General features: G+C 40.2%; 210 protein-coding genes, 1 tRNA gene, 3 pseudogenes and 3 riboswitches (2 of these 217 cut by a window edge). Of the genes and pseudogenes, 57 read left to right on the top strand and 157 right to left on the bottom strand.

The features are described from left to right. A protein-coding gene (locus MHB45_RS02990; protein ID WP_237766594.1) for a SulP family inorganic anion transporter crosses the window boundary here: on the top strand, nt 1–242 show its final stretch. The gene continues 1,216 nt to the left of window position 1, outside the view; the window shows 242 of its 1,458 coding nt (coding positions 1,217–1,458); its start codon lies beyond the left edge, outside the window; it ends in the stop codon at nt 240–242. Between the two features lie 85 nt (nt 243–327). Then, nucleotides 328–474, top strand: a complete 147-nt coding sequence (locus MHB45_RS02985) for a hypothetical protein (protein WP_153246080.1) — start codon at nt 328–330, stop codon at nt 472–474. A gap of 99 nt (nt 475–573) precedes the next feature. Here the strand turns inward: MHB45_RS02985 and MHB45_RS02980 are convergent, their stop codons facing one another. After that, nucleotides 574–1,503 (bottom strand): manganese-dependent inorganic pyrophosphatase, encoded by a 930-nt coding sequence (locus MHB45_RS02980; RefSeq protein WP_048678042.1) that lies wholly within the window; start codon nt 1,501–1,503, stop codon nt 574–576. A gap of 292 nt (nt 1,504–1,795) precedes the next feature. Beyond that, nucleotides 1,796–1,976: riboswitch (cobalamin riboswitch) on the top strand. Nucleotides 1,977–2,114: 138 nt separating this feature from the next. Here MHB45_RS02980 and MHB45_RS02975 point away from each other — a divergent pair. The 3 genes from MHB45_RS02975 to MHB45_RS02965 are packed head-to-tail and all read left to right on the top strand — an operon-like array spanning nt 2,115 to nt 5,919. Beyond that, nucleotides 2,115–4,412, top strand: a complete 2,298-nt coding sequence (locus tag MHB45_RS02975) for a ribonucleoside-diphosphate reductase subunit alpha (RefSeq protein ID WP_340907334.1) — start codon at nt 2,115–2,117, stop codon at nt 4,410–4,412. 45 nt (nt 4,413–4,457) lie between these two features. Beyond that, a complete protein-coding gene (locus MHB45_RS02970) occupies nt 4,458–5,510 on the top strand; it encodes a ribonucleotide-diphosphate reductase subunit beta (RefSeq protein WP_072272518.1) in 1,053 nt (350 codons plus the stop codon). After that, on the top strand, nt 5,482–5,919 hold the full coding sequence (locus tag MHB45_RS02965) for a flavodoxin domain-containing protein (protein WP_057275730.1): 438 nt from the start codon (nt 5,482–5,484) through the stop codon (nt 5,917–5,919). Before MHB45_RS02970 ends, MHB45_RS02965 begins: the two co-directional genes overlap by 29 nt. A 327-nt stretch (nt 5,920–6,246) precedes the next feature. On the opposite strand, the gene MHB45_RS02960 is transcribed toward MHB45_RS02965, so the two are convergent. Then, a complete protein-coding gene (locus MHB45_RS02960) occupies nt 6,247–6,444 on the bottom strand; it encodes a cold-shock protein (RefSeq protein WP_028393295.1) in 198 nt (65 codons plus the stop codon). A gap of 198 nt (nt 6,445–6,642) precedes the next feature. Next, nucleotides 6,643–7,134, bottom strand: coding sequence for a hypothetical protein (locus MHB45_RS02955; RefSeq protein WP_048678038.1), 492 nt, complete (start codon nt 7,132–7,134; stop codon nt 6,643–6,645). 111 nt (nt 7,135–7,245) lie between these two features. Between MHB45_RS02955 and MHB45_RS02950 the strand changes: the two genes are divergently transcribed. Continuing rightward, on the top strand, nt 7,246–7,731 hold the full coding sequence (locus MHB45_RS02950) for a GNAT family N-acetyltransferase (RefSeq protein WP_048678037.1): 486 nt from the start codon (nt 7,246–7,248) through the stop codon (nt 7,729–7,731). On the opposite strand, the gene modB is transcribed toward MHB45_RS02950, so the two are convergent. Beyond that, nucleotides 7,693–8,346: a molybdate ABC transporter permease subunit gene (gene modB / locus MHB45_RS02945; protein ID WP_048678036.1), complete on the bottom strand. Its 654-nt coding sequence runs from the start codon at nt 8,344–8,346 to the stop codon at nt 7,693–7,695. The genes MHB45_RS02950 and modB overlap by 39 nt on opposite strands. 247 nt (nt 8,347–8,593) lie before the next feature. Here modB and spx point away from each other — a divergent pair, with 247 nt between their 5' ends. Next, nucleotides 8,594–8,989 (top strand): transcriptional regulator Spx, encoded by a 396-nt coding sequence (gene spx, locus MHB45_RS02940; RefSeq protein ID WP_034314875.1) that lies wholly within the window; start codon nt 8,594–8,596, stop codon nt 8,987–8,989. A 161-nt stretch (nt 8,990–9,150) separates the two neighbouring features. Here spx and MHB45_RS02935 read toward each other — a convergent pair whose 3' ends face one another. The 6 genes from MHB45_RS02935 to MHB45_RS02910 all read right to left on the bottom strand — a co-directional run bounded on the left by MHB45_RS02935 (nt 9,151) and on the right by MHB45_RS02910 (nt 15,300). Continuing rightward, nucleotides 9,151–10,509 (bottom strand): IS1182 family transposase, encoded by a 1,359-nt coding sequence (locus MHB45_RS02935; RefSeq protein WP_072272405.1) that lies wholly within the window; start codon nt 10,507–10,509, stop codon nt 9,151–9,153. Nucleotides 10,510–10,812: 303 nt separating this feature from the next. Continuing rightward, complete coding sequence (locus MHB45_RS02930) at nt 10,813–12,243, bottom strand: HAMP domain-containing sensor histidine kinase (RefSeq protein ID WP_207118124.1); 1,431 nt, start codon at nt 12,241–12,243, stop codon at nt 10,813–10,815. Next, nucleotides 12,233–12,925 (bottom strand): response regulator transcription factor, encoded by a 693-nt coding sequence (locus tag MHB45_RS02925; RefSeq protein ID WP_072272516.1) that lies wholly within the window; start codon nt 12,923–12,925, stop codon nt 12,233–12,235. The genes MHB45_RS02930 and MHB45_RS02925 overlap by 11 nt, the downstream gene beginning before the upstream one ends. A 274-nt stretch (nt 12,926–13,199) precedes the next feature. Then, nucleotides 13,200–14,123, bottom strand: a complete 924-nt coding sequence (locus MHB45_RS02920; protein ID WP_048678785.1) for a cation diffusion facilitator family transporter — start codon at nt 14,121–14,123, stop codon at nt 13,200–13,202. A gap of 206 nt (nt 14,124–14,329) precedes the next feature. Further along, nucleotides 14,330–14,458 (bottom strand): hypothetical protein, encoded by a 129-nt coding sequence (locus tag MHB45_RS02915; RefSeq protein WP_318260538.1) that lies wholly within the window; start codon nt 14,456–14,458, stop codon nt 14,330–14,332. 98 nt (nt 14,459–14,556) lie between these two features. After that, a complete protein-coding gene (locus tag MHB45_RS02910; RefSeq protein ID WP_072272515.1) occupies nt 14,557–15,300 on the bottom strand; it encodes a metallophosphoesterase family protein in 744 nt (247 codons plus the stop codon). A gap of 215 nt (nt 15,301–15,515) precedes the next feature. Between MHB45_RS02910 and MHB45_RS02905 the strand changes: the two genes are divergently transcribed. Continuing rightward, nucleotides 15,516–15,650, top strand: coding sequence for a YjcZ family sporulation protein (locus MHB45_RS02905; RefSeq protein WP_063577172.1), 135 nt, complete (start codon nt 15,516–15,518; stop codon nt 15,648–15,650). Nucleotides 15,651–15,860: 210 nt separating this feature from the next. Here the strand turns inward: MHB45_RS02905 and MHB45_RS02900 are convergent, their stop codons facing one another. Next, nucleotides 15,861–16,826, bottom strand: coding sequence for an NAD(P)H-dependent flavin oxidoreductase (locus MHB45_RS02900; RefSeq protein ID WP_105718791.1), 966 nt, complete (start codon nt 16,824–16,826; stop codon nt 15,861–15,863). 82 nt (nt 16,827–16,908) lie between these two features. On the opposite strand from MHB45_RS02900, the gene MHB45_RS02895 reads away from it, so the two are divergent. Next, nucleotides 16,909–17,421 carry a gamma carbonic anhydrase family protein gene (locus MHB45_RS02895; RefSeq protein WP_048678776.1) on the top strand — a complete coding sequence of 171 codons (513 nt, stop codon included), beginning with the start codon at nt 16,909–16,911 and terminating at the stop codon, nt 17,419–17,421. Between the two features lie 64 nt (nt 17,422–17,485). Here MHB45_RS02895 and paaX read toward each other — a convergent pair whose 3' ends face one another. From paaX to MHB45_RS02820, 15 genes are all read right to left on the bottom strand, one after another. Beyond that, nucleotides 17,486–18,367, bottom strand: coding sequence for a phenylacetic acid degradation operon negative regulatory protein PaaX (gene paaX, locus MHB45_RS02890; RefSeq protein WP_095391064.1), 882 nt, complete (start codon nt 18,365–18,367; stop codon nt 17,486–17,488). A gap of 85 nt (nt 18,368–18,452) precedes the next feature. Continuing rightward, entirely contained in the window at nt 18,453–19,229 is a 777-nt protein-coding gene (locus tag MHB45_RS02885) for an enoyl-CoA hydratase-related protein (RefSeq protein ID WP_048678772.1), read from the bottom strand. Nucleotides 19,230–19,295: 66 nt separating this feature from the next. After that, nucleotides 19,296–20,504, bottom strand: a complete 1,209-nt coding sequence (locus tag MHB45_RS02880; RefSeq protein ID WP_072272514.1) for an acetyl-CoA C-acyltransferase — start codon at nt 20,502–20,504, stop codon at nt 19,296–19,298. Next, nucleotides 20,501–21,373, bottom strand: coding sequence for a 3-hydroxyacyl-CoA dehydrogenase (locus tag MHB45_RS02875; RefSeq protein ID WP_340907329.1), 873 nt, complete (start codon nt 21,371–21,373; stop codon nt 20,501–20,503). Before MHB45_RS02875 ends, MHB45_RS02880 begins: the two co-directional genes overlap by 4 nt. Before the next feature lie 118 nt (nt 21,374–21,491). Next, nucleotides 21,492–23,012 (bottom strand): aldehyde dehydrogenase family protein, encoded by a 1,521-nt coding sequence (locus MHB45_RS02870; protein WP_048678761.1) that lies wholly within the window; start codon nt 23,010–23,012, stop codon nt 21,492–21,494. Between the two features lie 23 nt (nt 23,013–23,035). After that, a complete protein-coding gene (locus MHB45_RS02865; RefSeq protein ID WP_048678757.1) occupies nt 23,036–23,809 on the bottom strand; it encodes an enoyl-CoA hydratase-related protein in 774 nt (257 codons plus the stop codon). A 10-nt stretch (nt 23,810–23,819) separates the two neighbouring features. Next, nucleotides 23,820–24,596: an enoyl-CoA hydratase/isomerase family protein gene (locus MHB45_RS02860; protein WP_048678754.1), complete on the bottom strand. Its 777-nt coding sequence runs from the start codon at nt 24,594–24,596 to the stop codon at nt 23,820–23,822. Continuing rightward, entirely contained in the window at nt 24,593–24,898 is a 306-nt protein-coding gene (locus MHB45_RS02855) for an EthD family reductase (RefSeq protein WP_034314904.1), read from the bottom strand. Before MHB45_RS02855 ends, MHB45_RS02860 begins: the two co-directional genes overlap by 4 nt. An 18-nt stretch (nt 24,899–24,916) precedes the next feature. Next, nucleotides 24,917–25,414, bottom strand: a complete 498-nt coding sequence (paaD, locus tag MHB45_RS02850) for a 1,2-phenylacetyl-CoA epoxidase subunit PaaD (protein ID WP_048678751.1) — start codon at nt 25,412–25,414, stop codon at nt 24,917–24,919. Nucleotides 25,415–25,438: 24 nt separating this feature from the next. Beyond that, nucleotides 25,439–26,239 carry a 1,2-phenylacetyl-CoA epoxidase subunit PaaC gene (gene paaC / locus MHB45_RS02845; RefSeq protein WP_048678749.1) on the bottom strand — a complete coding sequence of 267 codons (801 nt, stop codon included), beginning with the start codon at nt 26,237–26,239 and terminating at the stop codon, nt 25,439–25,441. Beyond that, on the bottom strand, nt 26,229–26,588 hold the full coding sequence (gene paaB / locus MHB45_RS02840; protein WP_048678746.1) for a 1,2-phenylacetyl-CoA epoxidase subunit PaaB: 360 nt from the start codon (nt 26,586–26,588) through the stop codon (nt 26,229–26,231). The genes paaC and paaB overlap by 11 nt, the downstream gene beginning before the upstream one ends. 18 nt (nt 26,589–26,606) lie before the next feature. Beyond that, nucleotides 26,607–27,563: a 1,2-phenylacetyl-CoA epoxidase subunit PaaA gene (paaA, locus tag MHB45_RS02835; RefSeq protein WP_048678742.1), complete on the bottom strand. Its 957-nt coding sequence runs from the start codon at nt 27,561–27,563 to the stop codon at nt 26,607–26,609. Nucleotides 27,564–27,691: 128 nt separating this feature from the next. Then, nucleotides 27,692–27,931 carry a ferredoxin gene (locus MHB45_RS02830; protein WP_048678740.1) on the bottom strand — a complete coding sequence of 80 codons (240 nt, stop codon included), beginning with the start codon at nt 27,929–27,931 and terminating at the stop codon, nt 27,692–27,694. 49 nt (nt 27,932–27,980) lie between these two features. Further along, nucleotides 27,981–28,118, bottom strand: a complete 138-nt coding sequence (locus MHB45_RS02825; protein ID WP_153246090.1) for a hypothetical protein — start codon at nt 28,116–28,118, stop codon at nt 27,981–27,983. 23 nt (nt 28,119–28,141) lie between these two features. Then, on the bottom strand, nt 28,142–29,470 hold the full coding sequence (locus MHB45_RS02820; protein WP_048678737.1) for a phenylacetate--CoA ligase family protein: 1,329 nt from the start codon (nt 29,468–29,470) through the stop codon (nt 28,142–28,144). Nucleotides 29,471–29,734: 264 nt separating this feature from the next. Here MHB45_RS02820 and MHB45_RS02815 point away from each other — a divergent pair, with 264 nt between their 5' ends. The 3 genes from MHB45_RS02815 to MHB45_RS02805 are packed head-to-tail and all read left to right on the top strand — an operon-like array spanning nt 29,735 to nt 32,096. Then, a complete protein-coding gene (locus MHB45_RS02815) occupies nt 29,735–30,088 on the top strand; it encodes a DUF485 domain-containing protein (RefSeq protein WP_048678734.1) in 354 nt (117 codons plus the stop codon). Further along, nucleotides 30,085–31,635 (top strand): solute symporter family protein, encoded by a 1,551-nt coding sequence (locus tag MHB45_RS02810; protein ID WP_048678731.1) that lies wholly within the window; start codon nt 30,085–30,087, stop codon nt 31,633–31,635. The genes MHB45_RS02815 and MHB45_RS02810 overlap by 4 nt, the downstream gene beginning before the upstream one ends. Nucleotides 31,636–31,649: 14 nt before the next feature. Next, nucleotides 31,650–32,096 carry a PaaI family thioesterase gene (locus tag MHB45_RS02805; protein ID WP_048678729.1) on the top strand — a complete coding sequence of 149 codons (447 nt, stop codon included), beginning with the start codon at nt 31,650–31,652 and terminating at the stop codon, nt 32,094–32,096. 284 nt (nt 32,097–32,380) lie between these two features. Here MHB45_RS02805 and MHB45_RS02800 read toward each other — a convergent pair whose 3' ends face one another. The 8 genes and pseudogenes from MHB45_RS02800 to MHB45_RS02765 all read right to left on the bottom strand — a co-directional run bounded on the left by MHB45_RS02800 (nt 32,381) and on the right by MHB45_RS02765 (nt 40,165). Beyond that, entirely contained in the window at nt 32,381–33,643 is a 1,263-nt protein-coding gene (locus MHB45_RS02800) for a pyridoxal-phosphate-dependent aminotransferase family protein (RefSeq protein ID WP_048678724.1), read from the bottom strand. A 14-nt stretch (nt 33,644–33,657) separates the two neighbouring features. Continuing rightward, nucleotides 33,658–33,819, bottom strand: coding sequence for a hypothetical protein (locus MHB45_RS02795; protein ID WP_153246089.1), 162 nt, complete (start codon nt 33,817–33,819; stop codon nt 33,658–33,660). Between the two features lie 99 nt (nt 33,820–33,918). Beyond that, nucleotides 33,919–34,197 carry a hypothetical protein gene (locus MHB45_RS02790; protein WP_048678721.1) on the bottom strand — a complete coding sequence of 93 codons (279 nt, stop codon included), beginning with the start codon at nt 34,195–34,197 and terminating at the stop codon, nt 33,919–33,921. Between the two features lie 603 nt (nt 34,198–34,800). Next, nucleotides 34,801–35,259, bottom strand: a pseudogene (locus MHB45_RS02785) (malate synthase G); the annotation flags it as partial. 201 nt (nt 35,260–35,460) lie between these two features. After that, nucleotides 35,461–36,765, bottom strand: coding sequence for a uracil/xanthine transporter (locus tag MHB45_RS02780; RefSeq protein WP_048678715.1), 1,305 nt, complete (start codon nt 36,763–36,765; stop codon nt 35,461–35,463). A gap of 223 nt (nt 36,766–36,988) precedes the next feature. After that, complete coding sequence (locus tag MHB45_RS02775) at nt 36,989–37,372, bottom strand: cupin domain-containing protein (protein ID WP_207117649.1); 384 nt, start codon at nt 37,370–37,372, stop codon at nt 36,989–36,991. A gap of 128 nt (nt 37,373–37,500) precedes the next feature. Then, nucleotides 37,501–38,265 (bottom strand): (S)-ureidoglycine aminohydrolase, encoded by a 765-nt coding sequence (gene allE / locus MHB45_RS02770; protein ID WP_048678712.1) that lies wholly within the window; start codon nt 38,263–38,265, stop codon nt 37,501–37,503. 547 nt (nt 38,266–38,812) lie between these two features. Further along, a complete protein-coding gene (locus tag MHB45_RS02765) occupies nt 38,813–40,165 on the bottom strand; it encodes an allantoinase (protein ID WP_048689595.1) in 1,353 nt (450 codons plus the stop codon). Between the two features lie 726 nt (nt 40,166–40,891). On the opposite strand from MHB45_RS02765, the gene MHB45_RS02760 reads away from it, so the two are divergent. After that, nucleotides 40,892–42,544, top strand: a complete 1,653-nt coding sequence (locus MHB45_RS02760; protein WP_048689596.1) for a PucR family transcriptional regulator — start codon at nt 40,892–40,894, stop codon at nt 42,542–42,544. Between the two features lie 343 nt (nt 42,545–42,887). Here the strand turns inward: MHB45_RS02760 and MHB45_RS02755 are convergent, their stop codons facing one another. From MHB45_RS02755 to MHB45_RS02690, 14 genes are all read right to left on the bottom strand, one after another. Then, complete coding sequence (locus MHB45_RS02755; RefSeq protein WP_072272512.1) at nt 42,888–44,132, bottom strand: allantoate amidohydrolase; 1,245 nt, start codon at nt 44,130–44,132, stop codon at nt 42,888–42,890. A gap of 201 nt (nt 44,133–44,333) precedes the next feature. Further along, the gene (locus tag MHB45_RS02750) at nt 44,334–45,314 is read right to left on the bottom strand and encodes a sugar phosphate isomerase/epimerase family protein (RefSeq protein ID WP_235443540.1); all 981 of its coding nucleotides are present in this window, start codon (nt 45,312–45,314) and stop codon (nt 44,334–44,336) included. Between the two features lie 83 nt (nt 45,315–45,397). After that, on the bottom strand, nt 45,398–47,155 hold the full coding sequence (locus tag MHB45_RS02745; RefSeq protein WP_048689601.1) for a thiamine pyrophosphate-binding protein: 1,758 nt from the start codon (nt 47,153–47,155) through the stop codon (nt 45,398–45,400). Next, the gene (locus MHB45_RS02740) at nt 47,156–48,610 is read right to left on the bottom strand and encodes a four-carbon acid sugar kinase family protein (RefSeq protein ID WP_048689604.1); all 1,455 of its coding nucleotides are present in this window, start codon (nt 48,608–48,610) and stop codon (nt 47,156–47,158) included. 33 nt (nt 48,611–48,643) lie between these two features. After that, entirely contained in the window at nt 48,644–49,591 is a 948-nt protein-coding gene (locus tag MHB45_RS02735; RefSeq protein ID WP_048689607.1) for a transketolase family protein, read from the bottom strand. 1 nt (nt 49,592) lies between these two features. After that, on the bottom strand, nt 49,593–50,417 hold the full coding sequence (locus MHB45_RS02730; protein WP_034314956.1) for a transketolase: 825 nt from the start codon (nt 50,415–50,417) through the stop codon (nt 49,593–49,595). Nucleotides 50,418–50,688: 271 nt separating this feature from the next. Then, complete coding sequence (locus MHB45_RS02725; RefSeq protein ID WP_072272511.1) at nt 50,689–51,444, bottom strand: IclR family transcriptional regulator; 756 nt, start codon at nt 51,442–51,444, stop codon at nt 50,689–50,691. Nucleotides 51,445–51,611: 167 nt separating this feature from the next. Beyond that, nucleotides 51,612–52,994: an allantoinase AllB gene (gene allB, locus MHB45_RS02720; RefSeq protein ID WP_048689614.1), complete on the bottom strand. Its 1,383-nt coding sequence runs from the start codon at nt 52,992–52,994 to the stop codon at nt 51,612–51,614. A 132-nt stretch (nt 52,995–53,126) separates the two neighbouring features. After that, on the bottom strand, nt 53,127–54,524 hold the full coding sequence (locus MHB45_RS02715; RefSeq protein ID WP_340907321.1) for an NCS1 family transporter: 1,398 nt from the start codon (nt 54,522–54,524) through the stop codon (nt 53,127–53,129). Between the two features lie 344 nt (nt 54,525–54,868). Then, nucleotides 54,869–55,534: a GntR family transcriptional regulator gene (locus MHB45_RS02710; RefSeq protein ID WP_340907320.1), complete on the bottom strand. Its 666-nt coding sequence runs from the start codon at nt 55,532–55,534 to the stop codon at nt 54,869–54,871. A 583-nt stretch (nt 55,535–56,117) separates the two neighbouring features. Further along, nucleotides 56,118–56,648, bottom strand: a complete 531-nt coding sequence (gene tpx, locus MHB45_RS02705) for a thiol peroxidase (RefSeq protein WP_048689622.1) — start codon at nt 56,646–56,648, stop codon at nt 56,118–56,120. A 148-nt stretch (nt 56,649–56,796) separates the two neighbouring features. Beyond that, nucleotides 56,797–57,714 (bottom strand): class II fructose-bisphosphate aldolase, encoded by a 918-nt coding sequence (locus tag MHB45_RS02700; RefSeq protein WP_340907319.1) that lies wholly within the window; start codon nt 57,712–57,714, stop codon nt 56,797–56,799. A gap of 300 nt (nt 57,715–58,014) precedes the next feature. Beyond that, on the bottom strand, nt 58,015–59,319 hold the full coding sequence (locus MHB45_RS02695) for an MFS transporter (protein ID WP_072272508.1): 1,305 nt from the start codon (nt 59,317–59,319) through the stop codon (nt 58,015–58,017). A gap of 1,061 nt (nt 59,320–60,380) precedes the next feature. Further along, nucleotides 60,381–60,521, bottom strand: a complete 141-nt coding sequence (locus tag MHB45_RS02690) for a hypothetical protein (protein WP_153246179.1) — start codon at nt 60,519–60,521, stop codon at nt 60,381–60,383. Between the two features lie 593 nt (nt 60,522–61,114). Here MHB45_RS02690 and MHB45_RS02685 point away from each other — a divergent pair. Beyond that, nucleotides 61,115–62,338 (top strand): chromate transporter, encoded by a 1,224-nt coding sequence (locus MHB45_RS02685; RefSeq protein ID WP_340907318.1) that lies wholly within the window; start codon nt 61,115–61,117, stop codon nt 62,336–62,338. 482 nt (nt 62,339–62,820) lie between these two features. On the opposite strand, the gene MHB45_RS02680 is transcribed toward MHB45_RS02685, so the two are convergent. The 13 genes from MHB45_RS02680 to MHB45_RS02620 all read right to left on the bottom strand — a co-directional run bounded on the left by MHB45_RS02680 (nt 62,821) and on the right by MHB45_RS02620 (nt 77,160). Beyond that, nucleotides 62,821–63,720, bottom strand: coding sequence for a carbon-nitrogen hydrolase (locus MHB45_RS02680; protein WP_253349103.1), 900 nt, complete (start codon nt 63,718–63,720; stop codon nt 62,821–62,823). 34 nt (nt 63,721–63,754) lie between these two features. Continuing rightward, entirely contained in the window at nt 63,755–65,380 is a 1,626-nt protein-coding gene (locus MHB45_RS02675; protein ID WP_055348330.1) for an amidohydrolase, read from the bottom strand. A 27-nt stretch (nt 65,381–65,407) separates the two neighbouring features. Further along, complete coding sequence (locus MHB45_RS02670) at nt 65,408–66,763, bottom strand: APC family permease (RefSeq protein ID WP_048689647.1); 1,356 nt, start codon at nt 66,761–66,763, stop codon at nt 65,408–65,410. Between the two features lie 502 nt (nt 66,764–67,265). Next, nucleotides 67,266–68,609, bottom strand: a complete 1,344-nt coding sequence (locus tag MHB45_RS02665) for an MFS transporter (protein WP_226990554.1) — start codon at nt 68,607–68,609, stop codon at nt 67,266–67,268. A 375-nt stretch (nt 68,610–68,984) separates the two neighbouring features. Then, a complete protein-coding gene (locus MHB45_RS02660; RefSeq protein WP_048689651.1) occupies nt 68,985–69,764 on the bottom strand; it encodes an IclR family transcriptional regulator in 780 nt (259 codons plus the stop codon). Nucleotides 69,765–69,910: 146 nt separating this feature from the next. Further along, on the bottom strand, nt 69,911–70,372 hold the full coding sequence (locus tag MHB45_RS02655; protein WP_048689908.1) for a flavin reductase family protein: 462 nt from the start codon (nt 70,370–70,372) through the stop codon (nt 69,911–69,913). Continuing rightward, on the bottom strand, nt 70,372–71,193 hold the full coding sequence (locus MHB45_RS02650) for an FAD synthetase family protein (protein ID WP_340907314.1): 822 nt from the start codon (nt 71,191–71,193) through the stop codon (nt 70,372–70,374). Before MHB45_RS02650 ends, MHB45_RS02655 begins: the two co-directional genes overlap by 1 nt. 485 nt (nt 71,194–71,678) lie before the next feature. Beyond that, nucleotides 71,679–72,395: a hypothetical protein gene (locus tag MHB45_RS02645; protein ID WP_105718789.1), complete on the bottom strand. Its 717-nt coding sequence runs from the start codon at nt 72,393–72,395 to the stop codon at nt 71,679–71,681. A gap of 1 nt (nt 72,396) precedes the next feature. Then, nucleotides 72,397–73,074, bottom strand: coding sequence for a DUF2848 family protein (locus MHB45_RS02640; RefSeq protein WP_194719360.1), 678 nt, complete (start codon nt 73,072–73,074; stop codon nt 72,397–72,399). Continuing rightward, nucleotides 73,071–73,862 carry a carbon-nitrogen family hydrolase gene (locus MHB45_RS02635; protein ID WP_048689657.1) on the bottom strand — a complete coding sequence of 264 codons (792 nt, stop codon included), beginning with the start codon at nt 73,860–73,862 and terminating at the stop codon, nt 73,071–73,073. Before MHB45_RS02635 ends, MHB45_RS02640 begins: the two co-directional genes overlap by 4 nt. 28 nt (nt 73,863–73,890) lie before the next feature. Next, nucleotides 73,891–75,357 carry a 4-hydroxyphenylacetate 3-hydroxylase family protein gene (locus MHB45_RS02630; protein WP_340907311.1) on the bottom strand — a complete coding sequence of 489 codons (1,467 nt, stop codon included), beginning with the start codon at nt 75,355–75,357 and terminating at the stop codon, nt 73,891–73,893. A 486-nt stretch (nt 75,358–75,843) separates the two neighbouring features. Then, entirely contained in the window at nt 75,844–76,515 is a 672-nt protein-coding gene (locus MHB45_RS02625; RefSeq protein WP_048689664.1) for a GntR family transcriptional regulator, read from the bottom strand. A 282-nt stretch (nt 76,516–76,797) separates the two neighbouring features. Then, entirely contained in the window at nt 76,798–77,160 is a 363-nt protein-coding gene (locus MHB45_RS02620) for a group I truncated hemoglobin (RefSeq protein WP_063591950.1), read from the bottom strand. Between the two features lie 384 nt (nt 77,161–77,544). Between MHB45_RS02620 and MHB45_RS02615 the strand changes: the two genes are divergently transcribed. Continuing rightward, the gene (locus MHB45_RS02615; RefSeq protein WP_340907308.1) at nt 77,545–78,291 is read left to right on the top strand and encodes an ABC transporter ATP-binding protein; all 747 of its coding nucleotides are present in this window, start codon (nt 77,545–77,547) and stop codon (nt 78,289–78,291) included. Beyond that, nucleotides 78,288–80,252, top strand: coding sequence for an FtsX-like permease family protein (locus tag MHB45_RS02610; RefSeq protein WP_161922769.1), 1,965 nt, complete (start codon nt 78,288–78,290; stop codon nt 80,250–80,252). The genes MHB45_RS02615 and MHB45_RS02610 overlap by 4 nt, the downstream gene beginning before the upstream one ends. A gap of 21 nt (nt 80,253–80,273) precedes the next feature. Here MHB45_RS02610 and MHB45_RS02605 read toward each other — a convergent pair whose 3' ends face one another. Together MHB45_RS02605 and MHB45_RS02600 are read right to left on the bottom strand one after the other, a co-directional pair. Then, nucleotides 80,274–81,272, bottom strand: a complete 999-nt coding sequence (locus MHB45_RS02605) for a sensor histidine kinase (protein WP_048689674.1) — start codon at nt 81,270–81,272, stop codon at nt 80,274–80,276. Then, nucleotides 81,269–81,943, bottom strand: a complete 675-nt coding sequence (locus tag MHB45_RS02600) for a response regulator transcription factor (RefSeq protein ID WP_072272501.1) — start codon at nt 81,941–81,943, stop codon at nt 81,269–81,271. Before MHB45_RS02600 ends, MHB45_RS02605 begins: the two co-directional genes overlap by 4 nt. Nucleotides 81,944–82,409: 466 nt before the next feature. On the opposite strand from MHB45_RS02600, the gene MHB45_RS02595 reads away from it, so the two are divergent. The 4 genes from MHB45_RS02595 to MHB45_RS02580 all read left to right on the top strand — a co-directional run bounded on the left by MHB45_RS02595 (nt 82,410) and on the right by MHB45_RS02580 (nt 85,595). Further along, entirely contained in the window at nt 82,410–82,619 is a 210-nt protein-coding gene (locus tag MHB45_RS02595) for a hypothetical protein (protein WP_048689679.1), read from the top strand. 547 nt (nt 82,620–83,166) lie between these two features. Further along, nucleotides 83,167–84,039 (top strand): DMT family transporter, encoded by an 873-nt coding sequence (locus MHB45_RS02590; protein ID WP_048689680.1) that lies wholly within the window; start codon nt 83,167–83,169, stop codon nt 84,037–84,039. Between the two features lie 417 nt (nt 84,040–84,456). Next, nucleotides 84,457–85,044, top strand: a complete 588-nt coding sequence (locus MHB45_RS02585; protein WP_202186219.1) for a chromate transporter — start codon at nt 84,457–84,459, stop codon at nt 85,042–85,044. Next, the gene (locus MHB45_RS02580) at nt 85,044–85,595 is read left to right on the top strand and encodes a chromate transporter (RefSeq protein WP_072272499.1); all 552 of its coding nucleotides are present in this window, start codon (nt 85,044–85,046) and stop codon (nt 85,593–85,595) included. The genes MHB45_RS02585 and MHB45_RS02580 overlap by 1 nt, the downstream gene beginning before the upstream one ends. 34 nt (nt 85,596–85,629) lie before the next feature. Here MHB45_RS02580 and MHB45_RS02575 read toward each other — a convergent pair whose 3' ends face one another. Then, nucleotides 85,630–86,106, bottom strand: coding sequence for an Lrp/AsnC family transcriptional regulator (locus tag MHB45_RS02575; protein ID WP_034315019.1), 477 nt, complete (start codon nt 86,104–86,106; stop codon nt 85,630–85,632). Nucleotides 86,107–87,124: 1,018 nt separating this feature from the next. Here MHB45_RS02575 and MHB45_RS02570 point away from each other — a divergent pair. The 3 genes from MHB45_RS02570 to MHB45_RS02560 are packed head-to-tail and all read left to right on the top strand — an operon-like array spanning nt 87,125 to nt 89,661. After that, entirely contained in the window at nt 87,125–88,450 is a 1,326-nt protein-coding gene (locus MHB45_RS02570; protein WP_318260533.1) for a HAMP domain-containing sensor histidine kinase, read from the top strand. Then, the gene (locus MHB45_RS02565) at nt 88,428–89,105 is read left to right on the top strand and encodes a response regulator transcription factor (protein ID WP_048689691.1); all 678 of its coding nucleotides are present in this window, start codon (nt 88,428–88,430) and stop codon (nt 89,103–89,105) included. The genes MHB45_RS02570 and MHB45_RS02565 overlap by 23 nt, the downstream gene beginning before the upstream one ends. 1 nt (nt 89,106) lies before the next feature. Beyond that, on the top strand, nt 89,107–89,661 hold the full coding sequence (locus MHB45_RS02560) for a TVP38/TMEM64 family protein (protein WP_340907302.1): 555 nt from the start codon (nt 89,107–89,109) through the stop codon (nt 89,659–89,661). A 317-nt stretch (nt 89,662–89,978) separates the two neighbouring features. Here the strand turns inward: MHB45_RS02560 and MHB45_RS02555 are convergent, their stop codons facing one another. Then, on the bottom strand, nt 89,979–90,167 hold the full coding sequence (locus tag MHB45_RS02555) for an HD-GYP domain-containing protein (protein WP_301294350.1): 189 nt from the start codon (nt 90,165–90,167) through the stop codon (nt 89,979–89,981). A gap of 377 nt (nt 90,168–90,544) precedes the next feature. On the opposite strand from MHB45_RS02555, the gene MHB45_RS02550 reads away from it, so the two are divergent. Beyond that, a complete protein-coding gene (locus tag MHB45_RS02550) occupies nt 90,545–91,321 on the top strand; it encodes a SurA N-terminal domain-containing protein (protein ID WP_048689699.1) in 777 nt (258 codons plus the stop codon). An 84-nt stretch (nt 91,322–91,405) separates the two neighbouring features. Here the strand turns inward: MHB45_RS02550 and arsC are convergent, their stop codons facing one another. The 16 genes from arsC to MHB45_RS02470 all read right to left on the bottom strand — a co-directional run bounded on the left by arsC (nt 91,406) and on the right by MHB45_RS02470 (nt 106,547). Next, complete coding sequence (gene arsC, locus MHB45_RS02545) at nt 91,406–91,825, bottom strand: arsenate reductase (thioredoxin) (RefSeq protein WP_072272496.1); 420 nt, start codon at nt 91,823–91,825, stop codon at nt 91,406–91,408. A 32-nt stretch (nt 91,826–91,857) separates the two neighbouring features. Beyond that, complete coding sequence (locus MHB45_RS02540; RefSeq protein ID WP_048689702.1) at nt 91,858–93,156, bottom strand: arsenical efflux pump membrane protein ArsB; 1,299 nt, start codon at nt 93,154–93,156, stop codon at nt 91,858–91,860. A 17-nt stretch (nt 93,157–93,173) separates the two neighbouring features. Beyond that, a complete protein-coding gene (locus tag MHB45_RS02535; protein WP_048689705.1) occupies nt 93,174–93,515 on the bottom strand; it encodes an ArsR/SmtB family transcription factor in 342 nt (113 codons plus the stop codon). A gap of 187 nt (nt 93,516–93,702) precedes the next feature. Next, nucleotides 93,703–95,076 (bottom strand): FAD-dependent oxidoreductase, encoded by a 1,374-nt coding sequence (locus tag MHB45_RS02530; RefSeq protein ID WP_048689707.1) that lies wholly within the window; start codon nt 95,074–95,076, stop codon nt 93,703–93,705. A 61-nt stretch (nt 95,077–95,137) separates the two neighbouring features. After that, nucleotides 95,138–95,593 carry a MarR family winged helix-turn-helix transcriptional regulator gene (locus tag MHB45_RS02525; protein ID WP_048689710.1) on the bottom strand — a complete coding sequence of 152 codons (456 nt, stop codon included), beginning with the start codon at nt 95,591–95,593 and terminating at the stop codon, nt 95,138–95,140. A gap of 72 nt (nt 95,594–95,665) precedes the next feature. Next, nucleotides 95,666–95,863 carry a hypothetical protein gene (locus MHB45_RS02520; RefSeq protein WP_048689713.1) on the bottom strand — a complete coding sequence of 66 codons (198 nt, stop codon included), beginning with the start codon at nt 95,861–95,863 and terminating at the stop codon, nt 95,666–95,668. Between the two features lie 22 nt (nt 95,864–95,885). Beyond that, on the bottom strand, nt 95,886–96,371 hold the full coding sequence (locus MHB45_RS02515; protein ID WP_048689716.1) for an arsinothricin resistance N-acetyltransferase ArsN1 family A: 486 nt from the start codon (nt 96,369–96,371) through the stop codon (nt 95,886–95,888). A gap of 164 nt (nt 96,372–96,535) precedes the next feature. Continuing rightward, nucleotides 96,536–97,951 (bottom strand): SpoVR family protein, encoded by a 1,416-nt coding sequence (locus MHB45_RS02510; RefSeq protein ID WP_048689718.1) that lies wholly within the window; start codon nt 97,949–97,951, stop codon nt 96,536–96,538. Nucleotides 97,952–98,113: 162 nt separating this feature from the next. Then, nucleotides 98,114–99,193, bottom strand: coding sequence for a YkvI family membrane protein (locus tag MHB45_RS02505; protein WP_048689721.1), 1,080 nt, complete (start codon nt 99,191–99,193; stop codon nt 98,114–98,116). 135 nt (nt 99,194–99,328) lie between these two features. Then, nucleotides 99,329–100,441, bottom strand: coding sequence for an o-succinylbenzoate synthase (gene menC, locus MHB45_RS02500; protein WP_048689724.1), 1,113 nt, complete (start codon nt 100,439–100,441; stop codon nt 99,329–99,331). A 13-nt stretch (nt 100,442–100,454) separates the two neighbouring features. Next, a complete protein-coding gene (locus tag MHB45_RS02495; protein WP_048689727.1) occupies nt 100,455–101,249 on the bottom strand; it encodes a GNAT family N-acetyltransferase in 795 nt (264 codons plus the stop codon). Then, nucleotides 101,242–102,390: a M20 peptidase aminoacylase family protein gene (locus MHB45_RS02490; RefSeq protein ID WP_048689922.1), complete on the bottom strand. Its 1,149-nt coding sequence runs from the start codon at nt 102,388–102,390 to the stop codon at nt 101,242–101,244. Before MHB45_RS02490 ends, MHB45_RS02495 begins: the two co-directional genes overlap by 8 nt. A gap of 68 nt (nt 102,391–102,458) precedes the next feature. Continuing rightward, nucleotides 102,459–103,301, bottom strand: coding sequence for a MurR/RpiR family transcriptional regulator (locus tag MHB45_RS02485; RefSeq protein ID WP_048689729.1), 843 nt, complete (start codon nt 103,299–103,301; stop codon nt 102,459–102,461). Nucleotides 103,302–104,093: 792 nt separating this feature from the next. Next, the gene (locus MHB45_RS02480; protein WP_048689732.1) at nt 104,094–104,975 is read right to left on the bottom strand and encodes a radical SAM/SPASM domain-containing protein; all 882 of its coding nucleotides are present in this window, start codon (nt 104,973–104,975) and stop codon (nt 104,094–104,096) included. 233 nt (nt 104,976–105,208) lie between these two features. Further along, a complete protein-coding gene (locus tag MHB45_RS02475) occupies nt 105,209–105,529 on the bottom strand; it encodes a DUF3889 domain-containing protein (RefSeq protein WP_053087474.1) in 321 nt (106 codons plus the stop codon). Nucleotides 105,530–105,578: 49 nt separating this feature from the next. After that, the gene (locus MHB45_RS02470; RefSeq protein ID WP_048689734.1) at nt 105,579–106,547 is read right to left on the bottom strand and encodes a M14 family zinc carboxypeptidase; all 969 of its coding nucleotides are present in this window, start codon (nt 106,545–106,547) and stop codon (nt 105,579–105,581) included. Nucleotides 106,548–106,679: 132 nt separating this feature from the next. Between MHB45_RS02470 and MHB45_RS02465 the strand changes: the two genes are divergently transcribed. Then, nucleotides 106,680–106,922, top strand: a complete 243-nt coding sequence (locus MHB45_RS02465) for a YhdB family protein (RefSeq protein ID WP_048689737.1) — start codon at nt 106,680–106,682, stop codon at nt 106,920–106,922. Between the two features lie 130 nt (nt 106,923–107,052). Here MHB45_RS02465 and MHB45_RS02460 read toward each other — a convergent pair whose 3' ends face one another. Then, nucleotides 107,053–107,580, bottom strand: coding sequence for an NADPH-dependent FMN reductase (locus MHB45_RS02460; protein WP_048689743.1), 528 nt, complete (start codon nt 107,578–107,580; stop codon nt 107,053–107,055). Nucleotides 107,581–107,939: 359 nt separating this feature from the next. Between MHB45_RS02460 and MHB45_RS02455 the strand changes: the two are divergent. Then, a pseudogene (locus MHB45_RS02455) lies at nt 107,940–108,229 on the top strand (transposase); the annotation flags it as partial. 100 nt (nt 108,230–108,329) lie between these two features. Here the strand turns inward: MHB45_RS02455 and MHB45_RS02450 are convergent. Both MHB45_RS02450 and MHB45_RS02445 read right to left on the bottom strand, forming a co-directional pair. Further along, on the bottom strand, nt 108,330–110,060 hold the full coding sequence (locus tag MHB45_RS02450) for a phospho-sugar mutase (RefSeq protein ID WP_048689746.1): 1,731 nt from the start codon (nt 110,058–110,060) through the stop codon (nt 108,330–108,332). Between the two features lie 152 nt (nt 110,061–110,212). Continuing rightward, nucleotides 110,213–111,760, bottom strand: coding sequence for a carbon-nitrogen hydrolase family protein (locus tag MHB45_RS02445; protein ID WP_034315073.1), 1,548 nt, complete (start codon nt 111,758–111,760; stop codon nt 110,213–110,215). A 190-nt stretch (nt 111,761–111,950) separates the two neighbouring features. Here MHB45_RS02445 and MHB45_RS02440 point away from each other — a divergent pair, with 190 nt between their 5' ends. Continuing rightward, the gene (locus MHB45_RS02440; protein ID WP_048689750.1) at nt 111,951–112,388 is read left to right on the top strand and encodes a disulfide oxidoreductase; all 438 of its coding nucleotides are present in this window, start codon (nt 111,951–111,953) and stop codon (nt 112,386–112,388) included. Next, entirely contained in the window at nt 112,388–112,858 is a 471-nt protein-coding gene (locus MHB45_RS02435; RefSeq protein ID WP_048689755.1) for a thioredoxin family protein, read from the top strand. The genes MHB45_RS02440 and MHB45_RS02435 overlap by 1 nt, the downstream gene beginning before the upstream one ends. Nucleotides 112,859–112,926: 68 nt before the next feature. On the opposite strand, the gene MHB45_RS02430 is transcribed toward MHB45_RS02435, so the two are convergent. After that, entirely contained in the window at nt 112,927–113,340 is a 414-nt protein-coding gene (locus MHB45_RS02430; protein ID WP_048689759.1) for a DUF5365 family protein, read from the bottom strand. Nucleotides 113,341–113,572: 232 nt separating this feature from the next. Between MHB45_RS02430 and MHB45_RS02425 the strand changes: the two genes are divergently transcribed. Continuing rightward, nucleotides 113,573–114,484, top strand: a complete 912-nt coding sequence (locus MHB45_RS02425) for an RluA family pseudouridine synthase (RefSeq protein WP_237766587.1) — start codon at nt 113,573–113,575, stop codon at nt 114,482–114,484. An 825-nt stretch (nt 114,485–115,309) separates the two neighbouring features. Here the strand turns inward: MHB45_RS02425 and MHB45_RS02420 are convergent. Further along, nucleotides 115,310–115,564 (bottom strand): GlsB/YeaQ/YmgE family stress response membrane protein, encoded by a 255-nt coding sequence (locus tag MHB45_RS02420; RefSeq protein WP_170946860.1) that lies wholly within the window; start codon nt 115,562–115,564, stop codon nt 115,310–115,312. Between the two features lie 475 nt (nt 115,565–116,039). Next, nucleotides 116,040–116,870: an aldo/keto reductase gene (locus MHB45_RS02415; RefSeq protein ID WP_048689763.1), complete on the bottom strand. Its 831-nt coding sequence runs from the start codon at nt 116,868–116,870 to the stop codon at nt 116,040–116,042. A 394-nt stretch (nt 116,871–117,264) separates the two neighbouring features. Between MHB45_RS02415 and MHB45_RS02410 the strand changes: the two genes are divergently transcribed. The 6 genes from MHB45_RS02410 to ald all read left to right on the top strand — a co-directional run bounded on the left by MHB45_RS02410 (nt 117,265) and on the right by ald (nt 123,699). Then, nucleotides 117,265–118,263 (top strand): inorganic phosphate transporter, encoded by a 999-nt coding sequence (locus MHB45_RS02410; RefSeq protein WP_072272470.1) that lies wholly within the window; start codon nt 117,265–117,267, stop codon nt 118,261–118,263. Nucleotides 118,264–118,501: 238 nt separating this feature from the next. Then, nucleotides 118,502–119,122, top strand: a complete 621-nt coding sequence (locus tag MHB45_RS02405) for a DUF47 domain-containing protein (RefSeq protein WP_048689774.1) — start codon at nt 118,502–118,504, stop codon at nt 119,120–119,122. 15 nt (nt 119,123–119,137) lie between these two features. After that, nucleotides 119,138–120,136 (top strand): inorganic phosphate transporter, encoded by a 999-nt coding sequence (locus MHB45_RS02400; protein ID WP_048689777.1) that lies wholly within the window; start codon nt 119,138–119,140, stop codon nt 120,134–120,136. A gap of 128 nt (nt 120,137–120,264) precedes the next feature. Continuing rightward, nucleotides 120,265–121,521 (top strand): PucR family transcriptional regulator, encoded by a 1,257-nt coding sequence (locus MHB45_RS02395; RefSeq protein WP_065421244.1) that lies wholly within the window; start codon nt 120,265–120,267, stop codon nt 121,519–121,521. A gap of 52 nt (nt 121,522–121,573) precedes the next feature. Continuing rightward, nucleotides 121,574–122,395, top strand: a complete 822-nt coding sequence (locus MHB45_RS02390) for an EcsC family protein (RefSeq protein ID WP_048689785.1) — start codon at nt 121,574–121,576, stop codon at nt 122,393–122,395. A gap of 170 nt (nt 122,396–122,565) precedes the next feature. After that, complete coding sequence (ald, locus tag MHB45_RS02385) at nt 122,566–123,699, top strand: alanine dehydrogenase (protein WP_340907292.1); 1,134 nt, start codon at nt 122,566–122,568, stop codon at nt 123,697–123,699. 255 nt (nt 123,700–123,954) lie between these two features. Here the strand turns inward: ald and MHB45_RS02380 are convergent, their stop codons facing one another. After that, complete coding sequence (locus tag MHB45_RS02380) at nt 123,955–125,322, bottom strand: FAD-binding oxidoreductase (protein ID WP_072272468.1); 1,368 nt, start codon at nt 125,320–125,322, stop codon at nt 123,955–123,957. A gap of 82 nt (nt 125,323–125,404) precedes the next feature. Next, the gene (gene proC, locus MHB45_RS02375) at nt 125,405–126,211 is read right to left on the bottom strand and encodes a pyrroline-5-carboxylate reductase (protein WP_048689793.1); all 807 of its coding nucleotides are present in this window, start codon (nt 126,209–126,211) and stop codon (nt 125,405–125,407) included. 285 nt (nt 126,212–126,496) lie between these two features. Here proC and MHB45_RS02370 point away from each other — a divergent pair, with 285 nt between their 5' ends. The 3 genes from MHB45_RS02370 to MHB45_RS02360 all read left to right on the top strand — a co-directional run bounded on the left by MHB45_RS02370 (nt 126,497) and on the right by MHB45_RS02360 (nt 130,569). Then, the gene (locus MHB45_RS02370; RefSeq protein ID WP_048689796.1) at nt 126,497–128,062 is read left to right on the top strand and encodes an MDR family MFS transporter; all 1,566 of its coding nucleotides are present in this window, start codon (nt 126,497–126,499) and stop codon (nt 128,060–128,062) included. A gap of 115 nt (nt 128,063–128,177) precedes the next feature. Next, nucleotides 128,178–128,801 (top strand): DNA-3-methyladenine glycosylase, encoded by a 624-nt coding sequence (locus tag MHB45_RS02365; protein ID WP_048689799.1) that lies wholly within the window; start codon nt 128,178–128,180, stop codon nt 128,799–128,801. Between the two features lie 583 nt (nt 128,802–129,384). After that, nucleotides 129,385–130,569 (top strand): C40 family peptidase, encoded by a 1,185-nt coding sequence (locus MHB45_RS02360; protein ID WP_081088518.1) that lies wholly within the window; start codon nt 129,385–129,387, stop codon nt 130,567–130,569. Between the two features lie 823 nt (nt 130,570–131,392). Here MHB45_RS02360 and MHB45_RS02355 read toward each other — a convergent pair. Together MHB45_RS02355 and MHB45_RS02350 are read right to left on the bottom strand one after the other, a co-directional pair. Continuing rightward, nucleotides 131,393–131,593, bottom strand: a complete 201-nt coding sequence (locus tag MHB45_RS02355) for a hypothetical protein (RefSeq protein WP_048689802.1) — start codon at nt 131,591–131,593, stop codon at nt 131,393–131,395. 526 nt (nt 131,594–132,119) lie between these two features. Next, on the bottom strand, nt 132,120–133,793 hold the full coding sequence (locus tag MHB45_RS02350; RefSeq protein ID WP_207117639.1) for an alpha-keto acid decarboxylase family protein: 1,674 nt from the start codon (nt 133,791–133,793) through the stop codon (nt 132,120–132,122). A gap of 266 nt (nt 133,794–134,059) precedes the next feature. Between MHB45_RS02350 and MHB45_RS02345 the strand changes: the two genes are divergently transcribed. After that, nucleotides 134,060–135,463 (top strand): sigma-54 interaction domain-containing protein, encoded by a 1,404-nt coding sequence (locus MHB45_RS02345; protein WP_048689811.1) that lies wholly within the window; start codon nt 134,060–134,062, stop codon nt 135,461–135,463. A gap of 86 nt (nt 135,464–135,549) precedes the next feature. Here MHB45_RS02345 and cobT read toward each other — a convergent pair whose 3' ends face one another. From cobT to MHB45_RS02325, 4 genes are all read right to left on the bottom strand, one after another. Next, entirely contained in the window at nt 135,550–136,596 is a 1,047-nt protein-coding gene (gene cobT, locus MHB45_RS02340; protein WP_081088517.1) for a nicotinate-nucleotide--dimethylbenzimidazole phosphoribosyltransferase, read from the bottom strand. Between the two features lie 129 nt (nt 136,597–136,725). After that, nucleotides 136,726–137,271, bottom strand: coding sequence for a signal peptidase I (gene lepB / locus MHB45_RS02335; protein WP_048689815.1), 546 nt, complete (start codon nt 137,269–137,271; stop codon nt 136,726–136,728). Between the two features lie 253 nt (nt 137,272–137,524). Next, the gene (locus MHB45_RS02330) at nt 137,525–138,232 is read right to left on the bottom strand and encodes a nitroreductase family protein (protein ID WP_057275637.1); all 708 of its coding nucleotides are present in this window, start codon (nt 138,230–138,232) and stop codon (nt 137,525–137,527) included. Nucleotides 138,233–138,346: 114 nt separating this feature from the next. Then, nucleotides 138,347–138,763 carry an RrF2 family transcriptional regulator gene (locus MHB45_RS02325; protein ID WP_048689820.1) on the bottom strand — a complete coding sequence of 139 codons (417 nt, stop codon included), beginning with the start codon at nt 138,761–138,763 and terminating at the stop codon, nt 138,347–138,349. Between the two features lie 323 nt (nt 138,764–139,086). Between MHB45_RS02325 and MHB45_RS02320 the strand changes: the two genes are divergently transcribed. Together MHB45_RS02320 and MHB45_RS02315 are read left to right on the top strand one after the other, a co-directional pair. Then, nucleotides 139,087–140,052 (top strand): bile acid:sodium symporter family protein, encoded by a 966-nt coding sequence (locus tag MHB45_RS02320; RefSeq protein WP_202186230.1) that lies wholly within the window; start codon nt 139,087–139,089, stop codon nt 140,050–140,052. A 105-nt stretch (nt 140,053–140,157) separates the two neighbouring features. Then, nucleotides 140,158–140,703 (top strand): NADPH-dependent FMN reductase, encoded by a 546-nt coding sequence (locus MHB45_RS02315; RefSeq protein ID WP_072272465.1) that lies wholly within the window; start codon nt 140,158–140,160, stop codon nt 140,701–140,703. 77 nt (nt 140,704–140,780) lie between these two features. Here MHB45_RS02315 and MHB45_RS02310 read toward each other — a convergent pair whose 3' ends face one another. From MHB45_RS02310 to MHB45_RS02260, 11 genes and pseudogenes are all read right to left on the bottom strand, one after another. After that, a complete protein-coding gene (locus tag MHB45_RS02310) occupies nt 140,781–141,566 on the bottom strand; it encodes an SDR family oxidoreductase (protein WP_048689825.1) in 786 nt (261 codons plus the stop codon). A 15-nt stretch (nt 141,567–141,581) separates the two neighbouring features. Beyond that, complete coding sequence (locus MHB45_RS02305; protein ID WP_034315121.1) at nt 141,582–142,436, bottom strand: RhaT/GlcU family sugar-proton symporter; 855 nt, start codon at nt 142,434–142,436, stop codon at nt 141,582–141,584. A 180-nt stretch (nt 142,437–142,616) separates the two neighbouring features. Further along, complete coding sequence (locus tag MHB45_RS02300) at nt 142,617–142,895, bottom strand: hypothetical protein (RefSeq protein WP_340907283.1); 279 nt, start codon at nt 142,893–142,895, stop codon at nt 142,617–142,619. A gap of 11 nt (nt 142,896–142,906) precedes the next feature. Next, entirely contained in the window at nt 142,907–143,191 is a 285-nt protein-coding gene (locus tag MHB45_RS02295) for a hypothetical protein (protein WP_340907282.1), read from the bottom strand. Nucleotides 143,192–143,239: 48 nt separating this feature from the next. Next, nucleotides 143,240–145,192 (bottom strand): primary-amine oxidase, encoded by a 1,953-nt coding sequence (locus MHB45_RS02290; protein WP_142953055.1) that lies wholly within the window; start codon nt 145,190–145,192, stop codon nt 143,240–143,242. A 260-nt stretch (nt 145,193–145,452) separates the two neighbouring features. After that, nucleotides 145,453–146,925, bottom strand: a complete 1,473-nt coding sequence (locus MHB45_RS02285) for an aldehyde dehydrogenase family protein (RefSeq protein WP_161921950.1) — start codon at nt 146,923–146,925, stop codon at nt 145,453–145,455. A 187-nt stretch (nt 146,926–147,112) separates the two neighbouring features. Further along, nucleotides 147,113–147,826, bottom strand: a complete 714-nt coding sequence (locus MHB45_RS02280; protein WP_373689716.1) for a helix-turn-helix domain-containing protein — start codon at nt 147,824–147,826, stop codon at nt 147,113–147,115. Nucleotides 147,827–149,109: 1,283 nt separating this feature from the next. Then, nucleotides 149,110–150,937: pseudogene (locus tag MHB45_RS02275) on the bottom strand (APC family permease). A gap of 137 nt (nt 150,938–151,074) precedes the next feature. Further along, nucleotides 151,075–151,220, bottom strand: a riboswitch (cyclic di-AMP (ydaO/yuaA leader). A 358-nt stretch (nt 151,221–151,578) separates the two neighbouring features. After that, nucleotides 151,579–152,034, bottom strand: a complete 456-nt coding sequence (locus MHB45_RS02270; protein ID WP_048689838.1) for a GtrA family protein — start codon at nt 152,032–152,034, stop codon at nt 151,579–151,581. Then, nucleotides 151,994–153,016, bottom strand: coding sequence for a glycosyltransferase family 2 protein (locus MHB45_RS02265; RefSeq protein WP_048689841.1), 1,023 nt, complete (start codon nt 153,014–153,016; stop codon nt 151,994–151,996). Before MHB45_RS02265 ends, MHB45_RS02270 begins: the two co-directional genes overlap by 41 nt. Nucleotides 153,017–153,031: 15 nt before the next feature. After that, complete coding sequence (locus MHB45_RS02260) at nt 153,032–154,696, bottom strand: DUF6044 family protein (protein ID WP_176702887.1); 1,665 nt, start codon at nt 154,694–154,696, stop codon at nt 153,032–153,034. Between the two features lie 168 nt (nt 154,697–154,864). Here MHB45_RS02260 and galU point away from each other — a divergent pair, with 168 nt between their 5' ends. The 4 genes from galU to MHB45_RS02240 all read left to right on the top strand — a co-directional run bounded on the left by galU (nt 154,865) and on the right by MHB45_RS02240 (nt 157,958). After that, nucleotides 154,865–155,725 carry a UTP--glucose-1-phosphate uridylyltransferase GalU gene (gene galU, locus MHB45_RS02255; RefSeq protein ID WP_048689844.1) on the top strand — a complete coding sequence of 287 codons (861 nt, stop codon included), beginning with the start codon at nt 154,865–154,867 and terminating at the stop codon, nt 155,723–155,725. A 262-nt stretch (nt 155,726–155,987) separates the two neighbouring features. Then, the gene (locus MHB45_RS02250; protein ID WP_095391400.1) at nt 155,988–156,128 is read left to right on the top strand and encodes a hypothetical protein; all 141 of its coding nucleotides are present in this window, start codon (nt 155,988–155,990) and stop codon (nt 156,126–156,128) included. A gap of 192 nt (nt 156,129–156,320) precedes the next feature. After that, nucleotides 156,321–157,715, top strand: coding sequence for a cytochrome P450 (locus tag MHB45_RS02245; RefSeq protein ID WP_340907280.1), 1,395 nt, complete (start codon nt 156,321–156,323; stop codon nt 157,713–157,715). A 72-nt stretch (nt 157,716–157,787) separates the two neighbouring features. Next, nucleotides 157,788–157,958 carry a hypothetical protein gene (locus MHB45_RS02240; protein WP_153246180.1) on the top strand — a complete coding sequence of 57 codons (171 nt, stop codon included), beginning with the start codon at nt 157,788–157,790 and terminating at the stop codon, nt 157,956–157,958. Nucleotides 157,959–158,120: 162 nt separating this feature from the next. On the opposite strand, the gene MHB45_RS02235 is transcribed toward MHB45_RS02240, so the two are convergent. Next, entirely contained in the window at nt 158,121–159,479 is a 1,359-nt protein-coding gene (locus MHB45_RS02235) for an IS1182 family transposase (protein WP_072272405.1), read from the bottom strand. 764 nt (nt 159,480–160,243) lie between these two features. On the opposite strand from MHB45_RS02235, the gene MHB45_RS02230 reads away from it, so the two are divergent. From MHB45_RS02230 to MHB45_RS02215, 4 genes are all read left to right on the top strand, one after another. After that, nucleotides 160,244–161,575, top strand: a complete 1,332-nt coding sequence (locus MHB45_RS02230) for an amino acid permease (RefSeq protein ID WP_048689846.1) — start codon at nt 160,244–160,246, stop codon at nt 161,573–161,575. 247 nt (nt 161,576–161,822) lie between these two features. Continuing rightward, complete coding sequence (locus tag MHB45_RS02225; protein WP_142398466.1) at nt 161,823–162,047, top strand: hypothetical protein; 225 nt, start codon at nt 161,823–161,825, stop codon at nt 162,045–162,047. A gap of 112 nt (nt 162,048–162,159) precedes the next feature. After that, nucleotides 162,160–162,837, top strand: a complete 678-nt coding sequence (locus MHB45_RS02220; RefSeq protein WP_048689849.1) for a FadR/GntR family transcriptional regulator — start codon at nt 162,160–162,162, stop codon at nt 162,835–162,837. 13 nt (nt 162,838–162,850) lie between these two features. Then, the gene (locus MHB45_RS02215; RefSeq protein ID WP_202186210.1) at nt 162,851–164,077 is read left to right on the top strand and encodes a CynX/NimT family MFS transporter; all 1,227 of its coding nucleotides are present in this window, start codon (nt 162,851–162,853) and stop codon (nt 164,075–164,077) included. A 1,458-nt stretch (nt 164,078–165,535) separates the two neighbouring features. On the opposite strand, the gene yhbH is transcribed toward MHB45_RS02215, so the two are convergent. Continuing rightward, nucleotides 165,536–166,705 carry a sporulation protein YhbH gene (yhbH, locus tag MHB45_RS02210; RefSeq protein ID WP_048689858.1) on the bottom strand — a complete coding sequence of 390 codons (1,170 nt, stop codon included), beginning with the start codon at nt 166,703–166,705 and terminating at the stop codon, nt 165,536–165,538. A 474-nt stretch (nt 166,706–167,179) separates the two neighbouring features. Then, entirely contained in the window at nt 167,180–167,359 is a 180-nt protein-coding gene (locus tag MHB45_RS02205; protein ID WP_034315155.1) for a hypothetical protein, read from the bottom strand. A gap of 118 nt (nt 167,360–167,477) precedes the next feature. Here MHB45_RS02205 and MHB45_RS02200 point away from each other — a divergent pair, with 118 nt between their 5' ends. Next, nucleotides 167,478–167,687 (top strand): metal ABC transporter ATPase, encoded by a 210-nt coding sequence (locus tag MHB45_RS02200; protein ID WP_034315156.1) that lies wholly within the window; start codon nt 167,478–167,480, stop codon nt 167,685–167,687. Nucleotides 167,688–167,903: 216 nt separating this feature from the next. Here the strand turns inward: MHB45_RS02200 and MHB45_RS02195 are convergent, their stop codons facing one another. The 3 genes from MHB45_RS02195 to MHB45_RS02185 all read right to left on the bottom strand — a co-directional run bounded on the left by MHB45_RS02195 (nt 167,904) and on the right by MHB45_RS02185 (nt 173,131). Next, nucleotides 167,904–169,799 (bottom strand): PrkA family serine protein kinase, encoded by a 1,896-nt coding sequence (locus MHB45_RS02195; protein ID WP_048689861.1) that lies wholly within the window; start codon nt 169,797–169,799, stop codon nt 167,904–167,906. A 501-nt stretch (nt 169,800–170,300) separates the two neighbouring features. Next, the gene (locus MHB45_RS02190) at nt 170,301–171,935 is read right to left on the bottom strand and encodes an APC family permease (protein WP_340907275.1); all 1,635 of its coding nucleotides are present in this window, start codon (nt 171,933–171,935) and stop codon (nt 170,301–170,303) included. Between the two features lie 206 nt (nt 171,936–172,141). Continuing rightward, nucleotides 172,142–173,131: a glutaminase gene (locus MHB45_RS02185; protein WP_226990560.1), complete on the bottom strand. Its 990-nt coding sequence runs from the start codon at nt 173,129–173,131 to the stop codon at nt 172,142–172,144. A 367-nt stretch (nt 173,132–173,498) separates the two neighbouring features. Between MHB45_RS02185 and MHB45_RS02180 the strand changes: the two genes are divergently transcribed. Together MHB45_RS02180 and MHB45_RS02175 are read left to right on the top strand one after the other, a co-directional pair. Then, nucleotides 173,499–174,818, top strand: coding sequence for a sensor histidine kinase (locus MHB45_RS02180; RefSeq protein ID WP_309247759.1), 1,320 nt, complete (start codon nt 173,499–173,501; stop codon nt 174,816–174,818). Between the two features lie 4 nt (nt 174,819–174,822). Further along, the gene (locus MHB45_RS02175; protein WP_048689866.1) at nt 174,823–175,770 is read left to right on the top strand and encodes a response regulator; all 948 of its coding nucleotides are present in this window, start codon (nt 174,823–174,825) and stop codon (nt 175,768–175,770) included. 80 nt (nt 175,771–175,850) lie between these two features. Here MHB45_RS02175 and MHB45_RS02170 read toward each other — a convergent pair whose 3' ends face one another. The 8 genes from MHB45_RS02170 to queG form a co-directional block, all read right to left on the bottom strand. Beyond that, nucleotides 175,851–176,858 carry a FecCD family ABC transporter permease gene (locus MHB45_RS02170; RefSeq protein WP_048689868.1) on the bottom strand — a complete coding sequence of 336 codons (1,008 nt, stop codon included), beginning with the start codon at nt 176,856–176,858 and terminating at the stop codon, nt 175,851–175,853. Continuing rightward, the gene (locus MHB45_RS02165) at nt 176,855–177,865 is read right to left on the bottom strand and encodes a FecCD family ABC transporter permease (protein ID WP_048689871.1); all 1,011 of its coding nucleotides are present in this window, start codon (nt 177,863–177,865) and stop codon (nt 176,855–176,857) included. The genes MHB45_RS02170 and MHB45_RS02165 overlap by 4 nt, the downstream gene beginning before the upstream one ends. 67 nt (nt 177,866–177,932) lie before the next feature. After that, entirely contained in the window at nt 177,933–178,853 is a 921-nt protein-coding gene (locus MHB45_RS02160; RefSeq protein ID WP_253349089.1) for an iron-hydroxamate ABC transporter substrate-binding protein, read from the bottom strand. After that, nucleotides 178,804–179,652, bottom strand: coding sequence for an ABC transporter ATP-binding protein (locus MHB45_RS02155; RefSeq protein ID WP_340907271.1), 849 nt, complete (start codon nt 179,650–179,652; stop codon nt 178,804–178,806). The genes MHB45_RS02160 and MHB45_RS02155 overlap by 50 nt, the downstream gene beginning before the upstream one ends. 280 nt (nt 179,653–179,932) lie before the next feature. Next, a complete protein-coding gene (gene nfsA, locus MHB45_RS02150) occupies nt 179,933–180,682 on the bottom strand; it encodes an oxygen-insensitive NADPH nitroreductase (protein ID WP_048689878.1) in 750 nt (249 codons plus the stop codon). A 76-nt stretch (nt 180,683–180,758) separates the two neighbouring features. Next, nucleotides 180,759–181,247, bottom strand: a complete 489-nt coding sequence (gene trmL, locus MHB45_RS02145) for a tRNA (uridine(34)/cytosine(34)/5-carboxymethylaminomethyluridine(34)-2'-O)-methyltransferase TrmL (protein WP_048689880.1) — start codon at nt 181,245–181,247, stop codon at nt 180,759–180,761. Between the two features lie 67 nt (nt 181,248–181,314). Then, a complete protein-coding gene (locus MHB45_RS02140; protein ID WP_048689883.1) occupies nt 181,315–182,172 on the bottom strand; it encodes an amidase domain-containing protein in 858 nt (285 codons plus the stop codon). Between the two features lie 196 nt (nt 182,173–182,368). Next, nucleotides 182,369–183,508 carry a tRNA epoxyqueuosine(34) reductase QueG gene (queG, locus tag MHB45_RS02135; RefSeq protein ID WP_340907268.1) on the bottom strand — a complete coding sequence of 380 codons (1,140 nt, stop codon included), beginning with the start codon at nt 183,506–183,508 and terminating at the stop codon, nt 182,369–182,371. 105 nt (nt 183,509–183,613) lie between these two features. Here queG and MHB45_RS02130 point away from each other — a divergent pair, with 105 nt between their 5' ends. Continuing rightward, the gene (locus tag MHB45_RS02130) at nt 183,614–184,282 is read left to right on the top strand and encodes a B3/B4 domain-containing protein (RefSeq protein ID WP_072272455.1); all 669 of its coding nucleotides are present in this window, start codon (nt 183,614–183,616) and stop codon (nt 184,280–184,282) included. Between the two features lie 1,230 nt (nt 184,283–185,512). Here the strand turns inward: MHB45_RS02130 and MHB45_RS02125 are convergent. The 4 genes from MHB45_RS02125 to mgtE form a co-directional block, all read right to left on the bottom strand. Continuing rightward, nucleotides 185,513–185,586: transfer RNA gene (locus MHB45_RS02125), tRNA-Gly, on the bottom strand. Nucleotides 185,587–185,777: 191 nt separating this feature from the next. Then, complete coding sequence (locus tag MHB45_RS02120; protein WP_048684396.1) at nt 185,778–186,191, bottom strand: YbjN domain-containing protein; 414 nt, start codon at nt 186,189–186,191, stop codon at nt 185,778–185,780. A 439-nt stretch (nt 186,192–186,630) separates the two neighbouring features. After that, nucleotides 186,631–187,659: an NADP-dependent oxidoreductase gene (locus MHB45_RS02115; RefSeq protein WP_048684398.1), complete on the bottom strand. Its 1,029-nt coding sequence runs from the start codon at nt 187,657–187,659 to the stop codon at nt 186,631–186,633. A 327-nt stretch (nt 187,660–187,986) separates the two neighbouring features. Beyond that, nucleotides 187,987–189,345, bottom strand: coding sequence for a magnesium transporter (mgtE, locus tag MHB45_RS02110; RefSeq protein WP_176702821.1), 1,359 nt, complete (start codon nt 189,343–189,345; stop codon nt 187,987–187,989). Between the two features lie 268 nt (nt 189,346–189,613). Continuing rightward, a riboswitch (M-box (ykoK) riboswitch) is annotated at nt 189,614–189,779 on the bottom strand. Nucleotides 189,780–190,062: 283 nt separating this feature from the next. Here mgtE and MHB45_RS02105 point away from each other — a divergent pair. Both MHB45_RS02105 and MHB45_RS02100 read left to right on the top strand, forming a co-directional pair. Next, nucleotides 190,063–191,400, top strand: a complete 1,338-nt coding sequence (locus MHB45_RS02105) for an alpha/beta hydrolase family protein (RefSeq protein WP_340907264.1) — start codon at nt 190,063–190,065, stop codon at nt 191,398–191,400. A 1,141-nt stretch (nt 191,401–192,541) separates the two neighbouring features. After that, entirely contained in the window at nt 192,542–192,670 is a 129-nt protein-coding gene (locus MHB45_RS02100) for a hypothetical protein (protein WP_258832991.1), read from the top strand. Nucleotides 192,671–192,987: 317 nt separating this feature from the next. On the opposite strand, the gene MHB45_RS02095 is transcribed toward MHB45_RS02100, so the two are convergent. From MHB45_RS02095 to speB, 15 genes are all read right to left on the bottom strand, one after another. After that, a complete protein-coding gene (locus MHB45_RS02095) occupies nt 192,988–194,487 on the bottom strand; it encodes a sodium:solute symporter family protein (protein ID WP_048683428.1) in 1,500 nt (499 codons plus the stop codon). Continuing rightward, complete coding sequence (locus MHB45_RS02090; RefSeq protein ID WP_053344651.1) at nt 194,484–194,684, bottom strand: DUF3311 domain-containing protein; 201 nt, start codon at nt 194,682–194,684, stop codon at nt 194,484–194,486. Before MHB45_RS02090 ends, MHB45_RS02095 begins: the two co-directional genes overlap by 4 nt. 12 nt (nt 194,685–194,696) lie before the next feature. Next, nucleotides 194,697–195,884 carry a M20 family metallopeptidase gene (locus tag MHB45_RS02085; protein ID WP_063596679.1) on the bottom strand — a complete coding sequence of 396 codons (1,188 nt, stop codon included), beginning with the start codon at nt 195,882–195,884 and terminating at the stop codon, nt 194,697–194,699. A gap of 175 nt (nt 195,885–196,059) precedes the next feature. After that, nucleotides 196,060–197,358 (bottom strand): hypothetical protein, encoded by a 1,299-nt coding sequence (locus MHB45_RS02080; protein ID WP_338566916.1) that lies wholly within the window; start codon nt 197,356–197,358, stop codon nt 196,060–196,062. A gap of 711 nt (nt 197,359–198,069) precedes the next feature. Continuing rightward, on the bottom strand, nt 198,070–198,750 hold the full coding sequence (locus tag MHB45_RS02075; protein WP_260088739.1) for a carbonate dehydratase: 681 nt from the start codon (nt 198,748–198,750) through the stop codon (nt 198,070–198,072). Between the two features lie 361 nt (nt 198,751–199,111). Continuing rightward, nucleotides 199,112–199,270, bottom strand: coding sequence for a YjcZ family sporulation protein (locus tag MHB45_RS02070; protein ID WP_072272451.1), 159 nt, complete (start codon nt 199,268–199,270; stop codon nt 199,112–199,114). A gap of 151 nt (nt 199,271–199,421) precedes the next feature. Then, nucleotides 199,422–199,745 carry a hypothetical protein gene (locus MHB45_RS02065; RefSeq protein WP_142398465.1) on the bottom strand — a complete coding sequence of 108 codons (324 nt, stop codon included), beginning with the start codon at nt 199,743–199,745 and terminating at the stop codon, nt 199,422–199,424. 108 nt (nt 199,746–199,853) lie between these two features. Further along, on the bottom strand, nt 199,854–200,912 hold the full coding sequence (locus MHB45_RS02060) for an alkene reductase (protein WP_373689715.1): 1,059 nt from the start codon (nt 200,910–200,912) through the stop codon (nt 199,854–199,856). A 190-nt stretch (nt 200,913–201,102) separates the two neighbouring features. Beyond that, a complete protein-coding gene (locus MHB45_RS02055) occupies nt 201,103–202,530 on the bottom strand; it encodes an MDR family MFS transporter (protein ID WP_048689101.1) in 1,428 nt (475 codons plus the stop codon). A 61-nt stretch (nt 202,531–202,591) separates the two neighbouring features. Beyond that, nucleotides 202,592–203,164 carry a TetR/AcrR family transcriptional regulator gene (locus tag MHB45_RS02050; protein ID WP_048689098.1) on the bottom strand — a complete coding sequence of 191 codons (573 nt, stop codon included), beginning with the start codon at nt 203,162–203,164 and terminating at the stop codon, nt 202,592–202,594. 259 nt (nt 203,165–203,423) lie between these two features. Next, on the bottom strand, nt 203,424–203,516 hold the full coding sequence (locus MHB45_RS28180) for a putative holin-like toxin (protein ID WP_220126990.1): 93 nt from the start codon (nt 203,514–203,516) through the stop codon (nt 203,424–203,426). A gap of 156 nt (nt 203,517–203,672) precedes the next feature. Continuing rightward, the gene (locus MHB45_RS02045; RefSeq protein ID WP_048689095.1) at nt 203,673–204,662 is read right to left on the bottom strand and encodes a D-2-hydroxyacid dehydrogenase; all 990 of its coding nucleotides are present in this window, start codon (nt 204,660–204,662) and stop codon (nt 203,673–203,675) included. An 89-nt stretch (nt 204,663–204,751) separates the two neighbouring features. Continuing rightward, nucleotides 204,752–205,558, bottom strand: coding sequence for a class II aldolase/adducin family protein (locus MHB45_RS02040; RefSeq protein WP_260088742.1), 807 nt, complete (start codon nt 205,556–205,558; stop codon nt 204,752–204,754). Further along, nucleotides 205,558–206,997 carry a sodium:solute symporter gene (locus MHB45_RS02035; protein ID WP_048689089.1) on the bottom strand — a complete coding sequence of 480 codons (1,440 nt, stop codon included), beginning with the start codon at nt 206,995–206,997 and terminating at the stop codon, nt 205,558–205,560. The genes MHB45_RS02040 and MHB45_RS02035 overlap by 1 nt, the downstream gene beginning before the upstream one ends. 97 nt (nt 206,998–207,094) lie before the next feature. Further along, the gene (speB, locus tag MHB45_RS02030; protein ID WP_048689085.1) at nt 207,095–208,093 is read right to left on the bottom strand and encodes an agmatinase; all 999 of its coding nucleotides are present in this window, start codon (nt 208,091–208,093) and stop codon (nt 207,095–207,097) included. 314 nt (nt 208,094–208,407) lie between these two features. On the opposite strand from speB, the gene MHB45_RS02025 reads away from it, so the two are divergent. Beyond that, nucleotides 208,408–209,811 carry a sigma-54 interaction domain-containing protein gene (locus MHB45_RS02025; protein WP_318285036.1) on the top strand — a complete coding sequence of 468 codons (1,404 nt, stop codon included), beginning with the start codon at nt 208,408–208,410 and terminating at the stop codon, nt 209,809–209,811. 554 nt (nt 209,812–210,365) lie between these two features. Here the strand turns inward: MHB45_RS02025 and MHB45_RS02020 are convergent. From MHB45_RS02020 to MHB45_RS01940, 17 genes are all read right to left on the bottom strand, one after another. After that, on the bottom strand, nt 210,366–211,724 hold the full coding sequence (locus MHB45_RS02020; protein ID WP_072272405.1) for an IS1182 family transposase: 1,359 nt from the start codon (nt 211,722–211,724) through the stop codon (nt 210,366–210,368). 330 nt (nt 211,725–212,054) lie between these two features. Then, nucleotides 212,055–213,068, bottom strand: a complete 1,014-nt coding sequence (locus MHB45_RS02015) for a LacI family DNA-binding transcriptional regulator (RefSeq protein ID WP_072272447.1) — start codon at nt 213,066–213,068, stop codon at nt 212,055–212,057. Nucleotides 213,069–213,135: 67 nt separating this feature from the next. After that, nucleotides 213,136–214,089, bottom strand: a complete 954-nt coding sequence (locus tag MHB45_RS02010) for a sugar phosphate isomerase/epimerase family protein (protein WP_072272446.1) — start codon at nt 214,087–214,089, stop codon at nt 213,136–213,138. A gap of 42 nt (nt 214,090–214,131) precedes the next feature. Beyond that, nucleotides 214,132–215,325: an MFS transporter gene (locus tag MHB45_RS02005; RefSeq protein ID WP_338565076.1), complete on the bottom strand. Its 1,194-nt coding sequence runs from the start codon at nt 215,323–215,325 to the stop codon at nt 214,132–214,134. Between the two features lie 108 nt (nt 215,326–215,433). Further along, a complete protein-coding gene (gene fba, locus MHB45_RS02000; RefSeq protein WP_048684338.1) occupies nt 215,434–216,288 on the bottom strand; it encodes a class II fructose-1,6-bisphosphate aldolase in 855 nt (284 codons plus the stop codon). A 41-nt stretch (nt 216,289–216,329) separates the two neighbouring features. Further along, entirely contained in the window at nt 216,330–217,175 is an 846-nt protein-coding gene (iolI, locus tag MHB45_RS01995; protein ID WP_048684336.1) for a 2-keto-myo-inositol isomerase, read from the bottom strand. A gap of 4 nt (nt 217,176–217,179) precedes the next feature. Beyond that, nucleotides 217,180–218,058 carry a sugar phosphate isomerase/epimerase family protein gene (locus MHB45_RS01990; RefSeq protein ID WP_053533868.1) on the bottom strand — a complete coding sequence of 293 codons (879 nt, stop codon included), beginning with the start codon at nt 218,056–218,058 and terminating at the stop codon, nt 217,180–217,182. A 46-nt stretch (nt 218,059–218,104) separates the two neighbouring features. Continuing rightward, complete coding sequence (locus MHB45_RS01985; RefSeq protein ID WP_048684332.1) at nt 218,105–219,136, bottom strand: Gfo/Idh/MocA family protein; 1,032 nt, start codon at nt 219,134–219,136, stop codon at nt 218,105–218,107. Nucleotides 219,137–219,183: 47 nt separating this feature from the next. Continuing rightward, nucleotides 219,184–220,596, bottom strand: a complete 1,413-nt coding sequence (locus MHB45_RS01980) for a sugar porter family MFS transporter (protein WP_048684330.1) — start codon at nt 220,594–220,596, stop codon at nt 219,184–219,186. A gap of 22 nt (nt 220,597–220,618) precedes the next feature. Next, nucleotides 220,619–221,506, bottom strand: a complete 888-nt coding sequence (gene iolE, locus MHB45_RS01975) for a myo-inosose-2 dehydratase (protein WP_048684328.1) — start codon at nt 221,504–221,506, stop codon at nt 220,619–220,621. A gap of 17 nt (nt 221,507–221,523) precedes the next feature. After that, complete coding sequence (gene iolD, locus MHB45_RS01970; RefSeq protein WP_048684325.1) at nt 221,524–223,434, bottom strand: 3D-(3,5/4)-trihydroxycyclohexane-1,2-dione acylhydrolase (decyclizing); 1,911 nt, start codon at nt 223,432–223,434, stop codon at nt 221,524–221,526. Nucleotides 223,435–223,466: 32 nt separating this feature from the next. Beyond that, the gene (gene iolC, locus MHB45_RS01965; RefSeq protein ID WP_202187021.1) at nt 223,467–224,444 is read right to left on the bottom strand and encodes a 5-dehydro-2-deoxygluconokinase; all 978 of its coding nucleotides are present in this window, start codon (nt 224,442–224,444) and stop codon (nt 223,467–223,469) included. Between the two features lie 22 nt (nt 224,445–224,466). Then, entirely contained in the window at nt 224,467–225,282 is an 816-nt protein-coding gene (gene iolB, locus MHB45_RS01960; protein WP_072272443.1) for a 5-deoxy-glucuronate isomerase, read from the bottom strand. 73 nt (nt 225,283–225,355) lie between these two features. Then, nucleotides 225,356–226,825 carry a CoA-acylating methylmalonate-semialdehyde dehydrogenase gene (locus MHB45_RS01955; RefSeq protein WP_161921960.1) on the bottom strand — a complete coding sequence of 490 codons (1,470 nt, stop codon included), beginning with the start codon at nt 226,823–226,825 and terminating at the stop codon, nt 225,356–225,358. 858 nt (nt 226,826–227,683) lie between these two features. Continuing rightward, complete coding sequence (locus MHB45_RS01950) at nt 227,684–228,004, bottom strand: antibiotic biosynthesis monooxygenase family protein (RefSeq protein WP_053533860.1); 321 nt, start codon at nt 228,002–228,004, stop codon at nt 227,684–227,686. A 176-nt stretch (nt 228,005–228,180) separates the two neighbouring features. Beyond that, nucleotides 228,181–228,309, bottom strand: coding sequence for a hypothetical protein (locus MHB45_RS01945; RefSeq protein ID WP_260359184.1), 129 nt, complete (start codon nt 228,307–228,309; stop codon nt 228,181–228,183). Nucleotides 228,310–228,599: 290 nt separating this feature from the next. Beyond that, complete coding sequence (locus MHB45_RS01940; RefSeq protein WP_072272442.1) at nt 228,600–228,779, bottom strand: IDEAL domain-containing protein; 180 nt, start codon at nt 228,777–228,779, stop codon at nt 228,600–228,602. Between the two features lie 466 nt (nt 228,780–229,245). Between MHB45_RS01940 and MHB45_RS01935 the strand changes: the two genes are divergently transcribed. Further along, nucleotides 229,246–230,544, top strand: a complete 1,299-nt coding sequence (locus tag MHB45_RS01935) for an MFS transporter (RefSeq protein WP_048684312.1) — start codon at nt 229,246–229,248, stop codon at nt 230,542–230,544. Between the two features lie 92 nt (nt 230,545–230,636). On the opposite strand, the gene MHB45_RS01930 is transcribed toward MHB45_RS01935, so the two are convergent. Then, a protein-coding gene (locus MHB45_RS01930; RefSeq protein ID WP_048684310.1) for a YjjG family noncanonical pyrimidine nucleotidase crosses the window boundary here: on the bottom strand, nt 230,637–230,686 show its 3' portion. It continues 646 nt past the right edge of the window; 50 of the gene's 696 nt are visible here — the last part of the coding sequence; the start codon falls outside the window, past its right edge; its stop codon occupies nt 230,637–230,639.

Genomic DNA, 230,686 nt, shown 5'->3' with positions numbered 1-230,686 from the left:
GACAAATATTTTTCGCTTCTGTCCAGGACTTTGTTTCAAAGTTCGACTTCAAGGAAAAAGCCGATGCAATCGTCATCGACTTCTCTCATTCCAAGATCTGGGATGCTTCAGCAGTCGGTGCTGTCGATACGGTTATTCTTAAATATCAGCTCTTGGGAATACCTGTCCAAGTCCAAGGACTCGATGAAGAAAGTTCGACATTGCTTGAAAAACTCGCCACCTCAGAAAGTAAAATATCTTAAAGAAGTAAAATTCTGCTGAATAGAAACTTTTCAAACCGACAAAATAGATAACATGAATCATTTCCTTTTGAAAGGAGCGAAAAGCATGACACCAGAACAGGATTATACGGCAGCAAATCTGTCACCGGATTTATTGAATGAACTTAAAAGCTTTGAAAGCAAACTTGGCGAGGAAGCCAATAAAGAATTGATTGTCATCGCCTATGAAAAAGAAAAGGAATCTTTAAATTAAGAAAAAAGACTCAAACACCCTTAATGGGATGGTTGAGTCTTTTTTTGAATGTACAGAAAAAGGGTGCCCATGTTTTTAATGAGCAACCCTTTTCCTGTATTATTTGCTGAATACGTCGGTTAAGACCGGCACGATTTGTTTTTTACGCGATACAACGCCTTCCAAGACGGCGATGTTATTGTTTAATGAAACGTCATATGCCTTTTCAACTGCATATGCCGCTTTACCAAGGGCCAAGGCAACGGAATCATTAGTCAGGATATCCGTTACGACGAATAGGAACAAGTCCAATTCCTTCACTGCGATGACCGCTTCAATCGCTGCTTCCAATTCAGCTTGCTTAGCAAGCACTTCGTTCGGATCAACAGCATTGACCTGTGCTATTTCCACTTTAGCCATTCCCATGGAGAATTCCTTTGCATCAAGAGTGATGAGCTGGGCAATCGTTTTGTCGCTTAAGTCAGCTCCCGCTTTCAACATTTCCAAGCCATATTTTTCAGCGTCGACTCCTGCAATGGCAGCCAGTTCCATTGCTGCCGCAACGTCTTGCTCCGTGCAAGTCGGGGATTTGAACAATAAAGAATCGGAAATGATGGCAGATAGCATAAGACCTGCGATTGCTTTAGGGACTTCAATGCCATTTTCTTTATAAATTTTATTTAAGATGGTTGCCGTACAGCCAACTGGTTCCGCACGGTAATATAATGGATCGCTTGTTTCAAAGTTAGCGATACGGTGATGGTCGATAACTTCCAACACACGGACTTGGTCAATATCTTCAGCACTTTGCTGGCGTTCGTTATGATCGACCAGGATTACGCCATCAGCTTCCCCTGAAACTTTTTCCACAAGACGGGGAGCATCGAATTTGAATTGGTCCAATGCATATTGAGTTTCACCATTCACTTCACCCAGACGAACTGGTTCAGCGTTGATACCTAACTGCTTTTTCAGATCTGCATAAGCGATTGCTGAACAGATTGTGTCTGTATCCGGGTTTTTATGTCCAAAAACTAATACTTTTTCCAAGATTTTATCCCCTTTTTCATAAATATTTTTCCGCGAATCCCCTCACCGCAATAAGGGAGAGCCACCTTTACTAGACACTTTATTTTAACACAAAATCCCGTAAAATCAGCGCTTGATTTATCCATTCCCCCATAAAATCTTTCATTCCCCTACCCTCTACCATCACTTTGTCAATAGATAAGGGTTGGTTTTTTTCAAATATATTAGTTGAATTATCATCGTATATGGCTTACGATAATATAAGCAGAAATACTAGATGTTGATTACATAAACAATTCCAATAACTATATATAGAATTTTTATAATCCAAGGTGCCAGTGATGGCTGAAAAGGGAATCCGGTGTAAACCCGGAACTGTCCCCGCAACTGTAAATGTGACGAAATGAGAAAACCACTGTATAGCTCTCTATACGGGAAGGACTCAAAGTAGGATGATCATGAGTCAGGAGACCTGCCTTGAATTTTTCACGTTTCTTATTCTTCGGGGATTGAGATGATGAAACGATAGTATAACGGCTATTTTTTCATGGCTCTTTTATTCTATCGTTTGATCCGCTCAATTCTTTGGGCGGTTTTTTTATTTTAGCGGAAGTTAACAAGGAGGATTATTAATGACTCAAACATATAACTCTACCATAAGTGAAAATGACACAGAAGCGAAATCCATCCAGCTTGAGACGTTATCGAAGGAATTCGAAGGCCGTCTCGATATGGAAAAGTTCAAAAGGCGTTTTACAAAATGGATTGATCGCAAAAGTGACTCAACCGAAGAACAGGCATCAAAAAAACTGATTCAGCTCGCTCTTGAAGGCGTGGATATCGATGCTCCGGATTGGACTTTCGTTGCTGCAGCAGAACTGTTGAATACAATGTATAGGGATGCACAAGCCAATCGAGGTTATGAAGGCAAGAGTTATGGCCCATTCTATGAGCTGATCACAGAACTCTCCCAGATATCGGAAGGTCAGCGTTATCCCATATATAAACCAGAACTGCTATCTTCATATACAAAAGCGGAAATTGAGGAATTGGGATCGGTGATCGACCCGGAAAAAGATAAATTATTCTCTTACATAGGCATCTACTTATTGAATGACCGCTATCTGGCCCGCCCAAAAAAGGACAAGGTCTTCGAACTGCCGCAAGAACGTTTCATGATCATCGCGATGGAAATCATGCGAATGGAAAAAACGGAGCACCGCCTGCAACTGATAAAAGAAGCATACTGGGCAATGTCCAACCTTTATATGACCGTTGCGACTCCTACACTCTCCAATGCAGGTAAAACACATGGACAGTTAAGCTCCTGCTTTATCGACGCAATTGAAGATTCCATTGACGGAATTTACCTATCAAACTACGATGCGGCAAAAGTATCTAAATTCGGCGGCGGTGTCGGTCTTTACGTCGGTAAGGTTCGCTCGCTTGGTTCCGATATCCGCGGTTTCTCTGGAAACAGTTCCGGCACTACGCCCTGGATTCGACTATTCAACCAGACAGCTGTAAGTGTCGATCAATTGGGTCAGCGTAAAGGTGCCATCGCGATTTACTTGGATGCCTGGCATAAAGATATCATGAGCTTCCTCGATTTGAAGACTCAAAACGGGGATGACAGATTAAAAGCACATGATATTTTTACAGGTGTATGCATACCGGATTTATTCATGGAGGCTGTACGCGACAGAAAAGAATGGTATCTTTTCGATCCGCATACCGTTAAGCAAACCCTAGGATTTTCACTTGAAGATCTTTATGACGAAAAGAAAGGCGAAGGAAGCTTCAGGAATCATTATGCACTTGCTGTCGAGGCCGCAGAAAATGGCACGCTTCCAAACTATAGCTTTGAAAAAATCAATGCGATGGACATCATGAAAAGCATCATGATTTCTCAATTAGAAGAAGGCGTACCGTATATGTTCTACCGCGATGAAGTGAATCGGAAGAATCCGAATAAACATAAAGGTATGATTTATTGTTCTAACCTTTGCACGGAGATTGCCCAAAACCTAAGCCCTTCGACGATCACGGATGAATATGAAACAGAAGATGGAGATGTTGTTGTGGTCCGTAAAAGCGGCGATTTCGTTGTCTGCAACCTTTCATCCATTAACTTGCCACGAGCGGTGGGCAGCGATGTTCTGGAAAGATTGATTCCCATTCAGATCCGTATGCTGGACAATGTCATTGATGTGAATAATCTTCCTGTCAAACAAGCATCCATCTCGAACAAACGGTACCGGGCAATTGGTTTAGGAACGTTTGGATGGCATCATTTACTTGCCACACAGAATATTTATTGGGAATCCGATGAGGCTGTTCACTATGCAGATGCTTTATACGAAAAGATCGCTTACTTAACTATCAAGGCATCCAACGAATTGGCCAAGGAAAAAGGATCTTACCCATATTTTGAAGGTTCTGATTGGCATACAGGGGACTATTTCGAACTGCGTGACTATACAGATCAAAAATGGCTGGATTTAAAAGCAGACGTGCAGGAGCACGGGACCCGTAATGGCTACTTAATGGCGATTGCCCCCAATTCATCGACAGCCAAAATCGGTAATTCCACGGATGGAATCGATCCTTTGTATGAAATTGAATTTTACGAAGAAAAGAAAAACTTCAAATTCAAGGTGACCGCACCAGGCTTGACGCCAAATACGTATGAATATTATAAAAAGACGCGCTTCAATTTGGATCAACTGGAAAGCATCAGGCAAAATGCAGCCCGCCAACGCCATATTGACCAAGCAATCAGCTTTAATCTGTATGTACACAATACAATCAAAGCGAAGGTCCTGTTGGATATCCATTTAACAGCATGGGAAAGCGGGTTGAAATCAACGTATTATGTTCGTTCGACGTCTTCCGAATATGACAATGCCTGCGAAGGCTGTTCAAGTTAACGTCAATCATGGCCCAGTAATCTATTCTTAAAGGAGTTTTCACGAATGAACAATCATATAAAAAAAATTCGGATGCTTGAACCGACGCATCCAACCAAGGCAACCGGTGTTTTCAAAGGAGAAGCTTCAGGCTTCCTCCTTTGGAACGATATTCAGTATGAAAAATTCTATGATACCTATACACAGCTCATCAATAACTTTTGGAAGCCTTCGAGCGTGAACATGATTCAGGATAAAAAGCAATGGGGCGAATTGGATGAAGATATCCAGGACGCTTTTCTCGATATCCTTACGATGATTGCTGGAATGGACAGTCTTCAAACGCCCACTTTAGTAGAGATCCTTCGGTACATCAAAGATCCGGCGGCAAAAGCTATCCTGGCCAACATGGCCCAGCAGGAATCGATCCATAATGAGTCTTATTCCTATATCCTTGCTTCCTTGATTCCGGTAGGCAAGCAAAAACAGCTTTTCGACCGCATTAAAGAACATCCTGAAGTGATTAAGCGTAACCAACCGATCGTTGATGCTTATCAAACGTTCGTGGACGATCCCAGCCCTCAGCATTTATTCGAGGCACTGATCCATTCAACGAACCTTGAAGGGATCTATTTCTATCTGGCTTTCGCCTTTTATTATAATTTAGGACGCCAAAATCTAATGACCGGTTCCGCTACGATGATATCCTATATTCATCGCGATGAAATGGTCCATTTCGATTTCATTGGCATGCTCGTTCAAATCTTGATGTATGAATATCCTGAGTTAAATAATGAAGAAAACACGAAGTTCATCTATACAACGATTGAAAAGGCAGTCGAACTCGAAAAGGAATGGTCTGAATATATGCTCGAAGATATCCAAACGAAAGCCGATCTCGATTTGGAAGAATTCAATGAGTACATTGAATATATCGCCAACAAACGATTACGGATGCTAGGCCTTGAAAATTTGTATAAAGAGTATGGCGAGAACCCGATGCCATGGATCAAAACGTTCGATGATGAATCCATCGGCCTTACCAAAACCGATTTCTTCGAACAGAAGTCAAGGACTTACAGTCAAGTAAATGCCAGCAATGGGTTCGATGAGCTGTAAAATCGCCATTGTCTATCATTCTGCCGGCGGCAATACAAAAGCGCTTGCCGAAGCCCTCGCTGCCCTTTTACCTGAGGCTTTCCTATATCGAATGAATGAATTCGATTTACGTACATTGCCGGATTACGATGCATTGATCGTCGGCACCTATACATGGGGCAATGGGGAGCTTCCCGCTAAATCAGCTGCCTTTTATAAAGAACTGGAACAGCTGCCTATTGCTCGCCTGAAAACGGGAGTCTTCGGCACTGGCGAAACCAACTATAATCATTTTTGTGGGGCGGTCGATCATTTCCGGGACATGCTATTTGCCAAGAGCCAGTTATTGGTGACATTGAAGATAGAACAGATGTATCAAGAATCAGACCTGCACAGACTTCAAAAGTTCGCCTCGCTATTCCAGAACTGACTGAAAGGGGATATGCGTTTTCGCATATCCCCTTTCAGTGTTTTTTTAAAACTCGGCTCCCTCAATCATAGCAACGGTAAGCATGAAGTATAATGGAGAAAAAAGGAGATGTTATCCAATAACTGAGAATGTAACCCAGTTCCTGCCTATCCTTTTTATGCTAGTGCTTGTCGCTTTCGTTATATTCATCGTCTTTTTCCTGTCAGGGCATTTTAATCGTACTAAACGGATCGAAGAAAAATTGGACAAAGCATTAAAGGAAATCGCCGAAAAAAAGGAAAAATAAAAAGACTCCAAAATCGGAGTCTTTTTTTTATATGCGTTCAATTATTTTTGAACGTTAGCAGCTTGTGGTCCACGAGCGCCTTGCTCGATTTCGAAAGAAACTTCTTGGCCTTCTTCAAGCGTTTTGAAGCCTTCACCTTGGATAGCTGAGAAATGTACAAATACATCGTCTTGGCCTTCAACTTCGATGAAACCGAAACCTTTTTCTGCGTTAAACCATTTTACTTTACCTTGTACCATGATAGTTCCTCCTGTGTTTGGAAAAATCCATTTTTATTACTATTTTTGGTTCTGGATAATGTTTCAAGAGGAATCCTATTACAGTAAATCCTTCTATCAAACTTTTCCGAACAAAAATAATTACTCATATTATATCATGGAAAATCCTAAAAAAACAAGATTATCGCCGTAAATCAACCGACAAATTATCCTAAAATTCTACATTTTCCTCTTCTTGCTTTGTCGGAAGCCTTCGTCCAATAAGTAGCGTTCCGCCTCAACCGGACTTTCGAAACATTCCTCAAGATTCGACCCTGAATAAACATTCCAAAGCAGGTCTTCCTTTTGAAGTGTAAGCTCTTGCTTTTCAGGGCCAATCCATGCCCCTTCCAACCTAGCGAACTCGTTTTCCTCTTCTTCGATTTCAGCCGGAGGTTCAGATAGGTAATCCACACTTCTTTGGATCAATTCTTTTAATTCCGCTTCATTATAGTCACGTATATTTATAAACCCTTTACGGTCAGTGTCTTTTTTTCTCATATGCCCTGCGTAAACGAACCCATTTCCATTGGGATGCAAGTGCTGAACGACGATCTTTTTCTCCTGGACGCTATCTGGATAATGGAAGTTCACACGTCCCAATGAAACGTCTTTTCGCTGTAATTCCGGAAAAGTTTCAATGATGCTCAATTTTTCTTCAAATGTTAACAAATTTCTTCCTCATTTCATTAGATCATATTGTTTGTCGATTATAACACAGACTGATTAGAAACAATAATCCCCCTCTTCCATTATAATGTAATGAAAAAGGAGTGATGGGATTTGATCATAAGAATTCGGGACCTGGAAACAGACTATGGCCAGCAGCTATTTAAAGTGCAGAAAGAAGCCTATAAGGTGGAAGCGGAAATGATCGGTTTTGCCGATATACCTCCTCTAATGGAAACATATGAACAATTCATACATTGCCATGAAACGTTTTTATGCTATTTAAAGGGTGATGCCTTAGCTGGTGCCATATCTTATACAAAAGAGAATGGCCAAATTCTGATTTGCCGAATGATCGTCCATCCTGATTATTTTCGGCAGGGTATTGCGGACGCATTGTTGCATGCTCTTCAATTACACGTCGACTGGGAAAAGATATCCGTTTCGACCGGTAAAATGAACCTGCCCGCACGAAACCTTTACGAAAAAAACGGATTCACCCATAAAGAGGACGTAGAAGCCGCACCTCGCTTATCCATAAGCATTTACGAAAAACAGCATTCATTTTATGTATGTCACGATAAAAAGCATAATGAATGAAATGACAATGATTACGGCAACCCATAGCCAGGCCAATGTCATATTCCCGGAGTCCATGGCGATATAAATCGCGGTCGGTATGGTTTGTGTCTGTCCGGGAATGTTTCCGGCAAACATGAGTGTGGCCCCGAATTCCCCCAATGCACGCGCAGAACTTAAGATGGCACCTGTGACGATTGATTTGACCGCCAATGGGAGGGTTACAAACAGGAATAACCTCCACTCGCCGGCCCCGTCAACCCTTGCTGCATTTTCAATTTCTTCATCTATACCTTCAAAGCCCGTTTTAGCGGATTGGTACATTAGCGGAAAAGCTACCACTGTAGATGCAATGACCGCAGCCCACCAGGTGAACATCAAGGGCTGGTCAAAAACCCTTTCAATGAATTGTCCCGGCAGTCCATTCTTGCCAAAAATCACGATCAATAAAAAACCAACGACGGACGGCGGCAAAACAAGCGGCAATAAAAACGCTGTTTCCAACAGGACTCTTCCCCTGAATTGCTTTTTAGCCATCATTCGCGCCAGGAAAATTCCTAAAATGAAAACAAGGATACCCGCTAGTCCCGCTACTTGTATCGATAGCCTGACTGGTGACCAAAAATCCCCTGTCATGATACTTCTCTCACACCACTATTAAATATCGGCATATGCAGGTCCTTATTTGGTTTCATTACCCAAACCGTTTCTTTTTCATTAAAGGCAGATTTCATTTCATTTTCTCCCTTTCCTTTTAAAATAACATTTAAGTTTATTTTTCTTGACATCTTGCTGACACAAAGAAACGTTAAAGTAAGAGTATCACAAATATAAAAATAATTTCATTCCAATAAACTTGAAAACTTTGAAGGAGTCGATTTTAATGGTAACAATTTATACTACTCCAAGCAGTTTAGCCTGTCGTAAAGCAAAAGCTTGGCTTAAGAAGAACGAAATTTCCTTTAATGAACGTAACCTATATTCCCAACCTCTTTCTATAGAAGAAATAAAAGAGATTTTACGTAAAACGGAAGGCGGGACAGATGAAATCATCTCAACCCGTTCCAAAAAATTCAAAAGCCTGAATATCGATATAAATAATACACCGCTTAATGATCTTTGCAAGCTTATTCAAGATAACCCGGATTTACTTCGCCGGCCAATCATTTTCGATCATAAGAACTTGCATGCAGGATATAATGAAGAGGAAATGGGACGCTTCCTTCCAAGGAAGGTCCGTCATGTACAATTATGGCGGGCAATCAGCCAATTAGCTTAATTAGTTAGCATTCTGCATAATAAGAGGGTTGTCCATTACAAGGACAACCCTCAGTTTGTAGACAAAAGGGGTTCGGAATTAAAAAATTCTGAACCCCTTTTGAAATTCCCTTTGAATTTTCGCCTAAAGTTTAGAGATTGGGGCTCTACGAGCCCACTATGTTAGGCCATTTTTGGACCTTGCCATGTCCAATTGGCCATCTTCTTTAAATTAATGGCAGCGAAAGTAAGCATCGCCTGCATCGACAATTTTTTAAGTCCCCTTAAAGTAGTCCAACGCATACCATGCTTTTCTTTTGCATCTGCGAATACACGCTCAATCGTTTCTTTACGTTTTGCATATATAGGTTTTACATCTTGATGATGACGCAGATGATCTGCTTCTTCCACATGTGTTTGCCAGATATGCCGTGTCACCACTTTTTGACAGTCTTTGCTTTCTGTACACCGAGATAAAAATGAGCATGTTGTACAAATTTGTTTTGGCGATTTGTACTCGCGATAGCCCTCTTTATTTGTTGTTGAGTACTTTAAAGTTTCGCCCGAAGGGCAAAGGTAACAATCAAAATGTTCATCGTATACATAGTCCTGTTTGCGGAAAAATCCTTCTTTGGTGCGAGGACGTGTATAAGGTAAAGCCGGTATGATTTCTTTGTTAAATAGGTAGCTTGTAATCGCTGGTGTTTTATAAGCTGCATCTGCGGCAACGGCTTCCGGTTTTCCAACTTTCTCAATCACTTGTTCAACTAGTGGCTCTAAGATCTGACTGTCATGTGTATTTCCAGGTGTTACAATCGTTCCCAATACAAAACCGTTGCGGTCTGCGGCCGCGTGGAATGAATAGGCAAACTGTTTTGTTCGTTCATCTTTCACATAGTAGCCACTCTCAGAATCCGTTGTACTTTCTTTAATCTCTTTGGTCTCTTCTTTATCAAATTTATCTGGTGGAAAAGGCTTTTTTCCATGGTTTTCACGATCTTGATTGATTTCTTCTTGAAGACGTCCTTGATACGCTCGTGTTTCTTTACGAACGATTTTCTTTTCAAATTTCCGTTTATTCGCACTGGCTTTCACATGTGTGGAATCCACGAAAACGTGTTCAGCACTTATTAACTTTTTATTAGCAGCTGTCATTAAAATGCGATAGAAAATCTGTTCAAACAGATCTGTATCTTTGAAGCGTCGCTCATAATTTTTCCCGAACGTAGAGAAATGAGGTACTTTATCATGGAAACCATAGCCTAAGAACCAACGGTAAGCCATATTGGTTTCAACTTCTTCAATCGTTTTACGCATGGAACGAATACCGAAGGTATATTGAATGAAAGTCAGTTTAACTAAAATAACTGGATCAATACTTGGGCGTCCTACCTCTGAATACATATCTTTCACCAAGTCATAAATGAAAGTGAAGTCAATGGCAGCCTCCATTTTACGAACCAAATGGTTCGGTGGCACCAATTGATCTAAAGTAATCATTTCAAGTTGATCTCGCTGAATAGAATCATGTTTAGAAAGCATCCTCATCACCTCAAGTTTTAATACTTCTATTTTAAAACAAACATGACTCCAGGCAAAAGTGTTCTATCTAAAAGGTAAGACAAAGTTGATTGGAACGGAAGGTACGAGACTCCTGCGGGAAAAGCGCGTCTAGGGGAGACCCCGCAGGCGAAAGCCGAGGAGGCTCCCCGACCGCCCGCGGAAAGCGAGTGCCTGGAGTGGAAATCAACGTCCAAATTGTACAAGCCATAAAAATAGACAAACTCGATTTTCATCGAGTTTGTCTACAGTCTGAGGGTTGTCCATTACAAGGACAACCCTTTTTTATATTTGATCCGCTTTTTCTATGACAATCGTGAAGATGGTGCCTTGTTCATTGCTATCCTTAAGCACAAGATCTCCCTTTTGCGCTTTTGCGAGCATCTTACTGAATGGCAGTCCCAAACCTAAACCGCGTACCTTCAACTTTTTGTTTTCGCCTCGATAAAATGGTTCGAACACATATTGCTGTTCATGCTTGGGAATCCCCCGCCCGCTGTCCAGAACATCAATGCAGATTCGTTCTTCATCCTTTTCATAAAGATGAATCGCTATTTTGCCTTTGCCGTCAAGTGCATGTCTGGCATTATTCAAAAGGTTAATGACGATTTGCTGCATCCGCAAAGAATCAATTTGACCAAAGACCGGTTCATCAGGAACTTTTATCTCAAAAGCGAACGCTTGATCATCATCTTGGGTCACCTGCCAGCGATAGGCGATTTCCTTAATGAATATATTGATATTCTCTTTTTGCACCCGGATTTTAAAAGCGCCTGCCGAAATGGCATTATAATTGAGTAAATCCTCTATCATACCTTGTAAACGCTGAGTTTCCTTTAAGGAAATATCGAGGAATTCCTTACTTTGCTCTCCCTTGACGACATCATCTTTCACCGCTTGTATCAGTCCGCTAATGGAAGTGACTGGCGTTTTCAAATCATGGGTTACGCCCGCGAGCAATTCCGCACGCAACTTCTCCATGACCTTCAATCGATTGGTCATTTCCTTAAATGATTCTATCAGTTCATAGATTTCTTCTTCCTTGATTTCCTCTTCCTCTTTGAAATGGATATCATAGTTGCCTTCACGAACCTGGACCGCGGCGTTAGCTACGTCTTGGATGGGGCGCGAAATCTGCCTGGAAAGAAAATAAATGACGCCCGTTCCGAGAATCAGAAGTCCTCCAATCATGATCGCCAACAAGCCATGATCTTGGTTGATTTCCTTCAATGCCCCTTCTTCCTGGGCAATGACCACCCAGCCTCTCGTCTCATCATTGAACGTAATGGGGGATTTGACGACATATACTTTGTTGTCGGAAATCTTGACCTTCTGGACCAACTCCGTATTTTTCATGATGACGTCCGGGAGTTTATTTTCATCCGGATCGATATACAACTGTGGCATCGTATATATGATGGTGGCATCGGGATCGACGATATAGATGATTGGCTGTTGATTCAGATGGAGGATTTTTTCCCGTTCCTCAACAATTTCCGAAAGGATCGGGCCAACGACAATCTGGCCATTTTCCTTAATCGCCCGATCGGATGTTTCATCCGCTAAGTACTTTAGAAGGCTGAGCCTATATTCCAAAGCCGTTTTTTCCATCCACCATAAGGAAAAAACAGATAATAATATCAAACCGGAAATCAAGGTCAATACGTATCTCTTTGTCCAATAGCGTTGTAAAGTGGTTCTTTTTTTAGTTTTCATAGACACTCAATTGATACCCCAATCCACGCAATGTTTTTATTTCCCCCTCAGTTACCGGCCATCCATCTATCGCCTTCCTGATTCGTTTGATCGCCAGGTCCACTGCACGGTCACTGCCGTCATAATCCATGCCCCACACCTGGTCGAGCAGCTGCTCCCTCGTGAAAATTTGATTAGGGTGCTTAGCGAAAAAAACGAGCAGAGACAAATCACGCGGCGTCAAGTTTATCTCTTCCCCATTCAAATGCACCATATATGACAGATCATCGATGGTTAAACTCCCAAATTCGTGCACATGACCATCTTCCGTAGCAACCGATGATGATGACCTTCTTAAAACGGCATGCACCCGGGCCACGACTTCTTCAGCAACGAAGGGTTTGGAGATGTAATCATCCGCACCTGACTTAAATCCCGATAATCTGTAATCGACATCTGTCAGTGCAGTCAACATGATAACCGGACAGGTATCGTCCTCACGAATTTCCTTCAATATATCCCAGCCTTCCTTACCCGGCAGCATGACATCTAGCAGGACAAGGTCTGGCTTCGTTTCTTCAAACATTGGAATGGCCTTTAGCCCATCGTAAACTTGGACTACATCAAATCCTTCCCGCTCCAAATATGCTTTCAATACCATTGATATGGCAATTTCATCTTCTACTACAAGAATTTTCTTCATATATGGATTCCTCCTTCCTGAATTATAGTGGAATTATTTTGTATATGCTAACTATTAAAAAACACCAAGCCTTTTCCCTCAATTTTACCCTTTTTATGTGTCAGGATTATGTTCGCAGTAAAATTAACCGGTGTTTTCACTTCGTAACTTTGTGTAAGTGATCTCGATTCATTTTAACAGGAATGCCGCTACATGATCGTAAAAATCATACAGAAAAACTATAAGCTCCTCACTACACTCTAAAGAGGCTGGCTCTAAACTGAGCCAGCCCTTTTCAATTACATGTCTCGTGTGGATTGGGACAGCCCGCTTCCTGCCTTTCCACTTGGATCGTGCTATGTTCAATTCCAAACTGATCATGAAGTAGTTTTTGCGCTTCTGCTAAAACTGAATCGTGATTACCGTTCTCATCTATGACAACATGGCAGCTCATTGTAAAAAAACCAGAGGTGATCGTCCAGATATGGAGATCATGGACATCGGATACACCTTCCAATTCCACCAAGGATGCTTTCACTTCATCCATATCGACTTGGCCTGGTGTGCCCTCCATCAAGATATGGAATGAATCCCTCACTACCCTAAAACCGCTGATAATAATTAAAATCGCGACGATGACGCTCGCAATCGGATCTGCAATTCCCCAATCGAAAAAATAAATCAAGAGTGCGGCCGCAATGGCACCCACAGATCCAAGCATATCACCAATGACATGTAAAAAAGCACTTCGCACATTCAGATTGTCTTCTTTATCTCCGCTCATTAAAATCCAGGCGGCAATGACATTAACAAGTAAGCCGATGATTGAAATCATTAGCATTCCCATGCTTTGAACCTCAGGAGGATCCAGGAACCTCTTAATTGCCTCTACGAAAATGAATACGGATATGACGATCAATGTCAATCCATTCAAACAAGCAGCTATGATCTCAAACCGTTTATACCCAAACGATTTGGACGATGTCGCTTTCCTTTCCCCCAACCTTATCGCTGTATAACTAAGCCCTAATGCTGCCGCATCGCTAAGCATGTGACCTGCATCCGACAGTAAAGCCAGACTATTTGTCAAGAATCCCCCAATGACCTCGACTATCATAAATGTGGAGATTAATAAGAAAGATGCCAACAATGCTTTTTTATTGTTAGAATGGTGGTGTCCGTGCCCATGATCATGGGAGTGACCATGATGATGTCCCATGCCATCCCTCCTCTCGATTTGAAACTTATATATAGTATGGGATAAATCCAGAATGGTTTCAAATGATTCACTTCCGGTATTCACTGGCTGTAAAAAGAGCGATCAAACGGGCAGGAAGTGAGTTTTTATGAAAAATAAAAATCGGCCTTCAACCAATTCAAAGTAAAAATAAACGCTACAGACATTCCCTGCAGCGTTTTCCCCGTTTATTTATCCTCTTGCATCGTATCATCGACAATGGCAAACAGATCCTTATTAAACAATTCATCATTACAGACAAGACTATGCCGTTCCATCTCTTCCTGCTCTTGAATTACCTGTTCATTTTCCTTCATGACCTACCTCCAGCTTAATGATGTTTGCCTATTAGCGTATCCGCAGGCATGTACCTTTATGCTCAACATTTCCCCATACTTCACCTTTTATAAACGTCTTAGGCCTGCTGCCCGCCATGGAAGGCACGTATAATGAATTCATGCTCTGGAACTTGTAAGCTTTGGTACGATGACAGGAACGATGTATTATCATAGGCCACTTTTTCAAGCTTTACCTGAATACCCGCATTTTCAATTGAAACAATGGCATAAGGAGCAACTGGTTCACCATTACAGCCAAGAGAACCAGGGTTCAGGAATATCGTTCGGTCATTTTTATAAAGGTGGATAGGATGATGGTGTCCGAATGCTATTAAATCGTGATGCTGATCTTTGAAAAGCATTTCCAAGTTATTTAAACTCGGTTCAACGATTTTACTATATGGATTTTGGCTTATGTGCTCATCCAATTTCTTCGATTCCATGTGATAATGGGTGAAGTAAACGGAGTGATCATTAATGATATGATGTATGGTTCGAGGCAATTTTTCCAATTCATTTATGAATTTCCGCTGCATCCTTTCAGCTATCCATTCATGATGCTCCTTAACATGAATATGTCCGTCCGGATGCGGCTCCCCGTTAATGATGGCCAGGACAGCTTCATCATGATTTCCAGTTATCATCGACAAATCATTTCTTGAAAATAAAAGTTCAAGGACTTCATTTGTATCAGGACCAATCCCAACCATATCTCCCAAACAATAGAGACGATCTATTTCTTCCCTTTTGTCAATATCCCTAAGGACGGCTTTTAACGCTGAAGCATTACCATGCACATCCGTTATAATGGCAACTTTCATGACTTAGTTCAGCTCCCTTCCTCCACAATCCACATGGTATATTATAACATTTAAAACGAAATCAAAAAAATATTCGGGCTTAATCCCTTGATTTGCTCACGCCCATTTTTTATGAATAAGCAAACACTTCGGCCTAGAATACATAGTATGAAGTATTCCCGGTAAAGATGTTTTGCTAGGTATGTAATTCATAATATATATGAGGAGGAAATCAAATGGGTGGAAATGGTAACGAATGTTGTGGCGGCGGTTTCGATAACGGATTCGCATTGCTGATCGTATTATTCATCTTGCTGATCATCATTGGATGCAGTTGGGGATTCGGCGGCGGCTTCGGCGGATGCTGCTAATAATGACATAAATCAAAAAGGCGCCTGATCATGGCGCCTTTTTTGTTATGGATTGACTTTTTAGTTTTTGTTTTTACTATTCCAAAGAGGCTTTCCCTCTTCAAACTTTTATTACATAATATGAGGAATGGTATATAAATTTTTAGATGTTAACCTAGGGAAAACCTTCTTCTAGACATGGACGGATGGCAAATTAGGTACCTTCCGCACTCAAATCATAAAAGGGGCAGAGAGCCTGCTCAATCCATCCTCCATATGTTTTTTCGCATCTTTCATCATGCCATCAAGTACTTCCTTTACCGTGGGTATATCGTCAATCAATCCGGCAACCTGGCCGCTGTTCATAAAACCATTGGTAACATCCCCGTTCATCGCTCCATTAATATGATGGACTTCAGAGGTCATTTCACGATAATTCACGGGAGACAGTCCCTGCTTCTCCATATCCAGCACTTTCTCGGTATAAGGGTCCTTCAATACCCTCCTGACCTGTCCAAATGATCTGCCCAAAATTACCGTATCATTGCCCATCGCTTCGATTAGTTTCTGCTTATATGATGGGTGGAACGGTGCTTCTTGTGTAGCAATCAGCCTGGTTCCCAATTGGACGCCTGAAGCCCCCAGCATCAATGCAGCTGCCAACCCCTGCCCATTGCCTATTCCGCCAGCGGCCAAAACGGGAAGCGTCACATGCTTGCTGATTTGCGGAATGAGTGTAAACGTCGTCATTTCCAGGTTCGAGTTGATGCCGGCAGCTTCAAACCCTTCTGCCACCAGCACATCTGCCCCTGCATCTTGCGCTTTTTGTGCGTGCTTGACCGACGCAACGATGGCAATCACTTTTATATTCTTTTTTTGCAATAGTGGAATGAAAGGGGCAGGATTCCCTGCAGATAAGGAAACTACAGGTATATCATGCTTCAGGACAAGATTCACTAACTCATCTGTATATGGACTAACGTTTATTGGAATGTTCAACGCAAAATTGTTATTGGTTTTATCTTTGGTTTCGAGAATGATGGCTTCTACCTGTTCAGGAGTCATGGTACCGCACCCTATGGTTCCCAGGCCCCCTGCATTGGATACTGCAGCCGCTAGACTTGCATTGCTTATATTCCCCATGCCGCCTTGAATAATTGGATATTTTATCGCAAAAAGTTCACAAATATATTTCACTTTCATCCCTCCCAGTCAATTTAATGTTATACTATATTCATTAGAAAAACAATTCTGACTTTTTAAAAAAAGGAGCGAGACTATGATTATTCCGTACAATAATAAAAAACCATCCATTGATGATACCGTTTTCGTGGCACCGGGTGCTCATTTAATCGGTGATATTTCGATTGGGAAAGAATCGACCATTTGGTTCAATGCGGTACTGCGCGGTGATGAAGATTCAATTACAATAGGAGAAAAATGCAGTATTCAAGATAACTCCACCATTCATTTATTTGAAGGATGCCCGGTTGTCATTGAAGATGAAGTGACGGTCGGTCACAATGTCATCCTGCATGGTTGTAAAATAGGCAAACGATCCATTATTGGTATGGGTTCCACGATATTGGATAATGTAGAGATCGGCGAAGAATGCATCGTCGGAGCGAACACATTGATTTCCTCTGGCAAAATCATACCTCCACGTTCATTGGTCATTGGTTCCCCGGGGAAAGTGGTTCGCCGATTGAATGATAAAGATCTTGAATTGATCCAACTTTCCATCGATACATATGTTCAAAAAGGGAAAGACTTCAAGGTGATACTTGATTAATTATTGCAAGGAATTTGAAAAGAGCTTCGGCAAGTCGTCGTTAACGGCTGGCCGAAGCTCTTTTTCACTTAATGATAAGTGGATGGTCCTTGGCATCATAGGTTTCATCTTTCCGGCATAAATCATTGTTTTCCTGAAATACGCTTTCAAAGAAACGGCTTGCTGGTTCAGCCAAGACTTGATAATATTGGCTAAATAAAAGAGCAGCATGATTCCCATTCCACTTAGAAGGCAGAAGTTCCTTTGGCAGGCCCGGATCGATGAATAAAAATTTACGGTATTCATGCACCAAGTTCGTTCGTTCCACAAAACAATCTGCATCGGACATTTCGCCCCTGCTAATGATGCTTTGATGAACGATGAATTGTTTACTGTATTTCTCGATGAATTCTTCATATTTATTTTCAATCTCTTCTAATTGCCAGCTCTTCTCTACAAGCGATTGGTTTTCTTTTGGACCTTTGTACTCCGAGATGAAAAAATCAACATATTCATCTATGTCATATTTCTCGATCAAGCGATTGATTTGCTTCTCCAAATCATTGGGGGAAATCCAGCAACCGCTTGAAAAACTGCCAAACCCGCTCCATAATAATTCTTTGCGGAGATCATCCCGTAATTGCCGCTTATCTTCAGGGATCGTGTACATTAAGATGCGCCATTTACCGTCCCATTCATTCGGTTTCATCTTATATATGCGATTGGCCGCTTCATCCATTCTCTGCACACCGCGATCAGTCAAAAAATAATAGCTTTTATTTCCCTGCTTCTCTGACTGAATCCACCCTTGCTTGACCATTCGTGAAACGGCTACACGAACGCCCTGCTCATTATGGCCGAATTCCTTTAACAAACGAATTAAACTGCCTATCCAGATTTTACTTCCATAGTTACGGATATAATCGCCGTATATCGTAAAAATCATGGATTGTGTATTAGTACCTATCTTTCTCACCTCGTCCTAACATTGTTACTATTTTCACACGGAAGACATAATAATTATTATATCTTTTTAAAATGAAAGCGCAATATTATTCACCAGTAAATCGCGCTTTTCTCCGTTCACTAAATGCCAGGAGCGCTTCCGATCTATCTTGAGTCGGAATGGTCAATTCATAGGCTTTTCCTTCTATGGCCATTCCCGTTTGCAAGTCCGTATTCATTCCTTGGTCAATCGCATATTTGGCTTGTTTGACTGCAATCGGTCCATTCTTCATGATATTGTCTGCCAATTCCTCACAGGCTGACATAAGACGATCCCTAGGCACGACCTTCAAAAGGATCCCTAATTGACATGCTTCTTCCGCAGTCAATTTTTTAGCGGTCAAGATCAATTCCTTCGCCTTCATTTCCCCAATCAATCTCGGCAGCCGCTGTGTCCCGCCTGCTCCCGGAATAATGGCCCAGCTAGTTTCAGTGAGCCCCAAAGAAACACCTTCCGCAGCAATTGCAAAGTCACATGAAAGCAGCCATTCAAATCCTCCCCCCAATGCATATCCATTGACGGCAGCCATTGTCGGCTGCGGAAGCCCTGCGATACTATTAAAAACATCGCGTATCGCTTTAACGTTCCTTCTTACTTCTGCATCATTCAAAGACTTCCTTTCTTTCAAATCCGCTCCCGCGCTGAATGCCTTTTCCCCTGCACCGGTGAAAATGACGACACGGATATCGCCGTCATAATAAACGGCATCGATGACTTCCTGCAGTTCACAAAGTGTCTCATAGTCGAAGCAGTTCAATACGTCGGGCCGATTCACTGTTATATAGCCGATTTGATTTATCACTTTATAAATAACCTTGGACATGAGTCTCCTCCCCTTTTGAAAAAATGACCCTTATGCAGATAAAATTAATAAGGGCCCTACGCTTAATCATTCTTTATCAATATTTTCTATAATGGCGGATATGCCTTGGCCTACGCCCACACACATCGTTGCAAGGCCATAGCGTACTTTCCGCTTTTTCATTTCGTGGACGAGTGTTGTTAAAATACGCGCCCCGCTTGCACCGAGCGGATGGCCAAACGCTATTGCACCTCCGTTGACATTCACTTTCTCCTGATCCAATTTCAATTGGCGGATGCACTCCAAGGATTGGGAAGCAAATGCTTCATTCAATTCGACCAGCCCGATGTCTTCAATCTTCAAACTTGCCCTCTCCAATGCTTTTTTAGTGGAATGAATCGGGCCAAGGCCCATAATGGACGGTTCCAAGCCCGCTACCGCCCCTACAACATATTTGGCCAGAGGCTTCAATCCAAGCTCCCGTGCTTTTTCTGCACTCATCAAAAGCAGTGCCGAGGCTCCATCATTTACACCTGAAGCATTACCGGCGGTTACAGTGCCGCCTTTAAAGATCGGTTTGAGTTTTTCCAGCTTTTCGATGGTCGTGTCAGGACGAGGGTGTTCATCTTTATCGAAAATGACCTCATTCCCTTTTCGATCCGTATATCGAACAGGTACGATTTCATTAATGAAACGCTCATTTTCCACTGCGTTTTTCGCCCTTTGCTGGCTTTGATAAGCGAATTGATCTTGGTCCTCCCTTGAAACAGAAAAACGCAGGGCAACGTTTTCAGCCGTTTGAGGCATGGAATCCGCACCATACATTTCTTTAAGTTTCTCATTCGTGAAACGCCATCCGATCGTTGTATCCTGAAGCTCCATTGAACCCCGCGGAAATTCACTCTCAGGTTTGGCCATGACGTACGGCGCCCTTGTCATGCTTTCAGTACCCCCTGCGATATAAATATCGCCTTCACCGACTGCAATGGAGCGTGCTGCATACATGACGGCATCCAATCCGGATCCACATAAACGATTTATTGTCGTTCCAGCTACATTTACCGGAAGACCAGCTAAAAGGGCGGACATCCGGGCCACGTCGCGATTATCCTCTCCCGCTTGATTTGCATTCCCGAAGATGACATCTTCAATTTGATCAGGCGGCAGCTCTGGATTGCGATCCATCAGCGCCTTGATTACAATTGCGCCGAGATCATCCGGGCGAACGCTTTTCAATGCGCCTTTATATCTTCCGATTGGTGTTCTCACAGCATCAATGATCACTACATCCTTCATTTCCTCACCAGCTCGCCATCTTTTGTATAATCGTACACACCTTTACCAGACTTACGGCCGAGCCTGCCAGCTTTAACATACTGTTCAAGGAGGGGAGCCGGGCGGTATTTCTCACCCAGTTTACTATGTAAATATTTTAAATTATTCAAACGGGCATCCAATCCCACCAAATCACCTAGCTCAAATGGTCCCATTGGGTAATTCAGCCCTAACTTTATTGCCTTATCGATTTCTTCTGGTGTTCCTAAGCCTTCTTGAAGCATAAAGAACGCTTCATTACCTACCAAACAGCTGATCCTGCTTGTAACAAACCCAGGGAATTCATTTATGACCACGGTCTCTTTCCCCATTTTTTCGGCTACCTCTTTTATTATGGCTGCCGTTTCATCGCTTGTTTCAAGACCACGTACAATCTCAACGAGCGGCATCCTTTGTACAGGATTGAAAAAATGCATGGCAATCGTTTTTTCGGGACGATTTCCATAAGAACCGATTTCTGTCGGACTCATCGTGGAAGTATTGGTTGCAAAGTAACAATCTTCTTTTGCATGGACTTCAATCGTTTCGAAGACTGCCCTCTTGATTTCCGCCTTTTCCGGAACTGCCTCTATGATCAAGTCGGCATATGCTGCTGATTCTTTCAGATTGGCAGAATAGGTAAATCTGCTTTTTGCAGCTGCCGCTTCTTCCTCCGTAATTTTTTGGTAGCGCAAACCCTTTTCAAAAATGGAATCGATTTCGTTTCTTGCACTTTCCAAAGCATCCTGATTCACATCCACCAATACTACATTAAAGCCCCCTATTGCTCCTACATAAGCTATTCCCCTGCCCATGACACCAGATCCGACAACCACTAGATTACTAATCATTCGTTCATTCCTCCTTCAAAAATAAATAGGGCTGGCTGCGGATGAATCAGATAAGCATTCAACCATATCTGAATTACTTTTCCGACATACCGTTCAGCCAGCCGTCTATTTTTTTGTTTTATTGAATTCCAAATGGATTTAAGGGACGGCTTCCATGGTAGGAAATGATGCTTTTCGTTTCTGTATAAAGATCAAGTGTCTCAATGCAAAGTTCCCGGCCGAATCCTGACTGTTTATACCCTCCGAAAGGTGTTCCAGGAAATGCGGAGAATGGGCAATTCACCATGACGATTCCCGCTTCTATTTGATTGGCCACTCTAGTTGCACGCCCGCCATCTTTTGTCCAAAGGGCTGAACCCAAACCGAATTCCGTATCATTCGCGAGCCTCACAGCTTCTTTTTCATCTTTGAATTTCATTATGACAACGACCGGCCCGAATATTTCCTCTTTCACTACATCCATTTCATGATTGACATTCGCTATGACCGTCGGCTCATACCAATAACCGTTTTCGAAACCTTCAATGACTGCTGGCTTTCCTCCCGTCAGGATCTTCGCTCCATCAGTAATGGCAGATTGGACATAATTGTCGATGACATCCAATTGCCCTTGATCTATGACTGCACCGATGTGTGTTTCTTTGTCGAGCGGATTGCCCAATTTCAATTTTTTCGTCTTTTCTACGAATCTGGCAACGAACTCATCGTATATGTCTTCGTGAACGTATAAACGGGATCTAGCTTCGCAAGACTGCCCAGTATTATAGAAAATTCCATATAATGATCCATCGATGGCTGCTTCAAGGTCTGCATCTTCAAAAACAATATTAGGGGACTTGCCGCCAAGCTCCAATGTGACCCTTTTTAATGTCTGTGAAGCCTTGCCCATAAGATCCCTGCCGATTGGCGTAGAACCCGTGAAGGCCACCTTATTCACTTTCGGATGCTGAACAAGGTAATTCCCTACGTCCGATCCAGGACCTGGAATGATATTGACCACGCCAGAAGGAACACCTGCTTCTAAACAGATTTCCCCTAAAACAATGGCCGTCAGCGGCGTTAACGAGGCTGGCTTAACGATTACTGAACAGCCAACCGCGATTGCAGGTGCAATTTTCCACGCTGCCATCATCATAGGGTAATTCCATGGGATGATTTGGGCACAAACGCCTACTGGCTCTTTTTCCGTATAGTTATGGAATTGACCAGGCACATTATTCACAGATCCGCGGTGTGCAACTAACGCTCCTGCATAAAACTCGAAATCTTCAATTGCCTGCATGACTTGGCCTTGCGCTGCAGAAATGGATTTGCCGCTGTTCAGGACTTCCAATTCAACCAATTCATTAAAGCGTGAACGCATGATCGCTGCAATTTTGTTCAAAACACGAGACCGTTTGTTAATCGGAGTCCTCTTCCATTTCCCGTTATCAAATGCTTCACGTGCAGCTTGAACAGCCTTTTCTGCATCTTCCTTGGTCGCCTTTGCAACCTTGGCAATGATTTCACCAGTCGCAGGATTGTACGCATCAATCGTGGAACCATCCGAGCTTTCCACTCTTTCCCCATTAATGATCAGATGATAATAATCACGCTTCATTTCCGCTTTTTCAAATGCCGCCTCTTGTACTCTAACCATGTAATCCCACTCCCTTTTCTATATTACTTGCCTATGAAATGAGCTTTCCTTTTTTCAGTGAATGCTGCCACACCTTCTGCATAATCCTTCGTTAAGCCAGCAATGCGCTGACCCTCCGCTTCTTCTTTTAAGTATTCTTCCAATGAAAGATGATAGGACGCCTCTAAGTATCTTTTGATTAATCCGATTGCCTTCGTTGGCTTGTTTGCGATATTCTCTGCAAAGGCTTTCAAATGCTCGTTCCACTCATCCACACCGATCACTTTTGTAGCGAGCCCGATATTTTTCGCCTCGCCAGCCGTAACCTTTTCGCCCAATAAAGATAATTCCAGGGCTTTCGCATGACCAACGATTCGCGAAAGGTAATACAGATTCCCCGAATCAGGAATCAATCCAATATTGACAAAGGCATTTAAAAAACTGGCTTTTTCAGAAACAAGCCGAAAATCGCATGCCAGCGCCAGGCTGAAGCCAGCACCTGCAGCCACTCCATTGACTCCTGCAATGATCGGTTTTTCACAGTTTGCTATTTGCTCCATCATCGGACCGTAATCCTCACGCAGCTTCTGGCCTAAATTCATGCCCTCATCAACATCCGATAAATCCTGCCCCGAACAAAATGCCCTGCCTTCCCCAGTAACGATAATGGCCCGGACTTCATCTGCCCCCGCGGATATTTTGATCGCTTTCTGTATTTCCTTATTCATTTGGGACGTAAAGGCATTTAGTTTATCAGGACGGTTCAAAGTAAGCCAAGCAACTCCATTTTCAACACTATATTTGATCGTTTCGTACATAGAGCACCCCTTATCCGCCTGTGAATTTTGGCTCCCTTTTTTCAACAAATGCTTTCATTCCTTCTTTTTGGTCCTCTGATGCGAAAAGGATATAGAAATTCTTACGTTCAAACTGCATGCCCTCATTTAAGGGATAATCAACGGCCTTATTGATGGATTCTTTGATCAGCCTTACAGCTAACGGGGGTTGCTTTGCTATCTTTCTAGCAAAATCAACCGATTCTTCCATTAACAATTCAGGTGCCACGATCTTATTAATGAAACCATATTGCAGGGCTGTCTTTGCCTTTATCCTTTCAGCCGTCAATATCCATTCAAGTGCCTTCGTCTTGCCTACCAATTTCGTCAACCTTTGGGTTCCTCCTGCACCAGGCATGACCCCTAGTGTCACTTCAGGAAAGGAAAACTGGGTATCGCTGGCTGCAATCAGGAAATCACAGGATAAAGCAAGTTCAAAACCACCGCCGAATACAAAACTTTTCACCGCACCAATCACAGGCTTCTTGACTAGGCTTATTCGGTCCCAATCGGCAAATTGGTTCGTTAACTCCATACTGATTGGATCATCGTTCACCATCTCGTCAATATCAGCTCCAGCGGAAAATGCTTTTCCATTGCCCGATAGCAAAATCACCTTCACTTGTGGGTCCCGGTCGAATTCTTCCATGGTCGAAACTATTTCCCTAACCATTATCCTGTTAAGGGCATTAAGTTGCTTAGGCCGATTTAAAGAGATATAACCAATTCCATCCGCGATTGACGTTTCGATGAATTGAAGCGCATTCATTTTATTTCTTCACCGATCATCATCGTTACAAGTTTCCCGGCAAAGCCCATTAGGTCTTTCCCTGATGCTTTTCCTTCCGGGGAACGCATTCCTTGTTGCAATGCATCATGGTCTTCATAATACATTTCACAAAGAATGTAATACTCAGAGTCTTTGCCCATTGGGGTCCCTACAATTTTAGTGACCTCCATTTTTTGAAGACCAGGAATTTTTTCCGTTATCGGGCCATGTACATTGAAATAGTGCTCATCGAACTCTTCCTTGTTTTCAGGTTGTTTGTATAGGGCGATTAACTTTACCATTTTATAACCTCCATTTTATTAGATAAGTTTTATCATCGGTTTCATCGCTTCGAACGGATTTTTGCATGCTCTACAATATAAAATGCTGCGGCAGGCCGTAGGACCGAAGATATTTTCCATCGTTACATATGTCGATTCACAATATGGGCAGTCCACATGCCATGATCCATCACTTTTCATTTGTCGAGGAGGAGGGGAGATTCCGAAAACCTTTAATCCAGCTTTCCCCTTTTCCGTAATTCGATCGGATGTCCAGGAAGGGGAACGTAAAAATTCCACACTTACATTTTTTACGGCAGGCAGCTGTTTAAGGGCTGTTTCCACATTTTTTTGAATGATCGACAATGCCGGGCACCCTAGAAAAGTTGGCAGCATTTTTACCGAGACGTCCTGGCCCGAAACCGTCACGTCTTGAACCATCCCTAAATCCAATATACTTACTGTATCGATTTCGGGATCTTTAACGTCTTCCAGGAGCTTATATATTTCTTCTGTGTTTAACTGTACGGTCGACATGGTACCCCTCCCCTTTCTATTGAATTACCATGAAGCTGCTTTATCTGTTGCGTATACTTCACTTAACGTTTTTAGCGCCTTTTCCAAATCTTCCGTATGCTGGCCATTACGGCCATCACCTCTTGCCATGCCTATTTCAATAGTTGTTGCCAAGCCTACACTTTCAAAAATTGGGGTAATGGCCTCGATCCATTTTTTCTGTAAGTCAGCTTCGCCCTCTATCAAGCCGAGCTCAACCATTTCCTCCCCATATTGTCCCAGTGAAAATACGCCAGCAAAATCGGGCATTGTTTTTCCGATCGCCGCTTTCATTCTCGAAACCGCTTCCAAGTGACCAGATCCCAGCAATTGGACGAACCAGGTTTTCCAGTGCATCAAATGATAGTAAAGTTCCATCTGTACCTTTTGTGCCACTTCAGCAAGCGGTTCATATGAACATGAATGAAGGGATTGAACCTTAATTGCTTTGGCTTGGGTATAAAAATAATTCCGCACTACCGCAAACGCCCAATCATAATCCGGATCTTTCATATAGTGACCAGGACCATTGACCAATTCGAGAATGATCGCATTGCGCCGTTCCTTGGCGGGACGGTCATGAGCCAGCTTATCAGCATCCCCTTCACCGAGTTCATCAAGTAACTTATAATAAATGGCTGCATGCCCCATCGTGTCTTGGGATATCGAGGCGGATGCAACATCTTCTTCGATATGCGGTGCGAGTCCCAACCATTCTGCACCACGGTATGAATGGATGAAGTCATCGTCCGCCAGTTGAAGCAGCAATTCCTTGATTGCGATGTCCTTCAATGATTCATTCCTCATTTTTCACACCTCCAGCCCAAGACATTATCTCTTTTTCATCGAGCATTCCCTGCTCATACTTCCGCCATTTTTTCTTTAAATACCCGTACCCTTTTGTGGTCCTATAGTCTTTATTATCGATACGTTGAAGCGTTTTCTTTTCCTCGGCCGTCATTTTCCGTATATTCCGTCTTTTCACGACCCAGATATCATCAACCGATTCACGTCTCATGAAGTTTTCTTGTGCCATCATGATGGCGATATCCTCATTCGGCGCCAGCAGGCTGAAGTGGTATTGAACGGGTGATGATTGGGTTTTACGGCTGAATACTTCAAATTCTTCAAAGTAATTTCCTTGTCTAGTTTCCATATCGTCCTTCCCCCTCCCTTAAATGACCTTTGGCGCCAATGCCTCGCGTACCCATTTATTTTTTTCATAAGAATTTCTTCGAAGACTTAAGCGATCCTGCGAACGGGGACCTTCATTCCTTGCGAACACCTTCAATTTCCCCCAATCGGGTTGTTGGTAAATCCAGGTTTCAGACTCTTTGTCAAACCTAAGCGTTTCATCTGGAATGCTGAAGCCAAGTGAAAGGATCCGCTTCACATATTTGGAAAAAAAAGCTTGTCGAAGTTCTTCATTCGTACTGGTTCTGATTTTGTACTTAATCGTTATATCCTGTTTGGATGTGCCCACTTCATTCTTACTGGGAGGTCCAAAGAAAAGTAATAAAGATTCCCACCAATAATTGATGGAGTCTTGAACCAATTTCCTTTGTTCTTCCGTCCCTTCAGCCAAAGCCATGATTATCGCTTCACCATGCTGCGCGTGAAAAACTTCTTCCGCGCAAATCCTCTGTAATGCCCGGGCATAAGGTCCATATGAGGCGCCAAGCATGTTCGTCTGGGAAATGATGGCTGCACCATCAACCAGCCAGCCAATCAATCCAGCATCGCCCCAGGATTTGGCTTCCATATGGAAAACATTATGAAACTTTAAATCTCCTTTAAACAAATCTTGCATGAGGTCATCCCGTTTTTTACTGTAAGGCTTTAGCAAATCCTCGGCGACGCGAAGCAATAATTGCCCATGCCCCATTTCATCCTGCACCTTTGCCATGATTCCAAGTTTCCTATTTAAGGTCGGGGCTTTAGGTACCCATTCCTTTTCTGGAAGCGCCCCCATGATTTCACTGATTCCATGCATCGATATTAATTTGATTAAAGTGCCCCGGTATTCTTCCGGCATCCAATCATCCGCCTCTATCTTTTCTCCCGCTTCGATTCTGGCAATGAATTGATTTAGCTTTTCTTCTCCTGCCATATCATTTAAAAGAACGTTCATCCAAATCACCTCTTTTTTCTAATATAACGTTTATATAACGTTATTATATTTTACTGTTATATTTAATGCAAGACTATTCTGTCTTTTTTTTAAAATAAAAGGAAGTTTTCTGGGTTTATTTGATTCTTTTAATCCACTAAAACTTTAAAGGGCGAAGTTTCCACTTTGATTGAATCTGTCGGACAACCCTCCACTGCATCATCCAGATCATCAAATAAACCTTCCGCGACCTCTGCAGTTCCTTCATTTTCATCCAGGATGACAAATGCCACTCCCTCATCATTGTAATCAAAGATTTCAGGTGCAGCGGCACCGCATGCACCACATGCAATGCAAGTTTCTTGATCCACAACTGTATATTTTGACAAGAGGCCCTCCTCCTTCTGCATTTCATGATTGGCTCCATCTTCTCTTCCATTAAGAGATAAACCGATATTTAAACACGATTGCATCCGCTTTATGTATGGCGTTTACTTGTTCAATTTCTTCAGCTCCACTTATTCCAATCGATACTTCAGCTGGAAAGAACTGAACGACAGAATCGTCCGGTTTCAACATGCATGTTCATGGTATGGCATTTATAAACGAATGACTTCATCCTTCCGCTTATCAACGACACGAATCGCTTTTCCTTCTGATCGGGGAATGCTTTTTGGGATGTTGACAACAATATCCATCGTGACAAGACATGCTGATTTCAAATGATGCTGAATCGTTTTCCTTAATATCTCTACATTCCCATGCGTTAAGTCTTCTTCAATCTCCCTGTAGAAACCGCTTTCAATTTCAATGTGCAGTTCAACACCGTCCATATTTCCCTTCTTAACCAGATGAATCTGATAGTGCGGCACAATTCCCTCCATTTGGAATAACACACGCTCTATTTCAGATGGAAATACATTCACTCCCCTGACAATGATCATATCATCCGTTCTGCCCTTAACACGGGACATTCTAGTTGTCGTACGCCCGCATTTACACGGTTCATGTGTAATTGAGGCGATGTCACCTGTACGGTAACGAATGATTGGAAGCGCTTCCTTTGTAAGACTGGTAAAGACAAGTTCCCCATCTACGCCGTCCTCAACCCGTTCAAGCGTGTCCGGATTAATGACCTCGACAAGAAAATGGTCTTCTGCGATATGGAGTCCATCCTGTGCTTCATGACATTCAATCGCCACTCCCGGCCCCATGATTTCACTTAATCCGTAAATATCGATGGCTTTCAATTTCAGTTTCCTTTCAAGTGTTGCCCTCATCGCCTCCGACCATGGCTCAGCTCCGAAAATCCCATACTCAAGCCCATTATCAGCAGGATCGATTCCCATCTCTTCCATCTTTTCAGCGATATTCAAAATATAAGTAGGCGTTCCGCAAATGCCTCGCGGTTTAAAGTCATTGATGATCGTAATCTGCCTATCGGTATTCCCCCCTGAAATGGGTACTGTCGCAACTCCTAGCTTTTCTGCCCCGCAATGCAAGCCCAGGCCCCCTGTAAACAGACCATATCCATATGCGTTATGGAAAATATCTGACTTGCGGCCTCCTGCAGCTACAATTCCACGTGCGACGATTGTTGCCCAGTTTTCCAAATCATTTTTTGTATACCCGACAATTGTAGGCTTTCCGCTCGTTCCGGATGAACCATGAATGCGTGTTACATCCTCCATCGGAACGGCAAATAAACCGAATGGATACTGATCACGAAGCGTCTGTTTTTTTGTAAAGGGAAGCTTTATCACATCGTTTAGAGTTTGAATATCTTCTGGTTCCAGGCCCATCTCTCTAAACCTTTCTCTGTAATAAGGTACATTTTCATAAACATGGCTAATCGTTTTTTTTAGGCGTGCCATTTGTAGACTTTCCATTTCAGCACGCGAAGCCGTTTCAACTTCCGGATTGTACATTTTTTCAGTCCCCCTCAATTTTACTATTGATCCAACCGACATTCATAACAGTAATAAAACGAAGATTAAATTATTGTTATGATTTAGTTCAAGATTAATACGTCATTTCTACGTTGTCAATCATGTTTTTATAATTCAGATAAAATGGATGAATAGACAAAATACTAATTTACTAAATTTTCAGACTATGTTAATTTTAACAATGATATATCATTTTATCAAACACTCGTTTTAAAATCGTACTACACTAAAAGGGGGCTTACCATGGAATCACAGGCTAAAACTGGGCATTCGCCATCAGGACATGACAGAGGAAATAAGTATCGTCAATTAATTGAAACAGAAGAATTCAAGGAACTAATCCAAAGAAAAAAAGCTTTCATCGTACCTGTCACTCTCTTTTTTCTTGCTTTTTATTTTGTTCTGCCAATTTTAGCTGCTTATAGCGAAGTGTTGAAAGGCGAAGCCTTCTTCCATATTACTTGGGCTTGGGTATACGCACTCCTCCAATTTGCCGTCGTATGGATAGGGGGAATCGTCTATATAAAAAAAGCAGCGAAGTACGACAAGATGGCTAAAAATATCTTGAATAAATATGAGAAGGAGCTTGGCGAATGAGCATTTTATCCCTCACGCTTTTTTTGGGCATCATCTTGTTAACGCTTACTATAACCTATTACTCTTCTAAGAAGACAAAAAATGCCAGTGATTTTTATACGGCCGGCGGCGGATTGACAGCATGGCAGAATGGATTGGCCGTGGCAGGTGACTTTATGTCAGCCGCATCTTTCCTCGGAATTACGGGTGCAATCGCACTGATTGGTTTTGATGGCTTTTACATGAGCATCGGGAACCTTGTTGCCTTTCTTGTCTTATTGTATCTTGTGTCGGAACCACTACGCAATCTAGGTAAGTTTACGCTGGCAGATATGATTTCAGCACGCTTCAAATCAAAAAAAGTGCGAGGGATAGCTGCGGCTAACACACTTGTCATTTCAATCTTTTACATGATTGCCCAACTTGTCGGTGCAGGAGGATTAATTAAACTCTTGCTGGGCATCGATTATTGGCTATCCGTTCTTCTTGTCGGTGTACTGATGACGATTTATGTGATTTTCGGAGGGATGACAGCGACAAGCTGGGTGCAGATCACCAAAGCGGTTCTCTTGCTAGGCGGTTCTGCTGTGTTGACGTTCATCGTATTTTCACGTTTTAATTTCAACATTTCAGAGATGTTTCATCATGTCCAAACTGCAACACCGCTCGGAAAGGATTTTTTGAATCCAGGAAATAAATACACCGATGGACTCGACATGATTTCATTTAATATGTCGCTTGTCCTTGGAGCAGCCGGCCTTCCGCATTTACTCGTCCGCTTCTTTACAGTAAAGGACGCAGCTACTGCAAGGAAATCCGTCGTATATTCCACATGGTTTATAGGGGTATTTTTCATCATGACGATTTTCCTTGGTTTCGGCGCTGCATCTTTCGTCGGGTTTGAGCGGATCGTCGATGCAAACCCGGCTGGAAACATGGCCGCTCCTCTTCTTGCATTGACCATAGGCGGTGAATTTTTATTCGCATTCGTTTCTGCTGTAGCATTTGCCACGATTTTAGCGGTTGTATCCGGTCTCGTTTTAACATCGGCATCCGCTTTTGCACATGATATATACGGTGAAATCATCAAGGATGGAAATATTACGGGAAAACAGCAAGTACTCGTTGCCCGATTGGCTTCTGTCGGCGTAGCGGTCATTTCGATTCTACTTGCTTTATTCGCACAATCAATGAATGTCGCTTTTCTTTCAGTCCTCGCGCTTGGGATTGCTGCCAGTGCCAATTTACCGATCATCCTTTGCACAATATATTGGAAACGTTTCAACTCAACCGGAGCGATCACAGGAATGTCATGCGGGTTACTCAGCTCCATCATACTGGTCATGCTTAGCCCCAATGTATGGAATCCGGAACCTGGAATGGGGATTTTCACAGGCGATTCCCTCTTCACGATGAGCAACCCGACCATTTTCACCGTGCCGCTCGGCTTTATTGGAGCTTATTTAGGCACAATCTTGTCAAAGGCAAAAGATGAGGAAAACAGTTTTGCTGAAGTACTGTTCAAATCAAACACCGGATATGGGATAAGTTCAGCAAAAGACCATTAATAAGGGGGATTTCCATGACCACACATTTAGATAAGGATATTCACGAATTGCATTACAATCAAATCAAACAAGTACTGGTCGACGAACCATATGCTTCTTTTCTAGGGATGAGATTGACGAAACTCGGTCCCGGCACAGCGGAAGCAGAATTGATTCCAAGTGACCACATGCTAAATAGCCACGGAACGGTTCATGGTGCCATTATCTTTTCACTTGCTGATTACGTGTTCGCAGCAGCCAGCAATTCATATGGCAAAATAGCGGTTGGCGTTTCAAACAACATCAATTTCTTATCAGCTGGCAAACGGGGGGAGACTTTAATTGCCAGAGCGGAAGAGATCAAGAAAAACCATAAACTGGCCTGGTATAAAATAGACGTGTTAAATGAAAGGGAATTGATTGCAACCATGGAAGCGATGGTATTCAGGAAAAATCAATATTTCGTCGACCAAGTTGAATAAGTAACGTTTGAAACCGGACAAGCAATCCATTTGTCCGGTTTCCTTTCCCTTGATTTGCCAAGGATACGTACGCATAGGAAAAAAAGGGGGATTCCCGATTGGAATCCCCCTCCTCTATTTTATAACCCTTCTTTAGTTATTGACCGCAATACTGGAACCTATCACTATTAACGGCTCCCCGCACTCCCGTTCACTTATCCCATCCGTCTGATAAGCGGTTTTCCCTCTATGCCTTCCCGATGATCATGGCCAGATTTGCTGAAATCCACATGGACATCCATTATTCAAAGAGACCGTTGTGATGCTACCATTTTCTCCTTCTTTCCTACATATACATCCAGTGCAGCCTGCAAAGCCTCTCCCCGATTAACTTGGAACCCCTTGCGCAAAAGGACAGCTTCCAAGGAGGCCAATACAAACAGGATGTTTTCTTTCCTGCAACTGAATCCCATGGTCCCGATTCTCCAGATTTTCCCGTGAAGCGGACCAAATGAGGAAGCGATTTCGATGCCAAATTCATTCAACAGCATGTCTCTTACAGCTTCACCATCGATTCCTTTTGGAATTTCAATGCAAGTTACACACGGAAGTTTGTTTTTCCCATCCCCGAATAACATTAGTCCCATTGCCTTGATCCCTTCAACGAGAGCTGCTTCGTGGAGTTCATGACGGGCAAAGCGCGTTTCCAGACCTTCTTCGAGCACAAGGCGCAATCCTTCACGTAACGCATAAATCATGGAAGTTGCTTCTGTATGATGATTCAAACGACGCGGTCCCCAATAATCCTGCAGCATGCTTAAATCGAAATAATTACTGGCGATCGGACGGCTGAGCGAAACCTGTTGGTTTTCTTCATCCGTGGCAATACCACGTTCCACCTTTTTGCGGGACTGGATGATTTCTTCTATTCGCTCATTATAAGTAATCGGTGCCATACCGGAAGGAACGGACAAGCATTTTTGCGTCCCTCCTATCAATCCATCAATACACCATTCATCCATCTTAACATCGGTGCCCCCGATGGAGGCAACCGCATCCACAACAAGCAGGACACCCAATTCACGGCAGGCCCGCCCGATTTCCTTCAAAGGCTGCATACAACCAGTGGAGGTTTCCCCATGTACGATTGCTGTTATTTTTGGGGAGACTTTCTTGATTTCCGCAATGACTGCTTGCGGTTCGAACACTTCTCCCCAAGGACATTCCATCGTATGGACTTCAGCTCCGTATCGCTCACAGATCTCCACCAATAAATGACCGAACCTTCCGAATATAGGAACCAGGACCTTATCCCCCGGCTCAATGATGCTGCAAAGAATCGCTTCATTACCGGATCTTGAGGTGCCATCAATCGGGAACGCCCATTTATTTTTCGTTTGAAAAACCAAACGCAGCATTTCCATCACTTCATTCATGATAGTGGTGAATGCAGGATCGAATTGCCCTAATATCGGTGTGCTCATCGCCCTTAAAACACGCGGGTCAACTTCGACCGGTCCTGGTGTCATGATCGTTCTCATCGGTGCATTCAATTCTGAATATGCCATTTTTACCAACTCCTTCAATAGGCTATTTTATAAAATATTTCATTCAAAAATCCGATTCCCTGATCCATATCCATCGCAACAGGTTTGACATCCATCCATTGTGAACCCCCAGCTTCATTTCCGCTTTCTTTGCCAGGGAATCGGGAGTCGAAAAGTGTCCTTACAAAACCTTTCAAAAACCTTTTCCTCACCGATGCCGTTCGGAACATTGAATTCCGAAGCCAGACGACAGCATCCTTCCTGTATGAATGGGAGTGGTGCCCGCATGATCACTCTTAATGATTTTCACCGTATAAAGGCGCTGCCGACAATATGGCTGACGCCCCCATATGCGCCGCCATATTCCCCCCATCCTTGTCCGTTTCCATATGGGAACTGGTCAGATTGATTCCACCGGAGGCCCCCCTAAAGCATACACTATCAAAATATATAATAAGTTTTTTCCCATCCTCAGCTTTCATTGCCTGCTGAGCGCTCATCCTTTCCTTGGAATATAATATCCGGGTCACCCCATTACTCTCTGTTTCCCCGAAAAATGCTAACCATTCTATCATCGAACGCAACATCATCCTTTTCATCTATTAATTTTTCGTTTTGATTGCCCATCATATCGCTTCCCTTCGCAATAGCCTTTGATGTCATGAACATTCACAAAATTTATGTCATCTATTATTTTACTTGCTTTCGCATTTAACTTCATTGACAATTTTGTTAGTATTTCGGTGTTTTTTTGTGCAAAATAACCAACTGAAAGACAACCAATAATGTGTATATATACAGATTTCTATGATCAAAAGAACTTTTGCTAAAGTCAGCTCCTTATCATATTGACTGGTATTTTTGATAAATTAGGAAACTAGTTCTACTTATGCCAGCCAAATTAACTTTTGATGGACTGCAAACCTAAAAAGATGATGTCTTATCTTTGTTACATCTAATTCACATATGTTTTATTTGCTTTTTCTTTTTATAAAGAATTAGACCAAAATGGGGAACAAGTGATCGTGATCACTAGTTCCCCATTTTATCGAATAATCACTTATTTTAATCCGAAGCCCCGTATGAATTACTGGTAGAAGTTAAGATATGACACTAAGCTAAGCCTCATGAATTTAATAACATTGGATCCTGGTTGGTCTGAATGCCCCAGAAATCACTTAATGTTTACACTTATTTTTCTTCGCTTCAATGCGTCGTCGATGCAGGATAGGCTCAGTATACCCACTTGGTTGGTTATAGCCTTGAAACACTAGGTCGCATGCCGCTTGAAACGCCACTGAGCTGTCGTAATTATCCGCGATACATTGATAGGCTGAATCTCCACTGTTTTGTACATCCACTACTTTAGCCATTCGTTGTAAAGTCTCCAAAACCTGTCCTTTTGTACAAATTCCGTGAAGCCAGTTAGCGATATGCTGACTCGAAATTCTTAGTGTGGCACGGTCTTCTATCAACCCTACATTGTTGATATCTGGTACTTTGGAACAACCAATTCCTTGTTCTACCCAACGTACAACATAACCGAGGATACCTTGAGCATCGTTATCCAGCTCTTGCTGAATTTCTTCCGGACTCCATTCGGGGTTTTGAACCACTGGGATTTCTAAAATATCATCACTCCCTTTGAACGGGTTCAATACTTAATTTGTTTTCGATTTCAAGTTCTCAAATTTATTGTTTTGTTTTCTTATAATCAATTTCAAGTTTATCGTTAGAGATGTCCAATCGTGTGTACACCTTTTTTCTTCAATCGTAAAATGAAATCCCGTTTTTTTGAATAATAACCTTACATTTCCATTATCAGGTAGATATATCGGTTACTGCCCGACTCCCAATTTATTTGTTAATTTATTCCAATTAATAAATTTTTCCAAAAAGATCGATATAATGACACCCATAATGAGACCATTTGTAATGAAAGGCTGCAAGAGGACAGGTATACTGCCGAATAATGCTGGCGGGATATTCATGATGCTAACTCCAACTAGGACTGGCCCCGCTAAACGGAGTATCGTTTCAGAGTTGAATAACGTTCCTTTCAGGCTGTTTAATGCGGTCCCGAATAATTGAAGGTATGCGACAAATAAAACAGCGTTACCTATTGTTAATGGTATTGTTCCTAAGAATCTACCTAATGGCGGAATAACTCCAAGGAGAGTAAACAAAAATCCGCTTATAATGAATGGCTTTCGTTTGAATAACTTGGTACTTTGTAAAAAACCTATCGTAGATGTAAATGGTGTAAAAGGGACCAAGCCAAAAATCGAAGTGATAAACGCAAAAATACCTGTTACAAAAATAGATCTCCTGTATTGACTATGTTCCACCTTTTCCTTGTAAACATCTGCAACAGCTTGAATAGAAGCGAAAGAATTCGTTAAATTCAGAAGGACCGCAAAAAAGGAAACAAAAATAATACCAATATTCAAGTTTGGAGTTCCAAGTGGAAAGAAAGTGAATGCCATACCTGAAGAGCTAGCCGTCGGAAGATCTGAAGGGAAAATAATTCGATATAATGACCATCCTACGATAATTCCGATCAGGATTGAGAAATTGCCTAGTATTTTCCCTCCTTTAATCCTTAAAAAGCCAACGAAGATGACTATCAAGATTGAAAACAAACTGACAGGGAGATCAATTGTTCCACTTTCGGTTATTTTAAACATACCTTTGAAGAAAATAAAGATGAGCTGAAAGGTCAGTAAAAATATATAAACACTTATCACCATCGGCTTAATTACTTTTTGTATGATATAAATCAGGTTAAATGCCGCAAGCAGTACGGTTACAGCTCCAGCCAGCAAAATACCTGTTGCAATTCCTCCTCCTACGGTTGCAAAATCCAATCCGAGTGCAGATGCAGAGATGCCCATATTTATCATCAGACCCCACATTAGCCCCGAATGGCTGTCCAATAATGGATAACGATGCCCAATCCAGGCCTGCAGAATACAGGATATTCCTGTAAAGATAAAGGAGCATCTTATCGTCATTTCAATTGTTTCTGTAGGAAGCTGGAATGCTGCTCCTACAGAAATTGGTACGACAACCGTATTGGCAAAAATAAAAAAAAGCCACTGTAAAGAGGAGAATAATGTTACAGTAACTCCTTGCTGAGTCATCTTAATCATCACCATTTCCGATTTCTGGATTTTCATAAAATCTGTTTGCTAGTTTTTAAGGATGCTAATCGTAGAAATTACAACTCATCACTTTTTATAAATAAAAATAAAAATATAAGCGAAGCGCTGTCTTCATTACAATCGCTTCGCCTTAATCACTTTTTTTGTTTTTTAAAGAAGAAACTTAAATTATTTTGTAATGTTTAATAATCTTAGACTTTTTCTAATATCTTGTTATATCCATAGGCAATGCCCCTGCAGCAAAGCCTACAAACATGAATCGACTGTTTCCTGTATTACGCATTCCATGAATTTGATTTGGCTTGGCCAATACTACCATTCCTTTTCTGATCGTGATCTCATTCTCTAGATCAGGAAAGTATGTTCCTTCCCCCTCAATGCAGACCCAAATATCATCAACATTCGAATGGGAATGTAAAAATACTTCCTGCTCAGGTTCAAGACACCAAACTGCCCCAACAGTTTTATCCGTTTCATAAAAATAATTTTTTTGTGGTGCATTAGAATCGAATTTTGCTATTTTATCGATTTCAAAAACTCTTTCCTCAATTATCGACTTTTTGTTCAAAATTACATTCTGGTCCATACCTCGGCACCTCTTTTATATTTAATGGTTTTGAATTACACTTACCGGATCTCCCTAAAATACAATTCTGCCCGCATTAAATCTCTTGAAGTTGTCATCTACGCATTTCTTCTAAATGATGTGACCTTTTACAAGGATGCATCACGATTACAATCTTTAGAGTAAACATATGTTAAATTTTCTCTGCCTACCGCATAGGCTGCTTGATGTACATATGGACCCATGAAAATGTAATCTCCTTTCTTTACAGGAACCCACTGATTATCCAGGTTATACATCCCTTCTCCCGAGAGTAAGTAGGCTCCATGTTCTTGCACATGTGTTTCGATGAATGGATGAGATGCAGCAGGATCAAAGGAAAGAATATGAAAATTCATATCAAAATCTATATCAGCAGGCAATAGATCCTTAAGATGGACATTATGCATATCATCATAAATCCTGAATTCAATGTTGTTCGCATGGTTTGAATAAACCCATGGCTTCCGTCCTTCAAGTGGACGATACTTTTGCTTATATAGGAATAGTTTAGAATCTCCATCCGATTGGTTTTCTAAATACATCTTTGTTCCTGGCGGACAGTATAAATAACCGCTTTCATCGAGGACAAACTCTTGTTCACCTGCAGCAGCTTTTATTTTCCCTTCAATAACATAAACAAATGTCTCAACATCTTCTTGTCCACCAAACCCTTCGCTGTTCTTTCCTTCCTTTTGCATTGTCACAATGTAATCGACAAAGCTTGCTCCAAGCTTTGGAGAACCCAAAATGGAAATGATACAATTCTCAAATCCCGGAACAACATTATTAACCAATCCTTCAGGTGCAATTAAAGCATATTTACCGTGCTCAATTATTGATCTGCTTGCTAATAAATCTTTAGGATAACCCATCTTTTAAACTCTCCTTTTAATCGTATTTTATTTGAAATATGTGACTCATGGTGTGCCCTGTTCCCGCTATAAATCAACTTATAATTGAAGCTTCTTTTCATATATTATTAGCCTGTGTTAGAAACAATTAAGTCCCTTATATAAATATTAACCGCTTTCATTCAATTAGTCTTTATGCCTTATCGATAAAAACGTTTTATATTTTTGTTCATTATAGATAAACATATTACCTTCAGGTAAGGTCCTGGTTCCTTACATGCTTCTTTTGCTTTGGCTGTTTTAACATACTTTGTTGCTATTTACCAAGTAGTGAGGTGTGGTTGATTTCCCCTTCAGATGCTCGCTTTCCGCGGGGCGGGTGGTGAGCCTCCTCGGCGTAAACGCCTGTGGGGTCTCACCTGTCCCGCTGCTCCCGCAGGAGTCTCGCACTTCCGCTCCAATCAACCTTAAATAGTTTCGTTTTAAAAACAACAACCTTTACGAAAAGAGCCTTTGCTTTTAAGATTGTGCAATAAGATTTTCCCCAGTCCTTTATAGCTTAACAATCCTAGATTTTAATTTTTTCCACAGTGGTAATGCTGCCATTTTCAAAAACAATAGCCCCATTGACGATCGTTGTTGTTACTTGCCCTTTAAATGTCCTGCCAACATAAGGCGACTGTTGATGGCGGTAGAACAAATCTTCCTTTTTCAGCTCGAAGCTTTTGTTCAGATTAACTATCGCCAGATCAGCATCGCTATCAACGGCTATTATCCCTTTATGGGGATAAAGGCCAAATAACTTAGCTGGATTCGTTGATGTTAATTCAACAATTTTCCCCAGAGGAAGATTACGGTTGAAATGCCCCTCTGTCAACATAATATTGAGCGTAGATTGGGCACCGGAAATCCCACCCCAGGCACTGAAAAAGTCATCATTTATTACTTCTTTCATAGAGGCAGGTGCTGGTGAATGGTCGGATGCTATTACGTCAATTTCACCGTTTGCTACAGCTTCCCATAATTGTTCCACTTCTTCATCATCACGCAGTGGAGGGCAGCATTTTGCCAAACCTCCTTTTTCCTCTAAGTCTTTTAATGTCAAAGATAAATAATGAGGGCATGTTTCTACCGTAATATCCAGGCCTCTTTGCTTTGCCTGATTGATGACTTCCACTACTTTGCGGCTGCTCGCATGAACAATATGCAGCTTACACCCTGTAGCTTCTGCATATGAAATTATTCTTCTTACCGCTTCAATTTCGGAAATTATCGGTCTTGATTCGACGAAGTCTTTTGCAGTCGTCTTATTTTGTCTTTGTTTTTCTTGTGCAAGCTGATCACAAATGACTGTACTTTCAGCATGAACGGCTAAAAGTGAACCTACAGAGGCAATTTCTCTCATCCCTTTAAAAATCGTAATATCATCGACATGATTGAAATCGACAATTCCGCTCGGTGACATAAAAGCTTTAAATCCAATTACTCCATTTTCATCAAGTTCCTTAATATTCTCGATATTTTCTGGTATAAGTCCACCCCAAAAGCGGCAATTGACCACCGACTTTTCTTCTGAGCAAGCTCTCTTTAATGCCAAATATTCTTTATTGATTGTTGGCGGTGTACTGTTCAATGGCATATCAAAATAGGTTGTCACCCCACCTGCCGCTAAACTTCTGCTGCCAGTTTGAACACCTTCCCACTCAGTTCTGCCTGGCTCGTTGAAATGAACATGAGAATCAATTAATCCTGGGAGGATGTGCTGCCCCTCAGCATTAATTTCTCTTGTTGCTATAGCATCAATATTTTTTCCGATAGTCACTTCTTTAATTTTCCCTTCCTTAATTGCAATATCTCCTTGAACAATCGAATCAAACATTACAAGATTTCCATTTCTAATGAGTAAATCATATGTAGCCATAGGTTCATTCCTTTCTATGGGAAATCAAATTTTATAAAAACTACAAGGCCAATCCTCTTTTACAGTTGCATAATGAAGAAACGAACATCTTGCTTTGGGCTGTTGGAACGTAAATATTTGGAATGAAATACACCTATTACATTCTGAACATCGTTTTGAGATTTAGTAGATTCCACTTTCTATCAAGCAATTTTGGAAAGAATCGCATCCACCTTTATGAACAGGAAGCGAGATGCGCAGCCTTGACTGTTATCTTGTTTTGTACGGCATTTCCTCGCCAAGGCAAAAGTGATTTTTAAATATTCAGACTCTTTTACTGACCATTTCACTTTTCCATCAATTAAGCCCCTTTAACCACATCCTCTCGTTTCTGTTGCACTTTTTAAACAAAAACAATATAGATGAACGAATGCGAGCATCGTACCTGAGAAAAATGATAGAGCAAATAATAGCTTGAGAGCAGGCAAAAACTGGCGAATTGTATGCGCTCAAAATATAAATATGTTTCTAAATATAATAAAAAACTTGGGATTTATGGAATGTAAAAAAAAATCTTGAAAACAGTTTCATTAACCTTCAATCCTCTATACAATTGATTATAAGCGGATTCATTCACAAAATCATTATGCGATGTAAACTTTAAATTTTTGTCCAAATTTAACAAGATTCGTTTGCTTCCCTTTCTAGTAATAAAAACTGACAAAATGTAGAATTAGAAGGTGTATGATGAAAAAGGTAGAAGATTTATTTATCGTTGATGTGTTTCAAGAAGCCAAAATTATTGCTGGACATGCCGGACTTAAAAGGAAAGTAGAATCAATTGAGATTTCAGAAACACCAGATGCCATCAATTTTTTAGCTAAGAACTCCCTATTATTGACAACAGGATACGCTTTTAAAAACGACCCCCATGCATTATGCAATCTCATTTCCCAAATTAATGAACTTCCATGTGCAGGGATTGCCATTAAACTTAAAAGATTCATTGATAAGATCCCGCAGGATGTAATCGAATTGGCTGACTCATTAGAATTTCCAATCATTCAAATTCCAGAGACATTAACATTAGGTGCGGTTGCTCATCAATTATTAAGCTTTATATGGGATAACCAAATTGAAGAGTTATTCTATGCGATGCATATTCACAAGGAATTTACCAATATGATGATAAAAGGCTACAGTCTGAATTCTTTAATTGAAAATCTTGGCTCCCTATTAAAATGTCCTGTTCTCCTACTTGATCCTATTGGTGATGTGACATCCTTTTCTCATCATTTTCGTACAGGAAATATGAAAATCGTTATGAAAAATGTTCAAGAACACATTAAACGTGATATAGAAACATACCTAGAGAAAAACCAGCTCACAATCGACATCCAAAATACGGATATTTCTATAAAAATGTTTCGGGTGAAAACAATGCGTCCCTATCCCTATTTTCTATTAATTCTTGACCCTGAGAAGCTTTCATACCCATCATCACAATTAGCTATAGAACAAGCATCAACAGTCATTTCATTCACGCTGCTTAAAAACGAGGCTATTAGAGAAAACAGCCGTTTGTTAGAAAATAACTTTTTTGCTTCCCTTGTTGATGGAAAGATTTCTAACAAACAAGAAATTATTCATAGGGGAAAACAGCATGGCTTAATCGACAATATGAAATACGTATGCATTGTATGTAAGATTGATGATGATAAACAAAACGCTTTACAAAAAAGTGCAGACATAATGAATAGATTATACGACTATTTATATAAATTTTTACATAAATCATTTTTAAAAATAGATACTAACAACATCGTTTTTATGAAAGATGGATATTTTGTTATTTTGATGCAAGCTCCTCTGAATATTAATGATTCGATTAAAAGCATAATAGAAGAAAGGCTGAAGGAATTCCAGAATGAGGCTTATTCAAATCTAAAAATTTCGTTGTCGTTTGGAGTTGGTAACTTTTCTAATGACCTTACCTATATCCACCTTACATATGAAGAGGCAGTGGAAGCATGGACAAATGGGGCTGAACTGTTTCAAAATAAATTTATCAACTTTTACGAAACCAAGCAATTAATCGAACTGATTCGGTTAATTCCCGAAAAAGATTTAAAAAAATTTTATGAAAATACTTTACGTTCTCTATCCTACCCGAAAAATAAAGATGAAAAAGACTTAGTTAATACCTTATTGGTATATTTGGATAATAATTGTGAACTTGCTATTACATCCAGGAAACTGTTTGTTCACCGTAATACCGTTAAATACCGAATTGCCAAATGTGAGGACATGTTGAATTATTCCGTTCATGATTCAAAAAACTCACTTCATTTACGTATAGCTTTACTCATGAGTTCAATTTTCAGGGGTAATAGTGATTAATAAGATATTGTAATTACTACTAAAGTAGATATTGACTGAAGGTAAACTGCCCACGCAGACAGAGATCAATATAAAGAGTAAATCTAGACTTTATTTTCTGGAAGTGTCTTGGATTATGGAGGAATCCAGGAATTTCAGTGGCTTTTTTATGAACATACAGAACTCCTTTTATTACATTGGATCATTGTCGTTACGCATGACTATTTCATCGAATGAAGGCTCTCTGTCCTAAAATTGAAATGTATTCATTTTGAAAAAACTCGTGATCCGATACAGTCGGATCACGAGTTTTTTTTGTAAGTTCTCTTTTAGTTGATAGCCAAAACTTATAAGTTCCTCAATATTATTTTGTGGCTATCTTAATCACTGTAGAGTAAAGGACTCTAGCTCCTGCACCCATATCCTCTACAGTCACGAATTCATCAGGGTGATGACTAAGACCATCTTTACAACGAACGAAAATCATTGCAACATTCGTTACATCCGCCATAGCCATTGCATCGTGACCAGCACCGCTTACAAGACTGATGGCACTGCCTTCCAGTTCGCTAATGGACTCCTCGATTACTTTAATCAATTGTTCATCACTGTATACAGGATCGGCTTCCATGACCTGTTCAAAATGAATTTGGAGTCCTCTAGCTTTTGCTACTCTTTCACTTTCAGTTAATATGGCATCAATGGCTTTTTTCTTACGATCCACATTTAAATCACGGATATCCAGCGTTCCTGTTACAAGGCCAGGTATTACATTACTAGCACCCGGGCTTACAGTAAGTTTACCGATGGTCGCCACTAATGGTTCATTTTGGATAGCGATGTTCTCAATGTAGGAAATGAGATCACTAGCTCCTAAAAGCGCATCTTGTCTAAGGGCAACAGGAACTGTTCCTGCATGTCCAGGTTTCCCGATAATTTCAAAATAGAATCTTGTAGCACCAGCAATCCCACGAACTATGCCGACAGGTTCATTCTCCTTCTCAAGCACAGGCCCCTGTTCGATATGAAGTTCCAAATAAGCGAGAAGTTCTTCTGGAGTACGACTAGCGTTTTTATAAGCATATGGGTCAGCAATACCAATTCCTTTTAATGCTTCAGCAATTGTTATTCCTTGTTCATCTGCTCTTTCTAAATCTTCAGCAGTAAAAGTTCCTGCAATTGCTTTACTACCAAGGAACGTTGAGTGAAACCTTACTCCTTCCTCATCACAAAAACCTACCACTTCGATTGGATTGTATAATATAATGCCATTATCCTTAAGAGTTTGAACAACTTCTATTCCAGTTATAACTCCTAAAATACCATCATATTTACCTGCTTCAATCACGCTATCTAAATGTGAACCAATCATTAAAACTGGAGCTGCAGGATTTTTCCCTTCATAACGTCCGATTATATTATTAAGAGCATCTTTTCTTACCGTCATCCCAGCTGCTTTCATCCACTCTTCAACTAGACTTTCTGCTTTTAAACTTTCCACTGTGAAAGGTAGTCTAGTGACACCAACAGATGTGGATGAACAAGCTGCAAGTTCTTCGGTTCTAGTGTTGATTCTTATAGCATCAACATCCTTCTGAAGTTTAACCAATCGATCACTTCCCTGCCAATTTAATCTCTAAGAAAAATTTTTGTTATTTAAATCCAGTTATTTAATGCAATGTCATATTAACACCTTATTTAGTCGTTGCTCAATAGGAATTCTGCATGATAAGCTAATTAAAAGTTAGATTAAACGATGACAAGCAAAAGCACTTGTCACCGTTTAATACATATCGTACATATATATAGGCTAACTAACTAAACGCCCTTTTTTCGAATGTAATAATGACCATGCATCAACGAGAGTACGTTTTGACTGTGCAATTACAATATCAGATGATTCTGTACCGACAGGTTTTACTTCAAAAGCGACTATATTCTTTATACCTTCACCGATGTAACCAATATCTAATAGAGATCGTAAATACTCCGCTAATTCAGGAACATCAACTTCACTTCCTGGATATCCGAAACGCGGATGCTGATCGCCGTAAGCAGGATCAGAAGTATCTTTAATATAGCAATTTCCGATATGGGCATGGTTAATATAATCACGAGCTACCGTTAATGCATCATGAGACGTTTCACGTTGCATTGGTAAATGACTTAAATCAAGCATTAAACCGAAAGTGGGATCTACCTTACGAACTTCTTTTGCAACTTCAACAGCAAGTTTATTCGAACCGATTAGACATTTCTTATCAGTCTCATCATCAAATGTTTCAAGTGAGAGTACTAAATCACCTTTAGATTTTGCATAATCGCATAATTCTTTGATAGAATTCGTTAGTAATTGTAAGGCAACATCTTGTTGAGTATCTGGTTTAGCCCCACTTAAGAAACCAAGTTTAGCAGCATTTACTTCGTAAGCCTGGTCAATTCCGCCTTTTACTAAATCGATAGCCCTCCTACGCTCAGCTTCATCAAAAGAGTTAAGGTTTCCTTTGTTTCTTAATAGAATCGGTTGTGCACCAAATCCTACATTCATTCCACCGGATTGTAAAATTTGAGCAGCCTCTTTACGTTCTTCAGGATTATTAATAGATGTAATTTCAATTCCAGAGAAAAAATCATCTTGTACAATTTTCTTAATTGTTTCAACAGCTGGGCCATCTCCACCCATTGTTTCCGGATAAGCCATAAAGTGAACAATTCCGACTTTCATAGAATTATGAAGATTTGCTGACATAGTTTCGCCGATTTTTCGGCTTCCCTCCTTTAATAAACCCATTATTTAAGTACAGTCAATATGTCTTTTGAAGCAATAGGTTATATCCCATTGCTTCAAAAAAATCACTTCCATAAAGTTGGTTATTATTTTGAATAATCAATTTTTTCAGAGTATTTGAAGCCGTTAAGTGCACCGTTATTAGAGAATTCACATGCGTTCTTAGGATCTGGATCAACTATAACTTCGATTAAATATGGTTTACCTGAGTCTACTGCACGTTGCAGAGCTGGTTTGATATCATCATAATGTGTAACAAGCTCACCACGAACACCCATACCTTCAGCCGTTTTAACAAAGTCGATTCCTCGCTCTTCATTATCACATAATTCATTTTTGTAAATTAAGTCCGTAGAAATTTGACGTTCATTATAGAACCAGTTTTGTTGTTGACGAATTAATCCCATTAATGAGTTATTCATACAGAAAATAATGACCGGAATATCATGCTTTGCAGCTGTAGCAATATCTTGTAATGACATCCCTAAGCTTCCATCACCAAGGATGTTTACACTTTGTCTTTCAGGAAATGCAAGTTTCGCTGCCATTGCTGCACCAAGGCCCCAACCCATTGTCCCCGCACCACCAGTTAATAAGTATGTTCTTGGTACATACGTTTCAAATAATTGAGAGGACCAGATTTGGCTGATACCGCAGTCATGTGATACGAAGGCATCGCGATCTAAGAATTCACGAAGCTCTCGCAATGCACGCTCTTGTCTGATTGGAAGTGTTGTGTAATCCGTTTTACGTGCCCATTTCTTACGCTCTTCAGTTAAGTTAACTCTAGTACCTACTTCGGCAGTTGCAGCTACATGAGCACCAAGTGCTTTATGGGCTTCTGCAAGTTTAACCATGAATGTTTTAACATCAGAAACGATACCTAAAATCGTTGGTACAACTTTACCAATTTCCTTATTATCAAGATTTACATGGATGATTTTCTTACCGTTTTGTGTGAATACCGACACATTACCAGTTGAACGATCAGCGAAACGTCCGGCAAGGTTGATGACTAAGTCAGCTTCAACAATTGTTTTGTTACCGAATGGAGTATCAAGCATCGTTCCCATACGTCCAGCGAATAAAGGGTGATCGTTAGGGAAAGTATCCATCCCCATGCCAGAAGTTACTACAGGGATTTGCAGTTCTTCAGCTAACGCTTTCAATTCATTGGTAGCGTTTGCAATGTTGACCCCTCCACCAGAAAGTAAGACCGGTCTTTTGGCATCTTTTAATAATTCCAATGTTTTCTCTATATCAGCGTCAGAAGCTTGTGGTAAGTTATCGACTGGAGTAGAACCGATAAGCACATCTAAGTCGACTTCTATTTCAACTTTTTGTTGATCAACTGGTAAATCAAGAAGAACTGGACCTTTTCTGCCAGTAGTAGCTGTTACCCATGCTTCATGGATAAATTCAGCAGCTTTCGAACCGTCAGTTAAACGGTACGCAGCTTTCGTTACAGGCTTTGCCATTTCAACGATAGGCGCTTCTTGGAATTGCATGGTTCCAATTAAACTATTTTTTTGTTGACCGGTAATGGCTATCATTGGAATGGAATCCATCCATGCACCGTAAAGGCCGGTTAAGAAGTTAGTTCCGCCAGGACCTGAAGTGGCAGCACATACGCCCACTTCACCAGTTGCTCTTGAATAACCATCAGCCATGAAAGCCCCCGTTTGCTCGTGACGAACTATATATGATTCAATTTTAGTTAATTCTTTAATTGCATCATAGAATGGTAAAATTGCAGCTCCCGGTACACCGTAAACATGTTTCACCCCTCTTTTTTCTAAATACAAGGCAATTAACTCAGCAGCTGTCATTTTTTGTTTAGCCATTTATATCTCTCCCTTTTGATCCTTTTTTATATTTTCAAAGATTTGAGCAATTGAATCTTTATCCCCAACGTTGCCTGGAAATACGATATAAGGTGTATCTTTGAACTTAGCTTCACTTCCGGTTAACCATACTGGAACACCGGCGATCGCTTGCCCTAAAATTTTTGCATATTTAATATCTAAGCCGTCAGTTGCCACATCACTCGAAGTTATACCGCCTTTTGCCATGATGAATTTCGGCTTTACTTTTAGTGAGCGAATAACTTTAACTAAACAACTTGAAACAGTTTGACTAATCTTCAAGTTTTCTTCCTTATCTTTCGCACTAATTAAATCTCTACTCGTATATACAAGCGTATCGCGATTAGAAGAAATATTTTGATCTACTAATTGACATACTCGTGTTAGCTCTTCAATTCTTGTTTCTTTATTTAGAACTTTCACAACATTCATTTCGATTTGTTCAATCGGGTATTTATTCATTAGTTCCTTAATTTGTTCCGTAGTTTTATTCGTGTGAGAACCTACTATAATAAATCCACCATTGTTTTGGCTTTCATCATTTGAAACAATCTCATTAGCTGATAAATATGGACGATCCTGAATTCCCGCAATCGATTTTACAATGGATGCTGCAGTTCTAAACAAGAATTGCTTGCCAGAATCAATTGCTTTAAGGACAGCTAATGATACGATGTCTAAATCATAGTAAGATATAGCATTTACTATAATAGGAGTATTATTGTTAGCAGATTGTAAAATCTCATAAACTCTATCAATGCCGCCATTGTGAATATCTTCCAGTGAAATGATCAATGCTGACTCTGAAGCTACGCTTCCATTTGTCTTTTCTTCAATCCATTTCGGCAAATTAGCGGTTTTGAAACCGAAAACGGAATCATTCGCAAATTCTGTTTCATTTACTGGGACAAGCTGGCCTTCCATACCTAAATAATGAATATTATCTATGGTGTAACGATGTGCTTCAAAAAAAGCCGGAATGATTAAATGACCTGAAATTTGTACATCAGCAGTTTTTAATAATTCATCTTGGAGCACATTAATTTCAAGTGGATAATGCCCTCTTAATGTTGAGTCACTTCTACTGATAATTGAATAATTGATTCCCATTTCCTGAGTAACGTCAACAATGTTTTGGACAATCTCCCTATTGATCTTTTCCGTCTTTTCTGCATTATAACTTCTTGTGTTTGTTAAAATATAAAGTACACTTCTCTCATCAGATAATCCTTTTTTAATCCAGTCTTTTCCCCAGTCCGTGATGACAAAAATATCATGTACCGTTTGGACACCGGTTGGATCATCATCTAAAACGATAAACTTATGTTTTGTTTGATTTAAATGTGCTTTGATTTCAGCACGAAGGCTGTCATCCGATTTAGAGAAGAGGTCTAAAGTATCCTTTAAACTTAGATATTGGGTTGCGTTTGACAAAAACCCTCCCCCTTTCATTATCTAAAAATGTGATTAGCTAGTTACTCTATGCCCTAATAATTCATTTGCAGTAGAAATAATACGGTGTGCTCTTAATTCAAATAAATCAAGTAATTCATCCATTTTTCCAGAAACCCCAAAACGGTCATTTGTACCGATTCTTCTTAATTTAGCTGGTTGGCTTTCCGACAATACTTCAGCAACAGCACTACCTAATCCACCTATAATTGAATGCTCTTCAACTGTGATGACATGTTTTGTTTTCGCAGCAGATGCAATAATGGCTTCTTTATCAATAGGTTTAATTGTATGGATGTGTAAAAGTTCGGCGCTTACGCCTTGCTTTTCCAATTCACCTGCCGCTTTTAGTGATTCATCAAGCATTATCCCAGTACTGATGATTGTAATATCAGATCCTTCACGGTATTTAATTGCTTTACCTATTTTGAATGGTTCTTCTTTTTTGGTAACGATCGGTACTGGTAATTTGCCAACTCGGAGGTAAATTGGTCCTTCATGGTAATAAGCAGCTTCTACTGCTTTTTCCATTTCCACCGCATCAGCTGGAACAATTACAGTCATACGTGGAAGTGATCGCATTAAAGAAATATCTTCAAGCGGTAAATGTGTTGCACCTTCTTGAGCAGCTGATGTACCAGCGTTATGACCGACAATTTTCACATTGTTATTTGAATAACAGACTGAAATTCTCATTTGATCAAATGCGCGCCCAGTAAGGAAGTTTGCATAAGCATTGGCAAATGGTACTTTACCCGCCACTGCCATACCGGCTGCGGTACCTACTAAATCACATTCAGAAATACCGATGTTGAAAAAGCGTTCTGGAAATCTATTTTTATATAGATTTGTCATATTCGATTTTGCGCAGTCCGCGTCAAGTACCACTAAATTGTCATGTTTTTCTCCAAGTCTAATTAGTGCATCAGCAAAACCTTTACGTGGTGCTTCTTGATTTGCCATCTTAAGCCAACTCCTTTAAAGCGATTTCTAATTGCTCATCATTCGGAGCCATTCCATGCCAATCATGGGTATCTTCCATAAATGAAACTCCCTTGCCTTTAACCGTATGAGCTAGAATTGCAGTAGGTCTGCCTTTAGTGCGTTTAGCTTCTTTATACGCTTCATTAACTGCATGAATATCATGACCATCAATTTCAACAACGTGCCAACCGAAAGCTCTAAATTTATCACCAAGATTTTTTACACCTTTTACATTTTCAACAAAATCATCAAGTTGAATTTTGTTCCAGTCAATAATCGCACAAACGTTATCAAGATTGTAATGTGCAGTTGTCATTGCCGCTTCCCAAACTTGACCTTCTTGTAATTCTCCATCACCTATCATGCAATATGATCTTCTATTGCTGCCATCCAGTTTTGCAATTAATCCAACGCCATTAGCTACCGATAATCCTTGACCAAGTGATCCTGAAGATATGTCTACACCTGGAATATGCTCTCCACATGGATGTCCATGTAACCTACCGTCAACATCCCTGAAGGTCATTAACTCTTCAACCGGGAAGAAACCTTTTTCAGCTAATACTGAATAAAATACAGGTGTACAATGCCCCTTAGATAAGAAGAAACAATCTCGGTCTTGCCAATCTGGGTTGTCGGGATCAACATTCATGTGTTCAAAAAATAGGACGGACATTAATTCAGTTGCCGATAAAGAACCACCGGGATGACCACTTCCTGCATGGTTCGTCATTTTAACTATGTGCCGACGAATTGTTTTCGTTAGATTATTATAAAATTCGCCTTTCTCTTTAGAAAAATCCACTATTTACTCCTCCTTTTAGTCGCATAATAAGCAACGCAGTTTCATTAAATGATTAAAAAAAAAAAATAAGTAATTTGTTGCTTATTAACTAACCTTGTTTCTTATTTTGATATTATCACCGTTTTTTGAATATTTCAAGTATTTTACCATTAAATTTTTTATAAAATTTTCGTAGGACAAAACACCAATGTTCCTATTCGAAGATAAACTTGATTCAATAAATTTCCACAAAAAAAGAATTGGTCTTATACCAATTCTTTTTCACATTAATTTAATTATCTGTATAACCAAGCCTCTTGGAAATCTTTTTACCAATATCCATTATAATTGGTTTAATTTCAGTTAATCTTTCTTCAGTCATTCGGATGCTTGGTCCTGATATACTAACAGCAGCGGTAATTTTCTTCCGATTATCAAAAATTGGCGCTGCAATACAGGTGATTCCTTGTTCATTTTCTTCAATTTCCATACCAATACCTTCGTTCCTTATTTTTCCCAATTCTTTAAAAAAGGATTCTTTATCGGTAATCGTTTGTTCAGTATGTTCTGGTAAACCATGCTTGTCAATTATATCTACGATCTCATTTAATGGCAGATGGGCCAAGATTACCTTCCCAACTGCCGTACAATGCATTGGGGCACGTCTCCCTACTTGTGAATGTGTTCTAAGGGTTTCACTTCCCTCAAGTTTTTCAATATAGATTACCTCTCCTTGATCATATACGGTCAAGTGGATCACTTCATTAATATGTGATTCTAACTCTTCCAGAAATGGTTTAGCTTGAGTTCTCAAGTCAATAGATTCAAGCAGCATCGAACTTAATTCTAAATATTTATAGCCTAATCTATATTTTTTAGTTTCAGGATTTTGTTCGATGAATCCATGATCTACAAGAGTACTTAATAATCTGAATATAGAGCTTTTATTTAAATCTAGGTTGGAGGCCAGCTCAGTAACCCCAATCCCTTCTTTACGCTTGCTCACTAATGAAATAATTGTTAATGCCCTATCTACTGACTTAACCATTTATATTAACCTCCGATTAAATCCTATATTACTGATCCTGTTTCTTTATTTTACCACAAGAGCAATACCTAGACATAATACCAGTCAAAAAATAAACCAAAAAAGAAGGTATGACGCCATTAAGGGCAACTAAAGTGCCCTTTTGGGTCAACCTTCTTTACATAACTTTATGCTTGTACGAAACTATTTTTTGCCGAAATGAACTTCCCAATTGGATGACTAACAATCCCTTTCTCAAAATCAAATACTAGTTGTCCTCTTACAAACGTTTTCGTCACTCGACAGTTAATCTGTCTTCCAACATAAGGGCTATGTTGATGACGGTAATACAAATCTTCTGGCTGAATGGTGTATGATTTATTTGGATCAAGAAGAATGATATCAGCGTCATAGGAAACTTTAATGCTTCCTTTATTTCTTAAGTTGAATATTTCTGCAGGTTTTGTCGCAATCATCTTTGAAAAATCACTTACAGAAACCCCACGTTTCTTAACAGCCTCGTCAAACATTAAATCAACATTATTTTGGCAACCACTAATCCCTCCCCACACTTCAAACATATTATTGGTGTTGCTCTGCTTCATTTCTGGAGGACATGGGGAATGGTCTGAGGCCAGGATATCAATTTTCCCTTCCTTAAGAGCTTCCCATAATTTATCTTGTTCTGTTTTAGTACGAAGCGGTGGGGCGCATTTCGCAACAGGTCCTATCCTTTCAAAGGTTTCCATATCCAACGTGAAATAGTGAGGACACGATTCTATCGTAACCTCTTGGCCTAGTTTACGTGCTTTAAGGATTTCTTCAACAGCCTCTTCACTGCTAATATGAACAAAATGTAATTTGCATCCAGTCTCTTTACCCAATAACAAAGCACGTTTTACAGCATCAACCTCAGTAAAAATAGGGCGGGACTCTAAATAATCTCTTGCTGTTGTCTTCCCTTGTTTTTTCTTTTCAATTGCCAGTTTATCAGTAAGCTCTGCATTCTCAGCATGTATAGATAAAATATGCCCCAATTCCGATAGTTTTTTCATACCTTGATATAGAGTAAAATCATCAACATTTTTAAAATCTCCAATTTCCTCACTGCCACATGTTGCCATAAAACATTTGAAGGCCACAACACCTTCGTTAGAAAGGTCCTCTAAATCTTGGAGATTATCAGGAACTAATCCACCATACAAAGCATAATCAACATACGCCTTATTTTCAGCAGATCTTAATTTTAAATGCAGTGAACTCTTTGTAGTCGTTGCCGGCAAAGCGTTTAATGGCATATCTACAAATGATGTTGTCCCTCCTGCAGCCAGTGCTTGAGTTCCTGTTTCAAACCCTTCCCACTCCGTTCTGCCTGGCTCGCAAATATGGACATGGGCATCTATCATCCCAGGCATGACATATTGATGAGCAGCATCTATGATTTCAGCAGATTCTCCGGCTATTTCTTTTGAAATTTCTGCAATTTTACCATGAAGTATACCGATATCTAGTTGTTCCACTGTATTTTCAATTACTACATTTCCGTTCTTTATAACTAAATCAAACTTCATTCTCCCAACCCCTTTTTGCAATTTTCAGTATATTGACATTGTTCAATTGCCTTGTTTATTTCATCCTCAGATTGCATCAATCCATTATAAATAGACAGAGAGAATAACCCCCGGAAACATAGAAATACAGGTTTACTTTTCAAAAATAGTACCCTTTTTGAATTTTGAATCTTTAAATGCAAATTTCATCAAAAGCAAATATGCACTGCCTCCCACAACAACGCCGATAATCCATGCCAGCTCCACTTTCAAACAGGCTGCACCGGCGCCGATTAGCAATACAAGCACCGCTGCTGGATTATACCCGGCAAATGGACCGTCTTCCTTATACAAATCTGCAACATTCACCTTTTGCTTCCTTAATATATAATATTCGACTAATAATATAGAAACAATCGGTCCTAAAAATGCGGAATATATAAGAATGAAGATTCCAAGACCCTTTGCCGAAGAATCCTGCACAAGAACCCAAGGGAATGAACAAAATGCAAGCAGTCCGGTTATGGTAACTGCAGGTTTATATTTCATTTTTGTAAGCAATGTAATAACATAGGTTGGCGGAATAATATTGGCAACCATGTTTACTGCCACCGCACCCAAAACAATGAATGCGGATACAAAGAGGGTAATATACGAGTTATCCACCACGACCGCAAACGCTTTCACAGGATTGTTGATGCCGGTTGCGGAAGCAAGCATTCCACCGATTGTAAGTGTCAAGCCGTATGCTGTTAAAATAGGAAGAAAGTACAAAAAACCGCGTTTTTTGTCGCTAATACCGGTTTTTAGCTCTCTTGAATAGTCCGCTGCACTTAAAAAGATAGCCGCATAATTCCCCATAAACATCATGATCAATGCAAAGAAAGGTAAGCCCCATGATCCTTCTGCATGAACCCATTTTTCTGCAATAACATCGCTATAGGAGGTAAGTAGAACGCCAAATACATAGAGAAGCGCAAGTACAATAACAATAGACGCAAGCGTTTCCACCCATTTAATGGCATGGAATCCATACAGCGAAAGCCCAATTTGCACCAACTGCAGCACGACAAAGCAAATGGCAACATTATCAAAGGCGCCGCCCGTCATAATCTTCGCAATTTCATTTAAGGCAGTACCGCCAATCCAACTTTGAAAACCGTACCAAACGATGGCGGGAATACCGCGCATCAGTGATGATATTACGGAACCTTTCAGGCCAAAGGACATTCTAAGCTGTACAACATATGGGATACCCGTTCTGTATCCGAGCCTATCATTTAAAGCAAAAACAGTTGAAATGATACCAATTGCCATGATAGCTGCGGCAAATGTCTGAAAGATGTTTAACGTAGCGATTCCCGCTACAATCATACTGGCTCCAAGCGTCATATTACCTAGATTAACACCGTCACCAACCCACATGAAAATATAGTCTACCGGACTTACCGTCCTACCTTCCTCGGTTTTCGGATTAAGTGATTCATCCACACCCGTATCATGTTGGATCTGCGTTTCTTGTGGAACGTAACTTTCTAAATTTGTAGACATGATACATCCAACCCCTTTTTTATTGTTTGCCGCATTTTAATGCATTGGTTAACAAGTTAGGTCTTAGATGTTTGCCAAGGCTATGATATGATACAAACTTCCTTCTAAGTGGTCTTTTCTGTTCATCATTCACAGGAATTAAAATGCGAATTTGTTTTGTTAAAAGTACTATTTACCATCGAACACCCGATGGCTCGTCGCACATTAAGCAACAGCGTTTCAGTTAAATTGCAAAAAAAACCACATGACAACACTTTAAATTTGAAAATGCTTTCGAAGGACTGTATCACCTCCTTAAAAACCTTACCGGTAAGCGCTTTCAATAACTGTATATCAAATTACAATTAAAGAAATATATCTGACAAGGAAGAAGAGATCTGTAATTCCTCATTAAAATGCAGATTCGACTCAATTTCACTAAGATGAATGAGAGATAAGCGTTCTGCAAGATCATCATCCCTTTGCTTAATGGCATTAAAAATTTGCAAATGATCGTGAGAACCACATGTTTCCATTTTACCTCTTCCATAGATTGCTATAATCACATAAGTTAGGGAAATTATGTCTTCCAGATATTGATAAAAATACGAATTCCCTGCGATTTCAGCTATTTTCAAATGAAAATCCCCAGATATTTTTAAAGATTCATAAAAATCCAGACTACCATAAATATGTCGTTCTTCTTCTACCAGAGTCTCTAGTTCTTTTAATTGTTGCTCGTTATAGAGGCTGCATGCTCTTCGCACTGCTTCCCCTTCTAAGATTCTCCTCATTTCAAATACTTCTTTTGCTTCTTCAATTGTTGAACAGGAGACAAAGGTACCTTTATGCTCTTTAATTTTCACTAATTTTTCATATTCCAATCTGCGCAGAACATTTCGAACAGGGGTACGGCTTACGCCAAACGATTCAGCAAGATCCTTTTCTATGAGTTGCATATTTGGCCGAAGCTTTTGCTGGATAATAGCTTGCTTGATTTTTTTATAGATATCTATTTCTAAACTATTCAACACTTTATACCTCCCCTCAATGAAGAATTCAAAATTGAATGCAGTATTGTATACAATACTGGGTAAAAAAATTTGAACTGGATGATTGTACTAAATTTTATAATCCTGATCATTTAAATTAAGTTGTTTAAAATGCTTCAATCTGTCTGTTTTCAAAGAACATTGCCAAAAATCAAAAGATCTAGTCACTCTTCCTGCCCCTCAATAAGCAACACCGTTTCAATCAGTGAGTAAAATATAACATTTTATTCTATATTTCACTTTTTTATACTATCACCACTAATTTAGTTTTTCAACAAAAAAATGTAAAATTCAGAATATTCCCATCTCCTTATTAACATAAAATAATTACTATTATAGCAGGATGCAATTTTTTAACTTAAACCTATTCCTTTAAGGTAATAACAACTTTTGCACCTCACCACCCCATTATTACATATAGGAGAAGAGGCTGACCTTGTGTATGTGTAAGGCAGCCTTTCTACTGAGAAAAAAAGATTTTAATGCAGTAACATTTTACTTCTTAGGATTAATGAAAAAACAATATGCGTTCTTTAAATCATGAGTATATTGTTTACTTATATCACTTTTTAACTTTTATAAATGACTTAATTGCTTGTATAGCTGCTTCATAGTTCGGATGTTCCGTAATTTCCGGAACGTATTCAACATACTGTACGACATCATTTTCATCTACAACGAATACTGCACGGCATTCTAAACGATGTTCCTTTATATATGTGCCATAAGCTGTTCCAAATGACATCTTAAAATGATCTGAAAGGGTTTGGGCTTGTTCTATTCCTGCTGCTCCACACCATCTTTTTTGTGCAAATGGAAGATCTACACTAATTGTTAACACTTCTACATCATTTCCTAGATTGCTAGCTAATTGGTTAAATTGCCGTGTTTGTGCGTCACATACTCCTGTATCAAGAGAGGGAACACATGAGATAAGGCGGACTTTCCCTTTTGAATCTTCAAGTGTAACTTTTGAGAGATCGTTTGCTAACACTTCAAAATTTGGCGCTTTATCCCCAACACGAATTTCACTCCCAATCAACGTAACTGGATTTCCAGCAAATGTTACTATTCTTGATCTTTCTATAGACATATTATTTTTCCTCCTATTACCTTAGCAATTCTTCTAAAAAAAGTTATCTTCAACGATAAGCAGTATAGCCATAAATTATGTGGTTAAAGGGTTTATCCATGTGTATAAAATATGGGGTACTGTTCAAAGGTTGGTATCATATTACTTCTTAAACATAGTAAGAAGCACTATCACTACTTATTAAAAAGTTTTCAATTTTTTCTTTTACTACGTTCTGAACTGCGTTTTGGACTAAAGTCACTGTTTCAGTCGGTAGTTCCGACCACTCTTTTTCTGTAACATGATTTTCTCGATCAAGAGTTTTTATCATCATATGTTCTAAATCTGTTGCAATATTCACTTTACTGATTCCACCATTAGGAATTTGAATTGCATTCTTTATCATCTCTGAAGGAGTGCCTGAACCGCCATGTAACACTAAAGGTACAGATGTTAAAGTACGAATCTCCATTAAGCGTTCAATATCAATTTTTGGATCTTTAACGAGATAAACCCCATGTGAAGTTCCGACAGAAACCGCTAATGCATCAATACAGGTCTCTTCAACAAACTGTTTTGCTTCACCAGGCTCTGTAAATAACTCTTCATCAACGTCGGTTTCAATAAAGTCGGTTGTCCCTATCTTGCCTAATTCAGCTTCTACAGTTACGCCTTTTGAATGTGCATACTCAACAACCTTTTTTGTTATCTCAATATTTTTCTTAAATGGTTGCTCCGATGCATCAATCATAACGGATGTAAAACCAACTTCGATGGCTTCAGCAATTACATTGAAATCCTTCGTATGATCTAAATGTAACACAGCAGGGATCGTAATATTCTCCTCTTGGATCACACGATAAAACTCTCGGCTAAATTCCGCTAAATTAATTCCATATCGTTCCTGCTCCCTCTCAGAAGTTTGAACAATAACCGCAGATTTCTTTTCTTGGGCAGCTCTAAGTATAGGAGCTATCATCTTTGTAGCTCTTGGGGTAAACGAACCGACAGCAAATTGATTTTGCGTAGCTACTGCAAGTACCTTTGTTAATGACCTAACATTGTTTGGTTTTAAATTTACTTTCATTCATTCAAACTCCCTTAAAGATGATTTAACTTATTTCGTTCATTCACGCCCTTACGTTACCTAATAAGCAACGGTGTTCCATTTTAATTTTAAATACTTTTCTGAAAATCCCAACATTCTTCCCCTCTTTCTTACCCACTATCTGAAAAAAAGCGTCTGTATTTCAATGTACGAGGATTCGGCATCTGACAGCCTCTTATCAACAAGGGTTTTCTAAATATAATCCTATTACCATGTAAAAAAACATTCTCAACAAAGATAAATGAATCCATTTACTTACTGATAAATTGGCAATTCAAATTAAGCCTCTATCATTTTCTCTGCATTCACCGAATCTTCTTTTTCGGTATCATTGCCAATCGTTAGGGCGATGATTGCTGCTATAATGATGGCTGCAATCATTAATATGAAAGATGAATTGTAAGAACCACCGCTGCTTTCAATCATATATCCCATTAAAAACGGGGCGATAAATCCTGCAATTGATCCGAAACAGTTAACAGTAGATGAGCCTGCAGCCATTATTTTCGCAGGCAGTGTGTCAACTACCAGACCCCAGAATGCTCCTTGAGCCAAGAACATGAAGAAGGCTGCAACACATTGATACGTAATGACCATTGCAGTGGAAGAAGCTTGAAGCATTAATAATAATGCCAACCCACCAATTACAGCATTAGGGATGAACACCCATTTTCTCTTTCCTTTTACTTTATCTGACAAGTACCCACCAAGAACAATGGAGACTGTACCTACTAAATACGGTAAGGCACTGAAAATGCCAGTATCCATTAAAGAAAGCCCTCTAACATTTATCAGATAAGATGGGAGCCAAGAAGTGAAGCCCCAGAAAGTAATATCAAAGAAGAACCAAATAAGCGCCATTTGCCATAAAATTGGTTTTCTTAAAAGTTCCTTAAAGGAAACTCCTGATTTCTTTTCTTCTTTCGATTTTTCAGTATCAATGTCTTCCTCTAATTCTGCAAGCTCTTCTTTCGTCATTTTAGGATGATCTTTCGGATTATCCTTGAATTTAAACCAGATATACAGGCCGAGTATAATGCCCGGAATACCCATTACGATAAACACTGTACGCCATCCAAATGCCCCAATAATTGCTGCAGCAGCAATAACAGCAATAGCCGGTCCCAACGTATTAACTGTTGACTGAATTCCTGTAGCTGTCCCGCGTTGCTTACTGGGAAAATAATTAGCTATCCCTTTGTAAGCAGCACCTGGTAAACATGCCTCACCTAAACCGAATACAAATCGAATGAGTAACATAAGTGGATAAGAAAAAATCAAACCAGTCAATGATGTGAAAATTGACCACCAAACAATCGCAATGCTCATCACACGACGAAAGCCAAATTTATCTGATAACATCCCGCCCGGAATTTGGAACAGCGCATACCCTGCAAAGAAAATACTTAACAGTAAACCTTGAGCTGTAGCCGTTAAATTAAGATCTTCACCAATATAAGGCAATGCAATAGTGATAACCATTCGATCCAGGAAAGAAAACAGCCAACATAACCATAATACGAATAAGACAGTATAACGAACTTTCCATTTAGATTTCTTTTTCAGCTGAAGTTGTTTGTTCATTAAACAAAAACCTCCTCATGTAAAGTTGTGCCTTTTCTAAACTAGGTACGATGTTACAGTCTAAAACACGGGACATCACCAACTGACAAGGTTTATATAAGCGCTTACATTTCTTCCATACCAAAAAATAAATCATTAGCATATTTTTACATCGCATAACTTTTATTGCTGTAAACTAATTTTATTACATATTATTTCCCGTCCAATGAAGCACTTCAAATCAACTTACTCACCCCCTTATAAATAGATTTGAAGAATATTAAAACTGAAGATGTTTAATCGGCACTCATAGTTTCTCAATAAGCAACACTGTTTCTTACTATAACCAAAAAAATTTGTATAAAAAGAATGATTAGTTATGTCGAAACGTATAACAATCATTGCACTGATTCATGATGTTTTAAGGTAATATGTAAGAAGGCGTCGTTTAATGTTTCAAATTCCCGTAGACTGTATTCCCTACATAAATCCTTTAATCCTTCATTATTGGTTTTTCGTTGTTTATTAGGGAACAGAGTTTCACCATAATTCCAATAACATCTTATTTATAATATTCTTACCTGAAATGAATTCTAACATGCGTATGAACTCATTTCAAGAAAATTCTGAATTTTGTATTTTCACCCACTCTTTTACTAATAATGTAAAAGTGATTGATATTTTATTGTTTTGGTTTTATAAGAGCAGATGCAGTTTATAAAACACCAGCAATTACAAGCTGCCTATTTAACAAAGAAACCATAATGGCTTTATCCTATACACGTCCTCGAACAAAAGAAGGTTCTTTCGCAAACATGACCATGAATACGATGAACATATTGATAGTAACCTTTCTCTTCGGGCGAGCTATTAAAGTGCTCAACAACAAATAAAGAGGGCCATCGCGAGTATAAATCGCCAAAACATATCTGTGCAACTGCCGAGTTATCCTATTAATTAAAAATAAGCTCTTAAAACACATGACAAAACCCCACCTGTTCCATAGCAACTGGTGGGGTTTCTAACTGGCTTCTACATCTACATCAACCGGGAGGTCCATCTTTGCAATCACGTCCTTTCGTTTAAACGGCTAATTTACTGTATTCATCCAACTGATCTTTAGTTAAATTTTTGATGAAATGGTCAATGTTTATTGACTCGATTTCATACCTTTCACAAATCTTTAAATAACTTTCATAAGCTTTATCATAAATGTTCATCATCTAGATTCCTCCTTCTGTTATATAACAATAAATTTAACTTATTAATAATATATAACAACCTTAATTTCCCGTCAATGCATTTTTCTGAAAATTCGGTAAGAATTTCATTCTCTTAGTATTTCCCATATTGTTCTTAGCTAACCGTCTCACTTAACAAAAAAAAGAGTACGCTAAGTGTTAAATACCTCATCTTTTTAAATACTGCTTTTTTTCTCCAAAAGAAAAGAAGCTGCTGATCAGCTTCCGGTAATGAACTTCATTATGGATTTACCTAAACACTAAAAGTTGTAGACGTTTCAACTTTTTGATAAACAAGATTAACTTGAGAAAATATTAAGAGTGTGTAAATTAATTGTTGGAATTAGAAACTAAATATGTCTAAATAGTATACTTCATTATAATAATCGATTTTGGTCTTTGGATGTTCGAAGAACTAAAATGCCATGGATAAACCGTCAATTCAGGTACTTTATACACAATGGAATCTGATGGACTTTTAATAAATGAGGAACGAAACGTCGATGGGAAAATAAGAAAATTATTTATTCGACCACTGAAAAAGGAAATATTTATGGAAGCCGGAAAGAAAGCTTATGAACTTAAATAATAGGAGGACTATTTTAGTGGATCAAAACAAAACAAACAGAAGTTTTAAGTCACTGATTGAAATACTATTAGTTTCAACAAGGCTTGGTTTAACATCGTTTGGTGGGCCAATAGCACATTTAAGTTACTTTTATGATGAGTATGTTAGACGAAGAAAATGGATGGATGAAAAAAGCTATGCTGATTTAGTTGCTTTGTGTCAATTCTTGCCTGGTCCAGCTAGCAGTCAGGTTGGAATTGGAGTCGGAGTTATGCGGGGAGGTTTCTTCGGTGGAATTTTAGCTTTCCTTGGTTTTACACTGCCTTCGGTGATAGCGTTAGTAATATTAGCATCATTTTTCAAAGGAATGGATGTTTCAAATGCAGGCTGGATCCACGGATTAAAAATAGTAGCAGTAGCAGTAGTTGCACACGCCATTTTGGGGATGTCAAAAAATTTAACTCCAGATATAAAGAGAAAGACAATTGCATTAATAGCCTTGGTTGGGACCTTGATTTGGCAGACTGCCTATGTGCAAGTTGGTATTATTATACTGGCCGCATTTATTGGTTTTCTAATTTATAAACAACACGACGAAAGTTATGAATCTACCGTTCATTTTCCGATTTCGCGTGGTATCGGTTTTGTTAGTTTAGTTTTATTTTTCGGATTACTGTTTCTACTTCCAATTTTACGAGAGGTTACTTCATCAAATTGGATTGCTCTGTTTGACAGCTTTTATCGGTCTGGTTCTTTAGTGTTTGGTGGTGGACATGTAGTCTTGCCATTGCTTGAACGTGAATTTGTCCCTACTGGATGGCTAGAGAAAGAGGCATTTCTTGCCGGGTATGGTGCAACACAAGCTGTACCGGGTCCGTTATTTACGTTTGCAGCGTACATAGGTGCCGTGATAAATGGATGGCAAGGTGGCTTATTAGCAACAATTGCTATTTTCTTACCTGCATTTCTTCTTATACTAGGGACATTGCCATTTTGGGACACATTACGCCGTAATCCTAAAGTTAAAGGGGCATTAATGGGAGTTAATGCAGCAGTTGTAGGCATCTTGATTGCGGCTTTTTATAATCCCATTTGGACCAGCTCCATCTCAGCTCCTATAGACTTTGCTTTTGCTGCCATCTTATTTAGTATGCTTGTGTACTGGAAATTGCCTGCTTGGTTTATAGTGATAATCGGTGCTACTGGAGGCTCACTTATGACGCTAATTTGAATCGAGGTAGTTTATCCATTTACCGTTTCACCCTTTATTGACACATTTTTATCTCATTCATTCTATTTTATTTTAAATTTTGAAAAAGCTGCTTGTAAAAACAAAAACGCTATACCTTTAAAGGCATAACTCACAGTTGGCAAAAAAGAAATAACAGGTAGTCCCACCTGCTATTTCTTTTAAATATATTCCGCTATAATCGACTGAACTCCATTATTTCCATTGCATAATTTGTTACGCAGTTAGCAGAAACGGTTATTATTTTACTAATGTATTCGCCTGAACATAAACAACGTGTCCACCAACAATCGTTCGTTTAAATTTCAGGCGAAGTATACCAAATTTCGAGAAGAAGGATTGCACAGCCTTAATTACGATGTGGTAAGCGTAAAATAAGACAGCAATCCCTACTTTTTAAAAACAGAATTAGCTTGATGGGTACGGACCTCCCAAGAGAAAACACATGCATTACTTTTTAATGACTATCTAAACAGCGCTTTGTTTGTTCCCTTTTTTGAAGGGGATCGGGTCGGTAGTATTTCTTTTTGTAATATAGGGCCGTATGTATCGACACGACGGTCTCTAAAGAATTGCAGAATTTTTCTAGTCTCTTCTATTTCTTTTAAATCAATTTCTTGGACAATAATTCCTTCTTCCTCATCAAGTGAAGCTAAAATATTCCCGAATGTATCGCTAATGAATGAACCGCCGTAAAAATTCATGTCCTTTTCCTGGCCCACTCGATTTGTCGCAGCAACAAATACACCATTAGAAATGCCATGAGCGGAAATTGCCTTTTCCCAGGATGATCTTGTTGATATCTCGGGATGATCTGGCTCTGAACCAATTGCAGAAGGATAGAATAATATTTCTGCACCTTGTAAGCTCAAAATTCGGGCAACTTCTGGATACCACTCATCCCAGCAAATCCCAACTCCTATTTTTCCATAAGCCGTTTCATAGACAGGATATCCAGTATTGCCTGGAACGAAATAATATTTTTCATGATACTGGGGACCATCCGGAATATGATTTTTTCTTGTAATCCCTAAACATTCCCCATCAGCATCAAATACAGCTGCACTATTAAAATAAATACCAGCACCTGCTCTTTCGTAAAAAGGGACAATCAAGACAATGGCCAATTCCTTAGCTAATTCACCCATTGCGGCCAATGTACCACTATCTACATCTTCTGCTAAATCATAATTTTTCACGCTAACCGTTTGCGGAAAATATTGCGAAGAAAATAATTCCTGTAAGCAAACGATTTGTGCACCTTTATTTACTGTTTCTTTTATTTTCTCTATCGTTTTTTGAATATTTTCAGCAATGAATTCTCCGCAATGAATTTGAATTAGCCCAACTTTCACTTTTGACATTTTCTCACTACCTTCCTTTTTATCATTTTTTATCTTATACAGTTGTGATGACCTGGTTTTCATATACGATCTTTCCATCCATGATCGTCATCTTCACTTCTGTTTCAAGAATTTCCTCTGTTGATATGCTAAATAAATTTTTATTTAATACTGCGATATCCGCTATCTTCCCTGCTTCCAATGTGCCTAATTCCTTTTCCCTGAAAGACCCGAATGCCGGTGTAGCCGTGTAATACTTTAACGCTTGTGCTAATGTTACTCCTTCCGACTCTTGCCACGCCTTCCCGGTTAGATCTTTTCTCGTGATTGCCTGATAAATGCCCATCATGGGATTTAGGGGCACTACAGGAAAATCTGTACCAAAGGCAATTTTTGCACCAGTATCCACGAGTGTTTTGATAGGATAATAGAGTGGTTGTTGTTTTTCACTGATTCTGGCCGTATATGCCTCACTTTCCATTAATTCAATATGTTTAGGTTGAAATGAGGCGATTACATTTAATTCCTTAAAGCGATGAACATCGTCTGGATGCAATACCTCCACATGTTCAATGACATGTCTGGCATCTCTTACCCCATTTACGTTTCTCGCTTCTTCAAATGCATCCAATGCTAAGCGGACAGCACCGTTACCAATAGCATGGAAACGAATTTGAAATTTTTCCTTATCTGCCTTTTTTACTAATTGTTTAATTGTTTCAGCTGGATAGGTGGTCCCGCCTTTTGTTTCAGGACGGTCTTTGTAATGATCCAATAAAAAAGCAGTATGACTAGTCACGACACCATCTATAAATTGTTTTAATCCAGAAAAGGTAAGCTTGTCTGACTGATAATTTTTTTGTAATTCCTTGGCGGCAGCTACATCCATTTTTAACTCCGGCGAAAAGTGAATTCTGGTTGTTAGTAACCCTTCTCTCTCAAATTCCTTAAAAATTTCAAGGTCGTCTAATGGATTCGGAGCAATTTTAGCTCCGTATAAATCATTAACGGATGTGATTCCCAACCTTTTTGTTTCATTAAGAAAATCTTGGAATAGGTTTACACGTTTTTCTTTCGGCAATTTGTATGCATGTTCTGATGCATACCCAATTGCCTGTTCAAATAGAAGGCCTGTCAGTTCCCCATTTTCATCTTTTCCAATTTCTCCATATTCCGGATCTGGGGTATCCTTCGTTAATTGGATCATTTCCATCGCTTTACTATTGATCCATGCGTAATGCACTTCTGCATTGAATAATAAAACGGGACGATCACAAATATATTTATCCAGTGTTGTTCTATGTGGCAGCACTTTATTCTTCCAATTGGTATGATCCCAGCCAACACCGAATATCCACTCATCATTTGGTCTCGTTTCTGCAAATTCGGCTACTATTTTGGCTGCATCTTCTTCTGAAGCTGCATCAAATAATTTGGCACTATCCTTCTGTAAAATGCTTCCCATCATAATGTGCATATGAAAATCATGAAATCCCGGAATGATCAGCCCCTCTTCGAAGTCATACACCTTTGTTTGATCTCCAAGGAATGACATTATATCTTCTTTAGAACCGATTTTAATCATTTTATTATCTTTAATAGCGATAGCTGCCTGTATAGGCTCATCTTGTAATCCAGTAAAAACATGTTGACCAGAAAGAATGATGTCTGCATTTACCATTATTATCCTCCTTGATGCATAAAGCTTTTATGCTTTAATTTCTTTTTCAATCGCACTATCAATGGAAAGCTCTGGCGGCCGCTTACTAAACATTTTCGTATTTGAAAGCAGCATGATGACACCTATTCCGAACCACCCTAGTCCGAGTAAGAGTGCCTTTGAATCAAGACTGGTCCATAACCAAATTGTGAAGCTCGTACCAATCAGCGGCAATATTAGGTATTTCAATGCATTAATTCCGTTTCGCTGTTTTTCTCTAATAAAATAATGGGAAATAACCGAGAGATTGACAAATGTAAATGCAACAAGCGCCCCAAAGTTAATAAAGGATGATGCTGTCACTAAATCAACAAATAAAGCAGATAAAGCAAAAATACCAACTAAGATGATGTTGTGTGTTGGAGTTTGAAATTTTGGATGAATTTGACCAAATATTTTCTTTGGAAGAACTCCATCTCTCCCCATCGCATACAAAAGCCGCGAAACACTTGCATGAGCTGATAAACCGGAAGCCAGCCCACCGGTAATGTATCCTGCTAGAAAAATAGATTGAAATAAATGACCCCCGATGTACATGGCAATTTCCAAGGATGCGGAATCTGGATCTTTAAAGGCTTGGAAATTTGGGTAAACAAGGTGACTGATGTATGAGATGGTGACAAACAGACCTCCTCCTATTAATGCGACGAGGAAAATGGCCTTTGGTATCATTTTTTTAGGATTAATGGTCTCCTCCGAAAATGTGGTAACAGCGTCAAATCCTAAAAAAGATAAACATAAAATGGAGGATCCTGCCAATACTAAAGATAGCGGTATATCGCCATTCACGAATGGAGAACTCATGAATAATGTTCCTGAACCCATTCCGTTAAGTACCCCTTTAATCGAGAGGAATGTAAATATAACGATTATTAAAAATTGAAAGGCAACTAATAATAGATTTATTTTTGTTGCTATTTTCACTCCAATTATATTTACAGCGGTGATTAAAATGACAAAGGCAATTAACCAGACGGAAAAAGGAACGGATGGAAAATACGCGTTTAAGTAAATGGCGATCAATAATCCATTGATCATTGGCAAAAATAAATAGTCCAATAGGATGACCCATCCCACTAAGAATCCAAGGTGAGGATTAAGGGCCTTTTGAGTAAATGTATAAGCAGAACCGGCAACAGGGTAGGCCTTGACCATTTGACCATAACTATAGGCTGTAAACAACATACCAACCAAAGCTATGATATAAGCAGCCGGCACCATCCCTTTCGTTATTTCCGCAACAACTCCATAAGTAGAAAAAACTGTTGTAGGTGCCATATAGGCCAATCCAAATAGCACTAAAGGAAATACTGTTAACGAACGTTTTAACTTTGCATTCTCCATGTATCACTCCACCCTTATTCGTGATTAATTAACTTATATGCAAATACCATACCAAGTGGGGATTAATGGTATTTTTCCAACAATTTCAATATACAGATTATTCGGTTAATTAAAAGGTTTATGCAATTCTACATCAATTATTTAATATTGCATAATCAGTCGTCCAGTGACGGGATATGGCGACCCATTATTCAATACTTTTCTTCTTCAGCTAGCCGTCCTCGGCGCCCACTATCGGATATGTAAGAAATATCTATTCATTAGGTCATATATTAATGGAAAAAAATTAGCTGGGCCGTTTATTATTTTACTAATGCCCTCGCCGAACAGAGTCTACGTGTTCATAGCACATTAATGGTACCTTCTGCCGCAAACACTTCAAGGGACTTCAATTAAAGAGAGCGATATCTGAAGGCTTCCCTACCTCAGCCGCTCTCCATTAACTGTGAAAACGTCACCATTTTTAAAGATCAATCTATTTCCCTCTTAGTAAGACAATCCATTACCCGCTTATTTGATTATCTGTATCCTTATCATCTAGTGTCCTTTTTTCAGAGAAAGGGTTACTTTCACTTTGACTATTGCGGACAAATAATACTGAGATAAGAGATGCGATACAAAGAAATACTAAAAATGAAGCAAGCGGAATCCAAGAATTATTGTAGGCGCCCACTAATATAGTCGCAATCATTGGGGCCGTTCCACCAAATAATGCAGAGCCTGTTTGATAACCAAGCGTTATTCCTGTATAACCAACATTCGTACTAAACATTTCAGTAAACATTGTCCCGATAGTCGCCGCAATTGGAGGCCAAAGTATTCCTAAGCCCACTATTGAAATAACGTATAACCAGGGAGTGGATTGTAAGGAAAATAAATAAAAGTATGGAAAAGCAAAAAGAGTTATTCCGATGGTACCAATAAGAAAAACACGTTTACGACCAATTTTATCAGATAACATTCCCATAAATGGCATGCAAATCGCTGTAACGACTGTTGCCACCGTAACTACATTTAAAGCTGTAGTCCTTGAAAAACCTTGTGTTTCCGTAGCATAGGATATGAAAAATGTAGAAAATAAATAGAACGGGCCCACTTCAACACATTTTGCACCTAAAGAAATCAATACCGCTCTCCAATGATATCGCAGTGTCTCAAAGAGTGGGATTTTTACGACGTTTCCTTTTTCTATCTCTTCTTTGAAGGCCGATGTTTCCTCAATCCCTTTTCTTATCCAAATACCAATAACAACCAAAATCGCACTTAGGACAAATGGCACTCTCCATCCCCATGATAGAAATTGTGATTCTGGAAGTAAACTCATTAATGAAATGGAAAATGTCCCAAGTAACATCCCAAGAGGGATACCCATTGCAGGAAAGCTTCCAAAAAAGCCACGTCTTTCTTTAGGCGCAGATTCAACCGCCAGGAGTATCGCTCCCCCCCATTCTCCGCCAAGCCCGATACCTTGAACGAGACGAAAGAAAACAAGGAGAATTGGTGCCCAAAGCCCTATCATGCTATATGTTGGAAGAAGTCCAATACAGACGGTAGAAACTCCCATTAATAAAAGTGAAAGCACGAGAGTATTTTTCCTGCCAAACTTGTCTCCCAAATGACTAAATACAAGCCCTCCAAGAGGTCGTATAAAAAAAGTAATGCCAAATGATGCATAAGCAAGCAATAAACTTACAAACGGATCATCATTAGGAAAATACAGTTTATTAAATACAAGTGCAGCAACGGTTCCATAAAGAAAGAAATCATAAAATTCAATGGTACTGCCAAGTAAACTCGCTAATAATATCTTTTTTGATTTCTTGTCCAGTTTCTTTTTCCCACTCAATTTAACACACCTCCGGATTAGTTACTTTCCTGGATGTGGATTCTTGGATGTGGATGGCTTGCTGATTATTAATAGAAGGTTAAAGGTGCACCATCATTAATGAAGAACTAGGTTACTTCCTGATATAGAGAGTCTGACCTCCTGCCATTCGCTTACTTTGCTCCTTATATGCGAGGTCAAATTCTACCCCTTTCCCCTTCTTTAGTTTTGCCTGTAAGATACATCGTCATCAGCTGGAATATCCAGTTAATGAGCGCCCAAATCCATAAGTATTATGTATAATGTATTGTGTATACACAATACATTATACAAAGCCGTCAATAAGGGCAATAATCGTTCTTGTGAAAAAGCATAAAGACTATCGGAATTGATCTCTCAACCGTGGACATATTCAGCTTCATTATCGGCATATCCAAATTCCCGTGAAATCTCGAGGGCTGCACTCTTCACTTTTTCAACCAATGGAGGCAACAACTCGTTTCGGTAACCCACCTCAAGACCAGTAACACTGATCCCCGCAATGATATAACCTTTGTCATTAAAAATAGGAGCGGCTACTGCAGATATATAATTTTCAAGTTCCGAGTGACTGACCGTATATCCCGTTTTCCGAGATTCTTCTAGAAGAATCCGAAGTCTCTCTTTATCAGTGATCGTTCCAGAAGCAATCGACTTCAGTTCGATTTGCTCTAAATATTGTTCGCGCTCATACTGCGGCTGAAAAGCGAGAATGACACGAGAACACGCTCCGGCATAAAGCGGAGTTCTCCGGCCAATTGCCGTATTAAGCCTAACACGCTGTTTTGTATCCAGTCTTTCGATATAGATGGCCTCTTTGCCATCTTGTACGACGAGATTAACAGCTTCCCCTACCTTGTCATGCAGTTTTTGCATTATCGGCAAAGCTACCTGCCGAATATCAAGCCGTTCGGCTACCAAATGGCCGAACTGAAGAAATAACAGGCCAAGTGAATATTTTCCATCTCTCCCCTTATCGAGAAGACCCATCTCTTCAAGTGACATGACCATTCGATAAACAGATGTTTTCGGTATCCCTGAAATATTTGCGATTTCATTTAAACTTAACATTGAATGCGTAAAAAAAAGATTAAGGATTTCCATTGATCTGACGGCCGTCTTATTTTTGCTTTGCATGAGTTTCCCCTCCTAAACAAAACAAGACCCTCTCAAGAAAGCTTTACAGTCTATTAAGGAACCAGTAAGCTCCACGTTCGGATTCGTAACTTTTCAACATAACTTTAATGATCAAACTTAAATAATAATTTTCCGCCTTAAACAGCTTAGCTGAGTATTTTGCCGTATTTCCCTTCATAAAAGGCCAGTGGTGCCCCTTCGCTAATGACGAGTTCAGTTACTTCTCCAATAAAGAGTGTGTGGTCCCCAGCTATTTGTTTACTATGGACCTTACATACGATGTTTGCTAAAGCATTTTTTATTACTGGGAGTTCATTTATCCAGCCAAATTGAATCTGACGGTTTTCTTTAATCTGCCCCGCAAAGTGCATGGATAACTCTTTTTGAGCTTCTGACAATATATTTACAGCAAACTTTCCAGATTCATTAATTTTATCTAGCATTCTGGCTTTTTCGCCTATGGATATTAAAACCAATCTTGGATTAAGGGAAACCGACATAAATGCATTCGCCGTCATACCATGTACTTCATCTTCTAAATATGTTGTAAGTACTGTTACGCCTGTTGCAAATTTCCCCATAGCGTTTCTAAAATTTCTATCATCCATCATTTTATAACCTCCTTAAAATTTGAACTATACTCAGGCATTGACCCAAAGGGTATCTTGTTTAAGAATTTAACTGTCAACTCTTCGGCAACACCTCCCTTCAGCATTTCTATAATTTGACCGCTTATTTCATCATTCCTCTTGCTGGACCCATATCTTATAAATAACCCCTGACAAGCTTTGTTCCCGTTTTTGATTTCTACACGATATACACCTGGTGCTGGCAGGATATACTTATTTTCAATATGAATTTCCGATTTTTTCTTTTTCTCATGTTTATGTCTATTTGAAATATAAACAAAGCCTTTAACTTCTAATTGATGTCCCATATAGTAAGGTACAAGGTGGACATCTCCGTCCCTTACTATTTTTCTAATTAAAGTTGAACTTATTTTTTCTCCATTATGTGCCTGTTTTGAAATGACGGTTACATCAAAGGCGTTGTTTTTACTCACTTTTTGCAAATAATCAACATTACCCTGAGCTTTATTTCCAAAGGTAAAGTCGAATCCTACCACTATATGTTTAGCTTGAAGACCTAAAACATATTGTTTAATAAAATCGGATGGCTGTAAGGAAGCCAATGATAAATTAAACTTTATGACAAAAAGCTTGTCCACTCCAAAAGCAGCCATTCTTTCAATCTTTAAAGCTAGGGGAGTTAAATACAGCAAATCTTTCTCCCATTTGATTACTTCATTTGGATGTGGATCGAAGGTCATTGCCGTGAATTTAAGCTTGTTCTTTTCGGCTATTCTCTTGGTTTGCTTTAACAAGGATTGATGACCTAAATGAACACCGTCAAAAAAACCTAATGCCATTACGTGGGGCTCCCTTGGATATAGGGATTCCTTTAGTGGATGTGCTAAATGGAAAACTTCCAACTTGCTTCACCTTCTCTGTCATCAAAATAATGACTTTTAAAATGTTTAGTCGATATTATTTAGTGCAATACTACTTCAAAAACCTTGTTTCCGTTTGGTACTAAGGACCATGTTTCGTCCCCAGTCGATAATCAACCATTAATGGAGTGCATTTTAAGTCAATTTGAACTTTTCATGAATGTGCACTCATTGTTTACCGAATAGAGTTTATGTGTAATGAACTCTGTATACATAATCCATCAAACGGAACATTCACATACCTGCTTCCTGTGATACCCAATTATCAAATTGAGCATTCAGCACGTGGTCCCTGTGGAAGAATATATCAGAGATAAAAGGCTCCTCGTTGTTTGATGTCACGAGAAGCCATTTGATGGATTGCCATATTGCTATAGGAATGCAGAAGTCCGGTACATACCTCTTTATTGTTCCGTGGAGTAATAGCGGACCTCGAAAATCTTACAGCCATCTGGTGATTTCCACGGTCCATGTTCCATACCGGGAGGGCGGCAAGCAACCATTCCTGCTGTAAATTCCTCATTTAGACGCAAATCGATTAAAGATCCTTCAATAATATATAATTCTTCCCAAAAATCATGGACTTGCACGCCATTAGGAGATGTATCTGTCCCTGGACCGTTATGAAGAATTCTTGTAGCGACCCCTGTAGTAGGGTCAGAAGCAATGATTCTTTCAGAAAGGCTCTTAACTTTACTAAAAGGCTGCGCTTCAAAAGTGGTATGATCGACAAATTCATGTTCTTCTTTTTTCTGATCTGCATAATAGCGAACTTCGAAAATCCTGCAGCCATTAGGTGATTTCCATGGACCATGCTCCATCCCTGGAGGACGGCATGCAACCATTCCTGCTGTAAATTCCTCATTTAGACGTAAATCGATTAAGGATCCTTCAATAATATATAATTCTTCCCAAAAGTCATGGACTTGCACGCCATCAGGCGATGTATCAGTACCTGCTTCCAGTTCAAGGATACGAGTTGCTACATTAGTATCTGGAATCTGCGCAATGATTCGTTGAGATGCACCTTCTACAGTTTTTGAAGGAACGGCCTCAAAGGTTTTATACTCAACAAATTCCAACTCTGGTTTTCTATCAATTTTCATTTTTGATTTTTCCATTTCAAACTACCTCCGCATCCACTAAAATATGAACCTGATAATTCAATTGAATTTTGTTATCTGTTAATCGATCATATAATTCTGCTGAAAATGCTTCCCCATAAATGAATTCGCCATTTATAATCGGTAATGTTCCGCAAAACACAATCATATCCTCACTATCATAGCCACGTTCTTCGATAATTTTGAGCAATTCTTCAGGATGCAAGAATTCTCCTAGCTTGCCTGCTTGGTACTCGTTTTTCACCCCATCGACGATCATCCAGCTTCTCATTTCAATGTCATCCCATCGATCTTTTACGTCATCCAAGGCCCAAAATTGTGTTGAAATAGGTTTGCTGCATACTTGTTTGGATTTCTGAATAGACACTTTTTCAAGCCCGCGGTCCGTGTGGTCACTGCCTAGTCCTAAATACCATTTCCCTTCAATTTTCATGATGACCACTTCTGCTTCTCCGCTACTGCTTTCTTGGATAACTGAAATTGAGTTATTTGTCGTAATGAGATTTGTTGAAAGATCGTAAATCATCGGAACTTGTGGAGGAGCCGGAACGCCGATCTCCTTCAATTCATCAATATGTTTTTTTACAGATTCCTGGTCTTTTCCCGTATAGCCGGCAATAAGCAATCGTTTAGGGTCTGCGACAATATTTCTTCCACAAACATTAATATTTATCAACTGAATTCCTCCTGCCTATCTAATACCCGGTGCTTCAAATTAGGAAATACATCACGAATTTTAGCAACCTGAGCTGGATCAATCTCTGTTTTAATAATAGTTTCTTCATCACCTCCAGCAGCCACAACAATCCCCCATGGGTCAACCACTTGACTATGACCAGCTAAAAGGACGTCATTAGTATTTCCAACACAATTACTCGAAATCAAGAAACACTGGTTTTCCAATGCCCGAACTGAATTGAATAATTTCCAATGCTCCAGTCTTCTATGCGGCCAAGCAGATGTAACAAGAAGTAACTCTGCTCCTAAATCCACTTCTGCACGGTACAATTCAGGAAATCGCAAATCATAACAAGTTGATAAGCCAACTTTCCCGAATTCTGTATCGACTACAGTTGTTTCATTTCCTCTCGTCAATATTTGACCTTCTTTTGAACCATAACGAAATAAATGCATTTTTCGATAGGTTCCTATTAGTGTCCCATCCGGAGAAAATAGAACACTTGTGTTGTAGTATTTTCCATTATTTTTTTCTATAAAACTACCTGCAAATATATATGACTTAACTTCTTTGGCCTTTGCAGAGAAACGTTGGACAAAATCGCCATTCAATTCTTCTGATTCGTCCATATAACGATCAAAAGAAAAGTACCCCGTTGCCCACGTTTCTGGTAAAACTATTAAATCTTGTCCTTTTAATCCATCAATCATTGACTCCACACGATCTATGCGAGCAGATTTAGATTCACTATCTTTAATCTCCAATTGTATTGATGCAATTTTCATTTCTGCAACACCCTTTTCTATATATTTTTTATATTAATTCTTTCACTTGAGTGGGAAGTGAATAGCTTCCTAAAAATTTATCCACCATTTGAACCGGCTCATCATAGCCGTAATTTCTAAATGAAAAGCCCTTCGTGACGAATGGTGCACCATTATAGAACATTTCATACTGTTGATGCCTGCCACCGAATTCTGAACCAATGATATCCCATACTAACTTAAATAGTTTAATTTTCTCCTCAGCCCCAACTCCCGTAGAACGTATATATTGATACATATCATCTTTCGTTTCAGGATTGATGAGCTCTTTATATGAAGATGGTAATTGTAAAACGCCTCCACCGCATAACTCCCGTAAAATTTTAATAGTGGAAGCATAGATTGTTTCCTGTTGACCGACTACACCATAGAGAAAACGTGGATTCGGTCGTGCCACACCGTTTTTGTCGATGATACAATTATATTCCGAAGCTAAAAGATTACCTTCTACAGAAGCCGCAATAGAAGCGAGTTCCCCTAACTTCTCTTGGACTGATGGGATTTTATCAATTCCATTCATAGCAGCAACTTTTCGGGCAGCACCAATCAAAAATTTCAATTTATTGCCAAATCTTATTTGCGCTTGATTATTGCCTAATACGTGAGCTGGTGTTTCATGGAACTGAGCCCTCACGATGTCAATATTTTTGTAAACAAAAATATCTTGCCAAGGAATAAATACATCGTCAAAAACGACTAATGAATCACTTTCATCAAAACGGGAGGACAATGGGTAATCAAATGTGCTTGGTGATTTTTCAGCATAACCAGGCCTCGCATAAAATTTTAATCCTTTTGCATGAATCGGCAGGACAAAAGACAAAGCATAATCTTCATCACCAGGTCTGAGTGGTGTAAGGCAACTTACGAATAAGTAATCGGATACGGCTGATGCAGTACCGAGCATTTGAGAACCTCGAACAATAATTCCATCCTCCCTTTCTTCGTACACTCCAACTGGGAGAAACTTATCTTCCTGCTCATGAGCTGCTTTACTTCGATCAATTTGTGGCGGAATAATAACGTATGTTACATATAGATCTTGATCTCGTACATGTTTATAGAAATTCAAAACATTATTTCCATAACCTTCTCCTCCACGATCAAACACTTCGGGTGAACTGGCAAAAGCAGCCAAAAAGCTGGCAACGTGATCAGGGCTTCTTCCGACAAATCCACAAGTTGCTTCAGACCATTTAGAAATCGCCAATCTTCTCTCTTCAAGTTCTTCCCGACTCCTTGGAATCATATAAATTTTATTTGCTAGTGTACCGTCCTCAGTTTTGTATGTCATATTCTGAGATTCATCCCATGCTAGGTCGTATAAGCCTGCAATGGTTTGGGTAATTCCCGTAAAAGCTGGGTGGGTCGTCACATCCTGTACTCGTTCCCCATTTATGTAGATTGCCCTATCATCTTTCAATGTCTGTAAATATTCTTTACCTGTTCTAACCATACCTGATTCCTCCTATATGTTTGAATAAGTACATGTTTTAAAAACAAGAAACGATTTAACAGCTTAACGGCGAACCTTAATTGTAATTTGTATGATGTATTATGTATTGTGTATACATTAAAGGCTTTGCCAATTCCTATCATGTAATTATGGTTGGTAAAGTCAAAGTGAATTTAATGTTTATCCCTTAAATATTCTCTACTCTTTACCTATGAACATCAACGACTGGTAAACGCTTTCATTTGCAATGAACTATAGACGGTTCTTTCAACACCATGACTTACTATCTAAGCAAAAACCCAAGAAAAAGCATTCGGAAGAATTTCTCCAAGGCTTTTGCTCTAAACGTGAGAATTGGTTTGACCTTGCTGTAAATCTTCCATTTCATAGGCAAGTTTATTCAAAACCGTTAATTTTTGTCACTATAAATATAGTAAACTACCTTTTACTAGGAGCAATCCCTCCCTTCAAGCATTTGATGGAAAATCAGGAATTATCAACCATAATCAATGTTTCTTTTGTTTTTTCCAAATGGTTTAAAATCGCCTGTGAAGCAAGTTCGGGATTTTTCTCCTCCAAAGCCTGGATAATCTGAGTATGTTCCATTAAAACATTTTTCATTCTCCCAAGTTTACTGACTGCTTTTAACCCCATTAGCTGAGTAAGGTTATGAAGATTGTTCAAAACTTGCTCTATTATGGTGAAGTTTGCCAGTCTTGTCAAAGAGAGATGAAACTCATGGTCTAGCTTAATAAAACTAATAGCATCATCATTTTGCAATGCTTCTTCTTGCTGCTTCAGAATTAATTTAAGCAGCCTCAGTTGTTCAGGTGATGTAATTTCTTTTGTTAGTTTTTTCACTGATTCAACTTCAATAGCACTTCTTAGTAAAAAGATTTCATCCTGTTCCTCTGGAGTAATCTTTCTTACAGTTAAACCCTTCCTTGGAATGGAAACAAGTAATCCTTCCTTCACCAAATCTTGAATAGCTGCCCTTACCGGAGTTCTTGAAGTATCTAACCTTTCCGCTAATTGAACTTCTGTAAATATTTCATCACTGGTAATACCACCAAATAAAATGGCTTTTTTTATTTGATTATAAACTTTATCTTGTGTTGTTCTTTCCTTTTCGATTGGTTTTAAATGAATTCCTGCCATATTAATCCGTCCTTTTTGATAAGTCTTTACAATATGAACAACTTGAATCTATATGATTGGCTAAATTCTCATATGTGTTATGTATACATAATACATAATACTCCAGACATAAGTCAATAATATATTTTCCATTTTTCTGAATTTTACAAAACGGTCATTGTCTTTGTAATTTTCTTAAAACGCAACTTCATTTAAAAATCATTCTTTTGGAAGTCAAAAACATGTAACAAAAGGATAAAAAATCCAAATAAAAACCCCAGATAATGGGGGATGGATCGATATTCATTTATACAAAATATCATCTTTTAGTGAAGCAACTTTAGTCAAAGCTGTATCTATGTCAGCTTCATTCACTCCAAAGTGAGCAAGTGCATCGTTAAGATGTTTGACAATGGCATTGAAATGGTCTGGTTGCAGATTCAATCCTTGGTGCGCCTTTGCCATGGATTGTCCAGAATATTGTTTTGGGCCGCCTAATGCAAAACTAATAAATTTTGTCTGATGACTCCGTTGCTTTTCCATATCCGTTTTTTCAAAAAAATGATTAACTGTCTCATCTTTAAGAACCAATTCGGAGTAAAAATAGTCCACAACTTTTGCTATCGCTTCTTCTCCGCCAACTTTTTCATATAGTGTTTGTTCCATATCCACACTCCTAATTTGTAATTAATAGAAGTATTCTTTGTAGAAAATTTGATTTTATTCCTTATCTTTCAATAATATCTCCTTCTGCTCTAGCATCCTTGCAACTAACCTGTCCCCTTAAATTCCGAAAGTGAAGTAAAGAACCGGTTAGTTCATTAGAAAATGATCGTAATCCATTTAACCCCCATTATTTCAACTTGTTGCCACTAAGTTGCTGAAAATGCATAATTGATATAGGTAATTTCATTTATTACATTCACTGTTCAAGCTGTTATTTTCATTTTCAAATTGTAATGTGACAAAATTGTAATCTTACTTCCTGTTACATCTATGGTGGGGAAAGGGATGAATTTTATAGTATGTAACATGAGGAGGAGATTTACGTTGAAAAAAGTATTACAAACTAAAAATTTATCAAAATCCTATGGAAAGGCACAGGTTTTAAAAAATATTGACCTGATCATAACTTCGGGTGAATTTACAGCTATTATGGGGCCTTCCGGTTCAGGAAAAACAACACTGATGAATGTGTTATCGACAATTGATAAATTTTCTGGCGGGGAAGTCTGGCTTGAAGAGCAGGCCCTGTTGGATTTGAACAAAAAAGCATTGCGCACATTTCGCCAAGAACGAATGGGGTTCATCTTTCAAGATTACAACTTGCTTGATACTTTAACGATTAAGGAGAACATTCTTCTGCCTCTTTCATTAAGGAAATTCTCATCGGATGAGATGGAAAGAAGGCTGAGACCAGTCATTCAGGCATTGAATATTGAAGAATTTCAGGATAAATACCCTACAGAAGTTTCTGGCGGCCAGAAACAACGGGCCTCATCGGCGCGCGCCATTATTACAAACCCTGCGATAGTTTTTGCAGATGAACCTACAGGCGCTCTTGATTCGAGATCGGCCACACAATTATTGGAACAGTTATCGGGCTTGAATGAAACGTTTCAAACGACGATCCTCATGATTACACACGATTCCTATGCAGCAAGCTTCTGTAAACGAGTCATCTTCCTGCGTGATGGGGGAATCGTAAACGAGCTTTATAAAGGTGACCAAAGTCAAAGTGACTTCTTTGATCGGATCCTTCACATCCAGAGTGCCATGGGAGGGAATCAAAGGTGAATTTACTGAATATGACGTTCCGGAACGTTCAGCGCAATTTCCGAGTTTATACGATTTATCTGTTTGCCATGATTACAGGTGTGATGGTCCATTTCACCTTCTCATCACTGATGTATAACCAGGATATATTGGATGTACTCAATAATAAGGAGAGTTTTCAAACGGGGGTGTCGATTGCCTCGGTGGTCATCTTCCTCTTTATCATTTTCTTTATTCTTTATGCTAACTCTTTCTTTATGAAGCAAAGAAAAAAGGAATTTGGACTCTATTTGCTGCTAGGTATGAAAGAAAGCCAGATTACTCGAATGGTATTCGTTGAAAATCTGCTCATTGGATCATTCTCACTTGTAATTGGAATACTCCTTGGCGGTCTGCTGTCCAAGTTTTTCGGTATGGCATTAATGAATTTAATGCAATACGATAATGTCATTACGCTTAATTTTCCTTATCAAGCGATCGGGTCGACAATCTTCCTGTTTCTCTTGTTAGCCATCATTGCAAGTATCCAAAGTTTCTTCATGATCAGTCGCGTACAACTCGTGGAGTTGTTTCATGCAAAAGAGAAAATGGAAAAACCGATACCCTCTTCGTTCATTATGGCAGCTTTATCGTTAATGTTATTAGCAACGGAATTCTTTCTGATAAGCCGGGGCAAAGAATCAAGCATATGGCAAGATCACTTAACTTTTGCCATGATTGCTGTCACAGTCGGCATGATTGGCGGAACGTATTTGTTCTTCCGTCAGTTCTCCGGCTGGCTGCTGCAAAAGATCCGCCAGAAACATAACTTTCATGAAGGCAATCGGGTATTGTGGATCTCGTCATTACGCTTCCAAATAAGGTCGAATACGTTAAACCTTACCTTCATCTCTTTGTTCAGTGCGACCATCATTTTCTTGATCGGATTCGTTTCGATCAATTACGCTGTCCAGTTTGAAGCTGTCGGCAGGAATCTACCGAATGATATTGCGTTCCAATCATTGGATAAGGAAACTAACGAGAAAATTGATGCTAAGATAAAAAATTCCGACCACTCAATTGAATATCATAAAACTCTGGAAGCCTTAGTAGGAAAGCCGAATACAAACATGGACCTTGCTTTTGAGAACCCTGAGTATTTTTCAAAGGACGTTTTTCTTTTTCCAGAAAAAGCATATAACGAAATCATCTCATTGCGCGGAAACCAGGAGGAAATCCATTTAGAAGATATGGAAGCTGTAACTTTGTCACAAGGAACAGATTACCCAAAGCCCTTCCCCTCCGATCGGCTTCCACGTTTTAAAGTGAATGTAAATGAAGATATCACTCTAAAACTAATAGAGAAAAAAGATTACGCATTATTAGGCTGGGCCAGCGACCCTGTTCAATCCATGATATTAAAGCCTGCAGTCCTGATTATTTCAGATGAGGCTTATCAAAACTTAAAAAGCAAAGCCAAAACGGTACATTTTGAAATTTATGAAATCGAAAATGAGAAGCAGGCTGAATCCTTATCAACTGATATACATGCCATTGTTACGAAGAAGCCCGACACTTACTATTCTTCGTTTGCCGATGTGTATTCAAAGCAAATAGAAGGTTCATCTTTAATGTTATTTGCAGCTGCTTTCCTGGCTGTCATTGCCTTGTTTGCATTGGCCAGCGTCATTTACTTTAAACAATTGCGGGAAGCAACGGAAGAACAAAGGCAGTATTCCATTCTGCGGAAGATCGGAACCGCAGACCGTGAATTGAAAAGCGTGATCCGTAAACAACTTCTCTTTGTTTTCTTCCCTCCGCTAGTTTTAGGCATTTTACACAGCTGGCTCATTTTAAAATACTATATCCTGGATTCAGTACAAGATTTCCCGCAGCTTACCTCCATGCTCTGGTTCATCTTTGCTATATACTTTGTGATCTATGTATTGTTTTATCTATCTTCCGCGAATCTCTACTACAAAATCGTAAATCAGAAATATTAATAAAAAACGCAATGGCCTTCATCAAGGTCTCATTGCGTTTTTTTGCATATTGAAATAGGGATCGACATTTTTGGGAAAGTGCATGGCAAATTCGGTATACAAACCCGTTTCAGAGGTACAGGTGATATAGTGACCAAGCTTATTGGATAACTGCTGTGCTAAATATAACCCCATCCCTGTGGATTTTGTGTAGGTACGCCCGTTGGATCCTGTAAAACCCCTATTAAATATCCTTGGTAAATCAGTTTTTTCTATACCAATTCCATTATCTCTAATGATCAGCTGCTTTTCTTTTAAATCAGAACCTGTCTCAATCTTTATTTCCCCTTCTTCTTGCGTATACTTCAAGCAATTTGAAATTAATTGATTCAGGATGAATTGCAGCCACTTGGGGTCACTTTGGATGGTGGTTGGTTCAATCTGTAACCGAAGGCGGATTTTCTTGGAAATAAATGTTTTGGAATGAGTTTTTATGACCTCTTTCACCAATTGGTCCAAATCACAATTCTTGATGTCATAATCCTGATTGAAGTTATCCAACTTTGCGTAATAAAGTGCCTGATCCACATAATGCTCTATCCTTGATACCTCATCATGAAAAATCTTGGCATCGATTTCTGTTTGCTGCATCAATCGCAGCACTGAGATGGGTGTTTTAATTTCATGAAACCACGAAACAATAAAATCATAATACTCGTTTTGCTTCTCATGAATCTGATTGAGAGACCTAATATGTTCCCTTTCCTTCTCTTCAAACAAATGCTGTAAAGAGGCTGCCTCCAAAGAAAGGTTCTCATGATCTTCGTCACCCCTTGCCCGGATTGCACGTAAACTTTGCTGATACCGATACAAAAAGAAAATAATCAATACGAATAGGGTTAATGCCCCCGCATATAGAAAAGTGTTCCAGCTCCATGTCATATTGGGGTCCGTGTAAAACACGGCAGAAACCATGCAAAAGATAAAAACGAATAAAACGATATAAGGCTTCTCATATTTTAAAAATTGGATGAACCTCATTCGATCAGATACCCCATTCCTTTACGTGTCACAATAAAGTCTTCTAATCCAATTCCAGTAATCTTACGCCTTAACCGATTTACATTAACAGTCAGTGTATTATCGTCGACAAACTGTTCATCATTCCAAAGAGCTTGCATCAAGTCCTCTCTGGGTACAATTTTCCCTATTCTGCGCATCATCAACTGCAAAATGATGAACTCATTACGTGATAGTTCAATGGATTGTTCCTCAAATTGGATAGTTGAGTTTGTTACATGCAAAGACAAGTCCCGGTGCGTCAGTTTTAGGTTATGTCCATTTTGATAGGTATAATTCCTGCGTAGCAATGCACTGATTTTTGCTACAAGAACATCTAAATCAAATGGCTTCTGGATAAAATCATCCCCTCCCATATTAATGGCCATGATGATGTCCATGTTTTGATTTCTAGAGGAAAGGAACAGTATGGGCACACTTGAGATTGCACGGATCTGCTGACACCAATAAAAGCCATCAAAGGTTGGCAAGTTTATATCCAATAGTACCAAATCAGGCTGGAATTTCTCAAAATCATCTAAAATGTGGTCAAATTCCATTATCCCCACAACGTCGTATTTCCATTTTGTTAGCGTATCAGCCACAATTTTTCTAATTTTTTCATCATCTTCAACTATCATAATTTTAAACATAACAATCTCCTATTCGAATCGATAAAGGTTTACATGTTCTTTAATATCATTATGCTAATTATTCCAAACTCCTGTCATTTGTACAATACATCACTCAAGAATATGACTCAATTAAAGTAACTATAGAGAAGGAATGAGATAGTGACACCCTGCCCCCCTTTTAGGGAATGTACAATTTGAACGTTGAATCCAGGCACTCGCTTTCCGCGGGCGGTCCGCCATCCGTACCAATCAGCTTTGTTTTAACTTTGAAGCGAATAGTGTTAGTCGACAATATTTTTTCAGCAATTAAATAACCACCAATGGGTAATGACATATCCTATTTTTCGACTTTGCACTCAAACAGAAGGATACCCAAAAAAACTGAAGACATTAATTTTAAGATAAAAAAGTTACCAGTTTGGCCAAAAAATAAGTATAAGAATGTAATAGATTGGATAAACTAATAAAAAAGGAGTGGGAGATTATGGAGACTAAACTTAAAGAAGGAACGAAAGAAATGTGGAGCGAAATTAATGAATGTATAACTCGGAAAATCAATGAAAAGCATGATTTATCTTTTCAAAAGAAGAGCAATGATAATTATATGAATCTATATATTCAAACAGCCGTCTTACACACGTTATTTGAACTATCGGATGAGTTCAGGAAAATCGAAAGAAAATATAACGGATAGTGATGCTTCCGGAAAGGACATGCACTGAATTCACCATAACGGTGGATTAGGATTAAACTCTTTAAGGGAGCCAATTAATCCTAATCCACCTTTTATTTCCAGCATCATTACTGTACCATCTGTTTCCCTTCCCTATAAATCCCTCTTTCTATTCCAACTAGAATCCATGAACCAAATAGAAACCCCACCAGTTTTTAGGGTTGGGTTTTTTCCTGAATTTTACGTTTTAGTATAATGCGAATGATTTTAATGGTACGCTAAGTTTAATACTATAATTTGTTGTTTTATTAATCTGAAATCTTGTATATTTAAATGAGTATGGTAATAACTTACTGACGTTTGAAACGAATGATCGGTAGCAGCTCCGAATAGCTTTTTAATTAGCTAACATCATTGAAAATAAATATTTTTGGAAAGAGAGCTGAAAGCTGATGTTGTGGTCACCACTATTCGAAAATGATGTACCTGCAGTTTTTCTTCCTTAACGGCAGAAAACTTGCATCTCCGTTAGGGACTGGAATGTTTAGTTAAAACGGAGGGTACAAAAATGAAAAACACTATAATAGGTTCTTTATATTTATCACTCGCTGCCAGCATTTGGGGCGGGATGTATGTTGTGGTAAAAGTTGTGGTAGACGTTGTTCCGCCGCTTGAATTAGTATTATTACGATATGTAATTGCGATTTTAGCATTGCTGACAATTGGTTTAATAACAAAACAATCTTGGCGGATTGACAAACGGGACTGGCTTTTGGTTTTCATTATAGGACTTGTTGGGAACACCATTTCCATCGTAACCCAGGAAGTCGGTACGCTGCTATCCACCGCACAAATGGGGGCCATCATCACTTCAACAACCCCTGCATTCATGGTGATATTTGCACGTATCGTTTTAAAAGAAAAGATCACTTTAAAAAAATCTATTTCTGTTATTTTAGCGACACTCGGTGTCGGTATCATTGTCGGAAATGCCCATATTGGCTCATCTCACCAACTTGGGGGCGTATCACTGCTTATTGCTGCGTTAACTTGGGCCCTTATGTCTGTTCTAATCAAACGTGTACCAGGGCAATATTCACAAATTGTTATTACGACCTATGCCGTGCTTGTGGCAATTGTCTTTTTAGCACCTGTTACGATTAGTCGATTGGATGAGCTTGACTTTCAAGCCATCATGCATCCATCCATATGGGGCGGCATTCTATACTTGGGCGTTATTTCAACAGCATGTGCCTTTTTACTGTGGAATCGCGGACTGCAAATGCTTACTGCTTCAAGTGGCGGACTATTTTTCTTTTTACAGCCTATAGTCGGTACTTTTTTAGGTTGGTTAATGCTAGGTGAACAAATCGGCTTGTCTTTTTGGATCGGTACGATCTTAATTTTTACCGGTGTGCTATTAGTCATTCGGGAAGAATGACCCACATTAAGTTTATTAGAATTATATATTAAAAAATGTACCTTATAGAGCAGTCACTCTGAAACAGGCTGCCCATAGGGTATTTTTAGGTTTATAAAGGGGGCTTGTAGAAAAGTTGTTTTTTTGTTTATAATTTCTCCTTCTTATCCCCCATAAGGCGGAATCCAATAATCCATCGCACTAATGGGAAAAGCATTATACTTGCTTGTTTGTCTAATGTAATCCAAACTTCCTTCCTCAAGGCAAAAAGATACTTTCTTTTGTTTATTTCAACCCATTATATCGAAAACCCCCAAAAATACATTCATTACGTAATTATTATCATAATTTTTTGTACATTTCGAAAGAATTTTTGTTATCATTAATTCATAATCTTGGAAATGAATGCTGAATTTTATAACAAAGGAGGAATCGTTTGTGAAAAATCCATATACGGAATTGACGATTGGAATGATGAGAACGGGGATATTAGGATTCGGCGGCGGGCCATCTGTCATCCCGCTCATCCGCCACGAAGCAGTTTCCCGTTATCACTGGCTTGACGATGATGAATTCGGGGACACATTGGCAATTGCCAATATACTCCCAGGACCGATTGCCACGAAGATGGCAGCATATCTTGGTTATAAATTAAAAGGCTGGCCGGGAGCCATCGTAAGTGTGGCGGCTCACGTATTACCTTCATGCATTGCGATGGTTTTCTTGATTGCGTTCATTAATGTTCTAAGTAATTCGGCAATGATCAGTAATATGATCGCTGCTGTCATGCCGGTTGTCGCTGTCATGCTTGGTCAAATGGCTTATGAGTTTGGCGAAAAGGCGGTAAAAGGGTTAGGAAAAGTGCTCGGAATCACCTTTTTTGCGATTTCCTTTTTGCTTCTGCAGGTCATTTCCCTGCATCCGGGTATCGTCATTATGATGTTTCTTTTATATGGGGCGTTTCATTATAAATTAAAGGATAGATTGAAAAATAAAAAGACTGATAGGAAGGAGGAATCCGCTTAATGGGTATTATCATACCAATAGGAGTTACTGTTTTTCTAGCGTTTTTCATTGCCAATATTCTTGGTTACGGCGGAGGTCCAGCTTCGATTCCGCTTATGTATGATCAAATCGTCACCCGTTATGGCTGGCTTGATAATACCGAGTTCTCACAAATGCTCGCGTTAGGAAATTCACTCCCTGGACCCATCGCCACGAAAATAGCCGCATATGTCGGATATGATGTATATGGCTGGCCAGGTTTTCTAGCTGCATTGGCAGGCACGATCATCCCTTCAGCCGTGGCTTTGATCTATCTATTAAAAATCCTGCGAAAATACAAGCAATCGCCTATCGTAAAAGGCATGTCACTACTCGTACAGCCCGTGATCGCGATCATGATGTTATTGCTCACCTGGAATATGGCCGCGGACGCGGTCGGGTCCATCGGCTACATCCATTCAGTCTTCATCGCTGGATTGGCCTTCTTGGCTTTAGGTAAATTCAAGATCCACCCTGCATTCGTAATCATTCTTGCCTTTACGTATGGCGGCTTTATCATCCCGCTCACATAAATAAAAAATCCGCCTGTATAGGGGGATTTTTTTATTAAAGCTTCATGCCCATCCGGCTTTTATAACGTTTAATGAGAATTTGGCAATCAACGCTGACAACACCGACGACCGCATACAGTTTCTCATTAAGAAAGCGTTCCATCTCTTGATTATCAGTAAAGATTCCGTGCATATGGAGTTTACTCGGACCGGTCATATGATATAAACTCGTAACAGCCGGTTCACTTTCTAATTGCTGCGCGACCGATTCCAGATATTTTGGCTCAACCTCCACGTTAAAGAATGCCGAAACATGGATGCCGACCTTAGCTGGATTTATGACCGCAGTGAACCTCTCGATCACACCGTTTTCAACTAGATGATTAATTCTCATCTGAACCGCAACTCTGGAAAGCTCCACTTTCTTCGCTAAGTCGGTATATGAAATTCGTGCATCTTCATGTAAAACCGATATGATTTTCTTATCAATCTCATCAACTTTCAAGCTGGGAATCTTAAAGTCCTCCGCCATCTTACGTAACTCCTTTTCAATTTCTTTACTCCATTATCGCAGAGAACACCATCGGATCACAACAAACTTCCTTTTCACTACTCATAATGCAAGAAATTTTTTCGTATCCCTTTTCAATGAACTCCCTCCTACTTGCCAAGAAATGTCCATCGTTTATGTAATTTTCAAACTTAAGGTGATCAATTCAACCAGCTGGGTGCAGCCGCCAAAAAGATCGATAGACTTAGAGCCCGACAAATTGACAACATCGCCCACACTTCCTTGATATCCTAATAGTCTGCAGTCCCCCTCCTTTTCTAAGATTGAAAGGCGGGGGTTTTACAGACCGTATACTGCAGGATAAAAGTTTATGAATATCCAAGGGACACTTCCTCAACCCTTTGATTGAAAGGTCTTTGCGATATTTTTGTATTCCTCATCATTGAGAATGCCCATTTTTTTGAATAAAGCGGAATATGCCATTATTTTTTTCTGCGTACGGTTTGTACAATTCATATGGATCAGCTCCTTTTTTACATAGTATTCATTCACGACAAAATGTTTCCTTAATACAAAACATTTTGTATAAACTAAGTTAAGAAACGGTCCATTTTCACGGCAGTTTCCATTCGTTAGAGGTGTAATTAAAATAAGTTCTATATGAATAATTAGTAACAACTTCGAAAAGTGTTATGTTTAATGGTTTCGCGTGGAAAATTATGTTCTTCCACGGTTGCCGCATAGCAATCCTACGTATATGTTTTGGGAGAAGTGGCTAAATACAACCTGATTCCCCCCTGCACAGGACTTAAAAAAGTGACAGTTTTGGCCCATTAAACGGAATGTCTCTCTTGCAACAAGTCATCATTCGGATTATCGTTGTTTAATAGATGCGAAGAAATTGAAATAAACTGCATACTTTCTTCATACTTTTTCGCTAAACTGACTTTATTCAATAAGAAGGTGAATAATCCTGAAAATCTCCTTTAAACTCGGACTATCTATATTTATTTGCATTTTTTTGATGGAAACCGTCTCCATGATTTACTTGCATAATAAAGTGATCCATTCCCGTATCAATCAAGAATTGGAATCACTGAAGGCCCGTGGCAATAGTCATCGTGATGTGTTGGAAATCACGTATTCCGACTCTACCCTTAAGCATATCGGCCTGATGGAATACCATACCGATACAGATGTCGTGATTACGAATACAAGAGGAGATATTCTGATATCTTCCGCAAAGGTAAATGGGGGAATGAACAAAATCTTGGCAAAAAACATCCCCCAAGTACCCCGAAAAGGTATGGTCCTCCAATCAAGTTGGAAGGATGAAAGATATATAGCCACCGTTACGCCATTTATCAGTGATAAAGAAAAAAAAGGCTATGTTTATATGTTCAAAGATACTAGAGATGTTGAGGATTTAATCGCACAATTGAATAGGCATTTCCTTTTTGCGACTGCATTGCTCCTTTTATTCATGCTTATCACCATCTATTTTCTATCAAAAGCTTTGACTAGACCGCTTATTTCGATGAAGGAAGCGACAACCAAACTCAGCAAAGGGAATTTTTCAGTGGCTGTGCCGGTACGATCACATGATGAGCTCGGGGAGCTTGCCCAATCAATTCAAAGCTTGGCTAATGAATTGAACTATTTAAAGAAGGAACGCAATGAATTTTTGGCAAGTATCTCCCATGAACTGCGCACGCCGCTAACTTATATCAAGGGATATGCTGATATAACCCGACGGAAAGATTTGGATGCATCCGAACGAACAAGATACTTAGAGATCATCCATGATGAATCCGAACGATTAAACAGATTATTGGACGAACTATTCAATATGGCTAGAATGGATGTAAATACATTCACCATATCAAAAGAAATCGTCCAGCTCTTTTCATTCCTGCAAAACATTCATGAAAAAGTGCTGCCGGCTTTTGCAAATGAAAGAATTCAATTGAATCTGGAATGCAAGGATGACTTATTTATAGATATAGATCCCTCACGGTTTGAGCAAGTCATTCTTAACCTGTTGGATAATGCACTGAAGTACTCGAACGAATATACAGTCACCACCATCAAAGCCACTGAATGCAATGGCTGGATTTCCATCTCCATAATCGATCAAGGGGTTGGCATTCCACCTGAAGATGTCCCCCATATCTTTGATCGTTTATATCGTGTCGAGAAATCACGTGCCAGAGATACCGGCGGATTCGGATTGGGGCTCTCCATTGTCAAGCAATTAGTGGAGATACAAGGTGGAACCATTTCGGTTAAAAGCAACTTGGAGCAAGGAACGTGCTTCACTATCACATTTAAGGAGAAAACAAATGAAGACAGTAGTTCTGGTTGATGATGAACAGAGAATGCTTGATCTATTAGAGCTATACATTAAACCTCACGGATATACATGCCTGAAGATGAAATCTGGACTTGAAGCCTTACAGTTCTTAGCGCGTGAACATGCGGACATAGTACTTCTTGATGTAATGATGCCTGAGATGGATGGGTGGGAAACGTGCGAAAGGATCCGTGCGTTTTCCAGCATTCCCATAATCATGCTCACCGCCCGGGATGCTGCACAAGAAATGGTGAAAGGGTTGAAAAAGGGTGCAGATGATTATATTACGAAACCCTTTCATGAAGATGTTTTACTCGCCAGAATCGAAGCAGTGACGCGGCGGGTGCATAATCAGGATGATTCTTTGACCTTTAGGGGGCTAAAATTAAATGAATCTGCTTATGAAGCACATTATGATACCAAAACAATTCCATTAACACCGAAAGAGTTCTCACTGCTGTGCTTGTTTTTAAAATCCCCAGATCAAGTGTATTCCAGAGACCACCTGCTTTCGACCATATGGGGTTTTAAAACGGATACCGAAGATCGGACAATCGATTCCCATATTCGAAATATTAGAGAGAAATTGCGTCATGCCGGTTTTCCAGCAGATCAACATTTGAAAACGGTCTGGGGCATCGGGTATAAATGGAGTTCTGTGGATTGATATGAATTTCATTTCTGAGGCATTACTATCCAGCGGCCCTTTCTCCATTGGTGTAAGTTTAGTATTCAATATATTGATCAGCGTGCTTGGTTTTATTCCAAGTGTATTCATCACGGCCGCCAATATCAGCGTATTTGGATTTGAAAAGGGATTGATCCTTTCTTACATGGGAGAAATTGCCGGTGCAGTGGTCAGCTTTTGGTTATATCGAAAGGGCTTTCAAACATTCAAACCCGAGTTCATGAAGAACCGGTGGGTCAAGAAGCTGCAAAAGTCACAAGGGTTCCATGCATTTTGGATGATCCTGATGCTTAGGCTCCTTCCTTTTATACCATCCGGCGTAATCAACCTAACAGCAGCATTAAGCAAGACGGGAATGATGATTTTCTTCCTCGCCACCTCCATCGGAAAACTGCCTGCCCTCCTTGTCGAGGCATATTCGGTAACACAGGTATTGAAGGCATCGGACGATGTAAGAATTGTTTTGATACTGTTGATTCTCGTAATCGCAGTCGTTTATTATTTTAATAGAAATAAGAAAAAAGGAAGGGAGTAAAAAGCTTCACTACTTTTTTGGTAAATTGAAGCGATCCATTTACCATTTTACAAACTCCTTAGTTTTTTCAAGAATCGTTACCCCTTTATCTCCATGGGTTAACGACCAGATCCAGAAGGCGACCAGTTCGCAATTTACTATATCCCTGTGCTGCGAACAGTATCGCGCCTTTTTTTCTGTGCCGCCTTTCATCAAAATAGCAAAAGTAAGACATCACAATGGATGGGTCGAAATGCTTTCCTTTTTGTTCGTTTATGAAAAATAATGCCCGCTCCACTGACCAGGAATCTTTATAAGGCCTTATGCTGGTCAATGCATCAAACACTGGCTACGATTCGAGCTTCCAAAGGGATTTCCTCCCCTTTCAAACGGTGGGGATATCCCGTTCCATCCCATTTTTCATGATGATGGAGGATGATGTTTTCAGCCACTTCCAGGCTGCTGATCACATCATTGTTGATTTCCCTTTCAAAATCTATACCTCCAATAATCTGCTGGATTTCCAACTCTGTCTCTTAGTCACTATTCTCATTGTCACGGCTCACTCCGTTCATGATTTGGAAGATAGGTTAAATGAACTATATCCGGATGATAAGGTATACAATACCATACAAGTTTTATATACAATAGTTACTAAGCATCGTTTTGTGAGTAAGAGATAGATGACAAGTTTCTGTCTGCACCAGGTCCTTTTAAGCATATTGCATGACGAAGGGTAAATGGGTTCATTTCCGCGAATGTTACACTTATATAATGAGATGATGCCTATACTATCTTCCTGTTTTCTGGAAAAAAGAATGAATTTATTGTGTTTTAATGGGAAATTCCTTTATAATGCGCATTAGATGATTTTTTAGCATTGAATACGAGAGGAGACTGAAATATGAAGAAACTATTGTACCCAATCATCATTGGATTATTGGCAGTTGTTCTAACGGCTTGTGGTTCGAACGATGAAGCTGATAAGAAAAATGACGAGAAAGAGACTAAAACAACTGAGAAAGAAACGGCTAAAGCAACTGAGGAACAGCAAAAACAGATGGAAGAAATGCAAAAGAAACTAGACAAGCAAAAGGTAGATGAAAAGAAAACGGTAGCCATCGTCAATGACGAAAAAATTTCAGGTGCGGAATATAATACCGTGTTGTCCACCACACAAATGCAGATGCAGCAATTCGGACAAGACCCAACATCCAAGGAGGGCGCCAAACAAATTAAAGAGCAAACGCTCAACTCTTTAGTGGGGCAAACATTGCTGCTTCAAGCAGCTGATAAAAAGGGCTACACAGCTTCCAAGGCCGAAATTGAAAAGCAACTTGCCGAAATCAAGAAGCAATATGAGAGTGAAGAAAAATTCAAGGCGGCATTGAAGCAAGCAGGTCTGAACTCGGAAATGCTGAATGCCCAGATCGCAGAGAACATCCCATATACGAAGTACGTTGAAAAAGAGATTAAAGTGGAAGAAGCAACTGATGAAGAAATCCAAAAGTATTACGACCAGGTTGCGGAGCAAGCTAAAACAAGCGGACAGAAGGTACAGAAACTCGAAGAAATGAAGCCGCAAATCAAGGAACAACTAGAGCAGCAAAAGAAACAAGAAAAGCTTGTGAAGCATGTCGAAGAACTTCAGAAAAATGCTAAGGTCGATATTAAGATTTAATGATGAAAAGAGCTGCCGAATTTGGCAGCTCTTTCTTTATGGTCTTTGGTCCGCCTGCTAACATCCACGGCTTTTCCATTTCATTTATTCACCGGTTCTAGAGAAACGTGCAATTCTTTCACCTATTTCATCTCGAACACGTTGGAAGGTTGCCCATTTCTCTACATCAGTTCCTTCCGCTTTTGCCGGGTCATCAAAGCCCCAATGTTCACGTTTAACATGCGGTGGTGTCATAGGACATTTGTCAGCCGCATCCCCACATAATGTAACGACAAAATCAGCATTATTCAATATATCTGGGTCAATGATATCCGATGTTTGATTGGAGATATCCAACCCAACCTCATTCATTGCTTTTACTGCTTTGGGATTTAACCCATGGGCCTCGATTCCTGCACTAAGCACCTGCCATTCGTCACCTAAATATTTCTTCCCCCATGCTTCTGCCATTTGGCTTCTGCAAGAATTACCTGTACATAAAAAGTATAGCGTTTTCTTAGCCATGCGGTTTCTCTCCTTTGTTTGTAAAGTAAGGTTTAATGAATAATTTGCAGCCATATATATAAGCCGACCAATGTGATGAATAACGTTGGGATGGTTAAGATGATTCCTGTTTTAAAGTAGGTTCCCCATGAGATTTTCACGCCTTTTAGTGAAAGGACATGCAGCCACAATAACGTAGCCAAAGAACCAATCGGTGTAATTTTCGGTCCCAAGTCCGAACCGATGACATTTGCATAAATAAGGGCTTCCCTAATCGCACCAGTTGTATTGGTACTATCAATGGCAAGAGCGTCTATCATGACCGTCGGCATGTTATTCATAAGTGATGAAAGAATGGCTGCGATGAAGCCCATCCCGACAGTAGCAGCGAATAATCCTTGATCGGCGGTAACTTGGATAAGGTCAGCTAAAATGTTCGTCAATCCAACGTTTCTCAATCCATACACCACGACATACATACCAATGGAGAAAAACACAATCGCCCATGGTGCGCCTTTTACAACGGTCTTGGTATTTACAGCTGGACTTCGTCTTGCCATAAACAAGAAGAATATGGCGATAATACCTGCAATGATGGATACAGGAATGTTCAAAAATTCACTGATAAAGTAGCCTACCAACAGAACACCTAAAACAATCCCAGACACGCGAAACATTTTCACATCCCGAATGGCATCGACTGGCTTCTTCAATTGAGCCATATCATAATTCTTCGGAATGCTCTTTTTAAAGTACAAATATAATACCAGGATGCTTGCTGCTAATGAAAATAGGTTGGGAACGATCATTCTAGAGGCGAATTCAATAAACCCGATATCAAAAAAGTCAGCAGAAACAATGTTGACCAGATTACTTACCACAAGCGGTAAGGATGTAGTGTCCGCAATAAACCCACTCGCGATGATAAATGGGAAGATCATTCTCTCTTCCAACTTCAGGTTCCGAACCATTGCCAATACAATCGGTGTAAGGATAAGAGCGGCTCCGTCGTTTGCGAAGAAAGCAGCGACTAAGGCTCCGAGAATGCTCACATACACAAACATCCTTACTCCATTTCCCTTGGCCGCTCTAGCCATATGCAAGGCTGCCCATTCAAAAAATCCAATCTCATCTAAAATAAGGGAGATAATAATAATAGCAATGAACGCCAACGTCGCGTTCCATACAATACCCGTAACGGTTATAACATCCTTGAAGTCAACGACCCCAACGAGTAAGGCAAGTACCGCCCCCCCGCATGCTGACCAGCCGATTGACAATCCCTTTGGTTGCCAGATGACGAATGTCAATGTCAGCAAAAAGATGATACTAGCTAATATAACTGTACCCAATTATGTTCTCCTCCTCGTTAGTCACAACAAATTCGTTTTCCTTGTGCAGTTAATTCTTCTACTTTAAATGCTTGACTTGGCAAATCCTTGATAACCGTTTGAATAAATGAGTAATACGAGGATGTTTGATTTAACGAGTAAAATATCCATTGTCCCCTTCTCGCTTCATTCACGATCCCGCCATCTTTCAACTTTCGTAAATGCTGGCTTATAGCTGGCTGGCTCATCTCGAATAGATCCACAAATTCACAGACACAACATTCATGCTCAGACATGATCTTAATCATGGTCAAACGGGTTTTATCACCTAGTAATTTAAGAATGTTTGCCGTGGTTTCTATATCCAACGCCTCATTCATTGCATTTCATCCCTCCTAGCCCAAGTTAAATAAGTATATGCTTATGTAATTATTCAACATTATTGTATAAGCATATTCTTATTTAATCAAGCATTAAATATTCAACCATATAATTTCCTTACTTTAATATTCAGCACTTCAAAGAAATTATAAAAGACCAGCCTTGTTTCAGACTGGTCTTTCTATTTCATTCACAACAAGAATTATTTTTGATCTCCAATCTCGCTAGAACGGGGCTGCCACAGCAAGAACCATCCTTCGTTTCATTTGCAGGAAGATCAGAATCGCAAGAATTAGATGCAAGATTCACACTGCAAACTCCTGTTTCAGGGAGTTCCAAGTGTACTTCTTTTGCCGCCTCTACATCCCCTGTGAGATAAGCCACTACCGAACGGACTTGTTCGTAGCCTGTCGCCAATAGGAATGTAGGTGCTCTTCCATAACTCTTCATGCCAACAATATAAAAATTCTTTTCAGGGTGCCTTAATTCTTGTTCACCATGCGGTCGCACGGTTCCACAGCTATGAATATTGGGATCAATTAGCGGAGCTAGCGCTTCTATGCTTTCCACAGCTGAATCAAGGTTTATCCTTATTTCATTTAAAAAGGATGTATCAGGTCTGAAGCCCGTACTCACAACGATTTCATCGATATCACTGAGTGTGAATTCTTCTCCGTCAAGTTCTCCCACCACTGTGATTTTATCGTTTGTTGGGTACACTTCATTAATATGAAAGGGAATAAGAATATTGATTCGTCCAGACTCCACTAATTGCTGAATTCTTATGCCCAACTCTCCACGAGCGGCCAAGCCGTCGTTTTCTTGTCCACCGTACACTTCATGGATTTGTTTTTTACGAAGAACCCAGTAGATCTTGGTATCCGTAAATTTTTGCTGTAAAATGGCCAGATCCAATAAGGCATTTATGGCAGAATGGCCGCTTCCGATTACCACGGTGGTTTTATTTTGATATCTGTTTTCCAGTTGTTCGATGTTCGGGATGCCATAGTGGATTTGATTGTGTAATTTTCTCTCGGCATTCGTCCAGATACCGTTGGAAAGGATCGGGTTCGGATTGGTCCAAGTACCTGATGAATCAATCACTGCTTTCGCTTCAATCACTTTTGTGTCACCATTCACTTCTACATACAATTGAAAGGGAACCGTGTCCCGTTTTCCTGTTTTCAACTTATCGTGAGCCTTTTTGGCAACACCGACTACTTTTGCCTGTAACATAATCCGTTCTTTTATTTCTGGAAGGTTACTTAGCGGCAGAAGATACTCTTCTACCAATTCGCGACCTGTCGGCAAAGCTTCTTTGTTGGGTGAAGCCCAACCAGCGTTCTCCAGTAATTCCTTTGCTGTTTGATCGATGTTATACTGCCACGGAGAAAACATTCGGACGTGTCCCCACTCCAGCATGCTCGAACCAACGGAATCCCCCGCTTCCAATACGATAAACTTCTCGCCTTTTTTTAGTAAGTGGGCGGCAGCGGCCAGCCCCACAGGACCTCCGCCTATAATTGCTACGGGTAATGCATTTTTATCGAATTGAACCATGATTATTCCCTCCTAAATCCCTTTAAAAAGTTGTAATTTACAAGTATTATCGAAAATTATACTACCCCCAAGGAGTAGTACAGCATACGGAAGACTTCAGCATTTTATCATTAAGCAATTTCAGGGAACGCACGACGGATTCCTTTTCAAACTCATTCATCGTCTTGAAGATTTCATTCAAATAATCATTCATTTGCTGATCGATGGTTTGATTGATTTTCACGCCTTCATCGGTCAAAGAAAGGATAGAAATTCTCCGATCTTTTGCATCAGGTGTTTTAGTGACCAAATTCAATTTTATTAGCGATTGGATTTGTCGACTGAACGTCGTAATATCCGTTCCCAATGTTTCTGCAATTTGCTGGATGGAAGCCTTATTTTGTCGGTTTATTTCATACAGGATATGGCTTTGAACGAGGGATACCTCAATTCCATCAGCGCTGCAGCAATTTTTATTCAATAATCCAAAACGTCTAGTTAAGAGTTGGAAGAGACCTCTAAGGTTTTCATTTTCCATTACTTTCACCTCACTTTATTTATACGCTAATTATTTGCATTTTGCAACTATTCGATTCAACTATTTTTTCTTTTATTTTTTTAGCTTGTTAAAAGCCGTCGTGAAATTTCGGTGAGTTTGCTCGCCATAATAACACGCTTCGCCTTTAAAAAAGTTGGTTTTAATGAATTCTTTTGCCTTTTCCACCACAGGTTCACGAGAAGCTAAAACCAGCTTGAAATAGGCATCAAAATAGCCAACAGACAATACGCTTGAATGGTTAACTGTCATAATCCTCTTACCCCCTAATTGTTTACAGTAATTTCTCCATAGCCATCACATCGACAAATTCACCGTCTAAAATTCCCTGGTTCTTAAACACTCCCACTTCTCTATACCCCCGTTTTTTGTACAATCCTTGCCCCATCTGGTTAAAGGGAAAAGTGAATAACACAATTTTATTGAAGGCATTTTCTTTTGCGAGCTTTTCGATGGATTGCAGCAATAAACCGCCAACCCCTTTTCCACGATGATCTCTTGAGATATAAACGGATAAATCGGCAACCCCTTTATAAGCATCACGACTGTTATATGGATTCAAGGAAGCCCAACCGACAATTTCCCCATCTTGCTCGGCGACAATCAGCTTATATCGCCCGATATGCTTGGCAAACCATTCCTCCATGTAGGCTTGATCCTTCGTTTCCGTTTCCAACGTGGCAATTCTATCCTCAATCCCTTGATTGTATATATCTTTGACCGATTCCAAGTCTGTTTCCATCGCTTCACGAATGATCATGCCTTTCCCCTTTCGTTTGCCAAATGATTTTTTAATATTCTTAGTTGATTTATAACATCAATAGTTGCAAATTACAAATATTTTTTTTTATAGAAAGGATCACTATACGAATAAAAAGTGCTTGAAACAAGAAAACTGCCGAGTGACCGGCAGTTTTATCAACTTTATAAATATTTCCGGTGAATGCCTTTTCCATCATAAGAAAACAGGACTTCTTTTCCTTCTATGACTGATTCCATATGCACGGAGCGCCCCCAAAGCTGATGGATATATGGCATGACTTTTTCGAGATATTTCAGATCCAGCTCAATATCTTCATACCAATGTTTTAGATAAAGTTCCCCATTACGCATGAAGTCCCCATCGTTAACTGTGATATAAGGGAAACCTCCGTTAACCCTCATGCTCACAAGTTGATCACGTACATGTTCCCATGCCTTATCGACGATTTTATAATCCTTCCCCTGCTTTTGGAAAAGGTACATATCCTCCCGCATGACAAGATCCTTCGTCAAATAATTGCGGAGAAAGGAAATATCCGATTCGATTTCCCTGACTTCGAACATCTTTTCCCGGCCAGATCCTGGCTTGACGCCGAGCCTGATCATTTCTTCGGTCGGATTATCATAGCGTTCTTCAATATCTTCAAGCACTTTCAAGCCTAGATAATAAGGATTGATGCTGGTCCGTGAAGGCTGCACGACACCTGCGTTCAGTTTCGCGAATTCAATCGCTTCCCCTGAGGATAGATCCAATTCACGGATAATGCGCTGATGCCAGTAGGATGCCCAGCCTTCGTTCATGATTTTCGTTTCCAGCTGCGGCCAGAAATATAGCATCTCTTCCCTGATCATCGTCATGATATCCCGCTGCCATTCGGTTAAATCCCTGCTGTACTGTTCTATGAAAAGCATAATATCCTTTTCTGGCCTTGGCGGGAATTTTTTTCTTTTTTTAATGTTGGATTTCTGCGGTTTATCCTTATTATCAAGATTCCATAAATCATCGTATTGTGTGGCAGTCGGTTTTATTTCCTCTTCTTCTTCCTCATCTTCCATCGTCCAGGCAAGCTTCGGTCTCATCAGCGACGGATCGATATGTTCCTCAATGGCTAAAAGTGCATCGAGGAAGGTTTCCACTTCCTTTTTGCCATGCAGGATTTCATATTCACGGATTCTTTCTGCCGTTGCCGACATACTTTCTACCATATCCCTCTTGGTATTATTGAAACGTATATTATTCTTAAAGAAGTCACAATGCGCCAAAACGTGGGCAACAATCAATTTATTTTGTACAAGTGAATTGGAGTCCAGCAGAAAAGCGTAACAAGGATCAGAGTTAATGACCAGTTCATAGATTTTACTTAATCCAAAGTCGTACTGCAGCTTCATTTTATGAAATTGCTTTCCAAAGCTCCAATGAGAAAAACGGGTCGGCATCCCATAGGCACCAAATGTATAAATGATTTCTGAAGGGCAAATTTCATAGCGCATCGGGTAAAAATCCAACCCGAACCCCGTTGCTATTTCTGTAATTTCACTAATGGCATATTCCAGAGCCTTTTGCTCCGCTTCATTCATCCGATATCCCCCTTGTCTTCCGCCTTTAAACTAATGTATGAAAAAAAGGAGGAAAAATGCCGTGATCATGAGTAAAGGTCCTCGATAACAGAAAAAAACACCTCCATGAAGAAGATGTCAGGCCAAATGTTTCATGCAGTTCTGCACTCAATCCCTTTGATATTAAAATTTCGCTAATTCCGGATTCACAGCCTCTTTTTTCATTTTTGAACGGACCCAGGAAATGATGAGCGCTGCAATGATGACAAAACCTAAGTATCCTGTGATTGGGTATACCGTCCCAACCAATTTAATAAAGCCAACGAAACTTGCAAGGAAGGCGAGAATCCCGACTATAATCACGGATAATTTAAATCGTTTCGTTTCCGCAGGCACCAGCCTGGCGGTGAATGCATACAGCATCCCGACAGCTGTATTATAAATCATTCCTAAAAGGATGATTGATAGGATAAATCCCAACCATGGAGAAATCTGATTCGCTAAATGAAGGGTAGGCATACCAGAGCCTTCTATGCCCTTCAAGTCGGACATCATCCCCATATTAATCAAAAATAACAGGATCCCCAATCCGATCCCCCCCAGGATTCCTCCCATTCCAGCCTGTTTCTTATTCTTGAAGGTCCCGCCCATTACGGCCAGCATGGCAATTCCGGCAGTCATATTATATGAAACATAAAGTAATGAACCCATCAACCAATTTCCGGTAGCAGCCGTTCCTTTACTTGAAGATGAAATGATTTGATTGAAACTTAGATTGGATGTGAAAAATGAATAACCTGAAATAATGATCATGATAACGAATAAAAACGGTGTGACGGCACTAATGATGGACATTATTTTATTAACATTAAGTAAAAGCGTACCGATCGTGAGCACCGTCATGACGATTGCACCGACCATGCTTGGAATCCCGAATTGTTCCTCAAAAATCGTTCCTGAGCCGGCAATCATGATGACTGTAACGCCAAACAAGAAAAATGTGATGATAATATCGACCACCCTGCCTATATAGCGGCCGCAAATATGATCGATGATGCTTTTATGGGAACGTGTCTGGAGAGTGCTCCCCAACTGGGTAACTTGCATGCCCAAAAACGCGAATAAAACTGTCGCCACCACAATTCCCAATACACTGTAGATTCCAAAACTCGTGAAGAACTGTAACACTTCTTGTCCTGAAGCGAAACCTGCTCCAATGATGATTCCAATATATGCTCCTCCAAGATTTATACTGTTTTTCATATCTAATACCACCTTAATTATATGATTATTCTGACAATTTAAGTTATGAGAATATCTTTCCTTTCATCATTATCCTCCCAGCTTCAAGTTAACGGGCGATTGCCCATGAAGCCGGGAGGTCCTTTAATTCAACTCTTATTTATTTGTATATCTTTTACTATAGGAAGTGAATTCATCGACCGCAGTGTAATCTACTTCATAGCCAATGCCTGCCGCTTTTGGAACGGTTATGACCCCATCATTCACTGTAACCTCCGGTTGGATGATGTCTTTATGCCAATAATTCGCGGATGCTGCCGTATCACCAGGCATCGTGAAGTTATCAAGTGTTGTCAATGCGATATTATGGGCACGCCCCACACCAGATTCCAACATGCCTCCGCACCAAACCGGTACATTCCTTTCTTTACATAATTCGTGTATTTTCATAGCTTCCGTTAAACCGCCAACCCTGCCTATCTTAATATTAATGATTTTACAGCTTCCCAATTCAAGGGCTTTTCTCGCATCTTCGACGGAATGTATACTTTCATCTAAGCAAATCGGTGTTTTGATTTCCGCTTGTAATGTGGCATGATCGACAATATCATCCGATGACAAAGGCTGCTCGATCATCATTAAATCAAATTGATCAAGTTGTTTGAGTAATTCAATGTCTTTCAGCCGGTAAGCGGAGTTTGCATCTGCCATTATCGGAATATCGGGATATAGATTGCGCACTTCCCTGATTACGTCAACATCCCAACCTGGTTGAATTTTCATTTTGATTCTTTTATACCCATCCTTCAATCCAGCTTCTATCTTTGCCAGTAATTCAGGTACCGTTTTTTGGATGCCGATACTGATCCCAACATCGATCTTTTCCAGCTCCCCGCCTAAAGCCATACTTAAAGGGATATTCTTTTCTTTTGCGTATAAATCCCAGATGGCTCCCTCGATTGCCGATTTTGCCATATTATTTTTACGAATATGCGAGAACATATCCGATACATCACGAGGATGCTCTATTTCTTTATCCAATACAACCGGAATCAGGAAATCCTCCAGCATGTTCCAATTGGTTTTTATCGTTTCTTCGTTATACCAAGGTGCTGAAAATGCCACAGATTCAGCCCAGCCTGAAAGTCCCTCTCCATTTTTCACTTCCACAAGAATGAACTCCTTATCCACAAACGTTCCAAAGCTTGTTGTAAAGGGAGCTACCAAATCCATATTTAAATGACGTAAACGCACTTCCGTTATTTTCATCCCGATTCCCCTCTTATTCTTGTTTTTTTAATAAATAGTTTTGAATGTTTTCACCTTGTTCCCGTTCGATCCCGGCAGCAACATATCCTTTGGCAAAAAGAGCTTTGAATAATTCACCGGTTTTTAACCGCCAATCAATCGCAAGGTGAAGATCAGATTTTTTGATTTGTTGAATATCCGTCGGAATGGGGATGGCGATCACCTCGGCATTGGTTTCGAAATGATAATCCTTGATATAAGGAAAGCCTTGGTCATTCATTCCTGTCGTTACGATGTGTATGGCTTTATCAGGAAGCGGAGTCTCGTCCTTTGCTTCCTGCCGTATATTCCATTCCACCATGAATCGATCAGTGGAAAGTCCTTCATTGAGGGTATCCTTCATATTTCCATAACAATCTTCCATATATGTAGAGCATACAGCTTTTAGCTTACCGATATTCAAGTTTGCATTCACACTTTCCAATGGATCATATGTCCATGTGATCAAGTCGTAGCCCTTTTTGAGTGCTTCTTCTTTTTGTGCAAGTTTAAGTAATCTGCCGTAGCCCTTCTTTTGATGGGCCGGATGGATGGCTAACATATGTGAACAAAGATATCCCCTTCCGTCCTTGAATCCCGGGAAACTGTATTGAAACCCGACTAACTGGCCATTGATATAGCCGCCTAATACAAGCCCGCCGTTTTTGACTGCTGTAATCGTCTGATGGATGGGAACGCAATCCATGCCCCATACAAGGGCTTCCAGCCGCTGCACTTCTTGTAAATCCTCTAGTGCGGATAGGGATTTGATGATGAATTCATCAGTCATGTAAGGGGCCCTCCCCTCCATACTTCTCGAAAGTGAGTATGATGGCTTTGGCTAAGATTTCAATTCCAGATAACAAAGCTTCTTTGTTGAATGTCATGTTCGGATGATGGAGCCCTGGTGCCAAATCACAGCCCAATCCAAGCATCGTCGCTTTGAGTTCAGGTCTTTTCAACGTATAAAAATGAAAATCCTCTCCTCCTGTTGTAATGACAGGCGCTACCAAATTTTCTTCCCCAAGTGTATCGGCTATCGCTTCAGACATTATTTCCTGTGCTTGATCGTTCACGGTTGCTGCAGCAACACAGGTTCCCGGTTCGAGTTTCACTTCGACTCCATGGACAATGGCCAAAGATTCTGCAACCTTTTCCACCTTTTTGGTGAGCTCTTTCATCACTGCATTATCCTGTGCCCGTAAATCCAATGAAAAAGTGGCTCTCCCCGGGATGATATTGGAACTTTCGCCGCCAGCAAAAAACTGCGTCATTTTTACGGAATAAGGGATGGACGGATTGAGATGGATTCCATTTAACAAGGTGATGAATGCCGCTCCTATCTCGATGGCATTCTGCCCTTGATGCGGTCTGGCTCCATGCGCATCAGTTCCCGCTATTTCACCTTTAATGAACTGAGCGGCTCCATGCATAATGGCTGGCGCCGCTTGCCCATCTTTCACTTCCTCAACCGGTCTTAAGTGCACTCCATAAAGGAAATCGACATTATTCAATACTTCTTCTTCAATCATCTTCAAGGCGCCCGTGCCTTTTTCTTCAGCAGGTTGGAAAATGAATTTCAGCTTGCCTCTTGGACGAAAGCCCATTTCCTTCAATACAAGAAATACTCCAAGTGCCAAGGTCATATGACCATCGTGTCCACAGGAATGATTGGCTTGAAACGTCCCTTGCACCTCCTGCCAAAGCGCATCGATATCCGATCGTAATCCGACCGTGAAATCCCCATCCCCGATTTCGCCAACCACACCTGTACAGTCCTCGAATGTTTTTACTTTACACTGATTCCCCGTTAAAATATTTGAAATGAAAGCTGTCGTATTCACCTCATTCCAACTCGTTTCTGGATTTGCGTGTAAATGGTCAAAAATATCGAGTATACGCGGCCTTAATTTTTCGATGGTTTGTGTGATATCCATTTCTATCTCCCCCTTATATACCGGTTTAATGGGCTTGTTCACCAACTGATGGATGTTTTATCTCAAAAGAAATAATCGTCTTGATTGAACGCATCATATATAGCTTTTCTTTCTTTGAATCCTTGTTCATCCTTAATCGATACACCAGCTACTAAACTATTCAATAATGAGAATAACACTGGTGCCGTATCGATCGTGGAAGTCCTTGGTGTTGAAATGGGCAATAAAATGTCAGTGTATTCCGCAATCGGAGCCAGTTCGGAATCCGTAACCCCAATTACAAATGCACCCGCTTTTTTGGCCATTTCCGTTATTTTCACAGTCTCTTTAACATAGCGGTGAAAAGAAATGGCTACAAAAACGGAATTTTCAGTCATTTTATTCAACATTAAAAATATATCATCAGTATCAGGCCGATATAAATGAACCTCTTCCCTAACAAGCCTAAGTGTAAAGGTTAACCAATGTGCTGCCGAAAATGATAAACGGTGTCCGGATATCAAAACATTGTCAGCTGCCGCCAATTTATCGACTGTTTTGGCGAAATCTTCATTTGATAAATTTTTCATGGTCTTTTCGATGCTGATGATATCCTGCCCCATTACTTGAGCCATGAAGTTTGGCTGACTCGCGGCTTCAAGTTTTGAAGAATGATATTCATTCAAACTGCTGCTCTCGTATATCAACTGATTTCGAATAAGGTTTTGAAGCTCTGCATATCCGCTTAACCCCAATGAATAGCAAAAGCGGATGATGGTCGTTTCACTCACCCCAATGTCTTTTCCGAGCTTTTGAGCTGAAGTGACTGCAAATGTATGTGAATGCACCAACAAGTATTTTGCTACCTTTTTTTGACCAGTAGATAAACCAGGGAATACTTCTTTAACTTTTTGCTGTAAATCCATAAAACATCCCCTCTGAAGCAAGATATGAATCCAATACTTTTTATATGACAATATGAAGTATTAACTTCATTAATAATAGTGAGTATTTTATCACGGTCCTTTTAATAAAACAATAATATTCTGAATTTTTAATAATAAGATGGTGGCAATGTCCTTCAAGCACAAAAAAACCAGAGATGGACTCCATGGTTTCAGCTTGGCGAAATAAGATGGGGTTCGGAGTACGAGGATGGTTTTCAGTAGGCTAAAAGGGAGCGGATTTCTGAAAGAGGGTATGTGTAATGATTTCCACTCCAGGCACTCGCTTTCCGCGGGCGGTCCGCCCTTGGCGCTCCTTGCGACTGCGGGGCCTCCCTCGACACGCTTTTCCCGCTGGAGTCTCGTACCTTCCGTTCCAATCAACTGGAACTTTTTTCAAAAGAAATATTGTAGGGAAACTGGCTCTTCTCCAATTCGTCTACAGTCTGGGGGTTCCATCACTTTTTCGACAAAAGGAGTTTCGGATTGTCTCGCCCTGAACCAAGATAAAAATAAACTTGATTATCTTTCATGTTTTTTTATTGCCTAATCTCGTTGGATTGAAGAAATTTGCGACGCTCCTGCCGAATTTACCTGCTAGCCGAGACCCCTCAGACGCTTGCTTTGATGCGGCTTGGCAGACAATCGGCGGAAAGGGAGCGGATTTCTGCAATCACCTGAAATTTTCCAATAAAAAAACTGCAGGCAAACTGATTTTCATCAAGTTTGTCTACAGTCTGAAACCACGAAATGAACTCCGTTATTTTCCTCTATTTATTTTTTATGACGCTTTGCGTAGCCACACCGTTTACATAATTCTTCAACTGCACATCTTCTTGAGAAACCATCATACATATTTTTAGCCCGTTCACCATTTAAAATGTCTTCAAGTGATGTTTCGAATATATTTCCAAGCGGTATTTTCCCTTCACTATCCAAACAACAAGGTACGACTGTACCATCCACCAAGATACCTAACTGATCTCTAAGAGCATAGCAAAAAATATTTTCATCGATAATGTCACGGTCCAATTCCGGCCACTCGAATTTTTCGGCCATGTTTATATAAACCCGGTCCCTTAACTTAATATTATTCTTTTGCTGAAGAGCATCACTTAAGCGAATGTCCAATGAAAGCTTCTCCTCCAGCATGCTCAGAATATCATCGTTCAGGCCATTACTCGCTTTTAATTCAGCCGTATCCATATTCCATAAACGAATGGCACAAATCACTTCACTTTTTTCATTTGCTTCATTTATGAAATCGGCAATATTACTGACATAAGAGTCAAGACTATTGGTCGTATCGTTTGCCTCAAAGCTATGAAGTGAAATATTCACCTGCCGGAGGGCTTTTTTGGAGAGCAGCTTGTCTTTGACCTTTTGAATCAAAGTACCGTTCGTTGTAATATTAACCTTCAGGTCATTTTCAGCACTGATATCCAGGAATGTACCCAAATTTTTATTTAAAAACGGTTCACCCATCAGATGAAAATAAATATGATCGGTGTGTGGTTTGATTTTCTTGATAACTTCCGTAAACCCTTCAGGATCCATGAATTTCAGGGTCCTTTGCAAGCTGGAACTTGGGCAAAAATTACACTTCAAATTACATATATTCGTAATTTCCACATAAACTTTCTTAAACTTTCTCATTTTCTACTACCCCTACAATCAAGCTTATTGTTTCAATCTGATACTAACTATACTGGTTAGCTGCTCATAAATGCAATGAAAACTTCATGGCAGCTGACCATATTGGAATCACTTTCTTTTAATTACGAATCCGTTATCCCCTTTTCCGGACAACTTTTAAAAGAAATCAGAAAAAAACATCTTCTCGAAGTGAAGATGTTCGGTAAGATGCCTACCTGGAATTTGTCCTGATCTCACTTTCCTTTTTGCTCCGTGACCTTCAAACTAAGTAATTTTTCATTTTTCCAATCATGTTGTACGGTAACGATGACATTGAACTCCTGACCTTTATCCTCGACCAAAAATCTGAAATCGTCTTCGACGAGATTTTTCGCTACAGTTTTTCTGCCCTTATATTCGTAGTCGGTAATCTCAACTTCAGGATAATCTGCCTGCACTATCGTAATCGCAATCTTTCCGTATTTTTCGTAATCGGGTTTTTGGGCCTGTGCTGAAATGGATCCTGCTTGTATGATTAAAAAAATCCCCATTAGCATCACGATGACTTTTTTCAAAATCTTTTCCTCCTCATACTTTCCGCTTAGTATTATTATGTAAAAATGTTCAGTTGTTATGCAGCTGCTTCGCTTCTTTTACAAGCATGATTCCAACTAATCGATTCCTCTTCCATTCTTCAGGAAACACAGTCAACGGCGGATTGGTTTCATCCACTAAATAACTAAGTTCAATCGTCATTCCCGGGCGGCTGAATTCAGTTATGAACCAATCAGTAAATCCGCTTCCTACCGCTTCTTTCTCCGGAAAGGTCAGTTCATACCCAGTCATTTCGGCAGTCTTTTTGGCAATCCCATAATCTCTTGCCATATTTTTCCGTTTATTTTTGTAATGCCAAAAGATTTCCCTTCCTGAGGTATGATAGGAAACAGCAATAAGGGGATCGATCTCCTTCGTGAAATCCGTAAGCGCTTTTACTTCAGCTGCTTCCAGTGGTTGTCCGCCTTTATAAAATTGATACGTCGGTTTTGTTTCATGACTCATGACTTCTTTCCATCCAGCCGGATATTGCCTATTCAAATCAATGCCTTTAGCGTTGGCTTTCCATCGGGACCAATTCCTGCTATATCGGTTCATTTTCCATACTGCAGCCTTTTCAAGAACATTTAAATTGGATAAATCTCCTTGCTGGATGCTCACGCCATCTGGATTCAGCATCGGGATGAACCAGATGCTCACTTCATCAAATGATTCCGACGGAAATTCCCCGACAGGTTTGCCCGCTCGATAGGCGGCTGCATATTCTTCAAGCATGCGCATTAAAAGTATGGAACTGAGCCATTCCCGTCCATGATGTGACCCCACCAGCAAAATCGATTTTTTTCCTTTCCCTAACCTGATTGCCTTTATATTTTTCCCCTTTTCAGTTTGTCCGATTATTTGAACGTCCAATCCATATTGCTTTTGAATTCCTTGCAAATCCATTTCCAGCTGTTCAGGGGAATACACTTCTGCCGCCAGCGATGGTTCAGGGAAAAAAAGAAGCACCAATATTCCAATTACCATTATTTTTCTCATGTACTCACCTTTTATTTTTATTCAGGTAAAAAGCAACAACCGCGGTCCAAATACATCGCCACTTATTGTAAGGAAATGTTCTGTCAGATCTGAACAAAATACAAATAGCTCCTTATTAAGGGGGAGAAGAACATGAGGATTGCGGATTATGATCAGGCATTGTTTCACACACACCGTTCTGATTGGGACAGCTTGTTAGTATTGATGGTTCGAACGAAAGATCACTTTCTTTCGAAAAAAATAGAACATTTTTTGCACGCTTACAGGTTTGAGCATGATTATCAAATCGTTCAATCCCAACTGTATGCACTGCTTCGTTATCTGGATCATGCGGCAGAAAAAACAAGTGATTATTTAAGTGAACTTCCAAGCTAAAATCAACTATAGTTTTTGCAAATCGGGAAAATTTATACAAGAGGATTAATTATCGGGGATATAACTTTGGCTGGTGAAACCCTATAAAAACAAGGAAGGGTCAGGTATTGAATACCTGACCCTCATTTCATCATTTTTTCATTGTAGTATATGCAGTTGCATACATTTTAAGCTCTTCGATCATACCTTCAACAAGTACCGCAGACTCTTCAAATAAACCATCATTTTCGTAATCGAAGCAATGCGGATCCAGAACCAATTGTTTTGCGATCACATTTGCATAAAGGCTTCGACCCACTGTCCTCATTGAATTCAAGGCATTGATCCCGCCTTTTCCTCCGCCGGAGACAGCCAATAGAGCGACAGGTTTATGTGTGAATTGTTCACTACTTAAAAAATCCAAGGCATTTTTCAAGGCTCCGCTCATGGAACCATGATATTCCGGAGTGGTCAGAATTACGCCATCAGCTTCCTCGATGCTTTTCCGGAGACCTTGAATCACTTCCAATTGATATTGCTCACCTTCACCTGAATATAAAGGGATTTCGCTATTGCTTAAATCAATAAGTTCCGCTCCGAATTTCTTGGATATGTAGCGTGAGGCAATCCCCGTACGCCCTTGTTTACGTGGTGAACCATTAATGATTACTAATTTCATGAATTAAACCTCCATTATTCCCGTTGTTTTCCGAGATCAGTCGCCAATACAGTATACCAAAACCGAAACGGATTTTCCTAGAATTTTGATTTTTCATTCAACTAAAAATTGCCATAATAAAAAACCGAAAGACCGAGAAGTCTTTCGTTCAGAGACAAACTCGATGAAAATCGAGTTTGTCTACATTTTTTTTTGCTTGTACAAATTTTGACGTTGATTGGAACGTAGGGCCACGCTTTCCGCGGGCGGTCCGCCCTCGGCACACTTGCGCCTGTGTATTAAAACTTGAGGTGATGAGGATGCTTTCGAAACATCATTCTAATCAGCGAGATCAACTTGAAATAATTACTTTAGATTAACTGGTGCCGGCGAATCATTTGGTTCGTAAAATGGAGGCTTCCATTGACTTAACTTTTATTTATGACTTGGTGATAGAAATGTATTCAGCGGTAGGACGCCCAAGTATTGATCCAGGTATTTTAGTTAAAAACTGACGTTCTTCAATATACCTTCAGTATTCGTTCCATGCGTAAAACGATTGAAGAAGTTGAAATAAATATGGCTTACCGTTGGTTCTTAGGCTATGGGTTTCCATAATAAAGCACCTCATTTCTCAACGTTCGGGAAAAATTATGAACGACGCTTTAAAAAGGGAATTTTAAAAGGGGTCCGGAATTTTTAATTCCGAACCCCTTTTGTACAAACTGAAACGAAAGACCGAAGAAGTCTTTCGTTTAGCTTTCATACATTTAAACCAATGCTTCAATCTTGCTCATGAAATCTTCCATGACTCCCGATAACTTGGACTCAGCTTCTTGCATTGATTTACCTTGGACACCGAAATAGAATTTAATTTTCGGTTCGGTGCCTGAAGGACGCAGGCAAACCCATGTACCATCCTCAAGGAAATACTTCAATACATTGGATTTCGGAAGCTCGATCAATTCTACATCATTTGAAAGTAATGTACGCTTCTTGCTGCTTTGGTAATCTTCTTCAATGACTACCGGAATGCCAGCTATTCGGGAAGGAGGATTTTGACGGAATTGATTCAATATTCCTTGAATCTGTTTTGCTCCCTCAATGCCCTTTAAAGTCAATGAACGCAATCCTTCCAAGTAAAAGCCGTACTTTTCAAACACATTCAGCAATCCTTCATATAGTGTCAATCCCTGCTTTTTATAATGGGCACAAACCTCGACAGCAAGCACTGCAGCTTGAATGGCATCCTTATCACGTGCAAAGTCTTTAATCAGATAACCGTAGCTTTCTTCATATCCGAACAAGAAGCTACTTTCCCCGCTTTCATGATACTGATTTATTTTCTCGGCGATGAACTTAAACCCGGTAAGTACATCAACCGTCTTCAAGCCATATGACTCGGCAATCGTCCGCCCGATTTCCGAAGTGACGATGGTTTTTAAGACGACTCCATTTTGGGGAATCTTTCCTTTCTCTTTTTTCTGGGACAGTAGATAGTCCAGGAAAAGTGCACCTGTTTGATTTCCAGTCAGGACAACATATTGACCCATCTCGTTTTTAACGGCAATTCCAAGCCTATCGGCATCTGGGTCCGTTGCTATCAATAAGTCCGCCTCGACCTTGTTTCCAAGCTCGATGGCCATTTCAAATGCAGCTGGTTCCTCTGGATTCGGAGACTGAACTGTCGAAAAATCCGGATCCGGCAATTCCTGCTCCTTAACGATATGCAAATTTTGATACCCTAAGCTTTGCAGTGCCCGCCTGACTGATTTATTTGCCGTTCCATGAAGCGGCGTAAAGACGATTGACACATCTATTTCCTCGGCAAGCTGCGGGTTCTCGGGAACCGTCAGCAGCTCACGATTATAGGCAGCGTCCAATTCCTCACCAATCATTTCGATGAGGCCCTGCCCTTTAAGGACTTCAGCTTCTTCAACCTGAATTTCAAGCTCACTTTCAATGGCATTCACATAGCTGATCACCTGATCCGCTGCTTCCGGTGGCAATTGTGCCCCATCTGACCCATAAACCTTGTAACCATTATATTCAGGCGGATTGTGGCTCGCCGTGATGACGATTCCAGCAAAAGCATTCAGCTCGCGAACCGCAAATGACAATTCTGGAGTTGGACGCAATTCATCGAATAAATAAGCCTTCACCCCAAATGTAGCCAAGGTCTTAGCTGCTTCGAGTGCAAATTCCGGGGACTTATGTCTCGAATCATAAGCGATCACAGCCCCTCTTCCTTTTGCTTCTACCCCAAACGAAGAGATATATTGAGCCAACCCAACCGTTGCCTTCCTTACAGTATAAAGATTCATCCGGTTCGTTCCCGCGCCGATTTCCCCACGCATTCCGCCTGTTCCAAACTCTAGATTTTTATAAAAGGCATCTTCGAGTTGTGCTTCATCCTGCTGCATTTCCTCAAGGAGGACACGTAATTCCCCATTTAAATTCTGGTACCCTGCCCAAGTAGTGTATAAAGATTTCCAATCCATCTCCAACATCTCCTCCCAAACGCCTTATTTGTAATTATTATGTATCTGCCTTACATATACAAAATTATCATATTTATTCCAATAAATGAAGTAAAGGCTCGTAATGAAAAGAACCTAATCCAGTGTTCTTCACATCACGAGCTGTTTTCTTCCTATTTTCCGCCATCTTTGTAATGCAGATGGTAAATATCATGGCGGCGATCTTTCAATTGCTTTACAGTACCGGACTGACGCTCCCGCCTTAAGATCTCCAAATCCACATCGCCAATCAGGACCATCTCAAGGTTCGGGCTGGTTTCCCCGACTATGCCGTCACGTGCAAATTCGAAATCCGATGGAGAGAAGATTCCCGATTGGGCATATTGGATATCCATATTTTCCGTCTGCGGGAGATTTCCGACCGTTCCGGAAATGACGGTATAAATTTGGTTTTCCACGGCACGGGCCTGGGCACAATAACGGACTCGCAGGTAGCCTTGCCTGTCTTCTGTACAAAATGGGGTGAATATGATTTTGGCTCCCATGTCGGTCGCAATCCGGGCGAGTTCCGGGAACTCAATATCATAACAAATTTGTATGGCGATTTTTCCACAATCCGTATCAAAGACACGAACGCGGTCACCTGCGTTAATACCCCACCATTTTCTTTCATTCGGTGTAATATGAATTTTATATTGCTTCTCAATCGTCCCATCGCGACGGAATAAATAAGCGATATTATAGATATTATCATCATCTTCTTTAACGAAATGGGAACCGCCGATGATATTGACGTTATACCTTACAGCTAAAGTGGTAAACAATTCAATGTACTGCTCCGTGAAATCCGACAGTTTCCTGACAGCCAAGCTTGGTGATCTTTCATTCAAGAAAGACATCAGCTGGGTTGTGAACAATTCCGGGAACACGGCGAAATCCGCATTGGCATCCGAAGCAACGTCGGTGAAATACTCGACTTGGTTAGCGAAGTCATCGAATGAATCGATTTTACGCAGCATGTATTGCACAACGCAAATCCGTACCGGTTCCGATGTTTTATAGTAACGTTTTGTTTTCGGCTGATAATCAACGTTATTCCACTCCATGAGCGTAGCATACTTATTGGATTGCAAATCGTCCGGCAAATAATTCGGATTGATCCTCATAAGCGTAAACCCATTTAAAAGCTGGAACGAAAGAACCGGATCATATATTTTGTGCAATTGAACTTCCTTCACATACTCCCTTGGTAACAGTTCCTCCGCATGTTTATGGTAATTGGGGATTCTGCCCCCGATAATGATGCTTTTTAAATTCAAGTGGGCAACAAGTTCTTTCCGTGAATCATATAGTCTTTGACCAATTTTCATCCTGCGGAACTCAGGATGGACCATGACCTCGATTCCATATAAATTATAACCGTCCGGATTATGATTCGTGATGTACCCATTATCGGTTACATCATCCCATGTATGGCGGTCATCATATTCGTCAAAATTAATAATGAGGCTGGAACATGAGCCAATCACTTTTCCATCATATTCAGCCACAAACTGCCCTTCTGGAAAAATTGCCAGATGGCTCTCAAGCTGATCTCGCTTCCAGGGAACCATTCCCGGAAAGCAACTCGACTGCAAAGCAATTATTTCATCTATGTCTCCTAGCCTCATATTACGTATTTCCATTATTTTTTCATATTTATGCAGGTCCAAATTAGGCATTTTCCTCAGACTCCTTTAATCTCTTCCATAAGAATTATACCCCTTATTCAAAAATTAAAACAACTGAACCTACCCCTTGATTTCAAATAAAAACATTCTGAATGTCCTTTAAAAGAATATATATTTTACAGACGCGGTCCTAACATACTATACTTTTCATGAGAGTATAAAGAGATGGGGAAGAGGAACCATGAACAATACAAAACGCAGTGTGGAAAACTTATTATTTGCAGCCTGGGCTGCTTCCATCATTGCGATGTTTGGAAGCTTATATTTTTCTGAAATCAAGCAATACGAACCTTGTGCGCTCTGTTGGTATCAGCGGATCATCATGTATCCTTTTACGATCATATTAGGAATTGCAATCATTCGAAAAGATTATTGGATCAGCTTTTATACGATGATATTATCCGCTATCGGTGCATTCATTTCCACGTACCATTACTTGATACAAAAGGTTTCATTCTTTTCTGACCACACCCTTGCATGCGGAAGGGTTCCATGTACAGGTCAATATATAAACGTATTTGGTTTCATCACCATCCCGTTCCTAGCCTTGACTGCATTCATCATTATTTTCATATGCAGTTACATCATATGGACAAGATCCAAGGAGGTTGCAGCTTAATGAAGAAAATGGCTATATTTTTAGTGATAATCGTCGCGATATTTGTCCTGCTGGGCGTTTTTACAAACTTGAAAAAAGAAGAAAAATCAAAAGGAAATCCATACGGTAAGGATAAGCTTAAACCCGCTACTGTCGATCAGCTGGATGATCCCAATTATCAAAACTTGATCCTGCCGGAAGAATTGGAGCAGGACCTCCAGGATAATGAAGATGTGACCGTTTACTTCTATAGTCCTGAGTGTCCGCATTGTCAAAAAACCACGCCAATCGTGGCTCCTTTGGCAGAAAAGCTGGGAATCGATCTAGTTCAATACAATCTTTTGGAGTTTGAACAAGGATGGAGCGATTATGGCATCAAAAGCACACCGACCATCGTTCACTATAATAATGGCAAAGAACAAGAACGGATCGTTGGCTATAATGATGAGGAAACGTTCGAGAAATGGTTCAAAGACCACGATATTAATTAAGGATGGAAAAAATGAGCCGGCCCTAACGGAAATGCTTCTCCCGTTATAGCCGGCTCATTTTTTTTGCCTTATACTAAATATTGATTCGCCACCTGGATGTCCATCATCTGCATCTCATTATTCGCTTCATGGTTTATACTTGAAAAATGGTCATAATAAAAGGGGAAGAATATTCCGCATTCATTCAATAGAGTGATGTTATGTTGGAACAATTCTTCAGATTCAGATTCCATAAAATCTTCTCTCTTTTGTTTGTCTAATATCGACATAAGGACTTGAAGACATGTCATTACTTGAAATGCGTCTCTTAATGTTGCCAAGTAAGTAACAGAACTTTGATTGGGCTTTAAAACGCCAATCTCGCGAAAATGAAGGATTTCACTTTCCGTAAAGTATTTGGGAAATACAGATTCGTAGAAACGAGAAACGAGACTCGCTATTTCTTGCTCTTGTTCTTCCGTTGAAGAAAAGACCGTCTTCACTAAAAAAACCACCTTTTTTCAGATCCGTTAGACCTATCTATTATATGTATATTCTAGGACAAGCGATTTCTTTCTCACTAGAATAACATAAATATTGTAAAAAATATGTGGTAATTTCCACCACGGAAATTTCATCAATAGGTCCAAGGTTACTTTTTCATGACTAATTCTTAATTATTATATATTTTTTTCATTTAATCAAAACCAAAGCAGTCGAAAGTAGGGGTTTTTATTGGAAAATTTCAGAATAACTAACCAACATTTAATAATTGATGTTCTCCAAAGTTGGAATGGATTAACAATTGAAAAGCTTTTTAGGGAGCGTTGGCAGGCCCCGAAAAAATTAGTGCATGAATGGAGAATGAGTAAAGAAGTTACAGTGAACGGGAATTCCGTCGCATGGTCAGCTATCCTTAATGAAGGAGATTCGATCAGCATCCCCTTATTAGATCACGCTGAAAATGAAACAGTACAAGCGGCAGACTTAGGAATTTCCATCTTATATGAAGATGATGTGCTGTTGATAGCCAATAAACCGGCTGGAATGGATACCCATCCTTCTCAGCCCGGTGAAGCACACTCCCTCCTCAATGGTGTCGCGCACCATCTTCAAAAAACCGGCCAGACCTGTATGATCAAGCATATTCATAGGCTTGATAAAGATACCACCGGTGCCGTCCTTTTTGCCAAAAACCGCCTTATTGGGTCCATGCTGGACAGAATGTTGGAAGAGAGGGAAATCAAGCGGACTTACCTAGCTTTAGTTGAAGGAAACATTAAAAAGAATGAAGGAGAAATCAAAGAAAAAATTGGCCGCGACCGCCACCATGCGACGAGAAGAAGGGTTTCCCCTACAGGCCAGACAGCAGTCACCCACTATCGGGTGCTCAACCGAGATCCCAAGAAAAACTTGACGCTCGTCAGCTGCACCTTGGAAAGCGGCCGAACCCATCAAATCAGGGTGCATTTCAGTCATTTAAACCACCCATTGGCCGGAGATACATTGTATGGCGGAAAAAAGACATTTCCACGTCAAGCCCTGCATGCAAGGAAAATCGAATTCATCCATCCCATTTCAGAAGAAAAAATGATCGTTGAAGCTCCTTTCATTGATAGACCTGAAATATTCGATCTCGACATTTAAACAAAAAAACACCGTTCCATACCGTACGGTGTTCCAGTTGTAGACAAAAGGAGTAAAAAATGTTGATTGGAGCATAAGGTACGAGACTCCTGCGGGAAAACGTGTCCAGGGGGACCCCGCAGGCGCAAAGCGCCGAGGAGGCTTCCTGGGGAAAGCGAGTGCCTGGAGTGGAAATCAACATTTCAATTCTATAAACACTTTAATACTGTAGGAAAAATCAAACATTATCGAGTTTGTAGTCAATTGGGGCTCTTTCTAAAAAGTAAAACAAAGTTGATTGGAGCCTAAGGTACGAGACTCCTGCGGGAAAAACGTGTCCAGGGGAGACCCCGCAGGCGCAAGGCGACGAGGAGGCTTCCCGGACCGCCCGCGGAAAGCGAGTTGCCAGGAGTGGAAATCAACGTTTCAATTCTATAAACACTTTAATACTGTAGGAAAAATCAAACATTATCGAGTTTGTAGACAAATGGGGCTCTTTCTAAAAGGTAAAACAAAGTTGATTGGAGCGTAAGGTACGAGACTCCTGCGGGAAAACGTGTCCAGGGGAGACCCCGCAGGCGCAAGGCGACGAGGAGGCTTCCCGGACCGCCCGCGGAAAGCGAGTGCCTGGAGTGGAAATCAACACTGTAAACTCAATTAATTTACGAATTTGACAGTCTGAAACACCGTTCCATAAGTAATATTAATCCGAAATTGTCGCCTTTCGGATTTTCTGAATGTTGGTCCGGATTTTTATCCTCTACGGACTGATTATACGATAGTCAAGACGGTTCATTTTGCGCATAAAAAAATAGCTGGCCACTTGGGCCAGCTTTATTTTTGTATTTATGAAGCTTTTCTCATGCCTTTTAAGATAAGGCTTAAGATGAAGACAAATACGATTGCACCAATCAATGCTGGAATTATAGCGAAATCTGCTACTGAAGGTCCCCAGTTCCCAAGAATTAATGAACCTAACCATGCACCAACAAAACCAGCGATAATGTTACCGATAATTCCAAATGGTACGTCACGTCCAACAATCATACCTGCTAACCAACCAATGATACCTCCGATAATTAATGACCATAAAAATCCCATAATATATTTCCTCCTTCAAATTAGTTATTTTTTCATTTTCTGCAGCAGACTCCAAGAAATTAAATCACTTCCATATTGTCATGCTTTTTTTCAGTACTTTTAACCTTTACATTCAAATGGTATGATGCCGATTCGCACAATATCTAATGAATGTGAATGTTTTAGTTATTGGGTAGAGTTAGCTAGCTATAGCCCTTGAGTAACTGATTGGACAATCCTCTTGTTAGTGAATTTTTTCTTTTTGTTTGCTGCTGTACTCATTATTTTCCCCGTTTAATTAATCTAAAACCTAATTTTTTTAAAAAATATTTGGCAACAAAAACAGGATTATCAGACATATTAAACGGGTATACCATAGGCTTAACTTTGTCACATAGTTAGTATAAGCAGCAATCGTCTTGATTATGTTCATAAAGGAAAAAGAAAAAGGGTGCCCCATTATCGGGACACCCTCCTTTCATTTGCTGTATTCTTTTTAGAACAAAAGTTCATCGGGATTGCTGCCGAAACGTTCATTTCTGTTCAAGGCATCTATTTGATTCATTTCATTTAAACTCAATGAAAAATCAAATACCTGCGCATTTTCCTTGATACGGGACGGCGTAATCGATTTAGGTATTACAACTAGATCATGTTGCAGGTGCCATCTAATCAATACTTGTGCTGAACTTTTCCCGTGCTTCTTTGCTATATGCTTAATTGTCGGCTCTTCCAAAAGGTTTCCTCTGCCAAGCGGGCTCCAAGATTCTACCTTTATTTCATGTTTTGCACAGTAATCACGAATTTCGACTTGAGTTAAAAGTGGATGCAATTCAATTTGATTGACGACCGGCTTCACTTCACTGTTTGCAAGTAAATTTTCCAAATGATGAACATGGAAATTACTTACACCGATTGATTTCACCTTTCCATCCTTATAAAGCTTCTCCAATGCCCTCCAGGTTTCCAGATATTTATCTTTTCCCGGCCAGTGGATCAGGTATAAATCCAAGTATTCCAATCCAAGGCGATTTAAACTATCCTCAAATGCCTTGAGCGTCGTTTCATATCCTTGCTCGGTATTCCACACTTTGGAGGTTATGAACAATTCTTCACGTGGCACTCCGCATTCCCGAATCGCTTGGCCTACACCTTCTTCATTTTCATAAATGGCCGCTGTATCAATCGCCCGATAACCGACTTCGATCGCTTTTTTGACGGACTCAACCGTTTCATTGCCGTTTTTCACTTTAAATACACCGAAACCCAACTGTGGCATTTTAACTCCATTATGTAAGGTGATCGTTTCCCCAATATTCGAAATCATTCCATCATTCCCCCTTACTTTTATTTACCAATTATACATCCCTCCACCTTCTATTTCTAACCATAAGCATCGGGATTTATAGAGTCCCTTGAGTGAAAGCCCATCCCTAAAGGCCATTTATATATATCAATGTAACATTTTATCTTTTTAATCATTCACTAAGTTAAATATTTTGTAAAAAAATGACGAAACATCTATCCTTAAAGGTATGTAATTCGTTACAATAGTATAGTTCGATTTTAAACCATGTAAAAAAGAAGGTGCCATCTTTAAAGAATAATCAAAACTAAAATTCCCATTCTAAATATTGAGGAGTGCAAACTGTCCTGCGCCCAATCATTGGCCACAAACTATATTCACTTTATATACTTGAAATCAAGGGAGTCCTCCATGTATGAATACCATACTCATCTTAACCGCGCTAATAATAATTTTTGCTTTGGTCTTTGACTTTATCAATGGCTTCCATGATACGGCTAACGCCATCGCTACAGCCGTATCAACCAAAGCACTTAAACCACGTCATGCAATCATCATGGCTGCGGTCATGAATTTATTGGGAGCATTGACCTTTACCGGTGTAGCGCATACCATTACGAAGGATATCGTCGATCCTTTCACATTGAATAATGGTTCTTATGTTATCCTTGCTGCACTAATTTCGGCAATAATATGGAATTTAATCACTTGGTATTTTGGCATTCCAAGCAGTTCCTCCCATGCGATCATTGGTTCAATAGCTGGAGCGGCCATCGTGGCCAGTGGATTCGATGCGATTAAATGGAGTGGATTCACTAAAATTGTACAAGCATTGATCCTATCTCCCATCCTTGCCTTTACGCTTGGATTCATTGTTTACAGTATCTTCAAGGTAGTATTCAAAAATAATAATTTAGGAAAAACCAATACACGATTCAGGAGAATACAAATTGTCACGGCGGCCATCCAGTCTTATACACATGGGACGAATGATGCTCAAAAGTCCATGGGTATCATCACGATGGCTTTGATCGCTAACGGATATGCCTCTACCTCTGAAGTTCCTTTCTGGGTACAATTATCTTGCGCTATAGCCATGGCGCTTGGTACATCGATCGGAGGTTGGAAGATCATCAAAACCGTTGGCGGTAAAATCATGAAAATCCGCCCGGTTAATGGCGTTGCTGCCGATATGACCGGAGCAGCGATCATTTTCGGTGCAACCTTCCTGCATATGCCGGTCAGCACGACACATGTCATTTCTTCTTCAATACTTGGGGTCGGTTCTGCACACCGCATCAAAGGGGTAAAATGGGGAACCGCAAAAAACATGCTGGTCACTTGGTTCATTACATTACCAATTTCTGCTTCCTTAGCTGGAATCATTTACTATTTGATTGCTTTATTTTTATAAAACCTTTTGCCTTTCCATTATCGGAAAGGCTTTTTTTTTACAAATCCCCCTTATAAATGCAGGGTTTTTCCCTTTTTTTAATTTTCCTTGTTTTTTTATGTAAAGTTTTATTAAGATTTTGTAAATTTTCGTCGAAAAACCTTCCCGGATACTACATGAATTCGTTACAATCAATTTGTTAATACTAAGCGTACGACTAAAGTGCGTAAATTTGCATGACTAATTGGGAGGCTTTAACATGGCTTTTAAATCAAAAAAAGACAAATTCGCGGTAATGCTTTTTAACATCGCTCAAAACCTTAAAGAAGGTGCTGACTATTTCGCGGATTATAAACTCAAGAACATCTCCGATCTCAAAGTATTTTCAGATACCATGAAAGACTATGAGCATAAAGGCGATTCAATGGTTCATAATGTGATCAAAGAGCTGAACAATGCTTTCATCACTCCTATCGAACGGGAGGATATCCTTGAATTAACCATGAGAATGGATGATGTCATAGACGGTTTGGAACACTGTGCGGCATTATTCGAAATGTACTCAATTGTCAATGCAGATGAGTATATGCTTAAGTTTGTGGATGCAATCAAACAGTGTACGTATGAGATTGAAAATGCTGTCGATACACTATCCACTAAAAAATTACCAATGATTCGTGAACATGCAATCAAAATTAAAGATCTTGAATCCGTTTGTGACGGAATCCAACGTCAATCAATCAAAAACTTGTTTACAGTTGAAAAAGACCCAATCAGGATCATTCAATATAAAGAAATTTACGAAAGCCTTGAAGAGATTGCCGATCACTGTCAAGCGGTGGCCAATACACTTGAAACAATCATAATGAAAAACGCCTAAGGAGTACCCCAATAAATGGATACTTTATTAATTATAACAATATTAATCGTTTTCTTTGCTTTAGCATTTGACTTCATCAATGGTTTTCATGATACAGCCAATGCAATAGCGACTGCCGTTTCAACAAAGGCCTTGAAGCCTAGGCATGCCATCATCATGGCAGCCGTCATGAATTTCGTCGGTGCCATGACATTTACTGGAGTGGCGAAGACCATAACGAAGGATATCGTGGATCCGTTCACGCTTCCGAATGGTTCATATGTAATAATGGCTGCTCTACTTGCCGCTATCATATGGAACCTTCTAACGTGGTATTACGGAATACCAAGCAGTTCCTCCCATGCATTGATTGGTTCGATTGCTGGTGCAGCCATTGCTGCAGCAGGATTCGCTGGAATTAACTGGGGCGGATTCATGAAAATTCTTCAAGCTTTGATCTTCTCCCCGCTAATTGCTTTTGCAATCGGGTTTATCGTATACAGCATCTTTAAAGTTGTATTTAAAAACAATAACCTGACAAAAACAAACCAAAGATTCCGGACTATACAGATTGCTACTGCAGCACTTCAATCGTATACCCACGGAACGAACGACGCACAAAAAGCGATGGGTATCATCACGATGGCCCTTATTGCAAATGGTTATGCATCAAGTACCGATATCGCCTTCTGGGTTCAGTTCTCCTGTGCGCTCGCAATGGGACTTGGAACTTCCGTCGGCGGATGGAAAATCATTAAGACCGTTGGCGGCAAAATCATGAAAATCCGCCCGGTCAATGGTGTTGCAGCCGATTTAACCGGAGCCTTCATCATTTTCGGCGCGACTGTAATACACATGCCAGTCAGTACAACCCATGTTATTTCGTCTTCAATCCTTGGTGTTGGATCTGCGCATCGTGTCAAGGGCGTAAAATGGGGAACGGCAAAAAGGATGATCATCACTTGGTTCATTACCATTCCCATTTCGGCAACATTAGCTGGTTTGATTTATCTTTTAATTAACTTCTTATTCTAAAATAAAATCCCTTCCGGTTTCCATCGGTAGGGATTTTCTGTTTTACAAAGGATTTATCTATGCTTATCAATAGGAAATCGTTTAAAATTCAAGGAGAAGGAATTTTTTTAGCGAGGGGCAAAATAAGAATGAAGGAATTCGAAAAAAATAGAGATATTTTTAAAGACCTTTATGGAGATATGATGGAGTTTGCCGATAGAATCAGTTCTGTTTTAGGTTGCCCCATTACAATCGAGGACGGTAACCACCGCTTACTTGCTTATAGCACTCACGATGATACTACGGATCAGGCCCGTATCATGACCATAATCGGAAGACGTGTCCCTGAAAAGGTCATCAACAGTTTATGGAAAGATGGCTTCATCCCTGCGTTATTAAAGGAAGATGCCCCCATTAAAATCGGGGCCATCAATGATGTCGGTCTCGGTAACAGGGTTGCGGTTTCCATCCGGAAAAATAATGAAGTACTTGGATTCATTTGGGCCTTGGAAGTAAATGAACCTTTCACAGAAGAAGATATGAAATTTCTGCAATTCGCTGCCAAGGAGGCAAAGAACCAGTTACAGCAATTGCAATTGAAAAAGAAAAGGAAAGAAGCAGGTCATCAAGAGTTCCTTTGGCGCATGTTGACCGGGCACTACCAAGAAGAACCGGAAATAATTGAAAATTACAAGAAATTCTCAATCCATGTTCCAGTGGTTTTTTCCATATTGGTATTCGAATTTCCTAAAGAGATCAATCGCGAAGTGGAGCGCTACATTTCATATATGTTAACGACCACTCAAAAGATGAACAGTTCCTTATTTGCCATTGACCATAACAAGCTCATTCTTTTCGCGGGAGCCAACCAGGAAAACAGCCCTTCTTTCACTTCATCGATTTATGAGTTCATTCCTTTTTTCATTCTGGAGATGAAACGGCGTTTCGGTGTTGAGCATATCCTTGGAACGGCTGGCAATATGTATAAGAACTTAATGGATGTTAAATCAAGTTACGAAGAAGCTCTATACACCCTAAAAATGAAGAATATATTCCCTGATGACATGGCACTCATTTTACATTATGAAGAACTTGGCATGTTTCAAATGATTGGATCACTCGCAAGCAACAAACAGCGTCGTGTTCATCCTTCCATCCTTAAACTTAAAGCATACGATATGAAGAACCAGACGGAATTGCTGCAAACACTCACCGTCTATCTAGAGAAAGACTGCAACCCAAATGAAGCTTCAAAAAATCTTCATATCCATGTAAATACATTGAATTACCGATTAAAAAGAATCTCTGAAGTGGGAAACATTCGATTAAAAGACCCAATTCAAAAAATGTCCCTCTTTCTTAACATTAAACTTAATCAATATGATGAATTTTTCAAAAAAAATTAATGATATATTTCCAGATATGGAATACTAAAAGAAGTGTGGAAAGGTTGATCATATGAAATTAGAAACAAAAGAAGAACTTGAAAAAGAATTAACAATCATTGAAAAATGGGAGAAAGATCAGAAAGGACTATGGTTTTGGGAACGGATTGGGCGCATCCCCTTCAAGCTATTGGACAAGTTGACACCGGATTTCATTCAGAAAAAATTGGGTGTCATGCTTGATGAAATCGGCAGCTACATTCAGAATGGCGGAAAATATTTAACGAAAGAAGCCCATATTCTAAGTCAGCTGCAAGCTGAGGTTCCCGAGTTGAATATTAATGGCCTGGAAGATGTTTCAAGCATCCCCCTCCATATCATGGATAGCGTGAGTCAGGATATTAAAACTTCAGGCAGCAAATTGGCAACGGTTCAAGGTGCCACTACCGGGATTGGCGGAATCTTCACCTTGGCCATCGACATCCCGCTTCTTCTCGGGATGTCCATCAAAACCCTTCAGGATATTGCCATCACATATGGCTTCAATCCTAGAGACCGCCAAGAACGTATTTTCATCGTCAAATGTCTGCAATTTACAACATCGGATGTTGTCGGCAAAAAGGCTCTATTAAATGAATTGTCGAAAATGAACCAGACTGATTCCCAATCAAAAAGGGAAATAGCATCCGAACTCCAAGGATGGCGAGAAGTCGTTTATACATACCGCGATCAGTTTGGCTGGAAAAAGCTTTTGCAAATGGTTCCCGTTGCCGGAATAATATTTGGCGCCATTACAAATCGTTCGATGATTGCCGATATCGCCGATACGGGAATCATGCTTTACAAGAAAAGAAGGATTTTAGAGCGCATTCAAGAACCTATTGCAAAGAATTGATTTCATTTTAAAAAGGTCTTGATCCTGGCAAGTCCATGTTTTTTGAAACTGCGTTTGTGGAATTCCACAAATACACCTTTTTCATTTTTCTGATTTCCACATACTAACTGTTTCTTTTTCCAACTATACTTGTGATACAAACAGTAAAACATATTATTGGAGGGATTAAGATGAGAATAGGAATTCCAAAAGAGATTAAAAACAATGAAAATCGTGTAGCTATCACTCCAGCTGGGGTCGTGGCATTAGTCAATGCAGGACATGAAGTATTAATCGAAATGAACGCAGGTCTAGGAAGCAGTTTCACAAATGAAGCATATCAAGAAGCTGGTGCTGTTATAGTCGAGGACGCTGCTAGCGTTTGGGCAAGTACAGAAATGATCATGAAAGTAAAAGAACCTATCTCATCTGAATATAAATATTTCAGAAAAGATTTAATCCTTTTCACATATTTACATCTTGCGGCAGAACCGGCACTAGCTCAGGCACTAAAAGAAAGCGGTGTCTTGGCCATTGCTTATGAAACGGTTGCAGTAAACCGCACACTTCCATTATTGACACCAATGAGTGAAGTTGCAGGACGCATGGCTGCACAAATCGGTGCTCAGTTCCTTGAAAAAAATAACGGCGGTAAAGGAATACTCTTAAGCGGAGTTCCTGGAGTTAAACGCGGTAAAGTCGCTGTAATCGGCGGAGGAATGGTTGGAACGAATGCTGCTAAAATCGCTATTGGTTTAGGCGCAGATGTTACCATTCTTGACTTAAGCCCTGACCGCCTGCGTCAGCTTGATGATATTTTCGGAAATGAACTGACTACACTCATCTCCAACCCTTATAACATTGCAGAAGCAGTCAAAGATGCCGATTTAGTAATCGGTGCTGTATTGATTCCAGGTGCTAAAGCTTCTAAGCTCGTTACTGAAGAAATGGTTAAAACGATGTCTGCAGGTTCAGTCATTGTCGATGTTGCAATCGACCAAGGCGGTATCTTTGAAACGGTCGACCACATAACAACACATGATAACCCTACTTATGTTAAACATGGAGTAGTTCATTATGCAGTGGCGAATATGCCAGGAGCAGTGCCTCAAACTTCTACAGTAGCTTTAACTAACGTAACAGTACCATTTGCTCTTCAAATTGCAAATAAAGGTGCCATCAAAGCGATCCTTGAAAATGATGCTCTTGCAAAAGGTGTCAATGTGGCGAACGGTGAAATCACGTTCGAAGCAGTTGCCACAGACCTTGGCTACAATTACGTAAGTGTTGAAAACGCCTTAAACCCGAATAACATTAACGCTTAATATAAATAAGACTCCAGAATCTTGTCTGGAGTCTTATTTTTTTTGGACGAGGGCCTCGATGAAGCTGAGCTTCTTCGTATGATATCTGGATCAGGCCGGGATATTCCGCACAAGGGTCGAATTATCCTCATATGGGTTGGATTATCTGCTCGGACGGGCGATTTTTCCGGAGATATAAGATATGCCACTTCTTGATCAAGTCTGCCCTTTCCCCGGTTGATGTTCTTACTAATCATACAAAATAGAATATTCCTCTTAATCTATGAAAATCTTTCCAGGATTCATTATTCCTTTCGGATCCAAAGCCTGTTTGATCGTTTTCATCACTTCATAAGCAGCTCCATGCTCCCTTCGCTGATACTTCGATTTTCCAAGTCCTACCCCATGTTCACCCGTACATGTACCGCCTTTTGTTAAAGCATATTCGACGATTTCTTCATTTAACCTCTTCGCTTCTTTAACTTCTTCAGGATTTTTCAAATCAATCATGAACAATACGTGATAATTCCCGTCACCTACATGTCCTACAATCGCACCCTCCACTTTGGATTGTTCGACTTTCTTCCTTGTATCCAGTATGGCATTCGATAATTCATGTAGGGGCACACTTACGTCGGTCACCATCAGCTTTTTTCCGGGTGCACTATGAATGAAAGCGTACGCGAGATTATGGCGCGCTTCCCATAAGGCGTTCCGTGCTTTTGAATCGGTTTCAAACTGGATATCTCCACAGCCAAAATCACTTACGATTTCCTTGGCAAATTTGACGTCCTGTTCCAGTCCGGCAAAATTCCCATGAAACTCGAGGAATAGAGTTGGTTGGACATCATAGGATTTGTCCATGAATTGATTAACTTTTTTTATGGACTCTGCATCCACCAATTCAATTCGTGCAATCGGGATTCCAGCAAGCATGATCCCATTAACCGCAGATACTGCCTGTTCGACGGTTGGAAATGAGGCTCTTCCGGCCATTGTGACTTCAGGGATGCCATATACCTTCAATGTCAGTTCAGTAAATACACCCAGCGTACCTTCAGAGCCGACAAACAAGCCATTCAAATGAATGCCTGAAGATGATTTTGTCGCTAAGCTTCCGGAATGAATCACTTCACCGTTTGCTAAAACCACTTCCAAATCCCTGACTTGATCGCGCATTATCCCATATTTAACCGAGGTCGTCCCACTTGCATTCGTAGCTGCCATCCCACCCAATGTAGCATCGGCGCCAGGATCGACGGAAAAGAACAAACCGTATTTTTTTATTTCTTTATTAAGTTGCGTCCTTGTCACACCCGGTTGGACCTTAACAAGGAAATCATTTTCCCTGATTTCCAATATTTGATTCATCAAGGACAAATCCAGGGAAATACCCCCTTTGACTGGAACGACATGCCCCTCCAAACTTGATCCTAACCCAAAAGGAATGACTGGTATTTCATGCTCATTCGCATAACGCATGACTTTGCTTACTTCTGCAGTATTCCTTGGATATATGACCATATCCGGTAAATGCGGGGTGTGATATGATTCATCATGGCTGTGCTGTTCCAATAAAGTTTCATTCACAGTTACTTGTTCTTCCGAAAGTATCTTCCTTAATTCTTCTATATAACCTTTCATTATTGCAGCCCCCTCTTTTCTCCAAACATTCTGAAAATATTTCACGAATGAGATTGCCCGCTAATAGGCAATCCATCTTTCTTCATTTACTGAAACCTTTCGTTTTATCCGTGCAGGCCTTCATTGCTTGCAGAATGCTGGATCTTAGCTGATTCTCTTCTAAAGACGCCACCGCAGATATCGTTGATCCGCCCGGCGTGCAGACATCATCCTTTAAAGCAGCAGGATGCCTTTCCGTTTCCAGTACCATTTTAGCAGCTCCCATTACAGCTTGTGCTGCCATTCGGTATGCTTGTTTTCGTGGAATGCCATCACGGACCCCTCCATCAGCCAGCGCCTCGATGAACATATAAACATAAGCAGGCGACGAACCGCTGATGGCCGGAACTGCGTCCATCAAATCTTCATGCAGGATTTCCGTTTTACCGAAACTATTCAGCAGTGCAGTCACACCCTCTATATCAGCATCGGTAATTTCATCATTGATGCACATGGCAGTCATGCCTTCACCGACAAGCGAAGGAGTGTTTGGCATCGTCCGGACAACCTTCACTCTTTTTTCGAAGCTTTTCTCAACTAGAGATACAGTGATCCCTGCTGCCATAGTAATGATAACGGCGTCTTCTTTAACATGATTCTTCACTTCTTCAAGTACTTGCTTATGCATGGCAGGTTGGATCCCCAGAAAGAGAAAATCGGCAAAACCGGCAACCTCTTTATTATCCAAAGTACCTCTAACGTTATATTTCGTGGTGATTTTAGTTTTGGTCTCCGCACTCGCAGTACTGACCATGATTCCTTCAGGTGAAATGACCTCTGCAAGCAGCATGCCCTCAAGCATTGCCTCACCCATTTTGCCGCATCCAATAAACCCGATTTTTTTATTCATATCTTACACTTCCAATCATAAGTTCATCTATGTTCCACCTTATTATATCGAATATGATAAATGGAAACACGTTGGAGATATTAATCAGGAAGGATTTGGTGGTTTCTGATCGAATTACTTATAGTGATATGGATGAATCTTTATATCCACCTTACGCAATATAGTCATGTAATTGAATTCTTTTGCAAAAAAAAAACGTTGACTAATTGGTCATTAGAGATTTATAATTTTGACCTATTAGTCACAAACGAATAAGAAATACAGTTATAGAAATGGAGAAATGCTATGCAAATGGAAAAAAAAGCGGTCAATACCAGGCTTGTCTTAACAGGATTGATCATAGGAATGTTTTTCAGTTCATTGGAACAGACGATTGTCGGTACGGCCATGCCGACAATTATCGGGGAATTGAATGGTTTCACCATCTTTGCATGGGTAACGACTGCCTATTTAATAGCCTCAACGACTGTTGTACCCATTGTTGGAAAGCTATCTGATTTATATGGCAGGCGTTCCCTTTATCTGCTTGGCACAATCATATTTACGATCGGTTCGTTTTTATGTGCCACAGCCACTTCGATGGAGCAATTGATCATCTACAGAGGTCTGCAGGGAATCGGCGGCGGAATGATCATGCCTTTATCCCAAACAATCATCGGCGATATATTCTCTGCGGAACAAAGAGCCAAATGGCAGGGTGTATTCGGAGCCCTTTTTGGATTAAGTTCTGTCATCGGTCCTTTTCTGGGCGGCCTGATCGTTGACCATATCAGCTGGCATTGGATCTTTTTGATCAATGTACCGACGGGCTTACTATCGGCCATTTTGATTTATGTAGGATTGAAACATGAAGCGATAAGGAAAACCGAGAAAGTGAATATCGATTATCTAGGGATCTTCACCTTGATTCCTGGTATTGTCCTGTTATTGCTTGGCTTGACCTTCGGTGGTGATAAATTTGAATGGTTATCACTGGAATCTATCTTGATTTTCGGCAGCACCATTGTCTTCATTGTCCTATTCATCATTTTTGAAAGAAGAGCGGTCGAACCGATCCTTGATTTATCCCTCTTTAAAAATAGAGTTTTTTCCACCACGAATATTTTAGGATTTCTGCTTGGCCTTGGCATGTTTGGGGCAATCATGTTCGTCCCGCTGTTCATGCAAGGCGTTTTGGGAGTTTCACCAACAAAAGCGGGATCGACCATGACTCCAATGATGATCGGTATGATTCTTTCCAGCATCATTGGCGGGCGGTTACTTTTGAAATTCCGTTTTCGTACCGTGCTTACCTTTGGAATGGCCTTTGCGACACTTGGCTTTTTCCTAATGAGTACGATGGACGGCAGTACGACTATATTCACTGCGTACTCATTCATGGCCATCCTTGGGATAGGTATGGGGCTTGTCATGCCGACATTGATGATTGCCGTTCAAAACGAATTTCCAAAATCGCAGCTCGGGTCGGTTACAGCGGCTTCAACTTTCTTCCGATCAATAGGTGGAACGATGGGCATCACGATTTTGAATGCTGTCATGAATCACAATCTCCAGCAAAATATGGATGATGCGGTCGTAAGTCAAAAGGACCCTATATTGCATGAAGCACTGAAAGCATTAGCCGATAAAACGGATACGTTATTCAACATCATGCTTTATCCTGAAAACCTTAAAATGCCCGCAGAAGTCAGCAATGTCCTTGTAAAAACGATAGAAAATGCTTGGATCGATGCATTCTCCAGTGTTTTCATCACCGGTATCTTTTTTGTTTCCGCAGGGATATTAGTGGCACTTTCCGTGGGTTCGGGCCGAATCAAAAGAGATCAAGAAACGGAAAAAGAATTAGGCTAAAATATGCTTGGGACCGGCTGATATAATCAGCCGGCCTTTTTCATCCCTTCAATCCTATGTTTCTTTTTCATTGATAAGGGAATTTTACCTATATGAGACTAAATGGGGTGATACTATGAACAAGATAAACGATTCAATTTTGCCTGCAGATTTTTATCAGCAGCCCACGCTTGAACTGGCAAAATCCCTTCTTGGCTGCCTGATCGTAAAAGAAACAGCGGATGGAACCGCTTCTGGATTCATTGTTGAAACAGAGGCCTATATTGGACCTGGGGACAGGGCCGCACATAGTTTTGGAAATAGACGGACAAAACGGACGGAAGTGATGTTCGGAAATTCCGGTTTGATCTATACATACGTCATGCACACACATACACTGGTTAATGTCGTAAGCGGCGGACCTGAAAATCCGGAAGCCATTTTAATTCGCGCGATTGAACCGTATTCAGGTCTCGAGTTAATGCAGGAAAGACGCGGAATTGCCGATATTCGTAAATGGACCGATGGACCAGGGAAGCTAACAAAGGCACTAGGCATCACCATGGATGATTATGGTCGATCTTTTACGGCCCCTCCGCTTTATCTGGCTGCAGGAAAAAAGCCTGGCCACATATCCAGCGGTCCCCGCGTCGGAATCGACAACTCCGGGGAAGCAAAAGATTACCCTTGGCGATTCTGGGTTACCGACAATCCATATATATCCCGTAAGAACTTAATTAAAAACAGGGGACCAAAATAGTCTCCGTGATGTTACCCCCTCTAAGTGAACTGTATAAACTCTGTGGATGTTACACAACTTTGAGGGGATTTAACTATGTCCGTAAGCATTCCGATATATCAAAAAGTAGTGAATGAAAGCTTTAGGTTTCCAGCCAATTACCCCGGTAATAATATCTAAATGTTAGTATGAAATCCATATTTAATTAGCCATTCAAGAAAACCATTCCCCTACTCAAAGTTTCATCACATAGTAAAATCGTGAGCCTGATGCCCCCTACGTACAAAATTAAAAAATTAATCACGGAAAGGTAAGGATTTATTATTCTTACCTTTCTTTTAATTACCGTAACTCAAACTTCCATTATACGAAATGCTCTTTTGAGTTTACTAGCTATCCATTTATGCAAAATTCCAAGATTTGGTCCCCTTATACTCCAATGAACCCACCCAATGTACCAGACTCCCATTTTCCTGTAACAGAATAACCCGAAAAATGATGAAAAAGTTGAATTTTATTGATATGGGCCATGTTTTTTATATTCCATACCTTTATAATATAAATGCTAGATATTTTTTTACCACATCAGGAGGAACTTTCCTAAATGAACAATTCTAAAAACTCTTTCATTCTTGCGGGGACCATTATAGGTACCCTAATCGCCGGCACTTCTGCTTATGCTGGTTCTTATCAAGTTAAATCAGGGGACACCCTAGATAAAATCTCTAAAGCCAATAATACAACTGTCCAGCACTTAAAATCTCAAAACCATTTGACTAGTAACCTTATTTTTCCCGGCCAAGTCTTGAAATTTAATACTCTTAACAACCGTACAGATAAAAGTAAAGATAAAACCGAAAAATATGTGGTTAAACTTGGGGATTCTTTATCTAAAATTGCCAATAAATATAATGTATCCGTTAGTGCCCTGCTTAAATTAAACCCTAATATTTCTAATTCGGACCGGATATATATTGGCCAAACCATCCGGGTTTCCGGACAAGCCTCTGGATCCAGCTCTACGGCTAAAAACAGTTCAAATGCTACATATAAAGTCAAATCCGGCGATACACTGGGCAAAATTGCCAGAGTCAATAATATGACTGTCCAACAATTAAAGTCTATAAACCATTTGACTAGCACTCTCATTTTTCCCGGCCAGGTCTTGAAGGTTAATGCCATTACCAGCAATCCGGATAAAAGTAAAAATACAACAGACGTTTATGTCGTTAAATTAGGGGATTCCTTATCAACAATCGCTAAAAGATATAACCTTTCCCTTAGTGCCTTACTTAAAATAAACCCTAATATTTCTAATTCAGATCGTATTCGTATCGGCCAAACCATCCGTGTTTCAGGGAAGGCCTCGGCATCTGCATCTGCATCTGCAAGTAATAAACCGTCCAAATCCACCAAAGTAGATCAAGTTTTGGCAGCTGGCGCCAAATACATGGGAGCCAAGTATGTTTACGGTGCGAGCACTTCACGCACTGACGTATTTGATTGCTCTTCTTTCACATTAAGGGCATTCCAAAGTGCAGGTATTTCCTTGCCTCGAAATTCAGTGGCCCAATCACACGTTGGTACAGCTGTATCCTCGAAAGCCCTGCAAAAAGGGGATTTAGTATTTTTCGATACCAATAATGATGGAGTAATCAATCATGTAGGAATTTATGCCGGTAACGGCCAAATGCTGAATGCTTCGACATCTAAAGGTGTTTCCTACGCTAACATTAACAATTCCTACTGGGGACCTAGCTTTGTGAAGGCGGTCCGAGTTCTTAACTAAATGATGATGACAGTAAACGATAAAGAGCAAAAAAGCGTGGCTTGATAAAATATCATACACGCTTTTTTGCGTATCATAATGTAAAATAGCCGCCAACTGGTGGTAGGGCTTATACCCCTTCTCCCCTTCCTTTGGATAAAAATCGGTCATATATTCATTAGTATGACTGTTCTTTCTTTCCAAAAAACAAAAGCAAAAGGCCTGCTTTTGAATACTCCACCCCATTTGTTATTTTACCTGTTCCCGTCTGTTTAAAGTTGTGAAACAGGGTGAAAGTCATTTCCGTTAAAGGTGCAACCTTTTAATATGGGAATGGCTTTTTTATTTGTCTGTATCATTTATTAATGTACTGGAATTAAAAACTTGTCAGACTAGTAAAATCCAGATAATTATGTTATTTGTTATTATTCCCTAATATAAGGAAAAACAGCACATCAAGTTGATATGCTGTTTTTCCTTATAGACTAATTCTCTTTTTAGAACCTAAGTCTCTAACTATTTTCTATTTTTTTAGCAAACTTATTATGATCCCTATAAAAATTGCTACAACAATTATCATAGTTAAAGGAATAAAAGCACTAATTGATTGCAAATATTTTCACCACACTTACTCGTATTGTCGTGTGATATGGCAGAGGTGATTTGATATGTCAAAGAGCAATAAAAATATAATTTTGATGTATGCTACAGAAGCAGCTTCCATCCTCACTCGCGTATTAACCTTTGCATTTCCACAATCGCATAATTCAGTTGATTACTGATATGGACTCCTTCAAAGCTTGATAATTCCATTCGTTGGCCTATTTCATCCTTCTTTTTTCTATCATAGGTTATCATTTGTTGCAATAACCAAGCCTTTCTTAATAACATTTCCCTCACCTGCCTGTTTTGTTAGATGTCTTTCCTGCATTTCAACTTGCTTTCTATGGACTTTTTCTTCTATAAGATCTATGAACATCTGATTATTGTTGAGATTTTCTTTATTCGACTCTATTAACCGCGCTAATGATACATTTTTACGCATTTTTTGGATCTCCTTCTCTACAGATTGCTAGCCGGGAAAGAATGGTTTTCTCTGCTAAGGAAAAATATTTTTCCTATTACTTCATGATATTTTCATAATACTCTTAGTTTTTAAATTCTTGGTTTCAATTTTGAAATGACAGTTACCAATATTGGTATTGTCGTTCTGGATATATCCTGTTTACTTTTTCAACTTGCATTCTTGTCCTTGATCGGGCCGTCCAGATATAATTTCCAACAAAAAAAAGGCCTTCATCACAGAAGACCTTTTCAGAAAGTATACTAATAGGAAGAGTAAGTTTGCCTGAGCTTTTTTCTTTCAAAAACATTTCAGTCGATTCCAGAAATCCGCTCCCTTTCCGCCGGCTTTCTGCCAAGCCACCTCAAAGCAAGCGCCTGTGATGTCTCGGCTAGCCAGTTATTCGGCAGGAGTATTTCATAATTCTTCAATCTAGTGAGGTTTCTAAACAAAACATTAAAGTATATTCTAGTGTTTAATCAGGGGTGAGTGCATTTCGAACATGGAATTACTTTAGTTTCTCTTGCTCTTCAAGGTACTGCCGTATTTTTTTCAAATAATCCGGTGCATCCATTTGATCTTTCACGACCAGTTCTATAAGGCAAAGTTTATCGGCGTTCATATCTTGGGCATTTGTAATGGCTTCATCCAGTTCACCATTCGTCTCGACTCTTGCTGTGAATGCCTCTTGACCAAATGCTTCAGCCAGTTTTGTATAATTCCACTCTGGTATCTCGTTGTATTTCTGTTTTTCTATATCGACTTTTACGTTTAAGAATTTTTCTATCGTATAGCCGCTATTGTTGAGGATAAACACGATGGGCTTACAGCCGTTCTCCAGCATCGAGCTTATTTCCTGTGCTGTCAGCTGTATCGATCCGTCCCCGGTAAACAAAAGAACACGCCGGTTTCTATCCGCTATACAAGCACCGAAAGCTGCGGGCGTCGCATAACCAATGCTTTGCCAGCCTCCCTGGGCTATGTAGGTCGCCCCTTTCGGCAATCTGACCTGTGACATGCCATAAGAGAATGTTCCTGTTTCCGTGACCACAATATCATTCTCCTTCAACATTTGCTGAATTCGAGGATAATAGGAAGTCGCTTTCAGTGGTGCTGACGGGTCTTCCACCATTGTGTCATACGGAAACGAGATGTTTCCGACAGATTCGTTCTGACGGTAGCCAATGTCCTGGAGCGCATTTAGTATTTCCTCCGCCTTGACATTCATATAACTGGCTTCCCCCACTTTTAATGTGTCAGGCTGTATTTCCACCATTTTCAACGGGTTAAGCTTTGCTGTACCTTTGGAAGTATTGACGTCTGACCAAACAGCACCAACGGCTATGATCAAATCCGCTTCTTCAACAGTCTCAGTTACATCCTTACTTCCGAAAGCTCCGCCGTATACACCAATATACTGGGGATGACTCTCATCAAACCCGCTTTTCCCCTGCATCAATGAAGCAACTGGAACATTTAACCTCTCAGCGAGCTGCAGTACGGGTTTCTGCAAGTTATAACGAAGTGTTTTCACGTCGACAAGCAGAACGGCTTTATTTACATGTTCTAACATGCCTTTTATATGCTTCACTGCAGACTGCAAAGCATCGACATTCGTTTTGGTCATGTTTTCTGATGTCTTACCGTGAGAAAGCAATGGTTTTTCAACGAGATCGATAGCCACCACCAAATAAACGGGCTTTTTCTTTTCTTTCGCGATTTGGATTGCAGCCGGTATCTCCCTAGCTGCGTTTTCTGGTGTAAGTATTGCTGTATAACCGGTAATATGCTCATAAACCTTACGGAAAACATCAAAATCTCCATCCATTAACGTATGGTGGGCAAGCTCCTTTTCCTGTTGCATCATGGTCTTTGGCGAGCCGACAATATGGATGAGCGGCACATTTTCACTGTACGCTCCAGCGATTGCATTACATGCGCTCATTTCACCGACACCAAAGGTGGTTATCAGTGCCGACATGCCCTTCACCCGGGCATATGCGTCCGCTGCGTATCCAGCATTAAGTTCATTTCGTCCATTAATAAACTCAATCCCATCGTAATCTTCCAAAGTATCTAGCAATGAGAAATTATAGTCTCCGGGCACACCAAAAATCTCTGTAATGCCTTCTGCTTTTAAGCAGTCGTATAAATATTGTCCCAAGGTTGTGTTTTCAGCCAAGTCAATCACTCCTTCAATCGATTACTCTCTACTTTATTTATACCCAAACATAAGTAGGTTAACCGTATAAGTATCCATCTACTTTAATGTGGGTGGCGTCTCTATTACTCTAGTTTTAGCTTTGATGAATGAAATGAGTGAGACTATCCCAGGCATGATTCTTATAAAAAATGATTCAATTCCAAATCGAAATATCTGAAAATTCTTGATTTCGCTTCTGTTTTTGATTTATATTTGAATCACCGGCACAGTGGATAAGGGGGAAAATGATGAGTGATAACAACGTCAAAAGAGTTTTGGAATGCATTATCAACACATCCAATAATAATATTACCGTGACCGATGAAAAAGGATTCATTTTATTCACGAATCCTAACCATTGGTGGATATATGGAATCGAACCGGAACATTACCTTGGAAAATCCGTTTACCAGCTCGAAACGGAAGGAATCCTTTCACCTTCGATTTCCGCCATGGTATTGAAAGAGAAAACGCCTATCCAGATCATGCAGCAAACGAAGACGGGAAAAATCGTCATGTCGACTGCCTATCCCATCTTTGATGATGATGGTGAATTGATTCGAGTCGTCAGCTATGCCCAAGATCAAACTGAAATCAGGAACCTCCAGGATCAGTACGGTCAATTGGAGAAAAAGATTCAAGAATACCAATCGGAGGTCGAGGAACTTAGGGAACAGGAGGAGTTGATCTATCGCAGCAAGGAAATGCGGCAAATCGCCAAAACGATACACCGTGTTTCCAAAACGGATGCGACAGTCATGCTTCTTGGGGAATCCGGTGTGGGAAAGAGCGTATTCGCCCGCCGGCTGCACAACCAGAGTTACCGCAGCAAAGAGCCATTCATCGAAGTCAACTGCAGTACCATCCCAGAAAGTCTCTTTGAATCGGAAATGTTTGGATATGAAGCGGGATCCTTCACCGGAGCGCAGAAGCAGGGGAAGCAAGGGCTGATCGAACAAGCAGATAACGGAACCTTATTTCTGGATGAAATCGGGGAGCTTCCCCTCGATATGCAAGTGAAGTTATTAAATGTCCTGCAAGAGAAGACCTTTAAAAGAGTGGGAGGGAAAAAAGAGCATAAGATTGATTTCCGGCTTGTGACGGCAACCAATCAAAACCTTGAGGATATGGTGGAGAAGGGAACATTCAGGCTCGATTTGTATTATCGCTTAAATGTGATTCCCATCCAAATACCGCCGTTACGCGAAAGAAAAGAAGACATTGCCATCTTAATCAATCATAATCTCGAAATCATCAATAAGAAATACAAGTCGGATAAGAAATTGCACCCTTCCACTTACGAAATACTGATTCAGCATAAATGGTCAGGAAACGTGCGTGAATTGGAAAACCTGATTGAACGGCTCATTTTGACCTCGGAAGACTCCATCATTTTCCCAGGCTTTCTCCCCTCCCATTTTCATGGACAAGAATCTTTGGAGAAAATAGATGATACCCTAATGATCGACAATATGATGGTTGATGATAGTGATCTCAATACCGCCCTCGAACAAGTCGAAAAATGGATGATGATGAAAGCGAGTAAACAATGCAAGTCCACATATGAAATGGCTAAATTCTTAGGTATCAGCCAGCCTTCCGTCGTCAGGAAAATGAAGAAATATAAAGATCATCTGCCCATTAAATAACAGGGGGATGGAAGAATGTTCCAATGCAGTATCCACTTTTTTTACCTGTATAAAAAGGAGACCAGCGTATCGAGGTCTCCTTTTCCTTACTTATTTGACACGCCAGCAGATTCAAATGTTGCCATTTCTTTAATGACCAATGTCGCTGCCTTGAGAATGGGGTATGACAGGGCAGCCCCTGTTCCTTCCCCGATTCTCATTCCCAGGTCGAGGATCGGTTCCTTGCCAAGCAGTTCTATGGCCGCTCTATGACCAGGTTCTGCAGATCGATGTCCAACAAACATATAATCGGCTGCACGTCCGGAAATCAGGTTTGCCAATACAGCAGCCGTTGTTGTTATGAAACCATCAACAAGAATGGGGATACGGTTATTCGCTGCAGCAAGCATGGCCCCTGCCATACCTGCAATTTCGAATCCACCGATATTCATCAAAATGTTGATTGGATCATCAGGATTAGGATTTCTTAATGAAATCGCTTCTTCAATTATTCTTCTCTTATGTAAAATGCCTTCTGACTTCAATCCTGTTCCCTGCCCCACTAGTGATTCGACGCTTTTCCCGCTTATGATGGAGATGATGGCGGTACTGGATGTCGTATTTCCGATTCCCATTTCACCAAGAATCAGGCAGTTCACACCACGGGCAATCATTTTCTCTGCACGGTCATATCCAATGTCAAGTGCTTGATTTACTTCTTCCTTTGTCATAGCTTCTTCCTTATAAAAGTTTCTAGTTCCATTACGGACTTTTCTGGAAGTTAACCCCGGTGCTTCGATATCTGCATCGATCCCTATATCGACAATGTCCAAGTAAGCATCTATCGCACGGCTTAATACATTGATGGCAGCACCGTCATTCAGGAAATTAAGTGCCATTTGTTCCGTCACTTCTTTTGGATACGCAGAAACCCCTTCTTCCGTAATTCCATGGTCGGCTGCAAACACGATCACCCCCGGTTTCGAAATGTCCGGAAATGCCTCCCCTGTCATCTTGGCCAGTTCAATTATCCATTCTTCAAGCCGTCCTAAGCTTCCTTGAGGAACCGTCAGCGAATCGACATGTCCTTTAACCTGACGTCCCATTTCTTCATCCAGCATCGGGATGGAAATGGCAGATAAACCATTCTTCATATTAATCCCCCACAATCCAAAATAAAAACCTTACCAATAGGAAAAGGTTCTTATCCATCATCTGCTATAAATACAACTTAGTCCATATCATTATCATCTAGGCTTTCACTTGAATTCGCTGTAATCCTTTTACTTCGGCACTCCCATTTCATTTAAAGGGTAGATACGAAATTTCACTTTGCCCACAAGTGATTTTTCAGAAATAAAACCAAATCTTCTTCCATCCCAACTATTCCTTCGATTATCCCCCATGACAAATAAATGACCGACAGGTACCTTGGATTTCCCGAGTAAATCACTTAGGGTGAAATTCTCCGTCAGATTCTCTTCAGGTGGAATTTCTCCTTTTTTTGTATTCAAATATGGTTCTTTATACTTTTTCCCATTGATATATAAGACATCATCTTTCATTTCGACGCTGTCCCCTGGTAATCCGATCACCCTTTTTATATAATTCTCTTCCGCGTCCGGAGCATAAAATACGACCATATCGAAGCGCTCCGGCTTTCCGATTTTAGCTACCACGATCCGGTCATCATTTTCATAAGTCGGCTCCATTGATTCACCTTTTACCGTGACTGGCGTAAATAAAAACTGTTGGCAAATGAACACGATCATTAAAGCGAATAAGATAGCTTTCAACCACGAGAACACTTCACTTTTCATATTCTTCATACGGACTCCCTCCCATCCATTGTCAACGGCTAAACCCACGATAATTGCTGTATTTTGGCTAGCAGCGCCAAAAGGAATTCATTAGCTTAATTTGCCGGTCGGTGATTTTTAGAGGAGACATTTCAAAGAAATATCTGGAAAAATTGTAACACATTCATTTATCGCTCGCGAGAATAAATGATTTTTCAGAGCCAATCTCAAACCATGAGAAAAAGGATAGCGATTTTAGCTATCCTCTTTCTTAGTTTGTTCCTTAGAATTTATTCCAAGTCAATATAGTATCGAGTGGCAAACGGACTTTTTCAAATCCTGCTTTAGTTCCTTTTCCAAGGGAAATCAACATGACAGGTTTGAAGTTTTCCGGTACATTGAACGCATCCACAAATTTGGCTTCATCGAACCCTCCCATTGGGACTGTATCGTATCCTTTTGCTTTTGCAGCCAACATGATCTGCATGGAAACCAAGCCACCGTCAATCATGGCTACGCTTAAAGCCTTCTCAGCGGAAAAGTTGCCGTAATTATGCAGAATAGAGGCTACATATGGCTCTTTGATTTCATTCTTCATGATCCCTTTATTGACCAATTCACCATAAATCCGTTCTGCATTTTTGTAACCTTCTATATCAGCTAAAACGGCAATGACAGCAGATGCATCGACGATTTGTTGTTGGTTATTTGCGATGGGTAGCAATTCTTGTTGGGTTTGCTTATCTTGAATCACAAGGAATCTCCATGGCTGTAAGTTGGAAGAAGACGGCGCTTGAATCGCAATCTCCAGGATTTCACGAATTTCCTCTTCAGTCATCACGTATTCAGCATCGTACTGGCGAACAGATCTCCGTTCTTTTGCTACCGTAATGAAATCCGTATCATTAAGGACTTTCGGCTTTTCAAGCGGTACATTCAATTCTTTCGCTTTATTCAGGTACTCTTCTTTACTCATTATATTTTTTGTCATTGATAATGACCTCCATTTAACTGTAATTATTACAGGAACAGTATATAACGCATACTGTTCTTTTGTCAAATACAGTTTAAGAAAAACGAAACCTTGTCAGTTTCGTTTTTCACATTAAGATTTTGATAGTAAATCAGCAATCGTCTTTTGTTCCAAGCCTTGTATAATCCAGCTCTCCATCTCGTTTTTCAAGCCGCATAAAGCTTCGCGGGAAGATGGTTGAAAGCATTTTTTAGCATTCACATCAAGAAAGCCTTTTGAAAAAGGTTCGGATTTAATTGCAGAGTATATATCTGCAAGAATGATTTGTTCGGGATTTTTGGCAAGTGAATATCCCCCATCTCTTCCTTCCTTCGCTTGAATCAGCCCTGCCTTCACTAAATTACTTAATATTTTTCTAAGAAAACCTGACTCCGAATCAAGCTTAACGGCCAATTTATTACTATTGCATAATCCATCATGATCAGCAAGAACAAGCAGGGCTTGTACTGCAAGACTAAACCACATTATACTGGAAACCTTTTCTGACATTTCATTCACCTCTCTCCTCTACTTTAAACTATTTTTCATTGAATATACAACGCTGCATCGAACAATCCTGCCTAAAAACCTCCTTATAAAACCATCCATCAGGGAAAGCTTGCAACCCTTTTTGTTTTATAGCAGTGAAAGTAATAGAGAACACAAAAAGAATGGATATATTAGCATCCCACTTGGCCAATTTTATATAGTCTTACATTAAATGCATTTCACCATTTCCAAAAAATAAATTGACAAAATTCTTGTCTTACAAATTATATGTTTTGGAATATGGTAAACTTACTTAATAGAATGGATGAGGAAGTGGATGAATGATGCTGAAAACAATAAATGAACAACTCGATAAAGTCATGCCTCTCATCACGCCGATAAGCGTGATTATTGGGGTATTATTGTCCGAACATCTAATGGATTATACCTTTCTTGTTCCATGGATATTTGCCTTCATTACATTTTCCGGGAGTTTAGGCTCTAACTTTAAATCCCTGCAACAGGCAGTCACCCACCCTTTACCCGTTTTCATCGTATTGATCATCCTTCATATGCTTATGCCAATTTGGGCTTTTGGCCTCGGTCATTTAGTGTTTCATGGTGATGCTTTCACAATTACCGGCCTAGTCCTCGCTGTAGTGATTCCAACCGGTGTCACCAGTATGATCTGGGTATCCATTTATAAGGGTAATGCCATACTTGCCCTAACCATCATCTTAATCGACACCCTACTCTCGCCATTCATCGTCCCATACAGTATTTCCCTTTTCGGAGGCGGTTCGATCGAAATGGATTTGGGGTCGATAGTGAAAGGATTAATCGGAATGGTCGTTCTTCCCTCCATGCTTGCCATGTTCTTGAATCAGGCTACAAAAGGAAAGATACAAAATACACTATCTCCCCGATTAGCTCCATTCTCCAAGATAAGCGTTGGAATCGTAGTCATATTGAACAGTTCAAAAATTGCGCCTTACTTAACCCATTTCGATAAGAAAATAATGATCATGGCCTTCTTGGTTTTGTTCATAGCCGCTTCAGGTTATGCCCTTTCTTGGATGGTCGGTGCATGTTTAAGATGGGAAAAGGCGGATATCATCACCTTGACATTTACAGGCGGTATGCGAAACATCAGTGCTGGAGCCGTTCTTGCAACCACCTATTTCCCTGCTACCGTTGCGGTACCCGTTGTACTTGGCATGCTGTTTCAACAAATGCTTGCCTCCTTTTTTGGCTATGTCATGGAAAAGCATTTTCATCGTGGTGTGATTGAAGGGCCATCCGCCGAATGATTATTTTCCAAGCATCCTTTTTCCCTTTCAATTACATTCCTATTATAATAGGTAAGTGGAACATTTACATGATTATCCATTATAAAATCATTGGAGGTATTGGAGATGAAAGTTGTTGCCATAGTGGGAAGTATCCGTAAAGAGTCATACAACCTTAAGCTTGCCAAATATATTCAAACTAGATATCAAGATCGATTTGATCTCGAAATCTTGAACATTCGGGATTTACCTTTTTATGATCAAGATATTGAAAATGATCCTCCATTGGTTGTAAAAGAATTTAAAAGCAAAGTGGCCGAAGCAGATGCAGTCTTGTGGGTAACACCTGAATACAACGGGACGATTCCAGGTGTATTGGGCAATGCAATTGATTGGTTATCACGTGTCGATAAAGTCTTGATCGGCAAACCATCATGGATCATGGGTGCGTCAATGGGGCAATTAGGGACGGTAAAAGCTCAATTGCATTTGCGTGAAATCTTATTCGCAATAGGTATCTCCTCCCCACTCCTTCCTGGGAATGAAGTATATGTTGGTGCAGTGCATGACAAAATCGATAACGAAGGCAGCCTTATACATGAGTCGACTGTCCAGTTTATCGATACGGTCGTCGATAATTTCATTAGCTGGTATAATCATCATACTCGTTAATGCTTTACACAAGAATCCCAGCAGGCTTGATCCTGCTGGGATTCTTGTTGCATCATTTAAGAGGAATTAATCAAACCTCATCCTCTACCCGCTTGGAATGAAGGGTATTTTGTCATTCCTCCGTCAGCGAATAAAGTGATGCCCGTTACATAGCTGGACTCTGAAGATGCCAGCCATGCAGCAACCGCGGCAATTTCTTCAGGCTTTCCGATATACCCCATCGGAATCATGCTTTCAAGGTCCTTTTTCTTTTCGGGATCTTCAAGCTTGTCGGCATTTATTGGCGTGGCGATGGCTCCGGGACCAATGCTGTTCACGCGGATCCCTTTTGGTGCATATTCAAGAGCCAGAGTTTCCGTAAGCAGCTTCACCCCGCCCTTGCTAGCTGCATAGTGAACGAATAAAGGCCAGGGAATCATCTCATGTACACTGGACATGTTAATTACATTCCCTTTAATATCGTTCTCGACAAAATACTTGATAGCTTCGCGGCAGCCTAAGAAATTCCCCGTTAAGTTAGTATCGATTACCCTATTCCAGTCGCTTAACGGCATCTCGTGAGATGGAACCGGATTTTCAATCCCTGCATTATTGATGAATATATCGAGTTTCCCGAAATTCTTTATCGCTGATTGAACAAGGTTAATAACATCTTCTTCAACGGTGACATCGCCTTTTACTGCAATGGCTTCCCCGCCATTTGTTTTGATTTCTTCCATTACACTATCCGCTTCCTCTGATTTAGTGCGATAATTAACCACGACCTTTGCCTTTTCCTTAGCAAAGCGAATGGCCATCGCTTTTCCTAAACCAGTGGATGATCCGGTTATGACCACGACCTTACCTTCTAAATCTGTATACATGTAATCACCCTCCAATTAACTTTTTGCCAATCCCAGCATAATCCCAGCTATGATGATCAAGATAATCCCAATTACGATTCCAATTAGTTGGCGCTTCGTTTTCTTTTCACGTAAAATGAAAATCCCGCCAAGAGTTGAGATGACTATGCCCATCTGCGAAAGTGAAAAACTAGTGGCCACTCCCACACGTGGCTGGGAAATGAATAAAAACATGTTCCCTGCAGCCCATATCAATCCCGGAATGATATTGCGAATCGTATATTTGTTAAATGGTTTATGTTTAAAAGTCAATAACAGACCGCCTATCACCATCCCGATCGCTTGAGGGAACAACGCTGACCATCCATCAACATCAAAAAGACGGGCCACGACCACATAAACCAAATAACCGAATGTCGAGATGAGGAGAATAACAATTCCTTTCTTCAAGTTTCCCGACTTGCCCTCTTTCGATTCTTTATCTTCCAAGGAGGTCAAGATGATTCCTATAATAATGAAGATCAATGCCAAAACGCCTAAAATAATCGCTTTCATTGTAGACCATTCGTTAAAAACTATGACCCCGAATAAAGTGGTTGAAATGAGCTGTAATCCTGTTGAAATCGGCATCGTTTTAGAAACTCCCATTAAATCAATGCTCTTAAGCTGATTAGCTTGTCCAACGGCCCAAAACAATCCAGATACGACTCCGACACCAAACACCAAAAGTGACAGCTTAATATCGGCAAAAATATAAACACCAATTGAAAAAATCAAGGCGCCAATCGTTGTACCTAGTGTTTGACTATAGGGTCCACCCCCGAGTTTCACATTAAATAAAACGATGCTTCCCCAGAATAATGCCGGCAAGAGAGCTAATAATATATCCATTTTCAACCCCCATATATGTAAGTACAAAACTAAGCAGGATATTACATTTTGTATTCTTTTAATATGTTCGCATTATTTGAAATGACCCTTGGTAATTTTATGAAGTGATTCCCCCAAAAAGTGTTCAACACAAAAAGGGCTGCTGCTGCAGCCCTTTTTGTGTTGATATTCTTGCAACAGCTACCCGCCATGTTGATGATGTTGCATGTCCATTTCCGAATCTCCACCAACCTTGAAATAATCACGTTCCCAAACGGCAGACGTTACGATTATGATGATGAAGAACAAGAGGGTCAGAAAGAAAGGAGTAAACCCCCTCCCACTTTTTTTCTCTTTTACACCCGCTCTTTTTATATAAAAAGTCACAATGAATATACTGCAAAGGTAAATCAGATCCATCGAAACGAGCATGAAAGTTTGTGAATCAAGAGGCAGCATGACCCCAAGCATGGCTCCCATCATTGCCCCCATCAGAGTTGATACAGAGACTCCATAACCGCTGTTAAACCGAATGGCCTTCCGATGATGAAACCTGCCACTGCACATATTGCGATGGCTAGAACGGTTAAAACCGCCAGCTTGCCGGGCATCAGGAATGACAGCATTAAACTTAAGGTTAAACTTGTCGTCATGCTTAACATCATGACCATGCATTTACCAAGGCCAACACCAATATGATCTTTTTTCAGATGGGCTTTTTTAGAAAAGTAAATTGTATAAGCCATGACTATCATAAAACTGGTCAGCAGCAGCATTCGATTCGTTTCCCCCTTTTCGAGCAATAGTTAGTGAAACGACTGATTTTAATGACAGGAAGTATGACCGTCCACCTGGCAAGCTGAATTCTTTGCTTTTGATGGAGGCACGTCAAGAGCTGGATTCCGATTGAAAAAGCCCGTCGGTTTTAAAATGAAGCTAATATAAGCGGTCGGCATGACTGGCCAATCTTCAGGTCGTGTTATATGATGGTGGCCCATGTTATACCAGACCACAACATCTTCATTTTCAATGGAGCGATCGGCTTTAACCCAATCTTCCAATCCTTCTCCCCCTGCATGTTGGTTTGGGTATCGCCCTGATGCAAACTGTTCATCAGGATCGAATGGCGTCACCCAAAAATGGTGTTTTAAAAATCCAGCCCGTTTTAATAAAGGCGAATCATCATGGGCGAACGGAAAACAATTCTCCCCAGCAAACAATTTATAACCAACCGGTTCCCCCAATCTATTCTTTTTTGAGGGATTGACGATCTTCCAGAAGCGCGCAGTACGCAAATCAAGGTCCCGGACAGCCTCGGATTCATTTTTAAGCAAAGTAGAAACCGGATAGAAACCATTTCCATATGGGTTGTCCGGTCCCTTTTCCATGCTTTTTGTATTGACTTCATAAACTGAATTATTCATTCCATCAACCATCATATCAAGCCTCATATTAAAGAAATGCTGGTGATGTGCAGCAAATAATTGAGGTGCGACCAGATTGCCATGCGGGTGCTTCCGGTCAGGTTCGATGGCTTGTGTATGCAATATGCCTGTCAATTTCACTTCAAACTGTATCGTCCCATCCTGAAAGAAATACCAATAAAATCCGTATTCGTAATTTCCTACTGTAGAAATGCTTGATAAGACCAATCTTCTTGAACGGCGGACTTCAACATGACCTGTCCTCCAATCCGTATGTTTCCATCCAATTCCAAAATCCTCCTCATGCAGACAAATTGCATTTTTAATTTGAATTACATTCCCTTTACTATCCACCAGGTTCGCGTCAAAATACTTGATCTCACCTAGGCAGTCACACCCAAGTTCAAGTGAATTCGCCAACATGCCAATTCCGTATTCCCCTGCATCAAAAGCATTGTTCCTGTTAACCGGATCAGTCGGATCACCGTAAGGCACCACCATCTCGGATAAAGAAGCTCTATACAGGATTGGCCGCTGCACTCCATCATCATTGTAACTGACCGTATGAAGGACAAGACCCTCACGGGAGTTGAAACCAAAGCGAATATTCCATTTTTGCCAATCGATCACATGTCCTTCCGTCGTGAAACTTGGTCCTTTTGGCTGAACTATTTCCAAAGGCTTAACATCCTGCCTCATGTCACCTACTTGATCGGGTGTATAATTTCCATCAAGCGGCGGAAATGGTATGACACCTTTGTCCACAATCTTGATGACTTCCATCTTATTTAAATCGACAAGGACATATAATCCTGAAATGGGACGTGCATACCCATTATCATATAATGATGTACGGTAATAACATAAAGCCCTGACGATTCGTACATCCACTTCCTCTTCAATTCCAAAATTCCCTGCTGACCATGGATCGACCATGATATTGTCCATATTCGTAAGCCCTCTTTTGGCAAAGGCTTTTATCATCTCAGGGTGGCTTTTCACGACTTCCTGACACTCCATGAATTCATCAGCCATTATGGATGGCTGCACTCCAGGAATCAGTTTCCATGACGTTATGCTTCCTTCCGTTAAGGAAACAACAGCCTCATATGTTTTTCCCTCTTGATTATGAAGAATGATACAGAATGCTTCTCTCTTGATTTGTTCTTCATCACGATAATCCAGAACAATGGATTTTGCAGGTTCCAGTAAGCTGATGTTAGCGAAGCGGTAATGGTCATCCAATCCTTTATCACGTTTTAAAATCTGGACCGTAAGTTTAAGTTCTTCTGCCGTTAATGGATCAAGCGGGTGCTTTTCCCTCGTTACTTTCATACTAGAAGTTTTTTCCATCTTAACCTCTCCCTTTTAGGTAAAATATCATTCTATCCATTAAGTAAACTTCCCCTCGAAGTACCTCGTGCATAAAGTGCAAAATTTTATTTGCCTACCGCCATCTTTCCAGAAAACTGATGTTGACTCGTTAACCCAACAATATTCAATATGATGAAGATAGCCAATATCAGTAAACACATGACACTCATACCGATTTATCAAGCGGATAGCTGGAAATCCAACTCATTCAAGCTGCCCATTAGGACGCGTCCCTGCCCTTAAACTCCATACCAGTTCAAGCCCTGCTCATTCAAATCGATCCACACATTTTTTGTTTCCGTGTACATATCCATCGCTTGGATACCCAGTTCCCTTCCGAAACCGCTTTGCTTCCTGCCGCCAAAAGGTGCTGCACTATCAAGCATGCTAAACGTGTTCACATACACCGTCCCCGCTTTTAACCCCCTTACCATCCGGTGCGCCCGTTTTAAATCATTGGTCCATAAACCTGAAGCCAATCCATACAAGCTGTCATTTGCCTTGTTCAATGCATCCTCCTCATCTTTGAACTTGATAACCGACAAAACCGGCCCAAAAATTTCTTCGCGGGCAATTGTCATATCATTGGTAACATTCTCAAAAACAGTGGGCGTGAAGAAATAGCCATTTCCTGCCTCCGTATTTCTTTCTCCTCCCATGACAAGGTTAGCTCCCTGTTCCAGACCGGCCGCTACATATTGTTGAATTTTGTCAAGTTGCTGCAAGGAAACTTGCGGTCCCATTTGGGTCATATGGTCTAAAGGATTCCCTACACGGATGGATCGTGCTTTCTTCACGAATGATTCCATGAATCGATCATATATGCTTTCCTGCACAAAAAGTCTTGTACCCGAGGCGCATACTTGACCTTGTCCGAAGAAGATACCAAACATGGATCCATTCACTGCATTATCAATTGAAGCATCATCAAAAACTATATTTGGTGATTTCCCCCCTAATTCAAGGCTAATTGGTTTTAAGTTCTTACTTGCTGCCTGCATGATTAGGCGGCCAGTATTCGTTGAACCCGTAAAAGCGATTTTATCGACGTCAGGATGGGAGGAGAGGGCATCACCCGCTATCTTCCCGTATCCCGGAATAACATTGATGACTCCATCTGGAATTCCGACTTCTTGAAAGATTTTAACCAATTCCAGAATGCTTACAGGAGTTTGCTCAGCTGGTTTTATCACAATCGTATTGCCTGCAGCTAAAGCAGGGGCAAGCTTCCACATCGTCAGCATAAGCGGAAAGTTCCAAGGAACTATGGCCCCTATGACACCGATTGGCTCCTTCAAGGTATAATTGAACCGGTTATTGGGAGAGGCAAGGGTACTTCCCTGGACTTTATTGGCTAATCCCGCATAAAATTCGAGTACATCTATCATGGCAGGCATCGCAATGAATTTTGTTTCATTGATTGGCAGCCCGTTATCTTGTGATTCGACTTCGGCGAGCATATCGGCTTTCTCCCACAGTGCCTGTGCCACTTTATTCAGTAACCTCCCTCTATCCCCCGGTGCCAATTCAGCCCATGGGCCAGATTCAAACGCCCTTCGTGCAGCTTTTACCGCTAAATCAACATCTTCCGGACCTGCTTCGGCAACTACAGCATTCACTTCATCAGTTGCAGGATTAAGTGATTCAAATGTTCTTCCTGATATTGAATCAACCCATCTCCCATCAATGAACAATCGATAGTTTTTCCCCATCATCGTTTCCCCTTTCTAGTGGAAATCCCAAAACAAAATATCTATTAATACAATAAGGCCGCGCATCATTTTTTTATTGTAAAAAACGGAACTTTCAGAATATTTCGCATGCATTAAACCCAAACAAAAAAGATCCTCGTCACCATGAACGGGATCCTTCAAATGTAATCACTATATAGCAAGAACGTTATATTGGGTTTGAAAATTTCTTTGAAACGGCATCAATGAATTCAGTAGGAGTCAGGTAACCAAATTTTTTAAATTCATTAATTAAATGTGATTGATCAAAATACCCATTCTCATTAATTACATCCCAAACTGTAAAGGCCTGTTTATTCAATAACATATGCAGGGAGTTTTGGAACCTCACTATTTGGCTGAATAATTTGGGCGGCATCCCTACATGGGCATCGAATTGCTTTCGCAAGTATCTTGTAGAGTATCCGGTCTCAGCAGCTAATTGATTCATATTTACATTTCCTTTAGAAGAATATATTTTGTTCAAGGAATATTCTATTATTGCCGGCAAACCGTTACACGTAAAAATATTAATCCCTATTTCTTCTTTGAACAGCTTTATTCTTCTATGAAAATCCCGTTCAGTTATTAACCTTTCCATAATGGTAGGTTCAATTTTTAACATATCAGCTAAAGGGATTTGGCGATCGATTACCTCCTTCATGGAATATTTAAAATGCTGGGTTTCCTGCTTAGGCATAAACCTCACACCGAAATATTCACAATTAGCTTGAAAGTTTATCGTTTTGTACTTGAGGACAGTCCCGTACACATCTGCGGAGGGTCTTTCGGGATCGCAATAAAATAATATGTCGATGCACCCATCCGGAATGACGGACATTGGATTCATTAAATCCCGATTGATTTTAAATTGATAGAACAATGTAGTGGAATGGTCAGAATTTCTTTGTTTAAATTCTATATAATAATCTGATAGAATCTCGAATTCCGGTTGGAATGGAAAATAGTCGAAGTTATTGAAACTCTGAATGATGCTCAGCTACCATCACGCTCCTTTTATATTACACTGTCACCAAAGCCTTTTTACCACTGCAATAAGCTTGCATTTGCCCCAATTACTACAGTAATCGATTGGCTGAGTGGTCATCCGCATCACTACACGGGTCAGGAGAGCCGTTCATCATTCTTCCCACCCCTGGCCATTATCAATATGAGCGTTGTTTTTATAATTTTCGACAAGTATTTCCAAATCCCTTTTGACTGAAAGATTTAAAACAATACCCAACTTACAGAACACTTGGGTTCTCTTTTACCTTCGGTGAAAATAAAAGGCTCTGAGAAAAAACTCTTGTTTAAATATTGGTCAGGAACACTGAAATATATGGTAAAATATTCTAGTTAAATCCAGTTTTTAGCCTCTATGTTACGAAAGGAATGTATAGATTGGTTTACTTATATGTAATTTTATTTTTCATTTTTGGCTATAGTTTTATATTTACCTTAATTAAAGCTATAAAAGATGAAGTATCCCCACATCTCACTGCAATCTTTTTTCTTGTATGGGCTTCATCAGCAATGATCGTGATGGCAAATTTAATGAGTTTTTAATTAATGTTATTCTTCAAACATCGGGGACGCTTGTTGAAAGACCGATGTAGGGGCATCTTTTTAATTCTAAGATTATCAGAAAGCAAACCTTATGTAGGCTTGCTCCTCCAGTTTGAGACAAAAGGGGTTCGGAAAACTTATCTTTTATCAAATGATGTTCCAAAACTCCTCAAGTATGGTTTCTAACTAAATGCTATAACAAAGCTGATTGTAGCGGAAGGTACGAGACTCCTGCAGGAAAAGCGCGTCTTGGGAGACCCCGCAGGCGTTAGACGAGGAGGCTCGCGGACCGCCCGCGGAAAGCGAGTGCCCTACGTTCCAATCAACGTCCAATTGTATAATCCATTAAAAATACGTAGGCCCAATCATGTAAACCGTGACCCACATTTGTAGACGGAAAACTTATCTTTCATCAAATGATGTTCCCAAACCAACACAACTTCAACTCCGCGCAAGCCGAGGAGGCTCGCCCACCGCCCGCGGATAGCGAGTTTCTTGAGCGGAAATCCACGTCCAAATTGTATAAGCCATAAAAAAATGTAGACAAACTCGATGAAAATCGAATTTGTCTACATTCTGTTCTATAAGATATGGAACTTACTTCTTTAAATGATATGGCACTGTCGTAACAACCACATTTCTTTTATAAAGTAAGTAAGCGCGAATCAGTAAACTTGATTGGTTATGAAGTATATTGTGCCAGCCCTTCTTCGGAATGAATTGGGGGATGATCACCGTAACTTTATAATTGGATTCACTAGCCTTATGTTCTACTGTATCCACAAATTTAGTTAGTGGCTGAATGATACTTCTGTAATAAGAATTCAGTGTAACGAGCCTTACATCCGGCTGCCATTTTTTCCATTTTTCTTCGAATTTCTTTTCATCATCTCTTTCAAAAGCGACATAAACGGCAATGACCTGATGTGCAGATAGAGATTTTGCATAATTTAAAGAGTTCTCAACCACATGAGTTATACCCGCAACAGGTACAATGATGATATTTCCTTCAATTGGTAAGATCGGCTCACATGTTGTAATCCTTAGTTAGTCTCCAACTGCTTCATAATGATTTCTAATTCGATGAAAAATTAAAATGATGATAGGTAAAAAAATCAAAACGGGCCAAACCTGACTAAATTTGGTTAAAAAGAATATCATCGTGACGATAAAGCTAATTATGGCACCAATTGAATTAATGGTTAATTTCATCATCCAGCCTTTTGGCTTTTCGCGAATCCATTTAACAATCATCCCGGTCTGGGATAACGTAAATGGGATGAATACACCAACCGCATAAAGCGGAATGAGATTTTCCGTATGTCCTTCAAATGCGACTATCAAGATGATGGATGCAAGTCCAAGTATGATAATTCCATTGGAATACCCTAAACGGTCCCCTCTGATCGTAAACGCCCTTGGTATGAATTTATCCTTTTGCCAGATTTACCGCAAGCAAAGGGAAAGCCGAATATCCAGTATTTGCTGCAAGTATCAAGATCAATGCAGTTGTACCTTGAATGAAGAAATACATGAAATTCCGTCCAAAGATCTCTTCAGCAATCTGGGAGACGACCGTTACCTCTGCGCTAGGAACAATGCTTAAATAATAGGCTAAGAATACGATTCCCGAAAACAAAACAGCTAGTAAGGAACCCATCGCTATTAATGTCTTTGCAGCATTATTCGGTGCTGGATCTTTAAAGTTCGGGATTGCATTGGAAATCGCTTCAACTCCTGTCAATGCGGAGCTTCCTGATGCAAATGCTCTTAGCAGTATAAATAAACTGATGCCGGCTACCGGAGTCCCGATTGACGCATGCAATTCCGGTGAGATTCCTCCCGTCAGAATCTTGTAAATTCCAACCCCAATCAAGATGAACAAGGCTAAAACGAATAGGTACACCGGATAGGCCAAGACAGAGGCCGATTCCGTAACCCCCCTAAGGTTCAAGATAGTAAGTAGGATGACGAAAATAATGGCTATGAGGACATTATAATCATGCAGGCCGGGAAAAGCGGACGTGATGGCATCCGTACCAGCAGAAACACTTACCGCGACAGTTAATATATAATCGACCAATAAGGATCCTCCAGCTATCAACCCTGGATTGACACCTAAATTGTTTTTTGAAACCACATAGGCTCCCCCGCCATGTGGATAAGCGAAAATGATTTGTCTGTAGGACAAAATCAAAGCGGTTAACAGGATCAATACTCCAATCGCGATGGGGATTGAATACCAGAATGCCGCAGCACCGACCGTGATCAGGACAATCAATATTTGCTCCGGCCCATATGCAACCGAAGACAAAGCATCGGAAGATAATATCGCCAACGCCTTTGTTTTATTAAGCTTTTGTTCACCAAGTGCATTCGATTTTAAAGGTCTCCCGATCAAGAACCTCTTTATAGAAGATAACATCAAGAATTCACCACCAGTTTAATTTATAAGTTTATGTTTCCCAGCTGTAGCAAAAAACGAGACGGAACACAAAAATGCCTACAAGTCATAGCTAAATAGACCTGTAGACATCAATTTTTTTGTCTAACAAGCTCCACCTTCCTTCTCATATAACGCTTACGAGGTTAGCTGTCGGATTCGGACCTAAGAGTAGCCCTACCTTTTAAAGGATTCACCCCTTGGATTGTAAAAACAATCCCAATAACGGGTCCCCCGCACCATAAGGTTTAAGCGATTTAGAAATATGAAACTGTTGATTATCATACTCCCGTGAAATGGAAAAGTAAATGAAAATTTTGCACAGAAATAGAATTATTATTTATAAACGAGGCTTTATTCTTGACTTATATAACAAAAGTCATGCATACACATGATTCGAAGGTAGGAAAGGAGGAAAGTAAACGTCTAAAAGGGATATTAAAGAGGACAATGAACAAAAGATACATTTCCAAAAAGGAAAAATGATCACCACATGGAACGTGATGGATCAAGTAAAACAGATCTGCCCCAGCTTGGATAGTCATTAAATCAGAATTTTCTCTTTCCGATTCCATTATTAATTCCCGTCCAATCGGGGGCATTATTCCACTGATCTACGCTAATCAGTTCCTTCCTTCTTGAATTGGCCTCAAATTGCTTTTTTTAAAGACAAAGTATTTCTGGCCAAGATAGTTAAGCACTGTATAAAAAATTGTTCCTATCAGAACAGCCAAATTTTGTTGTATGGATAAATGAACGGTTCCTTCCAGTGATTCTGCAATGGCTTGGCCTATAGAATAAGCGGCGGAATAACAAATCAGGATGACGCAAAAGAAACGGGCAACTCCTCGACGCCATTCTATATCGCTTTTAAAGGTAAAAGTCCTGTTCAAAAGAAAACTCGTTACAGCTCCCGTACCATTGCCGATAAAGGTGGAGATCCAGTAAGATAATTCAAGAACATTCATGAGAAAAAGCATGATGGAAAGTCCAACCGCTGTATTGACTATTCCGACCAATAAAAAGCGGATAAAGGAGTTAGTTTGTTTTAGATAGTTTTTCAATACTGTTCCGTTCATTGTCTAGTTGCTCCCGTTTTTTTAAATCGAGCGGATTAAATAGATCAAGATCAACAATATATTTAGGCCGGCGTTTGGATTCATTATAGATTTTACCTATATACTCCCCAATCAAGCCGACAGCAATCAACTGTAGTCCACCGATCAACCATATGGAGGTGATCAATGAGGTCCATCCAGTTTCGGTCTGCCCATAAAATTTCAACCATAAAAAGTAAGACCCAAAGAGTAAGCTAATGAAAAAGGAAAGACATCCTAGCCATAATACCAGCCGGATTGGTGTAACTGAAAAGGAAGTAATGCCATCAAGTGCAAAAGCAACCATCTTCTTAAATGGATATTTCGTTTCCCCAGCCAATCTTTCTTTACGGTCATAATAAACAGAGTCCGTCTTAAACCCAATAAGCGGTACAATCCCCCGTAAAAAAAGATTCGTTTCATCAAAGCGTTCCAACTCCGCGATCGCCCTTTTGCTCATTAGCCGGAAATCGGCATGATTATAGACAAGGTTGACCCCCATCTTGTTCATCAATTTATAAAAACCTGTTGCAGATGTTCGTTTAAAGAATGAATCAAGGTCCCTTTTCTGGCGGACACCATATACGATTTCACATCCTTCATTGAATTTCCGAATGAATTCCGGGATGACCTGAATATCATCCTGTAAATCTGCATCAATGGAAATCACACAATCCGAGGCTTCCTTGGCTGTAAACAACCCTGCCAGAAGTGCATTTTGATGTCCAGCATTCCGGGAAAGCTTTAGCCCACGAACATATTCATTATTAATCGTTTCTTTATAAATGATCTTCCACGTTTGATCCTTGCTCCCATCATCGACCAACAAAATTTTACTTTGACCGGAAACAACATTTTCATCGACCAACCCCCTCATCAATCCACAAAGCTGGGAAATGGTTTCCTGCAAAACGCTTTCTTCGTTATAACAAGGTACAACAATCGTTACAATCGGTGAATTCATTCTATTCCCCCCTTTTCACATGACTCTGTATAAATGAATTTTCCATACGCTTCCTTTTTTCGTGAAAACCCTATCCAGCACCAATCCGTTTTCCTTCGCGTTGTTGATTGGGATGGCAGAAAATATATACGTGCCGCCTAATCCTTTAAACGCATCCATGTTGAGGTCCAAATTTTCCAGCTCTTTCTTCGAGCCTTTCTTGAACATATAATGCTTCCCAAGCTCATCGGTAAACAGGTAACAACGTCCTCCCCATTCATCAAAGTAGATTCTGATGTTTTTATTCTTAGCCAATTCGTTTTCAATTATTTGACGAAATTGATGTTTGTAAGAAAGCGGATAAAAATTGTTATAGCTATCGAGCGTGTAAAATCCATTATATTGAGCGATTGCGGGATGCAGCGCAATGCTGGCAACACGATACTCTTCTTGTGGACGGTCTATATGATCTTTTATTTCCTGAAAAAGGCTTTCTGAATAGAACTCTTTAAAAGAGGGTTTTTTATTGTGAGTGATCTCTTCATTGAAACCCATTAAAATCAGAATTTGAATGGCGATGAAAATAGAAAGGGTTTTCTTAGCATAGTCGCTGTGTTCCCAAATGATTTTTATCGCGAGGGCAAACCCTAAGTAAATTACCATCGGCCTTAAAAAGTGAAATCTGGCAAAATTAAAGGTATCCAGGGTATGGAACCTTTCCGTTAAAGGAAGCCAGCCTTTATAAAACCAAAATGCGTACCACGCTGAGAGCATAAAATTCAAGCCGAATAAAAAAACATATACCTTCTCCTGTCTCCACAGTTTTTTGGTCAGAATAATATAAAGGGCAAAGACTGTAATCGGCAGGATGATAAGAGCATGTACAGTCATGACATGCGTATGTCCAAGAACGAAATTTTTGAAAGTAAGCTTAACGACCCAATCGAGCGGCAGCCTTGCGTGAAAATATTCATCTCTGCTGTTTGGCTCCGAATCAAAAATGAATGAAGCGACCAAACGATACTCCACCAAACCAAAAATGACGGTCATATAAACGATCGAAAGAAGAAACTTTATATTCCACCCTTTTCCCCTGATTACATCCGTTAGCCAAAGAAAACCCATTGCAACAAGGAAAAAGAAAAAGCCAAGCACGATGCTTGAATAAAGCGGTAAAAGTGTAAGGACCAAATAATTCTTCCAAGAATGATCCTTGCTGCGGATATTCAAAAAAGCCCAAAGGGCTAAAGGCATCCCAAGTGTACTGAGCATTCCCGATGGCCAAAATGGGGTAAGGGCAAAGGCTAAGGATGTTCCAACCCTAATCCAACCTGATAGTCTTCCTGTAACCAAATGTTTCTTCAATAAGATATACATACCAAAGAATGCAATAAACCTTGTTAATGCCTGGCTTATTGCATAAGCAACCATTGTCGGAAAAAGAGCATGAAGCCACACGATAATACTGAACTCACTGCCAAAAGCATTACGGGGCAGCCCATTCATAATCTGCGGAATTCTGGCGTCAATTGCACCGAATAACTCACCGCTTTCTGAAAGGACTTTATACCAGGCAAGGTTGGAATCCAAATTATCATGTACGCGAATATGCGCATTTTCTCCAAGGATGATTAAGGGGGAAAGATATAAAACAATGATGAGTAAGGCAAAAAGGATTTGTTTTCTCTCTTGATTTTCAATTGGCAAAATATCCACCTCTTGATTAAATTCATATATCCATAATATTTGGCTTCGAAGGTAAATCTATTCTTTTTAAGGGATTTATTTTAACCTATTTTGATATAGGTCAACCAATGACCACATAAAATGCAATAAGCATATAAAAGAACCTTAAAAAGGGGCTGGGCTATGATAAGGAAAGCGGTGATTCCAGCAGCCGGTTTAGGAACACGATTTTTGCCTGCTACGAAAGCTCAACCAAAGGAAATGCTGCCGATTGTCGATAAGCCGACCATTCAATATATTATCGAAGAAGCGGTACAATCAGGGATTACGGATATTATCATCGTTACGGGTAAAAACAAACGTGCCATCGAAGATCATTTCGATAAATCGATTGAGCTTGAAATGCTTCTGCAAATGAAAGGTCAAAATGATCTGCTTAAGATCGTGGAGAACATTTCCAACATGGTCGATATCCACTATGTAAGACAAAAGGAACCTTTAGGTCTGGGTCATGCAGTTTTATGTGCCAAAACTTTTATCGGAGACGAACCTTTTGCCGTCCTGTTAGGGGACGATATCGTGGATAGCCAGGTTCCAGCTTTGAAGCAGTTAATGGAACGGTATAACAAGGTTCGAGCAAGCATTATCGGATGTAAGGAAGTGTCACCAGCCGATGTCTCCAAGTATGGGATCGTAAACTTCCAAGAACGATATGAGGATTTATTTCTGGTAAGAAACTTAGTGGAAAAGCCAAAAGTGGAGGATGCACCATCAACACAGGCGATAATTGGCCGATATATTTTATCACCTGCGATTTTTGAAATCCTTGAAAACGTAAAGCCTGATCGTAAGGGGGAGATCCAGCTTACCGAAGCTTTAGACCTTTTGTTAGAAAAAGAAGCATTATATTCGTATATCATCGAGGGAAATCGTTATGACGTGGGCGATAAATTCGGCTTCCTTCAAGCATCAATAGATTTCGCCATGAAACGACCTGAACTTCGTGATCAGCTAATAAAATATATAAGGCAGTTGTTTCCTTAATGAAGTTAATATGACCATGCCCAATTACCAAAAAGAGGTGATTGGGCTATTTCCACATCGGATTAACACCCCTTTGGTTGTAAAATGATCCACTTACCATAATCCTCCAAGTGAAATATAACAGTTTATGCTTCCGTAAAATGTTACAGCAGAAAAAGTTGAACAGAGAAAGAATAGTTTTCTATAAGTGAGGTTATGTTGATAACGTATCCTTCATGAATGTTCCAAAACACGATACCCAGAAAGGATTGTAGAGAAACACATGCACAATAAAACCAATAATCCAATAATATCTGATGAATTTTTAGATCAAGTGGTTAAGGAAATCAATGCACAATTTGGCGGGCCCATCAATGAAAAAAATGATCGTTTCCAACATGGGGGCGATGATGAAAGAAGTTGAATTGAATCCCCCTTCATTAATCTAAAGCCCTCACGAAAAACTCTGGCTATATTCATCCAGAGTCTTTTCTCTGTAACTTTAGTTCTTCAATAAAATTATCCGCCCTTTCTTTAACGACTTGTCCAAACCAATTTAGCTTATCCTCATAGAATGATTACATGTAAGTATTTTAAAGAAAGGAGAAAAACTTCATTGAGCCACGCTGATGATGTCTTCCGCACTTCTCAAATGGTTCCAAAAGGAAGGCTGGTTTCCGGACATACAAAAGAGTTTCAAACAGATCCGATTGGGTTTCTGACCCGATTGTCCAAGGAATATGGGGAAGTCGCTAAATTCCGTTTAGGACCATTCCAAAATGTTTATCACGTTTTAAATCCTGATCTAATCAAACAAATACTTGTAACAAAACAACAATCTTTCGTCAAATCCAAGGACTTCAATCTTTTAAAACCGCTTATCGGTGAAGGTCTGCTTACAAGCGAAAAAGACTTTCATATGCGACAGAGAAGGCTTATCCAACCCTCTTTCAAAAAGACTCATATCAGCCAATACGCCAAGGATATGATTGATATCACAATGGATTATATATCAACTTGGCAACATGATGATGAACGGATTATAACGAAGGATATGATGAACATCACTCTCGGGATAATCAGCAAGACCATGTTCAGCATGGAATTCAAGGATGGATATGAAATCGTTGGGAAACCTTTGGAAACTGCATTGAGAATAACAGTCAAAAGGATGAGAAAGATTTTCCGTATGCCATTATGGGTACCGACTAAAATCAACCGTGAATATAAAAAGGCGATACAAAGGCTTGATAAAGTTATTTACGGCATTATTGAAAAACGGAAGAACGACACAGTAAAACATGAAGACATGCTAGGGATCTTGATGGACGCCCGTGATGCCGACGACGGGTTAGGCATGACAAGCCATCAGGTCCGTGATGAATTAATGACTATTTTTCTTGCCGGTCATGAAACGACAGCAAATGCTCTTTCCTGGGCACTGTATGCACTTTCGAAGCATCCGGAAATTCAAGCCAAGCTTTTCAATGAAGTCAATAGCATAATCGGTCAACGGACACCCAAGCCTGAAGATTTCATGAAATTACAATACACTCAAAATATCATTCATGAAACACTTCGCTTTTACCCGCCACTGTATATCTTATCCCGTGATGTGACGGAGGATGTCACAATAGGAGGATATCGCTTTAAAAAAGGCGATATGATACTAATAAGTTCTTATGTGATGCAGCATAACCCAGAGCATTTTGATCAACCGGAATCATTTATCCCTGAGCGATTTGAAAATAACTTTATGAAAAGCCTGCCTGCGTTCGCTTACTTTCCATTTGGCGGAGGGCCGCGGGTTTGTATTGGCAATCACTTTGCCATGATGGAAGCTGTGTTTGTCCTCGCCTGCATTGTAAAGCGATATAGGATAAAGCTTGCACCTGACCATCATGAAGTAACTCCCCTTCCCTCCCTTACACTCAGACCCAAGAATGGACTGCGCATGGTGTTAGAAGAAAGAGCTGCAGAAGCCTTTGAACCTGGTGCATCCAATTTTTAGTAATAGGGGTTTTTTCCTAATAAATATCGTTGTAATAACTGGCCTATCCTTTTAGAAAGGAGGGATGAAAAAATGTATTTGCTCCATTCACCACGAAAGGGAATCATCCACACTGAATTGCACTATTTAGGAATGGCATCGCAGGTATATACCGGTTATCTGCAATTTTTAAGCGAAATTGAACCGAAACAAGAAACCGAATACCTACAGGCGCCGCTCCCCTTTTCATATGGGAACGGATAGTTTCCCGCTTCGTACCTTATATTAAAGAAAAACCGACCTTGAAAGGTCGGTTTCAGTTTGTAGACAAAAGGGGTTCGGAATTAAAAAATTCTGAACCCCTTTTGAAATTCCCTTGAATTTTCGCCTAAAGTTTAGAGATTGGGGCTCTACGAGCCCACTATGTTAGGCCATTTTTGGACCTTGCCATGTCCAATTGGCCATCTTCTTTAAATTAATGGCAGCGAAAGTAAGCATCGCCTGCATCGACAATTTTTTAAGTCCCCTTAAAGTAGTCCAACGCATACCATGCTTTTCTTTTGCATCTGCGAATACACGCTCAATCGTTTCTTTACGTTTTGCATATATAGGTTTTACATCTTGATGATGACGCAGATGATCTGCTTCTTCCACATGTGTTTGCCAGATATGCCGTGTCACCACTTTTTGACAGTCTTTGCTTTCTGTACACCGAGATAAAAATGAGCATGTTGTACAAATTTGTTTTGGCGATTTGTACTCGCGATAGCCCTCTTTATTTGTTGTTGAGTACTTTAAAGTTTCGCCCGAAGGGCAAAGGTAACAATCAAAATGTTCATCGTATACATAGTCCTGTTTGCGGAAAAATCCTTCTTTGGTGCGAGGACGTGTATAAGGTAAAGCCGGTATGATTTCTTTGTTAAATAGGTAGCTTGTAATCGCTGGTGTTTTATAAGCTGCATCTGCGGCAACGGCTTCCGGTTTTCCAACTTTCTCAATCACTTGTTCAACTAGTGGCTCTAAGATCTGACTGTCATGTGTATTTCCAGGTGTTACAATCGTTCCCAATACAAAACCGTTGCGGTCTGCGGCCGCGTGGAATGAATAGGCAAACTGTTTTGTTCGTTCATCTTTCACATAGTAGCCACTCTCAGAATCCGTTGTACTTTCTTTAATCTCTTTGGTCTCTTCTTTATCAAATTTATCTGGTGGAAAAGGCTTTTTTCCATGGTTTTCACGATCTTGATTGATTTCTTCTTGAAGACGTCCTTGATACGCTCGTGTTTCTTTACGAACGATTTTCTTTTCAAATTTCCGTTTATTCGCACTGGCTTTCACATGTGTGGAATCCACGAAAACGTGTTCAGCACTTATTAACTTTTTATTAGCAGCTGTCATTAAAATGCGATAGAAAATCTGTTCAAACAGATCTGTATCTTTGAAGCGTCGCTCATAATTTTTCCCGAACGTAGAGAAATGAGGTACTTTATCATGGAAACCATAGCCTAAGAACCAACGGTAAGCCATATTGGTTTCAACTTCTTCAATCGTTTTACGCATGGAACGAATACCGAAGGTATATTGAATGAAAGTCAGTTTAACTAAAATAACTGGATCAATACTTGGGCGTCCTACCTCTGAATACATATCTTTCACCAAGTCATAAATGAAAGTGAAGTCAATGGCAGCCTCCATTTTACGAACCAAATGGTTCGGTGGCACCAATTGATCTAAAGTAATCATTTCAAGTTGATCTCGCTGAATAGAATCATGTTTAGAAAGCATCCTCATCACCTCAAGTTTTAATACTTCTATTTTAAAACAAACATGACTCCAGGCAAAAGTGTTCTATCTAAAAGGTAAGACAAAGTTGATTGGAACGGAAGGTACGAGACTCCTGCGGGAAAAGCGCGTCTAGGGGAGACCCCGCAAGGCGAAAGCCGAGGAGGCTCCCCGACCGCCCGCGGAAAGCGAGTGCCTGGAGTGGAAATCAACGTCCAAATTGTACAAGCCATAAAAATAGACAAACTCGATTTTCATCGAGTTTGTCTACAGTCTGAAACCGACCTTGAAAGGTCGGTTTTTTGTTATTCTGCAGTATGTTCCATAACCCTGGCCCCCGCAGCCGCAAATGCTGGCTGCAACAATCCTGATAGGATAAACTAAGCGACTACGACTATTAAGGACTGAAACTGATTCCATCAACTTATTTACTACTAAACAAATGCCAGTAATAATGCCATTAAACAGAATTATATTTCTCTCTTTTCAATAGGTATTTTAAAGAATGAAGAATTGCCAATTCAATCCCTGAAAAATCACCTAGCAGTTTTTTTCTTTGATTCATTTCATAAAATCCAATATTTTTAAATAACCTTCTTCGCCGGTTGGAAATCCATTCCCGTTCACCGGCCTAAATTGACTTTTTTCCGATTCATGATATATTAATATAGTACTTTAGTGCGTGAAAGCGTTCAATAATAGAAGAAACTTTTAAGTTTTACTGATAGACTATTTTATTAAAATTATGAAAGAAAGGCATGAATATAATGGGGAAGACTCATCAAGATCTAAAAAAGGGCCTATTGCCCAGGCATGTCCAGTTCATTGCTTTGGCCGGAATGATAGGAACAGGGATTTTTAAGGGGAGTTCCGATACATTAAATATGGCAGGCCCAAGTGTTGTAATAGCCTATTTAATAGGGGGGCTATTGTTATTCATTGTAATGGCCGCATTAGGGGAGATGGCAACCGCTTTTCCTAATATGAACGTCCAACATCTCATTAATAAAGCTTTTGGGTTTCAACTATCCTTCATTGTCGGATGGCTCTATTGGTTCAATTGGATTATCGTAATCATTGTAGAAATAGTCGCAGCCGGCAGTTTTCTACAATATTGGTTTCCTACAGTACCATTATGGCTGTTAAGCATACTTTGCGCTTCAGTAATAATAGGAATTAATTTGTTTCAAGTAAAATACTATGGAGAACTCGAATTTTGGTTCGCAGGAATTAAAATAATAACCTTAATTGCTTTTATCATTTTAGGAGCCTTGATCATGCTAGGACTCTTTCCTAGTTCGGCTTCATTTTCTAATTACACGGAACATGGTGGTTTTTTCCCCCAAGGAATTGACGGAATGTTAAGTGCACTTTTAGTGGTAATGTTTTCATATGGGGGTGCAGAATTAATTGGTGTAGCCGTCACGGAAACAAAGGATAGTCAGCGAGTCATACCAAAAATCATAAAAGGAACAGTATGGCGGGTGATTCTTTTCTATGTCTTGCCGATACTTATCATTTGCGGAGTAATACCTTGGAACCAAGTAAGCACTGAAGTAAGTCCTTTCGTTCAGGTTTTCAGCTTATCTGGTCTTCCCGGAGCCGCCGATATCATGAATTTCGTTCTTTTAACCGCTGTCTTATCAGCTGCAAATTCAGGTATATACGCTACCTCAAGGACACTGTTCACTCTTTCCCAGAACGGGGAAGCGCCCAAGGCATTTTTAAAAACAACGAAAAAGGGTATCCCGCTAAATGGTATATTTTTAACTACATTATGCATATTGGCTGGTGTGTTTTTATCCTATTTGTATCCCGACCTGATTTTAAGCTACCTTATGGCCATTCCTGGATTCACGGTTTTATTATTGTGGATCAGTATTTGTTCCGCGCAATTGAAACTGCGTAAGCAATACACTGGCAAACCAGGATTCCGGGTAAAATGGTACCCATATACAACTATATTAGCCATCACGGCTTTAAGCATTATCTTTTTGGCATTTCTCTTTAATAAGCAAAACATCATCGGGACTACAGTATGTCTTGTCACGTTAGTGATATTCATCCTTCTCTCATTTATTGTCAAACAAAAAAAATAGAAATATTATCCCCCCCTGAATTTTATTAGGGATTACAGACTGAAGGCAAACTCGATGAAAGTCGGGTTTGCCTTCAGTCTTTTTAGTGCCAGTACAGATTGGACGTCGATTTCCACTGAAGAAACTCGCTTTCCGCGGGGTTCCGGAAGCCACCTCGGCACCTTTTCCCGCAGGAGTCTCGAACACCCGCTCCAATTAACTGGAATGTTGTTTTAAAACTATAGACCAACTGGCGTTTAGTTTAAATTTGTCTATAGTCTGGCGGTTGCATCGATATGATTTCACCCCTAACCATGATTTCAAAACAAACTTGGGTTACTCCTTTGGGGATGCCTTTGGATTGAAGAAATTTGCGACACTCCTGCCGAATAACTGGCTAGTCGAGACCCCGCAGGCGCTTGCTTTGATGACGCTTGGCAGACATTCGGCGGAAAGGGAGCCGATTTCTGAAATCGACTGCAATTTTTTCTGAAGAATAAAAAGGAAACAAATTTGGATTTAAAATACTCCTTATACCCATTTTCAACATACATATGTTAAGATAACCAATGAACCAATCATCCTACAAATTCGAGGTGTGTATCTTGACCATATCTAAAACAAATCGCTTATCACTTGTAGAGCAAGTGGTTTCCCAAATCGAATCGTTAATCGAATCAGGTGAATGGAAAATAGGAAATCAAATTCCCCCTGAAATGGATTTGATCCAACAGTTCGATGTAAGCAGAAATACATTAAGGGAAGCTGTACGATCACTTGTTTATGCAGGGCTTTTAGTAACGAAACAAGGAAAGGGGACATTCGTAAGGTCATCAAGTGCCTTGGGGGCTGCTATTGAAAGAAGGATCCAGCAGTCAAGTATATTAGAAACGTTAGAGGTCCGTCATGCCCTTGAAAGAGAAGGAGCTCAGTTAGCGGCATTAAGACGTAATCAAGAAGATATAGAACAATTGCGGTTTCATATATCAGCATGCAGTAGAGCTGCCGAATCAAAGGATATCAAAGCCTACGAAGAAGCGGATATACAGTTACATAAATCGATTATGGTTTCATCACATAATGATTTATTGATTGATTTGTACGAACATATGGAACACTCCCTGCATGAATCCATCCATCAGATAGTGGAGATGAGTTCTGATGTGAACTTTCATTTGAACATTCATTGCAAACTTATAGATGCCATCATCGAACAAGATGTGAACCGGGCAATCGAAACAGTGAATGAATACATTGCACAATTCAAAAAATCTTTAGAGTAGTAAGGAGGAGAGTATGGGCATTCATCAAGCGGCAAATCAACTAGAACAAAGAAAAATGGATATTAAACCCAGAGTAGGACTGCTCATCATCGGAATCATTCTTCTTGGGGCAAATCTGAGGGCTCCCTTAACATCGGTTGGACCCCTTGTCACTTCGATCCGTGATAACTTGGGGATTTCCAATACATTATCAGGATCATTAACGACATTGCCTTTGCTTTCCTTCGCTTTATTATCACCGTTTGCACCTAGGATAGCACGGCGTTTTGGAATGGAGCTTACACTTTTCCTTTCCTTGGTATTATTAACGATCGGAATTGGGATACGCTCAGTTGGCGGGGTGCCGACATTGTTCATAGGGACCATTTTAATCGGGTTAGCCATTGCAATAGGCAATGTTTTGTTACCCAGTCTGATTAAACATAACTTTGCCAGGAACATCGGTTTGATGACAGGAACCTATGCTGTTTCCATGAATTTATGCGGCGCAATAGGTTCTGGGATCAGCATTCCCCTTGCTTCTTCATCCGGATTGGGTTGGGCTGGTGCCCTTGGATGTTGGGGGATTTTATCACTTATTACAGTTCTCTTATGGATGCCGCAATTAAGACGGCCATTCAACTCAGGTAAGGATGTACAAACGGCGCAAAAGGATAAAAAGATTAACTTATGGCGTTCTGGTTTAGCCTGGCAGATTACATTCTTCATGGGTTTGCAATCGTTTATTTTCTATACAGTAATTACCTGGATGCCTGAAATCCTGGAGCAAAAAGGCATGAATGCTGATGAAGCTGGCTGGATGCTATCCATCATGCAGCTTGCAGTCATTCCCATAACATTCCTTGTGCCAATTTTAGCTGGACGCTTACAAAGTCAGCGTCTGTTAGTGGTCCCGCCTGTCATCTTCCTTATATCAGGGATATTCGGCATATTATCCGGAAGCACTCTCTTCATCCCAGTATGCATGATATTGATTGGGATTGGAGTCGGAACCATATTCAGTTTATCGATGATGTTCTTTAGTCTTCGAACACAAAGCACCCATGAAGCGACTGAATTATCAGGAATGGCACAATCATTCGGGTACCTCTTAGCTGCCATTGGACCGGTATTATTCGGACTGCTTCATGACATTACACACAGCTGGACTCTTCCCTTACTGATGTTGGCCGCTATATCGGCACTTATTTTTATTGTTGGAATGCGTGCAGGAAATAATGAATATGTAACGACTCAATAAAGCCAGTAAAGATATAAAAGGTCCTAAACGGCCATGGCCCCGGTATTGTACCGGGGCCATTTACATTGTCATAACGTTGATAGGTTTTAACATTTTACTTTTCTTCATAAATGAAACGCTCCTCATAACTTAATTTTACTTACAAGATTAATAATACTTTTTTTCGGAACCACATTAGAGCATTAAACATCAATTTTAATGTGATTATTTTCATTCATGGCGATGTGTTTAATCGGGAGAAATGATCCTGCAATTTATTAAAGCATATCTTCTTATCAAATCCACCGTAAAATTCAAACTTTCTGTCTGGGGTTACAATCATTATGGCTACATAACTAAAAAAGTGATAAGAGAAACCATAGGTTCCCTCTTATCACATTTTCCCTTATCCTATTTGGTTATTAGTTTCTTCCCTGAAGAGTTACTTCTATTTATCAACGTTCCGTCGGATTACATAAACATATATCATCCAGTGCATAAGTGGCAACTCCGGTACGTATTCCCTAACCTCCTTACATATCACTTTTACTTTTATTCACTCTTTTTTTCTATGGGCACTTTTAAGAAAGGATAGTGACGTTATTAAAATGAGGGTAATTTTCAGCGTATTTATTTCCTGTTTATTTAATAAAAGACACATCAAAAATACGACTAAAAAGGCTTGAATAAAATAGATCCTGTATTTCAATAGGGTGAACCAAGTTTGTGAGACCCATAGTAAAAAAAAGTTAAATGGCTTCGACATCATCTTTCTCCTTTATCATGATGTTGATATTATCTAGATTTAGATTCTGGCATCATTATATACAAATAGGTGAGTGTCGGTATTTCATAAAGTAAAATCATTCGTTCAGAAAAGAAATGCCGTTCATTTTTCATTGGATTTCTAAAAAGCAGATGCAGATTAGAGAGCGGCTGATTTTTGGATTAAAAGGCATAAGGATAAAAAGGAAGAGTGAGGGAATCGCAAATATTTAAAATCTAAAAAATCATTCTTAATTCAGGGAAATTAAAACAACCTGCTCCCTAGGAACATAGGGAACAGGCAGCCTGAGTGTTTATCCAAGGCACAATGTTTTGGAGCCGCTAAGAGAAGAGGGTCTTCTTTTACAATGGGGTTTAGGGGAAAGAAGGGACCTCACTGCTCCTTTATTTTATAACATATACGAAATCAGATCGTTCCAAAAATGAAATGATATAAACCATTTTTTATATTGCGCCTACTGTAAGAAGTTATGATAGGATTGGAAAGGAGTGTCATGAACGAAAATCCTAACTTTATATCTTGAATTTATGAACAAATGCCATTCATCTGCCTCATAGGGAGATTTGTTCAGAATCGTTCGATTAGTCACCAACTAGAACTGAATATTTTTAAATCAGATTGATCGATAAATAAAAAAGATTGTAGAGGGAATGGCGCTTTCCCTACAATCCAGAACAAGCTAACTTATTTATTTAAGCATACTTCTTACTTTCCTCATCTTTAAAAAAGCTCTTCATTGCATGGAAAACATCAGCCTTTTGCTTAAGGATATAGTACCTGAATTTTTCATTATCGATGTTCTTATAAGCTGTCATCAATGTCGAATGGCGGTTGTATTGATTGACTTCCCCGTATCCGAACATATTGGAAACCTTCATGAGTTCTTCAACAAGCTTAACGCATCGGACGTTATCGGATGTTAGGTTATCACCATCGGAAAAGTGAAACGGATAGATATTAAACTTCGCGGGGTCATATTTATGATCAATAAGTTCTAATGCTTTTCGGTATACGGACGAACAAATCGTACCGCCGCTTTCCCCTTTTGAAAAGAAATCCTCTTCCGGAACGACTTTCGCTTCTGTATGATGGGCAATGAACTCGATTTCCACGGTTTCATATTTTGTCCGCAAGAAACGGTTCATCCAAAAGAAAAAGCTTCGAGCCATATATTTTTCCCATAACCCCATACTTCCGGACGTATCCATCATTGCCAGTACAACTGCTTTCGAATCAGGTTTCTGAACCTCATTCCAGGTTTTGAATTTAAAGTCTTCCTTATAAATAGGATGAAAACCTGGGTCCCCCCTTAAGGCGTTCCGTTTGAATGCGGATATCATCGTTTTCTTTTTATCGATATTTCCCATTAGGCCTGTCTTGCGGATGTCGTTGAATTCAATATGTTCAAGAGTGTGCTCCGCATGTTCTTTCTTCTGAAGATTAGGGAGTTCCAATTGACTGAACAGGGCTTCCTCCAATTCCATCATCGACACTTCGGCTTCATAATAATCCTCGCCGGCTTTGTCACCTGCACCTTGGCCCTTACCGGCTCCGGCATCGGACGGTGAGCCATCCCTTGCGACTACATCCCCCACTTTACTGTCTCCATCGCCTTGCCCTACATGTTTGTTCTTATCATAGTTATAACGAATTTTGTATTCATCCAAGGAGCGAATGGGGATCTTGATGACATCCCGGCCATTGGACATTACGATGCTTTCTTCTGAAATTAGATCAGGCAAATTATTCTTGATCGCTTCCTGCACCTTTTCCTGATGACGTTGTTGATCATCATAGCCTTTCCGATGGAGGGTCCAATTTTCCTGTGAGATTACATACTGTTGATTACTCTCTTCCGACATTCTCTTCCCCCCTTAAAAATGTTTGCACGCTTTTCATCATTCCTTCATATAATAAGTTAGTGTGGGAATGCCCACATCATTCCGGTTTTCCATTGAAAAATACAGTGCGAAAAAACGGATGAAAAGAAAAGTATTACTCTATCTTATGCAGCGACGCAGGATAATTTACAACAAAATTAATAATGGATGTTTGCCCATGAACTAGACAAGTCCTGACAGGGGCGGGGCGTTAAAGGTCCTGTCAGGTTATTTCTAAAAAAGGAATATAAGAAAACGAACAGACCATATGATTTTCAGGTCTGTTCGTTTTTTCATTCATTGGTAATAGGATCGCTTTAAGCCAGAAGTAATGGAGCTGCAAAAGGCTTACAAGGACATCTAAAAAAAGCAATGAAACACAACAAAAAGGGTGTCCCAGCAGTTTTTCTGGACACCCCTTTTACACAGATAGAATCATTCTGGTTGTTGTATTCGTCAATCCTTCTCTTCCTCTATTTCATGTTGAACTGTACCTGGGCGTTTATCCCACTCTTTCAATTCTTCATTCGTCCTTTGATTTTCCATCTGCTTTCCAAGTTCTTTCATCTCTTCATAATCCTTAGCCATGGAGCTATTTTCCGGTACATGTTCTTTTTTCAGTTCCTCTTTGCTCATTTGCCATCACCTCTACTTATTGATACCCAATATTACCAAATCCGAAACGTAACATATCTAATGGAAATATGGGGTATAGATAAAATATTATGAGCAAATGTAAGGAGGTGCAAGATTTATGCAAACAACTACCCTTTATGTAAAGGAAGCAACGTCAGAAGGCCCTATTTTAAATCTGGAGTCCATACTTTTGAAAACGGAAGGTGTGGAACGTGCGATCATCGATGTTGATGATGGGGAAATTAAAATCGACCATAGCGAAGAAAAACTATCACCGAATCAACTTATTACACTTATTGAACAGTATGGCTTGAATGTAACTAAATAGAAATCAATAGCACCGGGCTCCCTTCATTCAGAAAAGCCCGGTGCTTTGTTGAGTTATAATCTCTAATGCCTTCTATAATCACCGTTTAACGCCTTCAAAAGATGCATGATTTCAATGGGAATTCTGGATTTCCTCTAATCCACTTTTCATTCATCCAACCTTCCGTAAATGTTATAAACCCCTGCCCGATCGGGGGCAGGGGCAAAAAAGTATGGATTACCGATTTAACAAGCTGCCCACATAGCGCAGCAAATCATTGGCTGAAGTCGAATTATATCCGTGCTCGTCTATAAGTCTCGTAATGACCTCGTTCACTTTCTTCAGTTGCCTTTCGTCTGGTGTCTTCGTTGAAGTAGTGATCTTAACGACATCCTTCAAATCAGCGAATAGTTTTTTCTGGATCGCTTCCCGTAAACGATCATGGGAATTATAATCAAATCGCTTCCCTTTACGGGCATATGCTGAAATTCGAATCAATATTTCTTCGCGGAATGCTTTTTTTGCATTCTCGGAAATTCCAATTTGCTCTTCTATCGAGCGCATCAATTTTTCATCTGGGTTGATTTCTTCGCCAGTCAATGGATCGCGCAGCCTTGATTTATTGCAGTATGCTTCGACATTATCCAGATAATTATCCATGAGGATTTTCGCCGACTCTTCATATGAATATACAAAAGCTTTTTGCACTTCATTTTTTGCAATGGCATCGTATTCTTTACGTGCCAGTGAAATGAAATTCAAATACCGCTCCCGAAGTTCGTTCGTAATGGACGGATGCTGGTCAAGACCTGCTTTTAATGACATAAGTACATCCAATGCATTAATGGACGGATTTTCCTTACGAATGATCGTGGAGGAAATCCGGTTAATTACGTAACGCGGGTCGATTCCGCTCATGCCTTCGTCCTGATATTCTTTTTTCAATTCATTGATGTCTGCGGAATTAAATCCTTCAACATTTTCCCCATCATAAAGCCTCATCTTTTTCACCAAATCGATATCGCCCTTTTTGGGATCTTTCAGGCGGGTCATGATGCTGAAGATTGCCGCCACCCTTAATGTATGCGGGGCAATATGAACATCCGAGACATCACTTTCACGAATCATTTTTTCATAAATCTTCTCTTCCTCGGTAACCTTCAAGTTATATGGAATAGGCATGACAATGATACGGGAATGCAATGCTTCATTTTTCTTGTTGGAAATGAACGCTTTATACTCCGTTTCATTCGTATGAGCCACAATGAGTTCATCTGCACTGATCAATGCAAAACGGCCAGCTTTAAAATTCCCCTCTTGTGTCAATGATAGCAAATGCCATAAGAATTTCTCATCACATTTCAGCATTTCCTGGAACTCCATCATCCCGCGGTTCGCCTTGTTCAGCTCGCCATCAAAGCGATAGGCACGCGGATCTGATTCAGAACCGTATTCGGCAATGGTCGAAAAATCGATGCTGCCCGTCAAATCAGCAATATCCTGTGACTTAGGGTCAGAAGGACTGAATGTTCCAATTCCAACACGCTTATCCTCCGAAAGGAAAATACGTTCGACCATCACATCTTCAATCCTGCTTCCATACTCCTGTTCTAACCTCATTACATTCAGCGGCGAAAGGTTTCCTTCAATCCTGATGCCATATTCTTCAAAGAAATCATCCCGTAAATACTGCGGAATGAGATGCAGTGGATCTTCATGCATCGGGCATCCTTTTATTGCATAAATCGCACCAGTGTCTTTTAACGAATAATTTTCAAGTCCACGCTTCAGTAAAGAAACGAGTGTGGACTTCCCGCCTGACACCGGACCCATGAGAAGCAATATCCGCTTACGGACATCCAGCCGCTTTGCCGCCGGATGGAAATATTCCTCGATGAGCCTTTCCAGTGAATCTTCAAGACCAAATAACTGACCGCTGAAAAAATTGTATTTCTTTGTCCCATTTACTTCTTCTATCCCTGCATCTCTGATCATGTTGTATACACGTGAATGAGCAGATTGAGCAACTAAAGGCTTTTCTTTCAATATTTCTAAGTACTCTGCGAAGGTGCCTTCCCACTTCAGCTTCTGTTCATCTTCTCTAAATTTTTCGATTTTCTTTAAAATATCCATTAAGGAACCTCCCCCTGTCACTTTCAGAGAATACTTAAATCTATGCTCCAAGTCTGACAAACATGTCAGACTTTAAAAAGTGGACAGGCATTGTTTCGAATCCCCCTTGAATCTCCATGTATCGAAAACGGCTTGATCAGTGAAGAATTGATGACAAATATGCCGACAAGAAAAATTGTGTGCACTCCTGCTAAAAATTAGGGTATACTAAGCCTATACTTAAGTGGGACAATATGGGTAAAGGGAGGTCACAACATGGGTACAGTTATTATCGTTGGAGTTGCTGTAACATTTTTAGCCGCTATCTTCACTGCCGGGTATGACGATAAACCAGGTGTGAAATAAAAAATAACAGCCTTTTCTAAAACTCCAAAAAAAGGGACAGCAAATTAAATTTGCCGTCCCTTTTTTGAATCCTCATCTATATATAAATAATAGAAGCACTTTCGAAGTCATTCACGAATGGATTATTGAGCATGCCAATCGAATTGGCTTCATCATTTATACAGCGTCCTTTTTAGCAGTTTGAGCTGCAACGTTGTTCTCCATCGATCTCAAGTCTTCATTTACTTTTTGTCCTTGTTCCAAATATTCCGTTTGGAAACCACTCTTTATTGCCCAACTATAAAACATTAGTGATAAACATGTAATGATGACCATATCCAAACCAAATGGGATTATGTTTAGTCCACCAAACTTTTCACTGCCTAAGTATGAAATGGTCATCATACAGAGTAAGTAAACAACCATCCAAAGCCCTGCTGAAAAGTTTTGACGGAATCCCTTCCATTTTATTTTTGATTGATAATAGAAATAAACGGGAAGACCAGCCATAATGATAAATAATACTTGACCTGTCAGTGGCCACCTCGCCCAATATAGAACCAAAGAAGCAAAAACAAAGCCCAGTGGTGCAATGATGCTTAATCCTTTTAAACGTAATGGTCTGTACAAGTTCTGACCTGTGCGCCTTAATGTCATAACAGTAACTGGACCTGTAATATAAGAGACTAAAGTCGCAACTGAAATAACCTCTGCCAATACGCCCCAGCCTCTAAACATGAATAAAAATAAGAAAGATACGCCTAGATTAAAAAACATGGCTTGACGCGGGATACCATAAAGAGGATGCAGTTTTCCAAACACGCTTGGCAAATATTTATTCTTTTCCATCCCATAAAGCATTCGTGACGTTGTCGCCGTGTATGTTATTCCTGTCCCCGAAGGAGAAATAAAAGCATCTACGTATAGTAAAATAACCAACCAGTTTATGCCTAAAACAATTGCTAAGTCAGCAAACGGTGAATTGAAATTCAAATGTTGCCATCCATTCACAATCATGGACGGGTCAACGGCTCCAATAAACGCAACCTGTAATAAAACGTAGATGACCGTTGCAATTAAAATGGAGCCAATTACTGCAATTGGGATCGAACGTCCCGGATTCTTTGCCTCACCAGCCATATTAATTGGACTTTGAAAACCATTAAATGCAAAGATGATACCCGAAGTTGCTACAGCAGTAAGTACACTTGCCCAACCATTAGGAGCGATACTTCCCGCAGTGGTAAAATTGGATCCGTGAAACCCGGCAAATAAAAGTGAGCCAATCGTAAGTCCAGGAATAATAACCTTAAAGACTGTAATAAATGAATTAGCTTTCGAAAACAAACTGACTGTCCAGTAATTTAATAAAAAGTAGACGATCAGCAATACAGAGGCAATTGCCAAGCCTCCCCCAGTAAGACTCCCATTTTCTACTAAACCGTGTGTCCACTGTGCCCATTCCCATGGCCATGAGCTCATATATTGAACAGAAGCAATCGCTTCAACTGGAATTACGGAAACGATTGCAATCCAGTTTGCCCAGCCTGCAATAAACCCTAAAAACGATCCATGAGAGTACTGCGTGTATTTTACCATTCCCCCTGCTTCAGGAAACATAGACCCTAATTCACTGTAAGATAGTGCGATAAATAAAATAACAACCATCCCGATAATCCAAGAGATAATGGCAGCGGGTCCTGCAATCTGTGCCGCTCTCCAAGCTCCGAATAACCAACCTGAGCCAATAATTGACCCGAGTCCTACCATCATTAACGAAAATGTTCCCATCTTTCGCTGCATATTATTCATATATTTTTCACCATGCTTTCCAAAAATTATTCCTTACGTTTAAAAGTAACTGGATTAATGATTTGTGCCAGTGCGTCCAATTACATCTTAAAGTAATTGCTGCATCTACATCACTATTGTAAAAATTTGTAAATTTAATGAGGAAATCTTAAGGATGTCCCCTTATTGCTTCTATTAATTACACCGGAACTAAATTTTTCTGTATTTCAGAAAATGCTTAAATCCCATTCTTGTGCCATTTGTTTCAATAACAAACTACCTGCTACGCTATTCCCATATTCATCGATGGCTGGTCCATAAATACCAATGCCACATCCATCTTGAAAAGGCATTCCGCTTCTGGCACTTGGAGGAACAAGCGCCATGATCCCGCCAGATACTCCACTTTTGGCCGGCACCCCAATAAAAGCCGCAAATTTCCCCGAAGCATTGTACATACCGCAAGTAAGCATTAATGCTTTGGCCAGCTTAGCCACTTTTTTAGGGATTACTTGTTCTTTACGAACGGGATGGTAACCATCTTGAGAAAGAATCAGTCCAAGCAGGGCTATGTCTTCTGTGGTCACTTCTATGGAACATTGCATGAGGTAAACCTCTAAAGCTTCCTCTACTTCCGATTCCAAATAATTAGTCTCTTTCAAATAGTGAGCCAAAGCTCTATTTCTATGAGAGGTTTGCCACTCAGATTGATACACTTCCTCATTGATTGTCGGGCGCTTCCCTAACAAATTTTCAAATAGCCCATAGAGAAATTCCAATTTCTTTTGTGAAGAATCCCCTGGGAGAAGCGAAGCAACGGTAATCGCCCCAGCATTTATCATAGGATTAAACGGCTTTCCCGGCTTATGCATTTCTAAACGAATAATTGAATTGAAAGCATCTCCTGTCGGTTCCACATCGACCCTCTCTAACACATAAGAAATGCCGCGACCCAAACATGCGGCAATAAAGCTAAGCACTTTTGAAATACTTTGCAGCGTGAAAGGAACTTCCCAATCCCCTGACTTGATCATTGTTCCACCCGGCTCCAGTATGGTAATGCCCAATTGCGATAAATGTGCATTTCTCAATGCCGGTATATAATTAGCGGTTTGTCCTTCAATAGCAAAGGATCTGTAATGTGCTACCCATTCATCTAAGTCGGATTTTCTTTGACTATTAACGTGAATGTCATACTCTTTTGACAATTCTTCAATCACATTCTTCCACCTCTTCAGTTGTTGTATCATTATATTTTCTAAATGAACGTTTTACCGAATGCCATCAAGCTTACATATAATAGATTCGGTGAAAAAATAATGAATATTCTAAAAATTATTAAGCGCTTTCAAAAATTTATATCTACCGTTAATTTTAAATTGGGAACTACATAATCATACGAAAACCTACAAAATCTAAAAAATAAAAATCCACTAAAAAAACGTATCCCGTTACCATTTTTTGTGGATAGAAAAACAGATTGGTTTTGCCATAATAGATTATAAGCCGTTCTATTCAGGAACAAAGTAAGCGTTGTATTGAAGCCGATGAAACTGTATACTGATTTTTTAAACAACTTGGGAGGTGACGACTTTGAATCTCAGTACGTTAATGAAAAAAGAGGTCAACATCCTCGCTTTGATGTTGTTAACAGTGCCATTAGCGGGCGAATTGAGTTTTTATCCTTTAAATGAAACGTTTCGGGTAAGTTTTGGTCCGCCTGTCCTTTTCTTCTTTTTACTATTATTACAGAAAACACCTGCCATTTTTTCGGGCTTCCTCACAGGAACAATGGTTGTGGTATTTCGTATTCTTATAGATTTTTTCATGCATGATAGTTTTTCCTGGGCATCCGCTTTCCAAATTCATTATCCTAGTTTTTTCTTTTATTTCACCTACTGCTTTCTTTTTTATTTGGTGAAAATAAATCGCTTTCAAAACCGATCTTTGCTGATTGGATTTATTGGTCTCATTATCGAAATATTGTCCGACTCTGTAGAATTGATTTTTCAATATATTGTGTTGGAAACAACCATTACGTTAGGTTCACTAAACGAGATGATCATGATCGCATTCGCCCACAGTTTCATCGTTTTAAGCTTTTTTAATATGATGAAATTATATGAAGCACAATCAAGGGAAAGGCAAATCACAAAACAAAATGAACATATGCTTATGCTCATTTCCAACTTATATGAGGAAACGATTCATTTAAAAAAAACATTAAAGAATGCTGAGAATATTACTAAGAAATCGTATGATTTATATCGAGATTTAAAAGCTCTGGAAAAACGGGACAAGCACCCTCATGTTCATCCTGAGCCATATAGTCAAAAAGCATTGCGCATTGCGGGTGAAATGCATGAAGTCAAGAAAGATAATCAACGGATTTTTGCTGGTCTCTCCAAATTGATTTCCAATGAGAGTTTTAAAGATTACATGAATGCAGCTGAACTTTTTCATTTAATTATCCGAATTAATGAAAAATATGCCTTATCACTAGGAAAGGATATTCAATTTGAATACTCATTGGAGGGGAAAAACGATTCACCTTATCATGTGTATACCGTGTTATCTCTTTTCAATAATTTAGTCGCTAATGCAGTGGAAGCAATTAAAGAAAAAGGAATCGTCCGTTTAAGTTTGGGTGAAGTCCATGACCATGTAGAATTTAAAGTTGCTGATACCGGACCTGGAATTCCTCAAAAATATCAGACTGTGATATTCAAACCTGGATTCACTTCAAAATATGATCATTTCGGGACACCCTCAACAGGGATAGGTCTCTCATATGTAAAAGAGGTCGTAAAAGAACTGGGAGGCGACATCCTATTTGAGAATAGTTTTGACGGCGCCATTTTTTCCATAAGATTACCCATTCATAAGTTGGTCCAGAAAGGATGATTCCATGCGTTTTTTTATAACAGATGATGATTGTGCCATACGTTCGAACTTAAGCCAAATTATAGAGAACGAAGATTTAGGAGAAGTGGTGGAGGAAGCCGAGGATGGAAGTCTATTAGAAGGGCATATTTTGAATTTAAAACAAATTGATATTTTATTTATTGATTTATTAATGCCCATCCGGGATGGGATTGAGACACTTCGTCATATAAAAAATACATTTAACGGGAAAATAATAATGATTTCGCAGGTTGAATCAAAGGAGCTGATTGGTGAGGCATACTCACTTGGAATCGATTATTATATTACTAAACCAATCAATCGGATTGAGATATTAACAGTTATCCGAAAAGTTATGGAACGTATTCATTTAGAAAGATCAATCACAAATATCCAAGCCTCTTTAAATGGTGTATTGAACTTTGAACAGCCAAAGGTTGATAATTCCAATAGTTTTAATGAAAAAAGTATAAGGGAGGTGGGTGAATTCCTTTTATCGGAATTAGGGGTCGTTGGAGAAAATGGCGCAAAAGATTTAATGGAAATGCTTCAGTATTTATTTATGTATGAACGGACTTTTACTTTTGGAAAGCAATTCCCCACCCTTAAAGATATCTTTGTAGAAATCACCAAAAAAAAGCTCGGCAAAGCAGCTTTGCAGGTAGATATCAATCGGGAAATAAAAGCTGCCGAACAGCGAATTCGCAGAACGATTAACCATTCGTTAAATCATTTCGCTTCGCTCGGTTTAACGGATTTTTCAAATCCTAAGTTTGAAAATTACGCTTCCAAATTTTTTGATTTCACAGTCGTTCGCCAAAAGATGAAAGAACTGCAAAATGATTCAACGGTAGTTCTTACACCTACCCGGGTAAATACAAAAAAGTTTATTCAAGTATTTTATTTCGAAGCGAAACGATTGAATCCTGATGAAATCATAAGATATAGATAATCCTAATTAAAACAAAAAACTGCGGAAGCACTCAAAAAACATAAAATCCCCTGAAGATTTCAGGGGATTTTGGCAAGTTCTTATTTTTTCAACAATAAATACATGAAATAAGGAGCACCGATCAATGCAACCATGATACCTGCAGGAATCCCCTCGGGTTCAATTATATTACGGCCTATCGTATCGGCAAGCAGCAATAGCCATCCACCGATTAAAATGGCAACCGGAATGAATAGTTGATTTCGAGGTCCTACCAAGGATTTTGCTATATGCGGGGACATAAGTCCAATGAATGCAATTCCGCCTGTAACAGAAACGGCAGCCGCTGCCAGTGCTACAGCCGTGATCAGCAGTACGATCCGCTCCTTTTCAATCGATACACCGACCCCAATTGCTACCGGTTCACTTAAACCAAGCAGATTCAAACGATTTGCTTTATATAAAGTGAATGGGATGAGGATGATTAACCATGGAATGATTGCCCAAATGAAAGGCCAATCCGTGCCCCATATATTTCCTGCCAACCATTTTGCGATGAAATCGACCTTCGCTCGTTCCGCTGACGAAATGAGGACAATCATCAGGCCAGAAAGCGCCATTGAAAAACCTACGCCGATCAACACTAACCGGACGGGTTCAAGTCCACTCTTCCTCTTGTATGAGAGGATATATATTAAACAGGCCGTCAGTAACGCTCCGATAAAACCGACAAGCGGAACCATATAAACAAACGAACCAGCGTCAAGCGGGAAAAACAGAAAGAAAGCGGCAATGGCAACACCTGCTCCCGAGTTGATCCCGATGATTCCGGGATCGGCTAAATCATTTCGTGTGATCCCTTGTAGAATGGCTCCCGACAGTGCAAGGGCCATGCCTGCTAAAAGGGTGATGATGATCCGCGGTAAGCGGACGGAAAATAATATGAATTCCTCTTTAAACGTCCCTTGCCCGAAGAGCGTTGGAAACAGTCGTCCTATAGAAAGATTGGAATATCCCGAACACGTCCCTATAATGATCGTAATGATGATGAGTGCACTCAATGCACCTATTATCCAACGCTGTTTTTTGACTAAAGCTGACTGGATCATGAAAATGCTTTACCTCCTTTACGCACGATTAGGAGGAAGAAAGGTAAACCTATCATCGCAACAACCGCTACCACAGGTGTTTCATATGGAGAATTGATCGTACGGCCGATCGTATCGGCAAGCAGCATGAAAGTGGCTCCCAAAATTGCAGACATAGGGAGGATGAATCGATAATCCGTACCCACGATAGCCCGAACGATATGTGGGACCATTAACCCGATGAACACCATATTTCCGACAAGCGCAACGGCAGCCCCTGCCAGGAGAATGATGACCACGAAGAGAACCGCCTTTATTTGTGTTGTCTTTTGCCCTAAGCCTACGGCCACTTCTTCACTTAAGCTAAGTATGGTGAGCTGTCTGGAAAAGATAAGGGAAATCAGGATGCCTATTAGAATGAACGGAACGATTACACGAAGCTGCTCCCATGAAGTTCCGATATTCCCGCCAGCTGTCCACATCGATACATCTTTTGATACCTTGAAATATATGCCGACCCCTTGCGAAACGGCAAATAGGAATGCAGAGACTGCAGCACCAGCCAATACGATCCGCAAAGGTGAAAATCCTCCCTTTTTCATCGCACCGATTCCGAAAACCATGGTTGCCCCGACAGCGGCACCTATAAAACACGCAATCATGATCCCTAAATTATTAGCATTTGGAATGAATGCCAAAGTGATGGCTAGTCCTGCATTGGCTCCTGCCGTCAATCCAAGCAACCCGGGATCGGCAAGTGGATTCCTGGTCATTCCCTGCATGATTGCCCCAGAAACGGCAAGCGCTGCACCCACAAAGATTGCCCCCACTTCACGAGGGAAGCGGATTTCCCGAATGATTGAAATTTTTTCACCGACAGCATTTGATGTCAGTGCTTGCCAAACGTCTTTAACGGTAACATCAGCCGCACCAAAAGCCATTGAAATAATGAACATGCCTATAAAGGCGACGATCGCTATGATCAGTTTACTTATAAATGGGATGAAACGTTGATTTTCATTAGTCATCTGTCTCTCTCATCTCTTTTTTTATAGAATAAAAGGAGAGGAATTGGAATCCCTCTCCCTCGCTGTATTATTTTCCAAGAAAACTTTTGGAAAAGAAGTCTAATTGGTAATCTAATGTGATTGGATCATTGAAGTAGAATTTTTTTGCATCAGCTTCATATAGTTTATTGTTTTTAACGGCAGGTATGTTTTTAAACGTGTCAGTTTGTTGGAATGAATTGTCCTGATCTTTGTTATTGCTCAAAATCACATAATCACCGGCATAGTCTTTAAGGACTTCTAATGATAAGGCAAAGTAACCATCTTTCAGCGCCACTTCTTTTACCTTTTCAGGCATACCCAATTTCATTTCTTGATAAAGGATTTCCGTTCCACGTCCCCAATTATCACCGTATACATAGAACTGTTTGTCAAACTTTTCGAAAACGGAAACGGTAGCATCTTCTCCAATTTTGGCTTTAATTTCATCACCGGTTGTTTTTGCCCGTTCTTTGAAATCATCCACCCATGCTTGAGCTTCTTTTTCTCTATTCAAAAGTTTACCGATTTCTACATGTTGTGTTAAGTAGTCCACTTTTCCGTATGTATATGTTACGGTTGGAGCAATTTCCTTTAATTTATCGACATTTTTAATCGTCGATAAACCAATGATTAAATCCGGATTCAACTCGATGATTTTTTCCAGGTTTTCGTCCGTCACTTCTTCCACATCTTTTAACTCTTTAAAATTCGGGTTCATTTTAGACCAGGAATCAACCCCTACAAGGTTAACATCCAAAGCCATTACGTTACCTGCGAAAGATGATAGTACTAAAACACGCTGAGGATCTGCCGGAACTTCAACAGGACCATTTTCAGATTGATAGGTGATGGCACCTGATTTTTCTTTTTTGGAAGCGGAGCTTTTTTCCTTTTCGGCTGACTCGTTACCACAAGCACTAATAATTAACACTAACAGCAGTATAAACGGGATCAATATTTTTTTCATTTGTTGTCAAATCTCCTTTTAGTAAGTTGTATGTGCTGCACATTGGTTTGTTCGTTCGTTGATCTCGTCCGATTACCGCATCAATATGGAATACTTCCTTAAGAACTTCATGAGTGATGACTTCTTCACAATCTCCTGCTTTGACTATTTCCCCGTCCTTTAAGGCAATGATATAGTCGGCAAAGCGAGCAGCTTGGTTTAAATCATGAAGAACCATGACAATTGTACGTCCCTGTTCTACATTCAGCCTCTGTAATAATTCCAGAACCTCCAGCTGATGGGCCATATCCAAATAGGTGGTTGGCTCATCAAGGAAGATGATTTCCGTTTCCTGGGCAAGGGCCATCGCAATCCAAACACGCTGGCGCTGACCTCCTGACAGAGCATCCACGGGACGGAACTTGAAGTCTTTCGTGCCGGTCACTACAAGTGCCCAATCAATCACATCATAGTCTTTCTGGGTCAGGCGCCCAAAACCTTTTTGATAGGGAAAGCGCCCATATGATACGAGCTCCCCAACCGTCAAACCGCTTGCACTCTCGGGTGTCTGCGGAAGTATGGCCATTTTTCTTGCAAGGATCTTAGTGCTTTCTTTTGAGATATTAACCCCATCTAAAACAACCGTACCTGATAGATTTGGAATGATTCTGGTGATCGCTTTCAAAAGTGTCGATTTCCCACATCCATTTGAACCGATGATCGTTGTGATTTTTTTATCTGGAATTTCCACACTGAGATCTTTTACAATTAAACGTTCACCATAACCAATATTCAAATTCTCTGTATATAGGCGAACCATTTTTTAACCTCCATTTACTGAAAAAATAGGTAAGTAAAAACTCAAATGAAAATGATTATCATTATCCACTACTTAATTACTATAATTCTATCTAAATATATTGTCAATGGTAATTTCATGGGCATATAAGAAGAAATTCTGACAGCATTTTTGGGGCCGGTCCGTATTACCGACTGACAAATGAACACAGTAAAGACCCCGGGGACACTTCCGGGATCTTTAGGTTTGGCTCATACTCAGGACTTTGGCAAGAATATTCCTAATAGGCCGTATTCATTAATCAATGTTTCTTAAATCCTTGCTTCTCAACATAATCTTTCATGTACAGCCTGCTTTTCTTTCCAAGCATTCCTGCCATTTGCCCGGTCCAGGTGTCTTTTCGTTTACCGTTAGTCCGTAGCTCATAATAACTGGAAATCGTTTCATTATACTCTTCAAGTTGTCCGATGAACTCTTGCTTATCCTCCTGATATCCATTTTCATGATAGATATTGGACAACGGCAAACGCGGCTTTTTATCCGAACGGTTTTTCGGATATCCGACCGCTAGAGCGAATAATGGTATAACACGATGCGGTATATTCAAAATCGCTGACACTTCCGGGAGATTATTGCGGATCCCGCCTATATAGCAAATGCCTAGATCCATCGATTCTGCCGCCAATGCTGCATTTTGGGCCGCTAGAGCCGCGTCAATACAGGCAACCATGAATTTCTCGGTACTTTCAATCGATTCGGACAGGTCCGTGTTTTCCATTTCGGAAACCATATCCTGGCGATATAAATCGGCGCAAAAGACGAATAGATGTCCATTCTTCTCTACATATGACTGTGGTCCGGCAAGTTCGGCAAGCTTGGCTTTCTTTTCCGGGTCGGTTACCCCTATGATTGAATACGCTTGAATATAACTTGAAGTCGATGCAGCTTGGGCACATTCCACAATCGTATTGATTTGCTCCCCAGACAATAACTTGTCCTCAAAAGAACGAATGGAACGGTGATCTAAAATCTTCTCAATAATGTTATTCAATGCTCCCACCCCTAAAGAATATGTAAAGTATCCATCATCGGGGCTGAAATGCCCCCGATGACAGTATTGATGAAACTCAACCTTTTGTTTTCAAATCCAATTCACGGTAATTTTGCTGTCTAAGTGCTTCATAAACCAAGATGGCTGCCGTGTTCGACAGATTAAGGGAACGTACTTTATCCGTCATTGGAATCCGCAGGCACCGATCCATATTCTCTTGGATCAGATCTTTCGGCAGACCCGTCGTTTCACGGCCAAAAATGAAAAATATCTCACTGTCTTGATCACTGTAATCGAAGCTCGAATGCGGCTGCTCCCCGAATTTCGTCAAGTAATAAAATTCACCGCCGGCGTTTCTTTCAAAAAACTCTTCTAACGAATCATAATAATGGATCTTTACATTCTCCCAGTAATCGAGCCCGGCCCGTTTGAGCTGTTTGTCATCCGTCGAGAAACCGAGCGGGCGAATGAGATGTAAAGACGTATCCGTCCCTGCACATGTTCTTGCGATATTTCCTGTATTTGCTGGAATCTGTGGTTGATATAAAACTACATGTATTGACACTTCATTTTCACCTCTAGTTTGAACTTCACCTTAATTATAGCATTAAACAAAAAAGACTAAAAACCAATCACCCTCCATCCAAAATCACAAAGAATTTATAAACGATGTTCGGTGTATATCTGGTTGAATCCTCATACGTCCAATATCGGTGACGGCTGTTCATCGTATGTGCATTCACAAGCGGCATCCCGTCCTGATCCTTCGCCGTTACAATCAAGTTATGGTCAAACCGCCCGTTCCCTTCGAAATCTATGCAGAGGATATCGCCCAAATTCAATTCCTTGGCCGATTCCACCTGCTTTGTCCTGATGGCATTCCCGGCTTTAAGCAGATGATATAAAGAATGGGCTGTCGTCCATGTATAACTCCAGCTTTTCCCCCTTATCCACCAGCCCTTATTTTTATTTGGCGCCCCCCACATCGGTATTCCCCCTGCATGTAAACATTGTGAAATGTAATTCGTACAATCATCGGTGAATTTATAATAAGCCGGATTAAATTCATTCCACCAACGCTCGGCATATTGAACGGCCTTCATTCGATCATACTTATATGCGAGACGATCTGCGCCTGGATCACATTTTGGCGGTACCTCTTCGGTTTCAAAGCTGGGAATCAACTCAATTTCATCCACTATATACCCATTTCGAAACCGTGCCTCCCTTTCTTCCATTTCTTCTTCTATATAAAATGAATCTTCCTGTTTCAATAAATATTGCAGATGGACATGATAGGTCAGGACTGTATCCCTGTCTTCCTTTCTCTTCGAATGTACCTTGCCTGCCGCATTCACCCGAACAATTTCGGCAGCGCGGTTCCTCATCATTTCCTTCTTCAAATGTAACTTCCTTTCACCCCGTTCTAGATCATCTGAAGTATAAAACTCCACTCTTTCTTGTAAAAGGCGTTGCAATTGTTCCCTCAAGTTCATGCCCTCCTTCTTACCATCTATGCTAATGTGTATGTACGAGGGCATGGACAAAAACACAACTTCATAAATGCGGGAGTTTCAATCCTTACCCATAATGAAACTTCTTATATAGATTTTCCTTGAAGCTACCGGAATATCTTAAGCAAAAAAGCCGCCCCGTTATATTTACGAGGCGGCTGCATTTTAAATATTATTTTGTTTCCAAGGTAAACTGCAGTCCTTTCTCAATTTCCGCCAATACCTCTTCATCCTTTTCCTTCATTCGAGCTTGTTCCAATGCGGAAACAGCCTGCTCCCGGCCAATTTTCCCAACTGCCCAGGCCGCCGTCCCCCTGATGACGGGCCGCGGATCATTCTTCATGACCTGTATCAATAGAGGCAATGCCGTTTCATCTTTGAAATGGGCCAATGCTAAAATGGCATTTCGTTGGATTGGCTTTTTACCGCGCCAAGAGCCGGATACATGGCCGTATGTCTCTTTGAAGTCCCGATTTGAAATCGTAAGCAGGGGTTTTAACAGCGGTTTCGCCAGCTCGGGGTCGGGTTCCATCTCTTCATGAAAATGAAAATCCATTCCTTTGTTTTTCGGACAAACGGTCTGGCATGTATCACAGCCATACAAACGATTGCCTATTTTCGTCCTGAACTCATCCGGAAGGAAACCTTTTGTCTGTGTCAAGAACGCAATGCAACGCTTGGAATTTAGCTGCCCGCCCTGAACGAGCGCTCCAGTCGGGCAAACATCGACACATTTATTACATGTCCCGCATTGATCTTCCATCGGTTTATCCGGTTCAAATGGCAGGTTGGTTATCATGTCTCCCAAGTATACATAAGACCCGAATTCCGGTGTGATGATCATACTGTTTTTTGCACTCCAGCCAATACCTGCACGCTCAGCCACTGCCCTATCCGATAACTCACCCGTGTCAACCATGGACTTCATCATTGCCCCTGGCACTTTATCTTTAATGAAATTCTCAAGTAACTGCAATTTATTACGGAGAACGGTATGATAATCCGTTCCCCAAGACGCCCGGCAAAAGATCCCGCGGCGTTCACTTTTTGTACTTTGCGGAGCATCCTTCAATTTCGAAGGATAAGCAAGCGCAATCGAAATGATGGATTGCGGTTTATCGAATATCAATTCAGGCCTTACCCTTTTTTCTATATCGGCTTCTTCAAACCCTGACTGGTAATCCAGTTCCTGTTGACGTATCAGCCGACCTTTCAGTTCGGTGAAAGCCGTAGCCGATGTAAAGCCGATTTTATCGATGCCGATTTCCTTACTATATAAAATCACTTCTTGCTTGAATGAGTTCATATCCATATTAATCACCTACGTTCATTCAGTATTCCCATTGAAGCTTGAATCCATTTCAAACCATTGCTATCTATGATAAACTAATTGCAATCATTTTTGGAGGTGAAACGGTTGGAAATTACCGTATCAGCTAATCTTAGCAGTAAAATCCCTGAATTCAAAGTCGGGGTCATTACATATGAAAACATCGAAGTCGGTCCCTCCCCGCAAATGGTGAAAGGAAGACTTCAACTATTTCAGGAAGCTCTTTTCTTCGACCTTGAAGAAAAGGAATTGACCGACTTTTCCGGCATTAAAGTGTGGCGGGAAATTTTCAAGGCTACAGGAACGAACCCGTCACGGTATCGTCCCTCCGTGGAAGCCCTATACCGCCGCGTGAAAAAACAGAATTACTTGACACCCATCCATTCCGCCATCGATTTGAATAACTTCTTCTCACTGTTATATGAAGTTCCGATCGGCATTTATGATGCTGAAAAATTAACAGGAGACATCTCGATTAAGATTGGCGAGGGGTCAGATGGGTATGACGGTTTGAACGGCCGCTTGAATTCCATGGAAAATATGATTACCTCAGCCGATCATGCTGGCGCATTCGGAAGTCCTTACGTTGATTCAGAACGCACGAAAGTCACCGAAGAAACGAAAAAGGCTATCCAAATCATTTATTTACAACCCAATACTCCAATCACGGAAGCAGATCAGCTGACGAAATCCCTGATGGACATGTTCCTTGAAATCCATGGTGGTGAAGGGACTTACTCGATTGTAGAAGGATAATTAAAAATTGAACGAAATTAAACCCTTTCCACAATCGGAAGGGGTTTTTTCATTATTGTTCCACTTAATAAAACCAGTCCTCTAGTATCCTTTTATTCAACCGATCGATCCCTACCAAAAAGGCAATAAAGATCACTGGAATTTAAGAGCATAAAGGATCACAAAGTCTTAAACTTGGTTCGGGATGAGTCTAGCCTACGGACTTTCCTTAAATTACATTCCAGTCGATTCCAGAAATCCGCTCCCTTTCCACCGACTGTCTGCCAAGCCTCCTCGACGTAAACGTCTCCGGGGTCTCGGCTAGCCAGTTACTCAGCAGGAGTGTCGCAAATTTCTTCCATCCTTTAAGGGTTACTGTAAAAAAAACTCTAGGATCACCTCGTCTTAAACTTGGTTCGGGTGTGTCCAGCCTACTGTTTTTTCTTAAAATCTCATTCCAGTTGATTCCAGAGACCCCCTCCCTTTCCGCCGACTGTCTGCCAAGCCTCCTTGACGTAAACGTCTCCGGGGACTCGGCTAGCCAGTTATTCGGCTGGAGTGTCGCAAATTTCTTCCATCCTTTAAGGGTTACTGTAAAAAAAACTCTAGGATCACCTCGTCTTAAACTTGGTTCGGGATGAGTCTAGCCTACGGTTTTTATTTAAAAGAACGTTCCAGTTGATTGGAACGTAAGGTACGAGACTCCTGCGGGAAAAGCGTGGCCAAGGGAGACACCGGAGGCGAGAGCCAAGGGCGGACCGCTCGCGGAAAGCGAGTGCCTGTAGTGGAAATCAACGATCAGATTTGCTAACCCTCAAAAACACTTTCCGTTTTACCCAGAAATTATTCCCTTCCCTCCGACTGTCTGCGAAGCCTCATCAAAGTAAACGTCTCCGGGGTCCCGGCTAGCCGATTTACAATGGTTACTTTCTGCCTTTCGATTGATAATCATTGATGCTACATAAGCCTGGCACGCCTTTCTCTTCCCCATTAACAAAAAAGCACAAACTTATTCAAACTGATTCTACTAACGCAGTTAATCATATTGACTAAGTTTGTGCTGCATCGAAATTCCCGGATGAAGGATAATCAAAATTTTTCGGGTATGACATACTGTATTACCGCTTCGATGAAATGCAGGCAATTTGGACAATAAAAAAATCCCACTGTAAACAGTAGAATTCTTGTAATAATATTTAAACGCAAAGCTTCGTTCTCCAGGTAACGAAACCCTACGTTATGAGTATGTATTGGAGCGGGTGAAGGGAATCGAACCCTCATCATCAGCTTGGAAGGCTGAGGTTTTACCACTAAACTACACCCGCATATTCTTGTAGAAGTTTGTCGAATTACCAATCAACAAAATTAATTATATAGTCTAATGTGAAAAAATGCAATAGTTCTTTTAAAAAAAATTAATAATTAGCGTATTGTAAAATTAATATATTCATTCACTCTAGTAAAAATGTTAAAAAGTCCCCTGATTGAAGAGAACTTTTTCATCCTATATGGTGATTTAAGACCAAATGACTTCCATTAACCGCGGATAAACCTGCTGTGCCGTTTCAAGCAGCATGATTAACTTCCTGAACGCCAGATCAGGTACGATATCCCCCTCAATGGAGTATGAATAACGAATGGAAATGGTCCCATTTTCTTCATACAGTTTGGAATACCTGAAATTAGCATTATATTCATTCAATAGTGTATGTACATCCTGTTTCTTTTCAGGATTCTTCAACTCGGCGACATTAAAGCAAAATAAGTCCGCCACATTTTCATCTTGATTGAAAGCAAATACTAAAAGGACCTTCCAGCCATCCTTTAACTTTTGCTCTGCCCTAAAAAAGGTGGTGCCATCTTCATTCAACTCATTCATATAGATTTTCTCACTACTTAAAAAATCACGAAATTTAGCAACGTTTGACATGGTTCATCACCTTTCTCTTTGTAATTACATTTTATAATGAAAACTGGCATTTTTACAGACTTTTCTATAAACCTACCAATTTCATCCTATTAATAAGGCCGAATAATACTCATTTAAAGAAAGGGAGTCAAATTTGAACTCCCATAATAGGATCAATTAGATTGATTAGCCAGTTGCTGCTCCGCAAAACTGAAGCGCTCCTTGCAGGTCCAAAATTTCCTAGCGGATTTTTGAGTATCCTTCAAAGGGTATATATGTCCAAGCACAAAGCAATATCCTTCATATGGATCAAAAGATACCACTAAGGGTAAGAAGGATCAAATTTTAACTTGAAAGGAAAACGGCCTTTTCCCGATTGAATACGAAAAAAGGCCGCTTTTGTTATAAGCTGCTTAAAAATCACAACGAAGGACCTTCCTCAGCTTTATTTCCATAAAACTTATAGTTGAGCGAATTCGGGTTCCGCAACTTTTACAAGCTGTTTTCCGAGGTTCGTTCCTTTAAACAAACCTAAAAATGCATCCGGTGTGTTTTCGAACCCTTCAATAATCGTTTCTTCATACTTCAGCTTTCCTTCTTGAAGCCACTTACCTAATTCCGTAGCACCCTCCTGGAATCTAGCGGCATAATTTCCAACTGTGAAACCTTTCATTAGTGCACTGGTTTTGATCATTGCCGATTGCAGACGCGGTCCTAGATCTTTTCCTTCCGCGTTATATGAGGAAATCGCCCCGCATAATGGAATTCGGGCATTCGCATTCAAAAGTGTAAAAACAGCATCGGACACCTCGCCGCCCACATTATCGAAATAAACATCGACTCCATCAGGAACAGCATTGGCTAAATCTGTTGCAAAACTATCACTTTTATAATTTACGGCTCCATCAAATCCTAGCTCTTTCGTTAAATACTCAAGTTTTTCATCTGAACCAGCGATGCCAACAACCTTCGCACCTTTAATCTTAGCAATTTGTCCGACTACTGAACCGACTGCTCCAGCCGCTCCTGAAACGACTACCGTTTCACCTTCTTGAGGTTTACCAATATCAAGCAAACCAAAGTAAGCAGTTAAACCGGTCATTCCAAGAATCCCTAAATGAGTTGTGACCGGAGCCACCTTGGGATCAATCACACGGATTTCCTTTTCAGTGACAACTGTGTATTCTGCCCAGTCGATATTCCCAACAACGACATCCCCTTGTTTGAAGGAATTCGATTTGGACTCAACAACTTCGGCAACAACGCCGCCCGTGATGACCTTATTCAATTCAAATGGAGCAATATATGATTTGGTATCTTGCATTCTGCCACGCATGTATGGATCGACAGATAAATATAGTGTACGTACTAAAATCTCATTATCCTTCGGTGTGGGAACTTCACTTTCAACAAAGTTAAAATCCCCTTTCGAAGGCATACCTTTCGGACGGTTTGCCAGGGTGATTATTTGTTGTTTGGTTTGTGTCATCATTGTTCCTCCTTGGTTTGAATACGTAATTTCGAAAAGAAGCGTATCACTGATGAAGTTCATAGGTCAAAGAATATGATTGGCTATCGCTTCCATAACACTATTTATGTAGCCTTTCCTGAAAACCTCAAACTTGCTACAGCCTATTATGTCCAATGTTTTTCATTTCGATAAACGGTTCGCCCTCCAGAAAAATTAAACGGCCTTTCCCCGATTGAATACCGGGAAAAGGCCGCAGCTTGAAATAATCTATTTTTATTGTCTGCTTGGCAGGGTTACTGCCCCTTCTTCTTATTAACCAGTTTAATGAACTAATTCGTGGATAGTCTACATCAATTTTGAAATGAACATCGTTGCCATTCCAAAGTAAATAAGTAACGAGAGTATATCATTCAGTGTTGTAATTAGCGGACCAGAAGCAACTGCGGGATCGATGTTGAATTTATATAATATCAAAGGAATAATGGTCCCAGCTAAAGTCCCGATAATCAGGGTCATCACCAACGAACTTCCAACCACTAATCCCAGAACGGGATTTCCCTGCCAAACATAAGCTATGATGGAAATTAATATTCCGCAGGTGATGCCTATTATCAAGCCAACTTTCAGTTCCCGTATAATGAGCCTGGTCACGACTCCTTTATCCGTATCACTAGTGATTAGACCTCTTACAACAACGGCTAAAGATTGAGTACCTGTATTTCCAGTCATCCCTGCGATCATCGGCATAAAGAAGGCAAGTGCAACAACTTTGGACAAGGTTTCTTCAAAACCGCTTATAATGGTTCCAGACACTAATCCGATAAATAAAAGCAAAATAAGCCAGGGCAACCGACGATACGCGGCCACGTGCGCCTTCGTGTCAAAGTCTATAGCTTTACCGGATGCCGATAATTTTTCAATATCTTCATTCGCTTCCTTAATGACAACATCAATAATATCATCGACGGTTACAATTCCTAATAACTCATTATTTTTTTCTACTACTGGAATTGCTAAAAAATCATATCGCTCAATAACACGAGCTACCTCTTCTTGGTCTTCATATGCGGATACGGAGATAACCCGGCTGTACATAATATCTTGAATTTTTTCAGATTCATCATTTATTATTAAATCCCGATATGAGACAACACCTACTAATTTTTTATCATTATCTATTACATAAAGATAGTTGATCGTTTCCGAAAACTCCGCAAAGATTTTCAGTTTTTCAACTGATTCACGCACCGAATAATGTTGGGGGATCCATACAAAACGGTTTGTCATGATTCGCCCTGCCGTTTCAGGGGGGTAATTCATGATATTTTGAACGATTTTTGATTCTTCTTGTTTCATGCCAGAAAGAAGTTCTTCGATTTTTCCAGGGGATAGGTCCTCTAACAATGAAGCTAGATCATCATTATCCATTAAATCCATTACATGGCCGGATTTCTCTATTCCCAATTTACTAAGAATTTTTAATTGATGGACTTTCTCAACTTCTTGAATCAGCTCAGCGATTTGTTCTGAATCGAGTAACAACAAGAAGCGTGTATGGTGTTTTTCTGGGAGCCCTTCAAAAATTCGCGCAATGTCATATGGTTGGAGTTCTTCCAATATCGCTTGAAATTCTTTCTTTTTTCCTTCTTTTAATACCTTTATGATTTGTAAAGTCATTTGATCTTCCGTCAGGACTTTTATCATCTTGTCTCTCACTCCTTTTTAGGGGAGCCAAAAAATATTTCCCTTAAATATTAAGAATAAAAAAAAATATTATTATTCCCCTTCCAAAATCTTGTTTCCATTCACGAGTATGCCGTCGTGAATAGTTCTCCAAATCCCTCACCTCCAAGAAAAAATAAAAACACCTCCATTACAAATGAAGGTGTTAAATACGGTATATATGCGTACATTGTCTCGATGACAAATACAAACAGCCTTATATGACTGAATGACAAATACAAGCATAAATCCAGTTCCTCCATTCGTAGAGCTTTAGCACTGTGTGGCATAGGACAAAGCCAGCTACATTAAAAACCACCTTATGTCGATGGTTTCTGTTGACCCATTGGCGTCTTTCGACATTTTTGGGCAGTAGCGTATCTCCTACACAGGAGCCTCACCTAACGAGGATATTTAATTTACACATTCACTCTAAAAGAGTTTCTTTTAGATGTCAATATTTGATTCAAATCATTCTAATTTTGACCTGGTTTTCCGACCTCTAATGAAAACAACACCGACTTTTGCGCCCGGATTAAGATGGTGAGTGAATGTCCCTACCTCTTCAAAAAAGATAAAAGTGTGGAAAAACAAACAGAAACAAGGGCAAATATTGGAATTTTATATTAAAAATTCCTTATAATGAAGACGGATATCCAATGACTGAGTCTAATTATTTTAAGAAAGGAACTGGCTCAAATGAAAAGACTTTTGTCGATTATATGTATTATCGTAAGTGCTGCTTTATTAATGGCAGGTTGCAGAACCAAGGACGAGGTACAGGTGGAAGAGAAATCGAAGGAAGTGAGCTCATTGAAAGCTATTGAAGGCAGATGGGAAGGAGATATTAAGATCCCAAATCAACCGCTTCCAATCATTGTTCATTTTACGAAGAAAGATGGAACGATAAGTATTCCTGTACAAGGGTTGAACGAATTCCCCTTAACAAGTGTAAAGTTAAGTGAATCAGACTTGTTTTTTGATATGAAAATCCAAAATCAGCAAATTACGTTTGATGGGAAAGTAAATCAGGATAAGATTTCAGGAACATTTGTTCAAAAAGGGCAAGCCTTCCCCTTTGAATTGCTCAAGAAATCCGATCAGGCAGTTGAAGAAAAAGAATCAGGTGAAATCGTGCAGGCCGACTTAAAGAACGGAACCATTAAAGGCCTTTTAGAAACACCAAAACATGCAGGGCCTTTTCCTGTGATGATTATAATTGCGGGTTCCGGGCCGACCGATAAAGATGGTAACACCATTGCAACTCCCGGAAAAAATAATAGTTTGAAAATGTTAGCCGAAAGTCTTGCAGAAAAAGGGATTGCAAGCATCAGGTATGATAAGCGCGGAATTGGTGAAAATATGCAATTGGCAGGAAAAGAAGAGAACCTGAGATTTGAACAGTATATTGATGATGCAGCTGCCTGGGTCCAATTTACCAAAAAGGATGACCGTTTTTCCAAAGTCGGCATCATCGGCCATAGCGAAGGCTCTTTAATTGGAATGGCAGCCGCAAAGAAAACAGAAACAGACATATTCATTTCATTGGCGGGTGCAGGGGAACCTATTGACCAAGTTCTCATGAAACAGCTTGAAGAGCAGCTTACACCGTCGTTATTAACGGAATCCAAAGATATACTGGCAAAGCTAAAACAAGGAAAACAAGTCGAGACTGTCAGTGCTGATCTGCAAAGTGTATTCCGCCCCTCTGTTCAACCTTACATGATTTCTTGGATTCAATATAACCCGCTAGAATCAGTAAAGGAACTGAATATCCCTGTTCTAATCGTAAACGGCAATAGAGACATTCAAGTGCCGGCAACTAATGCAAAAGCGTTACATGAAGAAAAAAGCGATTCAGAATTACTTATAATCGAAAAGATGAATCATGTATTGAAAGAAGCCCCTGCAGATCGAGCAGGGAATTTAGCAACCTATACAAATCCTGAACTGCCATTATCCTCTGGATTGGTGAGTGGAATCATTGAATTTTTAAACAAAAATGACATCACCAGTAAAAATAAAAATACCAATTGAGAATTGTGTCTCCCCCGGGTTTGCAAAGATCACTCAAATGATTCTCGTGCCTTCAATACTAGGGTGAATAATCTTTTTAGGTTATATCATCTTAGCCCTGGTTATCCCATAAGTGTTTGTATTACTAAAATTAAATGAAGATCATTAAGAACTTGAATTGAATAGTTTATTGGATGAGTTAAAAGCATTTTAAATAAATTCTATAGGGTTCTATCTAAAAATTAAAACATAGTTGATTGGAACGGAAGGTGCGAGACTCCTGCCGGAAAAGCGAGTCCAGGGGAGACCCCGCAGGCGCAAGCCGAGGAGGCTCCCCGACCGCCCGCGGAAAGCGGTGCCTGAAGTGGAAATCAACGTCCAAATTTGTACAAGGCTAAATCATTTTTTGTCATTCCCAAAATAGCAAGCTAAATATATTCTACCGAGGCGTTTATTGAGCCAAGTAAAAAAGCCCTCCTTCATATACATGGCATCAGTTGGCCATGTGAACGATCCTGTTTCAATAAAATCGTACATCCAGAAAAACAATGGCAGGTAATCTAACAAAGAGGAAGATTTTGTATAAATTCATTAGTATAATTGATGAAATTACAATAAGAAAGGAAGGATCACTCATGCATGCTTTAAAAAAGAATGCCACATGTATCCTTGAAATCAGTTATCTGTATATACTGTTCTTTTTTTCAGAGCTACAAACTACTACTGTAAGCTTTTTAAAAATAAAGTAAGAATTATGTAATTAAAACCCCTTGAATGAACTATGTTAAAGGATCCTCAAGTTTTCGAACATTCCCTTACGATTATTTTATCTTCATAATTAGCACTTTCAACCATCATAACAGCCAATTTGTGCGCCTTGTCTGTGCAAGATCCCCCAGGGACGAAATGACAATTCCCCATACTGGTTCCAGATTGATAAACTGGATGCCCGACAAGCGTTTTAAGACTTTAACTCAGTCCTCTGTAACCCCATAGGGCTGAGCTTTTTTCAACAGGTAATGATTATTCTACCTCTCCCCCCTACTGAGCTACCTTACTAGCCGTAATGAAAAATATTACAAAGTTGTTCCTTTCAAGTGAGAAACATAAGTTCTCCAAAAAGGGACAAACTGTATTTGAAAAAAGAAAGGAGATGTGAGACATGACAAAAAAATTCAATAAAGGCAGCCGTAACCAAAATTCGCCGCAATTACACGGACAAACCCCTGTTAGTGGGGACAACAGCAAAGGAAATAAAAGAAATAAAGATCAGAGCTCTAAATCAGAGTAACTAAATGAAACAAACCGGTCATATTCAGACCGGTTGTTTTTTTGCAGATAATCTTCTTAGTTATTTGCAGAAAGAGATTAAAAAGGACAATTCTCAAAGGTCCCCTTCAAAAAAGGGCGATCATTGAATTATCCTGTGTCCACTGGACCAACTTTGATTCCAAAAAGCCCAATTCTTTAAAAGCGTTCCAAACTGTAAATGGAGTGCTGCAAAACTGCCCTCAGGAAAGTTTTAATTGGAAGGAATTCGTGTTACATATTTATACCGGAAGTGAATGTAAAAAATCATGTTGAGTTAACTATTTGATTCTTTTTGCATTAGATCTTCTGCTCTAGTGTTGATGTCTCCAAATCATCAGTATCTTGATGAGTATAAGTAAAGTTTTTTGTCATCAAACTGACCACCACTAAAACAACAATGTTAACAAATAGGGCGATAATACCCACATTCAGGTCTTTTATTGCTTGAGGAAGATAAGGAAATAGTTGACTGATTTTTATGTTCCCTAGTTCCATAATGGAGACTAGTACTCCTCCTGTTATTATCCCGGCAAATGCTCCATGTTTGGTTACAAAATTCTTTCTCATCAAACTGGCGAAAAAGGCAGGAGCAAGTTGTGTAATAAAATTATAGGCGATTAAAGCGAGACTAAAGAGGGTGTTTCCACCTTTAAAGGTCAAGTAAATCCCTACTAGAGAAATAAGCGGAACCAAATATTTCACCAGTTTTGCAATTTGATTTTCCGTTGCAGATGGAGTGAATACGCTGTATACATTTTTCGCAAGCAATGTTGATATAGACATCAACAGCATGGAACTTGGGACTAGAGCGGCTAACACGCCAGTACCACCGATTAAGCCTACAAACCATGGATCAAATTCTTGTTTAGAAAGCTGCAGCAAGATAAGGTCGGCGTCGCCGCCTTTTAATCCAGGCATTTGTAAGATCGCTGCAAACCCGACAAAAAAGGCGAACAATAAAATCAATTGGTACATTGGCATTAGGATTGCATTTTTTCGCAGTGCTTTCTCGCTAGAGGCAGCATAAATAGGAGAAAACCCGTGCGGCCACATATAAAATCCAATAGAGCTTAATACAACGGTCGATATATACCATGAAACGCTCATTCCCTGATTTGGAAGTATGGTATAGTTCGGCTTTGCCTGTTCAACGGCCTCATACATAGGTTGAAGACCGCCATAATAATGAAGTGGGAAATAAACTCCTAAAAATACAACAACGCCAAGAATCAGAATATCCTTCAAAATAGCTGTCCTGGCAGAACCGTGAATACCAGAAACCATTACAAAAATGGTAACACCAATTGCTCCAACCCAAATGGCAGCTGTAGAAGAAATGACCCCATAGGATGTTGCAGAAACGATATATCCTAAACCCTTCAATTGCAGGACTAAGTAGCAAGTACAAGCTATAACACCTATTACAGCAACAAGCACACCAAGATATGGACTTTGATATTTTTTCACAAAAAAATCAGATTGGGAAACTAATTTGTGTTTCTTTGCATACCTCCAAATTGCCGGAAATGTCCAATAGGAGATGACTGTAGCCAGACAGCCATATGTCACGATACTAAAGATGGAACCGCCTTCCCCATAAGCCGATCCGCTTGCACCCAAAAATGTAAAGGTAGTATACATTTCACCTGCGGATAAGAGGAAAATCAATAGGGCTCCCATTCCGCGACCTCCAACTGACCATTGTTCCAAGTTCATTTCTTTCCCTTTTTTAGCCTGGATACCAATCAAAACGGAAATGACGAAAAAAAACAGGATGAAAAAAACGGCAATGTTCATCTTGAATCTCCCTTCTGATTAGCAGGATCCAGTAGATAAATAATCCCCATTATACCTGTGGTCAGCACAGACCAAAGTACAATCCAAAAATGAAAAAATGGCATACCCAGAACATAGGGAGTTACTTTATTTGTAAACAAAGCGCCCACAATAAAGCCAAGAAACGGGATAATTCCGAGCCAATATATTTTTTTCAAACTCTTAACCCCCTAGTAAGTTAGATTTAACATTTTTAGAGTCCCATGAACAAATAACTTCACCCCAATTTGTAGAGCCTGTTCATCGACTGTAAATTGGGGATGATGGTGAGGATATATAATCCCTTTTTCTTCATTACGAGCTCCTATTCCAATATAAGATCCCGGAACTACTTTTTGAAAAGCAGAGAAGTCTTCACTTCCCATAATTGGCTTTGAAATTTCTCGACTTTTTTCACCAAATATTTCACAGACTGTTTCGTCCATCAATCGGGTAACTTCTTCATCATTAATGGTAGGAGCATAACCAAACTGATAATCGAATTCATAAGTAGCTCCATGCGCTTCAGTAATCCCTTTTACTATCCGTTCGATAAAATTCGGGATTTCTTCCCTCAGTTCCGGATTGAAGCTGCGAACTGATCCACCAATGCTCACCTTACTTGGAATAACATTAATCGCACTTCCCGCATGGAACTGAGTCACTGAAATCACCAGGGCTTCCTGGGCATCTCGATACCTCGAAACAATGTGCTGGAGATTTGATACAACCTGAGTTCCAATTGCTATGGGATCGACGGTAAGTTCAGGCTGTGAGGCGTGCCCCCCTTTACCCACCACAGTAATGTTAAAAGTATCGGCTCCAGCCATCACTGGACCGTAACCCAAACTAAATTTCCCTAAAGGAAGAGTCGACAAGAGATGGGATCCAATGATCATATCCACCCCATCCAGCACACCGGCTCTCACCATTTCTTGAGCTCCACCAGGCGGCAGTTCCTCAGCATGTTGAAATAAAAAGCGCACCTCCCCTTTAATTTGATCCTTTAACTGTGTAAGAATTTTTGCTGTGCCAAGCAGCATCGCCGTATGCCCATCATGTCCGCAAGCATGCATGACTCCTGAATTCTGTGACACAAAGTCAAAATCATTTTCTTCTTCAATTGGAAGCGCATCCATATCTGCCCGAAGTGCAATGACCTTCCCAGGCTGCTGACCGATCAAACGAGCCATTATACTCGTTTTTGTCGGACGTGAAATTTCCAATTCACCAAAAGTTTGCAGCTTTTCATAAACAAATTGTGCTGTTTTTTCCTCCTGAAAAGACAGCTCCGGATACTTATGTAAATATCTTCTCCAAGCAATCACTTCATCTTTAACAGCCTCGATCAAATCATGAATCATTATGGTTTGAGACATACGCTACAACCCCTTTTTGTTTGATTTTACACAGCAACCCTTAATTTAGGTTAGTTTAAGGAAAAAATTCCTTAAATAGAGTATAATCTCATACGGTCTTCATTACAATATTTTTTGAAAATTCCAAACTATTTTTTCACACTAAAAAAACACCCAAATTATGGGTGCCTGTAATTCATAATAATTGATAAATCTTACTCGGCCTTCCTCGGGTGGCATTAGCCTCTTCACCAACGCATTGTGCCAAATCAACTTCGCACATATCCGCAACAATTCGCCGTACATTGCGCTCTGTCATCTCTAGATGTGTCGCTAAGTCCTTTGTAGTAAAATCAATCCAGCCCATTCTTTGAACGAGAGCCGATATCTTCTTATACGTTTTAACACTGATATTTCCGTTTTTCAACTTTTCTATAAGGGGTTTATTATGGGTACGGGTATCATATTGCAGTTCTTTCTTTTTGCCTGGTGATTCGATAATTTTGCCATCATCTTGAATAATCACAATTTCTCGCTTCTTCATCTCTTTTGAATGTTGAATAGCACGAAAAGCATTGGTTTCCGCCGAATAGGCAGTCTCGCCGAAGCCAATTCCAACTGCAACGGTTGTATCTGCTTCAAAAGCCAATTTTTCAATCGTTTCTTCGAGCGTAATGATTTCTCGTTCAATTGCGCCGCGAGAACTAAAAATCATGTATCTTCCATTCCCTTTCTCTGAAAAGGAACCATTTATTTTTTCACCAAGTTGAATCAACATTTCTTTTAGCCGAAGCTCCAAGTATTGTAAATGATATGGAGTTTTCATTTCCTCTGCCACTTTATTAAAATATTCGACTTCAATGATTTCGACTCCGATTTGTGTATCCTTAAAGTAGGATGCCTTTACTTTTTCAGAAAGAATTCGAAGCGTTTGCCTCACTTCCATCTTACTCATCGACATACGGTAGGCTGGAATGCCCAATTCCCTTAAAGCTTCACACACGGACGGAAAACAAGAAAAAGCGCCTTCTGTCTTTCCCGAATTCCACAAATCCAAGTGAAAATGTACCAATTCATCCGTATCAACATCTGTCTCAAACACTTTCGTATAAATCTTTTGGGTTTTTATATTCAACTGTGACAAAGCTTCTTCGCTAATATTATTTGAGGACATAGTATCGATACTTAGATGCTCAATGATTTTCCCTTGTTCATAGATCATCTCTAAAAAGGATTTATAAAAACCAGATTCCGTAGCTGGGACATGGACCATTATTTTATCTGTACGTAGTGTTTTTCCCGCAATTTCATAGGGAAGTGGACCAGAAAAAAGCCATGCATGTACATGTGAATCATGTTCCTTTACAATATTCTCTACCTCTTCGGTCCTTACATAGGGCAAAGAGATGAATTCCAACTCATGTTTATATTCTTCTGCCGCGGCTAAAATTTGTTCTATAGAAGTTTTTAGACCGACAAGTCCGATTTTATACATCCAGTAATCGACTTCCTTTACCATCTGTAATAGATTCATTGTTATTTGTAGAATATCCTGGTTTAATCCAAGTCATGATATCGTAATCCTAATTCTTCTGCTGTCTATTATTTCAATTTGTATGAGCCCTTGTTTTTATTTTTTGTTACCTCTTGATCAAATCAGCAGCAAAAAGAAAAATGTGGTAGCCAATGCTATAATATAAAGTTGCATTCATACCCACGCCAAATTTTTTCTCTTATGTATCATTTTATCATGCAACATGAAGGAAAAATACGTTGTATACATTATTCATCTATAATCACTGTACGGATAAATATAGTTAATGATTCACTACTCTATGTACTTAAAGTAGGATATTAAAGTTATTTAATAGTTTAATTATGTTTTTTTAAATAGATGTTTTGAAGAAATATTGTTGCTTTATTGTTAAGACGCTTCTCTGGGGTGCCCAATCAAACTCATTAAATAGCATATATTTTAGGCTAGAGAGAATTATATAAACCCCTAATATTAATGCAAAACAAAGAAGGGGATAGGGCCTCCAGTCACATCATCTCTTTAAATTTATTATTTTGTTAACAACTTTTATTCGGAACATCTCTTCTTTTGTACGATTATAATGTCCGCCCATTACAATAAAAAAGCTGCCTCAATGACAGCTTCGCATTTCTAGAATCCTCTACGAATGACCCGATCCAGCCATACTTATCACTGGTCATAGGCAAATCCGCAGGAGCAACGATTTTTCCCAAATAACAGGTGATAAGATGCGGGGAATTCATGATTGACTCGTTGAACTTCATGTGCAAATTCCTTACTATCTTTAGGTACTGTTGAAAGTGCATCCGCTTTTTCTTGTGAATCAATATGAGCTCCTGGCGGTACAAACCTACCAGGTGGTATTCGAACGCCATTTGTTACTACTGCATTATAAGAAATAAATGCGCCTCTTCCTACAATTGCCGTATAAACAATGGAATTAAAACTAATAAATACCTTATCTGCAATATAACAAGGCCCATGGACAATCGCACCATGAGCAATGGTCACTTCATTTCCAATGAATATTGAATAGCCATTTGTCCCAACTAAAATCCTTTTATTGAATAATCCATGTAAAATTACTCCGTCCTGTATATTTGAATTGGATCCTATATAAAAAGGAGTTCCTTCATCCGCACGTATACTTACATTAGGCGCTACATAGACATTGTTACGAATGGTAACATCACCTATGACACTGGAAAACTGACTGACAAATGCTGTTTTATCAATTTTAGGAAAGCGTTGAACAGGATTTAATGAAGTAATGGGGTTGGGGCTTATAAATGGTTCAAAACAGTGAGATTGGTTATTAGAAGAGATGTTTGTTCCTTTTTTTTCAACCAAGCAATTACCTCCCTCACAATCTATCGGGCTTAATCATTTTATGCAGGAAGATGGGTGGAGATATCCATCCCTTTCCTACAGTACAGATGATAGAATTTTTTAGTTTTTGCCTTGGTATAGAAATAGATATTTCGCGTGTTAGTAACTAAGGATAATACCTATCGATCCTGTTATGCACCTGCCAGTTTGTAAATCAACCAAAAGAATCACGAAGTTTCTTCGCCACTGGGGATCTAAAACGTGAAATATACCACAATCAATACAGATATCAATGGAATTAAAAAGAATGACCCCTGTTTAAACAAAGATCATTCTCCTTAAATTAGCCTTATTTACTCTGTTCGTTACAGCGGGTGAGCTTTTAGCAGAAACCGCCATATCCTTGGACCGCGCCATTACCGCTACCATAACAAGTAGCTCCAACAATGATTAAGAGTATAAACAATACGACTATAAAAGCGAAACCTCCACCAAATCCACCAACACCGTTATCAGAATCACAATTTGACAATAGAAACATCTCCTTATTTGTTTTAAGGAGGAATTAATTAAATGGGTTCCTTTACTTTATGTTCTAATTGGGATATTGGCACAATAATCTCACCGGAAACCGAATTTCATTTACGTGTTTACCAAGAACGTCGAGGTGTTACTTTTTTAACATATAAATTTTACGAGGTCTTCCCCGAGGTGAAAGGCAAACACGGAGAGTTAATCGTATCGGCTAGCTCCGAACGTAGGTTAAAAGAATGACTATAATTGCCTTCCATGATCCACTTGTCATGACTCAATACCTTCTTCTGAGCAGAAATAAACTCCTCTAAAGGAGCCTCCACCCAGCCAGGTTTCCAGTAGAATGTATCCAAATGATATACCTCGATATTCAAATGATCTCCAAGTCTTCTTGCAAAAGTAGATTTTCCGACACCCGCGGACACTCCGATAACCATGATACGTTCCATCGATATACCATCCACTCCCCCTTCTATGTTCATAAGAAAAGGCGACCCTTCTTGAAGAAGAATCGCATCAGTTTTAGAAAATGAAGTATGGTTGCTACGGTGTCCTGTCAAAGAACAAGCCAGCCTTTTATCTTATCGCTATTAAATCAGTTGCCCTAAATGTTTCTTTGCCTCGTAATCAATAAGTCCTTCATCCTGCTTGATTCGTGCCAGATAATCCGGGTTGGCGATAAGCGGACGGCCAATCGCCGCAACGTCAATGATGCCTTTTTCCAGTGCTGCTTCTGCTGTTTCAGGATCAAGCCCCCCCACACCGACTATGATTCCATCCCAGTGGCTGCGTACCAATTCATGCATGGTCAATCCTCTTGCAATCGGTTTGGTAAATTCCATCGTGGATGGGTGAATCATTTTGACTCCTGTTTCATTGAACGCTTCAATAAATGTTTGGATCGCTTTTTCAGGGTCTTCCCACATATAAGACGGCTGGTCAATTTTCAAAGCCGAGAAACGAATAAGGGTACGTTCCGCTCCTACCGCATCAATAACTGCTTTTAGCACTTCCTTCATAAATGTCAGACGCTGTTTTAAATCACCACCGTACCGATCGGTCCTTTTATTGGAGGTGTCAGAATTGAACTGGTCTATTAAGTAGCCATGTGCACCATGAATTTCAACGCCGTCAAAACCAGCATCCATTGCATTCTTTGCAGCTTGTTTATATTGGTCCACAACTTCAGCAATATCCGTCTCTGTCATTTCTTCAGGAATGCCAAAAGGTTTGCCGAATCGTGAAACCTTACCTTCCGCAGCGATAGGTGACGGGGCCTGCGGAGGAAGTCCTCCTGCAATTTCATGGTGGCTTGCACGGCCCACATGCCAGATTTGCGCAATAATCGTTCCGCCTTCTGCGTGTACTGCTTCCGTTACTTTTTTCCACCCGTCGATTTGCTCTTGAGTATATATTCCGGGAACCCCAGGATTGCCCTTTGCTCTTGGTGAAATCACTACACCTTCAGTAATGATGAGTCCGATTCCATCTTGAGCCCGCTTTCGGTAATATTCTACGGTCAGGTCATTCACAACACCAGTTTCGTTATCGGCAAACGACCGAGTCATAGGAGCCATTGCCGTTCTTGTTTTTAAGTTCCATGCACCTATTGTTACAGGTTCAAACATTTTGGTTTTTATTGTTTTCATTTGAGTTCCTCCTGTTAACCGCTTTACCTGAGCTGAATTTTAGTAACTTTCATTGTGTAAGATTATCCGAAAAGTGGTTAATTTTCAAATAATTCACTCTGACTTTTTCGCTTTTGATGAAATATGGTAATAAAGACCAGCAAAAAAGCCAGACAGAGAAACTCCATTCCCTGCTGGCTAATTTATCTTATTAGTCTCGTGCTGTTCTGATAAAAAACGATACGATCAAACCAATGATTGCAAGGACAAGGCCGAAAATAAAGGCATCTTGAACGCCTGCAGTCAATGAACCGCTAATGGCAGATGGATCGAACGGATCTTCTGCATTTGCCATATAATTTTTTTGGGATGCTGACATGATCGTAATGGCAACGGTTGTACCGATGGCCCCCGATACTTGTTGCAATGTATTCATTAGAGCCGTTCCATCCGGATAAAGATTTTTTGGCAGTTGATTCAGGCCATTTGTCTGGGCCGGCATCATGACCATCGAAACACCAATCATAAGGAGGGAATGCATGACGATTACCATTATGATCGTCGTTTCAGTCGTTACGTTCGTCAAAGTCCATAACATGACAATCATGATAATGAAGCCTGGAACCACTAACCCTCTTGGACCGAACTTATCAAAAATGCGCCCCGTAACCGGAGACATGATACCATTAAGCACTCCACCCGGCAATAGTACCAGTCCAGCAGAAAACGCAGCTAATGCAAGCCCGGTTTGCAGGTATAACGGTAAGAGAATCATGGATGACATGATGACCATGAAGGTGATGAAGACTGTTATTAACCCTAACGTGAACATCGGGTATTTAAAAACGCGCAAGTCAATCATCGGTTTATCCATATTGAATTGCCTCACAGCAAACAGGAATAATGCTATAAGTCCAACAATGATCGAGGATAAAACGATCGCATTGCTCCATCCTTGCTCTCCGACAATACTAAAGCCATAAACAATTCCCCCAAAACCAATGGTCGATAAAATAATGGATGGTACATCGATTTTAGGTTTGGTGATTATTGAAACGTTTTGCATATACTTGAGACCGAATAGTAAAGCGATCACAAAGAACGGCAAAGACACCCAGAAAATGTAATTCCATTTTAGATTTTCAATAATCAAGCCTGAAACTGTCGGCCCGATGGCTGGGGCAAACATGATCACCAGCCCCATCAATCCCATCGTCGCTCCCCTTTTATGAATAGGGAAAATCAATAAAATGGTATTGAACATGAGAGGTAATAAAAGACCCGTTCCGATTGCCTGGATGACACGGGCTAGCATCAAGATGCCGAACCCGGGTGCAATTGCTGCAATGAGCGTACCAATGATGGAGAACACCATTGAGGCAATGAATAATTGACGAGTATTGAACCACTGAATCAAGAGTCCCGAAACGGGAACCAGTATCCCCAATGTCAATAGGTAACCCGTTGTTAGCCATTGCACGGTTGAAGGACTGACATTGAATTCTTGAATTAGATCCCCCAGCGCCATGTTTAATGCCGTCTCGCTGAATAACCCGATGAACCCTGCAATTAAAAATGCAATTAATATAGGGGTCGTCCTAATGACTGGGTTTTGTTGCTGTGTTGCATCTGCTGACATAAAATAATTCCTCCAATTACTAACTGTTCGACCTAAGCTTAAGATAATTTTTCCGCATGACTTATTTATTTATCAGCAATAATGGTATCTGTTCCGCAATGGCTTGGAGAGGTTCCCCGTTTTTCGCCGTTAAGGATAAAAGGATACCGCCTTCAATCAAAGCATTAATTACGATACTCAATTCTTTAGCCCGTTTCTCACTGAAGTCCGCTTCGAGTAATTTCTTCACATAAATGGATTGCCAATCTTCCATCGCTTCTTGACAGGCCATTCTTATCTGCTCACTCGTCGTATATGTTTCCGCTGCAATCGTCCCGATTGGCAGTCCTAATAGATTTTCACTATGACCAAAAACCTCGGATAAATGAAAAATATGAGACTGAATGGCTTTAATAGGGTCTTCAATTTCATCAAACCCCCGTTTAATTTCATCTATCACGAAATCTTTTGTATGAATAATCGCCTCGATCGCCAATTCTTCTTTGCCTTTCGGAAAATAATGATACAGCGAACCTTTTGGGATACCACTTTCCTCAATAATGTCCTTAAGCCCCACACCGTAATATCCACGTATACGAAAAAGTCTGGAAGCAGCTTCAATAAGAATGTCTTTCGAGTTTCGTTTCTCTGCCATAGCTGGATCACTCCTTGAAATTATATCAACCGGTCTATTAGAGACTATACTTGTATATCATTGTTTTGTCAAAGATGAAACTTATGTATGCATGGAATATCGATTAAAACTCATTGGAAACAAAACAAAAAAGAACACCTCATAATGGTGTTCTCTGCAAGTTTAAAAAATCGAGAAAATCAATACCTTCTTTAAACAACCTGGAATTTTTTAAAACGCTTCCATTATTAATCAAACAGATCGGCCTGCCTCAATATTATCAAGGATTCTTGTCATGATTTTTGAAATCAAGAATAGCAATTACAAACATGCCAAAGCTTAGCATCAGGGAAATAACTTCGAAAGTACCCATTCATACATCGCCTCCTTATATCCAGCTTTTCCTGATCAGAGATTGTCCTATACAAGAAAAAGAATGAAGCAGTGGCTTTTAAACAAAAATAAGCAAACCCAATCAGGGTCTGCCCTTGTACTCCATTCGAATTTTTTTTCAAAAGATCGATCGCTGTTAATAACCAAGTTTTTTTTCTACAACGTTCATTAGGGGTTTACCGTCAGAAAAAAGCTTTAAATTTCTCAGGAATAATTCCATCACGCGGTCTAGGTGCTTGGAAGAGTTGTAAGCATTATGTGGGGAAACCATAACATTTTCCAGCTGCCAGAAAGGGTGGTCCTTAGGTAAAGGTTCTACTTCAAACACATCCAGAGCCGCTCCTGCTATGTGCCCATTGCTCAAGGAATGAATTAAATCTTCATCAACAATCGTATTACCTCGGCCGACATTGATTACGTAGCTGCCTTTTTTCATTTTATTTAAGCGTTCTTTATTAAAAAAGTATGATGTATCTTTTGTAAACGGAAGGGCCAAGACGACAAAGTCGGACCTGGAAAGGACCTCATCCACTTGATCCATTCCCATTATAAAATCAGCAGGTTCATATTCCGTGTTCCTCTTGGAGGGGTTCCGGCGGCACCCAATGACGGTCATACCCAGTGCTTTACATCTCTTTGCTATCTCATAGCCAATATCACCATACCCAATTATCCCCACTGTCGCATTCTCGAGATCTTTCACTGGAATTTCGACCCACGTTTTGTTTATTTGATTTCTGATCATTGTCGGTACGCCTCTTGCTAACGAAGATAGCATCGCAATTGTATGCTCGGCTATCGGGACAGATGTGCAGCCTTTGACATTGGTGATGATGACATCGCTGTTTTGTATATCTTCATTCAGCATGGCCTCCACTCCAGCACTGTCTGAATGGACCCATTTAATCTTTGGAGCTTTTTTTATAATGTTAAGATTATCATGAAGCCCCAGCGTATATAGGACATCAAACTGTGTTATATCAACTGTTGGCTGTGGTTCGGGTTCGCCGAATTCCCATGGCTCGACAACAACTTCTGAACAAATCTCCTTAAACTGATTGATGTATTTTTCCGGTATATCGACTCTGATATAAAGTGAAGGTGCTGTTTTCTTAGAAGCGGACATTATTAAACCTCCTCAAGAACCTACGATTCCTTTTTCCCTCTTTTATGGGAAGGCAATCCTTTGGGATTATACCAAGCCGTGCTTCATGGTCACTTCAAGAAATCTGGTTGCTCTTTTCTGATCCTTTCCCACAGAGGCTGGAAACTCAGCCATCCTTCATATTCCGTTCCCGTTTGTTCTGCTGTCAATTTTGCATACTCTTCTTCTATAAAAATCGGCTTACCTACAGATTCAGCCATTATCTGTGCTTGACATGAACGTTCCATCGTTATGAACCACCAAGCAGCTGAATCTACAGATTGGCCAACCGTTAACAATCCATGATTGCGGAGGATGACAGCTTTGTATTGACCTAAAGCCTTAGCAATGCGCCTACCTTCTTCGGATGCATAAACCACGCCTGTAAAATCATCAAATAATGCATGATCATTGTAAAATTGGCAGGCATCTTGAGTAATCGGATCTAACAGTCTCCCTAAGGAAGACCATGTCTTTCCATAGACCGAATGAGCATGTGCCGCTGCAATCGCATCCGGCCGCGCTTTATGAATTTCAGAATGAATGGCAAAGGCTGCACCATTAACGGAATGTTCACCCTCTACAATATCACCTTTATGATTAACCAATATAAGATCCGAAACGGAAATTTGACTAAAATGCATCCCAAACGGATTGACCCAGAAATGGTCTGTATATTTAGGATCACGGACTGTAATATGGCCGGCTATCCCTTCATCGAAACCAAACTTTGAAAAAAGGCGGAATGAAGCTGCCAAACGTTCCTTCCGGTGATCACGTTCTTCTTCCATAGTATTGAATGTTGCCGGTTGCAGGGAAATTGTCTTTGTCATATCTCGTTCCTCCTCGAATCTTTTTCCGTTTTTTTGCTGAAACATCAATTAGCCAAGGTGTCCATGTCAGCTTTGCTCTTTATATCTTGCTTTACTTCACTTTCGTTCTTATGATCCTTATTGGAACTTAGGAGAGTGATCGCAGTAATGACGACAAAACTAGTAGCGAGCCCGTACAGAATTGGTTGAGTGGAGGAAGGTCCATTAATCACCAATCCGACAATGATAACGATCATGCTGGCGAGAATCGAGTAAAATGCCGCTGTAGCCGTGACCCTTTTCCAAAAGAAACCAAGGATGATCGGAAAGAACACAGCACCGGATAAAATTGCGTAAGCTACATCCAATGCAACTAAAATATCTTGAATCCATATCGAAACGATGATGGCCAATACACCAATCGTTAAAGTTGTTATTCGGGATGTTTTTAAAAATTGTCGTTCACTCATTTTTGGACCAATATATTTTTTAATGATGTCATTAACAACTAAAGTGGAGGAAGCAAGCAAAGTTCCTGAAGCAGTGGACATTAGGGCTGATACCACACTCGCAATGACAACCCCTAATAGACCAGCAGGTAAAGTTACCATCGCTATACTGGTAAATGCATTTTGGGGATCGCCTAAATCAGGAAGGATAATAAAAGCGCACATTCCAATGATACTGATTGCAATCGCATAAAAAACACTATATAACCCCGCTCCAATCGTTCCGCCACGAGAAACAGCTTTGGTTCGTGCGGTGAATAGACGCTGCCAAATATCTTGGCCAACAACTACCCCGAGGGTAAATAATAGGAAATATTGAAAAATCGTCTCTCCGCCAATGTTCCCTAACTCGAAATGTGATGCTGGGAGATTTTCTTTAAGCGAGCCCCACCCTCCTGCCTTAGAGATGCTCATCGGAAGCATGATAAAGAAAATACCGATCGTCATGATGACGAATTGCACGACATCAGTCATGGTGACTGACCACATACCTCCTAATATTGTATAAAATAAAACGATCCCGCCTCCGACTATCATGGAAACCGTTAAATTCCAGCCAGCCAAAACATGTAAAATTGTCCCCATCCCAATCACTTGCGTTACAGTCAGCATGAATGTATAGATAACAGAGACAAGGGCACTGATCAATCTTGTCTGAGAGTTGTAGCGTTTCTCAAGCATTTCACTGATCGTCAATACTTTTAAATTAAATATCTTATTTGTTAAAAACAGCCCAATAGCGATAATGCCGAGCCCGATCATCACCACTAGCCAAATACCGGATATCCCAAACTGATAACCTAACTTTGCTGTTCCTAGAGTGGAAGCCCCCCCTAATATCACAGCAGCTAAACAGGATAAATACATAAAATGACCAAGATTGCGCCCTGCCACAATGAAATCATCTGCTGTTTTTGCCCGTTTGGATCCGATTACTCCCACAATGATTAAAACAGAAAAATATAGAATCATGATCGATATATCCAAAATATGCATGTACACATCTCCTTTTGGGCTTGTATTGTTCTTATCGCTTGTAAAGAGGGAAGAAAGGACTTTACCGCTTCCTTCCTTCTCTATAGAAATGAGGAAACTAATTATTAAGCTGCGTTTCCAAATCTCCTACTCTCTCTTTCTTCTCCATTTTCCCTTTTTTTGCGAGTGCGATGAGTGTGATGAATTCATAGACAATATTAGCGGCTGCAGCAGCCGTGATTTGTCCGTGATCGTATGATGGTAAAACCTCAACAAGATCGAATCCAACAAAATCTATATTCGTCAATCCTCTCACCAAGGCTAAAGCATCATCAATGCTGGCACCGGAAACTTCTGGAGTCCCCGTCCCCGGAGCATAAACCGGATCTAAAAAATCAATGTCAAAAGATAAAAACACCGGACCATTCGCAACACGCTCATGAATGACCCTTAGCATCTTTTCGACCCCGATACGCTTATAATCGTTTGTCGTGTAAACTCCCAAACCTAAATCCCGGGCATCCTGAAGATCTTCGGGTCCGTACAGACCGCCCCTCATACCAATTTGAAGAGATCGCGATACATCGATGAGCCCCTCTTCTATTGCGCGGCGAAAAACGGTTCCGTGATTATACTTTTGATCAAAATAACTATCCCAAGTGTCAGAGTGAGCATCGAACTGAAGCAGGGCAACGGGTCCATGTTTTTTTACGATTGCACGTAACTCCCCTAGTGTAATGGAATGATCGCCTCCCAATGAAATCGGAATGATCCCTTTTTCAATGACGGGGGTAAGCTCTTCTTCGATCTTTTTATATGTTTCCGAAATATACCCCGGGATGATCGGAACATCGCCATAATCAATTCCTGATATATAGTCAAAAATATTAATATCTTGTTCTGGATTATAAGGCCGTAAAAGGATTGAAAAATCGCGAATGGCTTCTGGTCCGAATCTAGCACCCGTCCTAAATGATTGCCCGGAATCAAATGGAATTCCCGTAATGACAAAATCCATATTTTCATCTATCTGTTCAACAAATGGGAGCCGCATAAACGTACGCACTCCACAAAAACGGGGTGATTTGAATGAGTCTTTCGGTTGATACTTCGTCATGTAACATCCTCCTAAATTCTAATTCTACTATTATTTTTTTCACTCCATTGCATTTGCAGATGTCATACAAACTTCCATCTATTCTAATAGAATGGATATTCATAACACCCTTGAAATTCTCTTCTTACCTTTTACATAAGCAAGATTCAGGCCAACTATTTCGCTGCGGTATATAAGGCTTTTCATTATTTTGTTTCATCAAATGATTAAAAACTTAATCATTTTCTTGTTTTTTGATTTATTTTTTGATTATTTAGACTTTTTGATTTATATTTTAATTAAACAGCATCCCAAAACCCAAAGGAGCGTAACGTATGTACGATGATATGCTGGAGGAAGAACTAAATAAAATTATTGAAACATCGAATAATAACATTCTCATTACCGATCAAGATGGAATCATTTTATATTCCAACCCAAAGCTTTGGGAGATTTATGGTATGAAAAGTGACTCTTATATCGGTACCTCCGTCTATCAATTAGAAAGTGAGGGCCTTCTTGCACCTTCCATCAATGCGATTGTTTTAAAGGAAAAGAAAGCGAAACGCATAATGCAAGAAACAAAGACGGGTCATGTTGTCATGTCGACTGGCTATCCCATTTTTAATAAGGAAGGACACCTCGTTAGGGTAATCAGCTATGGTCAGGATCAAACCGAGATCCTGCAATTGAAGGATCAATTTGAACAATTACAACGAAAAGTTAAAGGCTATCAAACGGAAGTCGAGGATTTAAGAGAAAAGGAACTGGATTACCATTATCTGATTGCCAGAAGTAATGAAACGAAACATATTTTAAAAACGATCCATAATGTTTCAAAAACCGATGCCACGATTCTCTTATTAGGACCTTCCGGGGTAGGGAAAAGCACTTTTGCCCGTGCTGTTCATGACCAAAGCAACCGAAAAAAAGAACCCTTTATCGAAGTGAATTGCAGCACGATACCGGAAAGTTTGTTTGAATCAGAAATATTCGGCTATGAGCCGGGATCATTTACAGGGGCAAATAAGCAAGGGAGGCAAGGCCTGATCGAGCAGGCTGACAGCGGTACTCTTTTCTTGGATGAAATTGGGGAACTCCCACTTGCCATGCAAGCTAAATTACTGAAAGTACTGCAGGAGAAAAAGATAAAGCGCATCGGTGGAAAAAAAGAAAACCATATTAACTTCCGCCTTGTTGCAGCAACTAATCAAGATTTGAAGGAGATGGTAAGTCAAGGTAGGTTTAGATTGGACTTATTTTATCGTTTGAATGTGATTCCCATCCAAATTCCGGCATTACATGAACGTAAAGAAGATATCCCTCTCTTAATTCAGCATTACTTAGAAAAAACCAATGATAAATACCAGAAATACAAAAAAATCCATCCATCGACTTATGAAGTTTTGACCCATTATCATTGGCCCGGAAATATACGGGAATTAGAAAACTTAATCGAACGGTTAATCCTGACCATCGAAGAGCCAATTATATTTCCCGAACACCTTCCACAATCCATCACAGGGCAAGTGGACCCCCCTGAAGATTCCACCTTCCTCGCAATCGAACAGGAATGTGAAGAGAATTTCGATTTAAAGAAGACATTGGAAAACGTTGAAAGGCAATTGATTGCAAAAGCATGGAAAAAATGTAAAACCACATACGAAATGGCAGAACATTTGGGCATCAGCCAGCCAACAGTCATCTATAAATTAAAGAAATACAAAAAGTATTTGTAAATTCATCTGGACTGAAATCCCCCGTAAACCATGAATGGTCCTTAGTCTTTAGCCATAGATGCTATTCAAGCTAAGGGCGCTTTTTAATATTTGCCGGCAATTCGAAGTGAAACGTATGAAGATTATCGACCATTCCAATATAAAGGCCATCAAAAAAATCCCCATTCAAGTTGAATGGGATTCACAATATCACGTTTCCATTTTTAATGTTACAGCTTACATTATTTCAAACGGATGATCATCAGTGAAGCTCCTGCAGATCCCCCACCTGTTAAGACAACGGTAGCCACTAAACCAATTAGCTTAAGGGATATTATATCCCCTGCTGATTAATGTACAATTACATCATTGAAAAACCCTCTTAGTATGTTTGGCAACCCCACTATATGTGGTTTTTTTTCATCTTTGGTCGAAATGTAAAAAGGCTCCCATAAAAGGAAGCCACAGTTTGTAGACAAAAGGGGTTCGGAATTAAAAAATTCTGAACCCCTTTTGAAATTCCCTTTGAATTTTCGCCTAAAGTTTAGAGATTGGGGCTCTACGAGCCCACTATGTTAGGCCATTTTTGGACCTTGCCATGTCCAATTGGCCATCTTCTTTAAATTAATGGCAGCGAAAGTAAGCATCGCCTGCATCGACAATTTTTTAAGTCCCCTTAAAGTAGTCCAACGCATACCATGCTTTTCTTTTGCATCTGCGAATACACGCTCAATCGTTTCTTTACGTTTTGCATATATAGGTTTTACATCTTGATGATGACGCAGATGATCTGCTTCTTCCACATGTGTTTGCCAGATATGCCGTGTCACCACTTTTTGACAGTCTTTGCTTTCTGTACACCGAGATAAAAATGAGCATGTTGTACAAATTTGTTTTGGCGATTTGTACTCGCGATAGCCCTCTTTATTTGTTGTTGAGTACTTTAAAGTTTCGCCCGAAGGGCAAAGGTAACAATCAAAATGTTCATCGTATACATAGTCCTGTTTGCGGAAAAATCCTTCTTTGGTGCGAGGACGTGTATAAGGTAAAGCCGGTATGATTTCTTTGTTAAATAGGTAGCTTGTAATCGCTGGTGTTTTATAAGCTGCATCTGCGGCAACGGCTTCCGGTTTTCCAACTTTCTCAATCACTTGTTCAACTAGTGGCTCTAAGATCTGACTGTCATGTGTATTTCCAGGTGTTACAATCGTTCCCAATACAAAACCGTTGCGGTCTGCGGCCGCGTGGAATGAATAGGCAAACTGTTTTGTTCGTTCATCTTTCACATAGTAGCCACTCTCAGAATCCGTTGTACTTTCTTTAATCTCTTTGGTCTCTTCTTTATCAAATTTATCTGGTGGAAAAGGCTTTTTTCCATGGTTTTCACGATCTTGATTGATTTCTTCTTGAAGACGTCCTTGATACGCTCGTGTTTCTTTACGAACGATTTTCTTTTCAAATTTCCGTTTATTCGCACTGGCTTTCACATGTGTGGAATCCACGAAAACGTGTTCAGCACTTATTAACTTTTTATTAGCAGCTGTCATTAAAATGCGATAGAAAATCTGTTCAAACAGATCTGTATCTTTGAAGCGTCGCTCATAATTTTTCCCGAACGTAGAGAAATGAGGTACTTTATCATGGAAACCATAGCCTAAGAACCAACGGTAAGCCATATTGGTTTCAACTTCTTCAATCGTTTTACGCATGGAACGAATACCGAAGGTATATTGAATGAAAGTCAGTTTAACTAAAATAACTGGATCAATACTTGGGCGTCCTACCTCTGAATACATATCTTTCACCAAGTCATAAATGAAAGTGAAGTCAATGGCAGCCTCCATTTTACGAACCAAATGGTTCGGTGGCACCAATTGATCTAAAGTAATCATTTCAAGTTGATCTCGCTGAATAGAATCATGTTTAGAAAGCATCCTCATCACCTCAAGTTTTAATACTTCTATTTTAAAACAAACATGACTCCAGGCAAAAGTGTTCTATCTAAAAGGTAAGACAAAGTTGATTGGAACGGAAGGTACGAGACTCCTGCGGGAAAAGCGCGTCTAGGGGAGACCCCGCAGGCGAAAGCCGAGGAGGCTCCCCGACCGCCCGCGGAAAGCGAGTGCCTGGAGTGGAAATCAACGTCCAAATTGTACAAGCCATAAAAATAGACAAACTCGATTTTCATCGAGTTTGTCTACAGTCTGAGGCTCCCATAAAAGGAAGCCATTCATTTACTAACATAATAATCTTGCCAAACATTTTTATACATTCAAGCTTTTTTCCAATTTGGAACCGCAAGATTCGCGGATAATCAACTCATCTTCCAGAACGAATTTTTTCTTTTCAATGGTTCCGCCTTTCATTAAGGTCAGCAATAAGTTCGTTGCCTTTTTCCCTATTTCGTACTTAGGCTGGTCAATGGTCGTCATATGCGGATTAAAAATCGATGCTATTTTCAAATTATCAAAACCTACGACAGCAATATCCTCGGGAACGCTCAACCCATGATCCTGGATTGCCTTTACAGCTCCCAGCGCCATTTCATCATTAAATACAAACACTGCTTCAGGCTTGTTATCAAGCGATAATAATTTCACCATCTGGTCATAACCTGAGTCAATGCCATAATCCCCTTCCTGGATGTATTCCGGGTTAACTTTCAAGTGATGCTTCTTCATTGCCTGCTGGAACCCCCCTAGGCGATCCCGGCTAAGGATGATGTTCATAGGCGCTGTTATATGGGCAATCCGTCTATAACCAAGGTTGATTAAATGTTCCGTTACTTTTCTGGCACTGCTTACATTGTCGATCGAAACAGTTGGAATGTCCAGCCCGTCCACGTATTCACATGCCAATACAATCGGAAATTGATTTGATAGTTTTTCCAGGCTTTCCCTATTCATTCTAGCAGTAAGGAGTAACGCTCCATCTGCCTGCTTTTTGTAAAGCAAATCGATATATTCCTTTTCCCGTTCAATATCGTTCTCCGTATCTCCCAATATAACCTGATAGCCATTTTCTACAGCTGTATGCTCAATGCCCCGAAGCACTTCGGAAAAAAAGGGCCTTGTGATATCCGGAACGACGACCAGAATGATCTTTGTCTCTTTAGTCCTGAACTGACTGGCAATCATGTGAGGCTTGTAATTCATCTCTTCAATCACCTGCAGCACCTTTTGTTTAGTTTCCTCGCTGACTAAATCCGGCTGTCTGAGCACTCTTGAAACGGTTGCAGGAGATACGTTGGCCAATTTCGCCACATCGCTCATTTTCATACTATTATCTCCACCTGCCTATTTCTTTTATCATTTTCATTAAGTCCATTATAAAGTAATTTAGACTTCATGTTAAAACATCGAATTCTCTAGGCAATGTTTCTTTCAAAACATTCATGGATTTTTTCACGCCCGTTAGTGGTTCCATTGTCAAATCTTCCATTTCGAGAACGATGGGCCCTTCATAACCAATCATTTTAACAATAGTAAAAAACTCCTTCCACCAGCCACTGTCGTGCCCATACCCGAGTGCAACATAATTCCATGATCTACCTGCATATTGGTTCATTGGTTTCACATCAATTAACCCCTGGACGTCATATATCCCTCTTTCCAAGCGGACATCTTTTGCATGAATATGATAAACTGCGCTTCCTAAAGCCCTTAAAGCCGCAATGGGGTCGCCGCCCATCCAAAATAAATGACTCGGATCAAAATTCATGCCGATCGTATCACCGACTTCATACCTCAATTTAAAGAGTGTTTCAGGATTGTAAACTAAATTGCAGCCTAGATTTTCGATGGCAACCTTTCTAACCCCATTTTGTTTTGCCGTTATCACAGCTTTTTCCCAATAAGGGAATGCCACTTCATTCCACTGCCAATCAAGCATCTCAAAGTGTGAGGGCAAAATGGGATGTGTCAGCCAATTTGGCGTCCTGTCACTTGGTCCGCCGCCAGGACACCCCGACATCATGACAACCGTTTCAACACCTAAAAGCCCAGCTAGCTGAAAGGTCTTATTAACAACGGCTTTATGCATCTCTCCTTCATCTGATGGATCAAGCTGATTGCCAGAACAATTCAACGCTGCAATGCTAATCCCCCTTACATTCAATTCATTTAATAATTGCTTTCGTTTTGCTGCATTGCCAAGAAGACCATCGAGATCGAGATGTGGAGCCTTCGACCAATTGCCGCATCCTAGCTCCAGTGTCTCTATTCCCTGGTCCACACACGTATCCAGCATCTCTTCAAATGGCATGTAACCTAAAATATCAGTAACTAAACCAACCTTCATAAGTGCTCCTCCTCTATTAAACTAGCATCCCTTTCACATCGCTTAGTTCAAATTCAAATTATGTTTTGTTGCTTTCCTTTCAAGGTGACTCCATACAATCATAGAGAATAAAGCGGTTAAACCTAATGACCCCGCGAAATAAAATCCTGAAGAAATACCTAAATGAGAAATCAATATTCCTGCAATGAAAGGTCCAGCGAACATACCAATCGCGTAGATTGCTTGATACGCCCCCATGGCCGTTGCCCTTTTTTCAAGGGAAATTGTCTCTACCGCCATTCCTAAAAACAATGGAAAAAGAATGCCTAATGAGAATCCATTCAATCCTTGAATCAGAAAAAGCAGCCCTTTTGTTTCTGCTAATGGCGTACATGCTGTAAAAATGGCCGTAAGAGTAAAAGCTAGTTTCAGTAACTTCCATTGTCCGAATAATGGTACGAATATTTTCCCGCTAAGCATGGTGGCAACGGCATGAGGAATCATGAATGAAAAGATGACCATGCTGATCTCATCAGTATGGAGCCCAAGCTTTAAGGCAAATGCCGGGGTGAAGCCGAACATTGTCGAGAAGATGATGCCATGTGCGAGAATGGATAGAAATGATACTTTTAAAAGCGCCGGTTCAAGCATGACTGATAACAGTTCTTTCAATTGAATGGGCTTTTTTTGAAAATCCTCGTTTGATTCGTAAATAAAAAGCGAAAGGACGATACCAACGAAACCGATGATCCCGCCTATCCAAAAAGGTGCGTGCCATCCCCATAGATCGACAATGTATCCGCTGACCACCATTCCAAGCAGCTGTGCCAGAACCACAGCTAACGAGATACTGCCCATCGCTCGGTGAAGATCATATTCTGAAAAGTAGCTGGAAAATAAAATGGTGAACGCTACCCATGTAGCGGCGGCAACGCCTGCTAAAGAGCGGGCCAAAAGGATCCAGCCTAAACTATCGGCCCATGCAAATGTGACGCAGCTCAACGTACTCACGGCCATCCCAAAGATAATAAAAGGCTTTCTTACTTTTATGAGATCGGATAGGATTCCGAACGGAAGCCTGAAGAGAAATTGCATCAGCCCGTAACTGCCTAATACCATGCCGATAAATGTATAATCCCCACCAATCATCTCAAGGTAAGGAGACAAAATGGGAATATAAATGAAATTAGAAAACCAAAAAATAAAGCAGAGCACTAAAAACAAAAATCTATTACGTGCGGTATGTAACAAAGTCATTTCAACACTTCCTCTGACCAGCGAGCTATTTTTTTACCAATGGTACCTTAGGTAAAAAGTGAATGTACAAAAGGTGCCCGCAACGTAGTTGGGAACACCTTTTCATTCTTAAGCCTTTCCACTTGTATTGAACTCTGCGATTTTTCTCTTCACGACGGTGATGATAGCTTCTTTCGCTGGTGTGATGATGGCGCGAGGCTCATATACTGTGCCTTCAACGGCCAATACTTCCCGAACGGTTTTTGCCCACACTTGTATGCTTTCGGTATTGACATTTATTTTAGCGTGTCCAAGTTCAATTGCTTTTTTGATTTGGTGCAGCGGTATACCTGAGCCTCCATGTAAGACGAGAGGCACATTCGTCATGTTCGAAATTAATTCCATTTCCTCAAAACCGAGTTTAGGTTCTCCTTGATATGGGCCATGAACGGAACCCAAAGCAGCCGCTAGTGCATCAATTCCCGTTTCTTTTACAATCCTCGTGCAATCATGGGGATCTGCATATTGAATACCGCCGACAAGGCCATCTTCCGTCCCACCGACTGTCCCCACTTCCGCCTCAACGGAAACGCCAAACTTTTGGGCATAGTCGACAACCCTTTTGGTGATTTCAATATTTACATCTATTGGATGATGGGAGCCATCGATCATGACTGATGTAAAACCCGCCTCTATCGCTTTCTTGCAGCGTTCTACATCCATTCCATGATCAAGATGAAGGGCAACCGGAACCGTAATGTCCATTTCTTCCATAAGGCTTTTTACCATAGCAGCAATCGTTTTAAATCCGCCAAGATAATCAACAAGCCTGTCCGATGCCGCAAGTATGATCGGCGCTCGTTCCTCATTGGCAGCCTGTAAAAACGACTGGGCGAATTCCAGACCATTAATATTATATTGACCCACAGCATACCTTTCTGCTTTTGCTTTTAAAAGCATCTCATTCATTGCTACTAAAGGCATTATTCCATCACCCCCTTATTCCCGAGATTATTAAGATCTATTCATACATTCTGTAGTGCAAAGTATTTTGAAATAACTTGAATTGTCGTTTCTTTTGCGGTCTTAATGGCTTCTTCAGCATCAAGTTCATAATATTCTGGACGGAACAATTCCACAGAGGCGACGTCAGAATAACCAATTCCCTTCAAGATGGATAATATGCTGTCTAAATCTATGGCACCATGTCCAGGCCATACCCGGTCTTCATCCGTCAAAAAACCAATCGGAAAATCCTCTGTATCATCAATGTGTAAAATGAAGATTTTCTCCCCATCCGCTTTCTTCAAGTCTTCCAAACTGGAACCCATAGCATGGAAGTGAAAACAGTCCAGTACCAAACCAACATTATCACGGTTGACTGTTTCAACGATATCGTATGCCTGACCGAATGTATTCACAGTACATTGCGGATGCCCGACAAATTCCACTGCAATTTTAACGCCAAACGGTTCAGCGATCTCGGAAAGTTCAGCCAATACTTCCACACAGCTGTTTTTAATATCTTCTTTCAATATTTTCGCATCCGTTACAAGCGGAACCGCCACCACATATTTCACACCCAATTTCTCCGCCATGATCATCATATTCTTAAATTCGGCTATTATCGACTTATGACCGTCTTTATCGCGGTTATTAAAGAATACGAGGGCGTTGAAGGCAAGTGGCTTAATATGATTTGCATTAAAAAATTCGGCCAGTTCTTCAATTGTGTGTTCTTCCAAATACTCAGGCAATTTATCCATGGTACGGATTTCGATATAATCGTAACCGTGTTTTTCACAGTGTTTGAGATCTTTGACCAAGTTGGAATTTTCAAGTGTGGTCGCTTGGTTGAAACAAAGTTTCATTCTGTCAGCCTCCAATTCTTTCTGCTAAACCCAATCCGTCTCTCATTTTTTGAAGCATAAGCTTACTTGACCAGTCTGCTTTGTCGATCCAAGCAAATACTGCATTAGTAGCGATGCCGTCAAAATTCATTTCTTTCAGTTTTTTGAAGATCGTATCAAAGTCAACTTCGGCTTCGCCGATGTTCAAATGCTGATGGACGGTTGCCTCGACACCTGGAGGATTGACGATATAACGGAGTCCGTTGGACGCTTTATGATTGAATGTATCAGCAAACAAGACATGTTGCAGGCGATCCCCGGCAGAATCGAACATAGGGGCAATATCGCCTTTGCCATCATCATAGAAAAATGTATGTGCTGTTGAATATACTAGGTTGATCCACGGACGATCAAGGGCACGGATCATATCCATAGCTCCCTCATGCGTTTCGATGAAATCGAATGGGTGTGCCTGCAAATTAAGTTTAACGCCTTCCCTTTCAAATACCGGAAGGAGTTCATCCATTGATTTAATGAATTTTTCTTCACAGATAACTTCATTGAATTTAGATCCGTTAAATTCACTATTCATCAAGTCAACATCCAATTCCACTGCCACTTCAATGGCGCGTTTCCAATTACGGACTGCGGCCTGGCGCCGTTCCTCATCAGGACCGGCCCAGTAGTAAAGCGGAAGCAAGGATGATATCTTCACACCTGCGTCGCTGCACCAGCGTTTCAAATTTTTAATCTGTTCCTTATCCACTTTAGGATATTTATAGAATGGACAAAAATCTTCCCTCGGTGACAGTTCGATATATTCATAGCCTAGTTCCGCTGTTTTATCGACCATTTCTTTTAATGATAAATTGGCATACATCGTAGGATCCAAAGCTAGTTTCATGGTCTTTCCCCCTATAATTTATTTTTCGTTCAATGCATAATTACGTTCACTGAACAGTAATTTTTCCCGTATAAAAAACTGGCTTCTCTTCAAGGTCAACGGATTCTTTCTGTCCGGACTCTTGTGCTTTTACACAAGCATCAGCTGTTACAGCAGCAATGTATCCATCCCATGAAGTCGGACCATTCGGCTGACCTGTCTTTACAATGGAATCTATGAAATCCTGTAATTCTATGTCATATGCATCCATAAAACGGTCCTTCCAATCTACCAAGATATCCGTGCTCCGTTTAGCGCCTTTCCTTGTTACGATGCTCGCTGGTTCAGGGAGATATGCAACACCGTCCTCACCAATGACTTCACATTGGATATCATAGCCATATTTACAATTCACGAATACTTCAGCTTGGATGACAATCCCACTCTTCGTTTCCATTATGATAAGTTGGGGATCTTTTAAGTTAGCATGCGCGCGGCTGGCTTTCTTCGGGTAAATGACTTGAACTGATTTGTAATCATCGCTGATTAACCAATGCAATACATCAATCTCATGAATCAATGTATCAACGACCGCCATTTGCGTCGTATATTTTTCGTCCACTTCTGGATTGCGGTGTACACAGCGGACCATAAGCGGCTCGCCAATTTCATTTCTATCAATGGCTTGTTTCAGTTGTACGTAACCGCTATCATAACGTCGCATAAAACCAACTTGCACCAAACGCTTCCCGTATTTCATTTCCGCTTCTGCAATTCTCCTGCAACCTTCCGCCGTTGTCGCCAGTGGCTTTTCACAGAACACATATTTGCCAGCCTCAATCGCATTCAATACATTTTGCTCATGCGCTGGCCCCCAACTCGTAACAAGCACTGCATCGACATTTTCCGAGTTTACCAGTGATTTGTCATCCGGATATACAAGTGCTTCAAGTCCATATTGTTTCACGACCTGCCTTGCCGCCTCTTCATTCACATCGGTTACAGCCACAATTTTCCCTCCGGATAATTTGTCTGTAATTCTTTTAATATGCTCCCTGCCGATGGCACCCGTTCCTATTACACCAAAATTTAATGTCATGATCATATTCTCCTTTTAAGGATATCTGGTTTATTACTCTATAACTCTTAAATTATTTTTGTCATTTCCTTTGCAGGTTCTTTTCCATGATCGCGGAAGTTCTGTTCAAGCTGTTCAAGTGTAAGTCCTTTCGTTTCGGGTAAACATTTTTTCACAAAGGTGATAGCCATGATGCCAAAAGCGAAAAAGATATAAAATGTGGTAGACAATCCGACTTTATCTAGTAAAACCGGGAATGTTAAGCCGATTAGAAAGTTCACGACCCAAAGGAAAAATACGGTGACACCCATACCGAGCCCACGAACTTGAAGCGGGAAGATCTCTGAAAGCATCAACCAGGTAACCGGTGAAATGGCCCCCTGCTGAAAGGCAAGGAAAGTGACAGTCAAGGTCAAAATGATATAGGGAAGTGCAGCCGTCCCTTCAAGAAGGGACGATAAGACGCCAATCAATAGCAATGTGGTCGTAGTACCTATCAAACCGGTTAAGAGCATTGGACGGCGCCCGATTTTACCAAGTAGCCAAATACCTAAAAATGTTGCTAAAACAGAAATGATACCGTTTGCAATATTCCCGATCAAAGCAGCTTTTGTCTCAAACCCTGCATCTTTTAAAATTTGGGTACCATAGTACATGATGGAATTAACGCCCGTTATTTGTTGAACGATGGCTATCCCGATTCCAAGAAAGACGATTCTCCGTATCCATGGGACGTTCAAATCTTTAAATGTAGCTTTTTTAACATGGTTCTCTTTTTCGAATGTGGCTCTGATTCCCTGAAATTCCGATTCTGCCTCATCCATTTTACGTATTCTTTTCAAAACATTCAGGGCCTCTTCATTTTTGTTCTTGGACACAAGCCACCTTGGACTTTCAGGCAACCTGATCATGCCAAAGAAAAGAAGTATGGCTGGAAGCGATGCAATGGCCAGCATGTAACGCCAAACATGTGAACTATCACCCATCATTGTCCCAAGAATGGCATTGAAGATGAATGCAAGCAGCTGTCCGCTAACAATCATTAATTCATTTTGGGTGACGATCCGGCCGCGTCGTTCAGCTGGAGACATTTCCGCCAAATAAGTAGGAACGGTTACTGACGCACCGCCTACCGCAAGGCCGAGTAGAAAACGGCAGGCAATCATGACCGTAACACTCGGTGCAAACGTGCATCCAACAGTCGAAAAGAAAAAAAGTACCGAAAGAAAAAGAATGTTTTTTCGGCGGCCCGCATAATCCGAAAGTCTGCCTCCCAGAAAAGCTCCAAGTGCCGCGCCTAAAAGAAGTGAACTGGCAACAAGTCCTTGCGTAAGTGAATTGAGGTTAAGTTGATCCGCTTCGGACATGAACGGCAAGGCACCGTTAATGACACCTGTATCATATCCGAACAAAAGACCGCCTAACGTCGAGATAATAATAATCTTGCGTAAGAATGCCATTTGATTTCCATCATTATTCAAATTAATCACTTCTTTCCCGTTTTTAATCTTGAACTAGGAGCAGCCTTTCATTTATATACTTGCGAGCTATTAATGCGTATTCCAATGGATGGGCAACGGAAGGATCTTGTTCCGCCTCTACTACAATCCAGCCTTTATAATGATTTTCCAGTAATGTATGGTACGCTTCTACAAAGTCAATGCAGCCGTCACCAGGCACTGTGAACATGCCGGCTAAAAAAGATTCTTGAAATGATTTCCCAACTTTTCGGCACTGCTCCAGCACGCTATGCCTCACATCCTTGAAATGAACGTGCCCAATGCGGTCGATATGCTTTTGCAGAAGTGACATGCAATCGCCATCCGATACATAAATATGTCCAGTATCATATAACAGTTGCACTTTCTTTTCGGTATTTTCCATAAGGCGGTCAATTTCACACAGTGTCTGGACGCCCGTCCCCATGTGGTGGTGATACACCAGTTTTAAGTTGTAAAGTCCTGCAATATCCCCTAGCCGATTCAGGCCCGTACACAATATTCCCCATTCTTCATCAGTAAAGCGGGGCTTTTCCTTAAATACATCGTACCTTTCGCCTTGGATACTGTAAGTTTGTTCGGATACTACCGCTACATCTCCATCGACAGCCTGTAAATATTTGCAGTGTTCATGGAAATCCTGTTCTGCTTTGTCGATGCCATCACGGATGATGAAACTGCTGAACCACTGACCGGCTATTTTTAAGTTCCGAAGCTTCAGCTCTTTATTCAGGACCTCCGGTTCCGGGAAGAAACCTCCTACCTCGGTCCCCTGAAATCCTGCCACGACAATATCGCTTAAAAGGTGGGATAAGGTATTTTCAGCTCCGATTTCCGGTATGTCATCATTACGCCAGCCAATTGGGGCAATCCCCCACGAAATCTCCTGCATTTTCCGACTTCCCCCTTTTAATATTGTTTGGCCATTTTTAATTTCTCTTGTCTCGCTTCATATGCCCTTTGTATACTTTTCCGTTTCGAGACCTCTGCCACGCCAACATTCCACCAGGAGTCATAACCATCCGTCATCGTTTTCGGCAGAACCTTCATTTCTATTAATGTAGATGCCGTTTGTTTCTTTGCATCCTCCAATGCTGCTTTCAGCTCATCGATAGTATTGGCCCGATAAGTTTTGGCTCCATACCCTTCGGCTACTTTTGCGTAATCAATATTCATGATTTGGTTATCATGTGTTCTGAACTCACAGCAATATGTTCCGCTGCCATTCTCCATTTGCAGATTATTGATGCAGCCAAATCCTGAATTATCAAACAATAGAATGTTGATTTTATGATTATATTGGATGGCTGTGATCAATTCCGAATGAAGCATCAGAAAACTGCCGTCCCCTACCATTGCATAGACTTCCCGGTCTGGATGAGCAAGCTTGGCTCCTAAAGTTCCTGCAATTTCGTAGCCCATGCAGGAGAAACCATATTCAAGATGGTAAGTGTTTGGCACGCTTGAATGCCAGAGGCGCTGCAAGTCACCCGGAAGTGATCCGGCCGAACCGACCACCACACTTTCAGGATCGATCGTATCGTTTATTGCGATCATCGCAGTTGATTGGGCCAATTCAGTTTTCAATGCATCCGAATATTCATTCAAGACTTGCTGTGAAAACTGGTCTTTGATTTCAGGCTTGAAATTTTCACGGCTAAAAGTGACTGTACTTAAACGGGTCCGTTCGGAAAGCCACTCCGCCTTCCAATCTCCAAGCATTTCCCCATATTCGGTTTCATAGCCCACTAGTAAAGCTTCAAGGTTTTCAAGCGCCACCTTTGCATCGGCGACGACCTGAAATCCATCTAATTTATAAGTTTGAAGGCGGCTGACGTTAATGTTCAAAAACTTTGTCCTTTCAAAATCAAATGCAGTTTTGGAAGAAGTCGTAAAGTCCGTATAGCGGGTCCCGACACCAATTACGAGATCTGCTTGACGGGCAGCCTTATTGGCAGCCATCGTACCGAGAATGCCGACGCCGCCCAGATTCTTAGGAAAATTTGATTCCACCGTCGATTTACCTGCCTGTGTTTCCACAAGTGGAATGTTATGCTTTTCCGCCAGCTTCATCAAAATATCCCGAGCTCCGGAATATCTTGCTCCGCCACCAACGATGATGATCGGCTTCTTACTTGCTCTAATTCTCTCGGCAGCTCCTTGCAGTTCCCGTTCAACTGGAGCTTTCCGATCTAAATAATGGACGCGCTTTTCAAAAAAATGTTCATCGAAATCGAATGCCTCCCCTTCTACATCCTGTGAGATGCATATCGTCGCTGGGCCGGCTTTCCCGGGATCTGTCATCACCTCGAAGGCCCGGATCAGACTGGACATGAGCTGCTCAGGGCGAGTGACGCGATCCCAATATCTTGATACTGCAAGAAAAGCGTCATTAGTGGTAATGGCCGTACTATGCTCATGCTCAAGTTGCTGAAGAACCGGATCCGGCTGACGTGTCGCAAATGTATCAGCAGGAAGTAGGAGGACAGGAATATTGTTGGCAAGTGCAGTCCCCGCCGCAGCTATCAAGTTTGCCGAGCCTGGCCCGGCAGATGTAGTAACTGCATAAATTTTCCTTCGGAGCATTTCCCGGCTGTAGGCAATTGCTGCGTGAGCCATCCCTTGCTCATTCTTTCCTTGAATCACTTTCAAGTGGCCAGCGTCCTGTTCGAGTGCCTGACCGATACCAACTACATTCCCATGGCCGAATACATTAAATACACCTTCTACAAAAGGAGACTCCTCACCATCAACATGAATGTACTGCTGATTTAAAAACTTGATTAAAGCTTGGGCTGTCGTCAACCTCACTGTTCCCATCTTCTGTTCACCCCTCTATGTAGATAAATTCCTTACACGCGTTCTGCAATTAAACCCTCGATTTCTTCTGCTACGGGCATGGCCTCAGATGAGCTGTGCTTGCTTACTACTATGGAAGCGGAAGCACTGCCAAACTTCAAAGCGCTTTCAATCCCTTTGCCTCTCACTAACGCATATAAGAAAGCAGAAGCATAGGAATCCCCTGCGCCGAATGTTTTCAATACTTTCGTTTTATAGGACTTCGCTTTAAATACTTTTCCTGATTTGGCATAGGCATACGAACCCTCGACACCGTGTTTGATGACCACCAGGTCTGAGGAATGTTTAAACAAGTTACCGACGGTCTCTTCATTTGTACCTTTTTCGGTATTTTCCATTACATCATATTCATCACGCGTGCCAATCAAAATGTCTGATTGCTCTGCGACTAACGAATAGTAAACGGAGGTTTCTTCAATGGAATTCCATGTATAAGGACGGTAATCCAATTCAAATACGACTTTTACATCATTTCTTTTCGCAAGGCTTACGGCTTTTAAAACCGCCTCACGTGATGGACTTTTTGCTAAAGCCGTTCCTGAAACCAATAGGATCTTTGATTTTTTTAAATATTCTTCATCCACTTCCGAAGGTGCTAAATGAAGATCGGCTACATTATCCCGATACATCAGGATACTGCATTCTTCAGGACTTTTAATTTCCGTGAAGGCGAGTCCCGTTTTATGCCCTTCTTGATCGATAACCATATTCGATGTATCAACACCTGCCTCACGCATATACCGCTCGATGAAACGGCCGTGCTGATCATCGGCAAGCTTACCGATAAATCCCACTTTCAAGCCTAATTTTGCACTTCCGATGGCAACATTGGCAGGTGAACCGCCCACGTATTTTGTGAATGTCATGGTCTCTTCCATCGGACGGTTATATTCATTGGCATTCAAATCGATGCAGGCCCGACCAATGGCAATCAAGTCAAATTCCTTATCGATATTAAAAGTATAGTTCATCAGGTTAACATCTCCTTTTCCTTTAACGATTCAGGATCCACTCATGATCGGGATCATTATAGAATTTCCATGTCCTTGTCGGACCGGCCATGACATTCAAGTAATAAGATTCATAACCGTCAGGCACCCCTACCGGATGGTAACCGGCCGGTACAAGTACGACATCGCCGTTTTCGACGGACATGGTCTCATCGATCGAACGGTCATCTGTATATACTCGCTGAAAGACGAATCCCTGAGGCGGGTTCATTTCATGATAATAGGACTCTTCCAATAATGACTCATTTGGCAAGTTATCCCGATCATGTTTATGCGGAGGATAGCTCGACCAGTTTCCGCTTTCTGTATATACTTCAACCACGAGAAGGCTATTCGCATACGGAGCTGAATCCGGTAATATATTATGTACCATCCGCTTATTGCTCAAAATGCCCCTATGTTCCACGTCAACATCTCCCGCTTTAATCCATTTAGTCGGAAGTTGCTTATCAGAAGGAGAATAACACAATGCCACTCTGGCCTCGGTTATCGCTTCCAATTCAAAACCCCTATCATTTGACACGTAAATGCTATCAGTCGGCACTTTATCAAATACACTATCACGTGTCCCTAAATCATGGTATACATCCTCGCCCACTGTCACATTGATCTTTCCCGTAAGAGCGACAATGCAGCACTCCTTCTTGATTAATAATTCTGAATATTCCGCCCCCTGTGCCAACTCCACTATTTTGAATTCAACATATTCTAAAGGAGAATTTCCTTTCGTAACTGATTGAATGATTGTAACACCTTCAGCGACCTCTTGTTTTTCCGGTTTTTGAAGCAGTTTACTCATATGTACCTCCTTGTTTTTCAAAAAATCCGGCCCGTATCCAAACGGGCCATCTTGCAATGTCTTTTTCATTCATTTATTTCACGTAGCGTGCAGTCACCATTTTTTTTCGTGTATAGAACTCAACTCCGTCGGTTCCATTCGCATGAAGATCACCATAAAATGAATCTTTATATCCAGAGAATGGGAAGAATGCCATCGGTGCAGGAACACCCACGTTTATGCCCAGCATTCCGGCATGGATCGTTTCACGGAATTGGCGTACATCAGCTGCACTGTCCGTATATAAGCAAGCCCCGTTTGCCAGTGCTGAAGCATTGGCAATCTCAACGGCCTCCGTTAAATCTTTAGCACGGACAACGGAGAGCACCGGTGCAAAAATTTCATCTTGCCAGATTTTCATTTCCTGTGTAACATGATCAAAAATCGTAGCTCCGAGGTAATATCCATTGCCGCTTGCTGCCTCATCTTTACGGCCATCGCGTACTAGGGTCGCGCCCTGGGCTATACCTGATTCGATGTAATCAATAGTCCTCTTCTTAGCTCCTTCCCGGATCACAGGTCCTAGAAAAACGCCGTCATCCAGACCATTCCCGATCGTAATCGCATCAGCTGCCTGTTTCAATTTTTCAACTAACTCGTCCGCTACACTTTCTTCTACGACAACAACCGCAGCGGCCATGCAACGCTCACCGGCCGACCCAAAAGCCGCACTTGTTATTTCCTTGGCCGTCATATCAAGATTGGCATCTTTCAAGACAATCGAGTGATTCTTCGCTCCCGCAAGAGCCTGGACGCGCTTCAAGTTAGCCGTGCCTGTTTTATACACATATTCTGCCACTGGCTGTGAACCGACGAAGGAGATAGCTTTCACATCTTCATGCTCCAGAAGCCCATTAACCACATCATGTGCTCCATTGACAATGTTCAGTACTCCTTTAGGAAGACCTGCTTCCTCAAACAGTTCAACAATGCGTGCTGCAAGTAAAGGTGTACGTTCAGATGGCTTTAACACGAAAGTATTGCCACATGCGATCGCTAGCGGGAACATCCAGCAAGGGACCATCATCGGAAAGTTAAATGGAGTGATACCGCCGATTACACCAATTGGGTAACGGTACATACCCGATTCAATGTTGGTCGCGATATCCGGAAGCTGTTTGCCCATCATCAGCGTAGGTGCACCCGCCGCAAACTCGACACACTCGATGCCCCGCTGTACTTCACCAATTGATTCCGATAGGCTTTTACCATTTTCGACAGTGACCAGTTTAGCTAGTTCTTCCCAATTTTCCACAAGAAGCTGCTGATATTTGAACAATATGCGAGCCCTTTTCGGGACAGCAACCTGCGACCATTTTTTAAATGCGTCATTCGCCACTTGGACCGCACGATCCACATCTTCCCTAGTGGAAAGTGGCACCTCGGCAATTGCCTCACCAGTTGCAGGGTTGAACACGATTTCCGTTTGCTTTGAAGCGGATTCAATCCACTCACCATTTATATAGTTTTTTAATTTTTTCACCTCATGTGTTACTGAAGACATGTTTTTTCCTCCTTAAAATAAAGTATATTTTGTTAGATCATCAGCCCCGTATAACCATCGCCTTCAATGAAATCGATTTCATTTACCTGTGGAAGAAATCCATCCATGTTTCTTTTTAGGATCAATCAATAAATTTTCTAGCTCAATCCTAATATTCAAGCTTTTATTCTGCTAATGAAATCGATTTCATTTATTTTCAGGGGTCCACCTTAAGAAAAAGTAAGGACCAATCCACTCCCCCTTAAGTTATAGCTTGTACATAACCTTGATTCAGGATGAAATCGATTTCATTTACTTTATAAGGAAATACTACAATGAAAAATTTTCCCTGTAAACACTTTTTTTGCATTTTTTATAATATTCTATCTTCTTCACGGTTCAAAACATTGATAAATATGGAAATGTGCTTTAATATTTATCAAAGACATCTTCAGAGGTTCTTAAAAACTGACCAATACTTTATCGATAATGGTAGTGGTATTTTGGTATATTAATTTTCCTAAACTCAATTGACTTTATCATAGGAATTCCAGCTAACCTAAGAATAACATCCTTAGTCTTTCATATATGTAAACTTTTCAGACTACCTTCCTGCTCCCCTTTTCTTTACATTCCATGAATGTCTCCATTTCAATGAAAATAATTGATATTTTACTATATCAACAGACATAGCCTATCCCGAGATTTCATCAACAAAAAGAGGCACCCATAATGGGAGCCTGAATTTTAGTGAAGGTAAGCTATTATATGTGAACGGTAACCATTCCGTATCCTTATCCTAACAAGATGATTGAGAAATGGGATATTCCACCCAGTTACTTATTTGTACGGAATTTAAAACAGGCTGCTTAAGGTCAGTTATTTCACTGCCTTCTTAATAGCCTTCACTTCATATAATGATCCTTCCGAACTGACGATATATTCAGGCTTTGGTTTCCCTAGGTTTGCTTTATGGCCTGCGATATGGGCTTCACTCTTTTCCCACTGCTTCCAATGCGCCTCCGACTCCCAATTGATCATAATGATGACCTCTTCATCCCCGCGTCGCACTTTTTTCACCATTACACTTAAATCGATGAACCCTTCCTGCTTTTCTATGATTCCTTCCCCGCTGAACCGTTTTACTACTTGTTCTGCATTACCTTCTTTTACCACCATTTTTCTCATCTGAACGAACAATATGAACAACTCCAATCGATATACTTGTATTGAATCATTTTATTCGATAACGATTCTCATTGTCAATTAATGAGACTTTTACTTAAGTGCACTACTTAAAATCTGATTCCCAAAAACAAAATAAAAAATGGATCAGGAAGTTTTGCATATCTTCCTGATCCATTTTTTATTGTCACTCACCTTTTATCTTTAAGACTTTTGGGAACATAGTCATTCAGTTTGTTAAATAAAGAAGTAATGTAGGAGCTGAGTTCGAATCGATCCTCCTGAACAAATTCAACTAAAGACACTCCATTCTTTTTCATAACTTTTCCCCCTTTTAGTTTTTATCCCGGTGCATGAACTTTTCAGCAACTAATACCTGTGAATCCCGCCATTAGCGCACTTACACTCTTCTCTCCATCGTTTCTTTATTTAATTATACAAGAAAGCGCTTACAATGTAAAATATTATAATACTATAGATTGCTATTTACTTAGTATGTTTCAGGTAAATGAAGTTTTCTCTTCAGCATATTTATGGTTATCAGCTTTGCAGGCTTTTCAGTGTACATTCCATATCATAACTACTTGTCTTGTTCACAGAGAATAAAATTTCAGGAAATGCCCTTCAATATTTCAGTTAAACGTAGGAACTCTTCCTTATCACGATTTCTTAATGAGTCATCGATTTCTTTTTCGATTTGGGCTTTCCGGTAATCACTAAGGGCCTTTTTTAAAACGATTTCAGCCATCTCTTCAGGTTCAAGCGATGTTCCTGGCAATTGCTTCTCCATACGAAACCAACTCCTTAACCTTTTTTCTATTATACTAAATAACTTGGAGATTATTATTATTAATTAAAATCTTATCCTTTCCTCTTATTCATTTTTCATTTCCTTATCCACATGATTTCCACTTTGCCACTCTTCTATACACAAAATTTCTAAATATTCGGATTTCTAATCAGTAACACATTTTCTTTTTATTCACTTAGTCATTTTACCTGGGAAGATCGGATCGTTTATTTCCATTACTTTAGAATTAATTATATTCCATTACAGGTGAAGGGAGCTAAGTTATTCGCTTTATTTTTTCAGAAAAGTCAGAAATATATTGACCGGTATGGATAAGCCCTCTAAAATAATCTAAATAATCCAGTTTTTTACTTATATTCATTTACCATCATTTTTGTTCATTTCGGCTTTATTTATTGTTGAAAACAATATTGATGAAAAACTTAGCATTAAAGGAGCATTTATCATGAAAAAAAGTCGAGTTCTTTTCGCTAGTTTAGCGGGTTCCGTTATTGAGTGGTACGATTTCTATTTATACGGGACAGCAACGGGCCTGGTTTTTACGACGCTATTCTTTCCCAATCATGATCCAGCGATTTCACTTCTTCTTGCCTTTGTCACATTCGGTGCTGGTTACGCTGCCCGTCCAATCGGCAGCATCCTTTTCGGTCATATGGGTGATCGCATCGGACGGAAGGCAGCACTCATGTTCACCCTTATTGGTATGGGAGGGAGTTCAATGCTAATCGGTGTTCTGCCCACTTATGCCCAGGTTGGGTTGGCCGCCCCCGCCATCTTGGTGGTGCTGAGGTTGATTCAAGGAATTTCCTTGGGAGGTGAATGGGGCGGAGCCATCCTATTGGCAACGGAATCTGCTCCTAAAGGTGTCCGTGGGTTATATGGATCCATTCCCCAACTAGGGGTCCCCATCGGCTTGGTTGCCGGTTCGTTCAGCCTAACCCTCATCAGTTCCTTGACAACCGATGCCCAATTTTTATCTTGGGGTTGGCGGATTCCATTCCTTTTAAGCGGTGTACTGATCGGGTTGGCAATTTGGGTAAGGAGTGGCATTGAAGAAACGCCGGAATTTAAAGCGCAGAAAGATAGCGGCGATCTTGCGAAAGTTCCCATTATTGAAACGTTGAAACACGATTGGAGAAGTGTGCTGCAAGTGATCGGACTAAAAATTGGGGACGGCTTCTTCAATGTATTCATCATGTCCTATGTTCTCGTCTTTACTACGCTGTATTTTGGTTATTCCCAAGATTCAGCTCTTACCGGTTTAACGATTGGCTGCGCTACAATGCTGATTACCATTCCTGTCATTGGTTACATTTCAGATTTCATTGATCGAAAAATCATCTATTTTGGGGGCCTGACTCTCCTTTTCGTCTTGGCCATCCCATATTTCACAATGATTGGTCGTGGGGTTGGCTGGTTCTACATGATGCAGGCAGTTGTACTCGGCGTCATCTGGGGAGCCATTTTTTCCACACAAGGGACATTATTCTCGGAGCTCTTTCCAGCCAAGGTCCGTTATACTGGATTATCCGTCGGTTATCAGGTCGCGGCAGCCATTGCAGGTTTCGGTCCGCTCATCTGGACCGCCATGGCGGAATCATATGGCCCATCCCCTTTGGTATTTGGCGGATTCATGATGGCAGGTCTCGCGATTTCCTTGGCGCTTTGTATATTATCCCCGCATTTCAGCAGAAGGAAAGAAAAGGATCAAACACTCAAACCACATAAGCTGGATTTGAACTGATTCTAAAATCTCTGGCGTGATTAATAACAGAGGCCTGCATGTCCTATCACTCGGACAAGCGGTCTCTGTTTTTTTACAATGCATATACCTCCCTATACTTGTTTACTTCCTACAATCTCCAAAAGATCAGTGAGTGTCCGGA

This window comes from Peribacillus sp. FSL K6-5616, from assembly GCF_038008245.1.
Lineage (GTDB): Bacteria > Bacillota > Bacilli > Bacillales > DSM-1321 > Peribacillus > Peribacillus frigoritolerans.
This window is presented reverse-complemented; position numbering and strand designations above follow the sequence as displayed.

Excerpts from the sequence above, each read along its gene's own strand:
- MHB45_RS02520 (WP_048689713.1), bottom strand. The coding sequence starts at position 95,863 with ATGACAGTTAACCATTCAAGCGTATTGTCTGTTGGCTATTTTGATGCC.
- MHB45_RS02480 (WP_048689732.1), bottom strand. The coding sequence starts at position 104,975 with ATGAGAAAGTTTAAGAAAGTTTATGTGGAAATTACGAATATATGTAAT.
- MHB45_RS02880 (WP_072272514.1), bottom strand. The coding sequence starts at position 20,504 with ATGAAGGATGTAGTGATCATTGATGCTGTGAGAACACCAATCGGAAGA.
- iolC (WP_202187021.1), bottom strand. The coding sequence starts at position 224,444 with ATGAACTATACTTTTAATATCGATAAGGAATTTGACTTGATTGCCATT.
- MHB45_RS02485 (WP_048689729.1), bottom strand. The coding sequence starts at position 103,301 with ATGGATTTACAGCAAAAAGTTAAAGAAGTATTCCCTGGTTTATCTACT.
- MHB45_RS02630 (WP_340907311.1), bottom strand. The coding sequence starts at position 75,357 with ATGGTTAGAACAGGTAAAGAATATTTACAGACATTGAAAGATGATAGG.
- MHB45_RS02800 (WP_048678724.1), bottom strand. The coding sequence starts at position 33,643 with ATGGCATATTCAGAATTGAATGCACCGATGAGAACGATCATGACACCA.
- iolI (WP_048684336.1), bottom strand. The coding sequence starts at position 217,175 with ATGAAACTTTGTTTCAACCAAGCGACCACACTTGAAAATTCCAACTTG.
- galU (WP_048689844.1), top strand. The coding sequence starts at position 154,865 with ATGATAAGGAAAGCGGTGATTCCAGCAGCCGGTTTAGGAACACGATTT.
- MHB45_RS02655 (WP_048689908.1), bottom strand. The coding sequence starts at position 70,372 with ATGGATGATAGAAATTTTAGAAACGCTATGGGGAAATTTGCAACAGGC.
- MHB45_RS02435 (WP_048689755.1), top strand. The coding sequence starts at position 112,388 with ATGAAGAAAATGGCTATATTTTTAGTGATAATCGTCGCGATATTTGTC.
- proC (WP_048689793.1), bottom strand. The coding sequence starts at position 126,211 with ATGAATAAAAAAATCGGGTTTATTGGATGCGGCAAAATGGGTGAGGCA.
- MHB45_RS02370 (WP_048689796.1), top strand. The coding sequence starts at position 126,497 with ATGCAAATGGAAAAAAAAGCGGTCAATACCAGGCTTGTCTTAACAGGA.
- MHB45_RS02200 (WP_034315156.1), top strand. The coding sequence starts at position 167,478 with ATGCAAACAACTACCCTTTATGTAAAGGAAGCAACGTCAGAAGGCCCT.
- MHB45_RS02775 (WP_207117649.1), bottom strand. The coding sequence starts at position 37,372 with ATGGACCAGAATGTAATTTTGAACAAAAAGTCGATAATTGAGGAAAGA.
- MHB45_RS02690 (WP_153246179.1), bottom strand. The coding sequence starts at position 60,521 with ATGATGAACATTTATGATAAAGCTTATGAAAGTTATTTAAAGATTTGT.
- MHB45_RS02410 (WP_072272470.1), top strand. The coding sequence starts at position 117,265 with ATGAATACCATACTCATCTTAACCGCGCTAATAATAATTTTTGCTTTG.
- MHB45_RS02910 (WP_072272515.1), bottom strand. The coding sequence starts at position 15,300 with ATGAAAGTTGCCATTATAACGGATGTGCATGGTAATGCTTCAGCGTTA.
- MHB45_RS02895 (WP_048678776.1), top strand. The coding sequence starts at position 16,909 with ATGATTATTCCGTACAATAATAAAAAACCATCCATTGATGATACCGTT.
- MHB45_RS02445 (WP_034315073.1), bottom strand. The coding sequence starts at position 111,760 with ATGCCTAATTTGGACCTGCATAAATATGAAAAAATAATGGAAATACGT.
- MHB45_RS02100 (WP_258832991.1), top strand. The coding sequence starts at position 192,542 with ATGACAAAAAAATTCAATAAAGGCAGCCGTAACCAAAATTCGCCGCAA.
- MHB45_RS02440 (WP_048689750.1), top strand. The coding sequence starts at position 111,951 with ATGAACAATACAAAACGCAGTGTGGAAAACTTATTATTTGCAGCCTGG.
- MHB45_RS02645 (WP_105718789.1), bottom strand. The coding sequence starts at position 72,395 with ATGGAAAAATCAAAAATGAAAATTGATAGAAAACCAGAGTTGGAATTT.
- MHB45_RS02530 (WP_048689707.1), bottom strand. The coding sequence starts at position 95,076 with ATGGTTCAATTCGATAAAAATGCATTACCCGTAGCAATTATAGGCGGA.
- MHB45_RS02230 (WP_048689846.1), top strand. The coding sequence starts at position 160,244 with ATGGGGAAGACTCATCAAGATCTAAAAAAGGGCCTATTGCCCAGGCAT.
- MHB45_RS02565 (WP_048689691.1), top strand. The coding sequence starts at position 88,428 with ATGAAGACAGTAGTTCTGGTTGATGATGAACAGAGAATGCTTGATCTA.
- MHB45_RS02525 (WP_048689710.1), bottom strand. The coding sequence starts at position 95,593 with ATGGAAAATGAAAACCTTAGAGGTCTCTTCCAACTCTTAACTAGACGT.
- MHB45_RS02470 (WP_048689734.1), bottom strand. The coding sequence starts at position 106,547 with ATGAGAAAAATAATGGTAATTGGAATATTGGTGCTTCTTTTTTTCCCT.
- MHB45_RS02760 (WP_048689596.1), top strand. The coding sequence starts at position 40,892 with ATGAAAAAGGTAGAAGATTTATTTATCGTTGATGTGTTTCAAGAAGCC.
- MHB45_RS02190 (WP_340907275.1), bottom strand. The coding sequence starts at position 171,935 with ATGAATAATATGCAGCGAAAGATGGGAACATTTTCGTTAATGATGGTA.
- MHB45_RS02040 (WP_260088742.1), bottom strand. The coding sequence starts at position 205,558 with ATGTTTCAGCAAAAAAACGGAAAAAGATTCGAGGAGGAACGAGATATG.
- MHB45_RS02120 (WP_048684396.1), bottom strand. The coding sequence starts at position 186,191 with ATGTCAAACGTTGCTAAATTTCGTGATTTTTTAAGTAGTGAGAAAATC.
- iolB (WP_072272443.1), bottom strand. The coding sequence starts at position 225,282 with ATGAGTAAACTGCTTCAAAAACCGGAAAAACAAGAGGTCGCTGAAGGT.
- MHB45_RS02680 (WP_253349103.1), bottom strand. The coding sequence starts at position 63,720 with ATGTCAAAAGTGAAAGTTGGGCTAATTCAAATTCATTGCGGAGAATTC.
- MHB45_RS02580 (WP_072272499.1), top strand. The coding sequence starts at position 85,044 with ATGGGTATTATCATACCAATAGGAGTTACTGTTTTTCTAGCGTTTTTC.
- MHB45_RS02250 (WP_095391400.1), top strand. The coding sequence starts at position 155,988 with ATGCACAATAAAACCAATAATCCAATAATATCTGATGAATTTTTAGAT.
- MHB45_RS02875 (WP_340907329.1), bottom strand. The coding sequence starts at position 21,373 with ATGATTAGTAATCTAGTGGTTGTCGGATCTGGTGTCATGGGCAGGGGA.
- MHB45_RS02505 (WP_048689721.1), bottom strand. The coding sequence starts at position 99,193 with ATGAAAAACAGTATAAATCTTGGAGGAGCATATATTGGAATCATCATT.
- MHB45_RS02010 (WP_072272446.1), bottom strand. The coding sequence starts at position 214,089 with ATGAAGGTTGGTTTAGTTACTGATATTTTAGGTTACATGCCATTTGAA.
- iolE (WP_048684328.1), bottom strand. The coding sequence starts at position 221,506 with ATGCAGGAGATTTCGTGGGGGATTGCCCCAATTGGCTGGCGTAATGAT.
- MHB45_RS02415 (WP_048689763.1), bottom strand. The coding sequence starts at position 116,870 with ATGATTTCGAATATTGGGGAAACGATCACCTTACATAATGGAGTTAAA.
- paaD (WP_048678751.1), bottom strand. The coding sequence starts at position 25,414 with ATGTCGACCGTACAGTTAAACACAGAAGAAATATATAAGCTCCTGGAA.
- modB (WP_048678036.1), bottom strand. The coding sequence starts at position 8,346 with ATGACAGGGGATTTTTGGTCACCAGTCAGGCTATCGATACAAGTAGCG.
- MHB45_RS02960 (WP_028393295.1), bottom strand. The coding sequence starts at position 6,444 with ATGGTACAAGGTAAAGTAAAATGGTTTAACGCAGAAAAAGGTTTCGGT.
- MHB45_RS02620 (WP_063591950.1), bottom strand. The coding sequence starts at position 77,160 with ATGGAACAAACACTATATGAAAAAGTTGGCGGAGAAGAAGCGATAGCA.
- MHB45_RS02595 (WP_048689679.1), top strand. The coding sequence starts at position 82,410 with ATGGAGACTAAACTTAAAGAAGGAACGAAAGAAATGTGGAGCGAAATT.
- MHB45_RS02080 (WP_338566916.1), bottom strand. The coding sequence starts at position 197,358 with ATGTATAAAATCGGACTTGTCGGTCTAAAAACTTCTATAGAACAAATT.
- MHB45_RS02600 (WP_072272501.1), bottom strand. The coding sequence starts at position 81,943 with ATGTTTAAAATTATGATAGTTGAAGATGATGAAAAAATTAGAAAAATT.
- MHB45_RS02885 (WP_048678772.1), bottom strand. The coding sequence starts at position 19,229 with ATGTCCAAGGTTATTTATAAAGTGATAAATCAAATCGGCTATATAACA.
- MHB45_RS02315 (WP_072272465.1), top strand. The coding sequence starts at position 140,158 with ATGAAAGTTGTTGCCATAGTGGGAAGTATCCGTAAAGAGTCATACAAC.
- MHB45_RS02195 (WP_048689861.1), bottom strand. The coding sequence starts at position 169,799 with ATGGATATTTTAAAGAAAATCGAAAAATTTAGAGAAGATGAACAGAAG.
- MHB45_RS02390 (WP_048689785.1), top strand. The coding sequence starts at position 121,574 with ATGAAATTAGAAACAAAAGAAGAACTTGAAAAAGAATTAACAATCATT.
- MHB45_RS02295 (WP_340907282.1), bottom strand. The coding sequence starts at position 143,191 with ATGCTGCTGCTGACCAGTTTTATGATAGTCATGGCTTATACAATTTAC.
- MHB45_RS02820 (WP_048678737.1), bottom strand. The coding sequence starts at position 29,470 with ATGTACAATCCGGAAGTTGAAACGGCTTCGCGTGCTGAAATGGAAAGT.
- MHB45_RS02045 (WP_048689095.1), bottom strand. The coding sequence starts at position 204,662 with ATGTCCGCTTCTAAGAAAACAGCACCTTCACTTTATATCAGAGTCGAT.
- MHB45_RS01990 (WP_053533868.1), bottom strand. The coding sequence starts at position 218,058 with ATGAAACTAGCTTTGGATCCTACGATGTATGCCAATTTATCATTAAAA.
- MHB45_RS02575 (WP_034315019.1), bottom strand. The coding sequence starts at position 86,106 with ATGGCGGAGGACTTTAAGATTCCCAGCTTGAAAGTTGATGAGATTGAT.
- MHB45_RS02590 (WP_048689680.1), top strand. The coding sequence starts at position 83,167 with ATGAAAAACACTATAATAGGTTCTTTATATTTATCACTCGCTGCCAGC.
- MHB45_RS02310 (WP_048689825.1), bottom strand. The coding sequence starts at position 141,566 with ATGTATACAGATTTAGAAGGTAAGGTCGTGGTCATAACCGGATCATCC.
- MHB45_RS01955 (WP_161921960.1), bottom strand. The coding sequence starts at position 226,825 with ATGTCTTCAGTAACACATGAGGTGAAAAAATTAAAAAACTATATAAAT.
- MHB45_RS02105 (WP_340907264.1), top strand. The coding sequence starts at position 190,063 with ATGAAAAGACTTTTGTCGATTATATGTATTATCGTAAGTGCTGCTTTA.
- MHB45_RS02650 (WP_340907314.1), bottom strand. The coding sequence starts at position 71,193 with ATGGCATTAGGTTTTTTTGACGGTGTTCATTTAGGTCATCAATCCTTG.
- cobT (WP_081088517.1), bottom strand. The coding sequence starts at position 136,596 with ATGAAGAATGGTTTATCTGCCATTTCCATCCCGATGCTGGATGAAGAA.
- MHB45_RS02175 (WP_048689866.1), top strand. The coding sequence starts at position 174,823 with ATGCGTTTTTTTATAACAGATGATGATTGTGCCATACGTTCGAACTTA.
- MHB45_RS02970 (WP_072272518.1), top strand. The coding sequence starts at position 4,458 with ATGAACAATCATATAAAAAAAATTCGGATGCTTGAACCGACGCATCCA.
- MHB45_RS02495 (WP_048689727.1), bottom strand. The coding sequence starts at position 101,249 with ATGACTGATGAATTCATCATCAAATCCCTATCCGCACTAGAGGATTTA.
- paaA (WP_048678742.1), bottom strand. The coding sequence starts at position 27,563 with ATGAACGTTCTTTTAAATGATATGGCAGGAGAAGAAAAGCTAAATCAA.
- MHB45_RS02400 (WP_048689777.1), top strand. The coding sequence starts at position 119,138 with ATGGATACTTTATTAATTATAACAATATTAATCGTTTTCTTTGCTTTA.
- MHB45_RS02870 (WP_048678761.1), bottom strand. The coding sequence starts at position 23,012 with ATGGTTAGAGTACAAGAGGCGGCATTTGAAAAAGCGGAAATGAAGCGT.
- MHB45_RS02700 (WP_340907319.1), bottom strand. The coding sequence starts at position 57,714 with ATGAAAGTAAATTTAAAACCAAACAATGTTAGGTCATTAACAAAGGTA.
- MHB45_RS02320 (WP_202186230.1), top strand. The coding sequence starts at position 139,087 with ATGCTGAAAACAATAAATGAACAACTCGATAAAGTCATGCCTCTCATC.
- MHB45_RS02675 (WP_055348330.1), bottom strand. The coding sequence starts at position 65,380 with ATGGTAAATGCAGACATCATTCTTTCTGGTCAACATGTTTTTACTGGA.
- yhbH (WP_048689858.1), bottom strand. The coding sequence starts at position 166,705 with ATGTCGGAAGAGAGTAATCAACAGTATGTAATCTCACAGGAAAATTGG.
- arsC (WP_072272496.1), bottom strand. The coding sequence starts at position 91,825 with ATGGCTAAGAAAACGCTATACTTTTTATGTACAGGTAATTCTTGCAGA.
- MHB45_RS02560 (WP_340907302.1), top strand. The coding sequence starts at position 89,107 with ATGAATTTCATTTCTGAGGCATTACTATCCAGCGGCCCTTTCTCCATT.
- allB (WP_048689614.1), bottom strand. The coding sequence starts at position 52,994 with ATGAAGTTTGATTTAGTTATAAAGAACGGAAATGTAGTAATTGAAAAT.
- MHB45_RS02975 (WP_340907334.1), top strand. The coding sequence starts at position 2,115 with ATGACTCAAACATATAACTCTACCATAAGTGAAAATGACACAGAAGCG.
- MHB45_RS02095 (WP_048683428.1), bottom strand. The coding sequence starts at position 194,487 with ATGAACATTGCCGTTTTTTTCATCCTGTTTTTTTTCGTCATTTCCGTT.
- lepB (WP_048689815.1), bottom strand. The coding sequence starts at position 137,271 with ATGAAGAATATGAAAAGTGAAGTGTTCTCGTGGTTGAAAGCTATCTTA.
- paaC (WP_048678749.1), bottom strand. The coding sequence starts at position 26,239 with ATGAGGAATGAATCATTGAAGGACATCGCAATCAAGGAATTGCTGCTT.
- MHB45_RS02235 (WP_072272405.1), bottom strand. The coding sequence starts at position 159,479 with ATGCTTTCTAAACATGATTCTATTCAGCGAGATCAACTTGAAATGATT.
- MHB45_RS02535 (WP_048689705.1), bottom strand. The coding sequence starts at position 93,515 with ATGAATGAGGCGTTGGATATAGAAACCACGGCAAACATTCTTAAATTA.
- MHB45_RS02935 (WP_072272405.1), bottom strand. The coding sequence starts at position 10,509 with ATGCTTTCTAAACATGATTCTATTCAGCGAGATCAACTTGAAATGATT.
- MHB45_RS02115 (WP_048684398.1), bottom strand. The coding sequence starts at position 187,659 with ATGACACAAACCAAACAACAAATAATCACCCTGGCAAACCGTCCGAAA.
- MHB45_RS02855 (WP_034314904.1), bottom strand. The coding sequence starts at position 24,898 with ATGGTAAAGTTAATCGCCCTATACAAACAACCTGAAAACAAGGAAGAG.
- MHB45_RS02670 (WP_048689647.1), bottom strand. The coding sequence starts at position 66,763 with ATGGAGAATGCAAAGTTAAAACGTTCGTTAACAGTATTTCCTTTAGTG.
- MHB45_RS02605 (WP_048689674.1), bottom strand. The coding sequence starts at position 81,272 with ATGAGGTTCATCCAATTTTTAAAATATGAGAAGCCTTATATCGTTTTA.
- spx (WP_034314875.1), top strand. The coding sequence starts at position 8,594 with ATGGTAACAATTTATACTACTCCAAGCAGTTTAGCCTGTCGTAAAGCA.
- MHB45_RS02395 (WP_065421244.1), top strand. The coding sequence starts at position 120,265 with ATGAAGGAATTCGAAAAAAATAGAGATATTTTTAAAGACCTTTATGGA.
- MHB45_RS02460 (WP_048689743.1), bottom strand. The coding sequence starts at position 107,580 with ATGAAATTAGTAATCATTAATGGTTCACCACGTAAACAAGGGCGTACG.
- queG (WP_340907268.1), bottom strand. The coding sequence starts at position 183,508 with ATGGATATGAACTCATTCAAGCAAGAAGTGATTTTATATAGTAAGGAA.
- MHB45_RS02930 (WP_207118124.1), bottom strand. The coding sequence starts at position 12,243 with ATGAAAACTAAAAAAAGAACCACTTTACAACGCTATTGGACAAAGAGA.
- MHB45_RS01940 (WP_072272442.1), bottom strand. The coding sequence starts at position 228,779 with ATGGAGAAGCAATTGCCAGGAACATCGCTTGAACCTGAAGAGATGGCT.
- MHB45_RS02420 (WP_170946860.1), bottom strand. The coding sequence starts at position 115,564 with ATGGGATTTTTATGGTCATTAATTATCGGAGGTATCATTGGTTGGTTA.
- MHB45_RS02860 (WP_048678754.1), bottom strand. The coding sequence starts at position 24,596 with ATGAATGCGCTTCAATTCATCGAAACGTCAATCGCGGATGGAATTGGT.
- MHB45_RS02965 (WP_057275730.1), top strand. The coding sequence starts at position 5,482 with ATGCCAGCAATGGGTTCGATGAGCTGTAAAATCGCCATTGTCTATCAT.
- MHB45_RS02170 (WP_048689868.1), bottom strand. The coding sequence starts at position 176,858 with ATGATCCAGTCAGCTTTAGTCAAAAAACAGCGTTGGATAATAGGTGCA.
- MHB45_RS02360 (WP_081088518.1), top strand. The coding sequence starts at position 129,385 with ATGAACAATTCTAAAAACTCTTTCATTCTTGCGGGGACCATTATAGGT.
- MHB45_RS02240 (WP_153246180.1), top strand. The coding sequence starts at position 157,788 with ATGTATTTGCTCCATTCACCACGAAAGGGAATCATCCACACTGAATTG.
- MHB45_RS02205 (WP_034315155.1), bottom strand. The coding sequence starts at position 167,359 with ATGAGCAAAGAGGAACTGAAAAAAGAACATGTACCGGAAAATAGCTCC.
- allE (WP_048678712.1), bottom strand. The coding sequence starts at position 38,265 with ATGGGTTATCCTAAAGATTTATTAGCAAGCAGATCAATAATTGAGCAC.
- ald (WP_340907292.1), top strand. The coding sequence starts at position 122,566 with ATGAGAATAGGAATTCCAAAAGAGATTAAAAACAATGAAAATCGTGTA.
- MHB45_RS02065 (WP_142398465.1), bottom strand. The coding sequence starts at position 199,745 with ATGAACATAGAAGGGGGAGTGGATGGTATATCGATGGAACGTATCATG.
- MHB45_RS02735 (WP_048689607.1), bottom strand. The coding sequence starts at position 49,591 with ATGGCAAATCAAGAAGCACCACGTAAAGGTTTTGCTGATGCACTAATT.
- paaB (WP_048678746.1), bottom strand. The coding sequence starts at position 26,588 with ATGGAAACTAGACAAGGAAATTACTTTGAAGAATTTGAAGTATTCAGC.
- MHB45_RS02405 (WP_048689774.1), top strand. The coding sequence starts at position 118,502 with ATGGCTTTTAAATCAAAAAAAGACAAATTCGCGGTAATGCTTTTTAAC.
- MHB45_RS02815 (WP_048678734.1), top strand. The coding sequence starts at position 29,735 with ATGGAATCACAGGCTAAAACTGGGCATTCGCCATCAGGACATGACAGA.
- MHB45_RS02365 (WP_048689799.1), top strand. The coding sequence starts at position 128,178 with ATGAACAAGATAAACGATTCAATTTTGCCTGCAGATTTTTATCAGCAG.
- MHB45_RS02020 (WP_072272405.1), bottom strand. The coding sequence starts at position 211,724 with ATGCTTTCTAAACATGATTCTATTCAGCGAGATCAACTTGAAATGATT.
- MHB45_RS02160 (WP_253349089.1), bottom strand. The coding sequence starts at position 178,853 with ATGAAAAAAATATTGATCCCGTTTATACTGCTGTTAGTGTTAATTATT.
- MHB45_RS02570 (WP_318260533.1), top strand. The coding sequence starts at position 87,125 with ATGATTTACTTGCATAATAAAGTGATCCATTCCCGTATCAATCAAGAA.
- MHB45_RS02450 (WP_048689746.1), bottom strand. The coding sequence starts at position 110,060 with ATGGATTGGAAATCTTTATACACTACTTGGGCAGGGTACCAGAATTTA.
- MHB45_RS02270 (WP_048689838.1), bottom strand. The coding sequence starts at position 152,034 with ATGAACGGAACAGTATTGAAAAACTATCTAAAACAAACTAACTCCTTT.
- MHB45_RS02985 (WP_153246080.1), top strand. The coding sequence starts at position 328 with ATGACACCAGAACAGGATTATACGGCAGCAAATCTGTCACCGGATTTA.
- speB (WP_048689085.1), bottom strand. The coding sequence starts at position 208,093 with ATGACGAAGTATCAACCGAAAGACTCATTCAAATCACCCCGTTTTTGT.
- MHB45_RS02790 (WP_048678721.1), bottom strand. The coding sequence starts at position 34,197 with ATGATAGAATGGTTAGCATTTTTCGGGGAAACAGAGAGTAATGGGGTG.
- MHB45_RS01985 (WP_048684332.1), bottom strand. The coding sequence starts at position 219,136 with ATGACATTAAATTTTGGTGTAATAGGAACGGGTGCCATCGGCAGGGAG.
- MHB45_RS02625 (WP_048689664.1), bottom strand. The coding sequence starts at position 76,515 with ATGGCAGGAATTCATTTAAAACCAATCGAAAAGGAAAGAACAACACAA.
- MHB45_RS02035 (WP_048689089.1), bottom strand. The coding sequence starts at position 206,997 with ATGCATATTTTGGATATATCGATCATGATTCTATATTTTTCTGTTTTA.
- MHB45_RS02765 (WP_048689595.1), bottom strand. The coding sequence starts at position 40,165 with ATGGCTACATATGATTTACTCATTAGAAATGGAAATCTTGTAATGTTT.
- MHB45_RS02635 (WP_048689657.1), bottom strand. The coding sequence starts at position 73,862 with ATGAAAATTGCATCAATACAATTGGAGATTAAAGATAGTGAATCTAAA.
- fba (WP_048684338.1), bottom strand. The coding sequence starts at position 216,288 with ATGCCTTTAGTAGCAATGAATGAGATGCTTTTAAAAGCAAAAGCAGAA.
- MHB45_RS02780 (WP_048678715.1), bottom strand. The coding sequence starts at position 36,765 with ATGACTCAGCAAGGAGTTACTGTAACATTATTCTCCTCTTTACAGTGG.
- MHB45_RS02660 (WP_048689651.1), bottom strand. The coding sequence starts at position 69,764 with ATGCAAAGCAAAAATAAGACGGCCGTCAGATCAATGGAAATCCTTAAT.
- MHB45_RS02510 (WP_048689718.1), bottom strand. The coding sequence starts at position 97,951 with ATGAATGAAGCGGAGCAAAAGGCTCTGGAATATGCCATTAGTGAAATT.
- menC (WP_048689724.1), bottom strand. The coding sequence starts at position 100,441 with ATGAAAATAACGGAAGTGCGTTTACGTCATTTAAATATGGATTTGGTA.
- MHB45_RS02265 (WP_048689841.1), bottom strand. The coding sequence starts at position 153,016 with ATGAATTCACCGATTGTAACGATTGTTGTACCTTGTTATAACGAAGAA.
- MHB45_RS28180 (WP_220126990.1), bottom strand. The coding sequence starts at position 203,516 with ATGGGTACTTTCGAAGTTATTTCCCTGATGCTAAGCTTTGGCATGTTT.
- MHB45_RS02915 (WP_318260538.1), bottom strand. The coding sequence starts at position 14,458 with ATGAAGGAAAATGAACAGGTAATTCAAGAGCAGGAAGAGATGGAACGG.
- MHB45_RS02745 (WP_048689601.1), bottom strand. The coding sequence starts at position 47,155 with ATGGCTAAACAAAAAATGACAGCTGCTGAGTTAATTGCCTTGTATTTA.
- mgtE (WP_176702821.1), bottom strand. The coding sequence starts at position 189,345 with ATGATAAAAGTCCTGACGGAAGATCAAATGACTTTACAAATCATAAAG.
- MHB45_RS02805 (WP_048678729.1), top strand. The coding sequence starts at position 31,650 with ATGACCACACATTTAGATAAGGATATTCACGAATTGCATTACAATCAA.
- MHB45_RS02055 (WP_048689101.1), bottom strand. The coding sequence starts at position 202,530 with ATGTCAGCAGATGCAACACAGCAACAAAACCCAGTCATTAGGACGACC.
- MHB45_RS02085 (WP_063596679.1), bottom strand. The coding sequence starts at position 195,884 with ATGTCTCAAACCATAATGATTCATGATTTGATCGAGGCTGTTAAAGAT.
- MHB45_RS02290 (WP_142953055.1), bottom strand. The coding sequence starts at position 145,192 with ATGGAAAAAACTTCTAGTATGAAAGTAACGAGGGAAAAGCACCCGCTT.
- MHB45_RS02005 (WP_338565076.1), bottom strand. The coding sequence starts at position 215,325 with ATGACTTTGTTACATACCGCACGTAATAGATTTTTGTTTTTAGTGCTC.
- MHB45_RS02380 (WP_072272468.1), bottom strand. The coding sequence starts at position 125,322 with ATGAAAGGTTATATAGAAGAATTAAGGAAGATACTTTCGGAAGAACAA.
- MHB45_RS02715 (WP_340907321.1), bottom strand. The coding sequence starts at position 54,524 with ATGTCTACAAATTTAGAAAGTTACGTTCCACAAGAAACGCAGATCCAA.
- MHB45_RS02070 (WP_072272451.1), bottom strand. The coding sequence starts at position 199,270 with ATGTTTCTATTGTCAAATTGTGATTCTGATAACGGTGTTGGTGGATTT.
- MHB45_RS01935 (WP_048684312.1), top strand. The coding sequence starts at position 229,246 with ATGAAAAAAAGTCGAGTTCTTTTCGCTAGTTTAGCGGGTTCCGTTATT.
- MHB45_RS02060 (WP_373689715.1), bottom strand. The coding sequence starts at position 200,912 with ATGAAAACAATAAAAACCAAAATGTTTGAACCTGTAACAATAGGTGCA.
- MHB45_RS02355 (WP_048689802.1), bottom strand. The coding sequence starts at position 131,593 with ATGCGTAAAAATGTATCATTAGCGCGGTTAATAGAGTCGAATAAAGAA.
- MHB45_RS02465 (WP_048689737.1), top strand. The coding sequence starts at position 106,680 with ATGAGGATTGCGGATTATGATCAGGCATTGTTTCACACACACCGTTCT.
- MHB45_RS02155 (WP_340907271.1), bottom strand. The coding sequence starts at position 179,652 with ATGGTTCGCCTATATACAGAGAATTTGAATATTGGTTATGGTGAACGT.
- MHB45_RS02685 (WP_340907318.1), top strand. The coding sequence starts at position 61,115 with ATGAACTTAAATAATAGGAGGACTATTTTAGTGGATCAAAACAAAACA.
- MHB45_RS02550 (WP_048689699.1), top strand. The coding sequence starts at position 90,545 with ATGAAGAAACTATTGTACCCAATCATCATTGGATTATTGGCAGTTGTT.
- MHB45_RS02305 (WP_034315121.1), bottom strand. The coding sequence starts at position 142,436 with ATGGATATATTATTAGCTCTCTTGCCGGCATTATTCTGGGGAAGCATC.
- MHB45_RS02215 (WP_202186210.1), top strand. The coding sequence starts at position 162,851 with ATGGGCATTCATCAAGCGGCAAATCAACTAGAACAAAGAAAAATGGAT.
- MHB45_RS02515 (WP_048689716.1), bottom strand. The coding sequence starts at position 96,371 with ATGATCATTCGTGAAGCGATGGAAACAGACTTGGAATCGGTCAAAGAT.
- iolD (WP_048684325.1), bottom strand. The coding sequence starts at position 223,434 with ATGGGAACAGTGAGGTTGACGACAGCCCAAGCTTTAATCAAGTTTTTA.
- MHB45_RS02750 (WP_235443540.1), bottom strand. The coding sequence starts at position 45,314 with ATGGGTTTATTAAAGGAGGGAAGCCGAAAAATCGGCGAAACTATGTCA.
- MHB45_RS02865 (WP_048678757.1), bottom strand. The coding sequence starts at position 23,809 with ATGTACGAAACGATCAAATATAGTGTTGAAAATGGAGTTGCTTGGCTT.
- MHB45_RS02920 (WP_048678785.1), bottom strand. The coding sequence starts at position 14,123 with ATGGGACATCATCATGGTCACTCCCATGATCATGGGCACGGACACCAC.
- MHB45_RS02325 (WP_048689820.1), bottom strand. The coding sequence starts at position 138,763 with ATGTCAGAAAAGGTTTCCAGTATAATGTGGTTTAGTCTTGCAGTACAA.
- MHB45_RS02165 (WP_048689871.1), bottom strand. The coding sequence starts at position 177,865 with ATGACTAATGAAAATCAACGTTTCATCCCATTTATAAGTAAACTGATC.
- MHB45_RS02345 (WP_048689811.1), top strand. The coding sequence starts at position 134,060 with ATGATGAGTGATAACAACGTCAAAAGAGTTTTGGAATGCATTATCAAC.
- MHB45_RS02905 (WP_063577172.1), top strand. The coding sequence starts at position 15,516 with ATGGGTGGAAATGGTAACGAATGTTGTGGCGGCGGTTTCGATAACGGA.
- MHB45_RS02925 (WP_072272516.1), bottom strand. The coding sequence starts at position 12,925 with ATGAAGAAAATTCTTGTAGTAGAAGATGAAATTGCCATATCAATGGTA.
- MHB45_RS02810 (WP_048678731.1), top strand. The coding sequence starts at position 30,085 with ATGAGCATTTTATCCCTCACGCTTTTTTTGGGCATCATCTTGTTAACG.
- MHB45_RS02285 (WP_161921950.1), bottom strand. The coding sequence starts at position 146,925 with ATGGGGAAAAACTATCGATTGTTCATTGATGGGAGATGGGTTGATTCA.
- MHB45_RS02050 (WP_048689098.1), bottom strand. The coding sequence starts at position 203,164 with ATGGCAGAGAAACGAAACTCGAAAGACATTCTTATTGAAGCTGCTTCC.
- MHB45_RS02695 (WP_072272508.1), bottom strand. The coding sequence starts at position 59,319 with ATGAACAAACAACTTCAGCTGAAAAAGAAATCTAAATGGAAAGTTCGT.
- MHB45_RS02725 (WP_072272511.1), bottom strand. The coding sequence starts at position 51,444 with ATGGTTAAGTCAGTAGATAGGGCATTAACAATTATTTCATTAGTGAGC.
- MHB45_RS02330 (WP_057275637.1), bottom strand. The coding sequence starts at position 138,232 with ATGACAAAAAATATAATGAGTAAAGAAGAGTACCTGAATAAAGCGAAA.
- tpx (WP_048689622.1), bottom strand. The coding sequence starts at position 56,648 with ATGTCTATAGAAAGATCAAGAATAGTAACATTTGCTGGAAATCCAGTT.
- MHB45_RS02300 (WP_340907283.1), bottom strand. The coding sequence starts at position 142,895 with ATGGGAGCCATGCTTGGGGTCATGCTGCCTCTTGATTCACAAACTTTC.
- MHB45_RS01945 (WP_260359184.1), bottom strand. The coding sequence starts at position 228,309 with ATGAAAAAGAATGGAGTGTCTTTAGTTGAATTTGTTCAGGAGGATCGA.
- MHB45_RS02025 (WP_318285036.1), top strand. The coding sequence starts at position 208,408 with ATGTACGATGATATGCTGGAGGAAGAACTAAATAAAATTATTGAAACA.
- MHB45_RS02015 (WP_072272447.1), bottom strand. The coding sequence starts at position 213,068 with ATGAAAATGAGCGATGTGGCGAAATTGGCCAACGTATCTCCTGCAACC.